At 42.8% G+C, this 222,045-nt stretch carries 192 protein-coding genes, 11 tRNA genes, 1 other RNA gene and 1 riboswitch; of the genes, 98 read left to right on the forward strand and 106 right to left on the reverse strand.

All coding sequences use genetic code 11. The annotated features are described in order from the left end of the window. Positions 1 to 149: 149 nt before the first annotated feature. On the reverse strand, positions 150 to 1,121 hold the full coding sequence (ispB, locus tag HC733_RS02075) for an octaprenyl diphosphate synthase (protein ID WP_190363408.1): 972 nt from the start codon (positions 1,119 to 1,121) through the stop codon (positions 150 to 152). Positions 1,122 to 1,491: 370 nt separating this feature from the next. Here ispB and rplU point away from each other — a divergent pair, with 370 nt between their 5' ends. From rplU to HC733_RS02100, 5 genes are all read left to right on the forward strand, one after another. Then, positions 1,492 to 1,803 carry a 50S ribosomal protein L21 gene (gene rplU, locus HC733_RS02080; protein ID WP_070985693.1) on the forward strand — a complete coding sequence of 104 codons (312 nt, stop codon included), beginning with the start codon at positions 1,492 to 1,494 and terminating at the stop codon, positions 1,801 to 1,803. Positions 1,804 to 1,820: 17 nt separating this feature from the next. Then, entirely contained in the window at positions 1,821 to 2,078 is a 258-nt protein-coding gene (rpmA, locus tag HC733_RS02085; RefSeq protein WP_105169123.1) for a 50S ribosomal protein L27, read from the forward strand. Positions 2,079 to 2,254: 176 nt separating this feature from the next. Then, a complete protein-coding gene (gene cgtA / locus HC733_RS02090; protein WP_190363409.1) occupies positions 2,255 to 3,412 on the forward strand; it encodes an Obg family GTPase CgtA in 1,158 nt (385 codons plus the stop codon). 70 nt (positions 3,413 to 3,482) lie between these two features. Then, positions 3,483 to 3,974 (forward strand): type 3 dihydrofolate reductase, encoded by a 492-nt coding sequence (gene folA, locus HC733_RS02095; protein ID WP_190363410.1) that lies wholly within the window; start codon positions 3,483 to 3,485, stop codon positions 3,972 to 3,974. 79 nt (positions 3,975 to 4,053) lie between these two features. Then, on the forward strand, positions 4,054 to 4,428 hold the full coding sequence (locus HC733_RS02100; RefSeq protein WP_190363411.1) for a DUF3718 domain-containing protein: 375 nt from the start codon (positions 4,054 to 4,056) through the stop codon (positions 4,426 to 4,428). A 118-nt stretch (positions 4,429 to 4,546) separates the two neighbouring features. On the opposite strand, the gene ssrS is transcribed toward HC733_RS02100, so the two are convergent. After that, positions 4,547 to 4,729: non-coding RNA, 6S RNA (ssrS, locus tag HC733_RS02105), on the reverse strand. Positions 4,730 to 4,923: 194 nt separating this feature from the next. Here ssrS and HC733_RS02110 point away from each other — a divergent pair. The 4 genes from HC733_RS02110 to HC733_RS02125 are packed head-to-tail and all read left to right on the forward strand — an operon-like array spanning position 4,924 to position 9,154. Continuing rightward, positions 4,924 to 5,481, forward strand: a complete 558-nt coding sequence (locus HC733_RS02110) for a UPF0149 family protein (protein WP_190363412.1) — start codon at positions 4,924 to 4,926, stop codon at positions 5,479 to 5,481. Further along, entirely contained in the window at positions 5,481 to 6,791 is a 1,311-nt protein-coding gene (pepP, locus tag HC733_RS02115) for a Xaa-Pro aminopeptidase (RefSeq protein WP_190363413.1), read from the forward strand. Before HC733_RS02110 ends, pepP begins: the two co-directional genes overlap by 1 nt. Before the next feature lie 9 nt (positions 6,792 to 6,800). After that, positions 6,801 to 7,985: a 2-octaprenyl-6-methoxyphenyl hydroxylase gene (gene ubiH / locus HC733_RS02120; protein WP_190363414.1), complete on the forward strand. Its 1,185-nt coding sequence runs from the start codon at positions 6,801 to 6,803 to the stop codon at positions 7,983 to 7,985. Further along, positions 7,985 to 9,154, forward strand: a complete 1,170-nt coding sequence (locus HC733_RS02125; RefSeq protein WP_190363415.1) for an FAD-dependent monooxygenase — start codon at positions 7,985 to 7,987, stop codon at positions 9,152 to 9,154. Before ubiH ends, HC733_RS02125 begins: the two co-directional genes overlap by 1 nt. Positions 9,155 to 9,219: 65 nt before the next feature. On the opposite strand, the gene HC733_RS02130 is transcribed toward HC733_RS02125, so the two are convergent. Beyond that, positions 9,220 to 10,065, reverse strand: a complete 846-nt coding sequence (locus HC733_RS02130; RefSeq protein ID WP_190363416.1) for a LysR family transcriptional regulator — start codon at positions 10,063 to 10,065, stop codon at positions 9,220 to 9,222. A 130-nt stretch (positions 10,066 to 10,195) separates the two neighbouring features. Here HC733_RS02130 and HC733_RS02135 point away from each other — a divergent pair, with 130 nt between their 5' ends. The 4 genes from HC733_RS02135 to gcvP all read left to right on the forward strand — a co-directional run bounded on the left by HC733_RS02135 (position 10,196) and on the right by gcvP (position 15,518). Then, complete coding sequence (locus HC733_RS02135; protein WP_190363417.1) at positions 10,196 to 10,768, forward strand: hypothetical protein; 573 nt, start codon at positions 10,196 to 10,198, stop codon at positions 10,766 to 10,768. Positions 10,769 to 10,888: 120 nt separating this feature from the next. Next, complete coding sequence (gene gcvT / locus HC733_RS02140) at positions 10,889 to 11,971, forward strand: glycine cleavage system aminomethyltransferase GcvT (RefSeq protein WP_190363418.1); 1,083 nt, start codon at positions 10,889 to 10,891, stop codon at positions 11,969 to 11,971. Between the two features lie 53 nt (positions 11,972 to 12,024). Beyond that, positions 12,025 to 12,414, forward strand: coding sequence for a glycine cleavage system protein GcvH (gene gcvH, locus HC733_RS02145; protein WP_190363419.1), 390 nt, complete (start codon positions 12,025 to 12,027; stop codon positions 12,412 to 12,414). A 212-nt stretch (positions 12,415 to 12,626) separates the two neighbouring features. Continuing rightward, complete coding sequence (gene gcvP / locus HC733_RS02150; protein ID WP_190363420.1) at positions 12,627 to 15,518, forward strand: aminomethyl-transferring glycine dehydrogenase; 2,892 nt, start codon at positions 12,627 to 12,629, stop codon at positions 15,516 to 15,518. A 277-nt stretch (positions 15,519 to 15,795) separates the two neighbouring features. Here gcvP and HC733_RS02155 read toward each other — a convergent pair whose 3' ends face one another. After that, positions 15,796 to 16,554 carry a hypothetical protein gene (locus tag HC733_RS02155; protein ID WP_190363421.1) on the reverse strand — a complete coding sequence of 253 codons (759 nt, stop codon included), beginning with the start codon at positions 16,552 to 16,554 and terminating at the stop codon, positions 15,796 to 15,798. Between the two features lie 209 nt (positions 16,555 to 16,763). Between HC733_RS02155 and HC733_RS02160 the strand changes: the two genes are divergently transcribed. Continuing rightward, positions 16,764 to 17,279 carry an REP-associated tyrosine transposase gene (locus HC733_RS02160; RefSeq protein ID WP_190363422.1) on the forward strand — a complete coding sequence of 172 codons (516 nt, stop codon included), beginning with the start codon at positions 16,764 to 16,766 and terminating at the stop codon, positions 17,277 to 17,279. Between the two features lie 141 nt (positions 17,280 to 17,420). Here the strand turns inward: HC733_RS02160 and HC733_RS02165 are convergent, their stop codons facing one another. The 3 genes from HC733_RS02165 to HC733_RS02175 form a co-directional block, all read right to left on the reverse strand. Then, entirely contained in the window at positions 17,421 to 17,729 is a 309-nt protein-coding gene (locus HC733_RS02165) for a hypothetical protein (RefSeq protein ID WP_190363423.1), read from the reverse strand. Between the two features lie 236 nt (positions 17,730 to 17,965). After that, positions 17,966 to 18,220 carry a hypothetical protein gene (locus tag HC733_RS02170; protein ID WP_190363424.1) on the reverse strand — a complete coding sequence of 85 codons (255 nt, stop codon included), beginning with the start codon at positions 18,218 to 18,220 and terminating at the stop codon, positions 17,966 to 17,968. 178 nt (positions 18,221 to 18,398) lie between these two features. Further along, positions 18,399 to 19,334 (reverse strand): alpha/beta fold hydrolase, encoded by a 936-nt coding sequence (locus HC733_RS02175; protein ID WP_238937408.1) that lies wholly within the window; start codon positions 19,332 to 19,334, stop codon positions 18,399 to 18,401. A gap of 136 nt (positions 19,335 to 19,470) precedes the next feature. Here HC733_RS02175 and HC733_RS02180 point away from each other — a divergent pair, with 136 nt between their 5' ends. After that, on the forward strand, positions 19,471 to 20,298 hold the full coding sequence (locus HC733_RS02180) for an AraC family transcriptional regulator (protein ID WP_190363426.1): 828 nt from the start codon (positions 19,471 to 19,473) through the stop codon (positions 20,296 to 20,298). Between the two features lie 201 nt (positions 20,299 to 20,499). Here HC733_RS02180 and HC733_RS02185 read toward each other — a convergent pair whose 3' ends face one another. The 7 genes from HC733_RS02185 to HC733_RS02215 form a co-directional block, all read right to left on the reverse strand. Further along, entirely contained in the window at positions 20,500 to 21,003 is a 504-nt protein-coding gene (locus tag HC733_RS02185) for a hypothetical protein (RefSeq protein ID WP_190363427.1), read from the reverse strand. Positions 21,004 to 21,222: 219 nt separating this feature from the next. Next, entirely contained in the window at positions 21,223 to 21,723 is a 501-nt protein-coding gene (locus HC733_RS02190; protein WP_190363428.1) for a hypothetical protein, read from the reverse strand. Between the two features lie 157 nt (positions 21,724 to 21,880). Continuing rightward, positions 21,881 to 22,741 (reverse strand): hypothetical protein, encoded by an 861-nt coding sequence (locus tag HC733_RS02195; protein WP_190363429.1) that lies wholly within the window; start codon positions 22,739 to 22,741, stop codon positions 21,881 to 21,883. Further along, entirely contained in the window at positions 22,738 to 25,101 is a 2,364-nt protein-coding gene (locus HC733_RS02200) for a fimbria/pilus outer membrane usher protein (RefSeq protein WP_190363430.1), read from the reverse strand. The genes HC733_RS02195 and HC733_RS02200 overlap by 4 nt, the downstream gene beginning before the upstream one ends. Before the next feature lie 112 nt (positions 25,102 to 25,213). After that, positions 25,214 to 25,906: a fimbrial biogenesis chaperone gene (locus tag HC733_RS02205; protein WP_190363431.1), complete on the reverse strand. Its 693-nt coding sequence runs from the start codon at positions 25,904 to 25,906 to the stop codon at positions 25,214 to 25,216. Positions 25,907 to 26,163: 257 nt separating this feature from the next. Next, positions 26,164 to 28,020 carry a TonB-dependent receptor plug domain-containing protein gene (locus tag HC733_RS02210; RefSeq protein WP_190363432.1) on the reverse strand — a complete coding sequence of 619 codons (1,857 nt, stop codon included), beginning with the start codon at positions 28,018 to 28,020 and terminating at the stop codon, positions 26,164 to 26,166. A gap of 299 nt (positions 28,021 to 28,319) precedes the next feature. Next, a complete protein-coding gene (locus HC733_RS02215) occupies positions 28,320 to 30,983 on the reverse strand; it encodes a TonB-dependent receptor (RefSeq protein WP_190363433.1) in 2,664 nt (887 codons plus the stop codon). A 99-nt stretch (positions 30,984 to 31,082) separates the two neighbouring features. Here HC733_RS02215 and HC733_RS02220 point away from each other — a divergent pair, with 99 nt between their 5' ends. After that, on the forward strand, positions 31,083 to 33,179 hold the full coding sequence (locus HC733_RS02220) for a winged helix-turn-helix domain-containing protein (protein WP_190363434.1): 2,097 nt from the start codon (positions 31,083 to 31,085) through the stop codon (positions 33,177 to 33,179). A 59-nt stretch (positions 33,180 to 33,238) separates the two neighbouring features. Then, entirely contained in the window at positions 33,239 to 33,706 is a 468-nt protein-coding gene (locus HC733_RS02225; RefSeq protein WP_194709945.1) for a GNAT family N-acetyltransferase, read from the forward strand. Between the two features lie 21 nt (positions 33,707 to 33,727). Here the strand turns inward: HC733_RS02225 and HC733_RS02230 are convergent, their stop codons facing one another. Both HC733_RS02230 and HC733_RS02235 read right to left on the reverse strand, forming a co-directional pair. Beyond that, complete coding sequence (locus HC733_RS02230; RefSeq protein ID WP_190363435.1) at positions 33,728 to 35,062, reverse strand: TonB family protein; 1,335 nt, start codon at positions 35,060 to 35,062, stop codon at positions 33,728 to 33,730. 267 nt (positions 35,063 to 35,329) lie between these two features. Further along, the gene (locus HC733_RS02235; protein WP_190363436.1) at positions 35,330 to 37,900 is read right to left on the reverse strand and encodes a TonB-dependent receptor; all 2,571 of its coding nucleotides are present in this window, start codon (positions 37,898 to 37,900) and stop codon (positions 35,330 to 35,332) included. 397 nt (positions 37,901 to 38,297) lie between these two features. Between HC733_RS02235 and HC733_RS02240 the strand changes: the two genes are divergently transcribed. After that, the gene (locus HC733_RS02240) at positions 38,298 to 38,546 is read left to right on the forward strand and encodes a hypothetical protein (protein WP_190363437.1); all 249 of its coding nucleotides are present in this window, start codon (positions 38,298 to 38,300) and stop codon (positions 38,544 to 38,546) included. Positions 38,547 to 38,824: 278 nt separating this feature from the next. Then, complete coding sequence (locus tag HC733_RS02245) at positions 38,825 to 39,073, forward strand: DUF3297 family protein (protein ID WP_190363438.1); 249 nt, start codon at positions 38,825 to 38,827, stop codon at positions 39,071 to 39,073. A gap of 68 nt (positions 39,074 to 39,141) precedes the next feature. On the opposite strand, the gene HC733_RS02250 is transcribed toward HC733_RS02245, so the two are convergent. Next, on the reverse strand, positions 39,142 to 40,023 hold the full coding sequence (locus HC733_RS02250; RefSeq protein WP_190363439.1) for a LysR family transcriptional regulator: 882 nt from the start codon (positions 40,021 to 40,023) through the stop codon (positions 39,142 to 39,144). 105 nt (positions 40,024 to 40,128) lie between these two features. Here HC733_RS02250 and HC733_RS02255 point away from each other — a divergent pair, with 105 nt between their 5' ends. Continuing rightward, the gene (locus HC733_RS02255; RefSeq protein WP_190363440.1) at positions 40,129 to 40,734 is read left to right on the forward strand and encodes a LysE family transporter; all 606 of its coding nucleotides are present in this window, start codon (positions 40,129 to 40,131) and stop codon (positions 40,732 to 40,734) included. 71 nt (positions 40,735 to 40,805) lie between these two features. Here HC733_RS02255 and HC733_RS02260 read toward each other — a convergent pair whose 3' ends face one another. Then, entirely contained in the window at positions 40,806 to 42,014 is a 1,209-nt protein-coding gene (locus tag HC733_RS02260) for a hypothetical protein (protein ID WP_190363441.1), read from the reverse strand. A gap of 21 nt (positions 42,015 to 42,035) precedes the next feature. Continuing rightward, positions 42,036 to 42,899, reverse strand: coding sequence for a zinc-dependent metalloprotease family protein (locus HC733_RS02265; protein WP_190363442.1), 864 nt, complete (start codon positions 42,897 to 42,899; stop codon positions 42,036 to 42,038). A gap of 71 nt (positions 42,900 to 42,970) precedes the next feature. Continuing rightward, positions 42,971 to 43,058, reverse strand: a riboswitch (cyclic di-GMP riboswitch). Positions 43,059 to 44,235: 1,177 nt separating this feature from the next. On the opposite strand from HC733_RS02265, the gene HC733_RS02270 reads away from it, so the two are divergent. Further along, entirely contained in the window at positions 44,236 to 45,084 is an 849-nt protein-coding gene (locus HC733_RS02270) for a carboxylate/amino acid/amine transporter (protein WP_190363443.1), read from the forward strand. 76 nt (positions 45,085 to 45,160) lie between these two features. On the opposite strand, the gene HC733_RS02275 is transcribed toward HC733_RS02270, so the two are convergent. The 4 genes from HC733_RS02275 to HC733_RS02290 form a co-directional block, all read right to left on the reverse strand. Beyond that, the gene (locus tag HC733_RS02275; RefSeq protein ID WP_190363444.1) at positions 45,161 to 46,660 is read right to left on the reverse strand and encodes a calcium-binding protein; all 1,500 of its coding nucleotides are present in this window, start codon (positions 46,658 to 46,660) and stop codon (positions 45,161 to 45,163) included. Positions 46,661 to 47,068: 408 nt separating this feature from the next. Continuing rightward, complete coding sequence (locus HC733_RS02280) at positions 47,069 to 48,448, reverse strand: S41 family peptidase (RefSeq protein WP_190363445.1); 1,380 nt, start codon at positions 48,446 to 48,448, stop codon at positions 47,069 to 47,071. 72 nt (positions 48,449 to 48,520) lie between these two features. Then, positions 48,521 to 50,131, reverse strand: a complete 1,611-nt coding sequence (locus HC733_RS02285) for a putative bifunctional diguanylate cyclase/phosphodiesterase (protein ID WP_190363446.1) — start codon at positions 50,129 to 50,131, stop codon at positions 48,521 to 48,523. After that, on the reverse strand, positions 50,094 to 51,587 hold the full coding sequence (locus tag HC733_RS02290; protein ID WP_203219200.1) for an ABC transporter substrate-binding protein: 1,494 nt from the start codon (positions 51,585 to 51,587) through the stop codon (positions 50,094 to 50,096). The genes HC733_RS02285 and HC733_RS02290 overlap by 38 nt, the downstream gene beginning before the upstream one ends. Here HC733_RS02290 and HC733_RS02295 point away from each other — a divergent pair. Beyond that, on the forward strand, positions 51,526 to 54,114 hold the full coding sequence (locus tag HC733_RS02295) for a Gldg family protein (RefSeq protein ID WP_194709946.1): 2,589 nt from the start codon (positions 51,526 to 51,528) through the stop codon (positions 54,112 to 54,114). The genes HC733_RS02290 and HC733_RS02295 overlap by 62 nt on opposite strands. 11 nt (positions 54,115 to 54,125) lie before the next feature. Beyond that, positions 54,126 to 55,052 carry a DUF4340 domain-containing protein gene (locus HC733_RS02300; protein ID WP_190363448.1) on the forward strand — a complete coding sequence of 309 codons (927 nt, stop codon included), beginning with the start codon at positions 54,126 to 54,128 and terminating at the stop codon, positions 55,050 to 55,052. 77 nt (positions 55,053 to 55,129) lie between these two features. Here the strand turns inward: HC733_RS02300 and HC733_RS02305 are convergent, their stop codons facing one another. Further along, positions 55,130 to 55,981 carry a GNAT family N-acetyltransferase gene (locus HC733_RS02305; protein WP_190363449.1) on the reverse strand — a complete coding sequence of 284 codons (852 nt, stop codon included), beginning with the start codon at positions 55,979 to 55,981 and terminating at the stop codon, positions 55,130 to 55,132. Between the two features lie 135 nt (positions 55,982 to 56,116). Here HC733_RS02305 and HC733_RS02310 point away from each other — a divergent pair, with 135 nt between their 5' ends. From HC733_RS02310 to HC733_RS02320, 3 genes are all read left to right on the forward strand, one after another. Then, positions 56,117 to 56,593: a hypothetical protein gene (locus HC733_RS02310; RefSeq protein WP_190363450.1), complete on the forward strand. Its 477-nt coding sequence runs from the start codon at positions 56,117 to 56,119 to the stop codon at positions 56,591 to 56,593. 193 nt (positions 56,594 to 56,786) lie between these two features. Continuing rightward, the gene (locus tag HC733_RS02315) at positions 56,787 to 57,083 is read left to right on the forward strand and encodes a hypothetical protein (RefSeq protein ID WP_190363451.1); all 297 of its coding nucleotides are present in this window, start codon (positions 56,787 to 56,789) and stop codon (positions 57,081 to 57,083) included. Between the two features lie 91 nt (positions 57,084 to 57,174). Then, entirely contained in the window at positions 57,175 to 57,849 is a 675-nt protein-coding gene (locus HC733_RS02320) for an alpha/beta hydrolase (RefSeq protein ID WP_190363452.1), read from the forward strand. A 166-nt stretch (positions 57,850 to 58,015) separates the two neighbouring features. Here HC733_RS02320 and HC733_RS02325 read toward each other — a convergent pair whose 3' ends face one another. After that, entirely contained in the window at positions 58,016 to 60,766 is a 2,751-nt protein-coding gene (locus HC733_RS02325; protein WP_190363453.1) for a TonB-dependent receptor, read from the reverse strand. Positions 60,767 to 61,108: 342 nt separating this feature from the next. Beyond that, positions 61,109 to 62,323: an acyltransferase family protein gene (locus tag HC733_RS02330; RefSeq protein ID WP_190363454.1), complete on the reverse strand. Its 1,215-nt coding sequence runs from the start codon at positions 62,321 to 62,323 to the stop codon at positions 61,109 to 61,111. 126 nt (positions 62,324 to 62,449) lie between these two features. Here HC733_RS02330 and HC733_RS02335 point away from each other — a divergent pair, with 126 nt between their 5' ends. Further along, positions 62,450 to 63,310, forward strand: a complete 861-nt coding sequence (locus HC733_RS02335; protein WP_194709947.1) for a LytR/AlgR family response regulator transcription factor — start codon at positions 62,450 to 62,452, stop codon at positions 63,308 to 63,310. A gap of 41 nt (positions 63,311 to 63,351) precedes the next feature. Here the strand turns inward: HC733_RS02335 and HC733_RS02340 are convergent, their stop codons facing one another. From HC733_RS02340 to HC733_RS02350, 3 genes are all read right to left on the reverse strand, one after another. Beyond that, on the reverse strand, positions 63,352 to 64,104 hold the full coding sequence (locus tag HC733_RS02340) for a DUF3307 domain-containing protein (RefSeq protein WP_190363455.1): 753 nt from the start codon (positions 64,102 to 64,104) through the stop codon (positions 63,352 to 63,354). Continuing rightward, positions 64,097 to 64,747: a hypothetical protein gene (locus HC733_RS02345; RefSeq protein WP_190363456.1), complete on the reverse strand. Its 651-nt coding sequence runs from the start codon at positions 64,745 to 64,747 to the stop codon at positions 64,097 to 64,099. Before HC733_RS02345 ends, HC733_RS02340 begins: the two co-directional genes overlap by 8 nt. Before the next feature lie 431 nt (positions 64,748 to 65,178). Continuing rightward, on the reverse strand, positions 65,179 to 65,466 hold the full coding sequence (locus tag HC733_RS02350; protein ID WP_190363457.1) for a YciI family protein: 288 nt from the start codon (positions 65,464 to 65,466) through the stop codon (positions 65,179 to 65,181). A gap of 86 nt (positions 65,467 to 65,552) precedes the next feature. On the opposite strand from HC733_RS02350, the gene HC733_RS02355 reads away from it, so the two are divergent. After that, positions 65,553 to 65,891: a winged helix-turn-helix transcriptional regulator gene (locus tag HC733_RS02355; protein WP_190363458.1), complete on the forward strand. Its 339-nt coding sequence runs from the start codon at positions 65,553 to 65,555 to the stop codon at positions 65,889 to 65,891. An 84-nt stretch (positions 65,892 to 65,975) separates the two neighbouring features. Here the strand turns inward: HC733_RS02355 and HC733_RS02360 are convergent, their stop codons facing one another. After that, positions 65,976 to 66,914 carry an alpha/beta fold hydrolase gene (locus tag HC733_RS02360; RefSeq protein WP_190363459.1) on the reverse strand — a complete coding sequence of 313 codons (939 nt, stop codon included), beginning with the start codon at positions 66,912 to 66,914 and terminating at the stop codon, positions 65,976 to 65,978. Positions 66,915 to 67,348: 434 nt separating this feature from the next. On the opposite strand from HC733_RS02360, the gene arfA reads away from it, so the two are divergent. After that, positions 67,349 to 67,528 carry a ribosome alternative rescue factor ArfA gene (gene arfA, locus HC733_RS02365; protein ID WP_190363460.1) on the forward strand — a complete coding sequence of 60 codons (180 nt, stop codon included), beginning with the start codon at positions 67,349 to 67,351 and terminating at the stop codon, positions 67,526 to 67,528. A 51-nt stretch (positions 67,529 to 67,579) separates the two neighbouring features. Here the strand turns inward: arfA and HC733_RS02370 are convergent, their stop codons facing one another. Next, on the reverse strand, positions 67,580 to 70,657 hold the full coding sequence (locus HC733_RS02370) for an efflux RND transporter permease subunit (protein ID WP_190363461.1): 3,078 nt from the start codon (positions 70,655 to 70,657) through the stop codon (positions 67,580 to 67,582). Next, positions 70,657 to 71,739 (reverse strand): efflux RND transporter periplasmic adaptor subunit, encoded by a 1,083-nt coding sequence (locus HC733_RS02375; RefSeq protein WP_190363462.1) that lies wholly within the window; start codon positions 71,737 to 71,739, stop codon positions 70,657 to 70,659. Before HC733_RS02375 ends, HC733_RS02370 begins: the two co-directional genes overlap by 1 nt. Positions 71,740 to 71,869: 130 nt before the next feature. Between HC733_RS02375 and HC733_RS02380 the strand changes: the two genes are divergently transcribed. The 5 genes from HC733_RS02380 (at position 71,870) to HC733_RS02400 (ending at position 76,374) form a co-directional block, all read left to right on the forward strand. After that, positions 71,870 to 73,984, forward strand: coding sequence for a winged helix-turn-helix domain-containing protein (locus HC733_RS02380; protein ID WP_190363463.1), 2,115 nt, complete (start codon positions 71,870 to 71,872; stop codon positions 73,982 to 73,984). Positions 73,985 to 74,289: 305 nt separating this feature from the next. Beyond that, entirely contained in the window at positions 74,290 to 74,964 is a 675-nt protein-coding gene (gene pnuC / locus HC733_RS02385) for a nicotinamide riboside transporter PnuC (protein WP_238937409.1), read from the forward strand. A gap of 35 nt (positions 74,965 to 74,999) precedes the next feature. Beyond that, positions 75,000 to 75,380 carry an MmcQ/YjbR family DNA-binding protein gene (locus HC733_RS02390; RefSeq protein WP_190363464.1) on the forward strand — a complete coding sequence of 127 codons (381 nt, stop codon included), beginning with the start codon at positions 75,000 to 75,002 and terminating at the stop codon, positions 75,378 to 75,380. A gap of 63 nt (positions 75,381 to 75,443) precedes the next feature. Further along, positions 75,444 to 75,722 (forward strand): S41 family peptidase, encoded by a 279-nt coding sequence (locus HC733_RS02395; RefSeq protein WP_190363465.1) that lies wholly within the window; start codon positions 75,444 to 75,446, stop codon positions 75,720 to 75,722. Positions 75,723 to 75,921: 199 nt separating this feature from the next. Then, entirely contained in the window at positions 75,922 to 76,374 is a 453-nt protein-coding gene (locus HC733_RS02400) for an Hsp20 family protein (RefSeq protein ID WP_190363466.1), read from the forward strand. A gap of 84 nt (positions 76,375 to 76,458) precedes the next feature. On the opposite strand, the gene HC733_RS02405 is transcribed toward HC733_RS02400, so the two are convergent. The 3 genes from HC733_RS02405 to HC733_RS02415 form a co-directional block, all read right to left on the reverse strand. Beyond that, on the reverse strand, positions 76,459 to 77,376 hold the full coding sequence (locus tag HC733_RS02405; protein ID WP_190363467.1) for a bile acid:sodium symporter family protein: 918 nt from the start codon (positions 77,374 to 77,376) through the stop codon (positions 76,459 to 76,461). 99 nt (positions 77,377 to 77,475) lie between these two features. After that, the gene (locus HC733_RS02410; protein WP_190363468.1) at positions 77,476 to 79,803 is read right to left on the reverse strand and encodes a TonB-dependent receptor; all 2,328 of its coding nucleotides are present in this window, start codon (positions 79,801 to 79,803) and stop codon (positions 77,476 to 77,478) included. A 65-nt stretch (positions 79,804 to 79,868) separates the two neighbouring features. Further along, positions 79,869 to 80,978: a helix-turn-helix domain-containing protein gene (locus tag HC733_RS02415; RefSeq protein ID WP_190363469.1), complete on the reverse strand. Its 1,110-nt coding sequence runs from the start codon at positions 80,976 to 80,978 to the stop codon at positions 79,869 to 79,871. 209 nt (positions 80,979 to 81,187) lie between these two features. Here HC733_RS02415 and HC733_RS02420 point away from each other — a divergent pair, with 209 nt between their 5' ends. After that, positions 81,188 to 81,874 (forward strand): hypothetical protein, encoded by a 687-nt coding sequence (locus HC733_RS02420; protein ID WP_190363470.1) that lies wholly within the window; start codon positions 81,188 to 81,190, stop codon positions 81,872 to 81,874. A 1-nt stretch (position 81,875) separates the two neighbouring features. Here HC733_RS02420 and HC733_RS02425 read toward each other — a convergent pair whose 3' ends face one another. After that, entirely contained in the window at positions 81,876 to 82,604 is a 729-nt protein-coding gene (locus HC733_RS02425; protein WP_190363471.1) for a substrate-binding periplasmic protein, read from the reverse strand. Positions 82,605 to 82,748: 144 nt separating this feature from the next. On the opposite strand from HC733_RS02425, the gene HC733_RS02430 reads away from it, so the two are divergent. Beyond that, on the forward strand, positions 82,749 to 83,270 hold the full coding sequence (locus HC733_RS02430; protein WP_190363472.1) for a hypothetical protein: 522 nt from the start codon (positions 82,749 to 82,751) through the stop codon (positions 83,268 to 83,270). A gap of 142 nt (positions 83,271 to 83,412) precedes the next feature. Here HC733_RS02430 and HC733_RS02435 read toward each other — a convergent pair whose 3' ends face one another. After that, entirely contained in the window at positions 83,413 to 85,590 is a 2,178-nt protein-coding gene (locus tag HC733_RS02435; RefSeq protein ID WP_190363473.1) for a winged helix-turn-helix domain-containing protein, read from the reverse strand. Positions 85,591 to 85,984: 394 nt separating this feature from the next. Here HC733_RS02435 and HC733_RS02440 point away from each other — a divergent pair, with 394 nt between their 5' ends. From HC733_RS02440 to HC733_RS02465, 6 genes are all read left to right on the forward strand, one after another. Beyond that, positions 85,985 to 87,355: a M43 family zinc metalloprotease gene (locus HC733_RS02440; protein WP_190363474.1), complete on the forward strand. Its 1,371-nt coding sequence runs from the start codon at positions 85,985 to 85,987 to the stop codon at positions 87,353 to 87,355. A 72-nt stretch (positions 87,356 to 87,427) separates the two neighbouring features. After that, entirely contained in the window at positions 87,428 to 87,592 is a 165-nt protein-coding gene (locus HC733_RS02445) for a hypothetical protein (protein ID WP_190363475.1), read from the forward strand. A gap of 714 nt (positions 87,593 to 88,306) precedes the next feature. Then, entirely contained in the window at positions 88,307 to 90,979 is a 2,673-nt protein-coding gene (locus HC733_RS02450; RefSeq protein WP_190363476.1) for a hypothetical protein, read from the forward strand. A 40-nt stretch (positions 90,980 to 91,019) separates the two neighbouring features. After that, entirely contained in the window at positions 91,020 to 91,862 is an 843-nt protein-coding gene (locus tag HC733_RS02455) for a YwqJ-related putative deaminase (protein WP_190363477.1), read from the forward strand. A 148-nt stretch (positions 91,863 to 92,010) separates the two neighbouring features. Beyond that, positions 92,011 to 92,316: a hypothetical protein gene (locus HC733_RS02460; protein WP_203219201.1), complete on the forward strand. Its 306-nt coding sequence runs from the start codon at positions 92,011 to 92,013 to the stop codon at positions 92,314 to 92,316. 233 nt (positions 92,317 to 92,549) lie between these two features. Beyond that, positions 92,550 to 93,431 (forward strand): restriction endonuclease, encoded by an 882-nt coding sequence (locus HC733_RS02465; protein ID WP_203219202.1) that lies wholly within the window; start codon positions 92,550 to 92,552, stop codon positions 93,429 to 93,431. A gap of 330 nt (positions 93,432 to 93,761) precedes the next feature. Here the strand turns inward: HC733_RS02465 and HC733_RS02470 are convergent, their stop codons facing one another. The 6 genes from HC733_RS02470 to HC733_RS02495 all read right to left on the reverse strand — a co-directional run bounded on the left by HC733_RS02470 (position 93,762) and on the right by HC733_RS02495 (position 101,111). Beyond that, the gene (locus HC733_RS02470) at positions 93,762 to 94,280 is read right to left on the reverse strand and encodes a GNAT family N-acetyltransferase (protein ID WP_190363479.1); all 519 of its coding nucleotides are present in this window, start codon (positions 94,278 to 94,280) and stop codon (positions 93,762 to 93,764) included. Between the two features lie 144 nt (positions 94,281 to 94,424). Beyond that, the gene (locus tag HC733_RS02475; RefSeq protein ID WP_190363480.1) at positions 94,425 to 94,781 is read right to left on the reverse strand and encodes a RidA family protein; all 357 of its coding nucleotides are present in this window, start codon (positions 94,779 to 94,781) and stop codon (positions 94,425 to 94,427) included. A gap of 146 nt (positions 94,782 to 94,927) precedes the next feature. After that, positions 94,928 to 97,180: a cytochrome-c peroxidase gene (locus HC733_RS02480; protein ID WP_190363481.1), complete on the reverse strand. Its 2,253-nt coding sequence runs from the start codon at positions 97,178 to 97,180 to the stop codon at positions 94,928 to 94,930. Positions 97,181 to 97,556: 376 nt separating this feature from the next. Next, positions 97,557 to 99,239 carry a hemolysin D gene (locus HC733_RS02485; RefSeq protein ID WP_190363482.1) on the reverse strand — a complete coding sequence of 561 codons (1,683 nt, stop codon included), beginning with the start codon at positions 99,237 to 99,239 and terminating at the stop codon, positions 97,557 to 97,559. A 191-nt stretch (positions 99,240 to 99,430) separates the two neighbouring features. Continuing rightward, positions 99,431 to 100,618 (reverse strand): DUF1624 domain-containing protein, encoded by a 1,188-nt coding sequence (locus HC733_RS02490; RefSeq protein WP_190363483.1) that lies wholly within the window; start codon positions 100,616 to 100,618, stop codon positions 99,431 to 99,433. Positions 100,619 to 100,721: 103 nt separating this feature from the next. Continuing rightward, complete coding sequence (locus HC733_RS02495; protein WP_190363484.1) at positions 100,722 to 101,111, reverse strand: hypothetical protein; 390 nt, start codon at positions 101,109 to 101,111, stop codon at positions 100,722 to 100,724. Between the two features lie 394 nt (positions 101,112 to 101,505). Between HC733_RS02495 and HC733_RS02500 the strand changes: the two genes are divergently transcribed. Beyond that, entirely contained in the window at positions 101,506 to 103,488 is a 1,983-nt protein-coding gene (locus HC733_RS02500; protein WP_190363485.1) for a S8 family serine peptidase, read from the forward strand. Between the two features lie 80 nt (positions 103,489 to 103,568). Here HC733_RS02500 and HC733_RS02505 read toward each other — a convergent pair whose 3' ends face one another. The 3 genes from HC733_RS02505 to HC733_RS02515 form a co-directional block, all read right to left on the reverse strand. Beyond that, positions 103,569 to 104,834, reverse strand: a complete 1,266-nt coding sequence (locus HC733_RS02505) for a Xaa-Pro dipeptidase (protein WP_190363486.1) — start codon at positions 104,832 to 104,834, stop codon at positions 103,569 to 103,571. Between the two features lie 97 nt (positions 104,835 to 104,931). After that, positions 104,932 to 105,519 (reverse strand): lysophospholipid acyltransferase family protein, encoded by a 588-nt coding sequence (locus tag HC733_RS02510; RefSeq protein WP_190363487.1) that lies wholly within the window; start codon positions 105,517 to 105,519, stop codon positions 104,932 to 104,934. A gap of 54 nt (positions 105,520 to 105,573) precedes the next feature. Further along, positions 105,574 to 105,828 carry a helix-turn-helix domain-containing protein gene (locus HC733_RS02515; protein ID WP_190363488.1) on the reverse strand — a complete coding sequence of 85 codons (255 nt, stop codon included), beginning with the start codon at positions 105,826 to 105,828 and terminating at the stop codon, positions 105,574 to 105,576. A gap of 262 nt (positions 105,829 to 106,090) precedes the next feature. On the opposite strand from HC733_RS02515, the gene HC733_RS02520 reads away from it, so the two are divergent. Next, complete coding sequence (locus tag HC733_RS02520; protein WP_190363489.1) at positions 106,091 to 106,816, forward strand: XRE family transcriptional regulator; 726 nt, start codon at positions 106,091 to 106,093, stop codon at positions 106,814 to 106,816. Between the two features lie 53 nt (positions 106,817 to 106,869). Here HC733_RS02520 and HC733_RS02525 read toward each other — a convergent pair whose 3' ends face one another. Then, the gene (locus tag HC733_RS02525; RefSeq protein ID WP_238937410.1) at positions 106,870 to 108,015 is read right to left on the reverse strand and encodes a S8 family serine peptidase; all 1,146 of its coding nucleotides are present in this window, start codon (positions 108,013 to 108,015) and stop codon (positions 106,870 to 106,872) included. Between the two features lie 447 nt (positions 108,016 to 108,462). Here HC733_RS02525 and HC733_RS02530 point away from each other — a divergent pair, with 447 nt between their 5' ends. Further along, a complete protein-coding gene (locus tag HC733_RS02530) occupies positions 108,463 to 109,776 on the forward strand; it encodes an amidohydrolase (RefSeq protein ID WP_190363490.1) in 1,314 nt (437 codons plus the stop codon). 84 nt (positions 109,777 to 109,860) lie between these two features. Here the strand turns inward: HC733_RS02530 and rluA are convergent, their stop codons facing one another. After that, positions 109,861 to 110,514 (reverse strand): bifunctional tRNA pseudouridine(32) synthase/23S rRNA pseudouridine(746) synthase RluA, encoded by a 654-nt coding sequence (gene rluA / locus HC733_RS02535; protein WP_190363491.1) that lies wholly within the window; start codon positions 110,512 to 110,514, stop codon positions 109,861 to 109,863. A gap of 115 nt (positions 110,515 to 110,629) precedes the next feature. After that, on the reverse strand, positions 110,630 to 113,527 hold the full coding sequence (gene rapA, locus HC733_RS02540) for an RNA polymerase-associated protein RapA (protein WP_190363492.1): 2,898 nt from the start codon (positions 113,525 to 113,527) through the stop codon (positions 110,630 to 110,632). Between the two features lie 274 nt (positions 113,528 to 113,801). Here rapA and HC733_RS02545 point away from each other — a divergent pair, with 274 nt between their 5' ends. The 3 genes from HC733_RS02545 to HC733_RS02555 all read left to right on the forward strand — a co-directional run bounded on the left by HC733_RS02545 (position 113,802) and on the right by HC733_RS02555 (position 119,943). After that, entirely contained in the window at positions 113,802 to 115,208 is a 1,407-nt protein-coding gene (locus tag HC733_RS02545) for a PhoH family protein (protein ID WP_190363493.1), read from the forward strand. A 115-nt stretch (positions 115,209 to 115,323) separates the two neighbouring features. Then, positions 115,324 to 119,040, forward strand: a complete 3,717-nt coding sequence (locus tag HC733_RS02550; RefSeq protein ID WP_190363494.1) for a hybrid sensor histidine kinase/response regulator — start codon at positions 115,324 to 115,326, stop codon at positions 119,038 to 119,040. Continuing rightward, positions 119,041 to 119,943, forward strand: coding sequence for a diguanylate cyclase domain-containing protein (locus HC733_RS02555; protein WP_190363495.1), 903 nt, complete (start codon positions 119,041 to 119,043; stop codon positions 119,941 to 119,943). Positions 119,944 to 119,980: 37 nt separating this feature from the next. Here the strand turns inward: HC733_RS02555 and HC733_RS02560 are convergent, their stop codons facing one another. Next, on the reverse strand, positions 119,981 to 120,355 hold the full coding sequence (locus HC733_RS02560; protein WP_190363496.1) for a DUF3192 domain-containing protein: 375 nt from the start codon (positions 120,353 to 120,355) through the stop codon (positions 119,981 to 119,983). 168 nt (positions 120,356 to 120,523) lie between these two features. Beyond that, positions 120,524 to 121,471, reverse strand: coding sequence for a D-2-hydroxyacid dehydrogenase (locus tag HC733_RS02565; protein WP_190363497.1), 948 nt, complete (start codon positions 121,469 to 121,471; stop codon positions 120,524 to 120,526). 77 nt (positions 121,472 to 121,548) lie between these two features. On the opposite strand from HC733_RS02565, the gene zntR reads away from it, so the two are divergent. The 7 genes from zntR to HC733_RS02600 all read left to right on the forward strand — a co-directional run bounded on the left by zntR (position 121,549) and on the right by HC733_RS02600 (position 130,033). Continuing rightward, positions 121,549 to 121,962, forward strand: a complete 414-nt coding sequence (gene zntR / locus HC733_RS02570) for a Zn(2+)-responsive transcriptional regulator (RefSeq protein ID WP_190363498.1) — start codon at positions 121,549 to 121,551, stop codon at positions 121,960 to 121,962. Beyond that, on the forward strand, positions 121,946 to 123,238 hold the full coding sequence (locus HC733_RS02575) for an SO_0444 family Cu/Zn efflux transporter (protein WP_190363499.1): 1,293 nt from the start codon (positions 121,946 to 121,948) through the stop codon (positions 123,236 to 123,238). Before zntR ends, HC733_RS02575 begins: the two co-directional genes overlap by 17 nt. 99 nt (positions 123,239 to 123,337) lie before the next feature. Further along, entirely contained in the window at positions 123,338 to 124,447 is a 1,110-nt protein-coding gene (locus HC733_RS02580; RefSeq protein ID WP_190363500.1) for a 1-acyl-sn-glycerol-3-phosphate acyltransferase, read from the forward strand. A 114-nt stretch (positions 124,448 to 124,561) separates the two neighbouring features. Then, positions 124,562 to 124,810: a DUF1289 domain-containing protein gene (locus HC733_RS02585; RefSeq protein ID WP_190363501.1), complete on the forward strand. Its 249-nt coding sequence runs from the start codon at positions 124,562 to 124,564 to the stop codon at positions 124,808 to 124,810. A gap of 87 nt (positions 124,811 to 124,897) precedes the next feature. Continuing rightward, positions 124,898 to 125,104: a DUF3283 family protein gene (locus tag HC733_RS02590; RefSeq protein ID WP_190363502.1), complete on the forward strand. Its 207-nt coding sequence runs from the start codon at positions 124,898 to 124,900 to the stop codon at positions 125,102 to 125,104. Beyond that, on the forward strand, positions 125,094 to 125,507 hold the full coding sequence (locus HC733_RS02595) for a GNAT family N-acetyltransferase (RefSeq protein ID WP_194709948.1): 414 nt from the start codon (positions 125,094 to 125,096) through the stop codon (positions 125,505 to 125,507). Before HC733_RS02590 ends, HC733_RS02595 begins: the two co-directional genes overlap by 11 nt. 17 nt (positions 125,508 to 125,524) lie before the next feature. Then, the gene (locus tag HC733_RS02600) at positions 125,525 to 130,033 is read left to right on the forward strand and encodes an EAL domain-containing protein (RefSeq protein WP_190363503.1); all 4,509 of its coding nucleotides are present in this window, start codon (positions 125,525 to 125,527) and stop codon (positions 130,031 to 130,033) included. Between the two features lie 23 nt (positions 130,034 to 130,056). Here the strand turns inward: HC733_RS02600 and HC733_RS02605 are convergent, their stop codons facing one another. Both HC733_RS02605 and HC733_RS02610 read right to left on the reverse strand, forming a co-directional pair. Then, positions 130,057 to 131,004 (reverse strand): ion transporter, encoded by a 948-nt coding sequence (locus HC733_RS02605; RefSeq protein ID WP_190363504.1) that lies wholly within the window; start codon positions 131,002 to 131,004, stop codon positions 130,057 to 130,059. Continuing rightward, on the reverse strand, positions 130,998 to 133,676 hold the full coding sequence (locus HC733_RS02610) for a bifunctional acetate--CoA ligase family protein/GNAT family N-acetyltransferase (protein ID WP_190363505.1): 2,679 nt from the start codon (positions 133,674 to 133,676) through the stop codon (positions 130,998 to 131,000). The genes HC733_RS02605 and HC733_RS02610 overlap by 7 nt, the downstream gene beginning before the upstream one ends. A gap of 248 nt (positions 133,677 to 133,924) precedes the next feature. Between HC733_RS02610 and HC733_RS02615 the strand changes: the two genes are divergently transcribed. Continuing rightward, on the forward strand, positions 133,925 to 134,599 hold the full coding sequence (locus HC733_RS02615) for an SIMPL domain-containing protein (RefSeq protein ID WP_446727612.1): 675 nt from the start codon (positions 133,925 to 133,927) through the stop codon (positions 134,597 to 134,599). On the opposite strand, the gene HC733_RS02620 is transcribed toward HC733_RS02615, so the two are convergent. From HC733_RS02620 to HC733_RS02630, 3 genes are all read right to left on the reverse strand, one after another. After that, positions 134,584 to 135,348 (reverse strand): substrate-binding periplasmic protein, encoded by a 765-nt coding sequence (locus tag HC733_RS02620; protein ID WP_190363506.1) that lies wholly within the window; start codon positions 135,346 to 135,348, stop codon positions 134,584 to 134,586. The two genes, HC733_RS02615 and HC733_RS02620, sit on opposite strands and share 16 nt — an antisense overlap. A gap of 127 nt (positions 135,349 to 135,475) precedes the next feature. Next, positions 135,476 to 135,985, reverse strand: coding sequence for an NUDIX hydrolase (locus tag HC733_RS02625; RefSeq protein ID WP_190363595.1), 510 nt, complete (start codon positions 135,983 to 135,985; stop codon positions 135,476 to 135,478). Positions 135,986 to 136,097: 112 nt separating this feature from the next. Further along, positions 136,098 to 137,150: an aldo/keto reductase gene (locus HC733_RS02630; RefSeq protein ID WP_190363507.1), complete on the reverse strand. Its 1,053-nt coding sequence runs from the start codon at positions 137,148 to 137,150 to the stop codon at positions 136,098 to 136,100. Positions 137,151 to 137,290: 140 nt separating this feature from the next. Here HC733_RS02630 and dinB point away from each other — a divergent pair, with 140 nt between their 5' ends. The 3 genes from dinB (at position 137,291) to HC733_RS02645 (ending at position 141,717) form a co-directional block, all read left to right on the forward strand. Continuing rightward, positions 137,291 to 138,352, forward strand: coding sequence for a DNA polymerase IV (dinB, locus tag HC733_RS02635; RefSeq protein ID WP_190363508.1), 1,062 nt, complete (start codon positions 137,291 to 137,293; stop codon positions 138,350 to 138,352). 76 nt (positions 138,353 to 138,428) lie between these two features. After that, positions 138,429 to 140,114 (forward strand): carbon starvation CstA family protein, encoded by a 1,686-nt coding sequence (locus HC733_RS02640; protein WP_190363509.1) that lies wholly within the window; start codon positions 138,429 to 138,431, stop codon positions 140,112 to 140,114. Between the two features lie 70 nt (positions 140,115 to 140,184). Further along, on the forward strand, positions 140,185 to 141,717 hold the full coding sequence (locus HC733_RS02645; protein WP_190363510.1) for a M17 family metallopeptidase: 1,533 nt from the start codon (positions 140,185 to 140,187) through the stop codon (positions 141,715 to 141,717). 117 nt (positions 141,718 to 141,834) lie between these two features. Here HC733_RS02645 and HC733_RS02650 read toward each other — a convergent pair whose 3' ends face one another. Beyond that, entirely contained in the window at positions 141,835 to 143,520 is a 1,686-nt protein-coding gene (locus HC733_RS02650) for a dipeptidyl-peptidase 3 family protein (protein WP_190363511.1), read from the reverse strand. A 225-nt stretch (positions 143,521 to 143,745) separates the two neighbouring features. Between HC733_RS02650 and HC733_RS02655 the strand changes: the two genes are divergently transcribed. Next, positions 143,746 to 144,585: an HDOD domain-containing protein gene (locus tag HC733_RS02655; protein ID WP_190363512.1), complete on the forward strand. Its 840-nt coding sequence runs from the start codon at positions 143,746 to 143,748 to the stop codon at positions 144,583 to 144,585. Positions 144,586 to 144,637: 52 nt separating this feature from the next. Here HC733_RS02655 and rdgC read toward each other — a convergent pair whose 3' ends face one another. Beyond that, complete coding sequence (gene rdgC / locus HC733_RS02660; RefSeq protein ID WP_190363513.1) at positions 144,638 to 145,546, reverse strand: recombination-associated protein RdgC; 909 nt, start codon at positions 145,544 to 145,546, stop codon at positions 144,638 to 144,640. Positions 145,547 to 145,645: 99 nt separating this feature from the next. Further along, positions 145,646 to 147,406: a sensor histidine kinase gene (locus tag HC733_RS02665; protein ID WP_190363514.1), complete on the reverse strand. Its 1,761-nt coding sequence runs from the start codon at positions 147,404 to 147,406 to the stop codon at positions 145,646 to 145,648. Between the two features lie 201 nt (positions 147,407 to 147,607). On the opposite strand from HC733_RS02665, the gene HC733_RS02670 reads away from it, so the two are divergent. The 14 genes from HC733_RS02670 to HC733_RS02735 all read left to right on the forward strand — a co-directional run bounded on the left by HC733_RS02670 (position 147,608) and on the right by HC733_RS02735 (position 163,573). Continuing rightward, complete coding sequence (locus HC733_RS02670) at positions 147,608 to 147,976, forward strand: response regulator (RefSeq protein WP_190363515.1); 369 nt, start codon at positions 147,608 to 147,610, stop codon at positions 147,974 to 147,976. A gap of 319 nt (positions 147,977 to 148,295) precedes the next feature. Then, complete coding sequence (gene thrA / locus HC733_RS02675; RefSeq protein ID WP_190363516.1) at positions 148,296 to 150,707, forward strand: bifunctional aspartate kinase/homoserine dehydrogenase I; 2,412 nt, start codon at positions 148,296 to 148,298, stop codon at positions 150,705 to 150,707. Between the two features lie 13 nt (positions 150,708 to 150,720). Next, positions 150,721 to 151,665: a homoserine kinase gene (thrB, locus tag HC733_RS02680; RefSeq protein ID WP_190363517.1), complete on the forward strand. Its 945-nt coding sequence runs from the start codon at positions 150,721 to 150,723 to the stop codon at positions 151,663 to 151,665. Next, positions 151,665 to 152,948 (forward strand): threonine synthase, encoded by a 1,284-nt coding sequence (thrC, locus tag HC733_RS02685; RefSeq protein ID WP_190363518.1) that lies wholly within the window; start codon positions 151,665 to 151,667, stop codon positions 152,946 to 152,948. Before thrB ends, thrC begins: the two co-directional genes overlap by 1 nt. 240 nt (positions 152,949 to 153,188) lie before the next feature. Then, on the forward strand, positions 153,189 to 154,445 hold the full coding sequence (gene glyA, locus HC733_RS02690; RefSeq protein ID WP_190363519.1) for a serine hydroxymethyltransferase: 1,257 nt from the start codon (positions 153,189 to 153,191) through the stop codon (positions 154,443 to 154,445). An 85-nt stretch (positions 154,446 to 154,530) separates the two neighbouring features. Beyond that, positions 154,531 to 154,980, forward strand: coding sequence for a transcriptional regulator NrdR (nrdR, locus tag HC733_RS02695; RefSeq protein WP_190363520.1), 450 nt, complete (start codon positions 154,531 to 154,533; stop codon positions 154,978 to 154,980). 2 nt (positions 154,981 to 154,982) lie between these two features. Then, complete coding sequence (ribD, locus tag HC733_RS02700) at positions 154,983 to 156,095, forward strand: bifunctional diaminohydroxyphosphoribosylaminopyrimidine deaminase/5-amino-6-(5-phosphoribosylamino)uracil reductase RibD (RefSeq protein WP_190363521.1); 1,113 nt, start codon at positions 154,983 to 154,985, stop codon at positions 156,093 to 156,095. A 20-nt stretch (positions 156,096 to 156,115) separates the two neighbouring features. After that, positions 156,116 to 156,760 carry a riboflavin synthase gene (locus HC733_RS02705; RefSeq protein ID WP_446727613.1) on the forward strand — a complete coding sequence of 215 codons (645 nt, stop codon included), beginning with the start codon at positions 156,116 to 156,118 and terminating at the stop codon, positions 156,758 to 156,760. Between the two features lie 31 nt (positions 156,761 to 156,791). Further along, on the forward strand, positions 156,792 to 157,904 hold the full coding sequence (gene ribBA, locus HC733_RS02710) for a bifunctional 3,4-dihydroxy-2-butanone-4-phosphate synthase/GTP cyclohydrolase II (RefSeq protein WP_190363523.1): 1,113 nt from the start codon (positions 156,792 to 156,794) through the stop codon (positions 157,902 to 157,904). A 159-nt stretch (positions 157,905 to 158,063) separates the two neighbouring features. After that, positions 158,064 to 158,528 carry a 6,7-dimethyl-8-ribityllumazine synthase gene (ribH, locus tag HC733_RS02715; RefSeq protein ID WP_190363524.1) on the forward strand — a complete coding sequence of 155 codons (465 nt, stop codon included), beginning with the start codon at positions 158,064 to 158,066 and terminating at the stop codon, positions 158,526 to 158,528. 11 nt (positions 158,529 to 158,539) lie between these two features. Next, on the forward strand, positions 158,540 to 158,950 hold the full coding sequence (gene nusB, locus HC733_RS02720) for a transcription antitermination factor NusB (protein ID WP_190363525.1): 411 nt from the start codon (positions 158,540 to 158,542) through the stop codon (positions 158,948 to 158,950). 42 nt (positions 158,951 to 158,992) lie between these two features. Continuing rightward, positions 158,993 to 159,955, forward strand: coding sequence for a thiamine-phosphate kinase (gene thiL, locus HC733_RS02725; protein WP_190363526.1), 963 nt, complete (start codon positions 158,993 to 158,995; stop codon positions 159,953 to 159,955). A gap of 8 nt (positions 159,956 to 159,963) precedes the next feature. Further along, entirely contained in the window at positions 159,964 to 160,449 is a 486-nt protein-coding gene (locus tag HC733_RS02730; protein WP_190363527.1) for a phosphatidylglycerophosphatase A family protein, read from the forward strand. Between the two features lie 34 nt (positions 160,450 to 160,483). After that, positions 160,484 to 163,573, forward strand: coding sequence for a ligand-binding sensor domain-containing diguanylate cyclase (locus HC733_RS02735; RefSeq protein WP_190363596.1), 3,090 nt, complete (start codon positions 160,484 to 160,486; stop codon positions 163,571 to 163,573). Here the strand turns inward: HC733_RS02735 and HC733_RS02740 are convergent. The 4 genes from HC733_RS02740 to HC733_RS02755 all read right to left on the reverse strand — a co-directional run bounded on the left by HC733_RS02740 (position 163,570) and on the right by HC733_RS02755 (position 167,022). Beyond that, positions 163,570 to 163,869, reverse strand: a complete 300-nt coding sequence (locus HC733_RS02740; RefSeq protein ID WP_190363528.1) for a DUF962 domain-containing protein — start codon at positions 163,867 to 163,869, stop codon at positions 163,570 to 163,572. The genes HC733_RS02735 and HC733_RS02740 overlap by 4 nt on opposite strands. 38 nt (positions 163,870 to 163,907) lie before the next feature. After that, the gene (gene dxs, locus HC733_RS02745) at positions 163,908 to 165,767 is read right to left on the reverse strand and encodes a 1-deoxy-D-xylulose-5-phosphate synthase (RefSeq protein WP_190363529.1); all 1,860 of its coding nucleotides are present in this window, start codon (positions 165,765 to 165,767) and stop codon (positions 163,908 to 163,910) included. A gap of 121 nt (positions 165,768 to 165,888) precedes the next feature. Continuing rightward, positions 165,889 to 166,776 (reverse strand): (2E,6E)-farnesyl diphosphate synthase, encoded by an 888-nt coding sequence (gene ispA, locus HC733_RS02750; RefSeq protein WP_190363530.1) that lies wholly within the window; start codon positions 166,774 to 166,776, stop codon positions 165,889 to 165,891. A gap of 3 nt (positions 166,777 to 166,779) precedes the next feature. Then, positions 166,780 to 167,022 carry an exodeoxyribonuclease VII small subunit gene (locus HC733_RS02755; RefSeq protein ID WP_190363531.1) on the reverse strand — a complete coding sequence of 81 codons (243 nt, stop codon included), beginning with the start codon at positions 167,020 to 167,022 and terminating at the stop codon, positions 166,780 to 166,782. A gap of 425 nt (positions 167,023 to 167,447) precedes the next feature. On the opposite strand from HC733_RS02755, the gene pomA reads away from it, so the two are divergent. After that, positions 167,448 to 168,215: a flagellar motor protein PomA gene (gene pomA / locus HC733_RS02760; protein WP_190363532.1), complete on the forward strand. Its 768-nt coding sequence runs from the start codon at positions 167,448 to 167,450 to the stop codon at positions 168,213 to 168,215. A 5-nt stretch (positions 168,216 to 168,220) separates the two neighbouring features. Continuing rightward, complete coding sequence (locus tag HC733_RS02765; RefSeq protein WP_190363533.1) at positions 168,221 to 169,156, forward strand: flagellar motor protein MotB; 936 nt, start codon at positions 168,221 to 168,223, stop codon at positions 169,154 to 169,156. Between the two features lie 52 nt (positions 169,157 to 169,208). Here the strand turns inward: HC733_RS02765 and HC733_RS02770 are convergent, their stop codons facing one another. The 14 genes from HC733_RS02770 to leuS all read right to left on the reverse strand — a co-directional run bounded on the left by HC733_RS02770 (position 169,209) and on the right by leuS (position 183,285). Next, the gene (locus tag HC733_RS02770; protein ID WP_190363534.1) at positions 169,209 to 170,414 is read right to left on the reverse strand and encodes an aromatic amino acid transport family protein; all 1,206 of its coding nucleotides are present in this window, start codon (positions 170,412 to 170,414) and stop codon (positions 169,209 to 169,211) included. Positions 170,415 to 170,657: 243 nt separating this feature from the next. Beyond that, complete coding sequence (gene lipA / locus HC733_RS02775; protein WP_190363535.1) at positions 170,658 to 171,623, reverse strand: lipoyl synthase; 966 nt, start codon at positions 171,621 to 171,623, stop codon at positions 170,658 to 170,660. Further along, on the reverse strand, positions 171,620 to 172,273 hold the full coding sequence (gene lipB / locus HC733_RS02780; protein ID WP_190363536.1) for a lipoyl(octanoyl) transferase LipB: 654 nt from the start codon (positions 172,271 to 172,273) through the stop codon (positions 171,620 to 171,622). Before lipB ends, lipA begins: the two co-directional genes overlap by 4 nt. Positions 172,274 to 172,290: 17 nt before the next feature. After that, a complete protein-coding gene (gene ybeD, locus HC733_RS02785; protein ID WP_190363537.1) occupies positions 172,291 to 172,569 on the reverse strand; it encodes a DUF493 family protein YbeD in 279 nt (92 codons plus the stop codon). A gap of 151 nt (positions 172,570 to 172,720) precedes the next feature. Then, complete coding sequence (locus tag HC733_RS02790) at positions 172,721 to 173,884, reverse strand: serine hydrolase (RefSeq protein WP_190363538.1); 1,164 nt, start codon at positions 173,882 to 173,884, stop codon at positions 172,721 to 172,723. 46 nt (positions 173,885 to 173,930) lie between these two features. Then, positions 173,931 to 174,695 (reverse strand): septal ring lytic transglycosylase RlpA family protein, encoded by a 765-nt coding sequence (locus tag HC733_RS02795; RefSeq protein WP_190363539.1) that lies wholly within the window; start codon positions 174,693 to 174,695, stop codon positions 173,931 to 173,933. Further along, positions 174,692 to 175,801, reverse strand: coding sequence for a rod shape-determining protein RodA (gene rodA / locus HC733_RS02800; RefSeq protein ID WP_190363540.1), 1,110 nt, complete (start codon positions 175,799 to 175,801; stop codon positions 174,692 to 174,694). Before rodA ends, HC733_RS02795 begins: the two co-directional genes overlap by 4 nt. Next, positions 175,798 to 177,666, reverse strand: coding sequence for a penicillin-binding protein 2 (gene mrdA / locus HC733_RS02805; RefSeq protein ID WP_190363541.1), 1,869 nt, complete (start codon positions 177,664 to 177,666; stop codon positions 175,798 to 175,800). Before mrdA ends, rodA begins: the two co-directional genes overlap by 4 nt. Positions 177,667 to 177,676: 10 nt before the next feature. Further along, positions 177,677 to 178,147: a 23S rRNA (pseudouridine(1915)-N(3))-methyltransferase RlmH gene (gene rlmH, locus HC733_RS02810; RefSeq protein ID WP_190363542.1), complete on the reverse strand. Its 471-nt coding sequence runs from the start codon at positions 178,145 to 178,147 to the stop codon at positions 177,677 to 177,679. 3 nt (positions 178,148 to 178,150) lie between these two features. Next, a complete protein-coding gene (gene rsfS / locus HC733_RS02815) occupies positions 178,151 to 178,468 on the reverse strand; it encodes a ribosome silencing factor (protein WP_190363543.1) in 318 nt (105 codons plus the stop codon). A 55-nt stretch (positions 178,469 to 178,523) separates the two neighbouring features. Next, on the reverse strand, positions 178,524 to 179,153 hold the full coding sequence (gene nadD / locus HC733_RS02820) for a nicotinate-nucleotide adenylyltransferase (protein WP_190363544.1): 630 nt from the start codon (positions 179,151 to 179,153) through the stop codon (positions 178,524 to 178,526). Positions 179,154 to 179,157: 4 nt separating this feature from the next. After that, positions 179,158 to 180,195: a DNA polymerase III subunit delta gene (gene holA / locus HC733_RS02825; protein WP_190363545.1), complete on the reverse strand. Its 1,038-nt coding sequence runs from the start codon at positions 180,193 to 180,195 to the stop codon at positions 179,158 to 179,160. Further along, on the reverse strand, positions 180,195 to 180,695 hold the full coding sequence (locus HC733_RS02830) for an LPS-assembly lipoprotein LptE (protein ID WP_190363546.1): 501 nt from the start codon (positions 180,693 to 180,695) through the stop codon (positions 180,195 to 180,197). Before HC733_RS02830 ends, holA begins: the two co-directional genes overlap by 1 nt. A gap of 1 nt (position 180,696) precedes the next feature. Further along, on the reverse strand, positions 180,697 to 183,285 hold the full coding sequence (leuS, locus tag HC733_RS02835; RefSeq protein WP_190363547.1) for a leucine--tRNA ligase: 2,589 nt from the start codon (positions 183,283 to 183,285) through the stop codon (positions 180,697 to 180,699). Between the two features lie 174 nt (positions 183,286 to 183,459). Between leuS and HC733_RS02840 the strand changes: the two genes are divergently transcribed. Genes HC733_RS02840 through HC733_RS02850 form a run of 3 tightly spaced genes read left to right on the forward strand, consistent with a single transcriptional unit; the run spans position 183,460 to position 186,857 of the window. Continuing rightward, complete coding sequence (locus tag HC733_RS02840; protein ID WP_190363548.1) at positions 183,460 to 183,918, forward strand: zinc ribbon-containing protein; 459 nt, start codon at positions 183,460 to 183,462, stop codon at positions 183,916 to 183,918. Between the two features lie 45 nt (positions 183,919 to 183,963). Further along, on the forward strand, positions 183,964 to 186,375 hold the full coding sequence (locus HC733_RS02845) for a Lon protease family protein (RefSeq protein WP_190363549.1): 2,412 nt from the start codon (positions 183,964 to 183,966) through the stop codon (positions 186,373 to 186,375). After that, positions 186,375 to 186,857, forward strand: a complete 483-nt coding sequence (locus HC733_RS02850; protein WP_190363550.1) for an FKBP-type peptidyl-prolyl cis-trans isomerase — start codon at positions 186,375 to 186,377, stop codon at positions 186,855 to 186,857. Before HC733_RS02845 ends, HC733_RS02850 begins: the two co-directional genes overlap by 1 nt. 72 nt (positions 186,858 to 186,929) lie before the next feature. On the opposite strand, the gene HC733_RS02855 is transcribed toward HC733_RS02850, so the two are convergent. From HC733_RS02855 to HC733_RS02865, 3 genes are all read right to left on the reverse strand, one after another. Then, positions 186,930 to 187,628: a hypothetical protein gene (locus HC733_RS02855; RefSeq protein WP_190363551.1), complete on the reverse strand. Its 699-nt coding sequence runs from the start codon at positions 187,626 to 187,628 to the stop codon at positions 186,930 to 186,932. 47 nt (positions 187,629 to 187,675) lie between these two features. Beyond that, positions 187,676 to 188,737, reverse strand: a complete 1,062-nt coding sequence (locus tag HC733_RS02860) for a hypothetical protein (protein WP_190363552.1) — start codon at positions 188,735 to 188,737, stop codon at positions 187,676 to 187,678. Positions 188,738 to 188,873: 136 nt separating this feature from the next. Then, a complete protein-coding gene (locus HC733_RS02865) occupies positions 188,874 to 190,064 on the reverse strand; it encodes a type III PLP-dependent enzyme (protein ID WP_190363553.1) in 1,191 nt (396 codons plus the stop codon). Between the two features lie 359 nt (positions 190,065 to 190,423). Between HC733_RS02865 and HC733_RS02870 the strand changes: the two genes are divergently transcribed. The 3 genes from HC733_RS02870 (at position 190,424) to HC733_RS02880 (ending at position 192,721) form a co-directional block, all read left to right on the forward strand. Next, positions 190,424 to 190,957, forward strand: coding sequence for a hypothetical protein (locus HC733_RS02870; RefSeq protein ID WP_190363554.1), 534 nt, complete (start codon positions 190,424 to 190,426; stop codon positions 190,955 to 190,957). 55 nt (positions 190,958 to 191,012) lie between these two features. Continuing rightward, a complete protein-coding gene (locus HC733_RS02875; RefSeq protein WP_190363555.1) occupies positions 191,013 to 191,759 on the forward strand; it encodes an SDR family oxidoreductase in 747 nt (248 codons plus the stop codon). A gap of 206 nt (positions 191,760 to 191,965) precedes the next feature. Next, entirely contained in the window at positions 191,966 to 192,721 is a 756-nt protein-coding gene (locus HC733_RS02880; RefSeq protein WP_190363556.1) for a hypothetical protein, read from the forward strand. A 202-nt stretch (positions 192,722 to 192,923) separates the two neighbouring features. Here HC733_RS02880 and HC733_RS02885 read toward each other — a convergent pair whose 3' ends face one another. Further along, complete coding sequence (locus tag HC733_RS02885; RefSeq protein ID WP_190363557.1) at positions 192,924 to 193,175, reverse strand: hypothetical protein; 252 nt, start codon at positions 193,173 to 193,175, stop codon at positions 192,924 to 192,926. 242 nt (positions 193,176 to 193,417) lie between these two features. Between HC733_RS02885 and HC733_RS02890 the strand changes: the two genes are divergently transcribed. Both HC733_RS02890 and HC733_RS02895 read left to right on the forward strand, forming a co-directional pair. Next, complete coding sequence (locus HC733_RS02890; RefSeq protein ID WP_238937411.1) at positions 193,418 to 193,717, forward strand: hypothetical protein; 300 nt, start codon at positions 193,418 to 193,420, stop codon at positions 193,715 to 193,717. A 13-nt stretch (positions 193,718 to 193,730) separates the two neighbouring features. Further along, the gene (locus tag HC733_RS02895) at positions 193,731 to 194,006 is read left to right on the forward strand and encodes a helix-turn-helix transcriptional regulator (RefSeq protein WP_190363559.1); all 276 of its coding nucleotides are present in this window, start codon (positions 193,731 to 193,733) and stop codon (positions 194,004 to 194,006) included. Between the two features lie 15 nt (positions 194,007 to 194,021). Here the strand turns inward: HC733_RS02895 and HC733_RS02900 are convergent, their stop codons facing one another. The 7 genes from HC733_RS02900 to miaB form a co-directional block, all read right to left on the reverse strand. Continuing rightward, complete coding sequence (locus HC733_RS02900) at positions 194,022 to 194,537, reverse strand: GNAT family N-acetyltransferase (protein WP_342365977.1); 516 nt, start codon at positions 194,535 to 194,537, stop codon at positions 194,022 to 194,024. Positions 194,538 to 194,545: 8 nt separating this feature from the next. Continuing rightward, positions 194,546 to 194,791, reverse strand: a complete 246-nt coding sequence (locus HC733_RS02905) for a helix-turn-helix domain-containing protein (RefSeq protein WP_190363561.1) — start codon at positions 194,789 to 194,791, stop codon at positions 194,546 to 194,548. A gap of 325 nt (positions 194,792 to 195,116) precedes the next feature. Further along, positions 195,117 to 196,694, reverse strand: a complete 1,578-nt coding sequence (gene lnt / locus HC733_RS02910) for an apolipoprotein N-acyltransferase (protein WP_190363562.1) — start codon at positions 196,692 to 196,694, stop codon at positions 195,117 to 195,119. Next, positions 196,672 to 197,550 carry a CNNM family magnesium/cobalt transport protein CorC gene (corC, locus tag HC733_RS02915; RefSeq protein WP_190363563.1) on the reverse strand — a complete coding sequence of 293 codons (879 nt, stop codon included), beginning with the start codon at positions 197,548 to 197,550 and terminating at the stop codon, positions 196,672 to 196,674. Before corC ends, lnt begins: the two co-directional genes overlap by 23 nt. A gap of 61 nt (positions 197,551 to 197,611) precedes the next feature. Further along, the gene (gene ybeY / locus HC733_RS02920; RefSeq protein ID WP_190363564.1) at positions 197,612 to 198,070 is read right to left on the reverse strand and encodes an rRNA maturation RNase YbeY; all 459 of its coding nucleotides are present in this window, start codon (positions 198,068 to 198,070) and stop codon (positions 197,612 to 197,614) included. Next, on the reverse strand, positions 198,067 to 199,107 hold the full coding sequence (locus HC733_RS02925) for a PhoH family protein (protein WP_190363565.1): 1,041 nt from the start codon (positions 199,105 to 199,107) through the stop codon (positions 198,067 to 198,069). The genes ybeY and HC733_RS02925 overlap by 4 nt, the downstream gene beginning before the upstream one ends. 52 nt (positions 199,108 to 199,159) lie before the next feature. Then, positions 199,160 to 200,593, reverse strand: a complete 1,434-nt coding sequence (gene miaB / locus HC733_RS02930; RefSeq protein ID WP_190363566.1) for a tRNA (N6-isopentenyl adenosine(37)-C2)-methylthiotransferase MiaB — start codon at positions 200,591 to 200,593, stop codon at positions 199,160 to 199,162. A gap of 240 nt (positions 200,594 to 200,833) precedes the next feature. Between miaB and HC733_RS02935 the strand changes: the two genes are divergently transcribed. After that, positions 200,834 to 201,991 carry an FAD-dependent monooxygenase gene (locus HC733_RS02935; protein WP_190363567.1) on the forward strand — a complete coding sequence of 386 codons (1,158 nt, stop codon included), beginning with the start codon at positions 200,834 to 200,836 and terminating at the stop codon, positions 201,989 to 201,991. 132 nt (positions 201,992 to 202,123) lie between these two features. Here HC733_RS02935 and HC733_RS02940 read toward each other — a convergent pair. From HC733_RS02940 to lolB, 17 genes are all read right to left on the reverse strand, one after another. Next, positions 202,124 to 202,208: transfer RNA gene (locus tag HC733_RS02940), tRNA-Leu, on the reverse strand. A 112-nt stretch (positions 202,209 to 202,320) separates the two neighbouring features. Beyond that, positions 202,321 to 202,395: transfer RNA gene (locus tag HC733_RS02945), tRNA-Gln, on the reverse strand. 136 nt (positions 202,396 to 202,531) lie between these two features. Further along, positions 202,532 to 202,616 (reverse strand) — tRNA-Leu (locus HC733_RS02950). A 1-nt stretch (position 202,617) separates the two neighbouring features. Continuing rightward, positions 202,618 to 202,692: transfer RNA gene (locus HC733_RS02955), tRNA-Gln, on the reverse strand. Between the two features lie 35 nt (positions 202,693 to 202,727). Then, positions 202,728 to 202,812, reverse strand: a tRNA-Leu gene (locus tag HC733_RS02960). A gap of 57 nt (positions 202,813 to 202,869) precedes the next feature. Next, positions 202,870 to 202,944, reverse strand: a tRNA-Gln gene (locus HC733_RS02965). Between the two features lie 145 nt (positions 202,945 to 203,089). Next, positions 203,090 to 203,174: transfer RNA gene (locus tag HC733_RS02970), tRNA-Leu, on the reverse strand. A 16-nt stretch (positions 203,175 to 203,190) separates the two neighbouring features. Then, positions 203,191 to 203,267: transfer RNA gene (locus tag HC733_RS02975), tRNA-Met, on the reverse strand. A 2-nt stretch (positions 203,268 to 203,269) separates the two neighbouring features. Next, positions 203,270 to 203,344 (reverse strand) — tRNA-Gln (locus HC733_RS02980). A 44-nt stretch (positions 203,345 to 203,388) separates the two neighbouring features. Further along, a tRNA-Leu gene (locus tag HC733_RS02985) sits at positions 203,389 to 203,473 on the reverse strand. 48 nt (positions 203,474 to 203,521) lie between these two features. Continuing rightward, positions 203,522 to 203,598: transfer RNA gene (locus HC733_RS02990), tRNA-Met, on the reverse strand. Positions 203,599 to 203,844: 246 nt separating this feature from the next. Continuing rightward, complete coding sequence (gene ychF / locus HC733_RS02995; RefSeq protein ID WP_190363568.1) at positions 203,845 to 204,936, reverse strand: redox-regulated ATPase YchF; 1,092 nt, start codon at positions 204,934 to 204,936, stop codon at positions 203,845 to 203,847. 47 nt (positions 204,937 to 204,983) lie between these two features. After that, a complete protein-coding gene (gene pth, locus HC733_RS03000) occupies positions 204,984 to 205,568 on the reverse strand; it encodes an aminoacyl-tRNA hydrolase (protein ID WP_190363569.1) in 585 nt (194 codons plus the stop codon). Between the two features lie 19 nt (positions 205,569 to 205,587). Beyond that, positions 205,588 to 206,202 (reverse strand): 50S ribosomal protein L25/general stress protein Ctc, encoded by a 615-nt coding sequence (locus tag HC733_RS03005; protein WP_190363570.1) that lies wholly within the window; start codon positions 206,200 to 206,202, stop codon positions 205,588 to 205,590. A gap of 169 nt (positions 206,203 to 206,371) precedes the next feature. Next, positions 206,372 to 207,319, reverse strand: coding sequence for a ribose-phosphate diphosphokinase (locus HC733_RS03010; protein WP_190363571.1), 948 nt, complete (start codon positions 207,317 to 207,319; stop codon positions 206,372 to 206,374). A 60-nt stretch (positions 207,320 to 207,379) separates the two neighbouring features. Beyond that, a complete protein-coding gene (ispE, locus tag HC733_RS03015) occupies positions 207,380 to 208,249 on the reverse strand; it encodes a 4-(cytidine 5'-diphospho)-2-C-methyl-D-erythritol kinase (RefSeq protein WP_190363572.1) in 870 nt (289 codons plus the stop codon). Position 208,250: 1 nt separating this feature from the next. Further along, on the reverse strand, positions 208,251 to 208,835 hold the full coding sequence (gene lolB, locus HC733_RS03020; RefSeq protein ID WP_238937412.1) for a lipoprotein insertase outer membrane protein LolB: 585 nt from the start codon (positions 208,833 to 208,835) through the stop codon (positions 208,251 to 208,253). Positions 208,836 to 208,918: 83 nt separating this feature from the next. On the opposite strand from lolB, the gene hemA reads away from it, so the two are divergent. The 13 genes from hemA to HC733_RS03085 all read left to right on the forward strand — a co-directional run bounded on the left by hemA (position 208,919) and on the right by HC733_RS03085 (position 220,675). Continuing rightward, complete coding sequence (gene hemA / locus HC733_RS03025) at positions 208,919 to 210,175, forward strand: glutamyl-tRNA reductase (RefSeq protein WP_190363574.1); 1,257 nt, start codon at positions 208,919 to 208,921, stop codon at positions 210,173 to 210,175. A gap of 7 nt (positions 210,176 to 210,182) precedes the next feature. Then, positions 210,183 to 211,268 (forward strand): peptide chain release factor 1, encoded by a 1,086-nt coding sequence (gene prfA, locus HC733_RS03030; RefSeq protein WP_190363575.1) that lies wholly within the window; start codon positions 210,183 to 210,185, stop codon positions 211,266 to 211,268. Between the two features lie 2 nt (positions 211,269 to 211,270). Continuing rightward, on the forward strand, positions 211,271 to 212,125 hold the full coding sequence (gene prmC, locus HC733_RS03035; RefSeq protein WP_190363576.1) for a peptide chain release factor N(5)-glutamine methyltransferase: 855 nt from the start codon (positions 211,271 to 211,273) through the stop codon (positions 212,123 to 212,125). Between the two features lie 34 nt (positions 212,126 to 212,159). Continuing rightward, entirely contained in the window at positions 212,160 to 213,710 is a 1,551-nt protein-coding gene (locus HC733_RS03040; RefSeq protein WP_190363577.1) for a response regulator, read from the forward strand. 10 nt (positions 213,711 to 213,720) lie between these two features. Then, the gene (locus tag HC733_RS03045) at positions 213,721 to 214,095 is read left to right on the forward strand and encodes a SirB2 family protein (protein ID WP_190363578.1); all 375 of its coding nucleotides are present in this window, start codon (positions 213,721 to 213,723) and stop codon (positions 214,093 to 214,095) included. A 186-nt stretch (positions 214,096 to 214,281) separates the two neighbouring features. Next, positions 214,282 to 215,085, forward strand: coding sequence for a tetratricopeptide repeat protein (locus HC733_RS03050; RefSeq protein ID WP_190363579.1), 804 nt, complete (start codon positions 214,282 to 214,284; stop codon positions 215,083 to 215,085). 23 nt (positions 215,086 to 215,108) lie between these two features. Then, positions 215,109 to 216,356 (forward strand): DUF819 family protein, encoded by a 1,248-nt coding sequence (locus HC733_RS03055; protein WP_190363580.1) that lies wholly within the window; start codon positions 215,109 to 215,111, stop codon positions 216,354 to 216,356. A 12-nt stretch (positions 216,357 to 216,368) separates the two neighbouring features. Beyond that, positions 216,369 to 217,223 carry a 3-deoxy-8-phosphooctulonate synthase gene (kdsA, locus tag HC733_RS03060; protein WP_190363581.1) on the forward strand — a complete coding sequence of 285 codons (855 nt, stop codon included), beginning with the start codon at positions 216,369 to 216,371 and terminating at the stop codon, positions 217,221 to 217,223. Between the two features lie 56 nt (positions 217,224 to 217,279). Then, positions 217,280 to 218,173 (forward strand): transcriptional regulator GcvA, encoded by an 894-nt coding sequence (locus tag HC733_RS03065; RefSeq protein WP_190363582.1) that lies wholly within the window; start codon positions 217,280 to 217,282, stop codon positions 218,171 to 218,173. Then, a complete protein-coding gene (locus HC733_RS03070; RefSeq protein WP_190363583.1) occupies positions 218,173 to 218,802 on the forward strand; it encodes an alpha/beta fold hydrolase in 630 nt (209 codons plus the stop codon). Before HC733_RS03065 ends, HC733_RS03070 begins: the two co-directional genes overlap by 1 nt. Beyond that, complete coding sequence (locus HC733_RS03075) at positions 218,795 to 219,163, forward strand: DUF423 domain-containing protein (protein ID WP_190363584.1); 369 nt, start codon at positions 218,795 to 218,797, stop codon at positions 219,161 to 219,163. The genes HC733_RS03070 and HC733_RS03075 overlap by 8 nt, the downstream gene beginning before the upstream one ends. A gap of 12 nt (positions 219,164 to 219,175) precedes the next feature. Beyond that, entirely contained in the window at positions 219,176 to 220,261 is a 1,086-nt protein-coding gene (gene rlmM / locus HC733_RS03080; protein WP_190363585.1) for a 23S rRNA (cytidine(2498)-2'-O)-methyltransferase RlmM, read from the forward strand. Positions 220,262 to 220,441: 180 nt separating this feature from the next. Next, positions 220,442 to 220,675, forward strand: a complete 234-nt coding sequence (locus HC733_RS03085) for a cupin domain-containing protein (protein ID WP_190363586.1) — start codon at positions 220,442 to 220,444, stop codon at positions 220,673 to 220,675. A gap of 37 nt (positions 220,676 to 220,712) precedes the next feature. Here the strand turns inward: HC733_RS03085 and tnpC are convergent. Then, positions 220,713 to 222,045: IS66 family transposase (gene tnpC, locus HC733_RS03090; RefSeq protein ID WP_203219203.1), on the reverse strand; the 1,333-nt coding region annotated here is incomplete at its 5' end.

Below are 222,045 nucleotides of genomic sequence, written 5' to 3' on the forward strand. Positions count from 1 at the left end.
GTAATTTTCCGAGTTAAGGCTGCGCTCCCAATTCTTTAGAGAAATTCACAGAATCCATCATCAACAACAGAAAAAATAAACCCCGCTGAAAAAAGTGGGGTTTATCATCAATCTGAAGCCGCTGAAGCGGCTTTTTTCTTAACTAAATCTTAGTGATCTCTTGCAACTGACAACTGTGCAAGTGCTACTAATGCTTGCTTATACGGCGAGTCTGTTAAAACATCCAAATACTCAATGGCCTTTTGTGCTTCATTTCTGGCTTTTTCCATTGCGAACTCTAAAGCATTGGTCTGCTCTAACGTAGTAAGAATATCATCGAGGTAAGTCATACCATTGCCGGTACTGATTGCCTCTCTGATCTGCTTTACCTGTTGCTCAGTACCATGTTGCATAGCATAAATAAGCGGTAACGTTGGCTTACCTTCGGCCAAATCATCACCCAAATTTTTACCCATTTGCTCAGCATTTGCACTGTAATCGAGTACATCATCTACTAATTGAAAAGCGGTGCCTAAATGCATTCCGTACAATTTAAGTGCTTCTTGAATTTCTTCTGATTTTTTTAGTACAACAGCGGGTAACATGGTAGCGGCTTCAAAAAGTTTGGCGGTTTTGCTGTAGATAACCTGCATATAACTTTTTTCTGTGGTGTCTGGGTCGTTGCAATTCATTAGTTGCAGCACCTCACCTTCGGCTATCACATTTGTGGCATCGGCGAGAATTTGCATCACTTGCATATTGTTCAAACCAACCATAAGTTGAAATGAACGAGTGTAAATAAAATCACCTACTAAAACACTGGCCGCGTTACCAAACTCAGCGTTAGCTGTAGGCTCACCTCGTCGCAGAGCCGACTCATCTACTACATCATCATGCAGTAAAGTGGCGGTATGAATAAATTCAATAATCGTTGCTAAAGTGATGTGTTGGTCGTCAGAGCACTCAAGCGCTTTGGCTGTGAGTAAAGTTAACATAGGTCGAATACGCTTGCCGCCGCTATTAACGATATAAAGGCCCAGCTGGTTAACCAAGGCGACATCGGACTGCATTTGCGCATGAATAAGTTGATTGACGTTAAGCATATCAGGTTCGATTAACGTCTGGATAGTTTTGATATCCATTGTGCTCCAAGCCAAAAATAAATTTATGAGATACAGCGCGAGTGTACTACAAAATTTTAACTAGCTCGATATTTTGTCCAGTTCAGGCTAAAAAAATAACTTAGTGGACATATATTGTTGATTATTTAGACTACTTTGTTGTTGTACTTATCTGTTTATATAAACGTCTTAAAAGTGTAAAAAAGCGCTTTGGTTTATTAGCTTTTTTGGATAGACTAGCAAAAAATAATGATTCGCCCTCATTGCAGTTATTTTTTATTCATTTTATACAAAAATAGGCTTGCTTGTAGCTTTGTATTAGCGTAAACTTCGCGCCCTATTGAAGAATATTAAGTTGCGTCGATTTGAGGGCGCACAGACGGAGTTAATTATGTACGCGGTTTTCCAAAGTGGTGGTAAACAGCACCGTGTGACTGAAGGTCAAACAATTCGTCTAGAGAAATTAGACGTTGAAACTGGTGCAGCAGTTGAATTCGATTCAGTACTTCTAGTTGCTGATGGTGAGAAAATCGAGATCGGTGCACCGTTCGTAAACGGTGGCAAGGTAACAGCTGAGGTTGTTTCACATGGTCGCGGTGAGAAGATTAAGATCGTTAAATTTAGACGTCGTAAGCATTCTCGTAAGCAGATGGGCCATCGTCAATGGTTCACTGAAGTTAAAATCACTGGCATTAGCGCTTAATTTAGAGGTACAGAAAGATGGCACATAAGAAGGCAGCTGGTAGTACTCGTAACGGTCGCGATTCAGAAAGTAAACGCTTAGGTGTTAAGCGTTTCGGTGGTGAATCAGTATTAGCGGGTAACATCATTGTTCGTCAACGTGGTACTAAGTTCCACGCTGGCACTAACGCAGGTATCGGTAAAGACCACACAATTTTTGCAAAAGCAGACGGTAAAGTTGTTTTTGAACAAAAAGGTCCTCTAAACCGTAAATACGTTAGCATCGTTGCTGAGTAATCGGTAAAAGATTAAAAAAACCCCGCTACGGCGGGGTTTTTTGTTTGTCCAAAGCAAAGCTTTATCAACTAAAGGCGGTTTTTGTTGCTCAAAGCAATAATGACTAAAGCTTTATTGGTAAAGGTATTATACTTCGGTATTAGAATCCCCCATTCAAAAGTCAAAAGAGAGTAACCATGAAGTTTGTCGATGAAGTTGAAATTCGCGCAGAAGCGGGCGATGGCGGTAGTGGCATTGTGTCATTTCGTCGTGAAAAATTTGTCCCCGATGGTGGCCCTGACGGCGGCGATGGCGGCGATGGCGGTAGTGTATACCTAATTGCAGACGAAAACTGGAACACCCTGATTGACTATCAGTTTGAACGTTTCCATCGTGCAGAGCGTGGCACAAACGGCCAGTCAAGAAATTGTACGGGTAAAAAAGGCGAAGACTTATTTTTGAAAGTGCCTGTTGGTACGCGTGTTACTGATGTAGATACCGAAGAGTCTTTGGGGGACTTAACGCAACATGGTCAAAAACTTTTAGTTGCTAAGGGTGGCTTCCATGGTCTTGGTAATGCTCGTTTTAAATCAAGTGTTAACCGTGCACCTCGTCAAAAAACATTGGGTACGCCTGGTGAAGTACGCAACCTGAAGTTAGAGCTATTACTACTGGCTGACGTTGGCTTGTTAGGGTTGCCAAATGCAGGTAAATCAACGTTTATCCGTAGTGTATCGGCTGCCAAACCAAAAGTGGCTGATTACCCATTTACTACGCTTATTCCTAACTTAGGTGTCGTGAGACCAGAAGCCAGTAAGTCTTTTGTTATCGCAGATATCCCGGGCTTGATTGAAGGGGCATCTGAAGGTGCCGGCTTAGGTATTCGCTTCTTAAAGCACTTAGAGCGTTGTCGAGTGCTATTGCACATTATTGATGTTATGCCTGTTGATGGCTCAGATCCGGTTGATAACGCATTTGCAATCATCAATGAGTTGCACCAGTACAGTCCAAAATTAGCAGAAAAGCCGCGTTGGCTAATCTTAAATAAAATTGACCTGCTTCCAGAAGATGAAGCGGATGAAATTTGTCAGCGTATCGAAACTGAGTTAGATGCGCAGCAGGTTTACCGTATTTCGGCAATCAATAAGCTTAATACACAAGCGCTGTGCTACGACATCATGGCATTACTTGATAGTATGCCAAAAGATAAGTTTGAAGCAGAAACACAGCAAGAAGAAGTTGAGTTTAAGTGGGATACTTATCACCGTAAAGCTACTAAAGAAGCCAGTGATGACGATTGGGACGATGATTGGGACGACGACGATTATGATGTTGAAGTCATCTATGAAAGATAAGTAAACTTACATAAATAATTAAGGGCTAGTTGGCCCTTTTTTTAACACTAAATTACTAGAGAGGTTCAATGTGATAATTTCTATGATTGCGGCGATGGCAAACAATAGAGTCATAGGTCAAGATAACCAAATGCCATGGCATTTACCAGCCGATCTACAGCATTTCAAACGAGTCACGATGCAAAAGCCTGTCGTTATGGGCAGGAAAACATTTGAATCTATAGGTCGCCCTTTACCCGGCCGACGCAATATTGTGATCACCCGCAATGATGCATATCAGGCACAGGGCATTGAAGTTGTAAACTCTCCGGAAGCTGCGTTGGCATTACTTTCAGAAGCTGAAGAGGTAATGATCATTGGAGGCGGACATGTTTATGAACAGTTCTTACCAACATGTGAAAAGCTATATTTAACATTTATCGACCTAGATGTTGAAGGTGATACATGTTTCCCTGACTATACTAAAGTTGCAAATTGGCAAGTAGTCGACGAGCAGAATTGTGAAGCGGACGAAAGCAATCCATATAATTATAAATTCGTAACGCTGAACAAAAAAGTATGAGTTTATTGCTAATTTTTGTGCAGCTTGATACAATTACACTCGATTTGGGGTACGAATAAAGTATTAGAGGGTGTTTTAGATGAAATTAACTACCGTGCTAGTGTCAGCTTCAATTGTTGTCGCGTCAATGTCATTTAGCAATCAAGCCAATGCAGATGAGCAATTAGCTGTGTCACTGTGTGAATATATTGCAGCGGATGATAAAGGCAGCTTGCGTAAAAAGCTTAAAAGCTCACGTGTAAAAATCCGCAATATTTTTGATTCAGTTCAATGTAATGGCAACAACATGCTTCGCCACGCAATCGCAAGCAATGCAGCAGATACTGGTGAGTTTATTGTAAAGAACCTACCAAAAAGCTCTTTAGAAGATGGTGCCGACATTGCTTGGGCCGAAGGTAATGGCCACGGTGGTTCTCCTCTTATTGCAATAATTAAAGAGCGCGCAGGTCTTTAATTAGCAGCTTACTAAGTTTGGTTAAGTGCAAATAATCAAACTGACTAAAAGCCTCACTCCGGTGGGGTTTTTTTGTGGCTATGTTTTAGGGAACAGAGTAAGAGAGGTATGTTGGATGGTGTTCCCCGGCATCGCGGATGCGGATGTCAGCCCTTGAACCCTAAGGTTCAAGGCGGAAAGCAACAGCTCGCCGTAGGCTTCTCGGTACATGCCGAGCCTGCTCAGTAGCAAGCAAACTACATTCCTTAATAAAGTTTATCGGCTCAGGGACTTAATCTACTGTCCTACGAGCTAGGGAACACCCTCAGTATATAAAACATAGTGACAAGTCGAAACCATAAAACGCAAATAGTTGTCTGTTTGCTGAGTTTTTATCCGCTGCTGCTAATAAACTAATCACAGTGCTGGAATTTTACTCCATAGGATACAATTGCTTGGAGTTGCTATACTTGCAGTGTTAGCATTGAGCAACTATATGCGAAGAAAGTTTATCTGATGAGCGAATTAAATGACTACACACAAGCACAGTTGCTGCTTGAAAAACACGATATTTTTGTTGCCCCAGCTGAAGTACATGGTGCCATCAGTGGGTTATTGGCATGTGGTTTAAATATTGAAGAAAAAGAATACTTAGGACTGCTTAGTGATGTGTTCAATGAAGGGCAAAACTTTAGTGAAGTACTAAAACAGTTTTTTGCCGGCATGTACAAGCATGTTGTTGAGCACTTTAATAACTCTGAGTTTCACTTCGAGCTGTTTTTGCCAAGTGAAGATGAATCGTTAAGCGACCAAGCCAATGCGCTAGTAAACTGGGTATCAGGTTTTTTGCTCGGGTTTGGTTTAAAGCAAAAAGATTATGGCAAGCTCTCTGGTGACGTTAAAGAGGTTATTGAAGATTTTACTGAAATAACTAAGTTAGATGCTCACTTTGATGATACTGAAGAAGATCAGCAAGCCTTACATGAGATCGTTGAATATATCCGCGTATCAGCCATGTTGTGCTTTGCTGAGATGGGTAAAGATCCTGCTACAACTTCCAAGACGATACACTAATGATTGAAATAACTGAATTTTTAGAACGCCGAATGCGTCTGCTGTCACAGCTGGATAAAAACTCGGTGGCAGTGATCCCCGCGGCTGTTGAACTCACTCGTAGCCGTGATACCGAATATCCTTTTCGCCAAGACAGTGACTTTTTTTATTTAACAAACTTTGTTGAACCTGATGCTGTACTTGTGCTTTGCAAAGACAGGGATGAGCAGGTTGCGAGCCATCTATTTTGTCGCAATAAAGATAAAATTGCAGAGATTTGGCATGGCCGTCGTGTCGGTTATGAGCAGGCTAAAGAGCGCTATTTATTCGATAATACTTACCCGCTTAGTGAACTTGATGAACAATTAAAAGAACTCGTAAATAACAAGCGTGTGTTGTACTACGGACAAGGCACTTACAGTGACTTTGACGACAAAATTTGGAGCTTACTAAACACGTTGCGCGGCGCACCGAAAAAAGGCTATAGAGCGCCAGAGATCATCAAAGATATTCGCCCGCTAGTGCATGAAATGCGTTTGTTTAAATCCGCAGCTGAAATAGCTGTGATGCGAAAGGCTGCACAAATTAGCTGTGAAGCACATAAAAGAGCCATGTGTTTTGCCAAAGCTGGTGCAACAGAATACCAGCTTGAGGCCGAAATTCATCACCACTATGCAATGAGCGGCGCACGTCACCCAGCGTACGGCACCATCGTTGGCTCTGGCAACAATGCCAACATTTTACATTACACAGAGAACAGCGATGAGCTTAAAGAAGGTGATTTGGTACTGATAGACTCAGGGTGTGAGTTAGAAGGTTATGCCGCAGATATCACGCGTACCTTTCCTGTTTCTGGTAAATTTAGCGAGCCACAAAAGCAACTATATGAGCTAGTGCTAAAAGCGCAGCAAGCGGCCTTTGTGTTGGTGAAACCAGGTAGTACCTTGGTACAGGCTAATCAGGCTGCGATGAAAGTAATGACAGAAGGATTGATCCAGCTCGGTATTTTGGCTGGAGATTTAGATACACTACTAGAAAATCAGGCTTGCAAAGCGTTTTACATGCATGGTTTAGGACATTGGTTAGGTTTAGATGTGCATGATGTTGGTGAGTATAAGCTCGATGAAGCCGACAGAGCATTTGAGCCGGGTATGGTGTTAACCATAGAGCCAGGTTTGTATTTTGATGAAGATGCACAAGTGCCAGAGCAATTTAAAGGCATTGGTATTCGCATTGAAGATGATTTACTCATAACAGAAGACGGCTTTGAAAACCTCACCGCGGGAGTCCCTAAAGCTGTTGCTGAAATAGAAGCGCTCATGCAACGTTAGGAGAGTAGGTTGCAACAATTCGATATCCTTATTGTGGGTGGTGGCATGGCAGGTGCCACCGCTGCATTGGCAATTAACAAACTTAAAGCAAATTATAAAATTGCCGTTGTTGAAGCATTCGCACCGAAAAGTAGTGTTCACCCAAGCTTTGATGATAGAAGTATTGCGCTTGCTCATCAGTCTGTTGAGTATCTGGAGCAGTTGGGTTTGTTCAAAACACAATGGCCTTTTGCACAGCCTATTAAGCAAGTGAATGTCTCTGATCGAGGGCATTTTGGTAAAACGCAAATAAACCATCAAGATCATCACTGTGACGCTTTAGGCTATGTTGTTGAAGTGAACCCATATGGTGCATTTTTGCATCAGCAGCTAAATGATGCGGGGGTAAGCTTGTTTTGTCCTGCCAATGTCGCTCAATTGACCTTATGCCAATCTCACGTTGAAGTAACTCTAAATGATGAACAGCAACTGCGTGCCAAACTATTGGTGGTGGCTGATGGTGCTCATTCTCCCACCCGAGACTTATTGAAATTAAACTTCAATAGTACTGCTTACGAGCAAGGTGCCTTGATAGCCAATATCGAAGTGCAAGGTGGTCACAGCGGGAAAGCATTCGAGCGTTTTACCGAGCATGGTCCCATGGCATTATTACCGATGAGCGAAAGCCGATACTCGCTAGTATGGTGTATGCCGCAAGCCCAGCTAGAGCAGTACCAGCACATGCCACCGGAGGAGTTTATTGCAAAGCTTCATGACGCATTTGGTTATCGGGCTGGTTTGTTTACCCAAGTGGGTATGCGTGCCAGTTATCCGCTGGCACTGGGGCGAGTCGATAAAGTGGTGGGTCATCGTAGCATCGTGATTGGTAACGCAGCGCATGCCATTCACCCGATTGCTGGGCAGGGCTTTAATCTTGGCGTGCGTGATATTCAATGTTTGGTTGAACTATTGGCAACTGCTGATAAAGAATCCCTCGGGGAATATGCTTTTACGCGTCAATATGAGCAATCTCGTCAACAGGATATCAATACGGTTATGACATTGACCGACTCACTGGTGCGGTTATTTTCTAATTCTTCACGCCTGATGGCACTGGGTCGCAGCTGCGGTTTGTTTGCCATGGCATTGTCTTCACGTTTAAAAGCGCCATTAGCAAAACAGTTAATGGGGCATGTGAGCAAAGGTAATATTTAATGAAGCAAGTGCAAGTATGTATTGTTGGTGGTGGGGCTGTGGGCTTAACGCTTGCGTTAGGCCTTGCTCAAGCCAATGTCAGTGTCCAAGTGATTGATAGCAAGCCTGCACCTAAACCACTCGGTGAGCAATATGGTAATCGTGTTAGCGCCATTAGCCTTGCCAGCCAAACCCTGTTTGAACGCTTAGGGGTATGGCAAGACTTACTCTCAGCCAGAGCGTCAGCTTACACCGATATGGATGTTCGCGATCAAGACAGCTTTGGAAAAATTGCATTTAACAGCAAAGATTTGGAGCTTAACGAGCTGGGTCATATTATTGAAAATGACGCGATACGTTATGCGCTCTACAGCAAGCTGTTGCAATGTAACAATGTTACCTTAGCTTTTGATACCAGCTATCAGAGCATTCACCAAACGGATACCGATGTACTTATAACTCTGGCTTCAGGTGAGCCTGTTATGGCCAAGTTATTGGTTGCTGCAGATGGTGCCAATTCAGCGATTCGTCAGCAGTTTAATATGCCATTGACGTTTTGGGACTATGATCACCACGCGATAGTGGCAACCGTCAAAACGGAGTCTCCCCACGACTCAACCGCGCGTCAGGTATTTTTACCGACTGGCCCGTTAGCGTTTTTACCTTTGTCTGATGAGCATCACCACTCTATTGTTTGGTCTACCTCGCCAGAGTATGCCGCGCATTTAATGTCTTTGTCCAATGACGCATTTAATAAGGCACTTAACGTTGCCATTGATGGGCAGTGTGGATTGTGTGAAGTGGCAGATGACAGAGCCGTATTTCCACTGAGAATGCGTTATGCAAAACAGTGGTTAAATAACAAAGTCGTGTTAATCGGTGATGCAGCTCATACCATTCACCCGCTGGCTGGACTTGGCATGAACTTAGGGCTCAAAGATGTAGCGCTATTAATTGAGCTATTATCAGCGCAACAAGGGCAGGAGTTTGCAAGCCATAGAGCACTTCGAGAATACGAACGCACCCGTAAACTCGATGCACAAAAACATATTGCCATGATGCAAGGTTTAAAAGCACTATTTGATGGAAATAATCCTGTTAAAAAGCTAATCAGAGGGATTGGTTTAAGTGCGGTTGATAACTTGGGGCCAATCAAACATCTGTTTGCTAAAGAAGCTGTCGGTAAGTAAGCGCCAACAAAAATTATCAAATATGGCAACGTTGACTATATACACGTTGCCAGATGTAGGTCTAGTTATCCCAACCTGAGCGCAATGAATTCGGCTAGTTTATCTACCGCATTAACTGACTCGGCCGAGTTTTTAACTAAACAAATGCCAATTTGTCCAAGCTCGGGTAAACGATTGGTGTGGCTTTGATAGTTCAATTCACTTGGCACGGTGCTTTTTGCCAGCACGGTGATCCCCAACCCTTCTTTGAGCGCAGCAATCAGACCCGTTAAATCGGCGTTGCTATAAATGATGCGATGCCTCAAACCAGCTTGTTGCAATGCCTCAATGGCTCGGCGGCGATAAATACACCCCTCAGGCGCGGTCACAAGCGTGACTATTTCATCATTTGCTTTGGATAAATCTCCTACCCAAACGAGTTGATCTTGCATAAAGATTGGATATTTTGCTGAGTCGAGTTGCTCGTTCAAGGCTAAAACTAAATCAAACTGGTCCTGTCGAGCATCTGAGAGCAAATGCTTACTAAGGCGAGATTTTACTTCCAAAGACACGTCTGGATATAAAGAAACAAAATCGCCGATGATGGAGGGCAATATACGCGCAGCAAATTCACTGGGAATACCCAAACGAACTTTACCGGTGACGCTCTCGGAGGTGAACTGCTGAATAATGGCGTCATTTTGCTGTAGCATCTGTTTAGCCAAGGGTAAAAGCAGCTCACCATATTGATTGAGCACTTGGCGCTGACCTTGCTTTTTAAATAGTTTGCAGTTAAGCATGTCTTCTAAGCGCTTGATTTGTAATGATACAGCAGGTTGTGAAAGGCCCAGCAGTTCGCCCGCCTTGGCAAAGCCGCCCACGTCAACCACCGTTACTAAGGTGCGTAAGCCATCAATTGATAAGTTCTTCATATTAATAAATACTATTTAACAAAGCTAATTACATTAATATTATTTATCAATGGATAAATAATTACAATTTGTTGTTGGCTTTTACCCAAAATATACTCTGTGCTTATCGAATTTTAATTAAGGTGTCATTATGACTTTTGCACCCACAATGTTTGCTAAGCACCGTCAAGGCACAGCCCCTGCGGTAAACACTATGGTGGCAACTCAAAACCTAACTGTATTAGATTTCAGCGGTTTTGAAGCTACACCTTTTTTAAATCAGCAAATGGGCCTAAATCTTAATAAATTGATGGCGCCGGGCCTTGGTATTCAAGGGCAGCTCGAGGGTGGACAGCTCTACAGCGTTTACTATTTCAGCGAAACGGCTTACCGCTTTGTGGTAGACACCAATGCGGTGGCCATTCTAGAGCAGTTTGTTGCTAAGCATGTTGAAGATTATGATATCGAGCTAGTGGTAAGAGACGACTTAGCCATCACCACCTTATCTGGCCAACAGGCATTTGATACGCTAATTTCTAGCTTTGAGCTTACACCGGGCTTGAGGTTATCAGATGAACTTGTTTGCTACGGCAGACAAAGCGGTGAAGTATTCGTAACCTCTTTATTAGAGGAAGGTGAGCAGCGCTATCAACTCATTGCACAATCGCCAATTCTTAATAAATGGCAAGCAACATTGCAAGCACAAGGCTTTAACCTAAACTAGAACAAAACAACAAGGGCACTCTGTATTAGAGCGCCCTTGTTGCTATTGAATTAACCCCACCTCAATTGAGGCTATGTTCAGTAAGACAACTTGCTGAGAATGACAAAGTGAAGGACAGATATGACTTCTAAAACAGTATTACATGCTAAGCACCTTGAAGCTGGCGCGAAAATGGTGGACTTCCACGGTTGGGAAATGCCAATCAACTATGGTTCACAAATTGAAGAGCACAATGCGGTGCGCAATGATGCTGGTATGTTTGACGTTTCTCACATGACGATTGTTGATGTTGTAGGCGATGATGCAAAAGCATTTTTGCGCAAGTTAGTTGCCAACGACGTAGCTAAGCTCACTAAGCCTGGTAAAGCGCTTTACACTGGCATGCTGAACGAGCAAGGTGGCGTGATTGATGACTTGATCATCTACTTCTTCACAGAAACAAATTATCGTTTAGTGGTTAACTCTGCTACGCGCGAAAAAGATTTAGCACACATTGCAAAAGTATCTGAAGGCTATGCGGTAGAAGTAACCGAGCGTCCTGAGTATGCGATGATTGCAGTGCAAGGTCCTAATGCTAAAGCAAAAACGGCTGCGGTATTAAGTGATGAGCAAAAAGCAGCGGTAGAAGGCATGAAGCCATTCTTTGGTGTACAAGCGGGCGACCTTTTCATTGCCACTACAGGCTACACAGGTGAAGACGGCTACGAAATCGTTGTGCATAACGATGGTGCTGCTGATCTTTGGCAAAAATTATTAGAAGCAGGCGTGGCTCCTGCTGGCTTAGGTGCGCGTGATACGCTACGTTTAGAAGCGGGCATGAATCTATATGGTTTAGATATGGATGAGTCGGTATCACCGTTGGCTGCAAACATGGCTTGGACCATTGCTTGGGAGCCTGAAGACCGTGATTTTATTGGTCGTTCAGCGCTTGAGCAACAACGTGCAGACAAGAGCACAGATAAATTAGTTGGCTTAGTTTTAGAAACTAAAGGTGTACTTCGAGGTGGTTCTAAAGTTATCGTAGAAGGTGGCGAAGGGGTTATCACTTCTGGTACATTCTCGCCAACTTTGGGCTATAGCGTTGCATTGGCACGCGTACCTCGCTCTACAGGTGATACAGCCCAAGTTGAAATGCGCAAAAAGCTTGTTGACGTTAAAGTAGTGAAGCCTTGCTTCGTACGTAACGGCAAAGCAGTTATTTAATATTAAAAAGGGCGGGTTAACCGTCCTAAACACCGGACCAAAGGAACAAAAAGATGAGCAACATTCCTAGCGAGTTAAAGTACGCGTCTTCACATGAGTGGGTTCGCGATGAAGGCGATGGCACTTACACTGTAGGCATCACTGAGCATGCTCAAGAACTTCTAGGCGACATGGTATTCGTAGAATTACCAGAAGTTGATGATGAAGTTGATGCAGGTGAAGACTGTGCAGTTGCTGAGTCTGTTAAAGCAGCTTCTGACATTTACGCACCAATCTCAGGCACTATCGTTGCTATCAACGAAGAGTTAGAAGATGCACCTGAAACGGTAAACAACGACGCTTACGGCGACGGTTGGTTATTCCGTATTAAAGCGTCTGATGAGTCAGAGCTTGATAATCTTCTAAGCGCTGAAGATTACGCAAATACTATCGACGAAGACTAATCGTTTTCTGTCTTTTTAAAGGCCCCATTTATTGGGGCTTTTATAATTAATCCCCGTTGAGAAATACATTCTCAAATTCGGGGGGTTAATAAAATGCACAAATTTTTTGGCTTCGGTGAGATGCCGTGGCCAATTTTGTTTTGTTACTCTGCTGTTACCAAGGCTGCTGTGACAAACACACTTTTTAATTTGGATCATAGGAATCTGGACTAATGTCAAACGCCAAATCTCTTGAACAATTAGAGCAAAAGCAAGATTTTATTCGTCGCCATATCGGCCCAAGCCCGGCGCAAGTAACTGACATGCTGAACGCTCTTGGGGTATCGAGTGTTGAAGAGCTGATCGGTCAAACTGTACCTGCGGCTATCCGTTTAGAGCAAGGGTTAAACATCGGTGAAAGTCGTACTGAAGTTGAAACGCTTAGCTACCTAAAATCAGTTGCAAGCAAAAACAAGATATTCAAGTCGTACATCGGTCAGGGTTACCACCCAACGCATGTACCAAACGTAATTTTACGTAACGTACTTGAAAATCCAGGTTGGTACACGGCTTATACTCCTTATCAGCCAGAGATCGCGCAAGGCCGTTTAGAATCATTATTAAACTTCCAGACACTGACTATTGACCTAACAGGTTTAGACCTAGCGTCTGCCTCGCTACTTGACGAAGCAACGGCAGCGGCTGAAGCAATGGCGCTTGCTAAGCGTGTTGCTAAAGCAAAAAAAGCAAACATTTTCTTTATTGCTGATGACGTACACACACAAACTATCGACGTAGTTGCAACACGCGCAGAGCAGTTTGGTTTTGAAGTAGTGGTAGGTCCTGCAAGTGACGCTGCAAACCACGAGATTTTTGGCGCCTTATTCCAATACCCAAGCACAACGGGTGAAGTGGTTGACGTACAAGACTTAATCGCACAAGTACAAAGCAAAAAGGCGATTGCCTGTGTTGCTGCCGACATCATGAGCTTATTGCTACTTAAAGCACCGGGCAAACTAGGTGCCGACGTAGTACTTGGCTCTGCACAGCGTTTTGGTGTGCCTATGGGCTACGGTGGTCCTCACGCAGCATTCTTTGCAACGCGTGATGAATATAAACGTTCACTGCCAGGTCGTATCATTGGTGTATCAAAAGACCGTTTAGGTAACGATGCACTTCGTATGGCGATGCAAACACGTGAGCAGCACATCCGCCGCGAAAAAGCTAACTCAAACATTTGTACAGCGCAAGTATTGCTCGCTAACATGGCGGCATTCTACGCGGTGTACCACGGTCCACAGGGCCTTAAAACAATTGCTCAGCGTATTAACCGTTTTGCAAGTATCCTAGCGACTGGTCTTAAATCTAAAGGCGTGGCGCTTAAGCACGACACTTGGTTTGATACATTAACGGTTGTTGCTGACAACAAAGACGACGTAGTTGCACGTGCATTGGCGGCAGAGGTTAACTTTGCAACAAACCACGCTGGCGAGTACTCAATCTCTGTAAACGAAACAACCACACGTGCTGATGTAGCACAGTTGTTCGACATTATCCTTGGCGAAGGCCACGGCTTAGATGTTGATGCGCTAGATGCTCAAGTAAGCAAAGACGACATCACAGGTATTCCTGCAAGCTTAGTACGCGATGATGAAATTTTAACGCACCCTAACTTCAACTCGTACCACAGCGAGACTGAAATGCTGCGTTACATCAAGCGTCTTGAAAATAAAGACTTAGCGCTTAACCACTCAATGATCTCGTTAGGTTCATGTACCATGAAGCTAAACGCGACGGCTGAGATGATCCCAGTAACTTGGCCAGAGTTTGCAGAGCTACACCCGTTCTGCCCACTTGATCAAGCGCAAGGCTACCAGATCATGATCAACGAGTTGCACGACTGGTTAGTAGACATCACAGGTTACGATGCAGTTTCACTACAGCCTAACTCAGGTGCACAAGGCGAATACGCAGGTCTTATCGCGATTCGTAAATACCACGAGTCACGTGGCGAAGGTCACCGTAACATCTGCTTGATCCCAAGCTCTGCACACGGTACTAACCCTGCATCTGCGCAAATGGCCAGCATGAAAGTTGTGGTGGTTGGCTGTGATAAGAACGGTAACATCGATATGGAAGACCTACGCGCCAAAGCCGCTGACGTAGCAGAAAACCTATCGTGTATCATGGTAACTTACCCATCTACACACGGTGTTTACGAGCAAACGATTAAAGAAGTATGCGACATCGTACACCAGTACGGTGGTCAGGTTTACATGGACGGCGCAAACATGAACGCGCAAGTGGGCGTAACCAGCCCAGGTTCAATCGGCTCTGACGTATCGCACCTTAACTTACACAAAACATTCTGTATTCCACACGGTGGCGGCGGCCCAGGTGTTGGTCCAATCGGTGTTAAATCGCACCTTGCACCATTTATGCCTAACCACAGCGTGATCAACGTTGCGGGCACGACTGAAGGTAACGGTGCGGTTTCTGCAGCACCTTACGGCTCAGCGGCAATCCTACCTATCTCTTGGGCATACATTGCCATGATGGGCAGCGAAGGCTTAAAGCAAGCAACAGAAATGGCGATTGTGAACGCTAACTACCTAACTGAGAAGTTAAGCGAACACTACCCAATCTTGTACCGTGGTCAAAACAACCGCGTTGCGCACGAGTGTATTGTTGACTTACGTCCAATCAAAGAAGCCTCTGGTATCACTGAAATGGATGTGGCGAAGCGTTTACAAGACTACGGCTTCCACTCACCAACTATGTCGTTCCCAGTAGCGGGCACCTTGATGATTGAGCCAACCGAATCTGAGTCTAAAGTTGAAATTGACCGCTTTATCGAAGCGATGGTGTCAATCAAGGGCGAAATCGACAAGATCATCTCAGGCGAGTGGTCAATCGAAAACAACCCACTGGTATTTGCACCACACACGCAAGCTGACGTACTTGGCAACGAGTGGAACCGTGCATACGACCGTTTCTACGCGGCATTCCCAGTACCAAGCGTAGCAAAAGACAAATTCTGGCCAACGGTAACCCGTATCGACGATGTATACGGCGACCGTAACCTAATTTGTTCATGCCCAGCGGTAGAAACTTACGCAGAGTAAGGGTTGGGTAAAAGCCAAGTTTAGATAGAGTTTGGCTTTGATTAGATTTAAAAACCGCCTTGTGAAAGCAAGGCGGTTTTTTTGTGGGTGGTGCAAAGGGTTAACGACAGCGAACGCAGTGAGTGCGTTTCCTTTGCGCAAGGTGAAATGAGATAGTTTAACCACTGTTACGGGAATCTTCGTCGTCGGATGGCGGCGCTGCGCGCCTTATGCCGACCTACGAGTTTGATGTGTAGGTTGGAAAAGCCGAAGGCGCCTTCCAACAATGGCTCTTAGTTCAAATATCCGAAAATTTATACTTTTGAATTAAGTCTGTTTTTGTTTGTGTGAATGCTCGTTCTGCAATATTGAGTTCTTCAATAGCGAAAATTACATCATCCGTGTTGCTGAATATATCCCTGTAGAGCTCAAGGTTTTGTTTTACAGTGTTTATTTGTCCCACTCCTTTAGCTATTAATAATACGACTAACTCAGCACTATCTTCATCGAGTTTATCTTTTAACTTATTAGTTGCCACAGCAGTAGACTTTACTTTCCAACGAAATGTATTGGAATATGGTCCAATAATTGGCTCTTGATCTATTTCTTTCGGGAAAAAGTCATTTAATGCCTCACATCCAGCTCTATCTAGCTCATTAAACATATCAACAAAAAATGCTAAAAGGTGTTGCTGTTTGTCATGTTGCATCTCCTGTTCTTGAAGCTTTCGTTGTTCTACTAGATTATTTGCATTATTTTCTGTTGATAATTCCATTGCTTCGGCAGCTTGCTTGTTTGCTTTTGCTTGTTCTGTATTGCTTTTGGATTGAAGATATATTGCGTAAAGAACGCCAATAAAAGAAAAAAATGAAAGTGTTGGGCTTGAGACTCCACCGAAAAAGCTACCGAAATGAGCCCAAGTTTCTGTCGTACCACCAAAACCAACTCCCAAGCCTATGTTCCACAAAATGTAGACACCTAAAACAGCTACAATAGCAAAAATCACAAGGATTATGAGTGGGTATTTTATTGAATCAGTTGCGTTCACATTTGACATATATATCCTAAAATAATTTGTATTAAGAACGTCTAGTGTAGGTTGGAAAAGCCAGAGGCGCCTTCCAACAAAGGTGTAAACGGTTCGCGACTAGGCTCTTTTACGCAAGGTGAAACAGCTCATTTAACCATTGCTAAGGAACTCTCAATCGTCGGATGGCGCTTCGCTTATCCGACCTACAAAAATAAATGAAATCACAAGGAGGTGGTATGCGGTATCGGCGCAATTATGTGGCGGGTGGCACGTATTTTTTCACGGTGAATTTGTTGAACCGCAACAGCGCATTGCTGGTGGAGCATATTGATGTTTTGCGGGAGTCTGTGCGTTGGGTGAAGCATCGGCAGCCGTTTGATATTAATGCTTGGGTGGTATTGCCTGATCATCTGCATGCGGTGTTGACCTTACCTGATGATGATCATGATTACTCTAACCGTTGGCGCGAGATCAAAAAGCGCTTTGTTAAATCATTACCAAAAACAGAGCCGTTAACGGGAGCGCATAAACGAAAAGGCGAGCGCGTTATTTGGCAGCGACGTTTTTGGGAGCACACCATTCGTGACGAGCGTGATTATTGGCATCATGTTAATTACGTTCATTTTAACCCCATGAAACATAGTTTGGTAAACCGTATTATTGATAGGCCGTATTCAAGTTTTCACAAAGCGGTGGAACGGGGGATTTATCAGCCAAGTTGGTGTGGTGAGGGATTGAATCTTAAACTGTAGGTTGGAAAAGCCGAAGGCGCCTTCCAACAAAGGTCTAAAGGCGCTCATTTTACGCAATGCGCCTGTTTAACCATTGCTAAGAGACTCACCATAGTCGGATGGCGGCGCTTCGCGCTAAAGAAAGTAGTGTTTTGGAACTGATTAATCCTCAGGCCCTTGCAACGTAAACGTTAAGTGCTTGCGCATATCTTTTAAAATCACGCCTTTTTTAAGCATGGCGGCGCTTAAGCGTTTTTGCCATTTGAGTAAGTCGGGTTTGGCGGTCTCTAATGCTTGCTCATCTTCAAATTGAAAACACAAAAGTAGTGAGCCGGGGAACAGGTGATATTCTACATCAAACCAACATTGCACCATGCCGGGGATCTCGCTGCGGGCTTGCTCTTCGAGCATCTCGGCGACGTTGAGCACCAAGGTTTGTTGTTTTTGTTGAACTTTCGAGAGCTTTTTCATGGGGCATTCCAAATTAACGGCTAAATAGAGCGACAAAGTGGGATTATAGCCGAGCGCTTAGAGGTGTGGAAAGTTGAAAAAAGCACAGGGAGTTAGGGCAAAAGAATCGTCCAAGGCTATATGATGTTAACAGTTGGCGGACAACTGCGTGGCTCGCAATCATCCGGCAATATTTTGTTCAATAACGAATTAAGCTCAGATAAAAGGTTACTGCTAGAGTCTTTGCATCGTTTGAATTATCTAACCCCTTTATCTACCTGTGTATGTAAGTCAGAGAAAGTATCAAAGTTCATATTAGCATCCATTACTACCTTATACACACCTGGTCTGACTTTGGTGAGTATTTGGCCTTTCCATTTTTTATTGAAATATGTGTTTATAGTACTTTTTTTCCAGCCTATCTTTTTCTCTAAAGTGTTGGCTTCAACCTCTTGACCTAAATTAGATGAAAATAAAGTGAATGCATTTTTTACTTTGACAGTTTCTGCCATAACTACCCCTAAGAATAAAGTTAAAAGGAATAGCCCTACCGCAAAATGAGCTGATTTTATAAATATGTTTGAATAAAAAAAATACAAGTAGTACGAGCGAAAAACCTGAAAATATTATCGATAGAAGTATCTTTGGGGAAAACCGGAGCAGGCTCCGGCTTTGATATTTTAAGAGGGTTTATTTCTCTTGCAAGAAGTTAAGTAGGTCTTGATTCAGTCTATCTTTATGCGTATCTGCAAGGCCGTGTGGGGCGTCTTTGTAGATGATAAACTTTGCGCCTTTAATTAGTTTTGCTGATACTTCACCCGATACTTCAATTGGCACCACTTGGTCATCATCACCGTGTATCACTAGAGCCGGTACATCAATTTTTGCTAAATCTGGGCGAAAATCGGTAGCCGAGAACGCTGCGATTGAATCATAGGTATTTTTCGCGCCGCCCATCATGCCTTGTCTCCAGAAGGATTGAATTAACCCCTGCGATACTTTTGCGCCCTCACGGTTAAAGCTATAAAACGGGCCAGATGCAATATCCAAGTATAACTGCGAGCGATTGTCGTTAGATGCTTTGCGTATGCCATCAAATAGCGCTTTTTCTATGCCATTTGGGTTGGTTTCGGTTTTTACCATCAAAGGTGTAACAGCGCTGACCAAGGCAACTTTATTTACGCGCTTTGTACCATGGCGGCCAATGTAGCGGGCTACTTCACCGCCGCCAGTTGAAAAGCCAACGAGGGTGACTTTGTCTAACTTCAATGCATCAAGCACGGCTGCTAAGTCGTCTGCGTAATGGTCCATGTCGTTGCCTTCCCAAGGTTGGCTTGAGCGACCGTGACCGCGGCGGTCGTGGGCAATGACGCGATAGCCTTTGTCAGCCAAAAATTGCATTTGCGACTCCCAACTGTCTGAGCTTAGCGGCCAGCCGTGGCTGAACGTGACCACTTCGCCATCTTTAGGGCCCCAATCTCTATAGTAAAGTTGCACGTTGTCGCTGGTGGTGATTGTACTGGCAGTGCGTTGGTAGTTTGTGTCAGCTTGCACTGCTGTTGCAGATAACGCTAAAACGCTTGTTAATACGGTTGCTTTAAATAAATTTGTTAAGTTTTTCATCATCAATCTCCAATGGTTTTAATTTGCTTTTAATAACTGAGCGGTTTGTTCCTTCGCTCTGTTGATGGGTGTCATTGTGCCCCGCATTGCGATATGATTTATCTCAGATAGTCTTCAAAACATTGCAGATCGTATTTTTATGGTGGATCGTCTCGCTTCTTTATTTGAGCACTTCTCGTTAAGTGCGCACACTTTTCAATCGGGCCCTCTATGTGGCACTAATCCTGTTGTAACAGATGTGTCTTATGGGCAATTGCATCTAATTCGAGAGGGCAGTGTGGAGGTATGGCATGGTCGCACCAAGGAATATTGCATTACTGAGCCGAGTTTGCTGTTTTATCCGCGCCCGCTTAAAAGGCATTTTGTGGTCGCGCAAGATACGCAAACACAGTTTTTATGTGCAAATGTGTCGTTCGAGGGCAATGATGCAAACCCCATCGCCAATGCGCTGCCTGATAGCTTGTGCTTGCCGCTGACCTCACTACCCAATTGCGAAAAGGTCTTGTCATTGTTATTTGAAGAGGCCGAGGCTTGTTACTGCGGCCGTCAGGTGTTGCTCGATAGGCTTCTGGAGGTGTTTTTAGTTCAACTACTAAGAGAGTTGATGGAAAACCAAGAAATTAAAATTGGTATGCTGGCGGGTCTGGCACATCAAAATCTACGTAGAGCCATTGTCGCTATGCATGAAAAGCCTGAAGTCGATTGGACGGTTGAAAGCCTAGCGTCAGAGGCGCATATGTCTCGCAGTGTGTTTTCCAATTTATTTCGTGAAACAATCGGCGAAACGCCTGCAAAGTACCTACAAAATTGGCGCATAGGTTTGGTACAAAAATGGCTAAAAAATGGTATGCCGCTTAAGTTGATAGCTGAAGAAGCGGGTTATAAAAGTGAGTCGGCTTTGTCGCGCGCCTTTAAAGCGCAAAGTGGCATGTCACCAAGGCAGTGGCTTATCAAAGAAAGTAAATAACTAAAGTTAAAACGTTTTGCGTATTTTAAAAAATGATTAACGAGCACGGCTCATGCTCACGAGTAGATACGAGCATTATGAGCAGGGTGTTAGATACTTTAATCGCTTATCTGGCTCGTAACGTATTGCTTGGCTGTTTTTATGCCCTGCTTAGCAATAAAAAACGTTAGATAGGACACTCAGAAGATGCTAATTAAGATCCTAGTTTGCTCTGACTGTAACAGTAATAGTGTCTGAGTAGGTGCCGGCTTCATTCAGTCCGTTAGTTAAAGGGGTGATTTTAAGTAATGTTGATTTGGTTTCACCAGCATCGCCCGTGCCTGCAGACGTGGCTTTTTCATGGGTATAGGTACCAGCTTGTAAATCAATACCTGTTTTATCACCAATGCTGAGTGTATAGGCCAACTTGCTGCCAAGGCTGTTGTCTGCAACTAAATAACCGCCATTTGCAGAGCTGTATTCAGTGGTTGCGTTATCATTGGTATTGCACCAAACATCTAACGTACCAATTTCTTGTGTTGTTTGTGAAGCGTCAAGCGTTAAGCCGGTTACACTATTTGCACCACTACTTGTTTTACATATAGGTTCTACCGTGCCTTCAAAAAAATACTTCGCTTCGCTACTGGTGGCATCAACAACCTCAGCTGTTGCCTGTAACGACAAAACCGTCGATGCGATAAGTAAAGATTTAAGTAAAGTGTGCATGGCATCTCCCCCTTAGATAAAGTACAGCAGTTGTGTTTCAATTTGCAACTTTTCTAACGTACTAAAGGAAAGTTTTTTATATGGATAGGAAGGGGAGTCAGGTTTTTTACAAATAGTAGATGTAGGCAAATGTCGGACTGCATATATGCTAATCCGACAGGTTTGCTTTACTTTAGGGCATGAGAGACGCTGAGGCCTCTCATTGTTACTATATTGTGATTAGTTAGGGCTTACTGTAACCGTGATAGTATCTGAGTAAGTGCCTGCATCGTTTAAGCCATTTGACTTAGGTGTGATTTTTAAAGTTGTTGCTTTTGTATCACCAGTCACACCGGTACCTGCCAGTGTTGAAGTATGCTTATAAGCACCAGTTTGCAAATCGATACCTGTTGTGTCACCGATGTCTAAGGTGTATGCAATTTTACTGCCTTGTGCATTACCCGCTTTTAAGAAACCACCGTTTGCTGACGTATACTCGGTTGTTGCATTTTCACCTGTGTTACACCAAACGTCTAAAGTACCGATAGTTTGCGTTTCTTGTGACGCGTCTAGCTTTAAGCCTGTTACGCTGTTTGAACCGCTGCTTGTTTTACAAAGTGGCGCAATGGTGCCCTCAAATGAGAAGCTTGCTTGGTTGCTACTTGACGTTGTAACCGCAGCCGCAGCTGATAATGATGTGATAGCAGACGCGACAAAAAGAGACTTAAGTAATGTGTTCATGGTGTTTCCCCTGAAAAAGTACAGCATTTGTATTTAAATAATTAGGTTCTTACCTATTTGCTATACTCAAGCACGGAGCGTGCCAGAATTTTTTATCATAAAGGTGTTTATAGTTGTTTTTTTGTTATTTTAAAAATAATTCTTTTTTATCAGGTGTTTACCTCGGGTATACGGTGAGTGATAAATGATCTCTGTAAACGCCAGCTGGCATCATTTCGGTATTCCCCAAGATAAACTCAAAGCCAAACCACTTATTTCTGACGCCTGGATAAAAGTTATAACTACGCATTAGGCGCTCGGAAGACGAAATTTTGACGTTATCAAAACCTAGGGTGTAGTCAATCAATGAGCTAGTGTCAGTTTCATGACGCAAGCCATTGTATTCAGAATCCAAAACAATATCGTAAGAACTATTACTCAGAATTTTTATACCCCAATAAAAGCGCATATTCGTTCTGAGTTCACCCAAATCAATTTGGTAGTTGCCACTGCTACCAGAGACTTTACCTTGGCTAGTGCTATCGAGCGTAATGGCAACTTGAGGTTGAGAATTATAAGTAATACTTAAATACTGTTCTTTGATCACACGATTACGGCGCACGATGGAGACTTTTACGCCGCCATAGTATGCGCCTGCAGGAAACAAGCTATAGTGTTTCAATCGTATCCACATTTGTGTGGTGTGATTATATAAAGGGGTGCGCCAGATCCCATTGCTTGCCCACATATTATTAAACTGGGCATCCAGCAAATTTGCATACTTGTATTCTGTTGGGCCGGAAAATACTAATGAGTAGTAATATATATCTTCTACCCAAATCTCATCGGCACAATCAAGCAAAGCATCAGACACTTGTATCTTTAAAGGGAGATATACCGACACCTGATTACCGTATTCTTCGATGACTTCAGTAGAGCTGGAGGTTGCGGTTAAGTTGCCAGTACAGCGTTTTGCAAGTGCTGTTGGGGTAATAATCCAATAGCTCAGAACAAGCAGTACAAAGATCTTTAATTTCATTCTTTTAAGTCTCCTTTTAACTGTGTTTGTTCAAGCTTAATGGTCCCAATTCGAATAAATCTGTTTTCAACATCTGTAATGCTAAAAGCGCCTTTTGCATCATCTAACTCAATTATGTAGTCACCAACACTTATTCCTTCCACGACAAAGCGGCCTGTACGGTTAGTGAAAAATGCTCGACGAAGTGTTTGTGTAGCACCATCGTCATTGTTTCGTCGTTTTATTACGTGACCACGTTGCATTGCAATAGCTGTGCCTTTGGCATCAACTAAAGTTCCTATCACGGTATAGGATAAGTCTGAGCCTACCTGAATATGATGGCCAGTGTTTGCTCCGCCAGTAATAAGATACATACCAGGGCCCCAGTCATAACCCAGTGGTGCTTCAGGTACATCAATATTGAATTGTGTATTAGTATAACCTGAGCCAAGGTTTATTAACGCACCAATCGCGTTATTGGGTTTAGTTTGTGCTCTGCCAAGTCGGTCAACGTTAACCAATACATCGGTATTTTTGAGTGTTTTATGCTTAGTTACTACTGCAAAAGGGGCTGTAGTGGTCGCGCCCATACCTAGGTGACCATCAGCTACGCCGAGACTGGTAGATAGGTTTATGCCAACGCTACTGTCGGCGCTGACGTTAGAACGTGTATAATTAGTGGCGTTCACATCAGCTCTGAAAAATGCACCTGTATAGCTGGCCCTAACTTGTTCCTGTCTATAATTACTGCCTTTTTCAGCGCGCAGTTCATAGCCATAGTCATTTAGGAAATTATTGTTGGTTTTAGCATAGCTGGCACTGGCCACTTTAGTTGAACTATTATACTGCGCTCTAGTACGGGTATGAGCGTCTCTATCATAGCCATTCCACGTGAAATTCAGTACAAATTGGTTTTCAGATATCACACGAGGGTCGTCGCTTGAGTTGTGATTAAAACCTACTTTTAAGCGCATGTCTTCATAGCGGAAATTAAAACTGGCCGAAGCATTTTCACTGGCCACATTGTTGTCATTGACAGTGCGTGTGGCATTGAGATTAAAGTCACTATAATCGTCGATAATATAGCTGTAATCAAAAAAAGCTCTGGAGTTATCGGCAATGGTATTAAAGGTTTGCCAAGGCGTGTTGGTAAAGTTGCGTTTTAATTCATAGCCTAAGCGCAAATTTGGTGAGCCATAATTGCCGTTACCAAAAATGCTGTGCTCTGTTTCTATTGAGAATGCTTCACCTGTTTGCTCGCTCATTTCACTTTGTGAATAACGTAGCGATATATTACCAAATGGACTGCCCAAAGTGACTATCGAGCCTAATACGTGCCCTTGAGGGTGAATTGCACCATTTAAACCTAAAGTAAGTTTATCATTGAAGCCATATTCATAATTACCAGAAACTAAAAGCTCGTCATCATATTCATAGTGGCCATTATCTAATGATGAGACATAGCCAACTTTCAACGAGTAGTCACTTAATCCTGGTGCCAATAGTCTCGCGTTGTAGTGCGTTGCAAAATGAAAGTCTTGCGTTTCGCCGTTTGCATATCGAGCCACAACGTGAATATTGTTCACCCCAGAGGTAAGTGGCAGATCGCTTAAATTGTAGCGACCAGCTCGCAATCTTAGCCTCGAAATTAAAAACTCGTTAATAAACACTTCCAAGGTTGCTGCACGAGGCAAGACAAACTGCTGACTATTACTCGGTGTGATCCTTCTCTGTGGTTGCAGTTTTGAATAGGCTTTTTCTATGCCTAGACCAGCTAGCTGCGTACCTGATAGGTGCCCGCTGTTAGTGACCTGCGTATCACCTAAGGTAAAGCGCATTGGTAAGTCAGGTCTATCATAAAATGCAAAAGTATCGCCGCGATAAAAGTGGCTGTCTTGGTTGTCACCGTTGTCACCGCTTTCCCAAAAGGCGGAGCTACGAACGTTTAGTCCATCAGCGCCACCTATGTTGGCATTCATCAGCCATTCGAACTGAGTGTGCTCGGTGCGGTTGTTGTCACTTCTCTCATGGTTTAGATTGAGGTTATTTAAAATCGCCCATTTGGCCTCGCCTTTGGGGAGTTCAAAATGCCTATCTTTACCATAAGTTAGGCTGTCGGTAGCCATTGCCGACTCTGCGAGAGACATTTCTATCGTTAAGTCTTGTGGTTGTAGGGTGAGTGATATGCCGTGAGCTTTGAACTGTTCGATGGTGATGTCTTCGTCGCCTTTACTTGCCAGCCATGTCAGCACCTTGTCACTTAAAACACTATGTAAATTCTCTTTCACTTCTAAAGCTGAAATGGATTTTAATTCAAAACCGTCGACAGCGGCAGAAACTAGCCCTATTTCGGCAACATTTAGCCGCACGGGAAAGTCCATGTGATAAACCGCGGAAAATGCAGATCGATGCCATGCAAAAAGAAGTGTAAAAAAGACACACTGCAATAATGCAGGCCTAGAGTTAAAGCCCAGTATTAACATCGTTTAGTGATTACTTTTTATCAAGAAGGTTAACTAAAGTTGCAGTTTTGGTTGGCTTGTCTGCTAATAATGTCTTTAAATCTACGCTCATTGAGTGACCTGGCATAATAAAACGGCCAGATGTAACTGACTGAAATTGAGCCCAGTTCACTACAGTGTTGCCTTGGTGAAAGTGGTATTCAAACTGTGACAAGTCTAATACGCGCTTACCTTGATTCGAAATAGTAAGTTTGCAGTCGTCTAACTTTTTACAGCTTAAGTCACTCTTTTGTGCTGCTTTAATCCCATCAGGGCTAACAAATACCAGTGTTGCAAAGTTAAATACCATTTTTACGCCAGATTTTTGCTCATCCTCAGGTAGTGGCAGCTGTTTAAAAACGATGCGGTATGAGTGCGTTTCTTCAAGCTCGGGGGCGCCTAAATATTTGGCACGAAAAACCTGATAGCCATTGGCTGGCACCTCGATTTGTGGTGGCAGTACAATAAAGTCTTCTTCAGCGCTTACTAATACTTCTTTTTGATTGTCGTCGAAGGTACGTTTAAATACTTCTATTTCAATGGGTAACGGGCTACTTCCTGGATTTTGCAAACGATAGGTAACTAACGAGTCTTTGCCATGCGACGCAAGGTCGACAATCATAGGTTGAACTTGATAGGCCATTGCAGGAAGCGACAAGCACAGTAGTAACAACAGTTTACGCATCTGAACTCCAACTAACAGGCGTGACTTACAATTTTGCTATACGATACCGTGACTATTTGTTAATACAAGCGTAATTTGTGTGGTTTATGAAATATTGTACTTATAACAGGGAGAAGTACGCGGTTTTGTAGCAAACACAATGAATATCAACAAAGATAGTTCAAGTTAATATCATATTGCTTCGTTTTTCAATGCATCTTTGTTGAGAAACGGTACTGCTACACCATGGAATGCTTGCATTATTTTTCATCTAGCCATTAGTACTGATAGTTAAGCGATAAATAGGCACTCACGCCTTCACGCGCTGGTAAAGTGTTAAGTGGGTAAAACACCGGTGTGTCATTAGGTTGATAGACTGATTCATCTAGTAAGTTTTTCAGTTCAAGAGATACCGTCAGCTTATCACGCGTACTAAGGGTAAATTTACGGCTTGCTTTAAGTGTTAGCCAGTCATAGCCATTGGCGGGGGGGTTAACCAACTCGCGTTTTGGGTCAAACAAAATATTGTCGTGATATGTCGAGTAACTTAATAAGTACATACCTATCTGCCACTGGCTGTCGTCATACCCTAATCCCAATTTAAAGTTATTGTTGGGCGATAAGTTGATATTTTTGGTATCTAAATTGTCTTTGTTACGTTGATGTGTGGCTGAAAGTTCAATGTACCAGCTCGGTGTAAATTGATGCTTATATTCTATCTCAACACCATAAGAAGAAATTGCACCACTGTTTTTATTTTCTAAGGCAAAATTAGGATCGCTTGAGGGCTTAAGTAATATCAAATCTTGCTCTTCACTGTTGTACACAGTTAAGGTAAACAGCTTTTCAGCGGTTTGGTAAAACAGCTGGGCTTCAGTGGTTGCGATAGTTTCCGAATTGAGATCGGGAGTGCCTTTTTGGATACCAGGTGTTTCTATGGTTCGCTCGCCAGAAGATGGGTGCCGATAAGCCTCTGCGTGGCGAAGCTTAAATGTCCAATGCTGATTTAAATGATAAGTCAGTCCAAATCTTGGAATAAAATCAGCCTGATTTTTGATGTTATTGACAAGCTCAACAGAGGTAATATATTGACCGCCAATCTCAATATTGAGATTGTCGGTGAGGGCGTGCCTGATTTGAGTATATACACTGGCATAACGCTCTTTTACATCAGGTATAGTAGATGCTTCAAAGACTCGCCTGTGTTCATGATTGGCACCAATGAGTAATTTGGTTCGCTCAGTCAAAGCGCCTGTAAGGTTAAACTCCAATAGCCTAATGTTTAAAGGTGATCTGATCCTAACTGCGTTGTCTGCAATGCCATTACTACTCCATTCCATTATTTTTTTGATATTGGTGTAGTGGCTAGCAAGCTGCCAGTTATCCGTAAAACTGTGTTTGTAACTTAAATTGCTAAAAGTTGACGGGTGGCGTTTTGACCAAGGAATATAGCGCGTTTGTGGGGCATCCCAAAAGTTCGCAAATTTATCTTGGACGCTACGAAAATGCGCAAAAGAAACGCCTTGGTAAGAGGCATTGAAATGGAGCGTTTTTTCCTTTTGAAAAGCTTTTTTACTAAATGCTTGTTGTGAGGTTGGGTCGATTGTGGTTGCATCCCAACCATCAATATCCGTGTAAAGTAAGTGCAGTGCACCTTCAAAATCATCTTGTTGAAATAAATAGCTACCATCAAGAATTTTTGAGTTAAAGCTACCAACCGTCACTCTTTGATTTGCACGCCAACCGTTTGTATTGGGGGTGGTGGTAATGATATTGAACACCCCTTGATAAGCATTAGTTCCATAAAGCACAGAACCTGGACCGCGAATGTATTCTATGCGCTCAATAGACGATAGTGGAATGGAAGTGTATAAGTTGTGCGCGCCAGATAGATTGCCAAAGGGCCGACCATTTAATAACCCCAAGTGCTGCAATATACCCGTCCAAGGTTTGCTCCCTCGGGTCGACAGCGCCGTTATTACCCCAAAATTACTATTTACAGACACAATACGCTCAAGCACTTCATATAAGCTATGGGCGCCAAATAACTCAATTTGCTGACGTGAGATAACAGATACACTTGCATTGGTATCTCGTAATGATTCTTCTTGTTTGGAGGCCGTGGTTACTTGCATGTTGAGTAGCTCTTCAAGCGAAACCTCAAAAAGCTCAGAATTACTATCATTTGCACATGCACTTTTGATGCAAAGTAGCATCGTGGGAAGCAGCAGGCACGGTAGATAATTTTTGTAATTAGGCATTTAAATATGGATTAAAATAAAGTGCTTAGAAAAAGATAGCAGAGATCGGGGGGGATTCAATAAATCTGCAGGCTCGCTCCAGCGAAGTACTTGATAACAAGCTACCCGACTATATCTGATAACGCACCAAACTATTTTCGTTTTTATATGGTCTAAGTAATTCTTAAATCCGTTCAAAATTGATAACGTAGGCCTGCGTAAAATCGTCTGCCGTTTGCATATATGCCAGTAGGTGCATATTCGTTACGATCAAAGGTATAAATTTGCTCGTCGGTTAAATTGATAAACTCAAATTGCAGATCAAGCTGATGGGTGAGTTTTATGCTCAGGTTGCCATCCAATTGACCGTAGTTGTCCATCATGGTCTCTCCTATGCCCGTGGCAAAACGGGTTCGATAGTTGTAACTGAGTCGAATGCTGATTTGATGGTCTTCATAGTAAGCTGTGATATTGGCACTATGCCTGGATGTGCCCGGGACGGAGGTGCCCGGGACGGAGGTGCCCGGGACGGAGGTGCCCGAGACGGAGGTGCCCGGGACGGAGGTGCCCGGGACGTTATTTGGTGCGTTATCGCGTTTACCATCGACAAATGTGTAATTTGCTATCACACCGAAGCCATAAGCAAGAGCTTGCTGGTAGCTCAACTCCATTCCTCTGATACTGCCGCCAGCACCATTATTGGGTCTGTCGATAGACATTAAAATACCTTCGTGATGCTCTAACTTCCGCTCAAACTCAATGAATGACTCAACATCTTTATTAAAAACAGCAATAGAGGCAAGGCCAGCGTCGGCAAAATACCACTCTAAGCTTGCATCGAACTGGGCTGCACGGTAGGGATCTAAATTGGCGTTCCCGCCTTGTCCTTGTGCTTGTGTGACGTTGTAGTTTGTTGAGGGCATAAGGTGATGAAACTGCGCACGCGACATTACTCTGGCCATGGCAAAACGCGCTACCACAGCGTCATTAATGTCTACTTTTAAATTAGCACTGGGTAAAATATCGGTGTAATGTCGGCTCTCTTGCTGCCAAAGGTAGCTATCTGGCGCTTCAATTGGTGAGGCCACACGTTTAAACGCTCCTGAGTCTTGAATAGTTTTTACCAATCGCATACCGATATTGGCAGAAAAGGATTCGGTGGATAATTGTAATTGCCCGTAACTTGCCAAGGTTTGTTCACTAATATTAAAGCGGCTGGCTTTTTCAACTTCTTGCTGAAAATTAAGCGTGTCAAAGTCTCTAGCCAACATGGATAAATTAGCATAGCTATAGTGTTTAAGAGTTTGCTCGTTACCTATGTCCTTTAGGTAGTTTTTGGGCAAGCTTGCGGAGTAATCAGCCAAGGTTGTTTTAAGTTGACCTGCAAGACCATTGAGCCCTCCATCTTGTGAGCGGTAACGTATAAAATCTCGCTGGTGGTCTTTGAGTTTAAAACCGAATTTAAATGCATCGACAACTTTACTGTTAAAGGCATAGGTAAAATCAGCTTGCGCAAAATAGGCATCGTCTTGAGCGTTTTGGCTATCTTTTCTTGCCTGTGTTAAAAACCAATTAGCACCATCACTTGGGGAGGTGGTGTAGTTAGTGAGGATATTTTTTCGACCAGACGTATTGACCCAAAAGCCTGTATTGGCAGCAAATTGCGAAGTAACATCTGCCGCAGTGCCGCCATCACCCAAACTAGCACCAAGTTGCCATTGTGTTGACCAATAGATGCCATCGTAATGCAAATCTAAATGTGCACTTTTGGTACTCAGTTGTGAATCTCTCCAAATCGCTTCCATACCGGTGTTAAATGGTCCATCCACAGGCAAATAATGTGCATTAACGAGCGTACCATCAATGACTTCAATATCCTTAACTGCTCCACCAAAGTCCAGCGACTGTGCACTTTGCCATAAAAAGTTTTGGTTGTTATTGTCGGCATTAAGGTGAGAGTAAAGTACATAGGTGTCGAGTCGCCAGCGTGGTGAAAACTGAATTGCAGCATCGATAGTGTAAGCATGTAACTCTCTTTGTTGTTGGAATAGTGCTGAGCCACCACCGCCAGGAAACCATAGCGTTTGTTGTTTTGCAGATGGTGATTGCGCTTTGCCGAACCAATTATTGTCGCTACCTTGAAACAGCGTTCGTTCATGCCAGCCCCATGACTCGAGTCCGTCACGTCGTAAGCTTCTGTCTCGCTTGGTTGCGGTAAATAACAGCGCATAGTTATGGTCTGGGCTGTGGTAGTTATACACGGCAGACAGCTGCGGATCGACTTCATCGCTTAAGTCATTGTATTGTAGTTGCGCAGTCACAACAGCGTATCCTGAGGGGGTCAGTAAAGGGTCTCGGGTTTTTATATTGATAGCACCGCCGAGCGAACCTTCATCTTGAGACGCTTGGGGAGTTTTATAGACTTCTAAACTAGAGACTATTTCGCTAGGTAGCAGCGTAAAGTTAAATCCTCTGCTAGGTTGGCTTGAAATCCACCAGTCGGCAGAAGCCAGATATTGGCCATTGAGGTAGGTTCTGTTTTGTTCGGGCGTTGTGCCACGAACACCAATACGTTCTCCTTCGCCTTGCGCTCTGGATAGAGAAATCCCCGTAATTCGTTGTAAAGCCTCTGCGACATTTTTATCGGGGAACTTGCCTATATCTTCGGCACTGATCGTATCTGAAACTTGTTGATTGTGTCGTTTATTACTGAGAGACTTGACAACGCTGTCATTAAAGGCGCGAATTTCAATGCGTTCAAGTGCATTTTCAGTTGTATGATCTTGCTCATTAGCATAACTTGAACTTGCAATAACTATGATACTGCAAGCTGTTGTACGGATTAGAAATTCAGACATAGTGATCAACTTAAAATACAAGCTAGTTACCTTTGATTGATACCCATAATACGCTTTTATTACAAGCCTAACCATAGTTAAAGAAAGTTTTAGTCGTGGATGGTAGATAACCTAAATAAACGTTTTTTAATCAATGAGATACTGATCGATTTTGACAATTTATCTGTGAAAGTCGACGGCTCTAAAAGAAGCATCGAAGCGAAGCATGCCGCATTGTTATATCTATTGATTAGCAATAAAGGGCAGGTTGTTACACGCGAAGAAATCCTTAACGCTGTATGGCCCGGTACCATTGTCAGTGATAACTCTGTCAGTCAATTAGTGGCTCAGCTCAGGCGATTGCTTGGTGACAACTCTTCTAATTCAAAAATTATTAAAACCGTGCCGCGCATCGGCTATCAATGTATTGCGCAAATCGAAAAGGCCCCCTCGTTACTTGAAAAAGTAGAAGTGCTCTCACGAGGTCGCGGCGCCCATTTTGGTGCAATGGGGTTTGTGGTTGGCGTGTTAATCACGGCACTTATCGCTGTAGGGCTCGAATATTGGTATCAACAAACTCAGCAAAGTGATTTGCAAGAAACGCGAATTACCTCATCACCGGGTGCAGAAGTATTTATTCGTTTTTCGCCTAACGGTAAATACCTTGCTTATAGTTATCTTGCGCAGGGCGCCGATCAGTTTGATTTAGCGGTTTACGACCTTGAGACAAAGATCACTCACACGATTAAAAATAGCGGCTACAGCGAAGAGTCGGCTAGTTGGTCAAATGACGGACAGTGGCTGATTTATTCTCGTTCAGATCCCGTTTCTTGCGAAGTGCGTGCGCTAAATACCAAAGGACCAATTGAAACCTGGCGGCTGGCAAGAGACATGGTTTTAGAGCGTTGTAATAGTGCTCAGGACTCTGCACCTTGGTTGGAGTATCAGCCGGGTTACTTTATCTCTAAGGCGTGGGACAAACATGGTGCATATTTGCAGCTGGTTGAAGTGGCCTTAGAAAGCGACTCTGTCCGTGTTATAGCCAAAAAGCCCCTACCGTTTAGGGACATTACCCACTACCAAGTTAAAGCTCAAAGCCTATTGTATCAGTCACAAGGTGAGGGGATTTATAGCGTTCATTTTCGCAACTTAGGGCAAGCTGACTTTGAATCAGCGCAACTATCGTCTCAAACTTACGCAACCGTTTCTCAAGGCCTTGATAAAGATACGCTGTTGGTTGCAAAGCAAGGAATTGAACTATGGGACAAGCATGAAAAGCGCACCGTGTATGCGGGGTTTGGAGGGATATCGGAGCTGGATGTTAATAGGCAATCTTCAATATCGGCTCACACTGAAGGAATAGCGGAAATTAACTTCTACGAACTTGAAATCACAGACACATTTATTACTACGCAAAAACAGCTCACTTCTTCATCAAGGATGGACCTAAATGCTACAGTTTCTAAAGATGGTGCAAATTTTGTTTATGCTTCGGTAAGTGCCAATAATCGAAATCAACAGCAGTTTGAGCTGTGGCATAAACATGTCTTTAGGCCAACATCGAGCTTATTAGGTATGCTGCCTGTAGGCGAAGTGCCGCATATGCTGTTGCTAGCGCCTGATGGTGATTATTTAGCGGTGCTTAGTAAAGCTAACCGCGTATTTTTGGTGAGCATGTTTACCAAAGAAGTTAAAAAAGTCATAGATGGATTTACGCAGATTGCTAATCTCTCCTGGGATGAAAAAGGTAAACGCTTATTTTATAAAGCTAAACTCGGTAATGAACAGCCATGGCAAGCGTGGTCATTTGATATATCGATAGGACAAAGTGAGCGCAAGCAATCAAGTATTTCTGACTCGTCACTACCGATAGAGCAAAAAAATATCAGCTTTATTAATTATCAAGACCAGTTGCGCCGTTTGTTGATAAATAAGTTAGATAGCCAATTTGATGTTGAGCAATTGCGGGTGTCGTTATCGTTATATCAACCAGCAGCCTATCAAGATGGAATTTACTTTGTATTAAAAAAAGGTCATCAATTGCTGTTATATCGTTACTTAAGCAAAGATGATACAGTCAAACTGATTCAACCCATTGGTTTACATCTTTATTCTGGTGTTTCTGAGTTACAAGTGGTGTCCAGTTTTGATGGCTCAAAAGTGATCTTTAACCGCATCAATAATTACGAAAGCGATATTGTACTATTACGCCATTAATAGTGTCCCCTCTGGGGGACGTTGTTTTAGTCGAAGATAATTGGAGGTAATAAAGGGAAATGACGATAGAGATTAGAAAGGCAACTTTGCACGATGCACAAGCAATTAGCCAGTTGATCACAACACTTACTGAAAAATATGTGTGTCCAACTTGTGAGGATTCGGCGCGTGATATCTTACGTAACTCAATGTCAGTGCAATGTATTGCATCCTATTTATCCGACAACTATCTATACATGGTTGCGATAAATGAAAGGGATGAAATAGTGGGCGTTGCAGGTATTAAAGATAGTAGTCATCTGTACCATCTTTTTGTTAGTGATGATTATCAAGGACTCGGCTTATCACGTAGGCTATGGGAATGTGTTAAAGCGCAGGCTCTAAATAATGGCAATACAGGGCGTTTTACCGTTAATTCAGCACTTAATGCGGAAAGTGTGTATCTTCGTTTTGGTTTTAAGCGTCTTGAAGGGGTTAGAAATCGACAAGGGGTGTTAGATATCCCTATGGCATTAGAAATCCAGTAACGTATATCTGCCTGTAAAAATTTAATTTAAAGTGGCTAAACTCGCTAAAAATTCAGTTATTTTTTGGCTACTCCAGTGGCGTTTATTCGCTGAGTTTAGTGCTTGCGTAGCAAGTTTTTTGGCATCCGATGGCGATGCGGCAAGCTTTGCACAAAGTAAGAGCAATTGCGGATGATGCGCATCAATTTTCAGCCCTTTATCCAGCCATAATTTTGTTTTATCTCGATATATATTTTGTGTGACGTATCTATCGGTCAATTTGATAATGGAGCGCAAGTGATCTTGTTCAGAGGCTTCTTCTAGGAGCTTGATAGCTTGTCCAGTATCCGCGTCATTTCCATTTTTAAGTAAGAGCGTGGCTAATCGGTATTTGGCGATGTCCATTGTTTTTGCTGCATGTGCTAACCAAAGCGCAGCTAGGGCGTGATTATTAGATGTCAGCAACTGTGTGGCGATACGATACTGGGCGATATTCAAGCCATTTTTGGCCGCCGCCAGCAGTAGCTCATCCGTTGGATTATCTGAGCGCCAGTGATAGCGCAATAGCTGATAGGCGTTGTAGTCTTTCATGCTTAGCCAGTTGGCGATTTTATATTGAACTTGCGCCATACCTTGCTCCGCGGCATTGATGCTTTGCCGTAACTCAGTTTCGTAGGCCTTTTTCTGAATTGGCAGTGTCTGTTTGTACTGCTCTCCTTTATACGTTGTAAAGTGATACACCAACGTATGATTTTGTTTAGCATCGCTATAACGCCACCTTTCGACGGCGTTGAGCAAGCTGGCGGTAAATATATGTTTAGGATAACTATCGACCACTTCAATGTTGATTGCTTTGCCACTGTCATCTATATCGAATTCTAACCATACCCATCCCTCAATGCCTTGGCGCACCGCTTCTTGTGGGTATTTTGGCAGTTCATCATGGACTTTGTATATGGTTGGCTCATTTGATAGTTGGGTTAGGTCGTTTAGCGTAGCATTTAAGCGATATGCAGACTGGAGCTGTGTTCTTTGTTGTTGCAAGGTTTTGCGTAGTTTTTCTGGCTCAGTAGATTGTTGCAATACCAAGTGGGCAGTTTGCGAGGCTTCTAAAATGCCAAAATCATTTGCTAACGAAAACCACACAAACGCTTTTTCAATACTTTTTTGTGTACCTTGTCCGTGCAGATACATCACCGCGAGGTTATACATCGCATCTGCATTGCCTATCTTGGCAAGGTGATTAAATTCTGTAAAAGCTAACGGATAGTCGGCTTCTTGGTAGGCTAGTGTGGCACTGTATAGATCTGCTTTGACCAGCCAGCTACAGCCAAGTAAGTAATAAATAGTAAGTCGAGTAATGAGATTATTGCGCATCTTATTGGGTGACTCATCCTTTGACTTATGTTTATTAAAAGATATTGATTTTGGACTGATTATCTAACCACACTATGGGGAAAATATAAATAATAAAAGCTGATAGCGTTGGCTATCAGCTTTTAAACCCCGGGCAGGGAGTTTATTAAGTCGACCCTGTGTTAGCAAAATACGACTTAATCCTTTTCGACATAGCTTGCGCCTGTCATGAAACTTATGCAGATCTTAAATATAGGTGCATAAGTTGTGTTTGTCGTTTGTTGGGCATTAGAAGTTAAATCTAATGCCTGCGCTATAACGCCTTCCGTCAGCATAAACACTGGTCAGTGCTTGCTTAACGCCCTCTTTTTGATAGCTAAATGTATGCTCGTCGGTGAGATTAATTGCTTCAATCACCAAAGCAATATTGTCACTGTAGTTATAAGTAACATTGGCATCTACCTGACCATAGTCATCAATATAACCCGGATAATCGCGGCCGCTATCATACCCTGTTCGATAGTTGTATGAGAGGCGGGCACTAATGAATTCGTTTTCATAGTAAGAACTCAAATTAACCGTATGCTCCGAGTTACCAGGGATGGTGATGTCGTTGCCATCGTTATCTTTAGCTTCACCATCAACATAGGTATAGTTTGCGCTAATACCTAACCCTTCATATAGCTCCTGTTGATAGCCAAACTCTAACCCTTGAATTCGTCCAGCCTTGCCATTGATGGGGCGACTGATAAGGACTTCTTTACCTTCATGAACTTCCAAAGCGGGTTTGCTTTCGATGAATGACTGTATGTCTTTGTAGAAAAAGACCGCAGAGAATAGACCCGCATCGTTGAAGTACCATTCAATACCTGCGTCGAATTGAGTGGCACGGTATGGGTCGATATTGGGGTTGCCACCTGTACCAGTTTGAGTTTCTAAGTTATATGACGTAGATGCCGTCATATCCGCATAGTCAGGGCGAGACATAACGCGTGCAGCAGAGAATCGCATCAATAAATCTTCATCTAAATCAACGGCTAGGTTAACGCTAGGTAAAATATCAAAGTAGTCTTTCTCTTGCGTTGTCCATACCTGTGCACCAGCTTGGCCCGCGTAAGCTGAAGATGTTTGTTTGGTATTCACAAGCCTCACCCCTAAGTTACCCCGTAAGCCATCGGCATCTAAGTTGGCTTTGATATAGGCGGCGGTGATTTTTTCATTAATATCAAAGGTACTGGCCTTCAGTACTCGATAATTCCAACCAAGAGCATCGCCGTGTTGGCGAATTTTATCTGAGTCTGTAATTGCGTAGCTGCGCGTCGTACCGTCTGATCCAAGTCCTGATAGATAATCAGATGGCATCGACTTTGAGTAATCTGCTAAGTTCCAGTTGAGGTCGGTGCGGTTATCAGTTGTATGCTTGGTGTTGAAGCGCGAATGATCTCTGTACTTTATACCGACTTTGAGTTGGTTAAAAATGGCAACATCGATAGGGCGCTTAAAGTCTGCTTGAAAATAAGTTTCATCGTCTTTGGCATCGTTGTTATCGTAGCGTAAAAACCCCAGATCCCATTTTTGCGCATCTTTTGGATCTGCCGCGTAGCTGGTACGTACATCTTCGATATGTGATGTATCAAAGCTATGCACGTAGTTCCCTTCCCAACCGACAGAGCGATCGGCTTGAGAGCCACCAGAACCTTTGGTATAACCGATGTGATATGACGACTGCCAAAGTTCTCCCAGATGGTCCACTTTCAAGTCATATGACTTGGTTTTAAGTTCTGAATCACGTACTTTGGTTTCATCTAGAATGTTGTTGCCATCAGGTGATAGGCCCAGTGTACCGCCAACAACCATTTTTCCTACTGTACTATGATCAATCACCGTAATATCGGTGTACTTAGAATTTCCATAGCCCGGCAACCATAAGAAATTTTGGTTAGTATTGTCCGCTTCTAAAGTTGAATCCAAGGCATTAAACGCAATATCCATACTGTCGTTTGGACGATATTGCAGTGCCAAGTTAATCCCAGTACGAATACGCTGTTGTGTAAACATGGCCGAACCACCACCGCCTGGGCTGTAGACGTTTTTAACTTCAGTGCCGTTTTCTAAGGTGATATCGCGGTAGGTCCAAGACCAAGCTTCTAAGCCATCTCGGCGCAGGTTACGCTCTTGTCTCACCACTGAAATAAGCGCACCAAAATCCTCTTCTTGTGTTTTAAAATTATACATAGCAGAGAGCTGCGGGTCGGTTTCACCCGATATTTGACTGTGCTGTGCAATGATGGAACCAGCTATTTTATTAGCTTCTAAATCAAGAGGTTTACGTGTTCTCACAATAACAGTACCGCCAATAGAGCCTTCATCAATGTCGGCTTCAGGTGACTTGTATACTTCTAGACCTGAAATGATTTCAGAGGGCAGCATAGTATAATTGAAACCTCGGTTAGCCGCAGAGTTGGTCCACCAATCGGCTGAGCCTACGGCCTGACCATTAAGTAATGTTCTGTTTTGGCTTTCACCTGTACCGCGAATACTCACTCGCTCACCTTCACCATATTGACGGGTAATTGAAACCCCAGTGATCCGTTGCAATGATTCAGCAACGTTTTGGTCCGGAAACTTACCGATATCTTCGGCGGTTACCGCATCAACAATGGCGTCGGAGTATCTTTTGGTATTGAGTGATTTAACAACGCTGCCACGAATACCGCGAACTTGAATGACTTCTACATCACTTTGTGTATTTGCTTGGTTATTGTCTTGAGCGAGCACTAACTCAGGTGCTAATAGCACTGACCCAAGTAACGATTGGCTAATAATAACTGCCAGTTTCTTCTTGTTATTTTTGAACATAACTTCCCCTTAAGAGCTTATAAGTGTTGATGAGTTTTTATTTTCAACAATTAAAACACTGGGGAAGTTGTTAAATCTTGAATTGAAATGAATCATTGTGATTTGTATAAATATAGCGCTAAATTATTTTTAACTAATTGAAATTTAAATTTATAAATTTAATCCGTAGATGGCGTGATAGGTAATGAGTAAAGTTTACTTATAGGTTGGAGAAGCATTTTTGGTTAACATTCACAACTTTAAATGTGGCTGGGCAGTCAAACTTGTTTATGGGTTGGTATTATTTAGTATTGATGATGGCGTAAAAGTTGTGCGTTTAAGTGCTTAACAAGGCTTTTAACCATAATACCAACACTGGTATCCTTAGGGTTTTAAGAATTGAAAGAGTGATGCAGCTATGATCAACGATAACGATGTAATCGATACGCTAGAGGGGCTTGAGTCTTTTTTACGTGCGGTTGAAAACGGCGGACTTGGATTGGAAAATGCGGCAGGTGTTGCACTGGCCACCAATAATAGTGATGGTCGTCCTTTTGTTGCCGTGCTTGATGATAAACATCAGCTGTTATTGGGGCGCTGGGTAACGCAAGAAGTGTTCGATAATGGTAAAGACATGGTGCAAAACGGCATTAAAAAAGCTCATTAATTAATTGCTAAAGTAAATTACATTGGTTAGGTAAAAAGATGTCAGCTGATATTTGAACGCAGTTTGACCATGCGTGCGGGCGATAACTTCGGTTACGCATACAATCTAGTGCTTTTAACAGAAGTTGTTGGGGAATGAAGTTCAAACTAGTCGTACTGTTTTCAAAGTGAAAAAAGAGACTTCTTATTGCACCTCTCGCCTTGAACACATTTTGTGTTGAGCGTGTTGCAAGTATTCCCTACAATAGCGCAAATTTATTTTTTTGAAGAACTAAGACAATGACAGATACAACCTCAAGACCAGATATTCCAGATCAGCTTTCTATTAATCCACGCAGTCGCTTTTACAATGAAGAAGTGTTACAGCACGAGATTGGCGTGCGTATTAATGGCAAAGAGCGCAACGATGTGGAAGAGTATTGCATTAGCGAAGGTTGGATCAAAGTAGCTTCACCAAAAGCATTAGACCGTCGCGGCCAACCATTATTATTGAAAACAAAGGGTACGGTAGAAGTATTCTATCGTTAATTTTGTATGGGGCAGCTTTTTAGACTGCCCCGCTTTAGAAGCACGTTTTTCTCTAAAAACTTTCCACATCAAAAAGCACTGCGCGCAATATAGTCTAGCAAACACTTAACTAATCCTTGCTGAGGCACATTATTTGGCCATACGGCATATAACGGGATATCTTCTACTTGCCACTTTGGGAACAGGTGCACCATTTTTTGCTGTTCAATATAGTCTTTCACTAGGTAATCCGGTGGTGTTGCCACACCAAGGCCTTGCAGACATAGCTCAGTCATGGCTTCGATACTATTGACGGTAACATTACTTTGGTACTTGATCTGGAAAGTTTCGCCTCGTTCGTTAAATACATTACGGTTATGAGGCAGCATGGCCAAGCTTATCCAATTCCAATCAGCGAGATCGCGAATATGTTTTGGAGCGGCTTTTGCCCCAAAGTACGAGCTTGAACATACCATAAGGCGTTTGATAACGCCCAAACGCCGAGACTTTAGGTTGCTACTAGGCAGGTAGCCCGCGCGCACGGCTAAGTCTATCCCTTCGTAAATAAGATCACTGCGTTCATCTTTGTACTGAACATTAAGCGTCACTTTGGGGAACTGCTTACTGAATTGCGCTAAATACTGTGTGATGGGTGCCTTTATTAACGCTGTTGGTAGGCTAATGGTCAATTTGCCTTTTAGCTGTTGGTGATTTTGGTTAATTTCGCTCAAACCAGTTTGTGCCGCTGTTAACATAGCTTGTGCATGCTGATAGAGCTTTTCGCCTTCATTTGTGAGAGATAATTTCCTTGTTGAGCGATATAAAAGCGCCACACCTAAGCGCTTTTCTAAGCCACTTACTTGATAGCTGACCACCGAAGGAGAAAGTTGTAGCGACAGCGCTGCGGATCGAAATGAACCTTGCTTGACGGTTTCGGCAAAAATAGCCAGTGCTCTCAATTCATCGATCATAGCTTAATAGTTAAGGGTTTTAGAATAGTAATTTCTAATTGTGCTATCTAGTTTAATTAAAGTCCAGCGGCATACTATCGCTAATGTTAATGATAGGAGTCTGCTGTGTCAGTTATATTTGCCATGGGCTTGTTTGCCCTTTCTATGTCTATTTCGCCTGGGCCTGTGAACTTAATCACGCTCTCAGTGGGAACCAATCACGGCACCAAAAAGGCAATGCCATTTGTGTCAGGGGCGACTATTGGGTTTACTTTGTTACTGTATTTGTTGGGCTTGAGCTACTTCCAGCTATTAGCGCAATACAGTACTTTGCTAAACATTTTAGGGGTATTTGGCAACGCGTTTATTTTTTATATGGGTTATCAATTAATGGTCAGTCGCTCTTTGTTAAAAATAGAGGATGGGTTGCAGCCTCGGTTTGCACAAGGATTTTTATTGCAATGGTTGAATCCTAAAGCTTGGGGGGCCTGTATTGCTGGGATCTCAGCATTTAATTTGTCGCACTCTCATCAGCAGCTGTTACTCTTTGTATCTATCTATTTTGTTGTGTGTTACCTATCTATCGCAGCTTGGGCGGTCTTTGGTGATAAGCTCAGCCGCTTTTTATATAACCCTCAACGGCTAAAGTTATTTAATGTATTGATGGGAGGCTGCTTGATTTTTATTGCCATATACCTAGTTGCGCAACAGCTTTTTAGCGCTGCCACTTGAAGGCGTTAGCGCTAAAAAAAGCAGCCAATAGCTGCTTTTTTTGTGGTTATATCTAAGGGAGATATGTCTGATCAATTGTTACATTTTCTGCCTTTACAAGGCTTATCGGGGCCGCCGCTATTGGTGTTAGTAACAGTCACTGTTACCCAACTCGTCCACGAAGAACTTGCCACATCATTGTTGGCACGTACTCTATAGCGGAAAGTTCCAGTGTCACTGACATCACTATAATCAGCGCTATCAGCACTTAATAGCGCAACAATTTGAGGTGCCTGCCAACGGCCGCTTTTGTGTTGGGACTCTCTTTGCACTTCAAAAGTTTGCTCATTAGTGCTGTTATCTTGCCAGCTTAACAAGGCTGTAGCATTTTGCCCGTCGACAGCGCTTAAGTTACTGGGTGCTGCGGGTGGCTCAGCTTTTGGCTGTGTAGCGAGGGTTGTTGCACAGACACTTTGTGAAGCGAGCGTGGTATTGCCACTGATATCTTTTGCTTGAACACTAAAGCAATATGGTGTCAGTGGTGTCAGGTTTGTCGCAATGTAATTAACATCATTTTGCCAACCGCTGCTTGTGCACTGAGCTGTGTTTTGAGTGCAGCTAAATAGATAACTAACCATGGTGCCACTGTCATCAGTTGCAACGGTGGCTTGCATTGCAATTTGCGTATCACTGATTGCATTAGGAGCTTGCGCAAAGCCCATCGGGTTTGGATCTGGTGGTGTTGTATCGGGCGTTGAGGGCACAATATTACCTTGCAAGTAAAAGTGTCCTTGGCTTGCATAGTCACTGGCGTAAGGTCCCGCGGCACCAAATATTTCAAGAGTGTGAATACCCTCTGCAAGGTCGATTTGAATGCTGGCGCTGGTTTCACTGTTGCTATTGCTGGTGGCAATAAGCGCACCAGTGCTGTCGTATAACCGCATGCCAATATCTAAATTAGCGCCTCGTCTGGTACTGCGTGTGAAAGCATCCCATGCGGGTGTGGCATACAACTCAGCGGGGCCAGCGCCTGCGCTAAATTGAAACCAGTCGCTGTCACCTACTTGAATGCTGTCTTTGTTTTCGGCAATGATGCTGTCAGGGTCAATTTCCCGATTGGTTGCCGAAAAATGCCCGCTGCTATCCACATATAACGATACAGGGCTTGCAGCTTGTCCATGTGTATCTGCTGAACCGCCAAGCTTATCGTTGATAATGGCAATATCATCTTGAGTCTGGCTCGCGTCTGGATACTCGCCTTTGCTCCACTGTGTGACGTTTTTGTAGTAACCGACGCCCATTATAGGTGCCCAGCTACTTGGTTAGCTATCACTGCCTAAACCTGTGTAATAACTTTGTGTTGAAGTGCCATCATGGCTTAAGCCAAGGTTGTGACCAAGTTCATGAGAGCCAGCCTCTGCCATATACGGTGCAAAACCGCTGCCCAGCCTGTTGTAATAAACAAATGCTGGTTGATAGTAAGCGTAGTTGCTGCGCCCCCAGACGTTTACATAGGCCACGCCTCCAGCCCCTTGATGTGGCATGGCCCCACCAGATGTATCTACATCTTTGGTAAATAACACCCAGCCAGTGTTGGCGTTAAATTCGCTAGGGGCTTCAGTGGTTACATCAATATCAAACGCTGCAAAGTCATCCGCCATACGATTCCAAATTTCATGGATGCGTGCTCGCTCGGTATCGTTAAAAGTAGTTGGGTCGCCATCTAAATCGTAAGGAGTTGCATTGTAGCTTGCGCCGCCACCCCATGCTTTACCACTAATTTGCCCGCCATCAAAATCTAAGAATACTTTGTTGGCAGAACTTGGATTACTGTGTAATTTGAATACATCAACCGTCGGTAAAGTGTATTGTTCGTCACTGATAACGGCTTGCTCTGTTAAACCTTCTTCGATGTAAAATAATTCACCACTGTTGTCTGCTTCCATCAGTAGCATATCAAGGGCTGGGATCCCTAATGCTTGAAGTTGCACGAGCACTTTTTGTTGTGCATGTGGTGGCAGGTTTTCAAGACTTTTTTTGAGTTTTCCCTCAGGTAAGTTTTCAATCGCTTGTGTTGGCAGTGCTGCTTTTGTTGCAACATTGGGGGCGGCATGGGCCGCAGAGCTGAAAGCAAAACTAATACAACCATATAATATGGCTAGTTTGCCTTTTGTTAATAACATCATGTACTTTGCTCCAAATATAAACAACTTGGTCATTTGGAACGGAAAGATAGGCAGCACAATAGCTTGGCTGCGCTAGCAATCCCGCTATCATAGGACATTATGTCCCTTAGACCGGTGACTTTGCGCCCCATCCTTTCGAATGGTTTGCCCATTGCGTCGAAATTAGCCGACAACAAAACACTAACAAATAATTGTGAAAAATAAAACAAATGATTGTCAGGTGTTTATTTAGGGTAATATTACTAATGAGAGGGGGTACAAAATTTAGGGGGATATAGTCTAATGGCGTATGTGTCGTTAGACGAAAACCTTGCACATGCAGTGGTTGATGAGCCTAAGATGCAAACTTGGTTGTTCGCTTATGACTAGCTGCTAGGGTAGGCTAAACAGCAAGTTATCGCATAACGACAATCAGCCAGTCCACATCGCTGGCAAGTAAGGAATGTGCAGCTATATTTTAATTTTACTCAGTCACAGCGTATTCAATCGCATAGATGCCGAGTTAACATTGAGCCTGAGTGTTTTTCAATTGGACAAAGTCGATTTGGTTTGAGTTTTGATATCAATCCTATCACTCAACAACTAGCGTTGGTTGAATCGCTCATTGCACAAAGTGACATAGTAAGGATAACTTTTTGAACATAAAAAATTAATGTAATTGCTCTAGAAGCTAAAATAGGAATGTGTATAATCGGCGTCCCTGTTATAGGGTGTTTCTTTTTAGCAAAGACATTGTTATAGGTTGAAGGATTGAAAATGAACACGGACGATATAGATAAGCATATTGCACTGATGCAAAGCAACAAAGTTCAACGCTTAGACATGAGTTTGAAAAGTTAAGGCCTAGCGGCACCGCGTTATTTTTTCGTGCGATTTTTGGCATATTTATACTGTTAGGGATCATTACACTGTTTCCACAGATCTTGGCTCAGCCGATTTCTTATTTATTATTGTTTTTAATATTTCTTGTGGCGTTTGGCACATACTACGAAAGTCATCGAGTAAATAAGCGTTTGGATACTTTATATCAGTTACTTAAAGATGAGTGAACAAAACCTCTGTTGTTAGACAGTTCGCTAGCACTTAAATCCTTGATTGTGTAGCATAACAACTTTATTAACCTGAACTCGGGATAATGGATATGACAAAGTTAGTTGTATCAATCCATTACCAGACCAAATCATACAGTGTTGCTATTTTTGTGCAGTTCAAGGCGAGTTCGCGTACGTAATAGCGAGCTATTGCTAGCGAATTAAACGCAGAAATACGCGAAAAGAGCAGTGCTGTAGCATGTTGCTTATCCCAAGTTCAGGTTTACAAGTTGATGAACTGTTGTATGTATTATCTTGGTGTTGTCACCCTTGTTTGGGCTTTTTCGTTTAGTTTAATTGGAGTTTACTTGGCGGGCCAAGTTGACCCATGGTTCAGCGTGCTCACACGTATCGCTTTAGCTGCGTGTGTGTTTTTACCGTTTCTTAAAATACCTCTTAACAACAAGATGTTAGTTGGCAAGCTTATGCTCATTGGTGCCATTCAATTGGGCGTAATGTATGGCTTTTATTATCACTCCTTTTTATATTTAAGCGTGCCAGAAGTATTACTGTTTACGGTAATGACGCCTTTGTATATCACCTTACTTAACGATTTACTTAATAAGCATGTTAACGGTAAATTTTTATTCGCTGCACTTGTGGCAGTAGCTGGGGCTGTTGCTATTCGTTATGAAGGTGTTGATGGTCAATTTATTGTTGGTATGTTGCTAGTGCAAGGCGCCAACCTGTGCTTTGCCGCAGGGCAGGTGGGTTATAAACGCTTGATGAAAAATCGTGAACTAAATCAGCATAATGTGTTTGGTTGGTTTTTTATTGGGGCTCTAATTGTTGCGCTAAGTTGTTTTGCGCTGTTTGGAAATGCACAGCGGTTGCCCACAACGTTTACTCAATGGGGTGTATTAGTCTACTTAGGCATTGTTGCATCTGGGTTGGGTTATTTTGCTTGGAATAAAGGAGCAACCCAAGTTGACGTGGGAACCTTAGCGGTGATGAATAATATGCTGATCCCAGCGGGTATCTTAGTTAATGTGGTGATTTGGAACCGAGATGCAGACATACCTCGCTTAATTATTGGTGGCACTATCATCATGGTCGCGCTGTGGCTAAATCAGAAACTGAGTGTTAATCGTTAGTTGTGCTAGATTATAGAGCAAGCCCAACAGTAAAAGTGTTGGGCTGTTTTTACATGAAGCTTAGCGGGTTGGTTATCTATTCACAGTCGATGATAACGCCAGTTGGGCTGTAGCAAGTTGCGATTTGTTGGATCAAATTTTTATAAGTATAAGCTATGTTATTTTCTAACTTATTGAAATAGGTGCCATATATCGCTGTGCCACTCATGTTATAGTCAACTCGCCATTCATAATATGAGTATGGCGCAGTGCTTTGGTCCTCTAACCAACGTTTAAACACCACACTTGAAACAATATCGTACAGTGTGGTTGGTCTTACAACAAAACTGCGCCAACCTTTATCAAAACCAGTATGTGTGCCTGGCATTTCTACCACGGTATTGGCCGCTTTGTAGTATGGGTTGGTGAAGTTACTTTTTTTATCCACTTTTGATAGCAGGCCTTGCCAATCGTCTACCCAAGTGATCCCTTCACAGCTGTCAAGGAAAAGTACCCCTTTATCATCACCTGAGCCACAACTACCTTGCGGAAACATATCTGCAGTCCATATGTAATCGGCATTTTTCCCGCCTTCAATTTTGGCTTCGTATTCAGTTGAAGACGTAATGATCACATCGTTGCCACTGCCACCATGTTGTTCAGAGTTTTCATGATAGGTAAACAGAATATCATCACCTCCATTGCCATAGGCTTTATGCCAGCGAACGCTGTTGATTTCGTCATCGCCACTTTCGAACAGGGCATCATTGCCGTTACCACCGTAGAGCCTATCTTCTCTCCCGCTGTTACCTGTTAGGTAATCGTCACCGTCGTCGCCATACAGCTTATCATTACCCGCATCACCACTGAGTACATCATCTCCAGGGCCACCAAATAAGGTATCGTCACCGTCATTGTTACTATTGCAGCCAGTTTGCTCAAAGATATAACCATTGCCAGCATTTGCTAGACGGCATCCACCACCAAGATAATCGTTATCGGCACCACCTATTAGGATATCTCTGCCTTGACCACCCATCAGCAAGTCGCCTCCCGCATCGCCCATCAGCATGTCTTCGTTATTATCGCCAAAAAGCTGGTCATGATGGTTGCCGCCCGATATATGGTCATTGCCTGCACCACCGTGGATTACGTCTTGTCCGTCTTCACCAAAAAGACGGTCGTTACCGCCATTACCCGATATGGTGTCATCTCCTGCACCACCATAGATGGTGTCAGCTTGGTTTCCTGACGTTAGCGTATCGTTGCCATCTTCGCCAAATAGCATTTGCTGTATGGCAATATTTTTGGCATCAAAGCTGTCATCACCTTTGCCGAGTCGAGCGTCAATCATTCTAATTTGGCTTAAGAAAAAAGACTCACAACTTGAACTATTGCCTACCTTTCTGGTAACGGTAAGCTCATCACCTGAAGAGCTTAATGAATAGCTTTCACTGTCATTTGAGCCGGTGATCTTTAGCAACATGCCATCTAGGTAAACCGATGCATCACCGGCAATACCACTGCACGATGCTACAGCATAATTAGATAAGCCCAGAGATAGGGCTAGGCACAGAGAGTTTAGTTTGAACGCCATTGTTTGTTCCTTAAATTTATAATGATTTCTGAGTGCGATAAATTCAGTGGCGCGAGGCTAAGTTGCAATAGTGCAAGAAATATGGAGTGTTAAAAGGTGCGGGTGAAATTACTTGTGTTGGCACTGAAATTGGTGTTTAAGCGGAAGATAAAAAACTTCTCAATTGCTATATGGGAACCGAGAAAAACAAAGGCACCCGATAGTGCCTTTTTGGTATTTGTTAATACGGCTTAGCTATCGAGATTCATCACTTTGGTCCATGCTTTTACGGGATCATCAATAAATTTTTGTTAGCAAATAAAAACGATTGCTTTCATCGAAAAACTTGATGTTAAGTCACGATTTCATATGGCAGGCAGTACACACAAAGCCTAGATGCTTTGTGTGTTATCTACATTTTAAAGGTCGCTATAGACTGCTTGTGAGTGCTTTTGGAAGATTCGCTTGTGATAAGGTTAATTCGCTTTGCACAGGCGTCATTTGTTTAATGCCACTTGGACGTGTGAGTAAAAAGCGAGGAGAGATCATTTGTAATTGGCTATGGTTTAATGACATAAACTGAATGCCGCCACTTTGCGTGCTGCGTCCACCTGTAGGTAAGCCAATAAGTTGTGCAAAATGGTAATCTTGAACTGTATTGGCAAAGACGATAGCTGATGAATAAGTGCCTGTGCCAATTAGTAATGACGTTTTGCCGTGATAAAAATTATCGAGTTCTGGCTCTGGCTGAATTAAACGAGTATTTTCACCTTGTTCTATATCACCAACTATCTGCCCAGGATCTCGGTATTTCAATAGTATTTTTGAACGATAAGTTGAAAAGTGTCTGTAAGGTTTATCGGCAATGTAGCGCAGAATACCAGCCATCCACATATCGTCATTACCACCACCGTTATTGCGAATGTCGATAACTAAATGGTCCACATTTCTTTCTTTGATTGCGCTAAAAGTATTGTCCATAAAATCAAGAAACTGTTTGAAATCATCCCAAGCGAACGTATTTACCGTCAGTAAAGCCGTTGTATTGCTGTAGGTAATGTTAAACGCTTGCGCAAATGATTGTTTAGCAAGGCTGCTCGGAATGGCCGCTTTTGCTTTAACGGTGATATTGTGAATATTATTATTGCGCTCCAGCGTGATAGAAAATGTATCCTGAGGACCAAAGGTCATATAAAACAGTCGATTAAACTGGCTTTGCAAAACATTTTCACGAAACGCCAAAGTATCGCCATGTGTGTTTGTGAGAAGTGTGTTTAAGATAGCTTCGCCACTTTTACCATTAACAGAAACTATTTTAGCCCCTTTATATTGACTATCTTGTTCAGCTAACTCGCTGTTTATAATAATTAAACCATCTGATATTTGCACTTCATATGGAAATAAAGCAACGCCTTCGCTTATCCACTGACGCCATTGAGCTGATGAACCGTGTCCCACTTTTAGGTGACCATCGGCGAGCAAAGAATTAAGTGGCGCCATTTTTTGCCATAATTGCATTGCGCTTAGTGGGGCATTTATTGATGCTTTGATTTGTGCAACAGTGTTATAAAACTCATCGACATTTTTAACACTATGAGACAAATCTGGGTGAGTTTGGTGTAACCAGTTAAACCATTGCTCAATGTCTTCCAAAGCTTGAGCGACGCTGAGGTGATGGGCAAATGGTTTTACAGAAGCCTCAGATGCTACTGCGTTGGTGGCAAAGATAAGCATGGCGATGCTTGCAAAAATTAAGCGTAATCCATTTTGTAGAGGGCGCATTAAGTTTTCCTTGTTTGTTTTCTTCATTAAGACGCGCCACGGTGGCAAAAGGTTTAAAACAATACAACTGCGATAATTTACAGGTGTCTAGATTATTGACTAAAAATCAATTTTTGTTGATTCGTTAGCCGCTAGAAGTTGCTCAAATTCTGAAAACGTCATTGGTTTGTAAAACAAGTATCCTTGGATCCGATAACAGCCTAAATAGTGTAAGGTTTTCAATTGCTCTTTGGTCTCGACGCCTTCTGTGATCACATCAAAGCCGAGAAAGTTAGCTAAGCTGCTAATGGTATGTATTAGCACCGGACTTTTTTCATCACTTTCGAGTTTATCAATAAATGTTTTATCTATTTTCAAACAGTCAATGGGCAGCTCTAGCAACTGATTGAAACAGGTGTAGCCTGTACCAAAATCATCAATGGCAATTTTAAAGCCAATTTCGGCAAGCTCTGCGAGCACATGTTTAACATGTGTTTCATTCTTCATTATGGATGTTTCTGTTATTTCTAATAAAATATGGCGGGCAGAGAGGTCATATTTAGCAAGCTCAGAGGTAATAAATTTCAGAAAATCCGGTTGGCACAACTGGTTATTTGAAATATTGATAGAGATGTATTTTAACAGCCCAGAGTCAATATGCTCGGACATCTTACTTAATTCTCCGAAGGCATGGATTATTACCCATTCACCAATTAGATTAATAAGACCAATAGATTCTGCGACGGGTATAAATACCGCAGGAGAAATTTCCCCTCTAGGAGTTGTGCAGCGCAGTAATACTTCTCCAGCAATTACTTTATTACTCGATAGGTCCACAATTGGCTGAATGACCAATGAAAAACTTTCATCGTTAATGGCTCGCCTTAAGTCATAGACAATATCGAATTTGTTTTTCATTTGCGAGTCAAGATGTGGGTCATATTCTAAAATTGCATCGCGGCCCTTATCTTTTGCTTCGTACATCGCTGTATCGGCTTTTCGTACAAGTGTATTGGCACTTTCATATGCACCATAACCCATCGAAAAGCCAATACTGCAGCTTAAATAAACAATTTGATCGAGCACATTGAAGGGCTCTTTTAGCCGTTGGTTTATTTTATGAGCGAGTGTTTTGACTTGAGCAACATCATCGACATTGTCACACAACACCACAAATTCATCGCCACCAAAACGAGAAAGCGTATCGCCTGGATTAATAGTTCCTAAAAGGCGGTTTGCAGCCGACACCAACAACATATCGCCAAAGTCGTGACCAAAAATATCGTTGATAGATTTAAAGTGATCTAAATCGATAAATAACAGCGCAACTTTAGTATTGGTATTATGAGAGCGGCGCAATGCGGTAGATAACCTACGGTGAAACAGAGAGCGATTAGGTAAATGGGTAAGTGTATCGTGGTTAGCTTGCCATTCGAGCTGCTCATGCTGTTCTTTTTGCTCAGAAATATCAACGATAGTGACGGTTAACACCTGCAAACCACTTGAGCTGGTTTTGGCAATTGAAGCATTGGCTGGAAATTCAGAGCCATCTTTTCTATAGCCATATATTTCTTGGCGACTGCCCATTTTGCGTTGCGTATCTTTAGCCTGTAAAAACTGCTTAAAGTGCAGGTCATGCTTATCTCTAAAGCGAGGGGGGATCAAATGGATAATATGTAGCCCAATTAACTCTTCAATTTGCATAACCAAATAAAATAGTTGCAGACTCATTTGCGACAATAATATGCCCTGTTTCATCCGTGGCTATCACAGCGACGTCAGCGTGCGCGAGGACTTGATCTGACAGTTGGGGGGTATAGTCGCCCTTAGACTCGTATATCGCTAAATTAGCGTCTTCACTGCCCACAAGCGGGATGATCTTCACTCTAAATTGGTATCCATCAGCAGAGTTACCCATCATAAACATGGGCTCTTTGCTGGCGAAATATTCTGTAAGGGCATGTTTTTCTGCCACTAAACCGGTGTGGATATAATCCGGAAGGTCATATATAGGTTTGTGATTTACTAGGCAGTCCATCACCTCGCGATATGAAAATATTTTAACAAGCTGCCAGCTTGCAATGTTTAACTTGGGCTCCTCATGTGGCGTAAAGTTGTCTAGCCCAGACTGTTCAAAGTGGTGCTTATATCGATGTGGGATCACAGGCTTGATTTGCCCAAATGATTCAATGATTTCGAACTCGCCCGATTGATTGCACCGACTCAAGTAGTTATTAACATAAGCATGATGCGTTATAGGGTCCATTTTGACATGGCCTTGAGGGCTATCTACTTCTATGGTCTCAAGTGCGCTGATGATTGCGTCGGTGTCTAAGGAGTTAGCTTGCTCAACAGCTTTCGCAAATGCTTTAACACACAAGTAGGTACCTTCGCCAAAATTAGTTAAGCCGCCGTTGCGATCTGGTAATAGCCCATCTATCGATTCTAAGCGTTGCAATCGCTCAAGGTAACGTTGGTTTTCTTCTGTGGGTACCGACATAAAGTAAGTATTGCTTGAATAAAAGCCACTTTTTACTTCCATCGGTAAGGTTGCGGCCATGACTTCGTCAAAATGGCCCATTACCACTGCCATACGACCTTTGAGTTTCATTTCAGAAAATTGTGTTAGCAAGTTTACTTGGTCGGCGCCAGCAAAGTAGGACACAAATACATCAGCGCCTGAGGTATAAAGCCGATAAAGCATACTGCGAAAATCAATCGAACCTTGCTGAAGGTACTCTTCGCCAACTACTTCTCCCCCTATCTGGGCTAGCGCATGCTTGGCCGCATCAATAGAGCCTCTGGGCCATTCGTAATTGGCGCCCGCGAAGAAAAACTTCATACCATAGCGAGCAGCTATATAGGGGATCATTTTGTCGATTTGCTGATTAGGTAAAGCCGCAAACGAGAAAAAATACCGCCCCTTAATTGACCCTTCATAAAATGAAAAACTCAGATAAGGAACCTTTTCTACCTCTGCAACATCAAGGTTAACAGCAATACGTGAACTCGACAGTAGGTTGCCAATGAGAACATCACAGTGGTATTCATGCACCAGTTTTTTAGCTGCAGGTACGGCTGTTTGTGGCACACTGCCATCGTCTAAAATAATCAATTGGAGTTTTTTGCCAAGTACACCACCAGCTTCGTTAATTTCATCACAGGCAATTTTGGTTGCCTTGCTCATCACCTTACCTTTACCTATTACGGTGAGCATTTTAGGAGAGCTAGATTGGGGGCCGGTACTGTCTGGCTACCTTGCAGTGCTTTTACTGGGCAGTGCTTATATGGCCATTGGTCTTGCGGTGTCTGCACGGTGTGATAATCAAATTGTAAGCTTGTTAGTTGCGAGTGCCGTGTGTGGTGGTTTCTATTTTGTTGGCACAGCGGCTATCACCGACTTTTTCACTCATAGTAATGCAGAGCTTTTTCGCCAACTTGGTACTGGTGCGCGTTTTGAAGATATCACCCGAGGCGTGATTGACTTAAGAGACTTGTATTATTATGTCTCACTGTGCGTGGTATTTTTAGTATTGAACACCTACTTTCTTGAGCAAGAGCGTTGGGTTTTACACAAGCGCACCACGCATCACAAGCGTTGGCAGGCAATGAGTGCTTTATTGGCAATCAATGTGCTGGCAGCCAACTTATGGTTAGGGCAGCTCCCCAAGTTACGACTAGACACGACACAAGGCCAACAGTACTCCATTTCTGACGCCACGCAAATGTACTTGGCGCAATTGCAAGAGCCTTTATTGATCCGTGGTTACTTCAGTGACAAAACTCACCCATTGCTCGCCCCATTGGTGCCGCAATTAACAGATTTATTGGAAGAGTATCAAGTGGTAGCTGATGGGCGCGTGCGAGTGGAAATTATCGACCCGCAACAGCATCCTGAGCTTGAAGCGCAGGCCAATCAGCAATTTGGTATTAAACCCGTGCCATTCCAAGTAGCAGACAGATACCAAGCATCGGTTGTCAGCTCTTACTTTAACGTGGTGGTGCAATATGGTGATGAACATCAAGTGTTAGGCTTTAGAGACTTGATTGAAGTGAATGCCCGAGCAGAGTCTGACGTTGAAGTGTTGCTGCGTAACCCTGAGCACGATATCACTCGCGCAATCAAATCGGTGCTGCAAGATTACCAAAGCGCGGGCAACCTATTTGATACTGTGCGCCAGCCGCTCACCTTTACTGGTTATATCTCAGCGGATGACAAATTGCCTGAACAGTTGGTTACTTTTAAACAAACACTTAACGAGCAACTTCAACAGGTTGAGTTAAAAGCACAAGGCAAATTTACAATTAACCTGATTGAGCCTGAAGCCAATGGTGGACTGGTAGCTCAACAAATCGGCCAGGATTATGGCTTTGAACCAATGAGCACAAGCTTATTTTCAAATGAGTCATTTTATTTTTATTTAACGCTGTCAGGTGGTGAGCAAGTTGTACAAATTCCTCTTGAAGATATGCAAGCCTCAAGCTTTGAGCGTAACCTAAATGCGGCTATTAAACGCTTTGCCAAAGGCTTTACCAAAAACGTGGCGTTTGTAGCAGCAACTAAGCCTGGTGGCTATGGTATGCCACAAGCCCAGTTTAGAAATCTTGAGCAGATGTTAGGCGCGCAGCTTAATGTACAAAAAGAGGATTTAACTGATGGACAAGTCTCAGGTGAGGCGGACATCTTGATGCTAATGGCACCTGATTCATTGGACGAAAAGCAGTTATTTGCCGTGGATCAGTTCTTGATGAAAGGCGGTACTGTGGTGGCAGCAACTTCGCCGTACAGTGTGGATTTAAGTCGCGGTACGCTGGCCATGCAACATCATCAAAGCGGCTTAAATGATTGGTTAGCGCATCATGGTTTAACAATCGAAGACAGCTTAGTTATGGACCCAAGCAATGCGGCATTCCCGATTCCGATAACGCGCAATGTAGGAGGATTCCAATTACAGGAAATGCGCATGCTAGATTACCCATACTTTGTAGATGTCAGAGATGGCCTCAACAAAGACAACTTAATTACTTCGCAGTTACCACAGTTGACCATGGCTTGGGCATCGCCTATTGCAGTTGATAAAGCGCGCAGTGACATTGCTTACACACCTTTGATTGAAAGCTCCGACAAAGCTTGGACTTCGTCATCTGTTGACATCATGCCAAAGCTCAATGAGCAAGGTGAAGCAAGCTATCTCTCTGAAAGTGAGACCAGCAAGCGCTTACTGGGTGTTATAGCGCAAGGCAAGTTCAATTCTTTCTTTGCCGATAAAGAAAACCCGTTGTTAACAAAACAGCAAACACAAGAAGATGCAGAGCAAGACACTGAGACAGCCCCAGAGCCTCAAACGCTAGAAGTCTCTAGTGTGATCAAACACGCCAGCGACAGCGCTCGGATTATCTTGTTTAGCTCTAATGATTTTGTACAAGATCAGGTGCTACAGCTGAGCGGGGGCGTATCGCAAAGTGATTATTTAAATGCCCTACAGCTGATGGTAAATGCAGTGGATTGGGCACTTGAAGATACAGCCTTAATGAGTATTCGCTCACGAGGCAGCTTTAATCGTACTTTGGCGCCATTGGAGCAAAGTGAGCAACAAGCGTGGGAATATGGCAACTATGCTTTTGCGCTACTGATGCTATTAGCAATGGCGTTTTGGGCACAAATGCAGCGCAAGCGCAAACAGCAGCAGTACCTTGCTTGGATAGCACAATAGGAGTGTAAGTTATGAGTAAATACTTAAATGGTTTATTTGCGTTACTGGCACTGCAACTGACGGTCGCTGGGTGGTTATATTTCAAAGATGCTCAGCAAGGTGAATTTGTGACTACGCCGATACTGTCGCTGGACGCGCAGAACATAACCCAAGTTGATATTCAACAAGGAGATAAGCAACTTTCACTGCATAAAAAAGACGCTGATTGGTATTTAGAAAGCTACCCTGAACTGGCTTTGAATAGCACTCATGTTAATACGGTTATCAATCAACTTAGTGCACTAAAAGCGGTGTGGCCCGTGGTTGACTCAAAAGCCAGTCATAGTCGGTTTACCGTGGCTGAAGATAACTTTGTCAAACAAGTAACCTACACCTTAAGTGATGGCACCAAGCAAACACTACTACTGGGTAAATCACCGAGTTTTAAAAAGCTATATGTACGTAATAGCGAGCAAGATGACGTGTACAGTGTTGAGTTTAGCGCTTATCAAGTGAGTGCTGATGCAGATGCTTGGCTGGATAAATCATCGCTTGCTGTAGGTGATATAACACGTATTGAACACAACTCTTTAGTGTTAGAAAAGCAAAATAAAAAATGGCAGTTGGCAACGTCAATAACACCGCAAGATAGTGAGCAGGAAATTGACTCCCAAAAAGTGCAAAGCGTTGCTGATACCTTCTCACAGCTTAGTTTTATTACTGTATCAGCACAGCAGTACGAACCAAGCGAGCAGTTGAGTGTGATAGGCAATAATGGCAAGCAATACACGTTTGCGTTTACAGAGCAAAATGATAGCCGCTTTGTAAAACGCACTGACTTGCCTTATTGGTTTGAAGTATCACAAGCAACCTATGATAGCTTGGCTGATCTCAAGCTAGAGCAGCTTATTAGCAAACCAAAACAAGATGAAACGCCAGCTGAGTCACTTTCTGAATAATCAAGCTTTGCTGTAAATCTGCCAAGGCCTTAAGCGCTGCTTAAGGCCTTTTTCGGTGCATTGAATCGTGAGTTTGGTCAGCCTATTTCAAATGACGTAACACCAAAAATGCGTGCCAGTGGTAAATCCGGACTATCCCCTGTGTACATTCGAGCGGTTTCAAATGAGGGTTGCATCTCATAGTGCTGCGCCAAAGCAAGCGCCTTCGCATTTACCTCTGGTACATCCAGAAAAATAGCCTCAGAAGCAGAGACTTTCGCACTTAAGGCTAAAAATAAAGAATCGGCCAATTCACTACTATCGGCAAATAAAGGTGCAATTTTAAAGCCTGTTTGGCATGGACGAATAACACCGTAACCTGCTAGTTGACCTTGCTCTAAGATGCCCAGCGCATAGCAACCCGGTTGTGTGATCCATTGTTGTAAAAAACGTGGGCGTTCGACTGGGAAAAAATCAGCCTCGTATTGACAGAGCTGCTCAAACGGTAATTCTGATAGCGGCACGATGTTTGGATTAGCGGGAGCGATTGCACCGCCTTTGCCTTCATAACGAATATTGCTATAAGCCAGTTTAAATCCTGACTTTTTATAATTGTCTTGCTGCGCAAGCACACCATCAAGGCCAATATTACAGCCCTTTAGATACTCAAGACCCGCTTGCCAGAGTTGCCAACCATAACCTTGGCCACGATATTCAGGCTTAACGATATAAAACCCCAAAAAACCAAACTCATTGTTGTATTTAACCACGGAAATAGAGGCGATAGGCTCACCCCCTAAGTAGCCCATTAAAAAGCCGTTCGAGTCTGCTGCGTAGTAACAGTCGGCGTCACTGAGCCCCGGATTCCATCCTTCTTGCGCGGCCCATTCAACAGCGAGTGCCAAATCGGTTTTGCTCATCGTTTTGATTGTAAATTGCGTGTTGTGCATGGTATATCCTTAACGCGCCAAAGTTGGCTTGGTGTTACCATACTAGCAAGCTTGTTTTTGCGCGCAAAGTTTTAAGAACAGCGAAAATTTGAGACTGAATAAATATCGTTAGTTTGGTATTTTGAGGTATAGCTGATGAATGGGGCTCAAATAAACATCATGATTGGTTATTTTGTAAAAGGCTTAACATTGGCGTGCTGTTGTTTTGCATTTATTGTATGTCTAACTGTTTATAGCGCAGCAAATCCTTCTTTGGCACGAACGTCTCTTGTCCAAGCCGAAGGTTCTCAAGAACAGCAGCGACATTACCAACTGTATATGACTTTAGATACTGATGAGTCGGCTGCCATTGAGGTTAAGCAAAAACTTGCTCAGCTTTTCACCGATAAAGCATTGGCGTATACGTCACATGTCGATATTTGTGTGTTAGTACTTAACAACCTCATCAGTAAGCAAGCGCAAAATGGGCAGAGATATTTTAACTTAGTTGTCGCATTGTCAAACCGCAAGCGGCATTTGGAGATGATTAAGCAGCGCTTAGAACAAGCAGGGTTTGTCGGTGGGCACTATTATATGCTGCAAGTAGAGGGGGGGAAAGCATGTCACGGTTGAGCACGCCAGTACAGATGTCTCAGTTATATAAAAACTATCATTTCATGTTTTTAGACAAAAGCAACCCATGCTTTTATACGACCAGTCAATATGCCGACAAAATTGATTATTCAAGCGTCGATACACTGATAAACCGAGGGTTGGTAGAGCTTTGCGAACAGGGCTTACTTTTTTACCAAATAACGCGATATGCATGATGTCCTCACAGCGATGTGCAAATAACTTAGTTGCAGCTCAAGGTGGGGTGTATGTGAGTGACCACCATGGTGCCTTTAACAATCTTCATTTGGTCGCTCGTTATCTTCATGTTGTACAAGTTGATGTTGCTAAACAGTGGCAAACAGTAAGCGTACAAACATCCTTACCATTTGAGAACCCAAAGCCAATATGGATAATGACATGGTTGGTGATGCAAAAGCTTTTTATGAGCTGCTGCAAGCTAAGAAAATTGACATCTGGAAGCGAAATTATTGGTGATCCCAGAGGCTAATCATGAAACAGCATTCCCAACCACCGCTGTACAGGGGTTGTATTGGATATACAAAAACAACAAAGAATAGACTATAAAATGAAGTAACTATATGAAAAACAGCTCTCTTATTCTTAGTTTATTTGGCGCGATTGTGTCATTTTACACTTCAGCTGCGACTATCCTCGACGCCATACCTGAGTCGGTAGCTGCAAACGATAAATTTGTTTTTTACTCGCATGGCTACATTGTAGAGGGGGATAACCCAAAGCCTGTGGAAACAAAAAATGGTTGGGGGGAGTACGACTTTCCCGCAGTTAAGCAAGCCTTAGCCGACGATAGCTACACGCTAATAGCGCATCACAGGGCAAAGAATACCGACCCATTTGATTATGCCTATGAGCTCAATAGGCAAGTTCGCACTTTGGTTGCAAAAGGCGTAAAGCCTGAGCATATCACTTTAGTTGGTTTTTCACGTGGTGCTTTTATTACCGGACTGGCATCGGATAAGTTGTCAGACTTGGCTGTCAATACGGTAATTTTGGCTGGTTGCGGGCGCTTGATTTGGAAAAAACACACCGACATTAAAGTGTATGGTCATGTGCTGTCGATATACGAAAAGTCTGATAAATCAGGAAGCTGTGCCGACCTCGATAAAAAAAGTACCCAAACGCGCTCTTTTGAAGAAATAGAGATCAATACAGGGCTGTCGCATGGCGCGTTTTATCGACCTGTTAAGGTGTGGGTGGAGCCTGTGAAAGCGTGGATCAAGGCACGAATGACGTAGTGAGCAGAATAAGCGATACGTTAACTCGTAACTTCACTATGATGCTAATTTAATGTCGGATGGCGTGACTTTGCCACTTATCCAACCTACAGGGATATGCATGTAGGTTGGATAAGCCTAAGGCGCCATCCAACAATTTGATAGTACAGCAGTGCTGTATTACAACCTAAAAATTAAAGCTGATACGACCGTAGAAGTAACGACCTCTAGCGCTGTATGTAGAAGGATCGTGTCCGCCATCTACAGTAGACGCTAAAATCGGTGGATCTTGGTCAAATACGTTATCAATACCAAAGGTGAGTTTGCTTTCCCAAAAATCTGGTAGTTGGTAGCTCAGCTGTAAATCATGCTTAAAGTAGTCATCCACCTTAGGGCGTTCAACCATATCGTTGTCATCATCCACTAGGCTGTCGATGTAGCTTACATTCCAACTTGCGCTCCAATTATCTAACGTCCAGTTTAGTGCACCACTGACTTTAAGTTCGGGGTATGAAGCGCCGTTTGTTACCAATCCAGTTGCATCATTGCGGTTTTCTTCACCGCTACGAATCTCAATATCAACCCACTCTTTGAGTTTAGAAACGCCCAGCTGCAAGCTGTAGTTGCCTGATTGGGTATCTTTGATATCGTAACGACCCTCAATTTCCCAGCCTGATAATTCGCGACGGTCAACGTTTTCATAGATATCTCTGACTTCAACAATGGCACCAGAGTTTGGATTTCGGATCACGGTGTTTGACCAAAGTGCTGGATTGGCAGCATTTTCAGACACTTTGCGGGTTGCGCCATAAGTGGCTACCACGTTGGTTTGTTCAATGCTCCAATAATCAAAGGTGATAGAGAGGCCATCAACCAGTGACTCAGGTGTCCATACAAAACCCGTAGTGAAAGACTCGGCTTCTTCCGCTTCTAGGTCTTGGTTACCGCCAGTTTTCGCTGTATATCCTAAATCTCCCGGTGCCCTTACACTACAACCAGGCAAATTTGACCAGTTATCTGTGGTACATGGGTCAGTATCGTTTACAAACCCTTTTTGGCTGGGTGTGTATAGTTCACCAAAAGTGGGTGCTCTAAAACCTTCGCTGTAGCTGTAACGAACTAATAAATCGGGATTTACTTGCCACTTTAGACCAACTTTGGGATTGGTGGTGTTACCAAAGTCGCTATAACGAGAATATCGCACGGCAAGCTCCAGTTCTAACGATTCAACCAGTGGCATATCGCTCAGTAGTGGCAGCACTGCCTCAAGGTAGGCTTCTTCTATTTTTCGAGTCGGAGCGGTGGTGTCAGATACTTGTTCAATAAAGGCTACATCGCCAGTGTTTAAACCCACATCATGGCTGACAGAGGCATCTTCCCAGCGCACTTCTGCACCCGTTGCGATATAAACAGGGCCAGCAGGTAACTCAAAGGGGGCGCCGGTGATATTAGCGTTCAAAAAGCGCAATGTATTGTCGTAGATGCTGGTGGGCTTGTGAGCGAAAATGTAGTTCATCATCTCTTGGTTAACCGAGCCATACGGACCAATTAAATCTAAAGGTACACAGCCGTCATCGCGATCAAGACAAGTTTGTGAATCACCCGCTGCTGCACGCAAGCGTGCCAATGACATTTGTTTACCGCGGGTTTCAACAACCTTGCTGCGCTGGTGGCTATATACAAAGTCATAATCCCAATCTTCAATGCTGCCTTTTAAGCCAAAGGTAAAGCGGTCAACATCTGAGTCTGCATCCCTTGGGCGTAAAATACCATTTTCAGTGATACGGCGCTGTACAATCACATCTTCATCAAATGGGTTGTATTGGTTGTTTTTAGACACAATGATGTTATCGCCAAACTCCAGTGCACCTGGGGCAAAATAGTTAATGCTATTAACATCTGCCGAGTTATATTCCATAAATAGCGATGCGTCTGGCGCTATTTCGTATTCACCAGATACCCACACTGTGGTGGATTGATATTCGTTAGAGCCTGTTTCATAGTCATGGTAGTTAAAGCTATCACACAGGGCACTGGCACCACAGTGTGCACCATCTGATGGCGTATCAGACCAATAACCATTAAACGGCCTAAAGTCGTTCACATCATAGCCGGTGGTTGGGCTCCATGTTGCACCATCTACAGCTGTCACGCCTAAGCGCTCATAATCGGTTGAAAAAATCCACGAGCGAGGGCTTTTACTTGAGCGTAAATTGGTACCTGCTTCACCAAAGCGGCGTAAATCGGCTTCACTACTGATGTCTCTGTCGCGGCGCATCCAGCCATCATCATTAAAGTGGCTGGCACTGACTAACCAGTTGGCTTTATCGGTATTGCCACCAAAGGTAAATGACACGCGCTTTTGCCCCGCATCACCATGGCGGCTTTCACCCGCTTCTAAATTGATTTTCAGGCCATCGTAGTCAGAGTGCATGATAAGGTTTACAACGCCAGCAATGGCGTCGGAGCCATATACAGCGGACGCACCATCTTTGAGCACTTCAACGCGTTCAACGGCATCAAAAGGAATGGTTTCTAAATCTACCGATGAGCTAACGCCACGGGTACTTACACGACGACCATTGATAAGTACTAGGGTGTTGTTTGAAGATAAACCTCTTAAGCGCACTGTCGCTGCACCGTTATTATTACCGCCAGAGCGCGGGCTTGCTGGGCTACCAACAACCGATGGCAAGCGCAGCAACAATTCACCAACGGTACTGACGCCCGAACGTTCTATTGCAACTTTATCTAATACCGTGACAGGTGAGCTGGTGGTGAGCTCTTGGCGTTTAATCCGAGAACCTGTGACAGTAATAACTTCAGCTTCTTCCGCTATTGAATCGGTTTGTGCCAAAGTCGGTGCACTTATCGCAAAGCCTGCGATAGCCCCCATGCAAAGAGTAAGGCGATTTAAGTTAAAGGTATTGTTAGACATGGTTAGATCTCCATTAGAGCTTGTAATTATTATGTTTGGCTTTAACCTTTCATCGCTAACAATATATTGTATACAATATATTCACAAGTAATGAAACGGTATAACGAAGTGTTATTTGCATATAAAGAGGAATAGTTGAGAAAAAAGTTTAAATAAGATCAAGGTAGTTAATTGATAAAGAGTAACTCTTGCAACAATTACTAAAAATTTAGTGAGGTGAGTTGCGCTTTTTGTACGGCGAATTCACTGTAATACCGTAAAAGCTGTTCCGTCATTAGGTGTTGATACAGCTTTGATACGGCCCTTATGGCGGTGAATTATTGGCAAGTGCATCGCAAGCCCCTAATTGGGGCTTGCTAAGTGAGGAGGTTGCTCAATAGCTGACTTCGGTACTTTTTTGGTTACACCAAATAGCATGCTTAACACCACACTTCGCTTTATCAGTTCGTAGCCTAAGTAGCATCCAGCAACAGTCAGTAATAACAAAATAAGTGATTCGATGGTGGGGTGTATTACTAATCCTTTTAACCACCAGGCAAATACAATAATCAGCGTTTGGTGGAGTATGTAATAGGGTAAAACGGCGCGATTAGCATAGTTGATAAGCGTGTTTTTTCGATTGAGGTAGTAACCTGCAAAACCAACCACAGTAAACATCCACAGCCAATGATTCGCCCCATGTATCATGGCATACAATAATTTAACCGACAGGTTAGTTTGATACAGGCTGGCAAGTGTTGCCCAAACGCCATGGCGGTCGGCAATGATAAATGCGTAACAACACAGCGCCATTGCCAGCATAATAACCCGATGTTTAATAACGCTTTGCCACCAATTGTGTTGTATGGCAAATACAAAGCCTGTCAAAAAGACGAAGAAGTATTTGCCATGGTTGTACCAGTCATTAATTAAGTCATGGGTTTTTGGATAACTGGCACTGAGCGCCCACCAAATTGCGATTAACGCGGCCACGCAAAATAACACCATAACGGCCAAAGGCACTTGTTTTAACCTGCGTGTATTGGCAAATAAAATGAGTGGCTGTTTAAACAAAAGCGCAATGATGCTATACACCCATAGATAGGGCAAAAACCATAGGTGATTCCATGTCAATAAACCTATGGCAGAGTGATGTTCTCTAAGTAAAGTTGTAGCGGGGTTGATATAGGCGAGCCAAAATTGCCAAAAGCCAGGTTCGATAAGGTTTTGACTCAATGCCTCAAAATAAACCTGAGGGCTGACAATCACAAACATGCCAAATAGTAAGGGTATAAATAATCGGCGACTTTTCAAAGCAATGAGTTTTACTACGCTATATTTATGACTGTTTAAAGCGTTCGCTAAAGCATTCGCTAAAGCAACACCCGAGATAAAAAATAGCAGCGACATGCGCCACGGGTTTGTGAGGATCATCACATCTTGCAGCCATTCATACGTGGTGGCACTTTTGATATGCCACCCCCAATTGGCTACATAGTACATACCGATGTGATATAAAATAAGCACTGCAAACGCAAGCACGCGCAGGGCATCAATATCATAACGTCGTTGGTTCATTGTTTTGCTCGTCTTTTGCTGTTATTGGTGCTCAAAGTTTGGCAAAGTAATATGCGCTAAAACACAGCTAACTGACTGACTGGTAAGCTTTTAGTGATAAACGGTGGAATACAGGGATAAATACAATTGAATTGGCAGCGAATAGACAACAATAGGGTACTGCTCGGTTATTTTGCCGCGGCGCTGTATCTTTTTATCAACAACACTATTAATGCATTGTCGGTTTGGACTGAGCATTCTCGCCAAGGTGAGCCCAGTATCGCGCTTTGGGAGCCATTTCTTTGGGAATACACGAGTGCCTTGAGTGTGTTGGTTATTTTGCCATTGTTATTTCATTTTTTTAGCCGTTTTCCTCTGCACTTTGCACAACCCAAAAAGCAACTGTTAGTACATCTGCTTGGTAGTGTGGTTTTTGCCAGCCTACATATATTGTTGATGGTGACATTACGCGAAATGGGTTATGCCATAAATGGTGGCGATTATGACTTTGGGCCTCTTGCGCGCGAGTTCTGGTATGAATACCGCAAAGATGCTTGGGGATATGTTATTTGGATGGTGGTGTATAACGTCACGCAAATTGTTTACGCTCGACTAAAAGGTGAGGCGAGTGTGATTGCAGGTAGTGAACAAGAGGCGCAAGCGCAAGACTCTCAACGCGCAGCGCCAGAGCACTTTTTGGTGAAAAAGCTCGATAAAGAATTTTTAGTTAAAGTCGCCGATATTGAATATTTAGAATCAGCTGGTAACTACGTGAACTTATACAGCCAAGGACGTATTTACCCACTGCGCTCAACGCTTGGCGAGCTATGTCAGCGCCTCAGCGCAAAAGGGTTTAGCCGCATCCATCGCAGTTACGGCGTTAACCACAACGCGGTTGATAGTATCAGCTACCAACCAAGTGGCGATGGTGAGATCACCCTTAAATCAGGGAAAAAACTCAACCTATCAAGGCGATATAAGGATGAGTTTAAGCAAAGCCTGAGCTGAAAAACCCAGTAATTAACCGTTGTAGCGTGATTGTATGTAAATTACTTTATTTTTATACCCAAAGCCAGCGATACTAAAGTGCCTAATAGCGTTGTAAATACCACAGAAACCAAAGAGCCTATTAGTACATACTCTGTCATGCTGCGACCTTCTTGCTTGTTTAACTCACCAAATCTAAAAATTGACTTTGCCGCTAATACAAAGCCCACCGCGGCGTAACTGCCAACCAGTGTAAAAGTGAGTATCAATACGCGCTCTAAATATCCAATCAGCTTACCGCCCGATACAATACCTTCAGCACAAGGATTATTTTCTGGTACTGGGTAGTTCTTTAATACTGCGCTTATCACGATAGACGTTGGTTTGAGTACAAGTAAATAAGCAAAACCGATTAAAACTATGTCTGAGAATTTTTTATTACCTAATACGCTGCTTATTGTTAGCCCCTCGGTCATGTGAAAGGCAATCATGGCGAGCACGCAAATGTGCAAAGCTTGGTCGATTACAAAATAACTTAAACTATCACCATTTACCTTTGTTACCTTCCACCAGTCGATAACAAAGTGGCTGATTGCGACAATCGTTACCAAGCACAAGGTTGAGCGCCAATCTAAACCTAAGATCAGTGCCGGGATAAGCAGCAAAATACCATGCAGAATTGAGTGGTAATATAACGCAGCACTTCGATAGGTATGCTGTTTTTTTTCTGTAATCCATTTGTTAGGTTGCAAATAGAAATCGGCCAGCATGTGTATAAACAAAAAAGGCATAAATACAGCTAAAAAATCATCCATGATAGAGCCTCGTAACCTGAGTGATAAAGCGTACATTAAGTTCATTGAGCAACGGCCAACCGGACGCTTTGAGCGATTTACTGGCGGTGGCAGTGGCGATATCGAGCTGTTGTGCTAAATCGCTAACAGATAGCGCCGCGTTGTTTTGTAACATGGGCAATAACACTTCGCACTGGCGAGCGGTAAGCTCTGTGAGTTGTTTATCAAGGTACTTAAAAAGTAAATCGAACTGAGCGGTGAGTTCGTCACAGTCAGAGCTAAACAATAAGCGGTCATGCTTTAAATGCTTGAGCCCTCGACCAGAGAGAGTAAAAGCGGCTCCCGTGGATTCAGACACCGAATCTCGCAAACAAGCATTTGCAGCAATGGCAAAACTAATGCGACAGTCAAAGGCTTTGCCAAGTGCCTTAATACCAACCCGATAAAGAATGGCGTACCTGAGCACATTTTGAATATCGAATATGAGACTTTGAAACTCATCACCGCGCTCAATGCTATGGCTATTGGCAGCGTGCTCTACACTTATCCATTTCTGGGTTTGCTTCACTCGTGAGAGTAGCCGTTCAAACTGCTCAGAAGTCAGTTTAGTAGAGTTAATAATATCACCGCTGATCACTGCGATAGTGGGGTTGGCAGCTGTCACTTTAAATCCTTATAACAGTCGATTTAGGTCATTTTGATAATCAATGAAATTAGCTAAAAATAGCTAATAAGTCAAATTTAGCTTTATTTGGCTAAATTTTTATTTTTAGCCTTTATTGGCTAATTTATCGCTGGCGAGCACCGTATCACTGCTTGCTGGTTTGCTCTATAAAAGCAAAAATTCATCTCGTGATACGCAGTAAAAAACGGCTCTTTATTATCGCAATAAAAACAGTCTAATAATTTTGAGTGCTAGGTGTTAAAGATGGGTGTAAAAACGCCGGAATTGGATTGGGGGTTGCGTTCGCAAGCCTTGGCTGTTTATTTAGTTTTTATTTTCAACGGCTGAACCTTGAGAATAATAAATGTCTAGCCAATCCCCCAAAGTTGCAGGTGTTGGCCATGAGGTTAGACAAGTGTAGCGGCTATCTATTAGCGCAATATATGGGCATAGTCAGCACTGGCCATTACTGGAAGAAACTCTGTGATTGAGTATGTTACATGGCCGCTTTGTACAAAAGGGTCTGCATTGAGTACGGCTCTAAGCGCTCTTTCGCTTTGATGTTTTGATAGCAAAATGCCCCCTGTTCTTGGTATTTTTCTGCCACCAAACATCAGATTATTAGACTTATATTCCTTTTCTAAATACGTTTTATGTTGCTCGGTTAGCTCTGGCGTAATTTGCTCTAAATCTACAAATGTCATATCAACTAGAAACATTGCTTTTCTCCTTGTTAGGGCGTTATAGTGGTGCTACTTATTTCGTAGCAAAACTATACCGCTACTTTTTTAGAAGCGCAATAATTATGAGTACACCTTTACCTAATCAAGCTGTTCGCGGATCAACTTCGGGCGTGCCTATCATGGCCGTTTTCGACTTACTTGGTCGAAAATGGAATATGCGAATATTATGGGAATTAAATAATAAACCAATGAGCTTTAGGGGACTGCAGGCTCGATGTGATGGTATGTCACCTTCAGTGTTAAACACGCGAATTAAGCAACTGAGCGAAGCCAAACTCATTGATAAAACAGAACAAGGTTATCAGTTAAGCGACATGGGCCAATCACTTATGCTGACCTTAAATCCACTGCGCGAATGGTCTCATAAATGGCATAAGGTGTTAGACAGTGACTACAAGTAGTTTGGATAAGTGAGGTGGCTTACGAGTATTTAGACAATCGAAGGGTAGGCACTTTTAAAAATAGCGTTTTGAGTGACTTAACAACTAAGCTCCAATCGGTTTATTGCGTAACTTTTTCTCAAGCAGTTTACGCTCTGCTTTGCTAACGTGCTTGCTCACCCATTTGGTCAGTTTTTTCATTAGCTCTGGTGGGAAGTTATGACCCATTCCGGGCACAACTTTTAATTTTGCTTTATGTATTTGTTGCGCGGTTTTTTGTCCTGCCGAGAGCGGAATAATGGGATCGGCTAAGCCGTGGATCACCAAAGTCGGCGCCTTTATTTTTTGCAGTAAATGATCTTTTGACTGACTATGAGTGAGCGCGACTAACTGGCGTTTAAAGCCATCGGGGGTGTGCGCGCGCGATACATTCAAACGTGCTTGTTGTTTAAGAAGTTGCTCATCTTGTGGGTAATCAGGGCTCCCAATGAGTTGATTGAGTTTTACGAGGTATTCAACGGCGCTCTCTTGATTTTGTGCCGTTGGCTTTAAGCGCACAAGCTTCAACAATAATCCTAAGTTTGAACGCGACAGTGCTGGCACAGAACTTGACGACATAATAGAGGTTAAACTGAGGACTTTCTTTTTATGCTTGGCGGCAAGCAATTGCGCTATCATGCCACCCATTGAAGCGCCTACAAAGTGAGCCTTTTTTATTTTTAGCGCTTTCATCAGTTCTAAAACGTCTTGGCACATGTCTTCAAGGGTATATGGGGCTTTGCTTGAGATTGGCAGTCGCCGACTGAGCCAAGCTTTTATTAAGCTGGGGCGACCACAATGCTCAAGTTGTGATGATAAGCCTGTATCTCTATTGTCAAAGCGGATAACACGGAAACCGTTTTCCACCAGCCCATAATAAAAAGAGTCAGGCCACACGGTCATTTGTGCGCCTAGTCCCATAATCAAAACAATTGCGGGAGCATCGAGCGCGCCTTCATCTTGATAGTTCAGCGTAATACCATGACAGGTTACAATGCTGGGCATAATCAGACTCTGTGGTGTCATCATTTTTCTTCGTAGAGGTTAGTATAGTCAGTCGGATGTGTAAGTTTTATAACATCATAAAAAGTTATGCTAAATAACCAGTGCACAGCCTGTTTAAGGTGATTCGGTTTTGAAACAAGTTCAGAATGACGAGATGGGTTCTGAAACAAGTTCACAATGACGAGACCAATTAGAAAGTGAGTTATGCTCAAACTTACAAGTGTGGTCTTGCTGACGAAGCTCAGTATCTCTAAGTGGATTGCATTTAGCTTAACAAACGTCGTTTTACTCCCTGAAGATAAAATTAAACTCCTTGTTTTTTAAAGAGAAAAAATATTTTTATCTTGCCATTAAAAACACTTGCATATTAACAGCGAACAGCCAATAATCGCAGCGCGCCACTGGCGTTAAATTAAACAATTTTGGAGTTTACCATGAGTAAAAAAACACATGCTCACGATCATCATCGTGGTGAAATAAAAGACAATGCATTAAAGGCGCTGGTAACCAGCACATTATTTAAAGCAAAAGTAGAAAAGGCGAAAAAGGGTAAAGGTAGTTTTAAACGCAATGCAAAACATAAAGGCCAAGAGCCTTACCTTAAGGCAGCATAAGCGCGCTTTAAGATAAGGCTTTTCGCTTTAGTAATCACCGTTATGGCAAGGTTATGCCGCAACCGCTAGTTTTACCGAGTCTGTTTTGGATTGAAATATGGGCAGCGACAACACCGCTGCCATAAAGCTCAAGCTAAACAGCGCACTAAATGTCATTCCACCAATAATAACAGCGGCTAAGCCACGATAAATTTCAGAGCCCTCACCGGGGTTGAGCATCAGCGGCAACATACCAAATATACTTGTACCGGTACTCATATAAATAGCGCGTTTACGCGCTTGAATAGCGCTAAAAATAGCCTCTTGTTGCTGCTGACCTTGGGCCAAACACTCTTGAAACTTGTTCGCAAGTAAAATGGCATTATTGATAACCAAGCCCATTAAAATAATAAAGCCAATTAAGGTGATCATATCGAGGTTTTGCGTACTAAATAGATTAAGTAGATTTAGGCACAACATACCCCCCGCCATAGCCAAAGGCATACTTGCGATGACCGCAAACGTTAATTTCCACGAGTTCAGTGCAAGCCACAATAAAAATAATAAGATCACCATAGACAAGCTAAACATATTTAAAAACTCTTTAATAAAGGTTGATAGTTTATCTGCGCTACCTCTTACCTTTATTGATAGCCCTTTGAATTCACTACTTTGTTGTAGTGTATGTACATACTCACTTACCTTTGCGTAAAAGGAACCAACGGTTTCGCCTTCGCTTGGAGATAGGTTAAGCGATACGCTGGTTTGTTGATTTACTCTCAGTAGACTCGATGGGGCTAGGGTAAAGGTTGCATCCACTAATTCTGATAAAGGCACCAAACCAAAGTTAGGGATCACAATTTGTGTGGCTAGCATCTGTTCTAAGTCTTCGTTTTGTAGCGACTTTAAATAAAAAGGTTGGTTTTCACCGTCACTTGCAAACTGTCCTAAATAAACGCCTTGGCTAAGTAATTGTAGGTGCTGAGTTAAAAAGCCATTGTCTATTCCATAGCGCACTAACTGCTCGTACTTAGGTGTAAAGGCAATGCGGGCACTTTGGTTATCCAGTTCACTTTGCGCCGCTATATTGGCGTCAGGAAACTGGGTTTGTAGCTTCTCAAGTAAAGACTTTCCCTGTATTTGCAATGTTTCTAGTGATGCTCCTTGCAAATCCAGCTGCGTTTGACGGCTGTTAGGTAGTGCAAAGCTGAGCAAATTACCTTGGTTTATGAACACTCGGGTACCTGCAATATCATGCGTCAGCGTCGTTGATATCCAATTTTTGAATACCTCGTATTGCCACTCTTCGGGTGGATAAAAATACAGCAAACATCCACCTTGGAAGCAAAACATGCCTGTTACTTCATAATCTGGTGCATCGGGGTTAGTTTTTTGAGCTTTGATCCTATCAAGCACTGGGATGGCAATATGTTGTTCAACGGCACTGGGAGATAGGGGATCTGAATAACTAATAAATGCCAGCGCGACTCGGCTTTTAGGCGCTGGTAATACATCTAATGGGGGGCTGGTAAAGTAAATACACAGCATCGCCAAGGGGATACCCAGTAACAAAGTTAATGCTTTTAACGGCGTGTTAGTGGCACTTAATGTGAGTAGTTTTGTACTGCGGACAGACTGCTTAACCAGCTTTTTTGCAGGTTTAATGACAAAGTAGCGAGCTAAAATAGGAATAAGTACTAAGGCGACTAACAAAGAGGCAAAAAGGGCGCTTGAAATCGTGAATGCCAAATCTTCAAACAATTGTGCCTCGGGGCCTGAAATCATCAAGATAGGGATAAAGATCACAATACTGGAAAAGGTAGAGGATAAAATCGCGCTTTTCACCTCATTAACCGCAGCGGCGATGTTAGTGAGATAGGGTGTATCTGGTGATTGTTCGATTTTATGTTCGATACTTTCTACCACCACGATTGCTGCGTCTAATAACAATCCAATCGACAGCGCCATACCAGCGAGTGAAATCACGTTGAGACTATAATTTAGCGCGAGCATGGCGAGCAATACGCAAGCTAAGCACACTGGAATGCTCACAAATACTAAGCTGACAGTTTTTATGTTGCATAAAAAGTAAAATAGCACTGCCGTTGATAACAAAACCCCAATTAATAGCGCAATGTAAACTTGTTTAATTGCGCTATGAATGCTTTTAGAGTCGTCTCGACTCAAAGCCAGCGTCATGCCTAGTGCTTTAAGTGGACCTTGGTTTAAATCGTTAATAATGTCTTTTACGGCCGACACGGTTGCGAGTGCGTTAACATCTTTACTTGGGTCTAAACGAAAATAAAAAGCTTTATTACCAAACATCGATGAAAACCCCCACTCTTGTTCCATACGTTTACGAACCGTTGCAATATCTTGTAAGCGAACGATGTGGGAGTCTGCGCTGTAGACCGCAAGGTTATTAAGTGCATCGGTGCTGAGCTGACCTGCAAAATGCAGTTCATATTCGCGTTCGCCAAGCTTGAGGGTGCTGCCAGAGCGATCAGCTAATAAACTCAGTGGTGCTCTAAGTGCTGACAAAGGTATTTGCAGCTGCGCAAGTTTATCCATATCAACTTCAATATCTATACGCTGACCTATTGGGTTACTGGCAGTTGCGATACCGGCAACACCTTCAACCTTGATGAGTGCGGGGTACACAATATGGCGAAATGCGTCGATATATGCTTGCTTAGAGGTAGGCTGCTCAGAGTAAAGCATCGCTGTGGCAAGAGTAGCCCCCGTACCATTGGCCTGATTTAACACATAAGGAGCAGCAACATTGGCTGGCCAATTGGGCACTTGGGAAATACTGCTCAAGGTTTGCATATAGGCTTCATTCATATCGGTATTAGTTTTAAACTCTAACCGCGTTGATGCGCCACCGTTGGCTATGTTGCTTTCGATTAAGGTGTTATTAGCAAGACCCGCAAGGGTGTTTTCAAGTGGCGCTATTAAAGTTTGCTCTATTTCTTGGGCACTTTTACCGGGCCAGTTTGTAAATACTAATATTTCAGGGCGGTCGATAGGCGGTAGCAAAGCATTAGGAAGCTTACTGCCTGCAAAGGTGCCCAAAATACAGATAAGCACAGCAATAGCAATCACCACGGACACATATTTGCTTTTGGTAATCATAAGCTGGTTTGGCATTAGTTCACCCCCGACGCTTGTGTACTTGCTTGGTCGTTAAGCACTTTTACCGTGCCTTGCTCCTTTAAACCATTTTGTCCAAGGCTCACGACGCGATTTGAGTTTGTCAGCGCAGCTTGAACAACAAATGCCTTTCCTAGGTTTTTGATAATTTTTACAGGGGTTTTGCTTGCCTTAAGTTGCTCATCAATTTGCCATACATAGTTTTGACCATGTGCGAGGATCACACTTTCGGCAGGTATAATACTCAGATCACTTGCAGCAGTGCGCATGGTTACTTGTAGTCTTTGTTCAAGCTTTAAATTGGCAAAAGATTGTTGCTGGCTGGAAAAATAAAGGTTTAACATTTGGCTCGTTTTATCAACATTGGCGGCACTGCGCGCTAATGTGAGCAGCTCTCCCGAATCTAGCACAAACTCATTCTGCGCAAGGCTCGCATTTTGCTCCATTAAGGTATGCGGTAACTCACAAGTCAGCTCTTTTGCTTGTTGTGTGGCAAATTCTACGATTGCTGCGCCATTGGTAATGAACTCGCCTGGTGATACTAATGTATGAAGTACATAACCATCGCTAGGCGCATAATGCGCAAGGCTGCCTAGTCGCTTGCTTAACTCTTTAATTTGCGAAGCGAGATTCTGATAATTGAGTTTGGCGGTATCCCTTTGCAAGGCAAGTTGGTTGAGATCTAAATCAGATACATGCTGTTTGCTGAGCTTAGATAAACGGGCAAACTCTTGTTCAGCATGCGCCATATTCAACTTTTCAATTTGCTGTTTTTGCTGTAACTGAGCTAGCTCAAAATCAAGATAGGTGCCATCTTGTGATGCAATTAGCTGCCCTTGCTTTGCAAAACTGCCAGACGGTAATACAAATGATATTTTGGCATCCACCTCACTGGAAATCTTGATTGGATAAGGTAATGAAACCAAGCAATTTAAGCGATGTTCCAAACCATTTGACCAAGTTTGAACAGGTTTTACCTTAACCAAAGGTGGCGAACTTGCGTGGCAAAAAGTAGGTATCAGAGTACAAAGTAATGACAGTAATAATGCGATAAGCATATGCAAAAAAGAATGAGTCATACAATTTTCCAAGGTGATTATTGTGTTTTACTCATCATCTACTTTTCTTTGTGATTAACCATGGACCGTTTATGAACTTAACGGTAGACTGGGTTAGTCACAAAAAGTCATATCGTTAACTGTTTGAATTATGGAAGAATTAAAATTAGGTTTCACAAATGCACCCAACTACCAGGTGGCCGATAAGCAGGTATGCTTTCAATCGGGAGACGTTTCATTTGGCGAACAATCCATCAAGTTGGAACCATTACCTTTGGCTTTTTTGTACTTCCTAATACAACACGCTGGGGAAGTCGTATCGCGACAGGCGCTACTAGAAAATGTATGGGGCAATAGGCAGGTGAGCGATGACGCGATTCGACGGGTGGTAAAAAAAATACGCGTTGCGTTGGGAGATGATGCGAAAGAGCCAAAATATATAAAGACCATACCTATGCAAGGTTATGTATTGATTGCACCCGTTCAAGCCGTTGGTGAGTACAATCATAAAGGCTCTTTAAGCTTGCTCAACTTGGTTGAGCACAAACTCAAATGGCAGCATTTTTTGTGGCTACAGTTTGGGCTTTTTTTACTGCTCTTTAGTGGTGCTTACCTGTATATCTTGAAAAGCCAACAATCGGATGTATTGGTAGTCAACGACGATAAACTACATATTGAGTTGCTAACGCAGATGTCGGGCTCTGAGATAAACGGGAGTTATCACCCCAAACACAACACTTTATTGTTTATTTATAGAGAAAATAATGACAGCCCATTTGCGCTCTATCGCAAGAACCTAACTACAGGGCTTGTACACCGCTTATCCTTTGATAATAATAGCTACTTTTCCGCATTTTTTTCTGATGATGGGCAATATGTTGCGTATAGCAAAGACACACCAACTGGGATGCAGAGCTTTATTGCCAAGTATGATGACAAAGGATTGCTAGACGCTAAATTATTGCACTTTAACTTTGCACATGTATACCTACTGTCGTTTGGAAAAGATAATGACACTTTATATGTAAGCGCCCCTTCATCCGGTCATAATAGTTTGAAACAAAACGCTATTTATAGTTATTCGGTCAGTCAAAAACAAATCCAGCAAGTGACTTTTCCGTTTGTTAAAGGCCGTGGTGATTATGCTGCCAAGTTATCCCCTGACGGACGCCATCTTGCGGTTCTTCGGAATATGTCTGAGCGCCGCTATCATTTGCTTATACATGATCTTGAGCAGCAAAATATTGTCTCTGAGGTAAACCTAAGCTTTTTTGCATCGAATCTGGTATGGCTACAAAACTCATCACAAGAGTTAGCTATTACGAGCTTTAAAGGAGATGTATTCTATTTCGATACTAGAACTGAACAGCTGACAGAGCAGCAACACAGTGCGCCAGGTTTAAATGATGCATTTTATTCGTGTGGTGAAAAGTGCTTGTTCATGCGCCAGCATCATATGAACTATAAAGATAGTCTAGAAGTAAAAAACCCTTACAGCACAGCGGATATCACCTCGTTGTCGCACTTTCCAAATCCTAATGCCGACTTCAATCCTATTTATGACCATACTGGGGATAGCATCTACTTCACGAGTAAAAATTCTCAACATGCCTATATCAAGTCTTTAGATAAAAATGGCCAAGAGCAGATATTACATACGTTTAATGCTCGCCATATTATAACTCGCTTGTCACTGAACTCTGAGGGCACCAAATTAACAGGCAAGATAGAAGAGCGTATTTTTGTGCTCGATATTGCATCTAAGCAATTTACTCGAGTAAGTCTGGTTGAAGAGCAAGTTGGGATACCCCATTGGAGCCAATCTGGACAAAGCATTTATTATTCAAGGCTTGAAGGGGTTGAGGATGTGTTATATCGCTATGACTTGTCTACTGGTAAAAAGGTTAAAGTTGAAAAAGGCCTGACTGAAAGAAAAGAGCTTGCCAATGGCATGAGTTTTGTTACTGACAGTGACTACCGACTCTGGTTAGAAGCAAACGATGGTACTAGAAAAGCGCTACTGCAATTTGAGCACGTTGATTTTTTAAACTGGCGTGTGCAAGGCAACTATGTGTATTGGACTGAGCCCGTGAAATTAAACGTCTACCTAAACAGATACAATATTGTCACGGGGGAGCGAGAGCAAAAGCTGTTATTTGAAAATAGTTGGGATGCTGAATTTAGCCTCCATCCAAGTGGAGATAAGATTTTGGTGTCTCACTCTTTGCTTGCCGACAGTAACCTTGTCAAAGTGATATGGCCATAGCTAATCAACACTTATTAGCTGTAACTTGCACAGGTGTTTGATGCAAATGGTATGATTTTGAAATTAGCTTTGAAAAAGACCAAAATCGTATTTTATAGGGTATGATCCCATTTGGAATTTAGTGAAATCGCTCATTTTGGGCGATTTTTTTATTTAAAGTTGTGATTAATCACCAAACAAGGAGTGGGTAAGCGATACCCACACTCACTAACACAAAGTGAAGCTTCAGGGATTGAACCTTTTGTCGAACGTGCTTTTTAGCGTTTGATTTAATTTGATTATTTGTTCAAATTGAGAAGTAAAAAATGAATGAGTTAGTAGCCCTACTGCAGCAAATTTTAGGTGGTTTTCAAGCTATGTCTGCTTGGGAATATTTGGCAGTATCATTATCGGTCGCCTATATGCTTCTAGCGATGCAGCAAAGTGCTTGGTGCTGGGTAGCAGGTGGCCTGAGTACCTTGATCTACACCATATTGTTTTTCAATGGTGCGTTGCTGATGGAATCATTATTGAACTTCTTTTATCTAGCTATGGCTGTTTATGGTTGGCTGCAATGGCGACGAGGTCAAGCACTCGGTGCACAAGCTAACGACTCACAAGAGTACTCATTACCCGTATCTTCATGGTCGCTGTCTAAAAATATCAAACTGATAGGTATCACTACGGCGGTCTCACTAGGTGTTGGATTTATCATGGATAATTATACCTATGCTGACTTTGCTTATCTTGATGCATTAACGACTTGTTTTGGTGTTGTAGCTACTTATTTATTAACACAAAAAATAGTGGAAAATTGGCTATATTGGGTTGTGATTGATGCTCTGTCTATTTATCTTTATGTGTGCAAAGGTTACTTCCCAACAGTGGTGCTGTTTTGTTTTTACACGGTGTTGGCTGCAGTTAACTATTATCAATGGCATAAATCAATGCGCGCCTGCAGTGGGGCAAGCAGCAGCGCTTGCAACGTGACAAACTCATAGCGACATGTTTATAACACAACACCAAAGGAGTGGTTATGGATCATCATCAAGTTCATCAATACTTTTTAAACAAACCAGAGGCAACCGTAAGCCAGCCATTTGGTGAAGGGGTGGATGTTTATAAAGTCAAAGACAAAATGTTTGCCACCTTGGCTAAAGACAAAGATATGGGCGGTGAGCGCAGCGATATTTGGCGAATAAATCTCAAGTGTGACCCCGACGAAGCGCAGGCGCTTAGGGATATATTTCCGTCAGTTTTACCCGGTTATCATATGAATAAACGCTTATGGAACACGGTGCTGCTTGATGGTTCTATTCCTCAAGGTGAAATCGAGCGAATGATTGATAACTCTTATTTGCTTGTTGTTAAGAAAATGCCAAAAAAAGCACAAACCTCTTTGTTACTACATCTTTAAATTCATTTTGTGATAGTGCTTATTCTTACTGAACACTTTGGTAAGTGTTGATCTAACTATCTGATGTATTTTAATAAATTACTAACTAACAATAGCGGGTTTTGGACCGTTCTCGTTACTGGCAAGCAGCGTCCTAACGTGCCCATCTACATATTGATTAGTAATAAAACATTTTCGGTAGCGGAAGAGTTTGCATATCACTTTAAGCACCTAGGGCAAGCGACTATCATAGGTGAGCCTACCAAGGGAGGGGCAAATCCTTGGCGTTTTATCAACTTATCGTCAGGCATTTGTGTAGCGATGCCAACATCTATGGCGCTTTTCACCACAAGTCTTAAATGAAAAAATTAAAGTTATTTAAAATCAATCTGTTGTAATTTTTTTAGAAAACTTGCTTGAAAATTTTTACCGCAGTCCATAGATAGGTTAGTGAGGACGCCGACAGGGTCCCGCACAATATAACATTTTGTTTTATATGCTGTTTATTGGTTTATTTTAAAGAGTAAACAGTGTTAGTTATTGCTTTATGAGGATACAAATTATGCAAACAGTCGATCTATCTCCACTTTACCGTTCATTCATCGGTTTTGACCACTTAGCATCGTTAATGGATGCTGCAGCAAGAAATGAAAAGCAGCCAAGCTTCCCTCCGTACAATATTGAGGCGCTGGGCAGCGATAAGTACCAAATTACCATGGCGGTTGCAGGTTTTACCGAACAAGAGTTATCGCTTGAGTCAGAAGGCAATGCGTTACTGGTTAAAGGTGAGAAGCAGGACAAAGAGCCAAGCCAAGACCGAAAATTTATTCACCAAGGTATTGCGCAGCGAAACTTTGAGCGCAAATTCCAACTGGGTGACCATGTTAAAGTATTGGGCGCAGAGCTTGAAAACGGCCTGTTAATTATTGACTTAGAGCGTGAAATCCCAGAAGCATTGAAGCCACGCAAAATTGAAATTGGCTCAAGCTCAAGTAAGTTACTTGAAAGCAAATAAGCTACGTTAGCTTCCTTTACATGTTGATGATCCGTTAAAGCCGCCAGCAAGGCGGCTTTTTTGTTTTACTTTTAAATCAAGTTGTTAATTTTCTTTTTCTGCCGTCTTTTTGCTAAAAACCCCAGCCAGTATTGAGCCGCTAACATTGTGCCAAATTGAAAACAATGTACCTGCAACCGCTGATGCGGGCGTAAAAAATTTCATTGCAAGCGCCACTGCTAAACCTGAGTTTTGCATACCCACTTCAAAGGCGATGGTTTTACATACTTGTTCACTTTGCCCAAACAGTTTTGGCAACCAATACCCCAGCAATAGCCCCGCACTGTTATGTAGCATCACGGCAATAAAGATAGCCAAGCCAATACTTTGTAATTTACCTTGGTTAAGCGCGACTATGATGGCAATGATGAAGATGATAGCGGCCATAGAAACCAGCGGTAAAAAGGGCGTTGCTTTTGACAGCGCTTTGCTACAAAACGTGTTAACCAGCACGCCAATAGTAACCGGTAGCAGCACAATTTTTAGCAGGCTTATCAGCATGGCTTGAACGGGAATATCGACAACTTGGCCAATTAAAGCACTTGTTATTAGCGGCGTTAAGATCACCCCAAGCAAGGTGCTGATAGCAGTCATAGAGATAGACAAAGCGACATTCCCTTTTGCTAAGTAGCACATCACGTTACTTGCCGTGCCACCAGCAACCGCACCCACCAATACCATACCTATGAGCAATTCGGTGTTAAAACTAAGCAAATGTGAAATAGCAAAAGCGAGCAAAGGCATCACCGTAAATTGCAACACAACCCCCAGCGATACCGCCAGTTTACTGTGCAGTACGTTGGCAAAGTCTTGGCTTGTTAAAGTAAGACCCATGGTGAGCATAATGACCATCAATAGGGGAACAATCGCCTCTTTAAAACCAACAAATAACTCGGGAAACATGTAGGCTATGGTACTGAGTAAAATGGCCCATAATGGAAATAGCTGGATCAGACGAGTCATATAAGTAGTTGCCGTAATTTAGGTTTTGATGGGTAAGATGATATAGCGAGGCGCAAGCAATTACTACGGTGCGAGTGTGAATGAGTGGCGCTTTGCTGTTTAAAACTGATAATTAAAAGACAGGCCTACTTGTCGTGGTGGCGCTAAATAATACTCAGAGACACCAAAGGCACTGGTAAAGTCGTTGGCGCCAATAACGTGATACTCATCCGTTAAGTTGGTTACAAAGGCTCTGGCGCTAAGTTGCTCGCTGATAGGGTATTGCACATATAAATTGACTAACGAGAGCGATTTTTGCTTGGCGTGTTCGTTGTTAAACACATCGTTATACACTTCGCTGCGATACGCCCAACTGAGGCGAGTGGTCAGCATTTTGCCATCGCCAATCTGCCAGTCTTTTTTGATGCTTAATGCGCCTGTCCAACGCGGCGTTTTGATAAGCTCGCTGTTAGTGGTTACCTCAGTAGCAGTGCCAACATCGGTAAATTCGGCATCTGTGTAGGATAAACTTGCACTTACGTTGAGCGTGCGAGTGACTAAGGCTTCAACTTCTAACTCAATGCCCTTGGTCTGAGTATTACCTACATTATCGATAAAGATCTCAACCCCTGAGTCTTCATTAGATTCACCACCGCGCAATTGCATATCTTTGTGTTTAAGTAAAAATGCCGTGCTGTTAACGCGCAACTTATTATTAAGCCACTGTGAGCGCATACCAAGTTCGTACGAGGTTAAATATTCAGGTTCGAACGGGCGTGCCGACACCGGCGTATTGGCAACACCATTAAAGCCACCCGATTTAAACCCTCTTGTCGCATTAAAAAATACCATCGCATCGGCTGAGTGATTGTATTGCACCCCCACTAACGGAGAAAATACCCGCCAGCTTTTTTCAATGGCGCCTTCAGGGCTTTGATCGGTGCGGTTGATGGCAATAACATCTGCGATATTTAAGCGGGTCACCACTTGTTGTTTTTTATCTTCCCATGTTAAACGCCCGCCGGTGGTTAAGGTCCATTTGGGCGCAAACTGATAGCTGCTGTGGGCAAATAACGCCATGCTTTGGTTATCAATTTCGTTGTTAAAGGTATTATCTAAATCAAGCCCAATATTCAAAGGGTTACCTGCTCCTCCTATGCTGGTTGGGTTTGACAAAGGAGAGCCATCAAGCGGGCTTGGTAGTGCTTCAAGGCCAGCATACAGCCCCTCTAAAAATACAAAACGAAAGTCGTAATCAATGTGCTCGTCGATGGCGTAAAGCCCAAGTAACCACTTGAAGTGTTCGCTTTGTCTACTCGATAAATTAAATTCGATTGAGCGTTGGCGCTGCGTTTGCTCGTCATGGGTAAAGCCAATATTGACTGGGTTATTATCAAAGTCTCGACCATAAAGTGCATCTAAAGCGCGGTAGCTGACAATGGTCTTAAGGTGGGTGTTATCGCTTATGCCCCACTCGATGGTGCTGCGATAGCCAATTTGGTCCAATCTATTTTCGTTTTCGGCGGTAGCAGCACTTAAAAATGGGTCGCTAAATGTTTGTAAAATAGGTATTTCATCGATGGCAGGCGACTGTTGCGCAACTGAGTTAAACAAGCTGATCAAACTGGCTTGGTCGTCTTTTTTAGCCAACACCGAGGGCGCGGTGCCGTTATTTTGTAATTGTCTGTCTAAGCTGAATTCAACACGCAGGGTATTTGAATGTTTATACCTTAATTTGGCTAACAGACTGAACTCATCTTGACCGCCTTCAAGTTGCCCATTTAAGCGCTTTACAAAGCCATCTTCACTAAATTTGGCAACAGCGATGCGCGTTGCCCATTGCTCATTGAGTGGCAGATTGGCCAGCAACGTGGTGTCGCGCCGATGGTAATCACCTGCGGTGATAGCGCCGCTAACATGATCTTTATCGCTGACTTTATTGGTTAATACATTGATGGCACCACCAATGGAGTTTTTGCCATATAACGTGCCTTGTGGCCCTCGCAACACTTCAACTCGGTCGATATCTAAAAAGTTGATAATGGCACCTGCGGCGCGAGCGTGGTACACGCCATCAATGTACAAGCCAACACTGGGATCTGTGGTAGGGATAGGGTCCACTTGACCAACCCCGCGAATGGTAATACCCCCGCAGTGTGTACAGCCTGAGTTTTCACCTACCGTCGTGATATCAATGTTCGGGATAAAATAAGCGGCATCGACTAAGTTATCTAGTGCGCGTTGCTGTAAAAATTCGCCCGACATCACAGACACCGAAATGGGGGTATTTTGTAGGTTTTCTTCAACCTTTCTTGCTTCAACGGTCACATTAAGTAACTCACTCAAATCAAGAGAGAATAAGTCAACGTTATTACTTGCGTGTAACAAAGGGGCGTGTGCGAGTATTGCAACGCCTAGCACTTGTCTTACAGCAGAGTTTAACCGCATGACTTCACCCCTATTTTTATCGTCTCACTTGGTAAGTATAGCGCTAATATAAAGTACGTGATGAACTACGAGTTATGGGCTTTTTGAAACTGGCTCGGTGTTTGTCCTGTGGCGCTTTTAAACGCTTTATAAAAAGAAGACCGAGTGTTAAAACCCACCGACATGGCAATCTCTAACACGTTACCCTGGCCTGCGAGTAGTTTTGTTTTTGCCTCTTCAACTCGGGCATTATTTATACATTCAAAAAATGACGTTTGCATTACTTGGCTGAGCGTTTGCGACACATATTGGCTGGGCTCATTTAAGTGCTTTGCTAATTTAAACAGATTGAGGTTAGCGTCGAGGTAAATGCGTTGCTGCACGAGCGCATGCTGAATTTTATCTGCAATTTTGCTGGCGTGTTCTTGCGAAAGGGCAGAGCGTTTATAAGATGCAGCGTCTTCAGCTCTAGTGGTATCAGTATCCGTAATAGGCTTTTGGGTTTGCGCATAGGTGTTGGCAAATCCTGGTTGTTGCTTTAAACCATAATACGCAAAGCCCCAGATAGTAATTAGGCACAGCGCTTGCCCGCACTGAGGAGCGAACAATGCGATACTTTGGTTATCTAGTGCAATCGATAAAACGCCCCAGATCCAATTTAAAAGCATCGCCATCGTGATATAAATCAGCCACTGATATTTTTTATTGCTCAGGTCGCAAAATACGTCTTTGAGCTGTTGGTGATAGCGCTTAGTTAAGTTGATAAGTTTGTACAGATAGTAGGCGGTTTGCATAAACCAAACGGCAAGCACAAGCATAATGGCCACACTGATAAATACGGTAAGCGCCGTATTTGCCACAACTTCATCCGTAAAAAACATCTTTTGTAGCAAAGCGTTTGGCGCAAGCAATAGCGCCATGGTCAAACTAAGGCTAAGCAACGAGGGCAAGTAATGTTTGATATAGGCATGTTTAAACCGCCAAGGTTCAACCGCGACTAACCCATTTGTGTACAACCAAAGGCTTGGAGCCAGCAGTAAAAAGCAAGGTGCTAACAGGGCAATATAGGTAATTACACCCTGTTCAAAAGCAAAAAAAACAAACCCAGAAGCACTGATAATGGTGAGCCCCAACATGAGCAATAACAGCGGTAAGTAAAATGGTTGATGTTTAACTTTGTCTAAAATTACGTGCATAGCAAAGCTGCCTACCCCAAGTGATAGACTAGAAAAAAGTATCTCTAAGATATGTGGTTCTTTGAATGTCATTTTTAACTTTTTGTAATTATTGCTTTTATTTATTTTTGTCTATGATTTTTTGTCCTCGCTATGTGGCTAGGACGAATATAACTCACTGCCAGCCTAGTATGGTTCTAAATTGAACTTTTAGCTATTTAGGAGCAGTCATGGTGCAGTCGGCCGTTTTATATTCTCATATCTTTTTTGGCGCTATTGCAGTTATTGCAGGATATATTGCGTTATTTACATCCAAAGGGAAAGCACGCCATATCCAATCAGGAAACTGGTTTGTGATCACCATGGTGTTGATGGCGATACCGGGTATTGTTATTGCTTACATGATGCCCATGATAATCACGGCGATTGCTGGATTTTTTACCATCTATTTAGTGCTCTCTGGTGTGGGGGTATTTAAATTTGCCCATGCAAGGCGCGGTTGCTTAAATCTTGCCTTGTGTATCGGTGCTTTTGTGATAGGGCTTTATAGTTTGCTGTGTGGCTATTGGGCAACTCAATCACAAAGCGGTTTTTACCAAGGCGTTACGCTAGAGCCTTATATTATGTTTGGGGTACTGCCTATCATCAGCGCGCTGTTAGATATTCGTTATATGCTTGTTCAAACGTTAACTTCTACAGTGCGCTTAACACGCCATGTTTGGCGTATGTGTTTTGCACTGTTTATTGCTGTGGGGTCGTTTGTTGGGCAAGGTTTAAAAAGTGCGCCCGATGCCATTGGAAGCTTTGTGCTGGTTGAGTATGCTGATGTCATTATTTTATTGACCATGCTGTATTGGCTGGTACGCGTGAACGGCATTGTTAGTAAAGTTAAAAATCGCGTGGTAAGCAATACCTAATTCAATCGATTTGACTTAATTGCTCAAAGCGGCCGTCTTGTTTCATTTTAAACAGCAAATGCGATAGCCGCTTGGCAAGGTGAGGATGGAGCTGTTTGTTGATATAAGTGTGTAGTTTGATTTCAACCAGCGGTGGCGTGTGTATTTTTACATCGGCAAACATAATCGGTGAGACACTGAGTAATCGTGCTGCGGTAGCACGGCTGGTAATTGTTATATCGGCACGCCCCATACTGATAAGTTCAATAGCTTGATGAAAATCATTGACCAAAATAACGCCTTTAAATCGTGCCTGATTTTTGTCTAAAAATGCAGTACCACGTTCATAAGCAATGGTATAGTCTTTCATGCTAGGCCAGCCATCCACCACAATATGGTCTTTTCCTACTACGGATTGGTCAACCACAGCAATTGCCTGTTCAACTTGCTCTAAGTTTGGTAGAGACACTAAATCAAGATCGCTCACACGAAATAACTCGCCGTCTACTTTGCCGAGATTTGCCCAACTTAAACTGCGCTTATTGGGGAGCGTTACCACAGTAAGCTCATAGCCCAGTTCAGCTAAAGCAACATTCAATACTTGCGTTGCTTGTTGATACAAGGGGGTTCTTGGGTCGTTCGTCGTTGATAACGTAATGGGCCTAAGCGGTACATTTTGACTGTATGCTTGCGGAATATTTATAAACAGCAACGATAACCAAGCTAATACCAAGTAATACAATCGTTTCAATATGCTCAATTCAGTGATAACAAAGATAACTTTGAGTATAGGCGGTTTGTGCGCAGAGCGATTAATTTACGGCGCAATATTATTAAAGTTAGCGTTCATTTGGCCGTTAATTATTCAGTAAACATAGACTTCTAAGGATAGAAAATGAAGATAGTCGCACATTCTGCGGTGGTTGCTACCCCAGCCAATACACCTACGCAAAATAGCCCCGCAAATCTTAACAGCAATAACGATGTGAGCGAGCCAGAGCAAAAAAAAGATGTGATGCTGAGTGAACACTTTGATGGTATTGCACAGGGCTATAAAGCGGGTAATCCACAGTTTAAAGAGCAATATGAAAACTTTGAAGAAGCACTGGCATTGCTTAAAGAGCGAATTGAGCAACTCAGGGCGCAAATCAATAAGCTAAAAAGTTCTCCTTTGCAGCGGGTGTTACGGATTGATGCTCAAAGCCCAGCCGCCACAAACGATACAATCGATGCAAGCGCCCAGACAAATCAGCATATCGGGGCGCGTGAATATCAAAGTAATAGCGAGCAAGAGCAAATAGATGCACTAGAAAAACAGCTGGGAGAACTCAAAGGGCAAGAAGCCTATATAAAAGCGCAAATGTTTAAAATGATAGAAGAAGAAACCGAGCGCCTAGAGCGCGAAGCAAGAAGGTAGTTTTTTTGAACTGTAAGCGCGTGTTTTTTAAATGAACGAGTTTTAATTGAGGATTTGTGGTTACTCTAAATCCTCAAACTAACCCCTTAGAGATTTAGGTGCTCAAATACCAATAAAAAATATTTAACAACACACTATGTACTTAGTCTTTCTCACATACACCGCGTAACTGTTTATTAAGTAAGTTAATACGAGGTTGTAACTCAACCATTCTAGCCTTTGCTTGAGATTTAGCTTGTGCGACATTCTGGGTGCTCGCTACTTGAGATAGTAGCGGGAATGCCCCCCAGCTTTGACACACAGCCGGACTTTTATTACACCCTTGGATCAACGCTTGCTCCGCTCTGATCATATCACCATAGAGCACAAAAAAGCGCGCTAGTACGAGATCGGTGAGCGCAATTTCATCCATTGGCATAGCTAGTGCAGTATTTTCAAGCTGCGACAACAGTCGTACTCGTTCATCTACTGTAAGTGACTCTACTTGAACTCGTGTGACAACATTGGCCACATCCAATAGCGCTTGTTGGCTGAACCTAGAAAGCGATTTCCCCATTTGTGAATAAAACGGCATCGCTTGTTGCTTTTCACCGAGCGCTAGATAAGCGGTGGCGTTTAAGAAAAGCGCTTCAAACAAACTGTCGCCACCCAGTATATCTGGCGCATAGGATTGATACCACCGAGGGTACTCCTTTAGTTTTTTCTCATAGGCATATTTAGAGAAAGCTAACCATGGCAGCCGCCAATCTCTGGAAGGTAATTGGTTAGCCCAATATTCACTTTCTTCAAAATTACCCAGAACTACATTAAGTTGCGCCATAGTGCCATTAAAATCATCATTGCAAATCATTTGCGCGTGTCGGTCACTCAGGAGCGTAAAGACATGTTCAAAGTCACCTTGCATCATGAACCAATTCGCAAAAACAAAATCTATACTGGTAGAAATATATGGATGGCTTTGAATAGTAGTTTGATACTGACGTAATTCTTCATTACGAGGACTATAAAGCAGCTCTAGAAAATAAAAATAGGCATTGTCTTCAAATTCAGGTTCGTGTTCGTACACTTTTTCGAAGTGCTTTAATGCACGATTTTCTTCATCTAATTCAATATGAAGTAGCCCCTGAATGTAAGTTAGAAAATGGTCCTGTTCTAACTTTTCTAGCAATTGAAATGCAATGTGCCCATTATCTACATTTGCTAGGTATAATGCCGCTGAAATTAATGCGTAATTACTTTGGTGATAGCGCGCCAGCAAAAAGTTCACACCTGCCTGTAGCTTACTGTCTTCAACAAACTCTATCCGGTAAAATGCCAGTAAGGTATTAACAAATGCATGTTTGGCTCGTTTTTGCTGCTCGTTTAAACTACTGCCGTCAATTTCAAGTCGAAGCGTTACAATCGCACGTTGGATATTATCGCTTTCAGATAGTGCAGCTAAAGCCTTTAGCTCTTTACTCCCTCGCACTAATTCTGCTATCCCAGAGTTGCCTTGACGAAGCATTGGCGTGGTAAATTGGCTTACTAGCTTTGAGCGCACCTCATGGGTATCAAACTTATTGAGGGGCTGATATTCGATATGAATCAGCCGAGCAGGTAGTCCCATCATCACGAGCGCGAGGACAGTTTCTTTTTCTGGTAGGTATTTGATCACCAGTTTTGGCTGGCTACCTAAACTATTCACTTTTTCTAAAAACGCGTTGTTCTGTGCCACAACCACATTTGAAATGTTGAGCGCATTAACCAACTTCTTTTGAAGCGCCGCCAATTTTTTTTCTTTTTCATCGGTACCTGTGTTGATCACGACTAGATAAGGTGCATCTATCAGTTCTTCTGAATGTAATGTTTCTGGGTGTGTTTGGTTGAAATGGATCCACACATAGGCGCATAGCGCCACAAAACTGCTCATTATAAGCATAAGCATCCGTTTCGACACTGACACATTGTTATGTGGTGGTTTCCTACTGTTCTTCACCATAGTGTCCGAAGTGTCTACGGTTGTTACTTCATCAGCTAAATGACTTACTTGTGCAATGAGCTGATAACCACACCGAGGCACTGTTTTTATGTACGCCTGTTCGTCGCCGCTTTCAAGTGCAAGACGTAAATTACGCACCGTTTGATAAACGAGGTTATCCGTTGTGTGTTCCGTGTTCCAAACTTGCTTCTTTATTTCAGCAATGGAAACTACGTTATCTGATTTTAATACCAACAGGTGAAGCAGTTTAAATGCCGTGGGACTTAGTTCTAGCTCATTTTGACCATCGAGAATACTAAATCGCTTTTCATTTAAAACCCACTTTCCAACTTTTAATTGCACAACAAGTACCTTTTGTTAAAACTTATACTCGCGCCTTACATGTAACGCGTCGCATACTTATGCAGGTCCCTCTATCCTTACCAAAAATCCAGTCAAACTTTATATCACAACTTTTTATAGCCTAACACCATCCGTCGACAAACGAGTGAGAACTCAGACCAGCCCATGGTAATTCTACAATGGTTGTGTTGTGTTTAGGCCCCATCAGACTTCAACTCGTCACAGTTCTCACAAACACACTAAACTAAGCTAACATCGCCAAAGAATGAAAATAAGTTTAAAAATCAATCTAATAACCATCTTATTAAGAAAAACTCAGATCTATTTAGTTTGAAAATATAGGCAAAGTTGGTAGCTTTAGCGCCAATGTTACTCACCTTAGGGAATATAAATCATGAATATCACACGCCTTGTTCCAGTTGCTGCAATCAGCTTAATGACTTTAGGGTGCTCGGGCGGCTCATCTAACAATGAAAGCGCCACACAGCAGTCTCAACCCATTAATAGTGCGGCGCCTTCTGTAACATCAATTTCAATAGTGATAGACGAACAGGCGATGTCTGTTACGCCTAATGCGCTTAACCTAAAAGCGGGCAAAAGTGGAGAGTTTAGCCTAACACTCACTCAAGGGTATAAAATCGAGTCCATCTACGGATGTGGTGCGACATACAATGAAGACACTAGCAAAATCAAGGTCACAGCCACTGAAAAGTCCTGCGCAATCAAAGTGACGGCACAAGAAAAGCAGACAATAGTTCCGGTTACCAGCTCGGTATTAGGTTTTGGCTCGCTCTCCTCGTTACCCCAAAATGTAGAACAAGGCAGCAGCTTTGATATTAATGCTACGCCCCAAACTGATTATATACTCGACAAAATTGTCGGCTGCGGTGCAGCACAGGACAGCAGGGGGCGCTGGCATGTTCTGTCGGCCCAATCGCCTTGCCATATTGAAGCAACATTTACATCAAATTTTGAGGCATCGGTCGACTTTGCTGAATCTATTCGATTACCGATTGTTATACACGTAATTGAAAATGGAAATATATCTATCAGTGATGAACTAGCTCATAGTCATGTTGAGTTACTAAACATGCACTTTCGGCGTTCAAAATTGCTCGCAGACTTTGACTTTCTGATAGACAGCAGTGCGCCAGAGCACACACCTATACCTGACAAAGATAGACAATATATTGCCGATACTGGGATCACATTTTATCTCGCGACCAACACGATTGATGGTGCGCCAAGTACGGGGATCAATCGTATTTTGACAGATCAAACACTGACGGAACAAGCAATGAAATCATCAATGTGGGATGCAAATAAAGTGATTAATGTGTGGGTTGGCGAAAAACCAACATCAGCCATAGATCAAGAAACTATCTATCATCTCACAGCCAATAGCGAGTCAAATTCACTTGCTGGGATAGCCATTGACCATCGCAAGTTTTCAGATTTTTCTAATCGCAGTTTTGATGCAAAACTTGGTAAAACGTTGACGCATAGCATGGGGCACTATCTGGGCTTAATCGGTCATATAACACAAGGGCCAGAAAACGGTCATCGCAACTTACCTTGTGACGGCGTGATCCAACCAAGCCCTCTGTGTACTAACAAAGACCTATTATTCAATTACATGCGCGATAGCCAAGTCGCTGACGATAACAAGCGTATGTTTTCTATCAGTCAAGCAAACCTGATGAGACTGTACATTCAAAACGGTCCTCTTGAGGCGCTTTATAATCATGTGCGCGATAAACAGTAATGTGATTTTAACACCCGAGCCTTGGAAAGGGGGCCATTCAAGGCTCACCCTTCATTTAGATCACAATGAAACATGAAGACATATGTACCACATTACACAGCACGTATTCTCCAGAATAATGTGCTTATTTTCCCGTTTAGTTTTAGCGATAGTGCGTTACCTGAGTCAAACGCACAAATTGAAGCCAATATGCAGGCCGTTAAAAACTACTACAGACGCAGAGCTGGCTATTGGTAAAAGCTTCACTGATCCGTGGAATGGTTTTAGGATCGCGCCAGTGGCTAAAGGCGGCACGGAAGACACAGCCAATGCATGGATTGAGGCTAGAGTCGACAAGTTCTAACTAACCAAAAATCGATATGTTTGATATGTTAAAGTGTTTTAAATCAAAGGCTTAACTTGGCTTGTTTTCGGTGCTACTATTTTTTATCCTTTTGAAGGGCTGCTCAGGTAGCTTGCCTTTCTATCCTCTCACTTAATAGAGGAATATGAATATAATTCCTTAAAAAAAGCGCCCAGATTTAGTTGTGTAGAACAATCTCAGGAGCAATAACAAAAATAGACACGAGTTTATGTTTCTTCTGTCGCTTTTGCTTTGATGATGAAGTCAGATCAGAGCCTGTTTTTGGTCAATGGATGTTAACAAATTATACTCTCACCTGCATCCTAGCTAAGTAATAATCAACTTCAAGTTATTGAAACATAATATTATTCAATTAAAAAGATAAATTAAGACTAATTCAGGATTATTCACATACGTTACCCAAATTAGCCTGTTAGCCTGTATCGGCTTTCCTGCAAAGCAAGCGGCTTGTTTGTCGCACGCAAATGGTAAAGCAACAATTAAATCAACCATAGATTTACCAAGTAAGCGACTAGCATGCAAAACATCACACGCTTACTTGCCGCAAAGTCAAAACCAAGGCGGCAAACAAGAAGGACAAAATTATAATGATTGAAAAAATGTTCAATAAACGATGCGTAGGCTTAGTGCTTGCCTCCATTTTTTCTGGTGGAGCGTATTGTGCAAGTATCACTATAGATAACGATGTAATCGCGCACTTTAAGATCACCCAACAAGATCTAGAAGCTAGCAACGGTGAATGGCAAGACGGTTACTACTTACCATACACCGAGAATGGTCGAGATTACTCTATCGCTATTAAAGGCCTGCACTCTAAGGTGTTTGAAAACCCAAATACCAACTGTAATTACAGGATAAAACTGCAGCATCTGGACAGATTGCCATTTGCAGTTCTTGCCTCTGATAATGAACAGTGTCCAGCGGACGGAACCATTGTTTATAGCGATGCTGCAAAGAATGTTGCTAACCTTCCTCATATTCGTGTTGGCGGGTTTGCGTATGTCGACAAAGACACCATAACGATTGAAGTGCTAGACGTATGGCGTGGTGTATCAACTTCATTGGCTGTGCAAGATCATGTGGCGGTAACGACAGGTCTAGCTGGGAGCGATAGTCTGTCTCGATTTGAGATTGATGTAGTCAACTCAGAATTAAACCAAATTCGTTTGAAGATGCGCCATGACTCGGGTAATAAGGCGGGTCGCTATATAGAACGCGCTTATAACGATTTTTTGAATAAGCCTTACCTTGGTTTAACGGCTAACACCGAACCCACCGATAAATCCATTTTTACTGTAGATTGGATAAGTGATGAGCTGGCGGCTGAGCGCGAAAATTTGTATACCTCAGGGATTGTTCTCACTGCTGACAATGACTTTACCCTAGATGTTGATTTTATTGGCGACGATGATTCTCCATTGGTCACCCTCAACGAAAATTATCACAAAGTTATTCGCTTTTGGGATGTGAATAGTTTGGGGGGAGTTGCCAATGTACCTGAAGCAAATAATAAGGATAAAGATCCTGCCAGCTTGCAACTTGCACAAAAAGCTGAAGTGGCTGATTTTGAGTCATTTCACGCGCCATTAAAGGAAAAGGATTACCCGGAAAACCTGACTTTTCGGATCAACGAAGTACCCGATATGAGTCAAACAAGTGACTATTTTAATGGTGCCAGCGGCGTATTTTTGGAAGCAAGTTATGACGACGTGTTTGACATTTTAGCCAGCGTGAAACGTCAAAGTAAGGTGATTGGTGCGGACTACGTTTACCCGATGAAAGCGGTGATCACGGTACAAGACCTCGAGCGTAACCAATATCAAATCTTTGACCGATTCCACATGAACCAAGCAGATTGGGTGAATTTAAAATCTAAGGCAAACGCGTCGACCGCCAATAGTAATGCGGGGACTTTTACCGACTTGGGCAAAATAACGTTACCGACTTATGTTGAAAAAAACCAGTTAGCATATATTGCGGATACAAAATGCAACAGCCGCAACAATGTCGCATACAGCCAAAGTGCTGATGTATGTACAACTTACACCGCAGGCTTTGGTGATCTTGCTTCTAATGACGCGACACCTCGATTTTTGGCAGTAAAACTCACAACGCCTGAATTGGTAAGTAAAGTGGATAAATTTAGCCACAAAAAGATGGTGTCGGCAGCGTCGGCGGTTTACAAAGAAGCGCAAAACTATCTATTTTCAGAGCAATTCTTACAACGTAAAACCAACCTAGATGCGGTCGGTTACTTGGGTTATTTGGCAACCGTTGGAATACCCACAGAAGACAAAGTAAAACTGCGAAATTATTTCAAAAATACTATTGGGGTAAATCAGTTAAGTATGATGCGCCCTGCGGCGAAGTTTACAGATGTACACAGCACCTACTTAAATGATTACGCCAAAGGTACTGACTGGTTTAAAGAGCTTGAATCTCGCCATCACTTTTTACCTATGGGGATCTATACACCTTATTTAAGTACTTTTGCGTTTGAGAAATTTGCAAATATGCCTGCGCATGCCGACTATACGGCATCGCCCTACTCACTATTACCTGCGTACGACACGCCATTGGTTATTTTTGGTACTGCGATTGCGGCCCTACAAACAATCGAAAAGCAGCAAGGCACAGATGCTGCGAACGACTTTTATGCGCGTAATGGGCAAAACTATCACAAGCTGTATAAAGCGTCTGTTTTGATGATGAATCAATACGGTAAAAAGTGGATCCCCGCAAGTGACCGAGCGCTTAGACGAGAGTCGATTATCTATCACGCTGCTTATGAATATGCGCAACGTGCGTACAACTCACCCAATGAAGTACTGCAATCATTTTGTAGTTTGAATGATGCAAGCAAAAAAGCCCAACTCAGTGAAGACACACTATCTGACTGTGGTTTAGTGCAGCTTCACAAAGAAGAGCAGGACATTGCTGTACTAAAACGACAGGAAATTGCCCGCTTTATGCGTGTAGAAAAAACGCAGATTTCTGGGGGCTGGGATGAAATTTTACTGCCTTTGATCAGCGGACCATTGCTTGACTACTTGTTTACTGGGTCGCTATTTGGTGAAGAATTTAACCCGTTACTCGAAGAGCTTGCCACCTCAGATGCCAGTGAAATTGAGCTTGAAACATATAGCTCAGGCGAGGCAGCTGAAGGAGAAGCCAGTGAAATAGCTGAGGGAGAAGCTGCGACTACTGAGTTTGGTGAAGAGCTATCAAGCACGCGCTTTGGTCAATTGTGCTCAATTTAACAGCCAGATAATAATTAACAGATACAAATAAGGTTTCGTGATGAAAAAAACACTCTTACTAACTTATTTATTGACCGCTTTACCATGGTCAGTAATGGCTGCGGGAGAAGGTGCCTGTGCGCTACCGGATGCAGGGGAAGAAATCGCAGAGCAAGATTTCAGGGCAAGTTCGCAGCTTAGTGATAACGAACGGTTATTGGACGAGACGGAGGTCGAGGCGAAATACGCAACAATGGACCGTGAATGGGCGGGCTCTCAACTCAATTTGACTGATTACCGAGGACGAGCAACTCCCTTGAGTAATAAATTGTTAAGAAGCGGCGCAGCCTACGCCAAAGCGCAATTAAAAGTAGAAGGCGAGATAATCAAAACGGAAGGACATATAAACATACCGACAACTTTTAGTGACGTTAAGAATGAGCCATATATTACTATTGTTGATCAAACCGAAGAGATTGCAGGCGATCAGGAAGTAACATATTTTCGTATAAACGACCCCGAGCGTTACATTGATAGAGTAAGCACAGCGTATGAAAGCCGAGGCCAGACTCTAAATGAACTGACCAAAAGTTTTATTAGGGACTATATCCGTTTTGGACCTGAAGGGAATGTGGAGCTTGAAGGGGGTGGTATTCTATTAAATGATTTTAAAGGGTTACCTGGTATGCATGCAGAAGTGCAGGCGTTTAATCGTATCGCGAACATGGCAGATACGTTAGGAGTGAAATTGACCAGTGAAAAGCTTGAAGAAATTGCAATTGCCACGGTTCGATTCACACTGAAAGATGAAAATGCACTCTTAGGTGTTGATTTTGGTGCGTGCCCAAATTGTTATGGGATCTTAAATCGAGCTGGGGTGAATGTTTTAACGGATGACTTCTAGCACGCGTTGCATGCTAATCGACAATTAAAGACACAGTAACACGCACCGTGTGGTGTTACTTTTTAATAAATTAAGTCGCCCAGTCGTTAGTGCGTTCTGGGCGATATCGTAACCATTAAATTTAATTCAAATAGTGACGGTAAAAACGATGGAAAATGAACATGACCTGATTCCCATTGGGGCACGGGCCTGCGACATGGGATCACCAAGAGAATATACCGAGCATATGTATGAAGTGTATTTTGAAGTGGGTGAGCATGAAAATATGGCCCGACGCACTTTTGAAGAATACCTAGGTCCTGAACGGTTAGGGTTTATCACGCCGGTCGAGCATGGTTATTTACTCAAAGTGCCATTGCAAGCCGTGCCTGACTTAGTTAGAGCATTGAATGAGAAGAACATTGCCGTGTATCAAGTGGTGCGTTTTGCACGGTCGAAAGAGGTTTGGCAGTAAACCGTAGGTGGTGCCTTCGGTTACATTAATAACTGAGTAGGTTGGATAAGTGGCGAAGCCAAGCCATCCAACGTTGACTAGCACCTTAGCTGAAGTGCAGTTCATGGCTGTGAACAGGAGTTCGTTCCTATCGTCGCTTTAGTGCCAAAAGCGGACCTTTAAGCGTAACTCGTTTCTGCCCCAGTCGAGTAACAGTCGCGTTTCGAAACAGCGGCTAAATTACAAGTATGAATATGACTGTACAGAAAAAGCTAAAATCACTTGATATAAAATTACTTGATGAAATATTCGAAATGGGTGGGGGCTATGTCCTAGATTTCTCTAATAGAACATTCTCAGAGTTCTTTAATGAAGAGCTCGGTATTAATATTGATGATCCAGCCTATGATGCCAATGGCACGAGCAAAGCCAAAAGACTACGCTTCTACTTGCGACAGGCAAGCACAGAAGATGTAATCAAAGTTATATTGGCTTTGTGGGAATATAGAGAAGCTATACGCCGCCGATCAGGCCAAGAGGAGACTATGGCCAATGCTAAAGCTGAACTTTTCCTCTTAATAAAAAACCTTGGTGGTAAACTACCTGAAGAAGTTAATCCTTATTCTGCACGGCGTGGTTTCTCAAACTTGAGTTCAGAGGCTGCGGACGTTCTACTCAAAAAATTGATGGATGTTAGTGCGTTGGAGCCTCAGTCAAGAGGGTTTGCATTTGAGAAGTTTCTAAAAGAGCTGTTTGATGCAAATGGAATGGATGGACGAGCTTCTTTTCGAATAGTTGGCGAGCAAATTGACGGCAGTTTTGAGATGTATGGTGAAACATATCTCTTGGAAGCTAAGTGGACGAGCAAGCCTGTAGATGCAGCGGATCTACGTTCGTTCAATGCAAAAGTAGAAGACAAGGCATCTTGGTCTCGTGGTTTATTCGTTAGCGATAGTGGCGTTACCGAAGATGGACTTTTAGCATTCGGTAAAGGTAAAAGCCTAGTGTGCATGGATGGCTTAGATATATGTGAAATGTTGCAACGAAAGTTGTCATTACAAGAGGTGTTGTCTAAGAAGGTTAGACGTGCTGCAGAAACAGGAAAACCTTTCGTACGGTTAAGGGAGTTAATGTAGTGAATAATTACCAAAAGCCTAACAATTTTGTCGGATGGCGGCGCTGCGCGCCTTATGCCGACCTACGTCAAAAGGCTGGTTAAGCCGAAGGCGCTACCCAACAGAGTGGCAGATTCACACCTTGAATTTACGCCTCTGGCACTGAGCCGTACTTTCGGATCTAACTCACTTCTGTCCAAAAATGAGTTAGATCGACTGTCTTTTATCGCTCTAAGCAGCCTGCCAGATGACAAATAATCCTTGTTGCCACAAATATAAGCTACTTCATTTCAAGCCACTTCATTTCAAACATACCACTCGGTAGTCAAACTGCCGACAACACCTCATTAATTACGAGATGATGCTCTTTGCAGGCCAGCTATACACATACTCTTTTACTTGGTTACCACAAGGGGTATGCCAATAGCCTGAGGCAATATTTTGACCGCCTTTGAACTGATAAAACGCAATTGCTTTTGGATTACAGGCTAGCACTTCTAAGTAAATCTTGTGTTGTGGGTAGTGTTGGAGCGCCCAATTAAATGCCGCGGCTAATAGTTTGGAACCAATGCCTTGTCCTTTTGCCGCCGATTTTACGTGTAAGTTATCGATAAGGGTGCCGTAGTTGTCATGGTGCGCCCCAAATACGCAAATAAAACCACAAAACGTCCCTTCTATTTCAGCCACTAACACCAGTTGATTGGCTAAAGGCGAATTAAGCCGACCTTGCCAAAGAGCGGCTCTTTCAACAAACACTTGGTTGGCTAAATACTCGCTTGATAGGGCATCTTGGTAATTTTCTTGCCAACTCTCTGCATGCAATTGCGATATATTTGGCAGGTCTTCTAAAGAAGCGGCTCTGATGATCATGTGATAGGTACGCTGAGCTGGTTAATCTGCTTATTACATTTAACCAATCAAAAGGGGATTGGCCAATATTTGCGATAAGTGTGATTTGTGCAAAGAGGAAATAGGGGGCCACCTAGAAAGGTGACCGTTTTCAGCACTTGTATATTAGCAGCTCTTTACTGCTGCAATCACTGACACTTCAACGAGTAACTCTGGGCGTGCCATAGCTGCTTGTACGCAAGCGCGGGCAGGGGCGTGACCTTCTGGCACCCATGCGTCCCACACTTCGTTCATTTGCGCAAAGTATTGCATGTCGCTGATATACACGGTGGCGCTAAGTAAATGGTATTTATCGCTATTTGCCTGAGCGAGTAAATCGTCTACTTTGGCAAGCATCGTTTGTGTTTGTTCGGTGATCCCTAGGGTGGCATCGTCACAAACCTGCCCACACAGATATACCGTATTATTGTGGGTCACAATTCGGCTCATCCGTTGATTGGTGTGTTGGCGTGTAATAGTCATAAAATTATCCTCAAAAAGCGTGTTGCAGCGCTAGGTTATAAAGTGGATTGCTATAAAAATATGCTCTGCATGATAGCTTAGGCTGGTCATGCAGAGAATGGATCGCCTAGTTTTTAAGGTGCTAAGTTATAACTACTTGGTTGCGGCTATTTAATATCTACTTCTATGGTTGCGCCTTGATTGCTGCCATCACCTAGTACACTGATAAAGTACCAACCCGGCGCTAGGCCATCTAAACGAAGATATTCGTTGTTGCCATTTTGTTGTGAAGCAAACTCATGAAAGTGTCGCGTAGGCCAAAATTGACCGGTGAATACATCACTATTACCAATCCCGTGCTGGGTACGTATCTCAATTTGGCTGTTGGGCTCAGTGACTTTGATATAAAAGTTAGCCTCGCCTGAGCCAACACACACGGGTTGTTCATCAAATAGCTGGCCGTACTGTACGCTTGGGGCGTGCAAACACTGGTTAGCAATAGGCTTAGGTTGCTCTGTGCCTTCACGCTGCGCACTGTCAAAACTCGCTGCAACCATCACTCCCTGATAGGGTTTAGCGTCAATTACACTTACATAGTGGGTGCCTTTGTTAACCGTAACACTCAGTACTTGTTCATTTTTTACAGTTTTTGAGCGTACTTTGGCATTGATTGGGTCGGCCCAATGATCTCTGTTGTAAAGTAATCGGGTAGTGGCTTGTGCATCACGCGTGCTGAAATACAAAATGCTATTGTCGTGTTCAACTTGCACTTTAAAGCGCTGCATTCTGCCACTGATACAAGTGCCTTGATCAAGTTTGAGTGTATCGCCCGAGCTTGCGGTATCGCCATCTTTACAATTAGCGGGTAAGTACAGTGGTACACCCAGATCATTGATTGCTCTTAATTGCAGGCCATCAGGGTCGCCTTCTTCAGGTTGTGGTAACCATGCTTGCAAACAAGCTGCGTCTTTTACGCAAGGGTCGGTCAGTGCCTTCATAAAATTAACTATATCTGTAAGCTCTTGTTCATCAAGCCCTAAAGGAACCAGTACGGGGGCACCATCGGCAATTTCATCATCCACTATTTTAGCCGACTTTTCGGTGTTAATTTCCGCGTCGCTAAATAAGGCTTGGCAATCTGCTCTTTCTTTAAATTGCGCCTGTTCGCACCAGCGTTTGTTATCAAAGTAATCACGCAAGGTTGCACGATAATCGTTGTAGTGATCCATCACTTGCTCAAGGGTGTCGTAATTACCTGCATGTCCATAAGGGGCGGTTACTTCAATGTTGAGTAAAGTCCCCGAACGGAAGCTATAAATATCATCTACACTGCCATTGCGGTGCATGCGACCAAGGTCATTGGTTTGGGTGTCGCCAGCCCCAGTACCTGGACCAATTTGTGGAAATGCCAATCGATGATAGTTTGATACCTTGGTTTGCGTAAAGCTATCTGTGTTATGACAACCTATACATTGCGTGGGGATAAAGTCAGGCGGCGTGCCACCATCTGAAGGCGGAGGGGGTAAAAATAAATATAAGTATGCGCCGCGTTTTTGCGACGCTGTGATCGCAGATTTATCGCCTCTAACATATCTAAACCATGGGTTATTGGTAAAATTCATCGACTTTTGGTAGGCGGCAATGGCTTTCATGATATTGCTGTAGGTAACCACTTCTTCAGCGTCATTGTTGCCATATACTTTTTCAAACAGTGCGCGCCAGTTATTTTTAAATAACTCACCTTGTGCGCTGCCATAATCTCCAATGCGCGCAGCAAGGTGTGCTCGAACGGCCTCATTTGATTGCTCTGGCATAAAGTCAAAACCACGCATTTCGCCTTTGGTGATCACCGGAAAGCGAGACTGAGCGGCTAATAAACTGCTGCCTGCATTTGGGTCGGCCTCACCATAGGGCACATCAGGGGTGCTGATCCCTTTTTCTGGCGCGAGCCAGTCTAAAAACTCCACTCTGGCATCTCTAAACAAGCTACGCTTTTCGGTCCATACGTTAAAAAGAGTGGGGGAGTTGCGGGGTACATAAAACTGCCCTGTGATGGTTTCTCTACCTGGGCCGATAACATTGGCATCTTTTGCAAGCGTACCAACAGGCAAAGCCAGCGCATCACCCCCGCCTAAATACGGGTGATGGCAGCTGGCACATGCCACATCTTTGTTACCACTGAGTGCTTTAGAAAAAAACAGTAATTTGCCAAGCTTTACTTCGGGGTCATCCACAGCAGGAATATTCGCGCCTGTAGTGAGATCGCCGGTAAGTTCATGTTGTGCTATGAGTTGGGCGAGTTTCTCGTCCAGGTTTTCATTGTTGTTTGTTGTTTTGGCAGAAGCCTCAATAGCAAGCGCATGGTGTGTAAACACACATAGGCTTACAAGCAAAGCAATCCGTCTAGTTATTTTGATCATATTAGTTTCCTTTGAAAGAGATGACGCTCTGTAAATAAGTTACATTATTAACTTTTTGTTTGCAAAATATGAAATTAAGAATGTAATGAAAACAATATAGCGTGTTGTTTTTTATGTGGTTTTTGGTTTGATTGATTCAGGTTAACGCAATGGTTATCTGTAAGGTTAATTTTTGGTTAAATTCAGCCATGGTGGGGGCTACGAGGGACTAAGAGAGTAACTATGGTTATTCACCAGCTGAAAACTAGGCATGCAGATTTGCTAAGGTGTTTGGCTTTTAAGTTGCTTGTTAGTTGTGAAGGTTGCAGGCAAGCGAGTGAAAGACAATCTAAATATAAAGAGCCAGAGGCATCTCCTCTGACCCTTAGGTTTAAGGTTACTCAACAATCCATTTGGCGGATGTGTTTTGTGGGTCGCCATGACGATTTAAATAGATGTTGCCTTGTTCTTGCCAAAAGTATTGTTGCCAATGGGTGTTTTTAATATTCCACACTCCACCTTGATAAATCAGCTGATAAGCTGCTTGGCGTGGAGAGTTGACTAATTTGGCGTAGCCAGAAGAGCTGGCGCTGTAGCTAAAAAATAACTCGGGCTTGTGCTTACTTCTTAGGTAAAACGCACCGTCTTGGGTTGGCACCTTGATAAACTCAAGGGCCTCCCCCTGTGCGGTAATTAACTTTGCGCCATCTTGCAAAGCACCATCAGACTTGACTGATTGGGCATTTAAAGCCGATTTAAACGTGACCGTTTGGCCTTTATCCGCTGGTTGCTTTGACGGTTGCCAGTCGCTAGGCGGTGTCTGCCAAGTTAGAGATTTCCAGCGCCAGTTATAGGGCATGCTCATGTGCGGATCGTATAAGTCTTCGTAGCCAGGTTCAGCTTCAATATTGTACAAGCACTGCCTGCGTTGCGCTTCAAGTTCTGCGACGCGTTGGGCTTGGTTAGTGGTGCCAACATTAAGCTCTAACATACATTCGGTGAGTGTTTTGCCCACACCGCTTTCATTTGGCGCCAGCACATAGGTGTGATCACGATGTTGTTGATTATCATACCAGCTCAACATGGTTTGTTCGTCAAACGATAGCCAGTTATCGACTAAGCGCTGTGCTTCGGCACGAGCAACAGCCGCGCGTTCTTCTGGATGAGTCGCCATGGTGCGAATAAAGCCTGCCCATAAGTCTTTACTTGCTTCTAAGGCAACTAACGCAACGGGCTTCATGCTACTGACTTTATAGCTATCCCACCCCGACTCTAGACGCGTATTTGTTTTCCAGATCACATCACCGCTTGAGAAGTTAAGGATGTCTTTGGTGTCATGGCTATGTTGCTCTGCGCCTTCTGAGCACAAATAAGCTTTTACCTGCCAGACCTTTTCATAGTTGTCGGCGGGTAATCTCACAGTATGTTCAGGGCTGAACGAGTCTTGGAACAAGTGTACCGCGCGGCCAAATAAAAAGTAGTTGTGATCTACCTCAGCCAGCGCTGAATAGCCGCCGCCGTCCCATACTTTGATACGCTTATTTTCAGCCATGGCAGCATCAACAAAATGCTGAATAAACCTTTGCTGGGCACGACGTGCAGCTTCAACACCGCCTTGGCCGCCAACGTCGTCGAAGCGTCGCATAAAGTGGTCTTGTTGCAAATCTGCGGGCTCTTGCGACACTGCACTAAAGCAATTTGGACCCGTTGGGTCGGTACTGGCATTGGTTACGTTAAATCCTGCAATATCAACCCAACGCTCACCAACAATCGCCGCATATACATTATCAAAACGGGGCTGATAACTTTTGTTGTTATTTAAATTGGCGGTAAATCTTGAGATTTCATTATATGCCGCATTGAGGTTGGTGTTTTTTGCCAGACCTTGTTGCCAAGTTGGTCGAGGGTCGTTTGAGTCTGGGGGGATAATATGCTCAGCATCGAGTAGTTCGAGCGCCGCAGTTCTGGTTAGCCACTCATGGCCCATGGGCATAATGCCGCTGCCACCAAGCTGGGTGAATGCGAGGCTACTTGTTGATGTAGTAATAGCCATTGCAAGGCAAAGAGATAGTTTTTTCATGTGTACTCCCGTGTTAGTTATTTCTTTTATTGCAAATACAATCCGAGTATTTGCTCGAGAGGGACACTAATATAAATTAATTTTTATTACAAATTTTTTACTAAATCATGTTTTGTTTTACTTTTGTCACCATAATAAATCAATTGTACCCATAAAAACCTGCCGACAAGGGCCGTTACTGCCACCGCGGGCTATAGATAACTGAGTATCATATTGTTTGATTGACGCTTGAGTGCGGCGTATTGCTTACATGGCAAATACAAAGCAGCGAGTAACAGTATCCATACAGTAAATGTTAAAACAAGGCTTGGTTCGTAGCTCGATGGTAGCTTAAACGATTCAAAAAACATGTTAATGGGTTGACCGTATTTAGCCCACGTATAAATAAGCGCCAGCCCATTGATGATAGGCACATGGATCACATAAAAAAATAACGGCACAGCGCCAAAGGTTTTAAGCCATGCAATACGCAAGTACAAAGGGTGTGTAACTGTGAGCTTTTCAAGTTGCGCTAACAGGATAAGGCCTGGGCCTAACGTCATCAGCAAATATTGTAATGATGGTGGGTATTTATGCGTATTTAAAAACGACATTAACGCGTTTATTCCTTGGTATTGCCCATCAAACTCACTGGGATCACCATAACTCCCAGTTGCTCGCAGTAATACAAACATCACCACAAAGCCAAGGCCTAAATTAGTAAGATACGTGATGCGTTTTTGTGGCGACCAGAGGTAGGTTTGTCCAATAACATAACCCAGCGCCATGAAACTAAACCACGGTATTAAAGGATATGCCACATAGATGCTGTAGTTCGAATTATTAAACTCTATAGCGCCTTGGGTGTGTAGCACATGCCACAGCCAGTCAAATTGTGACAATTGCATCAAAATGTCGGCATCATTTAAGGCGTTATGTAAAAGTAAAACAGGTACGCAAAGAGCTAGTATCCATTTAGGTTTAAGATAAATGAGCACAGACAGTATGATCATGGACCAGCCAATAACCCAAATCACTTGCCATACAACGGTATTATAGCTGCCTTGCCAGCTTGGGGTTATCACCAATATTTCTAGCAATACAAGCCACAGTCCGCGGGTAAAAAGAAAGTTTCTTAGCTGCGTTTTATCTTGCACTTTTTGCCCATATAAAAAAGCGCTAACACCGGTTAAAAAAACAAAAAGTGGCGCGCAAAAATGGGTTATCCAACGGGTGAAAAACCATGTCCAGTGGCTAAGCTCAATATCTGTGGGCGAAAATGGTGTGACTCCCCAATAAGCTCGGGTATGGTCAAGCGCCATTAAAATAATAATAAGACCTCTTAAAATATCGATAGAAGATACCCTTGAAAGCGGTGCAGAGTGTGTTGAACTGGTCATCGTATTTATCTCGCTAGAATTCCTTTAGGCCACATAAGTGGCATCCATTGCTACTAGCTTAGATTTGAAATCTTGCTTTGTAAAATAAATGTTAACTCAAGGGCTAGTTCTGTACAATAAGCCAGTCGTATGCCTCATCTTCGCTAAAAAAACTTTTTATATTTAATGCATGTTTTTGCGCGAACACTTCAATCAAGTCACTTTTAAAATCGGCGGGGTTGACAATGCGAGCAATATAAAAATGATTGAAAAGTTCAGTTATGAGTTTAAGCACTTTTACCACGTCGCTGCCGCTATAGTCTAAAGTCAGCTCGGTCACATTGAGCATGAGCTTGTTAATTTTTGCAGTTTTTGAGGTTTTTTCAATGGTTTGATACATATTTGTGATGTCGTTTTTGGAGCCTCGCCCTTGTGCAATAACCATCATATAACCAAGGTGATGAAATATATCGAGAGAATATGAAAATGGTTCGCTAGCTGATGTGTTGGTCATCATTGCTCAAAGGTGAATCGCTGTTCTTAAGGTTTAGTCGATAGCAAAACAGCAAGCAAGTTTGGGTAATTCAAGAGGGCTTGATAATGAGTTGTTTTGTCAATTTTGGCAGGGGATTAGCTCATTGATTCTGCAATTTAGCGTTTTGCTGCTAGCTACATTAAATTACTTTTTATGTGAATTAGGTTAATTTTATATTGCAATTTGGTTTTTGTTTGTTTAGTTTGTACCTTCATTGGGGATTGAATTGTGTAAACCTCGGTGTAAACCTCGGTGTAAACCTCGGTGTAAACCTCGGTATAAACCCCGTGTATGCAAAAATTCGCAAAGTCGCGTTTTTGCCTATCGCAAAGCGATAAATATCAACAGTAAAGGTCAACGTAGGATAATAATAATGAACCACAAATTTGCCTTAAGTGCGTTAGCAATCTCATTACTTGCAACCAGCAGCATGTCTGCAACAGCCAGTGATTCAAAAACATACATTGTAAAGCGCAATAACCTCAAAGCCGTTGCACAGTCTACTATGGCAGGCTCAGATAACTTACAAAGGGTATTACAGGATAATAAGTTAGAAACGTTATCGAAAACATCTTCGGCTGAGGTGTCAACAATGACCCTTACCCAGCAGCAAGTTGACATGCTTAAGCGCTCAGGGCAGTTTGAGTATATCGAAGAAGACTTCGAATATGAGATGTTTGCCAGCACTCAGGTCAGCCCTTATGGTATTGCTCAGGTTCAGGCAAATTTGCTCGCTGATGCGAACGCCGATCTGTTGAAAGTTTGTATTATTGACTCAGGCTACGACCTTGGTCATCCAGATTTACCACAAAACGCAACTGGTTTTGCCGATGCAGAAGTGGGTGTATGGTATCGCGATGGCTCAGGCCACGGTACGCACGTAGCGGGTACCATCGCCGCGGTTAATAATAGTGAAGGCGTGGTTGGGGTGTTACCCAGCGATAAAATTGCCATCCATGCGGTGCGCGTATTCGATGATAATGGTAAAAAAGGCTACAACTCTCGCATTGGCCGTGCCGTTGATAACTGCGTTGAAAATGGCGCGGACGTGATCAATATGAGCCTTGGTGGCGCGGGCAAAAGCCAGTATTTAGAGGAGCGTTTAAACGCGGCATACGACAAAGGCGTGCTGTTGATAGCGGCAGCGGGTAATGGTGGTGATAGTTCACTGAGCTATCCGGCAAGCTATGACAGCGTGATGTCGGTTGCAAATATCGACGAGCAACGCCAGAAAAACGAGTCATCTCAATATAACGCGCAAGTTGAAATTTCGGCTCCAGGGACTGAAATTTTGTCTACGGTGCCAAGAGGCACGGGTATTGTTGCCAGCATCAGTGGATTAGGTCAGGCTTTTGAGGCCTCAGGTATGAGCCACTCAGTTGAAGGTAACGTAACTGCATCGCTGGTGGATTGCGAGCAAGGATTAGCGCAATGCACTGCACCTGCAAGCATTTGTTTAATTGAACGTGGCGGTGCGTCATTTGCTGACAAAGCAAAAAATTGTCAAGCGGGCGGTGGGGTTGCAGCGGTCATTTATAATAACGTTGCAACAAGCTTTTCAGGTACTTTAGGTGATGCAAATCATGGTGTGACTATTCCAGTATTAGGTATGTCTGGGGAAGCAGGCGCAACATTAAAAGGCTTGTTAGGACAACAAGTTAATGTGCAGCTTGAGGCCATTTCAGATTATGACAAAAAGTCGGGCACATCAATGGCAAGCCCTCATGTTGCTGGTGTTGCTGCATTGGTGTGGAGTCACCATACACAGTGTAGTAACGTTGAGATCCGCCAAGCACTTACTGCAACTGCAATCGATTTAGGTGATGCGGGACGCGACCACAAGTTTGGCTATGGCTTAGTGCAAGCGAAAGCGGCATCTGATTATTTAACCGCTAATGGTTGTGGCGGCAGCAAAAATCAGCTTCCACAAGCGGCGTTCTCGGTTTCGTGTGAGGCATTGAGTTGTCAATTCGACGCAGGTACGAGCGTTGACCCTGATGGCCAAATTACCGCTTATGAGTGGCGAGTAAATGGTCAAGCTTACTCAGGCGCCGTTGCTACGCATGTATTCTCACAAGCGGGCAGCTATCAAGTCTCTTTAACTGTGACTGATAATCTGTCGGCAACCGCTAGCACGGCGAAAACTATCACTGTTTCGGATGATAGTACAGGTGGTGATTGCCAAGGCATTGCCCCTTGGTCAGCAACAAAAGTGTACTCATCACGCGGCACGTTAGTATCGTATCAAGGTAAAAAGTACAGTAGCAACTGGTGGAATCTCAACAGAAACCCAGCGCAAAATTCTAATGTAGGCAACCGCTGGGCAGTATGGACTGATTTAGGTGCTTGTAACTAATTAAAACATATAGAAAAGCCCGATTAAATCGGGCTTTTTTGTGAGTGTAAAAGCACAGTTTATCACCTGCGGTTTTATTGTTATTTGTAAACCTTACCGTCTTTCATAACAAACGTGACGTTTTCTAGCGTTGCAATTTTGCTCAGAGGGTCATCATCTACTGCGATGATATCTGCTAGGTAACCTTCAGCAATTTTGCCAATCTCTTGGTTTTTAAGTAGTGCGGCACTGTTGATAGTTGCGGCTTGTATTGCCTGCAAAGGCGTCATACCAAATTGCACCATACGCGAAAATTGTTTGCCGTTGTCACCGTGCGGATAAATTGCCGCATCAGAGCCAAATACCATGTTTAAGCCTGCTTTTACTGCGCGTCTGAAGCTTTCTCTTTGCGCTTTTGAAACTTGTTTTTCCTTATTTATATTTTCTTCTGGTACACCGTTGGCTTCACCAAATGCTAAGGTATATTCGGTGTTATAAATATCACAAGATAAATAAGTACCATGCTTTTTGGCCAGTTCGATTGCTTCGTCATCCATAAAGCTACAATGTTCAATACTATCAATGCCAGCTCGGATGGCGGCTTTTATACCATTTGTACCATGCGCATGGGCGGCGATAATTAAGCCTCTTAAATGTGCCTCTTCAGCCGCCGCTTGTAACTCCTGCTCGCTAAACTGTTGGACACCCACCTTAGTCCCTTTAGAGAACACCCCGCCTGTTGCACAAATTTTTATGGTGTTAGCGCCATATTTAATGTTTTCACGCACTTTTGCACGCACCGCCCAAGGGCCATCAGCAACACCACCTGATACTGATTTTCTCTCTGGCGCGCTGAAGTTATCATCGCAGTGACCACCAGTAATCGAAATGGAATAGCCAGCGCTATAAATTCTTGGGCCGATGATTTCACCTGCGTTGATAGCATCGCGAGTGGCAATTACACTGTAGCCCGGAGCGCCCAAATTACGTACTGTGGTAAAGCCTGCCATTAAGGTTGTATGGGCATTTTTTACCGCTTTAACGGTTTTTCTAGGTATAGAGAAGTTTTGAGCTGCTAAAAAGTTGTCCGCAGGGTCGCTGGTCAAATGCACGTGCATATCCATTAATCCCGGTAGTAAGGTTTTATCATTGAGATCAATAACAGTGGCGCCTTTAGGTACTTTTAGCTCTCCTTGTTTGGCTATTTTAACAATGCGGTTGTCTTGGATTAAAAGACTTGGCTTAGCCACTCTTTGGCCTGACTCTACATCAATGTAAGCTTGTGCGTTGAGTACGGTTGTTTGTCCGTAAGCAACGCTTGAAGTAAGTAACAGTGCGCTTAGTGATTTAAATAAATGTTTTGTCATTGGTTTAATCATTTTTATTATTGGTTAGGTGAGTATTAGTCATTCTATTTGATGCTGCGAGTTGCTTGCGACCAAAACAACGTTTATTCGGTTAAGGCTAACTGCCAGATACTTGGTTTGGATACTTCGCCATATTTTTATCAAATAATGCGATTATTTTTTGTAGCTCTTGGGGAATATCGTCACTGATATAATACGGGCTCATAATCACAAATGTTTTTGTTCGGTAGTCCAATGCCATTGGCACAATGGGTACATTGGCTGATTTTGCGATATGTAAAAAGCCGCATTTCCATTGTGGTGTTTTTTTACGCGTGCCCTCAGGGGCTATGCCTAAAATTAAAGCATCGGATTGCTTGAATATGTCACTGACCTGTTTGACCATGCCGTGAGCGTGGCTGCGCTCAACCGGGATCCCGCCAAGCTTTTTTAATAACCAACCAAATGGGCCTATAAAAATACTGTGTTTGCCGAGAAACTTTATTTCTATGCCTAAACTCAGTTTGACTGAAATGGCGATAAAAAAGTCCCAGTTGGACGTGTGCGGTGCGACCGCAGCAACAAACTTATTGTGATTAGGAAAGGCGCCAACGATGCGCCATCCCAGCAGTTTTAATACTAGAGCGCCCAACAAGCGCGATAATCTCCCTGAGGTCCTAGGGATCTGTTTTGGAATATCTGTCATAGTGTTTAATTTCGTTTGCATATGATTAGATGAACGAGTTGTTTCGTAAATGAGTCACGACTCTTGAGTGTCTGTCATTCCTAGGATCACCTTCGCCACATCCATTAAGTATACATCTTCGAGTAATCCTATCACGTCATTCCAGCGAGGGTTATATTCATTGTTCTCCCAACGTCTTAACGTTCGTTCTTCAATACCATAACTTGCAGCTGATTCTGCTTGGGTAAATCCTCGGCATTTTCGAGCAAATTTCAAAATATCTGCTCCTTTGGGCGTTCTGGTCGTATGAGTACTAATCTGTGAGAGCATAATCTATATTTTCCTTCATTTATTACGCAATAATGCTATTTCTCAGTGAAAAGCGTTATAACTTGATATATAATCCAACGCTAAATACGCATCAATCGGAACAAAAAGGGAATGTTCGATGTTGGTGTTGCGTATTTTTTTGAATTTTAGATCTAAAAATTACGCATTTCAAATGTTATTTTAGTTTTTTACATCACTTTTTATTTGAACAGTGTCACGAAACGCGAAATTTTTTACTCTTAAAAATAAGGGAAACTTTGATATGTCTGAAAACTATAGCGGTAATAATGTAAGAAATGATGCAGGCTGTGCGTCATTCTCTACGCGTGTTGAGCAAGCCATTAAACCAGACAGTATTCGCACTTTTGCGTCAAAAATTGGTGTTTCAGAAGGTACACTGCGTAGAATATTAAAAGGTGAAGACCCGAAGCTCAGTGTAATAGAGCGCATTGCTGAACAAGCGGGCGTTGACTTTATGTGGCTGGTAAAAGGCGTGGGGGATGCGTCAGGAGCCAACCATGACTCACCATTATTGAGTCAACGGGTGGTCAGTGTTGATGAGTTTGAAGAAGAGTTTATTCTCGTGCCAGGCTACCATATCTCGGTAAGTACAGGGCATGGCGCATTTAATGGTGCTGCGCGTATTGAGCGGCATTTAGCATTTAGAAAAAAGTGGGTCGATTATAAAGGCTTAGATAAAAGCCAGTTGGCTGTGGTGTTTGCCAAAGGCGATTCAATGGAGCCCACGATTCATAACAATAACACCATCTTGGTTGATTTATCCGATAAAAAACTCAGTGAAGGGCTTATTTATGTTGTGCGTCTTGGTGAAGAATTGTATGCCAAACGTTTGCAACAATACTTAGATGGTTCAGTGCGTTTAATTAGTGATAATAAAGAATATGTAGATCAACATGTCCAGCCGCATGAGCTTGAGCAGTTAGAGATCATTGGCAAGGTTGTGTGGATAGGTAAAGATCTTGCATAAAAAATGGTGTGCTGTAAAAGCACACCATAACTGGGGATCAAAACGCCGTAAATTTACAGATGAACAATGCTGTCAGCATTGCCATCAGGATCGCCAATCGCTTTACCATCTGTACTTGGGTTACCGTTACTTAGCATAATAACCGCACAAGCTGCAGGAGAAGCCATTGAAGTACCTGACATGGTTGTTGTGCCGCCGCCTTTTTTAGTTGAAAGAATGCTAACACCTGGTGCTGCGTAATCTACAGGTGGGTTACCATAGTTTGAGAAGCTAGCGAATCTGTCGTTAGAATCTGTTGCTGAAATAGTATAAACACGGTTGTGTGACGCACTTGCTGGTGACACATTGCCAGCGTGTTGGCTTTCGTTACCAGCTGCAACCACAAAGAACGCACCTGATTGCTGCGCGGCATTTTCAACGGCATCGTTTAACTCTTGGTTAAAGCCACCACCTAAGCTCATGTTTGCACAATCGCCAGCACTTGCATTTGCTGCAACGTGGTCGATACCCGCCAACACGCCTGACCAGCTACCTGAACCACGAGAATCTAGCACTTTTACTGGTACTACAGTTGCACCAGCCGCTACACCAACAACATCAATACCGTTGTCTATTGCAGCGATTGTACCCGCAACGTGAGTACCATGACCGTTACCGTCATCTACGCCTGCATTTCTACCTTTAGTAAATGCTGAGAAGCCTTTGCTTTGATCAACATTTAAATCAGCGTGGTCAACATCAATCCCTGTGTCGATAACCCAAGCAGTGTACTGGCTACCATCAACTGGGCCACCAACACGTGTCACGCTCCAAGGTGTTTGTTGCGCTGCAGTTGTACCAACTTCAGGTTTGCCTTGAATGCTTGCAGGGCTTGCGTGTACCACACCATCTGGCGTAAAACGCATGATGTCAGCATTACCTGTAAATGCAGATTTTGCTTTATCACAGCTCATATTTACCGCCATTCCTTTGATACTGTTTTTGTAAATATGCTTTGCTTGAGCATTGGCTTTTGCAACCATGCCGCGCGCCTTTCCTTCAACATCAAACTTTGAAACACCGTCATTGAATCGCACGATACAGGTATTAGCAATTTCCATATCGGCTGCAGCGCCTTGAAAGCTTGGCTCTTGAGCAAGTGTTGCAGTGCTGCTGATTGCAAAGGCGATAGACAAAGTAAGAAGAGATTTTTTCATCATGTTGTTCCTATTTATAATTATTAGATTATTAACCTTTGTTTAAAGGTTGTTACAAAGTTAGCTTTAAATTAACAATTGTCAAAGTTGAAATGGTAAAAAAGTTTATACTTCCCCTTATGGGTGCATAAATGATTTTTCTTATTATTTATGTTGAGTATATATTTCTTTTTGGTGATAAATGCGGTCTTTTCTATGCTTATTTATAATATTTGTCCATCTAGAAGTTCATGAGGTTAGATTGAAATAATTCATAAAATTGGTACAAATGGTTGGGTTAGCTGGCTACATTTAGTTGCTTTTATATTGGTTTATTTGCAACAGCACTTGTTGTGGTTGGGATGAGTAGGTGCGCTTTGAAAATGTGTGTTAAGCAAAGTGTAGGATGTTGTGTGACTGCTTAGAAGTTGATAGTTTGTCAGTTTACTTATCGAAGTCAGAAGAAGAACAATGAAAAAACTGTTATTAAGCCTTCCTGTGCTATTTGCAAGCTGTGCAAATGCGACCCCTTTGTCTAGCAGTGTAAACGCCGATATGGCACAGCTTGAGTCGCTATACTTACATTTACATCAAAATCCCGAGTTGTCATACCATGAAAAGCATACCGCAGCACGTTTAGCAAAAGAGCTAAAGCAACTGGGGTTTGATGTCACCGAGCATGTAGGTGGGCACGGTGTGGTGGGCTTGCTTAAAAATGGTGATGGCCCCACGGTGATGATCCGCGCCGACACTGATGGTTTGCCTATTGTGGAGCAGACTGGAAAACCTTATGCATCTAAAGTGAAAACGCTCGATAAAAATAACAATGAAGTGGGTGTGATGCACGGCTGTGGTCATGATATTCACATGACCAGTTTTATTGGTGCTGCCAAGCAACTTGTCGCACTAAAGTCGCAATGGCGTGGCACGCTAATGATGGTAGCGCAACCTGCAGAAGAAGTTGGGGCTGGGGCAAAGGCCATGCTCAAAGAAGGGCTCTTTAGTAAATTTGCTAAACCGGATCACGTGTTAGGACTCCACGTCAGCGCGTCAGTACCCGCTGGAAAGGTGGCAATTGCGCCAGGCTACGCTTTGGCAAATGTTGACTCTGTAGATATCACCGTTAAAGGCAAAGGTGGCCATGGAGCATATCCGCATACCACGGTAGACCCTGTAGTTTTAGCATCTCGTATAGTTCTTGCTTTGCAGACCATAACGAGTCGTGAAATCTCTCCTTTGCAGCCTTCGGTTATTACTGTCGGCTCAATTCATGGAGGCTCGAAACACAACATTATTTCCAATGAAGTAAAGCTGCAGCTAACGCTACGCTCATACGATCCACAAGTACGTGAGCAGCAAATTGCCACGCTTAAGCGATTAACTAAGGGCATTGCACTTAGTGCTGGTTTGTCAGAGGACATGGCACCTGTGGTTTATGTGCATGACGAAGAAACCATTCCATCTACCTTCAATGATCCTGTGCTTGCAGAGCGTGTAACGCAAGCTATTACAAAAGAGTTGGGGGAAGGTAATGTATTAAAATCAGAACCTGTGATGGCAGGGGAAGACTTCGGGCTATATGGTTTAACGGATGAAGATGTGCCGATCACGATTTTTTGGCTAGGGGGTGTTGAACCTGCGTTGTTTAAAAAAGCGCTAAGTAGCGGTGAAAGCTTGCCATCTTTGCATTCAAGTCAATTTGCGCCCGATTACCCAAAAACCATTCATACCGGGGTCAGGGCTATGACCGCCAGCGCGTTAGATTTATTTAACCAAGATAAGTAATAGCTAAGCGCTTTAAGGCGTTAACTGGCTGCTAAGGTGATTCTTTGCAGCCAATTTAGATAGCAAAGCAAAACGCTCATTGTTTTAAAAAGGCAGCGGTGCTGTAAACGTCATTAACTGGTTTGTTTGCGGGTGGCATATTTGCAGCATCTCTGCATGAAGCTGTAATCGTGGTGCTGCGGCTAATGCCTCGTCTTTTGCATACAGACGATCGCCCAATATCACATGACCCAGCGACAACATATGCACACGAAGTTGATGCGAGCGACCTGTGATTGGTGTGAGCTTGACTCGGGTTGCACACGGCTCATAACTCAATACTTCAAAATGTGTTAAAGAGGGTTTACCTGTGTCATGGCAAACCATCTGTTTGGGCCTGTTTGGCCAGTCACAAATCAATGGCAAATCTACCGAGCCGCTTTGCTGTTCAAGTTTGCCGTACACACGAGCAATGTAGTGCTTGTTGGTTAGCCTATCTTGAAATTGAATGCTCAAAAATCGGTGCGCGTCTTTGCTCATAGCAAGACACAGCACCCCTGACGTTGCCATATCTAAACGATGTACAATACGAGCGGTTGGAAATACGGTGTTTACTCTGCTGATTGCGCTGTCGGCATGTTTTGGATCTTTACCCGGTACGGTCAACAGGCCACTGGGTTTGTTGATGATGAGCATATAGTCATCTTGATACAATATGTCGAGGTAGGGGTCGCGCGGAGGCGCATAATTTAACAGCACAATGAAGCCCTTTGAGTCTTTCAGCGCGCCATTTTAACGGGGTTTTATTTATTAGCAAAGTAGTGATAAATAAATGGCTGTAAATGAAGCGTCATTTACAGCCACCTTAGCGGGTTTATTCGTGTGTCACGACGATTAAACGAATAGCATCAAGCTTAAGTTGTGCTTTAGCGATATGGTTGGTTAATTCAGTGCGTTGCTTATCAAATACTTTGATCTCTTCGTCACGAATATTCGGGTTGATGGCTTTGAGTGCCTTCAAACGGCTTTGTTCATCATCCATCACTGCTAACATCTTTTGCTGTGCTTGTGTTTGAATATTATCAAGTTCACTGGATGCTAATTCATTGGCTTTGGTTATCAACGGATGGATAGCGCTTTGTAGTGCGTTGGCCAATTTGCTGGCCGTTTGGCGTCCAACTGCAGACAACTGGTTGTTAAATGCATCGAACGCAACGTTTGCCGCTAAGTTGTTTCCTGCCTTATCCAACAAAATACGGATCGGCGTTGGCGGCAAAAAGCGACCGAGTTGTAGGGCTTTTGGTGCTGACGCTTCGGCAATAAAAATGAGCTCGACGAAGAATGTCCCAGCAGGAAGTTTTTTGTTCTTCAAAAGGGCTACCGATGCACTACCAAAATCATCATCACAGATCATATCCATGGTTCCTTGCACCATTGGGTGATCCCAGCTGATAAAGTGGGCGTCTTCTTGTGATAAAGCCGTTGCACGGTCAAATGTTACGGTAATGCCATCATCTTTTAAACACGGGAATGAGGGGTTAAGCATATGCTCTGTTGGCTTTAATATGATGGTGTTTTCACCTTTGTCTTCTTGTGAAACACCAAAAATATCAAATGCATTGATCATGTATGCGGGTAACACCACATCATCATCAAGTTGCTCTATCTGTGCAACCAACTGTTCTGCTTTACCTTGACCACTAGAGTGAAGCTCTAGTAAGCGGTCACGGCCTTGCTCCATTTGGCTGCGCAATACGCGGTTTTGCTTGGCGACTTGCTCAAGTAATGGATCTAAACTCTCTTCATCACAGTTGTGCTCACCAATTAGCTCTAACAATTCTTCTGAGAACTCTTTATAAAGTAACTGACCTGTGGTGCTGGTTGTTTCAAAGGCATCTAACCCGTCTTGATACCAACGAAGTAACACTTCTTGTGCAGTGTTTGCAAAATACGGCACATGAATGTTCACATCAAACTTTTGCCCAATACGGTCAAGACGGCCGATACGTTGCTCAAGTAAGTCTGGATTTAGTGGTAAATCAAATAGCACTAAGTGATGCGAAAACTGGAAGTTACGACCTTCAGAGCCAATTTCAGAGCAAAGTAGCACTTGTGCGCTGTCATATTCGTCAGCAAAAAATGCGGCTGCTCGGTCACGTTCAACAATCGACATACCTTCGTGGAACACCGCGGCTTTAATGGCTTCGCGCTCACGCAGCGTTTGCTCTAAGCTAATTGCTGTTTGTGCTTCGGCGCAAATCAATAAGACTTTTTCGTGCTTGAGCTGTTTAAGTGTTTCGATTAACCAATCAACACGTGGGTCAAAAGCTGCCCAACCACTGCCTGCGCCTTCAAATTCTTGGAAAATCTTTTCTGGGAAAAGGGCTCTTAACGCTAACTTTTCAGGGCTTTGAATGCCCCCTATGTTACCTAAAACTGACATGGCAGTTTTGTATTGTTTGGGTAGCTCAACAGGGTAGCTATGTAATTTACGACTTGGGTAGCCTTCGATGCCACTGCGGCTATTTCTGAACAAAATACGACCTGTACCATGGCGGTCGAGCAACATAGATAGAATTTCTTGTTTTGCAGACTCATCCCCTTTTTGCGCATCAGCCAGCAAGCTTGAAATATCAGTCTCTTTTAACAGCTCAACGATGGTTGCTTGGCCTTTGTCATCAAGCTGTCCATCTTGTAGCAGTTGATTGGCTGCATCAGCGACTTCTTTGTAGTTGCTTTCTTCTTCTACAAACTTGTCGTAATCGTAAAATCTATCAGGGTCAAGTAGTTGCAAGCGTGCGAAATGGCTGTAGTGACCAAGCTGATCAGGCGTTGCTGTTAGCAAAATAAGCCCCGGAATATCTTGGCTAAGCTCAGCGATACGCTGGTATTCTGTGCTTGGTTTGTCTTTTGTTACTGTTAGGTGGTGCGCTTCATCAATCACCAATAGATCCCAGTCTGCCAACGTTGCTTGCTCAAACCAGCGACGCTTTTTGGTGATAAATTCAAGGCTAACGAGCACCAGTTGTTCGGTATCAAACACGTTTGGTGAGTCGGCAAAAGCTTCATCACAACGCTCTTCATCAAAAATAGAAAAACGTAAGTTAAAGCGACGCAGCATCTCAACAAGCCACTGATGCTGTAAGTTTTCTGGCACCACGATCAATACGCGGTTAGCACGGCCCGTTAATATTTGCTGATGCAAAATCATACCGGCTTCAATGGTTTTACCTAAGCCCACTTCGTCTGACAGCAGTACGCGTGGTGCAAAGCGTTTACCCACTTCATCAGCTATGTAAAGTTGGTGCGGGATCAGACTTGCTCGTTGCCCAACCACACCTTTTAAATGTGATTGCTGGCGATTGAATTGGTGCAGCCAAGTTTGGTAGCGCAGAGTGTAGCGGTCAAAACGGTCAACTTGTCCCGCAAACAATCTGTCTTGTGGCTTATTGAATTTTATAAAGTGATCAAGAAAGATTTCTTTTAAAGTGGTTTTTTCTTGCGTATCGAGACGAGTACCGTGATAGCAAAGTAGATCACCTTGTTGCTCAAGTTTTTCAACTTGTAATTCCCACTCTTCCACATGGCGAATTATGTCGCCAGGATTAAAAACAACTCGCGTAACGGGCGCTTCTTGCATTGAATATACGCGGCTTTCTCCACTGGCGGGGAACAATATGGTTACTTGGCGGCCCTCTAAAGCCACTATGGTACCTAATCCTAAATCTGATTCAGTGTCACTGATCCAGCGCTGACCTAAGGAAAAATTCATGTTTGTCTCGTCTTAGCAGAAAAAAGGCGGCTATGTTAACCGTTCGCATGACGTTGTTCAATCTTGTTTATTTGTAACGAATGTGCCTACTAAAAACTATTAATTAGAAAAGCAAAATGCTCAACTTGTTGTCTAATTAATAAGCAAACGGTTGTCATGAAACGGACTTTTATGACAAATAGACTAAACTTGGTTTATAGCCATGCAAATTGTTGGTTCTACCTACAAATGTATTGGGTATAGCATATATCATTGCAAACGACAGGAATGCGCTATGGGAAAAGATCAAGACCTAGACAGAAAAGTGTACGTGCTTGACACCAACGTACTACTCCACGAACCCCTCGCCTATCTTTCCTTTCAAGAACACGACGTGGTGATCCCCATGACCGTACTTGAAGAGCTAGATCACATTAAAGACCGAAAGCGCGATGTAAGTCGTGACGCCAGAGTTGCTATTCGTAGCCTTGACGATGTACTTAAAGATGCTTCCCCTGAACAAATGTTAGAAGGAGTGAGATTACCAAGTATTCAATCAGATAAAGAACATGGCCCGCTTGCCCGTGGCAAGTTGGTTATTGTGAACGATCATTTATTCCCTGATAGCATTTCAGGGTTACCAGGTAACGAGAACGACCATCGCATTATCAACTGTGCGGTGCGTTTACAAAAACAATACAGTGAGAAGAAGGTTGTTCTGGTTACTAAAGATATTAATATGCGACTCAAAGCCAAAGGAGCTGGGCTTAAGTTTGTTGAAGATTATCGCACCGATCAGTTAATAGATGATATCAAGCTACTCAGTACTGGCTTTTTAAAGATAAGTGGTGACTTTTGGCAAAATGTGGGCGAATGCACTTCAGAGCAGCAAGGTAGGTATACATTGCATCACGTACCTAAAGCACTGCTTCCGGATGTATTTTGCAATGAATATCTCATTGATGATAGCGAGCACTTTGCGGCTCGTGTGGATAGCTATGATGATGAACACATTACCTTAAAAGACCTCAGTCGAGAACGACTGATGCATCAAATGGCTTGGGGTGTAAAGCCCAAAAATATCTATCAAGGTATGGCCCTAGATGCATTGTTAGACCCAGACATTGAGTTGGTTATTTTAACTGGCCCAGCGGGTTGTGGTAAAACATTACTGGCATTGGCAAGCGCGCTTGAGATGATCATTGAGAAGGGTATTTACGATAAAGTAATCGTGACCCGTAATACACCTGAAATTGCTGAAAGCATAGGGTTTTTACCGGGTACCGAAGAAGAAAAAATGGCACCATGGCTTGCTGCTATTACTGATACTTTAGAGGTGCTACACAAGAACGATGAAAGTCCGATATCTAGTCGTAACTACATTATGGAAAAAGCCAACATTCAGTTTAAATCGGTAAACTTTATGCGCGGTCGTAGTATTCAAAATGCCGTTGTTATTCTAGATGAAAGTCAAAACCTAACAGCCTCGCAACTGAAAACTATCATTACACGCTGCGGTGAAGGTACTAAGCTTATCTGTACTGGTAACTTGGCACAGATTGACAGTAACTATTTAACGCCTGTGACATCAGGCCTAACTTATCTTGTTGAACGTTTTAAACATTTTGAGGGGAGTGCGACGATTAATTTAAACGGAGTTGTACGAAGTCGTTTAGCCTCTTTTGCAGAAGAAAACCTATAGTAAACCAACGACAGCGGGTCACGATATTGTGGCCTGCTGTAGATCACTTTTAATAGACAAACCTAGCATTACTGGTAATGTTCTTGCTTAATAATAAATTAAAAATATGGCTGTAATGGACAAGAACCAAGATTTTATTCCACTGAAAAAATATCGAACTGCTGCGCTGACAGGATTAGTTATGTCGATATTTGTGGCTGGTTTTTTATGTCTTCACTTGTATCACATCAAGCTTAATCGCGCATTTGCTGAACATCTGGCCTACTATGAGGCTATCGACACGCAAATCATACAAAAGGTGGCTGAGGCCAGTAATGTGATTGACAATATCTTCACTAGTATTGAGCTTCCTCTTAGTTATCAATTTGATGAGTCAATTCTTCAAACCCTTGAGAAAACGAACAACTATTATCACAAACTTGATGCTAATGGTGGCGAGATAGTCGTTCGCAAGGCTGTGAAAAACGATTTTACTGTGCCTGATAATTGGCAACAAATACTGGCTTTAGGGCCTGCATTTAATACCGCTTTGGCATTGATCCCAGCATTGGATGCCATTGCCTATGTCCAAGATGGGCAGTTTGCGTTTGTTCGTCGCAGAAATACCAACACCAGTCACCTGCTCAGTGCAATGCTTGATGGCAAGTTATCACCAGACTTTTCTAAATATAATTACAGCAGCAGTGCGCGAGTAAAAGTTGAAGATAAGCATTACTTTAGTATTGCTAAACAAAGCGGCAATGCCAAAGGCGAATATGTCATGCTGGTGTATGACAGTAACGATGTTGCCAATTGGCTCAATGATGTCACAGCAGCACATGGCAAAGTTTCTTTGCTTAATAAAGATAAACGTAATTTGCTTAGTGAAGAAGAGGTCATTCTTAGACCCAAAAACGCTGAGAATAGCGCTATACCATGGCAAGGCGGGGTGCAATTGTATACGTTTAGAGTTCATGAACCTTTAGATGTTGTTTATGAACAAGACGAGATGCAATTTATCAAGCCGATATTATTTGAGGTGTTGTTAGAGTTTTGCTTTTTATTAACCTTTATGGTTGCGGTATACCTGCTGTTAAGTTGGTTAGGTAATCGTATCTTTATCCGTCCTGTTAGCTATTTCTTAAACTATTTGACGCATCAGGAAAAAACTCCTAAAAGTACCTTTGATTATGTGATCCCCGTAGATTGGCAGCCTTGGTTTAGCGCCGTTAAGCAAGTGATCACGCAAAAACAGAGTTTGCTTGAGCAGCTACAGCGCAATAACGAAGTGTTGGATGAACAAGTCCAATCGCAAAAAAGGGCGTTGTCACGCTCACTCGAAGCAAAAGAACGTCAAGCTGCACTACTTAATACGGTACTAGATAGTGTGCCAGACTTAATCTATTTCAAAAATATCGACGGCTCATTTATTGGTTGTAACCGTGCTTTTGAACTGTTTTTGGGCATTGAAAAGTCGCAGTTAGTGGGTCGTGAACAAGGTGAAATCACCAGTTTATATCCGGAATTATTGGCGCTTGAGCAGCAGATGCGAGTTGAGAAACAGGCAATTACGCAAACGGTTATGCTAGATGATAAAAGTTACATGCTAACCTTGAGTCCGTTTTTAGATGCGCAACGAGGTTTATTAGGTAGTTTGGGCGTAGCGCGTGATATTACCTCTCAGCAGCAAGCAATCAAGGCACTACAAACCTCCGAAGAAAACTTCAAAGCCGCGATGGAATATGCGCCAAACGGGGTTATTTTAGTTTCCCTCGATAAAGATGTGCTTGCGATGAATAAAGCGGCGAGAAGATATTTAGACTGTACTGAATTTGTGCCTAATATTCATTTATCTTCGTTATTTTCGTCCGATAGTTATTTGGCTATTTCTCACATATTAAGCATGTTACTGAAGAACACAAAAAATGTGCTGGAGCTGAGTATATCGCAACATGAGCCTTACAACTGGTTGCAATTGAGTGCATCGTTAGTATGGGACAAAAGCAAAGCTGCTAAATATTATGTGCTGCACTTACAAGATGTTACTAGCTTGACTCAGGCTAGAATAGATGCCGAAAGAGCGACTTTGGCAAAAAGTCGTTTTATTGCCAATATCAGTCATGAAATTCGCACGCCTTTAAATGTTATTCAAGGCTTAGTGGGAATAATGAAAAAACAACAGCTGACTGAGCAGCATTTAGCTATGTTAGCTAAAGTGGAGCATGCATCAGAGCAACTACTGAGTATGCTTGATAGTATTTTAACGTTTGCCAAGGTTGAGCGACAAAAGCAGGCTGTTTGTATAGAACCATTTTGTATTGCAACCTTAGTGCAAGATTGCCAAGAGTTGATAGCACCTTTAAGCGAACAAAAGAAATTAACCCTTAGTATCAAAGTAGATGAGCGTATTTGGCCTGTTTTACAAAGTGACGTAAACAAAATCAAGCAGGTGTTACTGAACTTGCTCAACAATGCGGTTAAGTACACCAAAACCGGTGGCATTGCCTTGAGTATGTCTGTGATAGCAAATAGCAAAGAGCAACAGAGTATTCGCTTTTGTGTTGCAGATACTGGCATTGGTATTAAACAAGAAGATCAACAACGACTATTTGATGCGTTTACGCAAGGTGATGAGTCATTTTCACGCCAGCATGAAGGAATTGGCTTAGGTTTGGCCATTGTGAAACATGAAGTGTCGCTACTTGGTGGCAATATTTCTTTAAGTAGTGAACCTAGCAAAGGCAGTGAGTTTTATTTTACTTTAAAAATAGATAAAGCTGAGAGTGTTATACCCGATAAGAGTGCGCCGGTACTGTGGTTATGCGCAAAAGATAGAATTACGGAGCTGCTTAGACAGAGCAATATCTGTATCGTACACAGTGCCAACGAAGCACTAACTGAGTTGGTGCATGGTGACTACAAAAGCTTGGTTGTTTGTGACCAAAACGAAGCAAGTGCACTTGCGCAGCATATTCCCAAGCACATAGAAAAACTCAAGTATGTGATAAGTACGCAACCTGTTTATGCCTTACCAGCATCTAGCTCAACAATTGTGAAAATAATGCCAGAGGCTATGTTTTTACAAAGTGCGTTTTGCTTTTTGTTACACGAGCATGCTATGCCAAAGCTGTCTAATGCCCGACAAGAAGTGTCAGGTTGTTTGTGTCTTGTAGTTGATGACAACGAACTAAATCTAGATATTACGGCGAATATGTTACGAACAATGATGGTCAATGTAGTCGTACAGCGTTCAGCGGTTAACTTAGTTGACGTTGTTGCTGTTTTACAGCCAGATATTATATTGATGGATATTCATATGCCTGGTACGGATGGGTTTCAAGCCACTCAGGCAATTAGGCAGTCGCTCCCTGAATTTACCAGCCCAATAGTTGCGTTGACGGCCAATGCCCAAGTAACGGAGCGAAAGCGCGCAAAATCCGTTGGCATGAACGGCTATCTAACTAAGCCGGTGTCACAAACTCAGTTACATCAAACACTACAACAGCATATAGCAAGTGAAGCGGCTTTTTTTGATGGTCAATTGGCTTTGCAACAAATGATGGGGAATGCTGAATTATTAAACAAAATGCTTGATAAATTTGCCAAAATGTGTACAGAATATTTGCAAAAGGTTAGTGTGCAAACTGATACAGCCAAGCTACAAATGATGGCGCACAATATTAAAGGTGCGGCTGGTGGAATTGGCTTTATCGCGCTCTCAGAAGCTGCCATGCAACTAGAGCAACATCTAAAAGAGACTAATCAGCTGCAAGAAAGTCATTTAGTTGCACACTTAATTATGCGTTTAACTCAAGTTCGTGAGTATATATCGATGCAGTACAAAGGGGAGTAGATGATAAGCAGTGCGCATGTTCTTGTAGTTGATAGTGATCCCCTAAACCGTGTGGTACTTGAAAATACGCTGAGTGAAGATTGCCAAGTTACCTTGTGTGAGAATTCAGACACCGCATTGCAAGTGATTGCGACAAACAACATCGACTTAATCATCACCGACATCACGTTACTTGAGCGCAGTGGTGCTTTGTTTTTACAAAAGTTAAAAGAGTCTCCCACAACCTACATGATCCCAGTCATCATAATTTCTTCGAGTAACAGTTACAGCGATGAAGCAAAAGGATTGCAGATGGGAGCGGTCGATTACATAACCAAGCCATTTAGCCCCTTAATTGTAAAAGCACGCGTTAAAATTCATTTAGCATTAAAGCAAAAAAGTGATTTATTGGAAAAGTTGGCTTGTATTGATGGGCTTACCGAGTTGCCAAATCGCCGCCTGCTAGACAAGCATTTGGCGCAGCAATGGCAGTTATGTCAAAGTACTCAGCAAAGCTTAGTTTTGATGCTAGTCGATATAGACTACTTTAAAGCTTATAACGATGTACATGGGTTTGCTGGAGGGGATGAATGCTTAGTAAAAGTGGCACATGCACTTGAATTGGTAATTCATCAACAGCAAGGTTTTGTTGCACGATATGATGGGGTGAGGTTTTGTGTTGTTGTCAAAGGCCTTAATTCACAACAAGTTGAGTTGCTTTGTGACAGCATGCATGATGCGGTAGAACAATTATTACTTCCCCATAAAGCGTCTCCGATATGTGCACATGTGAGTATTAGTATTGGCACCGCCATCGTGTCAAAAGATTACTCTTTGGGTATAGAAAATTGTTTTAAAGATGCTGATTGCGCTTTGTCTTTTGCTCACGCTAATCAAGAGCGTATGGTTATGGTAAATAGGTGAGAAGAAGAACTTCTCACCGAATAGGTTAACCTTGTTGTTATAAAATCTCAGTCATGGCGCTTTCACCAAAGCCGATTAATTTTGAGTCTTTAAAAACCAATGGAGTACACTCGTCTTTGGTAATTTTTCCATCAGAGTGTTTGCTGTTCGTTGCAAAGTATAAAACTTGGTAAACGTTATCGCCTTTTTTTACTAACTCAGTAAACTCTGGGGTATCGAATGAGTCTAAGACGCTTTGATAATCGGCACCTAAGCTAAGTTGAGCTATTTTCTTACGGTTATCTTGAAACGTTCTTTCCCAATTACCGCTGTTTTTCACCCAGCCATGTTCCACCTCACCGTCTGACACAGCAACAATACAGCCTGAAAGTAATGGAGTAGCAAGCGCAGCAACTAAAAGTAGTTTTTTCATCTTAATATGATCCTTAACAGTATTTGATCATATTAAAGCAAAATCATTGCCAAAAAAGAAAAAGTATTTTGTATCATAACGTTACACTGTGTTGCTAATTATTTCATTGGTAACAAAACTAACACAGTTAGCTAATATAACTACTTTTTGGTCATAAAAACCACCTTATCAAACGACGATGTTATTGGCGCGGCCCTGATAAAAGTGCTCGATATTTTGTGCAATATGCGCCACTAATCTTGCTATGGACTCTTTACTTGCCCAGGCGATATGTGGCGTCAGTAATAGGTTATCCCCTTCGTAAGCTAGTAAAGGGTTATTATTTTGTGCGGGCTCAGATGATAAAACATCAACGGCAGCACCGGCTATTTGAGCATTTTCTAATGCGTTAACCAGTGCTTGCTCATTCACTATGCCGCCACGTGCAGTATTTATGAGCACTGCTGTTGACTTTAGTAGCGACAACGCTGCTTGATCAAAGAGATCGGCCGTGTTTTCATTTAAAGGGCAGTGGATTGATACTATATCAGCGATTTTAAGTGCTTCTTCAAATGATGTACGTCCTTGTCGTATTGTGTTGCTGTGTTTATGTTCAGCAATAATTACGTTAGCACCAAAGGCACGAGCAACATTTGCAACAGCTTGCCCCAGTGTGCCATAGCCCACGATAACAAACTGTTTGCCAGCTATTTCGGTTATGCCGTGGTCTAATCGACAGAACATATCGCTTTGTTGCCATAGGCCCTGCGCACAATCGTTGATATAGCGATGCACATTTCCTAATAAGTTTCCTAGTAGCGTAAAAGTATGTTGCACCACTGATGGAGTTGAATATCCTGCAACGTTAGTCACTGTGATACCTTTGCGCTTCGCTTCATTGAGATCAATATTATTAGTTCCCGTTGCGGCTACGCAGATTAACTTTAAATTGGGTAGTTGGCTGAGCACATTGGCATCTAAAACAACTTTATTGGTAATAACAACCTCAGCATGTTGGCAACGCTCTACAACTTGTGAAGAAAGCGTGTTGCCATACACGGTGAGTTGGCCAAGGTTATAAAGTGCAGAAAGTGAAGTGTTCGCAAGGGTGTGTGCATCAAGTAGTACGATGTTCATAGTTTTCCAAAAAAAAATTCTTGACCTTGGTGTTAACTCTAAGGTTTATACTTTGTCATAGAATAAAGGAGACAAAGATGAAAATCGGCGAGTTGGCTAAGTCATTAGGTGTATCCACAGACACGCTACGATACTATGAACAGCATAAACTGTTAACCCCTAGTGCCAGAAGTGAATCGGGTTACCGCGTTTACACGCAACAACAGCTGCGGCAAATGCAGTTTATTTTGCGTGCGAAAGAGGTGGGGTTTAGTCTCAAAGAAGTTCAGGAGCTGTTGCAGATCCAAATTGAAAAACATCAGCACAGTTGTGAGGAAGTCAAAGAGATCACTATACAAAAGCTTCATTTAGTTAGAACTCGTATTGAGGAGTTGCAACGATTTGAACAATCTTTATCTAAATTAGCGCAGCGTTGCTGTGGTGGACCAGAAAGTGCTGATTTTTGCTCAATTTTAACCGCTTTGGAGGACGTTGATGGAACTTGTAACTAATTTTTGGCAGCTGTTTTTGCTATCAGCGCCTTGGCTTATGCTTGGCTTACTGCTTGCGGGTTTACTCAATGTATTTATCGCAAAAGACTTTTTACAGAGGCATTTAGGTCAAGAAGGGTTGTGGACAACAATTAAAGCTGCGCTGATAGGCGCTCCTATGCCCCTGTGCTCATGCGGTGTTATCCCTGCTGCGATTGGCTTAAGAAGAGCTGGGGGGTCAAAAAGTGCCACCACCGCATTTTTAGTTTCTACACCAGAAACAGGGGTTGACTCTATTTCTGTTTCATATGTATTGCTAGGTCCCTTTATGGCGGTGATAAGGCCAATAGCGGCAGTGAGCAGCGCTATTGTTGCGGGTGTGCTTGTTGGCAGAGATAACCACCATGAACAAGACAAAGATCAGCACAGTGCTGCCAACGAGAAAACGTGTGCGAGTAAACCGTCACAGGCCAATATGGTGAAGCAAAGTTGTTGTAGCTCGGACGTTGCGCCAGCAGCATTGAAGGCTAGCTGTTGTGACGATAAAGCAGTGAATAATGAAGTCAGTTCTAGTTGTTGTAGCTCGGACGTTACGCCAGCAGCATCGAACACCAGCTGTTGTGACGACAAACCAGTCGATAATAAGGCCAGTTCTAGTTGTTGCAGTGCAGAGCAAGTGCTACATCAAGATATCGGTGATAGCTGTTGTGCTACTGAGTCTAAGCATGCAACACCAACGATGAGTAATAAGATTGTTCAAGCAATTAAGTTCAGCAGCAATAAGTTGCTTTCAGATACCATGGTTTGGTTAATGATTGGATTATTCTTTGCAGCACTTGTACAAACCTATGTACCTACATCATTTTTGAGCGAATGGGGCAGTGGAGTGTTAGCCATGCTGGTTGTCATTTTGATTAGTATTCCTATGTATATTTGCGCAACGGCATCAACGCCTATAGCTGCGGGGCTGTTAATGGCTGGCGTGTCACCAGGAGCTGTGTTGGTGTTTATGCTGGCAGGACCTGCAACTAACATAGCGACACTTGGTGTGGTGGGTAAAGAGTTGGGTAGACGAGCTGTTGCTGCTTATTTGGGAGCAGTCATTGGTGTGGCGATTTTGTTCGGCTTTTTGACCGATTTTTTGGTGGCTGAATTTGGCTTTTCGGTAGAGCCAATGCATCAAATGCAACATGAAGTATTACCGCAATGGTTTACATTGCTGTGTGCTTGGGTGTTATTGGCATTGATGGCTCGCTTAGTTTTCTTAGCCGCTTGGCAGAAAGTGGCGAATAAATAACAAAGTGGGTACTTGCAAAGGTGGTCAGACTTGATAATCTTGGCTTCCCAATGATAAGCGCGATAAAATACCGCGCTTTGATGTTTAATCCTAAGATAAATGAGTAGTTTAGTGGATAAGTACGCACAAATAAGACCATACAACGATGATGAAGTACCCGCAGCTCTTCGGCGTTTACTTGCCGACAATGACTTTATAGATGTTATTGCAAAGTACAATTTGCCTGCTTGGTTGAGTCGCTGGTCAGTGCTTGCCAGACCTTTAGTCCGTGCGAGATTGCGCGTTAAGTGGGGAAGCTTTACTACAGTAGAGCAGGTTCAACACGAAGTCGCTCATTATCTTCAAATACTTATTAACAATACGACCTCTAAGGTAACTTACTCAGGTTTAGATAAACTTGATAAAGAGGGTGCTTACTTATTTATCTCTAACCATAGAGATATCGTATTAGATCCCGCTTTGATGAACTGGGGTTTACATCAACATAAGATGAACACTGTACGTATTGCAATTGGCGATAACTTATTACAGGTTCCATACATAACTGAATTGATGCGTTTGAATAAGAGCTTTATTGTAAAACGCTCTGCCAAAGCACCTAAAGAAATGCTAAAGGCGTTAACTGAGCTTTCTAGCTATATCTACGACTCGTTGCAATCGGGTCATTCAATTTGGATTGCGCAAAAAGAAGGCCGAGCAAAAGATGGGATTGATCAAACCGATCCAGCCTTACTGAAAATGCTGCAGTTGCAAGGCCGTAAGTTAAAAATGCCATTAGATGAGTATGTTCGTACCTTAAAAATCGTGCCGGTTTCCATTTCTTATCAATACGAACCTTGTGCTGTCGCTAAAGCTAAAGAGCTTGTTCATAAGCGAGAATTCGGTGCTTACGTAAAAGCACAAGGTGAAGACATTGAAAGCATTGTTGAGGGGATCCGCTCAGATAAAGGGCATGTGCACATTGCGTTTGGTCAGCCAATTACAGACAATTGTGAGACGCCTGAGCAGCTAGCACAAAGCATAGATCAGCAAATATTGGGTCAATACTACTTACACCCCAGTAACTATATCGCTGCAGGCGAGTGCAGCAAAGCAAGCACTCAAGAGCAGCAAGATTTTTTACAGTGGCTAGAAAGTGTGCCACAAGAGCTTAAGTCTCAGGTGCTTGCCATTTATGCAGAGCCGCTGAAAAGAAAATTAGTCCCTTAAGCGAGCGCTAAATTATTTGATGATTGAAAACCACTCAACTTTTGAGTGGTTTTTTGTTTGCTATTTGTCCATTAAAGCAAGTTATACTGGCATTAGTTGAGTGAAGTGGGCACTATGGAACAGATAGAGATTTTTGAGATCCCCAGTCCATGTAAGGGGATCTGCCAAGTAAATAATCGAGGTTATTGTAAAGGATGCTATCGCAGCCGTGAGGAGCGCTTTGCTTGGAATAACCTAAGCAATGCGCAAAAGCGCAAAGTCATCGCTCTATGTCAGCAGCGTTATAAGCGCTATATAGCTAATAAGAACAAACAAGATGAGCAAAAGAGTCAACAAGACGACCAGCAGTCTTTGGATTTTTAAACTCACTGAGCGCAAAGCTTAATGGCAATAATTAAAGGTGTGATACACTTAAAAACCTTTAATTTGAAGCAATGATGTGAATAAGCTATGAGTTTTAACTTGTGTAAATTACCAAGACAAGAAAAGTATCAAATTCAATTAGATTATGAAGCTTCGTTTTGGGCCTATCAAATTAAGCGCTCTAAAAATACCCGCGAAGCTGTTTATGAAGCGATAAATAATCGTCCCCAATCAGAACAAGATACTTTGAAACAGCGTTTTGAATATTACCTAAGCATTATGCTTGCCGGTTAAAGTGCAAATTGTTCAGCTTAATGCTATCTCAACGCCACTCATTAATAAGTTTTATAAACAACATCGAGGGCGTGGACGAGCAAACAAGCAAGACCAAAATTGGGTTGTGAAGGACCCTGAAATCATCGCTGCGTGTCGCATACAAGATGTTGAAGGGGAGTTATTTTTGTCATCAGTGTTAGTTGCCCCCGAGTATCGAGGCAAAGGCATCGCGCGTGCTTTATTAGCCCATGTGTTTGTTCAGCAAAACAGTGTGATATACACCTTTGCTTATCGACACTTAAGTCAATTTTATCGGCAGATGGGGTTTTGTGAGTCCACGTTACCGTTGCAGTTACAGCCATATTTCAACAGTTATGTTGCGCAAAAGCGCGATATTGTGGCAATGTGTTTACCTAAGTAATGTAAGTTATAAGACGTATGCAAAATATTTTCTCAAAGCTCATAGTACTGCTTTTTTCATTTATCGTCTGCTCTAGCGCCAACATATCGCATGCGTCGCAAATCATCCGTTTATCTCCTGCAGAAGGTTTATCTCAAAGCTACGTAAACACCTTGATGTTTGATAAAAAAGGCTTTTTATGGCTTGCAACTGAAGGGGGATTAAACCGTTACGACGGTTACCAAGTGCTGACGGTAAAGGGGCCACAAGGCGTGCTTGATGAGGAGATGATAGATGCAATGTATCAAGACCCTCAGGGCCGCATCTGGATAACATCGCGTTCATTTGGTTTATATAGTTACGACCCACAAAGAGATACTTTTAGAAAATACATGAGTTTACCTCGCAGTGAAGAAGAGTCTTTACAGTTTGGTGTCAATTCAATGCTCTCGAAAAATGCTGATCAATTATGGTTGGCCCGTGGTGATAATGTATCGTTACTTGATATCAAGACAGGGCAGATAAATATAGAAATCCCGCTACCAATTGATAAGGAAATGGGTTTTGTACGCGCCTTGATGGCAGTGGGAGACTACTTATTTATTGCCAGTTCACAGGGCACATTCATCTATCATGAGAAGCTAAAAAAACTAATATTAATCAATCATATTGATAATGAAAATCATGAGTTTCAATTGCACACTAAATCATTGGCTTTACTGGACCCAGAAACGTTATTGATAGGGGCGGTAAAAGGCTTGTATCAAGTTGATATTAGCCAGCTAGAAAAAAAGTTTGAATATGAGGATAACCGTTGGGAATACGAAACTTTAATCAGTGATCTGAATATTTGGAAAATAGTTCCAAAATCTGACAAGGTCGTGCTAGGCACTGATAAAGGGTTAATGTACTTAGACCCTGATTCTAAGCAGATTGTACGAGACCAACGTATTGCACAAAGCCAATACAGCTTGGCAGATACAACGATAGTTGACTTTATCGAAGATGCACAGGGAGCGCTGTGGGTTGCAACTAAAATGGATGGCGCTTTTTATCTGCCTAAAAGGCAATCTAGCTTTATAAATGTTAATTCTCTAACAGTAAAAGGCGAAGGGTTTTCACATAGCAACGTGTGGGACTTACAAGCGTATGATGGCAAAATTTGGGCAGCTACCCATGATGGCCTCACTTGTTATAACCCAGCTACTGGAAAAACAGCTAACTACCTAAAAGGCTACCTTGGTGAAGCTATCCAGCCTGAGTTTTCTGTCTATCGAATGTATTTATATCGCGATGAGTTTTGGTTGCTTACCAATAGAGGGTTGTTTGCATTTAACCCTAATACCCATGGCATTAGGCGTCCCGTGGTTAACGGTTCGCAATACCAAGAGGTAATGCAAGGCCCTGTATTTGGCACCACATTGATACAAACTGGCGAGTTGTATTTTGTAAATAGCGATGCTGGTTTTTTCCATTACGATATACAAAGCGAAACATTGTCTAAGCTCGCGGGGGATTTGCAAACATTGGATCCCTTCTTATCAATGGGATTTACTCAACCTCTGTCCGACAAACCAGATCAGCCTATGTTCTTTTCAGGTGGGGTGTTGTATCGCTTTAATCTGAAAAATCAGACTCTAGAGAAAATTTACGCGATTCCCAACGCTAATGAGCACTCGCCAGATAACATACTTACCTACACGATTGATAAGAACAATATTCTTTGGCTGGCAATGTCTAATATGGGGTTGATAGGGTTGACCCTTGAAGGGTACGAGGTTGCGCACACAATTGACTTGCGACAGTTAAAACTCGAAACGCCCATGTACGAAATGCGCCAAGATAAAGCGGGCATGATCTGGATGTCATCGCATAAAGGCATATGGCGATTGGACCCAGATAATTTACACATGCAGCAATTTACAACTAAAGATGGCTTGTATTCAAATGAGTTTAACTGGGGAGCGTCTGATCTTCTTGAAGATGGCAGTATTGTCTATGGTTCTCTTAAAGGCTTCACTTGGTTTGACCCTGCCGTTAACCGACCTAAAAAACCGCTGCTGTCTCGGGTCAATATAACCTCAGTGGAACTTATGTCTCGCAAGCTAGATATCAATGGTTTGAAAGAAATAGAGCACTTGGAGCTCAATCATGATGATATAGGCTTGGAGGTCGCTTTCTCTGCGATGATCTTTGATTTCAAAGACCGAGTAGTTTATGAATATCAGATCTCCGGTGGTCAAAAGACGCTGACACGAAGTAATAATCGCGTGGTATTTCCAAAACTCAACCCGGGTAATTATCAGTTGAAGGTATGGGCAAAGGACCCATTTACAGGAGACTACACCGAGCCTGCTAAATTAACTATCAATGTTAAATATCCTTTTTGGCGCTCTCCTATGGCGCTGGGCGTCTACATTTTATTTGCACTCCTTACATTTAGCCTGTGGATGTATAGGAAGAATAAAGTTGAGCAGATGATCATTGCGGCTCATAAAGAAACCCAAAATAGTGAAGCTCGATTGAAGTTAGCACTTGAAAGTAGTGGCTCTGGGGTATGGGATTGGCACTTAGACAACCATTTAATTTATCAGCCTCGTTTAACCACTGAGCTTGATTATCCGCATGATAATGTCACATTAGATGAATACCTAAAAATTATTCACCCCAATGATCGCGCACTATTTAGAATCGAGTGGCTAGAGTTTGTTTCGACCAATAAAGGGACCTTTAATTGCACCTATAGATTGCAACACAAACAAGGTTATTGGCGTTGGTATAAAGATTACGGCAAAGTTATCGCTTGGAGAGACACAATCCCTGAGCGAGTAACAGGCACGTATACCAACTTGACTCGCGAACGCATTTTTGAAGAGCGGGCACGATTATTCGGCGCGGCCTTTGAGCAAACCCGTGATTGGGTGTTCATTCTTGATAAAAATATGCGCATTCAAGCTTGTAATACTGCGTTGCAGCAGGCTTTTCAAATTGAAGCTAAGCCACAGTCAAGCACCAAACTGCATTTGGGTTTGAGTCGGCAAGCAAGAATGAGCTATTTACGTGCTATGACGCTACTTAAACCTGGTGAGCATTACAGTGCGGAAGAGCGTTTAACCCAGCCAAGTGGTGAAGTGTGCTTCGTCTTAATTAAAGTCAGTGCGGTTGCAGGCTCAAGTGGTGAACTTGAAAACTATGTGGTGGTGATGACCGATATAAGTTCGCAAAAACGCACTGAGCAAGAGCTATATCAGCTTGCCAATTATGATGTGGTAACACAGCTTCCGAACAAGGTGTTATTTATAGATAGAGTGCAGCATGCGTTATCACAAGGGCAAAATCAGGTGCCTGTGATGGTTGTTGCGCTGCGCTTTAAGCGTCTGAAAAGATATCAAGAGGCATTATCTGCCGAGCAATATACCGCGACGGTTCGCCACCTAGTCAGCATCATGCGGCAATGCTTCAGAGAGCAAGACAGCATTGGTGTTGAAGGTGCTCAGGAGTTCTATATTTTAATGGAACACGCAAAAGACGTGTCGGAAGTGACCCGTTGTATCAGTGAACTGATGCAGCATTTTGAAAAACCGATCACAGTTAATGGTCACGACCTGTCTTTAGATGTTTGTTTTGGGGTTGCCTATTCACCAGAAGACGGCGTAGAGGCGTTCTCGCTTTGTCAAAATGCTAAGTTGGCACTGAGCCATGCCATGCATCAGCCGCACACCGGTGTGCACTTTTTCAAACAAGAAATGAACAAACAGGTTCAACGCTCGTTCTTGCTTGAAAAAGACTTACGACGTGCTATTGAAAATGGCGATTTTTCAAATAGCTATCAACCAATTATCAGTGGTACGAGCAAAACCATAGACGGCTTTGAAGTATCGGTTAACTGGCCCAATTATTTACAATGTGATGTCAAAGATATCGAACAGAGCGTCGCGCAAACTGGGTTATGTTCGTCCATAATGTTGCAAACACTAGAGCGCGCTTTAATCGAGTTAAAGCAGTGGCATGGTCACAACAGTGAATTGTACGTTGCGTTAAATTTATCTGCCCTAGACTTTCAGAATTCAGATTTGATCAATCAAATTCAAACAGTGTTAACTCGCACAGGTGTTGCTGGCAGACATGTGGCATTTGAAATAACAGAATCAATTATGATGAGTGATATTCCCTGTGTGATAGAAACCATGTATCAATTAAAGGTGCTTGGTTGTCGTTTATTTATGGATGACTTTGGTACAGGTTATGCCTCGCTGACTTATTTAAAACAATTCCCTATCGACGTATTAAAGATCGACCGCAGTTTTGTAGCGGATATTGGCATCGATAACGAGCACGAAGTGATAGTGCACGCCAGTTTGTCGTTAGCACATAGTTTGGGTATGCAATGTATTGCTGAAGGCATTACAACACCAGAGCAGCTAAGGTTTTTACGCATGCTTGGTTGTGATTACTTTCAGGGGCCACTATTTTGTGAGCCGCAACTAGGCGAGCATATCAACGAGCTGTGCGAGAAGAATTGGCAGCCTGTGTTTGCTAATATGTGACTTCAGGTTATTGAGTGTAGTAACTAAAGTTTGTTGCCACAGTGTTTGCAATAAAGCGCATGTGCGCGCTGGCTACTCATGATTTTAATCGCTTGATTCGCTTCAGCGTGACTTAACCCCAGCTCAATGCGAAGCATCTCTAAGTGCTCTTTTTCTTCAGGGTCAATTATGCCGTCATGGAGGCTGTGTAGTACAGCTTCATTAAAGGCATCGCGGCGTTTACGTAGCTGATCGGCAAAGCTTGACGCAAGCAAGCCTGTGGGAATGGCCACCATACCCATACTGAGTAGGGTGATCACACCACCAAAAAATCGACCCGCTGCGGTGATGGGGACTACATCACCATATCCTACCGTGGTGAGTGTTGCCATAGCCCACCACATAGCTTGAGGAATAGAGCCAAATTTATCAGGTTGAACATCATGTTCGAGCAGGTATATACCGCAAGATGCCATAATTAAAACAACAGACATAATAAAAAATGCTGCCACTAAACTACTGCCTTCTTCTTTAAATGCGGCTAACAGCAATTGCATAGCTCTGGAATATCGAGTGAGCTTAAAGATACGCAGTAATCTGATCACCCTTAAAAAGCGCAGATCAAAGGTGATAAATACCATCAATAAGGTGGGTAAAATAGCCAGTAGATCAATGATAGCTAACGCAGAGAAAAAGTATTTAATGCGCTTTTTTATATTGCTGCAAGATAGGTGCTTGTACTCTAATTTGTCTACGCAGCTCCAAAGCCTTAATAAATACTCAACTGTAAAAATGGCAACAGAAACCAACTCTAGTTGTAAAAACTGCTGGTGGTATTGCTGTGCGAGGCTTGGCACCGACTCTAAAACGATAGCGACCACGTTGGTCATGATTAAAGCAATTAAAAATAGGTCTAAATAGCGTCCTGCCTTATAGAAGCGACCACTCCCTTCAAGCACAGCTGCAACTTTTCCCCGATAAGTTTTTAGCATAGTGAGTTCAACTGTAATTGCATGTTAACAGTGCCTTCTTCAAAATCTCTTGTGATAGTAAAGCCTAGCTTTTTGGATAGCTCAATCATTCCCGTGTTTTCAGGTAAGGTGATACCACTGAGCACCTTAATTCTTTGTTTTTTGGCATAATCAATGATTGCACTCATCAGTAGCCGACCCAGACCTAGTCCGTGACTGCCTGAGCGAACTACTACCGCAAACTCGGCGCTATCATGGTCAGGCTCAATTAACAGCCTAGAAACGCCAAGCGTTCGATAGGTATTTTTATACGGCTCGCTGACAATAAATGCCATTTCTCGGTCGTAATCAATTTGCGTCATTTTTGCCAGTTGCTCATGATTAAATTGCGGTAACTCTCCAAAAAAGCGACGGTATCTATCTTCTTTCGATAAAGATTGATCAAACTCTTGATGAGCGCGTTCATCTTCGGGTTTTATGGGTCTCAAAATGGCTTGCTGACCATTTTTTAGCGTTACATTTTGCACCAGATCTTTTGGATATGGCCTTATCACCAAACGTTTTTTACCAGGCGTTGGCTGATAGGGCATCAGCGTGATATTAGCATCAAGCACCAAAAATTGCCCGTTACTCGCTAAGATTGGATTGAGTTCAATACTCCAGATATCGGGCTGATCGATGATCAGCTGAGAAACTCGGGTTAGTAAATCACACAGTCGGTATTTATCCACTTTATCAGGTAGCGCCCGCTCTTTTAACACGCCTTTATCATGTGCCGCAGCAATCAGGTATTTGGCTAGGTTCATATTCAAAGGTGGTAGTGCTACAGCGGCTTGTGAAAACTCAAGACCAGTGCCGGCTTCACCTAATAAAATGACTGGACCAAAATTATCTTCTGTTTTGACCGCGATACGTAATTCTTGCGCGCCCGCTCTGGGTGCCATTTTTTGCAGTGAAAAGCCTTCGATAATTGCATCTGGATAGGATTTTTTGATGCGTAATAGCATTGAAAATGCAGTCTGTTCAACTTCATTGCTATCGTTTAAGTTGAGCACAACACCACCCACCTCTGACTTAGAAGCGATAGATGGACTAATTAATTTAAGCGCAACAGGAAAACCTAGCTCAGAAGACACTTCTTTAGCTTCGCTTGGCGTCAGTGCAACCCGAGTTTCAATGCAATCAATATCATAATGGCATAGTAATTGGCGTGCTAAATGGGTAGTTAGTTGTGTATGACCCTGTTTTAGCAAGGATTGAATAGTGGAGTTTGCCGCGCGTGCATCAATATGGGTATTATCACTTTTTGATTCAGGCGTTTGGGTTAAATGTTTTTGGTTTCTGCGATAGCTGATCAGATGCATAAAGGCACCTACAGCCCCTTCTGGGGTTCGATAGGTGGGAATATCATGATCGGCACAAATATCACGAGCAGCAAACGCTGCGCGTTCTCCCATAAAGTTAGTCATGACAAAAGGTCGAGCCATCTTCGGAATAGTTTGCAAGGTTGAGGCGATAATTTTTGCGTATTCCTCACTGGGAGCCAGCGCAGATGGCGTGTGGATGATCAGTAAGTTTTTAACTTCAGGGGCTTTGAGCAAGATCTCAAGGGCCTTTTTATACCGCTCTGGTGATGAGTCTCCAAATAAATCAACGGGATTAGAGGTTTTGTTAGATTGTGGGATCACTGCATTTAAAGCTGCGCGTGTATGTTCTTCTAGTTGGGCTAGTTTGCCAGAGCGTTGCAGTAAAGTGTCTACCGCCATTACACCCGGACCACCACCATTGGTGAGAATGGTCAGGTGTTCCACCTGCAATAATTTAGGGTGCAAGGCGAGTGTTTGAGTCGCGGCAAATAACTCTCGTAAATCATTTACTCGCAGCATACCGGCTCGTTGAAACATGGCGTCGTAGACAGTGTCATCAGACGTTTTACCGCCTGTGTGTATGTATGCTGCTTCAGCGCCAGCTTGGGTTCTACCGGTTTTTATCACTATTACCGGTTTACTGAATGCCGCTGCTCTTGCGGCTGAAATAAATCGTCTCACATCATCAATATTGTCAATATACAACAAGATGGCTTTGGTTTTTGCGTCTCGGCCTAAAAAATCTAGTAGCTCATCAAAGTCAATGCCTAAACAGTCGCCCACTGAAACAAAATATGAAAAGCCAATTCGTTTACTCTGTGCCCAATCCAAAATGGTGGAACAAACCGCAGCTGATTGTGAGATAAATGCTAACTTGCCCGGTGCTGCAACGGTGTGCGAAAAACTGGCGTTAAGTCCTATGTGCGGCACAAGTAATCCTAAACAGTTAGGACCAAGTAGTTGAATATTATGTAATCTAGTGGCATTTTTTAATGCAATTTTTTGTGCGTTATTTAAGCCAGCAGCAATAATCACCACATTTTTACAGCCGATTTCACCGAGTTGTTGGAGCAATGTTTCAAGGGTATTTTTGTTGGTGCAAATCACAGCTAATTCTGGTGTTTGCGGGAGCGCATTAATATTAGGGTAGGCTAACACGCCATGGACTGCTTTATGCTTTGGGCTCACAGGCATAATAGGGCCCTTAAAGCCACCTTGTAGCAGGTTGCGCATGACTACATATCCCGCGCGTCCAGGAGAGTTAGATGCACCGATGACGGCAACCGATTGAGGGTTAAAAAATTGCCCTATTTGTTTTACGCTCATTGACTATCCTGTTTAAATCCTTATTACCGAGTAATAAATTGGGCTCAAATACCCCATTTATACATAGAACGTTAAGGCTTGACTGGCTATGTTTGTATGTCCAAAGTGAACCATTTTGGTGTGCTATCACTTTAATCAGTTTTTAACTATTGATCGAGCCTTAACCGATGAGACTTTGATCTGATAACTTATTTTTTGGAGTAATCAATGTGAAAGAAGCATTTAGCAAACATATTGGCGCGGCAAGTATCATTTCTGCTGGTCTAGTGTTAAGTACGTGGCTAATGTCACATGCTTTTCAAGATATAAAGGAAATGGAAAGGACCGTTGAGGTTAAAGGCCTTGCTGAACAAGAAGTGATGGCTGATACCGTTATTTGGCCTGTTTTTTACAAAGATGCTGACAATGATTTAGAAACGTTAGTTGCTAGAATAGAAAAAAAGAATTCAGCCATTCGTGCTTTTTTGACTCTACATGGCTTTGATGAGGGGGAGATCACCCAAGCAACGCCTTCGATTGTAGATAAATATGCTCAGGAATATAGCCAGAATGAAGGTGGATTTCGTTATATCGCTAAATCTGGCATGACGGTATTCAGTCATCAACCCGTTAAGGTAAAGCAGGCATTGAATGAGTTAAACTCGCTTGCTAAACAAGGGATAGCAATAACCCAAGACGATTACCAAAACCGGATTGAATACATGTTTACTGGCCTTAATGACATTAAACCTCAGATGGTACAAGAAGCAACGCAAAAGGCCCGTGAAGTGGCGCTTAAATTTGCAAAAGATTCTGATTCGCAGTTAGGTAAAATAAAATCAGCGCGTCAAGGCCAGTTCAGTATTAGTGATAGAGATAGCAACACACCACAGATAAAGACGGTAAGAGTGGTGACCAGTGTTGAATATTATTTGTCAGATTGAGGCAATGGCAGCTGCCAGCGTGTGAGTATTTGTTCGTAGACACCACTGGCTTTGATATATGCCATCGCGGCGCTTAATTTTTCTGCGATTTCTGGCTTAAGTTGCTTGCTGGCACAAAGCCACAGCTGCGAGGGGAAATCAGTTAAATGCAGCTTTTTTTCTATTAGAGCAGGGTCTAGGCCACTTCTGATTATTTCATTTTGCAGTGTTAGCGTATTGGTAAGCACCAGATCAATACGCTGCTTGTAAAGTAGTTGCCACAGCTGTTTGTAGTGCCCAACCAAGACTAGATTGTCATCTTCACTAAATCCGGCCTGTTGTAAAAATCGTGCGCTTGAATAGCCTCTAATGGTACTGACGCGAAAACTTTGTGCCGCACTCAGAGTCTCAGGGTTGACGGGGTTACTGGCCAAACTAACAAGGTAGGCATCGGCAAAGTAGCTTTGTGATATCCAAGTAAAATGGGCTTCTCGCTCAGCTGTTCTAAGCAATGAGAGCATCAACGCATCTGGCTTTTCTTGCAGCTCTTTGTACGCTCTGGCCATGGGTAAAATCGAAAACTCCCCCTTAAGATCTGCATGTTTCAGTGCGGCTTTGGTAATTTCGACAAGGGCACCAGAGGCATTACCTTGGGCATTTTTAAAGTGATATGGGGGTAAATCTTCGGCATAAAATGTCAGAGCTTGGGCATAAAGCAGGGGGCTTAGAAACAGCGCGATAAAGCTAAAACAACGTAACACTTTGCTCATACTACCTCCAACATTCGAAAATCCATTGTAGATAAATTATGTGCTCACGTATATGGAAGGGTTGCTGTTAGGGTAAAGTTTTCTAAAAAGCGCATAAGAACATACGCTCTTTGGGGGAAGTCTGTGCTTACACCATTAACTCAGCTTTTATTTTTTCCAGTAAGTACAGTTCTCTTATGAGTGATTGCCCCTGTTTATCACTTTTTGCTAAGGTGTTTTTATTGTGCGCAATCGCCTTATCAATGTTGACCCAAACCGGTTTCATGCCATTGGCATGCTCGTAGTCTTCCATTTGAGGTTGACTAAATTCACCGCATATTTCACATAGGTAGCAATCTGAAACAATGTGGATATTGTCATAGTCCGGTTTGTACCAAGGGCGGTATTCTTCATATCGTCCAAAGGGCGTTATGTTGGTTAAACTTTTTGCACCTGTCTCTTCTTGTAGCTCTCGCAGTAGCGCCTGTTCAATTGTTTCGTGTTCATCCACGCCACCACCTGGCAGTGAGTAATCATCATATCTTGCGGTATATAACAATAAAATATCCTTACCTTTGAGCACAATTGCTCGTGCTGTATGGCGAGTAAAGCAGCTGCCAAGAGGGGCATTATCCGCGGTTGAGTTGAGGTTTCGCATCATGCTTCATATCTTAAGTGACGTAACTTGGCGGCGCATTATACGCTAATTAACGCCACCTTTGGACAAAGGTTTTGAAATGGGGCCTGCAAAGCAGGCCCAAAAGTGGTGATTAATAAGGGGATGGAAAGCGTTGTAATACGGCGCCAATGTCGCTTAACTGTGTCTCACTTAAGTGCAAATCAAAGGCATGAATGTCTTCTTTTAATTGGCACATGGAAGTTGCACCAATAATTGTTGATGTAACGCCATCAATTTGATTAACCCATGCGAGCGCCAATTGTGCCGGGGTTACACCATATTGCTGAGCTAACGAAATATATTCTTTAACCGCTTGATTTGCTTGTGGTGTATCTCTAAATAAGCCATTGCGTTGCATATAAGTCCAGCGTGAGCCTTCAGGTCGGGCGCCATCTATGTATTTACCAGTTAATGATCCTGCCGCCAGTGGTGACCATGGTAAATAGGCGATGTCTTCATGAACACAGTTTTCAATTAAATATGGCCAATCTTTGGTATGTAACAGGTTAAATTCATTTTGAATTGCGACGGGTCTGGCGAGGTTATGCTCCAAACTTAAACGCAAATAAGTGTTTATGCCCCACGTGGTATCGTCTGATAACCCCCAGTGGCGGATTTTTCCTTGAGTAATGCAGGTTTGCAGTGCCTGTAAAATATCAAGCATTGACTCGACTTCTGCATCCCGGTCTGTCTCTGAAAACGTCACCATACCAGGCCAGTGCTTGGCAAAGTGAGGAGACGTTCGATTTGGCCAATGAAGCTGATAAAGGTCGATATAATCAGTGTTTAAACGGGATAGAGAGTCATCAACGGCTTGGATAATAGAGCGTCCGCAGATAGGCGCACCTTCACGTATCCAGCTTACACCGCCGCCTGATATTTTTGTTGCCAGCACTAGTTGCTCGCGCTTTTCGCGATGTCGAGCTAGCCAATTGCCAATGATGGCTTCAGTTTGACCATAGGTTTGTGCTGATGGTGGCACGGCGTACAGCTCAGCCGTATCAATAAAGTTTATACCTTGGCTTAGTGCATAGTTAATTTGTTCATCGGCATCATGTTGATTGTTCTGCAAACCCCAGGTCATGCTCCCCAAACAGACTCTAGAAACCTCGAGTTCGCTACTGCCTAGTCGACTAAATTGCATGCTAAATCCTTGTTATAAGTTAGGTTCGACGATTAACGTCAAGACTAAACCAGTTTAGAGCATTCAAAGCGCGAGTAAAAGTTGCAAGATACCGAAAGTTATGAACATAATAGCCTGTATATAAATACAGTATTTTGAACATGCGAAAATTCATACATATTGATATGGATTGTTTTTATGCCGCCGTTGAGATGCGCGACAATCCAGAACTTGCAAAAGTCCCCATGGCGATTGGTGGAAATAGCCATCGTGGCGTTTTGTCTACTTCTAACTATTTGGCGCGTGAATACGGTGTCCGCTCAGCTATGTCCAACTATCAAGCTAAGAAATTATGCCCTCATTTAGTGATAGTGCCCGGCAGAATGTCTGTTTATAAGGAAGTGTCTGCACAAATAAGAGGGATTTTTGCTCGCTATACCAATCTAATCGAACCGCTGTCTTTAGATGAAGCTTACTTGGATGTAACAGACTGTGCGCAGTTGGGAGGCAGTGCCACCTTGATAGCACAGCAAATTCGCGCTGATATCGAAAGGGAAACAGGCTTAACCGCCTCAGCGGGTATCGCCCCCATCAAGTTTTTAGCCAAAATCGCCAGCGATGAAAACAAACCCAACGGTCAGTTTGTTATAACCCCCAACGATGTTAATGACTTTATTGACACCTTGCCTTTAAAAAAAATCCCAGGAGTTGGCAAGGTTACACAGCAAAAGCTATTGGCGCTTGGCTTTCAATATGGCTGTGACATTAAAGCAAGTAGTGAAGACTTTTTATATCAACGCTTTGGTAAATTTGGCTTACAGCTTTGGCGGCGTTGCCATGGTATTGACGAGCGACAGGTTGAAACCCACAGAGTAAGAAAGTCTGTGGGAGTTGAGACAACATTTAGTGAAGACACCAACGATGAAATTGAGTTAACTCGACGTTTGGCTGAGTCATTGTTTCCTGAGCTAACTCGTCGAGCTCAGCCTTATATTGAAAATAGAGGAATGAATAAGCTGGGCGTAAAAGTGAAGTTTTTTGATTTTCAAGTTGTAAGCAAAGAGTGCCAATACGATAGTTTAAACCTTGACGTTTTATCATCATTGCTAAAAGAGTTACTCGCTCGTTATCCGAGTAAGCCAGTGCGTTTGATAGGGATTAATATTGGTCTTCTCGAGAGCAAAAACGACCAAGCTCAGCTGGGTCTATTTGACTGCGACTAAAAGGTAAGTGCTTTTTTTGTTAACTATGTTAATTTCACACGCTAAGCTAATACAAAAATAAGAGCAGGAGCCTAGAATGCAGTCAATCATGATAGTGCTATTTGGCATCATTGGTATGCTATTTGGCTGGTTTTTTTATTCAAAATTTATTGCCGAAAAAATCTTCAAAATGGACGACAATTTTGTCACTCCAGCACATGAACTAAATGATGGCGTTGACTTTGTACCAACCAATAAGGTGGTATTGTGGGGGCACCATTTTACCTCTGTTGCAGGCGCAGCACCAATTGTAGGACCGGCGATTGCTGTTTATTGGGGCTGGGTGCCAGCGGTATTGTGGGTGGTGATAGGAACCATCTTTTTTGCCGGTGTGCATGATATGGGAGCCCTTTGGGCAAGTGCCCGCCACAAAGGCAAGTCGATGGGGGCGCTGTCAGAAACGGTTATCGGTAAACGTACTCGCGCACTGTTTATGATAGTTGTATTTCTTGTTTTACTGATGGTGAATGCAGTATTTGGAGTGGTGATTGCCAACTCATTTGTTGCCAACCCAAGTGCAGTGTTCCCTGCATGGGCTGCAATCGCGGTTGCCTTAGTCATTGGCCAGTTACTTAAAAAGCAGGTGCCGTTAGTACCACTTTGTGTGATAGGGGTGGCGATTTTATATGCCTCGGTTTATATGGGCTCTAGCATGCCCTTGGCATTGCCTTCTGAGCTATTTGGCTTATCGGATAAGGCTAGTTGGATTGTGATCCTCTTTATCTATGCGGCGGTGGCTTCTCTATTACCTGTGTGGATGTTGTTGCAGCCTCGAGATTTTATTAACGGCATGCAATTATTGGTTGGCTTGGTATTGCTCTATGGCGCGGTATTTGTGGTTATGCCAGATATCACTGCACCGGCATTCAATACCCAAATGGCTAGCGAAACGCCAAGCATCATACCGCTTCTATTCGTTACCATCGCCTGTGGCGCGGTATCTGGTTTTCATGGCATAGTGTCATCGGGCACCAGCTCTAAGCAATTAAATAAAGAAACGGATGGTCGATTTGTTGGTTATTTGGGGGCTGTTGGTGAAGGCTCATTGGCGCTGATCACGCTAGTGGCTGTCAGTGGTGTGATGCTGGCTGTATCACCACAGCAATGGCACGAAATTTACAGTCATTTAGGTGCAGGCAGTGTCGGGGCATTTATCACTGGTGGCTCTAATTTGATCAACAGTGGTTGGGGGATTCCTGCAGAAATCGCTGCGACGCTATTAGCTGTTATGGTGGTGTTATTTGCTGGTACAACGATGGACTCTGGCGTGCGATTACAACGCTATATCATTCAAGAATGGGGTGAGATATATCAGCTCAAAGCATTGCAAAATGGCATAGTGGCAACATTAATTGCGGTGGGTTGTTGTTTGCTTCTGGCTTTTGGTGCTGGTGGCTCGTCAGGCAGTGGCGGCATGATCATTTGGCCGTTGTTTGGCTCAACCAATCAAATACTCGCAAGCCTTACCTTGTTAGTTATTTCGGTCTATTTAATCAAGCTTGGGCGCCCTGCAAAGTATACCTTGATACCCATGAGCTTTGTTTTACTGATGGCCTTCTTCGCGGGAATAATCAAACTACAAGAATATTACCAGCAAGGTAACTGGTTATTGGTGGGGTTAGATATTATCGTGCTGGTGGTGAGTGTATTAGTGATGCTTGAGGCTTGGTCAGTTATTAGTAAACATAACCGTACCGCGGCGCAAAGTGCCAGCCAGCAATAACGACTTTACTGGTAAAGCATTTTCAAATATCTCATAATCGGGCCCTTAATTGTAACTGAGGGCCTTTTTTATGTCTTTTCCTCTCGCATTACCGTGTAATGATTTACTGAATAATAACTCAGATGCCGTGATTGTCATTGCTGCAGATGTGCATGATTTACAACACGAGTGTCTTAATCAAGCCGTAGCGCCATATCTTGCAATAGATGCAAGAATAGCGAGTAAAGCGACTCTGGTGCTTGCTGATGAGTTACCTGGTAAACGTTTAATTATTTCTCCAACTGGCCCACTTAATCGTGATTATGATGACGTGCGTCGTGTCTTTGATGCCGCAAAATCAGCTATCAATGAAGCAAAGGCTGCTGGAAGTAAAGCGCCAACTCTTCTGGTTGTGGGTGTGCCTCAAGACGAACGCTACCAAAATGCTCTACAAGTGGCTTATTTAGGTGCATGTCAGGCACTTTGGCAACCGCTAGAGGCTCGTGAATACAGAGGTGAAAGCATAGAGCCAGTCACACAAATTAGCTTATTTGGTGCTGACGATACGGTATGCAAACAATTAAACGCGTTGGCTGCGGGCCAATATGCGGCACGTGATTTATGTGGTACCGAGCCTGAGCGTATGGCGCCACCGAAATTTGCAGATTACTGTGTTGAGTTATTTAACAACACTTGCGTGTCTGTAGAGGTTATAAGCGATATCAATACCATAGAAAAGCAATATCCAATGTTGGGGACTGTCGCTCGTGCTTCATATGCGGTTGAGCGTCATCACCCTCGCGTGATAAAGCTAGAGTACACGCCAAGCGGTGAAGTAAATCGTACCTTAATGTTCGTAGGTAAAGGGCTTGTTTACGATACTGGTGGTGCAGATCTTAAAGTGGGCGGCTTTATGGCGGGGATGAGTCGCGATAAAGGCGGTGCTGCATCTGTTGCTGGTTTTATGAAAGCGGTTGCAGATTACCAACCAAAAGGTGTAAAAGTAATTGCCTACCTTGCTGTGGTGCGCAACTCAATCGGTTCAGACTGTTTTGTACCAGATGAAATCATCACATGCCGTGAAGGGTTAAAAGTACGTATCGGTAATACCGATGCCGAAGGGCGTTTGGCAATGGGTGATTTACTAAGCGAAATGAAAGATCTCGCTAAGTCAGAAGTAAACCCCGAGTTATTTACCGTAGCAACACTGACGGGTCATGCTGCCCGTGCGGTAGGTCCGTATAGCGCATACGTTGAAAATGGCCCAGCTCGTGCGGCTCGTGTATCACGCCAATTGGCTGATATGGGCGATTTGTGGGCCGATGGCGCTGAGTTATCACGTAGCCGTCGAGAAGATTATGATTTTGTTAAACCACGTACTTTTGCGGATGATGTACTTTCAAGTAATAATGCGCCTTCTGCGGTTACTGCACGTGGTCACCAATTCCCTATGGCGTTTTTAGCGATTGTAGGTGGGCTAGATAAGCATGGTTGTGATTCAGAGCTGCCATTGCCTTATGTGCATATGGATATAGCTGGCAGCGGTGTTGAGGGCGGTGATTGGCAACATGGTAAGCCAACCGCAGCAACAGTGAGTAGCTTGTTCGCTCGTTATTGTATTTAATCCCTCAAAACGATTAAGTGTTATTGCTAATTGGCGTAACTGCGAGTTACGCGTTAACGATATAAAAAAGGGCACTCACTGTGCCCTTTTTTAACTAGGTTGACTGCTTAAGTCTAATTATTTAAGACCTAACACGTCTTTACCTTGCTTGAATGTCACATCAACAGGGATATTTGCTTTAGACAGCTTTTCTAAGTCCGCCTTCAGCTCAGCTTTGATATCACCGTGAGTGGCAATTAGCTGGTCTACTTTTTGATAATCACCGTCACCTTGTAAAGTCAGGATCAAGTTTGAAAGCTTCTCCATGGCCACTGCCATTTTATCCATGTTCACTTTGTAAAGGCCTTGCTCGTTTTTAGAAAACGCGCCTTGCTCTTTGAAGAAGTTGAAGCGGATCATGTTTGCTTTACCATGCGCACTTGATGCACCAAAGCGCACAGAGCGGAAGATCCCAGCCATAAAGGTGATGTAGTAATCTTCAATAGTTCCTTCTGTGATTTCGCCTTTATTTAAAAGCTGCTCAACCATGTAAAGGCCAAGGATATCAGCTTTGCCTTCTTCAATCGCACTGGCGTGCTCTTGTAGAGATTGACGTACCGTGCCTTTACCCGTAATGGTGTTTTTAATCCCTAAACCGTGTGCCACTTCATGGAACATGGTGTTAGCAAAGAACGCATCAAAGGTAATGTGTTTACGTTGCTCTGGCACAATAAGTTGGTCGGCGATTGGCAGCATTATTTTGTCAAACTTAGCGCGCATCGCATTTTTAAGTTGCAAGCGGCGAGTGCCTTTTTCTAGCTGAACCTGTTCGTCATTTGGCAGGTTAATAGCAATAGTCTTGCTGCCCGCATTTGAGTGACCAGCATAAAAAATCACATCGTACGCATTAAGATCGGCATCTGATCCCGGTACTTCTTGTTTGTATTTTTCATCAACTGGTAAGCCTGTTTGTAGCTCTGGCAAAAATGCAGCAAATTTAGCTAGACGTTCGCTCCATGCTAAATCTTTAACGAGTACATAGGATTCAAAACCGGCTCTGTAGCCAAATAATTGATCTTCGTACGTTTCAATTGGACCAATAACCACATCAATGGGGTTGTTCTTCATATCCATCCAAGCGAAATCAGAAGTTTGGTAACTATTGTTCATCAGTGCATCAGCACGAAGCGTTAGGTAGTTAGCAAATTCTTTATCTTCTGCAAGTTTGCTAGCTTCACGCAGCAGCTGAGCGGCTTGAGTGAGTTCTTTTTCGTAAATTTTTGAATAAGGCAGGCTGTAGAGTTTACCTTGTTCGTCACGCTTAATGATTGAATATAAGCCTGTTTTGTCTTTTAAATCAGAATTATTTAATTCTTCTTTGCTCATATCATGAGGATAAAACTCCGCGCCTGGTGCTTTATCTTCAAAACCACTTAGAAATACTTTGTCACCATCGAGTCTGTCCCATGGACCGTAGTTAATATCGGCAAATTTGCGAACTTTGTCATCAGCAACACGACTCAAGAAAGTTGCTTTGTCCATTGCAAAACTTTGCTTCCAAAATAGGTCGTCCATGATTTTAGACGCATCAATTAACTTACCGATCATTTGCTTTTGATTATCGCTTAAATGCGACAAATCAGTTTCTAAAGTCACTTCGGTGTAAATGTCTAAGCGTGATTGTGGTGTATTAACTAGCGTATAGCTTGGTTGTTCTTGTTGTGCACCTTGCGCTTTAGGTGAGTTGCTAGCAGGGTCTGAACAGGCGCTCAAGGCTAACGTGCTAGCAATGATTAATGCTTGGCTTATTTTAGAAAGTCTCATATTGCTCTCTTTATTTGTTATTGGAAGTGAAAATTACGCAGCTACTTTACCTTATTCGTAAAAAATATTCTGCATCGACACGATGTAATCATCAGAAAAATAGCTGCAATCGTCCAAAAGGAATATTTTTGTATCTGCGTCTTAACTTTATGGCGATGTTAGACAATACTAAAACCATATAACAACAGTATGTTAATGCCACTGAGTAGTTTTAGGATTGGACCTATGTCGACAGAGAATGCTTTACTTACCATCCTTATTGATAGAATAAATAACGACACACTTGTGTTGCCAACATTACCTGATGTAGCTGTTAAAGTTCGTCAAGCAGCCGATGACCCTGAAGTAAATTTGATGCAAATGACCGACGTAATCTCACACGACCCGGCTCTATCGGCGCGAATGATAAAAGTAGCTAATAGTGCCTTTTTAGGGCGCACAGTGAAGGTAAATACACTAAACCAAGCTGTTACTCGGATAGGGCTTAGGCAAATCAAAAACATTGCAACGGCCATGGCTATGGAGCAGCTGTTTGTTTCAAACAATAAGTTGATAAAAACCTACATGGATAAGGCATGGCAGAAGACGTTAAAAGTTGCTTGCCAAGCCATCACTACAATGGAATTTTATCTTCGAGACCATAAACATACCTCACTGAATAGAGATACCATAACGCTCGCTTCTTTGGTGTTTAATATTGGTGTACTACCTATTTTAACAGAGGCTGAGCGCCACCCCGAAGTGTTCGCTAACCCTAGCTTCTTAGCACATGCTATTCAAAAGCTCGCGGGAAAGATTGGTGGTGCAATTATGCGTGAATGGGGATTTACTGAAAACTTTATTGAAGTAGCTGAGAATTGGGCTAACCCTAATTATCGACCAGAGCAAGACAGCTACGTTGATTTCATCCGCGTTGGGGCAATTTTAGAAGGAATTTTGCAAGTGTCAGATAAAACAGCATCTTTAGAAGTTTATGAGCAAAAGGGGATTGTTCGTTCAGTTGATATATTCACCAGCGATGAGTATCAAGACATACTTGAAGATGTCAAAACCATGTTTGCATAGTCTGAGAGTAGAGAGTTTGGTAAGCCGACAGGTCGACTTACCAAGCAGTCGTTTACATGTCTGAGCTATCACCCAAGCTCTGGGTAAGTTCTTCTAAAAGCTCTTTGATTTCTTCACTGACTAAAATAAAGTCCGCATCCAGTTTAACGGCCATATCTTCTTTTGGAATATCAGCGTTTTGTTCTTTAAGCGCATCGGCGTAGCTTAAGCGTTTAATCGACCCATCATTTTGTAGAATAAACTTCACTCGCTCGCGCCAGTCAAAAGCAAGTTTGGTGACGCGTTTGCCATTTTCTAGGTGGCTCTTGATTTCATCTGAAGACAAATCATGCTGTTTAAGTTTTACCTGAGCACCATTGTCATCAGGCTCTTGAAGCTCAGCATCGGTGCCAATTGCAAAACCCTCAGGGGCTTCGAATTTGGTCAGCCAATCGGTAAGAAAAACGTCTAAATCATAGTTAGCAAATGCAGGCACAACAGGTAAAGTGCCAAGAGATTTCCTCAATAACGCCAGTAACTCTTCCGCTTTGTTAAAGCTTGCGCTGTTAACGATTACCCAGCCGTTGGCTTGGTCGATAAATGCAAACTGCAAACTCGACTTTTTGAACGCTTGAGGCAACAAAGTGCTAAGAATGTTTTCTTTTAATTCGTCTTTTTCTTTTTTCTTTACTGGACGGTTTTCTTCACGCTCAATCAGCTCTACTTTTTCGGCGACCATATCATTGATAACAGCAGCGGGAAGTACTTTTTCTTCACGTTTTGCGCATAGCAGAATACTGTTTTGTGAAAAATGCGATAAGCTGTTGCCGTGTTTGCCTAGTGCTTTGGTCCAACCAAAAGTACTCATGTCTTGGCTGCCACAAGGTCTAAACACATCTAGCTCTAGTGCTTTTTCAAATTCATCTTGGTTGTATGAAACGTCTTGCTTGAATCGATAACAGATCAGGTTACTAAACCACATATTATGAGTATCCGTGCTTTAAAATAGACGGGCATAATAACAATAATTTGTAGCTAAAGGGGAGGGCCATATACAAAACTTTGCATATGGCGTAAAAATTTAACTAAACATACTCATTGGCGCTTGCATGTGTTTAGGAAACTTAATGTAGTAAGTTAAACCTTTGCCCTCTTCACTACTTACTTCAATATCGCCATTCAAGGTCTGTTTTACCAAGTTTAAGGTAATGTGAGTCCCTAAACCACTGCCGCCTTGATCTCGCTTAGTAGTAAAAAATGGGTCAAAGAGCTTTTCAAGCTGCTCTTTGGTTACACCACGACCGTTATCTTTGTATACAATTTTCACATCATCATGGTCATCGGTGATAGTGATATCAATAATACCTTTATCAATACCATCAAAACCATGAATGAGAGAGTTCATAATCAAGTTGGTAAAGATTTGACTGATTGCCCCAGCTGGTAAATGGAGTATTAGGTCGTCCGGGCAGTCGATATCAATGATATGTTTGGTTTTTTTGATTTTTGGATGCAACGAGCGGACAACCTCAGAAAGATATTCTTTGAAATTGATTTTTCTCACCGCTTCACTGGCTTGGTCAACCGCAATTTGTTTAAAGCTGGCAACCAGCTCGGATGCTCTGTCTAAATTGGTGGTCAATAGGCTTGTACTTTGTTTCGCTTCGTTAATAAACTCTTCAAGTGCTTTAGGTGATAGCGTTTTATCTTTGTAGGCCGCTTCAAGTTTATTTAATCGCTCTTGTAAAAATGAGGTGGCGGTAACGCCTATGCCAACAGGCGTGTTAATGTCATGAGTAATACCAGCAACAAGCCCGCCTAGTGCCGCCATTTTCTCAGAGCCAACCAGACGCTCTTGTGCCATGTTAAGTTCATCAACATATCTTTCTAGTTCTTTTTGCTTGGTCAGTAGTTCTTGTTCTGTTTGGCTACGAAGGTCAACTTCCTCTGTTAAAGTTAATTTCTGTTTTTCAAGCTCGTACTTTTGCTGCTGAAGGTCCATCATTGCTTGACTCAAATTAGACGTTTTACGCGCGACTTCTTGTTCTAACTGTAGATTATGTTGGTCGAGTTTTTCGTTGCTAATGATGAGCTCTTTTTGTGTTTGATCTAACTGCTTTCGATACTCTGATACTTTGTCGATAAGCTTGTTGAACGCCTCTTCCATTACTTTTAATTCGTTACGTTCTGTTGTACCTATGTCTATCTTTCTGCCATCAATATCATCCAGTTCTATTTCTTCAATTTGGTCAGTGAGGTCAGTCAAAGGTTCAGTTAACAAGCGGCGAAATGCAATCAAGAATAAAATGATCAAAAAGGTTGTCTTAATCATGGCATTACCGATTAAGAAGTAAATTGAGATCATGATGCGGCTAAATACAACATCACGGGATGAGAACAAAGTCACATCACCCACTTGAGTGGCTCGGCCTGAAAACTCGAATATAAGCGGAAAAGTATAACCAAAAAGGCCAGAAGGGGTATCTTCAATGATTGCCTCTTCTTGTACTAATTGTTGGCTATATAACTCGTGGATATCTAAAGAGCGGCCTAATTGAGAGATGATTTCACCGCTATCGTCACGCACGATAATGCCTTCGATCATGGGAATTGCCAGCAATCCTTCAGCAGTGGTGACCGTCTGCTTGGTGTTTAATTCCCAAATTGCACGTGTGAGGCTGCGGCTGAATGTTTTTTGCAGCATAGTCAATTCGTTGCGGATGTAATCTTTAGTATTCACATACTCCGCGACAACTTGACCGCAAGTCACAACGAACGTTAGTAAGAAGTAAACCGACAGCACATTCGTGAGTAGCTTTTTTGATAGGCTTTTTTGCAGCATGAATGAACTTTGGCTCCCAAAATAATAATTTTTTTACTACGGCTATTGCTAAAGTTAGCCAATAAAGGCTTAAAAATAAATAAATATCTTGCTTTTTTAATTCAGGAAAAGCGCTCCATTATCATTGTGTCTAGTATCACTTACTGAAGAAACAATATTGTGTTATAAGATCGATGGATACAAAGTAATAGATTGATTGTAATGAATTACTCAATATTAGTGTGTGATGACTCAGTGGTAGCAAGAAAACAAGTTGTGCGCTGTTTGAGCAATTTGTCGAATGCAGACATACAGCAAGCCAAAGATGGCATAGATGCATTAGAGCAACTTAAAAATCAAAATATAGATTTGTTATGTTTAGACTTAACCATGCCGAGGCTTGATGGTATTGGTGTGCTTGAACAAATAAAAAAAGACCCAAGTATAGAGACGTTCATTGTTGTGATATCAGCTGATATTCAGCCTGAAATGAAACAGCGTGTGACCCAGCTTGGCGCCATAGCATTTATTGAAAAACCCGTTAATGGTGAGTATCTGCTAAAGCTACTAAGTAGTTATGGTATTCGCTAAAAAACAGGTTACATTTTATTAAATTACCAAGCCTTTCTTTGATTGAAAAGTCGTCACGCGAAATTAAATAGCATACCTTTTGCTTTCTTTAGAATAAAACATGATTATTTTGCATATTATTTGTCAATTTTACCAGTTGACAAAGTGCCCATATTTCGGGCAAGCTAAAAACATGAAAATAAAAATTAACACTACGACCATCATTATTACAACCACCATCCAATCTGGATAGTGGCATAGGTCGGTGCGTATTTAAAAAAGGCCTGTGTTCACTACGAACACAGGCCTTTTTTCGTTTTTGGAATGAGGAAATATAACAATGCGTGTTTTAAAATTTGGTGGCTCTTCGCTGGCTAACTTTGAATGTCTTAAACAAGTACAAAATTTAATCTTAAATCAAGCAGGGGAAGAAGCACTTGTGGTGCTCTCAGCTCCTGGTGGAATGACAGATCAACTTGTTGAGCTAGTTGACTTAGCACAATTAGGGCAAGACTATTCATCGCAGTGGCAGGCACTATATGAGCGTGCGGCGGCTTTGCATGCGCAAGTGGAAAATCTTTATGGAACGGTTGCACATTGGCCGAACTTTGAAGACTTACAGAACAAGCTAGCGGGTGTGAAACTTTTAAATAACTGCCCAGATCCAGTTAGAGCTTTCGTGATTAGCTTTGGTGAGCGCGTTAGTGTTGCTTTAATGCAAGCAATGCTTGGTAGTTCGCAAGCTGTTTATCTAGAAGCCACTGAGTGTATTGTCAGCCATGGCGGCTATTTAGACGCAGAAGTTGACTTACAATTGAGTCAGCCAAAGTTTGCAGCAGCAATGAACGCTAACCCCAGTAAATACTATATCATGCCAGGGTTCACCGCGAGTAATTCACGTGGCGAATTGACTACTTTGGGCCGTAATGGTTCGGACTATTCAGCCGCGGTAGCTGCCGCGTGTTTACGTGCGCAAGTATGCCAAATTTGGACGGATGTTGATGGTGTTTATAACGCCGATCCTCGCTTCATTAAAAAGGCGACTAAAGTAGATTGGTTGTCATATAAAGAGGCCATGGAGCTGTCATATTTTGGTGCTAAAGTTTTGCACCCTAAAACAATTTTACCTTGTGCCAAATTCTCCGTGCCGTGCGAAATAAAAAATACTCATAATCCAGATGTCGCAGGCTCTGTAATTAGTAACGAACGTCGTGGCGATGAGGCTGTTAAAGCACTTTCAAGTCTAGAAAACTTAGCCATGCTTACAGTGTCTGGCCCTGGGATGAAAGGCAAAGTGGGAATGGCATCGCGAGTATTCAGCGCGCTGGCCAATGATAACGTATCTATTGTGTTGATCACGCAAAGTTCGTGTGAATTTAGCATCAGTTTCTGTGTTCATGAAAGTGATTTGGACTTAGCTCTTTGCGCGCTTGAACAGGCTTTTGAGCTTGAAGCACAAGCAGGTTTAATTGAACCTGTACAAGTACAGCGTGACTTAGCAATTGTGACTTTAGTTGGCGACAATATGAAAGCCCATAAAGGCTTAGCGGCTAAGTTTTTTGCATCACTTGCACAAGCACAGTTAAATATTGTTGCGATAGCTCAGGACTCAACTGAAAGTGCAATCTCCGCTGTCATAGATGGTACAAGATGCAACGACGCGGTGAAGGTTTGCCACGAAAACTTCTTCACACATATTCCATCAATAGACGTATTTTTATTGGGCTGTGGCCTAGTTGGACAGGAGCTTATTAAGCAGCTCGAAAAGCAACAGGCTTGGTTAGAAAAGCGTAATATAAAGCTGAACTTATATGGTGTTGCGAATTCAAAACAGCTTTATCTCAACGCCGATGGTGTGCCGTTTGACACATGGCAATCTGAGCTTGCAAGTCAAGAGCAGAGTTTTTCTTTAGAGCGTGTAGAAGCGTTTGTTAAAGCCAATCATTTAATAAACCCAGTATTGGTTGATTGCACGTCTTCGCAACACCTTGCTGATCAATATGTTGATTTCCTAAATGCAGGTTTTCATGTTGTGGCTGCGAACAAGAAAGCGAACACGGGAAGTTATGAGTATTATCAGGCCTTAACAAAGGCGGCGCAAAGCAAGCAAAGAAAATTCTTATACGAGACTAATGTTGGTGCAGGTCTGCCCGTTCTAGATAACTTGCAATTGCTATTTGGTGCAGGCGATGAGTTATTGTCGTTCAATGGTATTTTATCCGGCTCTTTATCTTATATGTTTGGTGCATTGCAAGATGGTTTGAGCTTATCTCAAGCCACTGAAAAAGCGAAAAGCAATGGCTTTACAGAGCCTGATCCAAGAGATGATTTATCTGGAACAGATGTGGCAAGAAAGCTGCTCATCATTGCTCGTGAGTCTGGGCTAATACTAGAACTGAGTGATATAGAAGTAGAGCTTGTTGTGCCTGCTGAATTTGCACAAGGCACCTCAGTAGAAGAATTTATGGCTCGTTTACCTGAACTTGATGCCAGTTTTGCAGACAAAATTCAAAGTGCGGCAAACGAAGGTAAAGTGCTGCGCTATGTTGGCAGTATCGAAAATGGTCATTGTCGCGTCGGTATTGAAGCCGTTGACAAAGCACATGCGCTTTACGATATCCGCGACGGAGAAAATGCGCTGGCAATTTTGAGTCAATATTATCAACCTCGTCCGTTTGTTATTCGCGGTTATGGTGCTGGTGCAGAAGTGACTTCTGCTGGTGTATTTGCTGATATTTTGAAAACACTTTAGGGTAGGGCTTTTAATGATTTCAATTTATGCACCCGCATCTATTGGTAACTTTTGCGTTGGTTTTGACTCATTGGGTGCTGCGCTTGCGCCAATTGACGGCACATTACTGGGTGATGTCGTTCATATTGAGCACGCTGAGCAAGATACATTTAAATGTGTGGGTCCTTATGCGACTAAATTGCCAAGCGACGCGCAAGAGAATTTATCCTTCCAATGTTTGTTACATTTCAGGGAGCATGTAGCGCCAAGCATGCCTGCAGCACTACTGACTTTGGAAAAGCGCCTGCCAATTGGTTCAGGGCTTGGTTCGAGTGCTTGCTCTGTTGTAGCCACATTTGTCGCGTTGGACAAATATGCCGATACTAAGCTGTCTCAGTCACAGATGATTGAATTGATGGCTGACTTTGAAGGCAAAGTCAGTGGCGCTCGCCATTATGACAATATTACGCCGTGCTACTTGGGGGGCTTGCAGTTAACTGCAGATCTAGTACCTAACAAAGCACTTGCTTTGCCTGTTGACGAACAATGGTACTACGTTGCTGCTTACCCTGGTTTTGCTCTTAATACCGCAAAGGCCAGGGGCGTCTTACCACAGAACATGCCTACACATGATGCGGTAGAATTTGCACAGCGTTTATCGAGCTACTGCGTTTTGCTACAAAGCGGCCGTTTTGATGACGCACTTGCCTTGATGAAGGATGAATTGGCCGAACCTTACCGCCAATCTTTGATTGCAGGCTTTAGCGACGCGAAGGCGGCTCTACCTGAGTATGGTGCGCAATTAGTGAGTATTTCAGGTGCAGGGCCAACACTGTTTGCCATTTGTAAAACACTTGATGATGCACAGCAATGTCAGCAATGGCTTGAAAAAAATTATATCAATGAACATGGCTTTAGCCATATCTGTAAACTCGATAACTTAGGCACTCGTGCTATTTCTCAAGGAGTAAATTTGTAATGCAATTGGTTAACTTAAAAGATGAACATCAAAAAGTATCGTTTACAGAAGCGGTTAAAACCGGTCTAGGGCGTAATCAAGGGGTATTTTTTCCAACTGATCTAACGCGTTTGGATGATGTACATGCGTTATTAGATTTACCGTTTGTTGAGCGCAGTGCAAAAATATTAGCTCACTTAATTGGCGATGAGTTGCCTAAAGATACACTCGCGGAAATGGTTCAGCGTGCCTTTAACTTTCCGGTTAAGTTAATAAAAGTAGATGAGAAAAATTACTGTTTAGAGCTATTTCACGGGCCAACATTAGCGTTTAAAGATTTTGGCGGTCGTTTTATGGCCGAATGTATTGGCCTGTTCAATCAAAGTGAGCGTGTAACCATTTTAACGGCAACCAGTGGCGATACCGGTGCCGCAGTTGCACACGCGTTTTATAATAAACCGAATGTTGACGTGGTTATCTTATACCCAGAAGGCAAAATCTCACTAGCGCAGCAAAAGCTCTTTACAACACTTGGTGGCAACATTCATTGCTATGCCGTGGAAGGCAGCTTCGACGATTGTCAAAGCTTAGTTAAACAAGCGTTTTTAGATGATGAAGTAAAACAAAAGCTGGGCTTAAACTCAGCCAATTCAATTAATATCAGCAGATTGCTCGCTCAGGTTTGCTATTACTTTGAGGCACTAGCTCAACTGCCAAAAGAACAGCGTAGTGACGTACATATTTCGGTTCCGAGTGGCAATTTCGGTAATGTGTGTGCAGCAATGATTGCGTCAGTGATTGGTTTACCAGTCAGTAAGCTCTCTGCAACGACAAACCAAAATGATACCGTTCCGCGCTACGTAGAATCGGGTGAGTGGTCTCCAAACGAGACCTTAGAGTCGTTATCTAATGCGATGGATGTGAGTAAACCTAATAATTGGCCTCGTGTTCAAAGTATGTTGGATAACGGTCAGTTTAACAAACATGAATTTTATTCACGTAGCGTTGGCGAGCAAAGAACGCAGGAAGTGATGCGCGAAGTGGCTGCAAGTGGATATATAGCCGAGCCGCATACCGCTATCGCTTATGAAGGACTGACTTTGGATAAAGCACCAAACAACATAGGGATATTTTTGGCAACAGCTCATCCAGCAAAATTTAAAGAGTCGGTAGAACAAGTGCTCGGGCAGCAAATTGAGATGCCAGACGTGCTGCAAAAAGCGTTAGATAAAGTTTGTTTAGCGCAGCCGATGTCTGCTGATTACGACAAATTGAAAGCCGCAATTTTTAGTAAATTGCTGTGATAAACACTTTGCTTAGACCGCTCTTTCTTTAGAGTGGTCTACTTTAAACATTAAAATACTTAATTCTATCCATCAAAAACATTTATTAATTTAATGTTTAAATAAAAAAATATCATTCTTTTAATACTGTGAAATAAATTCAATCCCTGTTTAAATATGCTCATGCCAAGATCATAGGCATAAAACGCGTTTGAGCGTACAATACGGCTTTTATTACCATACGTGCACCTAGGAGACCCCATGTTAGAACGTAACATGAACATTGCAGATTTTGACCCTGAATTAGCGAAAGCGATTGCGCAAGAAACAACGCGCCAAGAAGAGCATATCGAGCTTATCGCGTCTGAAAACTATTGTAGTCCACGTGTTTTAGAAGCACAGGGGTCTCAGTTAACAAATAAATACGCTGAAGGTTATCCTGGTAAGCGTTACTACGGTGGTTGTGAATACGTAGATGTTGTTGAACAACTTGCTATCGACCGTGCTAATGAGCTATTCGGTTCAAACTACGCAAACGTTCAACCGCATGCTGGTTCACAAGCAAACGCTGCTGTTTTTCAAGCGCTACTTCAGCCACATGACACTGTATTAGGTATGAGCCTAGCGCACGGTGGCCACCTTACTCACGGTTCACACGTAAACTTCTCTGGTAAAACGTACAATGCGATTCAGTACGGCTTAAATGAACAAACGGGTGAAATTGATTACGCTCAAGTAGAAGCTTTGGCGTTAGAGCATAAGCCTAAAATGATCATCGGTGGTTTCTCAGCTTATTCTGGTATTGTTGACTGGGCTAAGTTCCGTGAAATCGCAGACAAAGTAGGTGCATATTTGCTAGTTGATATGGCGCACGTTGCAGGTCTTGTTGCTGCTGGTATCTATCCAAGCCCAGTTCCTCATGCACATGTTGTGACTACAACGACTCACAAAACCTTAGCTGGTCCTCGTGGCGGTCTAATTATATCGGCGTGTAACGATGAAGACATCTACAAAAAGCTAAACAGTGCGGTATTCCCAGGTGGTCAAGGTGGCCCTCTGTGTCACGTGATCGCTGCAAAAGCGGTGGCATTCAAAGAAGCATTACAACCAGAGTTCAAAGAATATCAAAAGCAAGTGGTTAAGAATGCACAAGCAATGGTTTCAGTGCTGCAAGAGCGCGGTTACAAAGTTGTTTCTGGTAAAACAGACAACCACCTATTCTTACTTGATTTAATTGATAAAGATATTACAGGTAAAGATGCAGATGCTGCTCTTGGCCGCGCAAATATTACGGTAAACAAAAACTCAGTACCAAATGACCCTCGTTCACCATTTGTGACTTCTGGTCTGCGTATTGGTTCTCCAGCTATCACTCGTCGTGGTTTTAAAGAAGCAGAATCGAAAGAGCTAGCGGGTTGGATCTGTGATGTATTAGACAACATCAACGATGAGTCTGTACAAGCTCAAGTTAAAGAAAAAGTGAAAGCAATCTGCGCTAAATTACCAGTTTACGCATAATTGTACGCACAAAATAACATTTTTTGTTATGATAAGGGTCGCTGTTTAGCGGCCCTTTTTCGTAAGATTTCTAAAGTGAAACTATATGCACTGTCCTTTTTGTACTGCTAAAGATACCAAAGTAATAGACTCTCGTTTGGTGAGCTCTGGCCACCAAGTGCGAAGACGCCGAGAGTGTATTGAATGCCACGAGCGCTTTACAACTTTTGAAGGTGCTGAATTGGTAATGCCACGGGTGATCAAACAAGATGGCTCTCGTGAACCTTTCAATGAAGATAAGCTTATCAATGGCTTAGCTCGAGCTTTAGAAAAGCGCCCGGTGAGTACAGAGCAAATCGATGAAGTTATCCATGAAATAAAATCTAAAATTCGTGCCACAGGTGAACGAGAAGTACCGAGTCATTTAATCGGCGAGTGCATCATGGAAGCGTTGAAAAGGCTCGATAAAGTAGCCTACGTACGGTTTGCTTCGGTCTATCGCTCGTTTGAAGATATTCGTGAGTTCGGCGAAGAAATAGCAAGACTGGGTGACTAAGCATGTTTACAACCGATGATAATCGTTATATGGCGCTGGCAATTGAACTTGCTGCAAAAGGTCGCTTTACAACCACGCCAAATCCGAATGTTGGCTGCGTGATTGTTAAAAATGGCCAGATCATAGGGCAAGGTTATCATCAACGTGCAGGCGAAGGGCATGCTGAAGTCAATGCCTTAAAACAAGCAGGCTCGAACGCACAAGGCGCAACTGCTTATGTGACTTTAGAGCCGTGCAGTCACTATGGACGAACACCTCCTTGCGCCGAAGGCTTGATTAAGGCCGAGATCTCGCGAGTAGTTGCCGCGATGGTTGACCCAAACCCCCAAGTGGCAGGCAGGGGCTTAGCAATGTTAGAAGATGCGGGTATTGAAACCGTATCTGGTTTGTTGCAAGAGCAAGCAAGGGCCTTGAATAAAGGCTTTCTAAAAAGAATGGAACAAGGTTTGCCGTATGTAACGTGCAAGCTAGCGGCCAGCCTAGACGGTAAAACAGCGCTGAAAAATGGTCAAAGTAAATGGATCACAGGCGCTGACGCACGCAAAGATGTGCAGCTGTTTAGAGCGCAAAGCTGCGCAATATTAAGTGGTGCCGACACGGTTATTGTAGACAATGCCAAGCTTAATGTACGACTAGAAGAATCTGATATTGAATTGCCACAAGGGCAGAGCTTAAGGCAGCCTCTGAGGGTGATCATTGACTCACAAAATAGGCTAACGCCAGATTTAGCGCTATTTCAAATCGCCGCCCCCATTTTAATTTTACGTACACATCTTGATAATCATCAGCAGTGGCCACATTTCGTAGAGCAAATTGAATTACCAGCACAGCAGCAAAAAATTTCGTGTCGCGCCGCTTTAGAACACTTAGCGCAGCGAGGTATCAACCATGTTTGGCTTGAATCTGGGGCGACCTTAGCGGGTGTGTTTGCACAGCAGCAGTTAATTGATGAATATGTGGTATATTTAGCGCCGAAGTTGATAGGGTGCCACGGCAAAAGTTTAGTCAATTTGCCAGAAGTCACAGTGATGGATGAGATCACACAATTAGAGTTTCTCGATGTGCGTCGAATAGGCGAAGATCTTCGTATTACGGCCAGAACCCCGCTAATTTAAGAGGCAATATGTTTACAGGTATTATTGAAGCGACAGGAACACTCAGCGAGCTAACCCCATCACAAGGGGATTTAATCATACGTGTCAGTAGCAACAACTTAGATATGAGTGATGTCAATCTCGGTGATAGCATAGCGACAAATGGGGTCTGTTTAACGGTAGTAGAGAAGTTTAAAGATGGTTTCAGAGCTGATTTATCAAATGAGACCATAAAATTAACCCAGTTCTCTCATTACAAACAAGGACAAAAAGTTAACTTAGAGAAAGCACTGCAGCCAATTTCTCGCTTAGGTGGCCACCTTGTCTCGGGTCACGTTGATGGTATAGCGACTGTGGTTGCCATCGAAGCAAATGCACGCGCTACCGAATACTGGTTGGAAGCACCAGCACAGCTGATGAAATATATTCCCCATAAGGGATCGGTTGCTGTTGATGGTATTAGTTTGACGGTGAATGAAGTCAAGCAACAGCAATTTAAATTAACGATTGTGCCCCATACCGCACAAGAGACCACCATTGCCGATTTTAAAGTTGGCAGCAAGGTGAATTTAGAAGTCGATCAAATTGCCCGTTATTTAGAGCGCTTAGTGCTAGGAGCGCAGCCTCAGGCTAGCGAGTCAACTCTCACAGCCAGTTTGTTAGCCAAAGCGGGCTTTATAAAATAACCCCAATAAACCTTAATTAGATAGGTAGATTATGAATTTGAACAGCGCACAAGAAATCATTGATGACATAAAAGCCGGTAAAATGGTCATCTTGATGGATGATGAAGACCGTGAAAATGAAGGTGATTTAATCATCGCCGCCGAACACATTTCGGCTGAAGCGATTAACTTTATGGCCACCTATGGTCGAGGCTTAATTTGTTTAACGATGACTCAAGAGCGCTGCCAACAATTAGACTTACCTCTGATGGTTCGTAACAATGGAGCTCAGTTCTCTACTAATTTCACGCTATCAATTGAAGCAGCTAAAGGGGTTACCACAGGTATTTCTGCGGCAGATAGAGCACGCACAGTGCAGGCGGCCGTAGCAAAAGGTGCCGTTCCGAGTGATATCGTTCAACCTGGGCATATTTTTCCAATCATGGCACAACCGGGTGGCGTATTGACTCGCGCGGGCCATACTGAGGCTGGGTGCGATCTTGCACGCTTAGCTGGGCTTGAACCTTCGTCAGTGATTGTGGAAATTTTGAATCCTGATGGCACCATGGCGCGTCGTCCTGAACTAGAAGTGTTTGCAAAAGAACATGGTATTAAAATCGGCACTATCGCCGATTTAATCGAATATCGTAATCTAAACGAAACCACCATTGAAAAAGTAGCGCAGTGTAAACTGCCAACTGAATACGGCGAGTTTGATTTAGTAACTTATAAAGACACCATTGATAATCAGCTTCATTACGCATTACTCAAAGGCGAAGTAAAGCCTGATGAAACTACTTTGGTACGTGTACACCTGCAAAGTACCTTCAACGATATCTTGTTATCTGACCGCGGCGCAGACAGAAGTTGGAGTTTGCACAGTGCGATGCAATATATCAGTGAAAACAATGGTGTGTTAGTTGTGTTGGGTAAACAAGAGCAAAGCCAAGAAATTGAAGCAATGGTCAAAGCGTTTGCTGCTCAAGACCAAGGTGAGCAAGTGAATGTGCGCAAGTTTCAAGGTACTTCACGAACGGTAGGTGTTGGTTCACAAATTTTAGCTGATTTAGGTATCCAAAAAATGCGCCTGATGAGTATGCCGAAAAAGTACCACGCGCTATCTGGATTCCATCTGGAAGTGGTTGATTACGTTGAGCCAAGATAGTAATCAATAACCATGAAAACACGGGCCTAATAGAGGCCCGTTTTAAGTTGTTTGGGGATAGGTAAAATTGTGCTATTATGCGCCCCAATTTGGCAATTGCTTGACCGAATAATTCGGTACATGCTTCAGCATTGGTATTTATAAGATTAGGATCATCTAATGAACATTATTGAAGGTAACAAATATGCACCGGGCAAAAAATTTGCCATTGTTATTTCTCGTTTTAACGACTTTATTGGTAAGAGTTTACTAGAAGGAGCTGTTGATGAGTTAAAACGTACTGGTGGCGTAAGCGATGAAGACATCACTGTGGTATATGTACCAGGTGCCGTTGAGTTACCTTTAGCAGCAAAGCGTATTGCAATGAAAAAGCAGTTTGATGCCATCATTGCATTAGGTGTGATCATTCGAGGTGGTACACCACATTTTGATTTAGTTGCTAATGAATCAAACAAAGGGTTGGCGAGTGTGTCTTTGGAGTATGATATTCCTGTTGCATTTGGCGTACTTACCACTGAAAGCATTGAGCAAGCCATAGAACGCGCGGGTACCAAAATGGGTAATAAGGGTGGCGAAGCTGCACTTGGCGCCTTGGAAATGGTAAACGTGCTAGAGAAAATTTAAGAGGATCCTCTGTGAAACCAGCAGCTAGACGTAAAGCACGTATATTGGCCTTGCAAGCCGTTTACTCATGGCAATTAAGTGGTAACCCAATCGCCGACATCGAACAACAAATGTTGATCGAAAATGATGTGTCTAAAGTAGACGTTGAGTATTTTAAAGATTTGGCACGTGGTGTCGCGGTTAATCAAAAACAACTTGATGAGATTGTTAAGCCACATCTATCAAGACCGTTCGATGATTTAGACGAAGTTGAACGTGCGGTATTAAGATTAAGCGCATACGAGCTTAAGTTCAGAGAAGATGTACCTTACAAAGTAGCAATTAACGAAGGTATTGAGCTTGCCAAAATCTTTGGAGCCGAAGATAGCCATAAGTTTGTTAATGGTGTCTTAGATAAGGCTGTAAAAGAGTTGCGAAAATAAGGCAAATATAAGGAGAGCCGGCGTTGGCCGGCTTTTTTGTGTATGAAGGAATTTGAACTTATAAATCGTTACTTTACTGGTCGTGGTATTTCGCGCCGAGATGTCGCGTTAGGGATAGGCGATGATTGTGCGCTTGTGAATGTGCCTGAAAACTGTCAGTTAGCTATTACGACAGATACGTTAGTTGAAGGTGTTCATTTTTTTGCTGACATACCACCACGTGCTCTCGGGCATCGAGTTATCGCAGTTAATTTGAGCGATTTAGCTGCGATGGGAGCGGAACCTGCTTGGTTATCGATTGGATTAACTTTGCCAAGTATTAACGAGAAGTGGCTTGAAGAGTTTACCGATGGGATGCACGAAATAGCAGAATACTATAATGTGCAAATTATCGGCGGCGACACCACGCAAGGTCCGTTAACTATAACTGTGTGCGCTAAAGGCATTGTACCCAATGGCAAGGCGTTAACTCGCTCTGGTGCTAACAATGGCGACTGGATTTATGTTACAGGCCCGCTGGGCGACTCAGGCTTAGCCATTGAAGCGCGTAAACAAGGCTGGCCTATCGCCGCAGAGCATCTTAAAAATGCCAATGAGCGCTTTCTTTACCCATCTCCAAGAGTAGCTGCAGGTCAAGTATTAAGAGGTGTTGCAACTTCTGCCATAGATATCTCAGACGGCTTACTCGCCGATTTATCTCATATTCTAAGGCAATCAGGTGTTGGGGCTGTTATTCACGCCGATAAAGTGCCAACTTCTGCCGCACTTAATAGCTTAGAGAACGACGATATGCGTTTGCAGTTAGCATTGGCTTACGGCGATGATTACGAGCTGTTATTTACAGTCAGCGATGACAATAAATGCATGCTTGAAACAAAGCTTAATCAGTATGGGGTAGAGCCTGTGTGTGTTGGGCAAATTGTTAATAATGATGGCAGATTAGAGCTGCTAAATAACAATCAGCCATGGCCACTTCCTGAAGTGGGTTTTGAACATTTTAGCTAGGAGTTGGTTTGGCTAAGCAGTATAAATTTGATCTTAAACGCCCTCATCAGTTTTTTGGTTTAGGGTTTGGGCTTGGCTTATCGCCAGTTGCGCCGGGGACCATGGGGACTTTTGCCGCATTACCATTTATTTTTATCACCGCCACCTACCCACTTTGGTTGCAAATCGTGTTTGCGATAGTAATTAGCGTGTTTGGTTTGTGGGTCTGTGGACAAACCGCAAGAGACGTACAAGTACATGATCATCCGTCAATTGTTTGGGATGAGGTGGCTGGTTTCTATATCACCATGATAGGGGCAGCGTTGAGTTGGCAGTCACTCATTGTGGGTTTTTTATTGTTTCGCTTTTTTGATATCGTAAAGCCAGGACCCATTAAAATGCTCGATAAACGCTTACATGGCGGATTTGGCATAATGGCGGATGATATCCTTGCTGGTATTTTTTCATTAATTTGCTTGCAGGCTTTGTTTAAAACTGGTGTATTAACGTTCTGATATTAGGCTGAAAATCGTGTCAACTATGGATAGATTGTTTAGGTTTATAGTTTTTGTTGTAATTAGTTTTATGGCGCACGCAACGCACGCGTCTATCAACGATTACGTTGTAAAACAGTGGAACTTACAAAATGGTTTGCCTTCTCAGTCTATCAAGAGCATTACCCAAGATAAGCAAGGCTATATTTGGCTTGCGACTCAATTTGGTTTGAGTCGTTTTGATGGACAAAAGTTTACCAATTTAACGACCCAAAATACTGACTTTTTGCGCTCTAATGCCATTCATAAGTTGCTTGTTGGCACTGACGGCATGCTTTGGGTTGGGACTCGTCGCGGAGTTCATCGCTTAAACCCACAAACTTTTGAAGTTGAATCACTCAATATTTCAGGGCCTGTACGAGATATTATTGAAGATAGTCAAGGTAGTATATGGATTGCTGCGAATGGTCTTCATTATATCTCTCACCAAAGTTTGGCACTTGCTAACGGCTCTGTAACATCTCGCCGATTATCGGCGGTTAAAATCAACCAAATAGTGGGCGCTGTGTCTAAAATGGCATTAGCTAGCGATGGGATTTGGTTGGTGAATGAGCGACATTTACTAAAAATAAAACAAGCCAGTGCTTCAACTGAGAGTGCATTTAGATTGGAGCTATCCAGCCGTTTATCACTCCCGCAGCAACTTGCACAAACCATTTTGCATGATCTTGCCTGGATAGATGGTCGATTGTTTTTGGCCACTGAGCTGGGCGCTTATTTTTTAGATATAGATGAAGTGCTTCGTCGCTATGATGCGATAGGTAATACCGCTGTGTATAAATTTATGAGCGATGGCGAGGGTGGAATATGGGTGTCCACTTCAAATAGCCTAATGTTCAAAGAAGGCCGAGGAGCATGGCAATCTGTCAGACCTGTACAATCTGAGCAAAGCGTTTGGTTTTCGGATATTTTCAAAGATAATGAAAATAATATCTGGTTAGCGAGCCTCAATGAAGGCCTGTGGTTCGCACATGCGGGCAAAGTTGAAAGATTTTCGCTCGGCAGCGATACCAATCAAGGTATAACCGCTATTACGCGCTCTCCAACGGGGCAAATTTGGGTTGCAAACCGTTATGGTATTGGTACTTTGGATGCCAGCGGACAATATCAACAAGTAATTGATATCAATAGTTTAGAGAGATTGACGGTTAACGATCTTGAGTTTCAGGGTGAGACTTTATTGATGGGAACTGACCGTGGTGTGTTGGTCTACGAGCAAGGAGAATTACGCAGCCTTCCGTACAGAGAATTACGTCAAAATCCGGTGTTTTCTATTAGTCCTTCAAATGAAGGCGGCGTGTGGTTTGGCACCGGTCGGGGTCTATATCGATTAGAGTATTCGGAGTTAACTCCGTTTAATTACAATACCTTTCTGGGTAGTCAATTTGTTACCTTTGTTGTTGATCTTCCTAACTTTGGTTTTATCGGTACTAACAAAGGTGCTTATCGCTATAACGAGCGAGGTATCGAAAAACTCGGTGGGCAGACATCACTAGAAAGTGCTTACATTACCAGCATATTTCACATCCAAGATGTTGCGACTTTGATTGGTTCTTGGAGTGACGGTCTTTTTTATCTGACTGCACAAGGGCAGTGGCACCAGTTAGACGCATCGAACGGGTTGCCGTATGGTTCCATCACATCCCTACATTACGATAAGCAGCTACAACAAGTATGGGTGGGTACAAAAAAGGGTGTGTACCGAATGCCTGTCGAACAATTTAAAGGGCCAATAACCAATCTAAAAGTGGATCAAGTCATTAGCCAATTTGATAGACAACTTGACGGTAAAGCGAGTCGTTGTTGTTCTGGCTTTGGACATGATGCAGTGATGGAAACCATGGACGCAATTTGGTATCCCAGTTCCCAAGGCGTTGTAAAAATACCCAAAAATATGCAGTTGTTTGGCTCTGACGAACTGACTTTGAAGCTTGAAGCCCTATTTACGCCCGAACGTAGGCTATCGGGCAACGAATTGGAAAGTAAAATATTTCTAAATACTGCTGAGCGAGACTTAACGGTACAGTACACTGCGATTGATTTTTATGCGCCGCAAAGTGTTGAATTTAGATATAGATTGTTAAGCAATGGCATAACTAGCGCAGATTGGCGCGAAACACAACGGCGTCAAGATGCTATCTATACCAATTTATCGCCAGGTGAATATACCTTTGAGCTACAAGCCAAAAGACGTGGTCAAGACTGGCAAGCTGCTACCAAGAAGCAAATTAACATTTTTATACCCAGAAGATTTGATGAGACCATGTACTTTAGGTTACTTATCACCTGTGGGTTTGCATTCTTATTTTATCTCATATTTTGGGTATTTAGAGCCCAAGAACGCAGAAAGCATCAAGCCTTAGAAGATTTGGTTGCAGAGCGCACGACTGAGCTTCGCAAAGCCAATGAAAAACTGAATCAGGTTAATACCCAACTTAAACTTGTGAGCCATACCGATGAGTTGACAGGGCTACGTAGCCGTCGGTTTTTGTTCGACCAACTACCGAAAGATGTTGAGCATTTCCAGCGTAATGCTCAGTCATTGCAGCAGCAGAATAAGAGCTTGGTGTTGATGATCTTAAACATTGATAAATTCAGCAAAGTAAATGACGCATATGGACCGCTTGGTGGTGATAGCTGCTTACAGCAAATGGCTGCGTTATTGAACTCTCGCACTCAAGGTTCAGACTATGTTGCTCGATGGAGTGGTGATGAGTTTTTACTGTTACTAAGAGATTTCAAACGCGATGATGTAGAAAGTTATGCAAGAGAGTTATGTAAGGCTGTTGCTGATTTTGACTTTAAGTTGCCCAATGGTAAGTCTTTGGCATTAAGTGTGTCGATGGGCTGGTCGCTATATCCGTTGCCTTTGCTTGGCGGTCAAGTTATAGGTTGGGAAGCATCTGTTAATCTAGCTGATATTGCTTTGCACCAAGTTAAGCAACGTGGCGGCGATGGTGCTGCAACAATTACCTTTGATGATCAGCTCGATGCCTTTGAGTTTGAACAAAGCAGTAATATCGAGTCCCAACTTGAAGTACTGCAAAGTAATGGTTTAGCTGATGTGAAAGTTTGGATGCGCTAAGCGCGTCTGAACAGCCATCGAAAATACATCACCCAATCGGCCGCTAATGAATAAAATGGATGACTAAAGGTAGCGGGGCGATTACGCTCAAACGCAAAGTGACCGAGCCAAGCAAAGCCATAACCACAGAGTGGCATTAAAATAACAAACAATAAGCTTTGCCAATAAAGCGCCGCAAGTAGGTTAGCTAATACCAATGTACTACCTAGATAATGACAAGCTCGACACCATGGGTGTTGGTGTTGTTCTAAATAGTATGGGTAAAACGCTCGGAATGTGGCAAATTGACGTGGCATAGGAAACCTTAAAAGAAAAAAGGAGCATATGCTCCTTTTTATAGAATCTCTTGAAGCTTTTTCAAGATATTTTGTTCATCCAGTCCCATTTCGGCGTGCATTTGCTCTTGCGTGCCATGTTTTATGAACTCATCGGGTAGGCCAAGATGGGTCATCTTCACTGATACACCAATGCTTGCGTAAAACTCGCTAACAGCGCTACCAGCACCGCCAGCAATTGCATTGTCTTCTAGCGTTACTACGTGCTCATGTGTTGCGAGTAGCTCTTGTAGTAGCGTGGTATCAAGTGGTTTTACAAAGCGCATATCAACTAACGTTGCGTTGCATTGCTCGGCGGCAAGTTTGGCATTATGCAATAGCGTACCAAAGCTGAGAATAGCTAGTTTTTCACCGGCTCTGATAACTCTTCCTTTACCAATAGCCAGCGGCTGCATTGTTAATTCAATACTTGCATCTCCAGCACTGCCACGCGGGTAGCGGACCGCAGCGGGACCGTTGTGTAGGTAGCCTGTATGGAGCATTTGACGGCATTCATTAGTATCACTTGGCGCCATAATAACCATATTTGGAATGCATCGCATAAAGCTTAAATCATAGGCACCTTGGTGAGTTTCACCATCAGCACCAACTACACCAGCACGATCTACAGCGAATAGTACTGGCAGGTTTTGCAGTGCAACATCATGGATCAATTGGTCATAGGCACGTTGCAAGAAGCTTGAGTATATTGCAACCACTGGTTTCAACCCTTCACAGGCAAAGCCCGCTGCAAGTGTCACGGCATGTTGCTCTGCAATCGCCACATCAAAATACTGATCTGGGTATTCTTTAGAGAAACGCACCATACCAGAACCTTCACGCATGGCAGGCGTAATCGCCATTAAGTTTTTATCATCTTGGGCTTGATCACATAACCAATCCCCAAAAACTTTAGAAAAACTTGGCGCGCTAGGTGCTGATTTAGGCAAACTATGGATGCTTGGATCAAACTTAGGCACCGCATGATACCCAATTGGATCTGCTTCGGCTGGTTTGTAGCCTTTACCCTTTTGCGTTTTGATGTGCAGTAGCTGAGGGCCTTTTAGGTTGCGCATATTGCGCAGCGTATCGACGAGCATATTTACATCATGGCCATCAATTGGGCCGATATAATTAAGGCCTAGCTCTTCAAAAAATGTCCCTGGGATCACCATGCCTTTGAGGTGCTCTTCCATTCGACTGGCTAGTTCTTTGACTGGTGGTACACCTGATAGTAAACGCTTACTTCCTTCACGGATGTTTGTATAAAAGCTACCCGATAAAATACGTGCAAAGTGGTTGGTTAGTGCACCGACATTTTCAGAAATAGACATTTCATTATCGTTAAGCACAATCAGCATATCTGATTTTACATCACCTGCGTGGTTCATGGCTTCGAAGGCCATGCCCGCGGTAATGGCTCCGTCACCTATCACAGCAACTGTTTTTCTGCCTTTACCTTCTTTTTGTGCGGCAATAGACATTCCCAGCGCTGCAGAAATAGAGGTACTAGAGTGGCCAACACTGAAAGTGTCGTATTCACTTTCTTCACGGTATGGAAATGGATGCAATCCGTCTTTTTGACGTATGGTATGAATTTGATCTCGTCTACCAGTAAGAATCTTATGTGGATAAGCTTGATGGCCTACATCCCAAATAAGTCTATCTTCCGGTGTGTTATAAACATAATGAAGAGCAACAGTAAGTTCAACTGTGCCAAGACCTGAGGCGAAGTGGCCACTACTTTGTGACACTGAGTTGAGTAAATACTCTCTAAGCTCATTACTAAGTGTGATAAGTTTGTGCTGCGGTATCTTTCGCAGTTGCTTTGGGTTGTCAGCCAAAGCCAATAAGGGGTACTTGCTACTATCCAATTTCATGGTATCAATTATGTGTCCTACGCAAACTTCGCACAATTATATACAAAGGCTGCCGTTAGTTTTATTTATTTATACAAATTAGCCATTAATTTGTCATGAACAGCGATTTTTTTAGCGCTATTTAATATTTTCTTTCAATAATATAATGCGCTAAGTCGGCTAAAATGGTGGTGTCTTGCCCTATTTCATCTAGTGCTGCAATCGCGTCATTGATCAATGCTTGCGCTTTGTTTTTAGCGCCGTCTAAACCAAGTAATGCAGGGTAAGTAGATTTATTGTTTTCAATATCAGAGCCCTGTGGTTTACCAAGTGATAGGGTATCCCCTTCGATGTCTAAAATATCGTCTTGGACTTGAAAAGCGAGGCCAATATTTTCAGCATAACGGCGCAAAGCTTGAAGGGTTGATTGTTTAACATCGGAGGCACACAGCGCGCCTAACTCTATCGATGCTCCTAACAAAGCCCCTGTTTTTAGTTTATGAATTCGCTCAAGTTCTTCTAGTGTAACGACTTTATTTGTGGCTGCAAGGTCAAGTGCTTGGCCGCCAATCATGCCTTCAATTCCCGAAGCTTTAGCTAATGTGTTTAACATTTTCACTTGCTGTGTGATAGGCACCTTGAAGGTATGTTCACTGAGTAATTCAAAGGCAATTGTTTGCAGGGCATCACCTGCCAAAATTGCTTGTGCCTCATTAAAGGCTATATGACAAGTAGGCTTACCTCTACGTAGCTCATCATCATCCATTGCAGGTAAATCATCGTGTACTAAGGAGTAGCTATGGATACACTCAATCGCAGCTGCTGCAATATCAAGGTCAGCTAAATGGGCCCCGAGCATTTGCCCTGTTGCATATACTAAAAATGGTCGTAAACGCTTTCCGCCATTATTGATACTATAAAACGTGGCTGCTTTGATGGTTTCATCGGTATCTAATGCGCGAGCAAAATAGTTCGCAATGGTATCTGTAATACGAGTTTGCGTGTGATTTAGTTGTTCTTTTAATTCCACTGTTTATTCCACATCACCTTGAAATGGGACCGCAGAACTTTGGCTATCATTAGCCATTAGGATAGAGACTTTTTGTTCAGCTTGTTGCAGTTTATTACTGGATGAATTTGCTAAAGCAATCCCTCTTTCAAACTGTTTTAAAGATTGCTCTAGAGTCAATGTACCTTGCTCCATTGACTGAACGATTCCTTCTAGTTCTGCCATTGCTTCTTCAAAACTCAGATTGTCTGGTTTTTTTGTTGCCATGATATTGTCTCGTTTGTGATTACTGCCAACATTTGAGCATGCTGAGCTTTTGTGTATTTATTCGCGCATTTTAGCAGGGCTGAAGCTGCGTAGCATAGCTAATCTGCAATAACCTTTCTACCCAGAAAGCCATCAAGTTCTAGCTAAGCGCCCAATTTTAGGGGCAATATGGGGTAAGGTCAAAGTTTGCAGCTCGCTTTTACTATACTATCCCAAAACGTCGATAAACCTAAGTGCGGGTGTCGCTCGCAATTTTAGTGCTTTTTCATATAATTGATTTAAGATATTCAGTAGCTTGCCGATAGTTAATAGTGGTTCATAAGCATTGCTTTATGTTCAATAATTTATGGCACACCTTTTGTATGCCTTATCAGCATGAGTCGCTTGGGCAAGAATTAGAATAGATAAAACTCTCTGGAGGGTATGTGGATTTAGCAACCGTTATTGGGATCCTAGGCGCAATAGGCCTGATTGTGATGTCCATGTTCATGAGTAGCGACGGTGAAATAATCATGTTTGCCGATGCTGCTTCTGCTGTTATTGTTTTCGGTGGTTCACTCTTTATCGTTTTGGCTAATTTTAGCACGCCAAAGTTCTTCGTCATTGGTAAAGTTGTGGGCAAGGCTTTTATGTTTAAAATTGAGACACCTGAGGAGCTAATTGAAAAAGCGGTTGAACTGGCAGACTCAGCGCGTAAGGGCGGATTCTTAGCGTTAGAAGAAGCGGATATCCCAAATTCATTTATGCGCAAAGGCGTTGATATGTTAGTCGACGGTCATGATGCAGACGTTGTACGAGCTACTTTGCAAAAAGATATCTCGTTAACAACAAACCGTCACGATGAAGGGGCGTCTTTATTCAAAAAGCTCGGTGATATAGCTCCTGCAATGGGGATGATAGGTACTCTAATTGGTTTGGTTGCTATGCTTTCGAATATGGATGACCCAAAAGCGATAGGTCCAGCGATGGCAGTTGCCTTGTTAACTACCTTATATGGCGCATTTCTTGCGAACGTTGTCGCCATCCCTATCCAGTCTAAATTAGAGCTTAGAAGAGATGAAGAAGAGCTAAATCAAAGGCTCATTCTTGATGCCATTCTCGGAATTCAAGACGGTCAAAACCCTAAAGTCATTGAAGGCATTCTGAAAAACTATCTGCCAGCATCTAAACGCTTGCATGAGAAAGAGGAATAGCGCTGATGTCTGAAGAAAAAGAATGTAAATGTCCACCCCCTGGGCTGCCAGCTTGGATGGGGACATTTGCAGATCTGATGTCTTTGCTGATGTGCTTTTTCGTACTTCTTTTGGCGTTTTCGGAAATGGACGTTCTGAAGTTCAAACAAATCGCGGGCTCGATGAAGTTCGCTTTTGGTGTACAAAACAAAATTGAAGTAAAAGACATTCCAAAAGGAACCAGTGTAATAGCGATGGAATTCACACCAGGTAAGCCTGAACCTACACCTATAGAAACTATCCAGCAGCAAACCGTGGAAATGACACAACAAATGCTAGAGTTTCAGGCTGGTGAAGAAAGCTCAGCAGGGGGCAGACAAGAGCAACGTGGTAACAAGCGTGGTGGTGAATCTCAAAGCACTTCTCAAGAACAAGCAATGACGCAATCTATTTCAGCGGCAGAGCAAGAGCAAGTGAATGAGCTGGTGAAGAAAATAGCCCAGCAGCTAGAAAAGCAAATTATGGATGGCGCGATAGAGCTTGAATCTTTAGGTCAGCAAATCATTATACGTATTCAAGAGAATGGAGCGTTTCCTTCGGGTAGTGCTTTTTTACAACCGAAATTTACGCCGACAATTTTAGAAATTGCAAACTTATTGAAGGATGTACCAGGTGAGATCACGGTATCAGGGCATACTGATGACTATCAAGTCAGTAACGAGCTATATAGTAATAATTGGGATTTATCGGCAACAAGAGCGGTTGCAGTAGCGAGTGAGATGGTTAAAGCCCCAGGCTTTGATAAAAACCGTTTAGTGGTTGTAGGGCACGCTGATACGCGGCCACTCGTACCTAATGAAACCAATGCGGACAGAAGACGAAATCGTCGTGTAGAAATATCAATTTTACAAGGTAAACCGCAAGAGTCTGACCCAATTGAGGTTTCAGGACAAAACAAATAAAGCAGCCAGTGGCTGCTTTATTTTTATTACCTAACTTAGGTTTGCAAACTAACTAACCCAATGACGGAATAACCCCGCTCATCTGTAGCATCTGCGCAATAATGATTAGCAGGCCGCACAATGCGGCAACAGCCAGACCAAGAGAGCCCCCTCTAACTTGATAACCTTGAGTTTGTAAACCATGTCTACGTTGTGACCAAACCATGGCTACAGGCAGAAAAACCGCCAGTATTACCAGTGCAATTGCCGCATAACCCAACGCCATGATAAATCCTTTTGGATAGAATAAGGCAAAGCCAAGTGGTGGTAAAAACGTAATTAATGCTGTTTTGCTGCGATCCAGTCTGCCATTGCCTTTTTTGAATGCATCAGCAAAGAAGTCAAATAAGCCTAAGCTTACGCCTAAAAATGAGGTAGCGAGGGCTAAGTCTGCAAATACAGTAACAAATGTGCTGATATGAGGGTTGTGTGCAATACTCGATATGTTATTTACAAAGCCAGATAAACCATTACTTTGCATTAAATTTTGCTGGCTCATTACACCTTGGCTTAGCAGCTGCCAGAATACATAAATCACCAGCGGCAGTGCGGCACCAAACATCATAACACGACGCAGAGACTTAATATCTAAACCAACGTACTTCACAATTGAAGGAATTGAACCGTGAAAGCCAAACGAAGTGAAGATAACAGGAATAGCGGATAGCACCAGTCCTTGTTGAATAGGCATATCGAGCAGGTGCTGGCCGTGTACATAGGGGCTTAAAACAAAAAACAAACTGGCAAGTACAGTAATTTTGACTGCAAAAAGCACTTTATTAAGTTTATCTACCGTGCTTGTACCTGCAGTAACAACACTTGCAACCAAGATAGCTAATAAAATAGACCCAGCTTGAGGCGCAACTTCTATACCAAGCACATTACTCATTTTTTCTTGTAGTTGTGCGCCACCGCCAGCAATATAGGCTGCACATAACGCATAAAACAAAAATACCATCGCAAAGTTTGCAATATATTGTCCGCGTTTTCCCAATATTGATTTAGCAAGGGTATTAAGTGTTGCGTCAGCACTGGCATATTGGTGAAGCTCCAGCATCAGAAGAGCAGTGTAAGTCATCAGCATCCAAGACAGCAAAATCAGTATTAACGCTGTTGTAAAGCCAAGCCCTGCAGATGCAATAGGTAGCGCTAACATTCCTGCACCTATGGTTGTACCTGCAACGATCAGCATACTCCCCAGTGTTTTATTTTTAAGCACAAATTGCCCCTTTGTATGTGAGAGAGTCCAGCAAGATATACTGGCGTGTAAAAAAATGAAATAGTTTTGCTACAAATCAATGTTAACGATTGTAATCTATGTTTTACGGGTTTTTAATTTAGGGACGAAATGTAACAAATTCTTTGCCACATAATGGTCTTACCTGATAAAACAAAGGAATGAAATTGTAGATATGTAAGCATAAAAAAAGCGCCTTGAAGGCGCTTCTTAAAATACAGTGTTTTACTTCACTTCTTTACCAGCGGCTTGCTGATCTGCGTGATAACTAGAGCGCACAAAAGGACCACATGCCGCATGAACGAAACCAATTTCATCAGCATACTCTTTTAATGCATCAAATTCTGCAGGCGGTACATAGCGTTTAACTGGCAAGTGATGTTTTGAAGGCTGTAAATATTGACCGACAGTCAACATATCTACGTTGTGCTCACGTAAATCTCTGAGTACTTCTTCGATTTCCGACATTTCTTCGCCCAAGCCAACCATCAAACCAGACTTGGTTTTTACATTTGGGTGCGCTTCTTTAAAACGACGCAGTAGTTCCAACGACCACTTATAATCTGCACCTGGTCGCGCTAACTTGTATAAGCGCGGCGCAGTTTCTAAGTTATGATTAAACACATCCGGTGGAGTTTGGGTTAAGATTTCTAGTGCGCGCTCCATACGACCACGAAAATCAGGTACTAAAATCTCTATCGTGATATGTGGGTTGTGCTTACGAATAGCAGTGATGCAATCAGCAAAGTGCTGTGCGCCACCATCGCGCAAATCATCTCTGTCTACTGACGTGATCACCACATAGCTTAGTTTCATATCTTTAATTGTCAGTGCTAACTTCTCAGGTTCTTCAGCATCAGGCTTAAGAGGACGGCCGTGCGCAACATCACAAAATGGACAACGACGTGTACAAATCGCACCTAAGATCATGAATGTAGCGGTACCATGGTTAAAGCATTCAGATAGGTTTGGACAAGACGCTTCTTCGCATACTGAATGTAAGCCGTGCTTACGCATTGCTTGTTTAATGCCATCAATGCGCTCGCTCGATTTTGGCAAGCGGATCTTCAACCAATCAGGTTTGCGTAGCATCTCTTGTCTTTCAGTGGGAAGCACTTTAACGGGGATCAATGCCATTTTCTCGGCATCTCTAAGTTTTACCCCTGGCTCCATTTTTACTGGTTTACTCATTCGTTTTCAAACCCTTGTGTTTGCTCTACAACTTCAGCATTAAGTCGCTTTAGCATGTGTTTGACTAGCCCGTTACCCACTTCTTCCATCGAGGAAGGGCCGTTTAATTCGCTTGTTTGCACCATATTCATACCAGCATAACCACATGGGTTTATACGTAAAAATGGCGACATATCCATGTTTACATTCAGTGCTAAGCCATGAAAAGAACAGCCTCGTCTGACTCTCAGTCCTAAGGAGGCAATTTTGCTATTATCTACGTATACGCCTGGAGCATCGGCTTTCGCGTACGCGGTAATATTGTGCTCAGCTAGAAAGTCTATGATGCATTGCTCTAACCAAGTGACCAGTTCACGCACGCCTATCTTTAGACGGCGTAAATTGAACAGCACATACATCATTTGTTGTCCTGGACCATGGTAGGTCACTTGCCCTCCGCGATCGACTTTAATCACCTGAATGTCACCGGGGGCAAGTAAGTGTTCGTCTTTACCTGCTTGTCCTTGTGTGAATACGCTTTCATGTTCAACAAGCCAAATTTCATCAGCGCTGTTGTCGTCGCGCTGATCTGTATATGCTTGCATGCGTTGCCAAATAGGCTCATAGCTACGTAGGCCAAGCTGGCGTACGATCACTTTATGTTGGCTCATCGTCGTCGTTATGCTCATTAAAGTACGTGACGGACGTCTTCTAACGAGCCAATTTCAGTGTAAATTTGTTCAATGTGTTCTTTTGACGTCACTGTGACTACGACAGTAATTGACTCATAATTGCCTTTACTACTTGGTTTCACTCTTGGCGCGTAATCACCAGGTGCCATCACTTGAAGTTTGCTTAACACTTGGTCCGTAAGGCTCACGTTTGCAACACCCATAATTTTGAAGGTGAATGGGCATGGGAATTCTAAGTACTCATCAAACTTAGTATTTTTTACTGGCTTTACCACTTAGGTGTCCTCACTACTGGAACTATCTTGCTTATTTGCAAGTTTAACAAATCGGCTTATGGTTACTAACCGAGAATAATGGCGGCATTCTAACATTTTTGTGGCAAAAAAAAACGCCTCACAAGGGAGGCGTTCATTTATGATTTTTAAATTATTGTGCGATCTGTAAACGTAAATAGTCGTAGATCTTAGAGAAGAAACTGCCTTCGCCAACTTCTTCAAGTGTTACAAGTGGATATTGAGCAATTTCTTCGCCTTCAAGTTGTAAGAACAAAGTACCTACTTTGCTGCCTTTCGCTAGAGGTGCTTGAAGTGTTTTATCTAACTCAAAGTTTGCTTTTAGGTTTTTACGTTGTCCACGAGGTATCGTGATTGGCGTGTCTTGTAAAATACCCAGCGAAACAGTTTCTTTGTTACCCATCCAAATGCGCTGCTCGGCAAAGCTATCACCGGCTTTATAAGGGGTGATGGTTTCAAAAAATCTAAAGCCGTAGTTCAGTAGCTTTTTGCTTTCAACCTTACGAGCTCGCTCACTCGCTGTGCCCATAACCACTGCAATTAGACGCATATCATCTTTTGTTGCGGATGTGACTAGGCTGTAGCCTGCATCCGACGTATGACCTGTTTTAATACCATCCACATCAAGGCTGGCGTCCCACAGTAGGGTGTTTCGGTTATATTGTTTTATACCATTGAAGGTAAAAGACTTTTCTTTATAAAGCGCATACTCATCAGGCACATCACGGATAAGGGCTGCACCAAGCGTCGCCATATCACGTGGGGTGGTGTAGTGCTCATCGGTATCTAGACCATGGCTGTTAATAAAATGGGTATTGGTCATGCCAAGCTTTTCTGCATGGGCATTCATCAGATCTGCAAACGCGCTCTCACTGCCAGCAATGTGCTCCGCCATTGCAACACAGGCATCATTGCCTGACTGAATGATAATGCCGCGATTTAAGTCATCCACGCTTACTTGTTTTCCTACTTCGATAAACATTTTTGATGACTCTGGGAAATTTTTCGCCCATGCCTTTTCACTGATAGTGACCATGTCACTTGGTGATATATTTCCTGCATTTATTTCAGTACCAATGACGTAGCTTGTCATCATCTTAGTAAGACTAGCAGGTGCAAGTCTAGTATCCGCTTCACCTTCAGCAATGACTTTGCCAGTCGTAAAATCAACTAAAAAATAACCTTTGGCGTTAACTTGGGGAGGCGATGGCAAAATTTGTGCGTTGGCTGCAAAAATAGAAGTAGAACACACAAGGGCGCAAATCTGAGTAATAAATTTTGATTTTAATAAAGTCATTATGCTCGCAATTTTAAGTTTGGTTAGTCAGCGTCACCGCAATATTCTAAAGTTGTTGTTCACTATAAAGCAAGAAGGCTTGGGTAAATTCACCTTTTCGCAAGTTATTTAACACAGTCTGTGCGTGTTCATCACCTTGCATTGGCCCCAAGCGTAATTTGTATAGTCCATTTTCTAATGTGATCACGTTATCAAGGTCCATCTTTTGTTTTAAAGAGTTCGCCATCTCTTGAATTTTGTCTAATTGGCTACCCGCAGCTACTTGAATATAAGTTAGGCGTGGCGCTTGGCGCTCAAGGGTAATGGCTTCAACCTTAACATTGGCTGTACCATTTAAGTGATAACCTAACTTGTATGCCGCTGCATAAGATAGGTCAATGAGCCTGTCATCATGAAAAGGACCACGGTCATTAACCCGCACAATAGCGCTCTTGCCGTTATCTAGGTTAGTTACTTTAACAAAACTGGGTAGTGGTAACGTTTTATGTGCAGCGGTCATATCAAACATATTGAATATTTCGCCATTTGAGGTGTGATAGCCATGGAACTTTCGGCCATACCAAGATGCAACGCCTTGCTCAACATACCCTTTTTCGTCCGACATAGGCGTATATTGCTTGCCAAGTACTACGTATGGCCGTCCTGCAGCGACGCTTTTGGCTTCGTTAGTTACCACCGCGTCTTGCATTTCCAGTACGGTGGGTACTCGCAGAGGGGCTTTATCATGTTTTATATGGTAACGGTTGCTACAGGCACTTAGCATGGGCATCAAAAATAAACACCAAGCAATTTTTAGCCGTATTTTGTTCATGACTTCAGTAACATCCTCTTATCTGTTGCGATAGCCATAATAATGCCAAAACCTGCCATCAACGTCACCATAGAAGTGCCTCCATAGCTGATAAGTGGCAGCGGCACACCGACTACGGGGAGTAGTCCCGATACCATGCCGATATTTACAAAGACATAAACAAAAAATGTGAGTGTTAGTGCACCAGCTAGTAGCTTACTAAAAGCATCCTGTGCATTCACTGCAATAAACAAACCGCGGCCTATAATAAATAAGTAAACACTCAGCAGCATCACAACACCAAATAAACCGAACTCTTCGCTTAAAACCGAGAAAATAAAATCTGTGTGGCGCTCAGGGAGAAACTCCAGCTGAGACTGGGTGCCTTGCAGCCAACCTTTACCCTCGACACCGCCTGAACCAATAGCGATTTTTGATTGAATAATATGATATCCAGAACCAAGAGGATCGCTCTCAGGGTTCAAAAAGGTCAGTACGCGTTGTTTTTGATAGGCATGCATGCCGTAATGCCAAAATGCAAAGCCAGCAGGCCCCGCCAGTAGTGCAAACATACCAATGAGTTTCCAACTTAATCCACAGAGAAACAGCACAAAAATGCCTGAACTGGCAATGAGAATAGAGGTGCCTAAATCGGGCTGTTCTTTAATTAATATCGTCGGTACCAAAACAATCGTAAAACCAACAATCAAATTCCAAATTGAAGGTGGAAGGCGATGTTGCCCTATGTACCACGCAACCATCATAGGTACCGCAATTTTCATGATTTCTGAGGGCTGAAAACGGGTAATGCCTAAATCAAGCCAGCGCTGAGCACCTTTACTACTTACGCCAACAAATAACACCGCGATTAACATACCTAAACCAAGCAGGTATAAAGGAATAACAATGCGCTTTAATGTATTGGGAGAGATCTGGGCCATAAATAGCATTGCGATGATAGCACCAGCCATACGGGTGCTGTGTCGAAGCATCATGCTCGTATCTTGGCCGCTAGCACTATAAACAACCGTTAAACTACCTAACATCATTAGTGTCAATGCTAAAAGCAATGGCCAATCTAAGTGGACCCTTTGCCAAATAGTACGTTTATTGTGAAGGGAGGTCATGGCATCTCCGTTTCTAGCGGGTAGGCAGAGAAGTAGTAATCCATTAGTTGTCTTGCAATGGGAGCTGCGATGGCACTGCCGCCTGCTTTTTGGTTTTCCACTACAATAGCAACCACGATTTTCGGATCGTTAAATGGCGCGAAGCCTGTGTAGACAGCGTTATCTCGGTGACGCTCTTTCATATTCTTGGCATCATATTCTTCACCTTGAGCAATGCTTACGACTTGTGCAGTACCTGTTTTACCGGCTGGGTCATAGTTTGCTCCTTTGAATGCTTTTCGTGCAGTTCCTCGCAGTACAGTATTGTGCATTGCGTCTAAAGCAATTTGCCAGTGATGTGGGTTATTGAGTGTCACTGGGGGCTTTTCTTCGGTAAATAGCTGAGTGACCGTTTCTTCCTGTTTTGCTACCTGCACTAAATGGGGCTGGCGATGTACACCTTTGTTTACCAAGATACTTACCGAGTTTGCAATTTGAATTGGCGTGGCTGTCCAGTACCCTTGTCCGATGCCTACAGAGATGGTATCACCCGGCCACCAATTCTCTTTAAAGCGAGCACGCTTCCATTCGACAGTTGGCATTATGGCAGTTGTTTCTTCATGAATATCAACACCAGATAAGTCACCAAAACCAAATTGGTTCATAAAATTGGCAATCTTGCTGATCCCTAGTTTGTATGCGATTCGGTAAAAGTATGTGTCACAAGACATCTCAATTGCGGTATAAACATCGACATGTCCATGTCCCCAGCTGAGGTGATCACGCCATTTATGATCAACGTTGGGGATCTGAAAAAAGCCCGGATCCCATATTTTGGTTTCTTCTGTTATCAAGCCCTCTTCTAATCCTAGAATAGCGAGATGGGGCTTAATCGTTGATGCTGGCGGGTAGCGGCCTTGGGTAACACGATTGATCAGCGGTCTGTCTTCGTTTAGCAGCTTTTTGTAATCTTCACTGCTGATACCATGGACAAACAAATTGGGGTCGTAGCTCGGATTAGAATATAAGGCGAGTATGCCGCCATCTTTTGGGTCTATGGCAATCACTGCGCCTCGCGTATCTTTCAAGGTGTGTTGTGCAATTTGTTGTAAACCTATATCTATTGTTAGTACTAAATCTTGCCCAGGCACTGGGGATTCAACACTGAGTGTGCGCAATACCCGACCACGGTTGTTAACTTCTACACGTTGTGAACCAACAATGCCATGTAGCTGTTTTTCATAAAATTTTTCAATGCCGCGTTTACCAATATCATGGGTTGCACGATAGTTGGTGGCGCGGTCTTCTAACTCTAAATCTGCCAACTCTTTTTTGTTTAGTTTTGCTACATAGCCTAGGGCATGAGTCAGTGTATCGCCATATGGGTAATATCGGGATAAGCGCGCTTCGATACTAAAGCCCGGGAATTTATGCTGGTTAACTGAAAATACCGCGACTTCTTTTTCATCAAGGCGGGCCTTTAAAACTTGGCTTTTAAAACGTCGATTGTTTCTTATATCTTCTTTAAATTCTTTAATTTGCTGTTCTGATATGGCAAGTAGCTTGCTCACTTCTAGCAGGCTTTTATCAAGATTTTCTACTTCTTCCGGCACCACTTCTAAGTTGTAAACCGGTCGATTTTCTGCCAGTAGCACACCATTTCGATCGTAGATTAAGCCCCGATTGGGTGCAACAGGAATAACCTTGATGCGATTGTCATTGGAACGAGTTTTATAGGTATCAAAATCAACAACTTGTAAGTTGTAGATGTTCATTAACAGTATACCTATCAATGAGACAACAAAAGTAAAGCCAATGAAAGCGCGACGGGCAAATAAATTTGCCTCGGCTGAGTGGTCACGGATCGTTGGCCTTGTTTTTATCATTGTTAGCTAACTATTCTCTATGATATGGATGATTGTTGTTTAAGCTCCATCCACGATAGAGGCTCTCTGCAACAATAATACGTACTAAAGGGTGTGGTAGTGTCAAATTAGACAAAGACCACTTTTGCTCTGAAGCAGCAATACACTCTGGTGCTAAACCTTCAGGCCCACCAATTAATAAGCTGATGTCCCGACCATCCAACTGCCATTTTTGCATATTACTGGCAAGTTGATGCGTATCCCAAGGCTTTCCCGTTACTTCTAATGTAACGATGCGATTACCTTTGGGGATAGCAGCGAGGGTTTTCTCACCTTCAACTTGCAAAATCCTTTTTATGTCGGCGTTTTTACCTCGTTTACCCGCTGGTATTTCAATGAGTTCCAGCGCCATGTCTTTAGGAAAGCGGCGCTGGTACTCTTTGAAACCTGTTTCAACCCAAGCTGGCATTTTGGTTCCAACGGCAACTAGTTGAATCTTCAAACCTTAGCCCCAAAGCTTTTCAAGGTCATACAATGCACGTGTTTGATCTTGCATAACATGAACGACGACATCGCCCAAATCAACCAATACCCACTCACCAACATCTTGACCTTCTTGACCTAAAGGCTCTTCACCAGCATGACGAGCTTCTTTTGCAACATGCTCTGCAATTGATTGGACATGACGCTTAGAGTTACCTGAGCAGATCACTAAGTAATCGGTGACAGAAGATACACCACGCACGTCAAGTTTTACTACATCACGGGCCTTCATATCGTCCACTTTGTCCAAAGCAAAGTCTAAAAGTTGTTCAGAATTCAAGTTTGTTTCTCTTTACTAAATAAAATAATCGGCGATTCTAACACAGCACGAAGCCTTATTCAGCATACAGGTGATGTTCTTCAATGTATTGTCTGACTTGTTCGTTAAGCAAATGTTCAGTGTTTTCTCTATTTTTTATACGGTTACGAATATTACTAGAGGCTGCATCAAAGGTATCACCCGCTAAAAAGTAACATAATCCACCAGGTTGTTGAGCGAGTAATTCACGCTCAGAGGTGTTTGCCTGTGCTAAGTATTGTGTCAATTGCTCACAATTTGCCAGTTTTTCAGCGGGACGTTGATAAACAACGATGTGACAAAGCTCAGTGATCTCTTGCCATTTATGCCAGGTTGGTAAACTGTTAAATGAGTCCATACCCATAAGAAACAGCAGCGGTGTATTGGGTGACGCTGTTCGACACTCTTGTAAACTCAGCAGTGAATAAGAGGGCCCTTGTCTAATGAGTTCTCTGTGGTCAATGGTAAATTGAGGATTGTGTTTTGTCGCGAGCGACAGCATTGCCAAGCGATGCGCATCTGTTATTCCTGGTTGGGCTTTGTGAACTGGCATGGCACAAGGTAAGAAATACAGCTTGTCTAATTTCAGTTCATTGACACATTGCTCAGCCATGTTTATGTGGCCAAGGTGAATAGGGTCAAATGTTCCGCCAAATAAAGCAATCATAATTCTAGTTAGTGTGTTGGTAGGGAAGGTCAAACGGCACAGGTTGGCAAAAAGACAATGCAATATGTGCTAAAGCCTGATAGGGAGCCACAATATTCGCCCGTTTATAGGCTGTATCGAACTGCGCCAGCAAGTCAATTATCTGCTCGAGGCGAACTTGGGTTAATCGGTCAATTGCCTGTGATGTGGCAGCTTGCTGGTTTTTCCAAACACTATGCTGTTTAAACAGTTGGCTGATGTTTTGACCTTGTTGTAAGCCCTGTTTTATGCTCAAAAGGGTCTGTGCTTCTTTATTGATTGTCCAAACAATACTGGCAGGTTCAACATTGTCCTGTGCAAGTTTGAGCATAACCTTAACAAGCTGCTTTGTGTTACCTTGCAACAGTGCATTATTCAAATCAAAGATATCGAACTTTGCTTGATTAAGGAGCCCAGATAACACCTGTTTTTGGTCAATAGGCTCTGATTTATAAAGTAATGATAGCTTCTCAAGTTCTTGATAAGTGGCTAGTAAATTACCTTCAGTGGCGCTGAGTAAGCTGCGTTTGGCATCATTGGCCAAATTTAACTTTAGTAATTTACATTGATCATCTAACCAACGAGCCAAATGGGCACCTGTCAAAGGGTAGCAAGGGATAAACACGCCAGACTTATCAAGTGCTTTAAACCATGCGCTACGTTGGATATCTTGTCCGGCTTTTGCGCCTTTTAAAATTAATACCACATCAGGGTTAGGGTGGGCCGCGAGTTCTTTAAATACTTGGCTGCCTTGTGTGCCTGGCTTTTGCTGGTTTAAATCAAACTCTATCAATGTGCGAGCACTGAACAACGACATGCTGTTATATTGAGCTATCAGTTCTTGCCAATCAAAGCCCGGCAACAAGGAGAATTTAATGACTTCATCAAACCCTTGCTTTTTAGCGGCTTGTTTTATTTCAAGTACGCAATTTGCTTCTTGGAAAGGCTCTTCGCCAAACACCAGATAAAATGGTGCTAGAGATTGGCGTAATTGGTTGGTTAGTTGATTAGCGTAATAGCGCATTACAGTTGCGATAACTCTCGAACAATACGCTCACTGGCCAACTGACGAAGCTCATTGAGAAGCAACTCAAGTTCTTTGGCCTTGGCAATGGCATTATCAGGGTCGTCTTGGTAATTACGATATAGCTCAAAGCGTTGTTCTACAGGCTCTTGATTGGGGCGCGTTAAACGGTATGAAACACCATACGCAAGTTGATATTGCGCCACCTGTCCATTTTTAAACAAGCTTAATGTTTGTCGCTCTAAGGTGTCTCGATACAGGTGCAATTTTGTAATTGCTGTATCATCTTTCGCTTTGCTAACCAAAGTCACTTTTGCTTGCTGTAAATCGCTGCTAAGTAGTTCAAATAACTGAGCACGGGTGTCGTCACCGGTTAATTGCAAGGTGCGCATTTCGATTGGTAAATATGAGGCTTTCTTGAGGTGAAAGCCACAGCTAGATAACAAAACACAGACTAGCAAAAGCGCTAGTCCATGTTTGAAAAACGCAGTGACGCGCATCTTAGTTTGCTACCACGTTAAGTAGTTTGCCAGGTACATAAATCACCTTGCGGATGGTTTTATCATCGGTGAACTTTGTGACGTTTTCATCGGCAAAGGCCAGTGCTTCTACTTGCTCTTGGTTAGCATCTGCGGCCACTGTTAATTTAGCGCGCAGTTTACCGTTAACTTGTACGATAATGAGCTTTTCATCTTCTACTAAAGCGGCTTCATCTACTGTTGGCCATGCTTCGTCAAGAATATCGTTTTGGTTACCTAATTGTAGCCAAAGCTCGTGACACATGTGTGGCGTAATAGGTGCAAGCATAATGATCATTGCATTAAGCGCTTCATTGGCAAGTGCAATATCTTGTTCATCATTAAGCGGTGCTTTTGCCAGCTTGTTTGATAATTCCATGATAGCTGCAATTGCGGTATTGAACGTTTGGCGACGTGATAAATCGTCCGTTACTTTCGCAATGGTTTTGTGAATTTCACGGCGCAGTGCTTTTTGGTTGCTGTTAAGGGCTGCAACATTTAACTGAGCTTTACCCGCAGCGTTAACATCAACGGCATATTTCCAAACACGCTTTAAGAATCGGTGTGCGCCTTCTACGCCAGAATCTGACCATTCAAGCGTTTGCTCTGGTGGTGCTGTAAACATCATAAATAAACGGACCGTATCAGCACCATACTGTTTGATAACTGTTTGTGGGTCGATACCGTTATTTTTTGACTTAGACATCTTACTCATACCAGCAGAGAACACAGGCTGACCGTCTTCTTTATGCCATGCCTTAGTGACTCGGCCTTTTTCGTCAGTTTCTGTCTGTACGTCAGTGGGTGAGATCCAAATATCACCGCCTTTTTCATCTTTACGATAGAAGGTCTCAGCTAATACCATGCCTTGGCATAATAAGCGCTCAAACGGCTCATCTGAGTTTACTAAACCAAAGTCACGTAATAATTTGTGGAAGAAACGTGAGTACAACAAGTGCAAGATTGCATGCTCAATACCACCAATGTACTGGTTTACTGGTAGCCAGTAGTTTGCAGCACCAGGTTCTAACATGCCTTCGTCGTAGCGTGGGCTACAGTAGCGCGCATAATACCAAGATGATTCCATAAACGTGTCAAAGGTATCTGTTTCGTGGAATACAGGCTGACCGTTCATTGTGGTTTTTGCCCACTCAGGATCTGCTTTAATTGGAGACGTTACACCATTCATCACCACATCTTCAGGAAGACGTACAGGTAGCATGTCTGCCGTTGCAGCAAGTTCTTGACCGTTTTCGTCACTTAGCATTGGAATTGGTGAACCCCAATAGCGCTGACGGCTTACACCCCAGTCACGTAAACGGTAGTTTACCTTACGCTTACCAGCATTTTGCGCTTCTAGTTTGTCAGCGATGGCGTTGAACGCACCTTCGAAATCTAGGCCATCAAACTCACCTGAGTTAATTAACACGCCTTTTTCGGTAAACGCTTCTTTGCTTAAATCAGCAACCAGCTCTGAGCCGGCTTCCGGTGCGATCACTTGTTTGATTTCAAGGCCGTAAGCGGTGGCAAATTCAAAGTCACGTTGGTCGTGCCCCGGTACTGCCATCACTGCGCCTGAGCCGTAGTCCATCAATACAAAGTTAGCTATCCAGATTGGAACTTCTTGACCTGTTAACGGGTGAACCGCTTTAAAGCCAGTATCAATGCCTTTTTTCTCCATGGTTGCCATGTCTGCTTCTGCAACCTTGGTGTTCTTACATTCTTCTACAAAGGTTGCAATCGCAGCGTTGTTTTTAGCGGCTTCTTGCGCAATTGGATGAGCTGCAGCGATACCTACGTAAGTTACACCCATGAAAGTATCTGGGCGCGTAGTGTAGACCGTAAATGTTTCACTGTTGTCGGCACGTTTGAAATCAATTTCTAAACCTTCAGAGCGACCAATCCAGTTACGCTGCATGGTTTTAACTTGCTCTGGCCAGTTATCTAACTTATCTAAATCATCAAGCAATTCTTGCGCATAGTCAGTGATTTTAATAAACCATTGTGGAATTTCTTTTTGCTCTACTATCGCACCTGAGCGCCAACCACGGCCGTCGATTACCTGTTCGTTAGCCAATACAGTTTGGTCAACAGGGTCCCAATTTACGGTAGACATTTTTTTGTACACTAAGCCTTTTTCGTAAAGCTTAGTGAAGAACCACTGTTCCCACTTGTAGTAATCAGGATGACAGGTAGCAATTTCGCGATCCCAATCGTAACCAAAGCCAAGCTGCTTAAGTTGGTTACGCATGTAATCAATGTTTTCGTAGGTCCATTTTGCTGGCGCTGTGTTGTTTTTAATTGCAGCATTTTCCGCGGGCAGACCAAACGCGTCCCAACCCATAGGTTGCATCACGTTTTTACCTTGTAAACGTTGGAAACGTGATACTACATCACCAATAGTGTAGTTACGAACGTGACCCATATGCAGTCGACCACTTGGATATGGGAACATCGAGAGACAGTAATACTTCTCTTTGCTCTCGTCTTCGACGACTTTAAATGTCTTGTTTTGTTCCCAGTATTGTTGGACTTTTGACTCAATGTCTTGCGGGTTATATTGCTCTTGCATCTACGTTTCCAGACTTCTTGCAAATTGATAGAAAATTGCCCGATAGCATACCCCAAAAAAGCACCAATTCACAGTAGCCGCAGCGCATTTTTAAGTATTTGCGCTGAGTATAAAAACCACACCGCGTATCCCATAAGCTATAGTTAAGATGATACGGCAAAAATGGAGTATGACATGTCAAGTTACAAAGCGTGGCTAAGCCAATTTATTGATTGGGTTAAAGATGTGAAAGAGCATGAAGTCGATGACTTGGTGGAAAAGTTTATTGAGCATCAACAGGCATTGAAAGACTTTTCTCAAGAGAAGTTACAGACATACAAACATTACTTGAGCCGTGATTTAGCACACCTCAAGAAGCATAAAAACGATTACGATGATTTGGCGTGGGAGGAGCTTAAAGCATCTATTTGGTATGAATTGGCGCAATTAGAAGATAGGACGCAATTAGAATGGCAAGCCTTAGTGCAAGATTTTAATCACAAAGGCACCTACAAGAGCGGAGAATGGATAGCCATGGGGCAATTAGTATGTAAGAATTGTGGCAATAAATCGGATGTATTTTACGCCAGTGAGATTATGCCTTGTTCAGAGTGCGGGCATAATGAGTTTTTACGTAAAGCATTATCCCCATAAAACCTAGCTTGATTGTAGTTAGCGTTTAGAAATAAGAAGTTAGGAATGACCAAAAAAATATCACCATTATCGACTGACGCCTTAGCACCGTCAGTCTCTATCACCCATGTGCAATCTTGTATGCACAATCCTTACCCAGAAGCTCTTCCCTTTATTGGTCAACAACGCGCTCAAAGCGCATTAGATTTTGCTCTGGGTATAGAGCTGCCAGGTTATAACGTATTTGTGATGGGAGAGGCGGCTCTTGGCCGTTTTACCATGGTAAAAGACAAACTCGAAGTGCATAGTAAAACACGCCAGACCCCTAAAGAGTGGTTATACGTAAACAACTACGATGATCACCGTGAGCCCATTGCTATGTTTATGCAAGCTGGGCAGAGTAAAGAGTTGGCAGATGACATCGACGAGTTTTTAGACGAAGTTGCTGATACCTTTCCAGCAGCTTTTGATAACCCAGGTTATCAGCGCAAGAAAAAATCTATAGACCGAGATTTTGATAATAAATATAACGCGGCATTGACGGCTGTGGAGCAATTGGCTGCAGAGAAAAGCGTGGCCTTGCTAGAAGAAAGCAACCTGGTGGGCTTTGCGCCAGTCGTTGATGGAAAACAGCTAGACGATAATGAATTTTCTGCGCTTGATGAGCATCTGCAGGCGCATTTTATAAATGCCATTGAGCAATTAGAAGATGCCTTGATAGAAGCGTTATTAGAGTTGCCGCGTTGGAAGCGAGAATCATCAGAAAAGCTGCGTAACCTAAAAAAATCAACCGTTGAAATGGCAACTAAACCTTTGCTAAGGACTTTAGAGCACAAGTATGCAAGCCACATTGGGGTGGTGCGGTACTTAAAAGATTTGCGCACGGAAATTGTTGATGCTGTGCTTGAGTGGCTAGACGACGATGCCAACAGTGACGAAAACAAAGATGATTTTGATGCCAAAGGGATGCTCAGTGACTTTTTTGCGCCCAATATTTTAGTTGAGTATAAAGATGGCGATCCTGCTCCTGTGGTGTATGAGCCAAACCCAACTTTTGGCAATATTTTTGGCAAAGTAGAATACGCTACATCACAAGGTACGTTGATCACCAGTTACCGCTCTATTCAAGCTGGCGCTCTGCATCGAGCGAATGGTGGCTACTTAATCATGGATGCAGAGAAAGTATTGGCCAATCCCCAAGTGTGGGATGGGTTAAAGTTGTCATTAAAAACCCATCAAATCAAGAATGATTTGCCCTATCAAGATAACTCTGTGGGCAGCAGCTTTACATTGAAACCGCAGCTTATTCCATTGGATGTAAAAATAATTTTATTGGGCTCACGTGAGCTGTATTACACCATTGGTGAATACGATGAAGAGTTTGCGGAGCTATTTAGAGTATTGGCCGATTTCGATTATTACCTGCCAAGTTCAGATAAAATGCAGTACCAGTTTATTACCAAAGTACAAGACTATGCTAGCAGCACACTGAACTGTACTTTAAGTGCGCAAGCATTTGTGCGGTTGCTCAAATTTAGTTATCGCCAAGCCGAACACCATACTAAGTTATCGGCACGCTTTGCTGATGTGCTTGAGTTAGTTGCTGAGGCCAGCTTTTATGCCAAACAAGATGATGTGACGCAAATAGATGCAGAACATATTGATGAGGCCGTTGCTGGCAAACAATATCGCACTGGGCAGCTTAGCGAGAATATGCTCAGTGATATCCAAGAAGGGCACACACTGATAGCAACCCAAAGTAAAGCTGTGGGCAAAGTAAATGGCCTAACGGTCTTACACATTGGTGATACTGCATTTGGAACACCTGCGCGCATAACGGCAACTGTGTATGCTGGAGCGGATGGCGTAATTGACGTTGAGCGTGAAGCTGAGTTAGGTAAATCAATTCACTCAAAAGGAGTAATGCTACTGACCGGCTATTTAGGTAATAAGTATGCACAAAACTTTGCTTTAACACTGAGCGCTAATATTGCAATTGAACAAAGCTACGGTTATATCGATGGCGATAGCGCGTCTTTGGCGGAACTATGTGGTCTTATCTCTGCCATTACTCAACTGCCAATCAACCAGTCTTTAGCGTTAACGGGTTCTATTAACCAGCATGGTGAAGTGCAAGCCATCGGTGGGGTAAATGAGAAAATTGAAGGCTTCTTCAAGCTTTGTAAAATGCGTGGTTTAACAGGTGAGCAAGGGGTGATCATCCCTCATTCTAACCGTGTAAATCTTGTTTTAGATGATGAGATCATTGCAGCAGTGACAGCGGGTAAATTTAATATCTATGCCGTAGAAAGTGTTGATGAAGCGCTGACACTATTGATGGATAAACCTGCGGGTAAGTTAACCGATGGCGAGTACCCAGAGGGGAGTATTAACGCTTTGGCGCTAGCGCGTTTGGCGCATATCGCCAATGTGGTCAATGGTGAAGATAAAGAAGACGACAAAGAAAAGGGTGAATAATGTCGACTACAAATATCATTTTATTGGTTGTAATTTTAGTGTTAGCAGGACTTGTCTATAAGCAGTCTAAAACGCAAAAACAGACAGCACAATTTAATCGCAAAGCTGCACAGGAATTTTTAGCGCAAAATGCTTTTAAAGAGGGAATTCAGAGCACTGAGTCAGGTTTGCAATATGAAGTGTTAAAAAGTGGCACTGGTGAAGTACACCCTACGGCAACTAGTAAAGTGAAAGTACACTATCATGGTACCTTGCTTGATGGCGCAGTATTTGACAGCTCAGTGTTACGCGATAGCCCAATCAGTTTTGGTTTAAATCAGGTTATCCCAGGTTGGACCGAAGGTGTGCAATTGATGAAAGAAGGCGACAAGTTCCGTTTTTTCATTGGCCCAGATTTAGGTTATGGTGACCGAGCTGCAGGTAAAATAGAACCAGGCTCGTTGCTTATTTTTGAAGTAGAGTTAATAGCGATTGAATCCTAACTCTGACTATTTAAAAATGAAAAAGCCTACCTAACAGTGGGCTTTTTTATTTCTGAAGACAAACTCCGTTTATCATATGCTACTGCTCTTTGGTGGACTGCTTGTATAGATGAATTGCTCTTTTGCAATTTGCCAATCAGGTAAAGTATGTCCTTTGTGCAAACATGGTCGCTTAGCGAGGTGTTCACTGTGAACTTGGTTATCTAATGTGAAAAGAATAACATTTACATTCGCAAGACCATAAAGGTGCTCACAGCTAAGCACTAAATGCGCTGTTTTTGACTCCGCAGGGTGGGATCTCGTTGCCATATCACAGGCATTGTTTGCGAATTCTGTAGTGAGTGCTTTGGCAAATGGTAAGCTGTGCTTGCTAAAGTCCATGCTAAAGAGTGTAGAGAAGAGCCCACAATGATCATCTTCACAAAATACGTCATTGGGTATCATCAAGATTTCCTCTGAAAGCTTAGCAAATCGCCCAGAACCTGTCAGAACTCGTGTTAAAGCAAAATGATTGAAAATAGAGTAGGGTTGACCTGTGTGTGGATTGGTAGTCGTTGAAATAGCCCTCATAGCCGTTGCTAAAAAAGCAGCGCTTTGGTTGAATATTCTCTGTGTTTCTGCTGGTAAGGACTGTGTTGGCGGGCATATCGAGGTCACTAACATAGTGCCTGTGGTATTGAAATAACTGTATCTTTCTGAATCATTTTTCTTTGGAGCCGGCGATGGCCCGTTATTGTCCAATGCTCGGTGTAACCAATTAAACCAGCTCACAATTGCACTCCAAAAAGTAGGTGTGCGTCAAAGCACACCTATGATGTTTAACTTGCGATGGTGAATGTTTGGGCTGTTTGAGTAATAACATTACCATTTTTATCTAAGACTTGAATTGACGCTGCTTCATTTTGTGTACCTGAGACAGTGAATTCAATCTCATCGGCTGTCCAATCACTGGTTGCAGTAATCTTAGCTTTACTACTTGCGTCAGCGAATTGCAAACGACCATCTGATGTTTGTAAGAATTGTCCTTGCAGTTTATAGGTTACACTTTTATCCAGTGCGCTCCCTGAATCAACAACACTGTTATTCGTTGTATCAATAACATCAATGATAATTGGCGTTTGTGTTAGCAAACCGCTTAGCCAATTTACTAGTTCGAGGTAATCAGGATCGGAGTTAATCGAAGTTAAATCGCCAGCATAATTTTTAATAAATGTTGGTGTAACAAACATGTAGGTGTCTTTGTGCAGTTTCCATTTGGTACTAATCGAAGACTCACTAAAACAAGGACCAAGCTTTAGCTGCTGCTTATGTTGATCGCAGTCTGCGTAGACTACGATAGCGCTGATGCTTGGCATACCAAAGAGGTATTCACAAACGAATACGATATTACCGACTTTGCTTTGTGAGGTACTTGATGAGCCAGACAAGTTTAATCCTTCTTTACCTATTGAAGAGACCATTGCCGAAGCAAAGCTCATTTCACCGGTGCCTGTTGCTAAACCAAGTAGAGACTCAATAAGCTCTTTGCTGAAGTCGGCACCAAAACTTGATGTTTCATAGCTAACATCTTCTTCAGTAACATGTACAAATAAGCCTGAACCACTGATCACATTTTGTAATGCTTCGTAGTTATACAGTGAATAAGGTTTTTTAGTAGCAGGGTTGATTGTTGTTGTGATTGCTCGTGACATACCGGCAAAGAAAACTGACACTTCTGAAAATACTTTTTGTACTGACTCCGACAGCTCATTGTTAGCATCAATAGTACTTGCCATCATGATATTGCCTGTTTCATTGAAAACGTAGTATTTTTTGGCTTCAATATTATTTGGGTTTTTAACTGCTGGATTTAATGGTGTTGTTTGATCTTGGACTGACATCAGCTTTCCTTACAAAATACGTAATTAGTGAGAGTAAGAAAAGCATATAGGTGAGACTTTGGTATGTAAATTACAGACACTTACACAAAATTAACAATAGTTATAGAGCATGCAGTTGCATGCTCTGTTGCTGTGATTATCCTAGTTTACGATCGGCTAAGCTTGGTTCATTTAAAACGACTGTCTGCGCGCGCTTAAAGAAGTTAAAGTCGGTTGCCGTTGCACTGGTATAAGCACCCATCATGCGAGCAACAATCAAATCGCCATTATTTAGCTTCGGTAGCATGATGCTTTCCGCTACTACGTCAATGCTGTCGCATGTGGGACCTGCAAGAACGCTTGGGTAACACTCATTGCTATTGCTGATAGCAACAATCGGATAGCTAGCCTCATCAAATATCTGGCCACTGAAAGAGCCATAAATACCATCATCTAAATAGTACCAAGTTTTGCCTTCACGCATTGCTTGTCCCATTACAGACGATACACTCATCATCGCTGGCGCGACAATAAAGCGTCCAGGTTCTGCGAGAATTTGCACTGTTTCAGGCAGCTGCGCCAAAGCAGCATTAATAGGTACGCAAAACTCATCAATAGGCATTACCTGTTTCGTGTAGCTTACTGGAAAGCCGCCACCAATATCTAATGTGCTAAGTGCAGGTAATCCGAGATCAACCACCTCTTCCATTACTTGCTTGCAAGCAATAATAGCATCCACATATTTTTGGGGACTGCTTGTTTGCGAGCCAACATGAAACGATAAACCTTTAATGTGAATACCTAACTGTTGCGCTTTGGAGATGATTTCAATCGCCATATCACGGTTGCAACCAAATTTTTTAGAGAGATCTGCAATTGCATCTGCATTGCGAAAGCTCAATCTTACCAATAACTCAACTTGCTCTTTATAAGCGGTAAACTTATCCAGCTCATTGAGATTATCAACAACGAATACGCTACAACCATACTCAAGCGCGTCACGGATATCTTTATCACGCTTAATTGGGTGTGTGTGAATGGTTTTCTCGCTAGGCACGCCTTGGCTTGCAACTAACTCGACTTCACCGCTGGTAGCTAAGTCAAAACTTGCGGCTTCAGCTAATAATGTGCGAACAATAGCTTCGTGAGGAAGTGGTTTAAGTGCAAAGTGTAACGTTACATTGGGCAATGCGTTTGCAAGTGTACGGTATTGCTCACGAACAATGTCACAGTCAAGCAAAAGTAACGGGGCGCCAAATTGAGCCACAGTAGTGTCAATTAGGTGAAGTTGTTCAGCACTAAGAGCTGAAGGTGAAAAAGCAGAAAAATCCAACGCCGAGTTAGCCATAAGAGCCTCCAAAAATAGAAACAAACTTTCCAAATCATTTTTCAAATCAAGTTGAAAAGTTGAGCGTCAATAAGCGCGTAAATACGCATTCAAAGTCACTCTTGGATAGTTGCTCTATCGCCTTGCCACACATGCCGTGTGATGTACTCGGATTGGCTATCATCAAGAAGCAATTGGATATTAGATGCTGTTTTTTTATGATGCAATAAAAATTTTATAAAAAGAGAAATAAGATTTTCCAATCTATCATTGGTAACAATTGTTACATTTATTTCGTTGCTTGATGCAGCATACGCGATTATATTTTTGTAAGGCATCCCTTTAATGGGAACTTTTTTTGACCATCGCTAGGAAATGAAATGAACAAATTAGCTTTAACACTTGCTCTTATCGCAGGTACCTATACCTCAATTGCAAGTGCCAACTCACAGGAAAGCAAAATAGGCTATTCATTAGGAACTGGTTTTCCTTACGTCTTAAATGCTGAAATTGGCAGTTATTCTGAAGATGGTGGAATGTACTTTCAAGTGGGTCAAAGCTTAGATGTAGGTTTCACTTTTGGTTGGGAAAGAGTCATCAGTGATAATGATAAACATGCATTAGGTCTTGTTGTGGGCGCAATTGGCGTTAAGGCTAGCGATCGAGAGAGTGAATGCGAAAAAGACAAAGAACCATCAGTTGGAGGGGTTATTGGTTGCGCTATTGGTTCTGCATTTTTGCAAACTTTTGATAGAAAAAGCATCTATGGACTTGGTGTTAGTTATAGCTACTCATTTTCTAGAGCCTATCACGACAAAGGGTGGAAAATGCGTGTGATCGCGGGATACGGTGAGCAAAGAGCTAGTAAGGAAAATGAAGCTTCGGCCTCTATTGCTTTTAGATATCAATTTTAATCACAATTGTTATTGTGTACAGTGACCTCAGTTTGGTTGATTTTGGATAGTACCTTTGGGAAAAGTTGTTTTAATAACCGGTGCGAGTCGTGGTATTGGCGCTGCGACCGCAATAAAGTTGGCATCGTGTGGTTATAAAGTTGCTATAAACTTTAAAAATAATACTGAGGCGGCTTCCTCGGTACTGGAAAAAATACGTAGAAACGGTGGCAACGGTGCGCTTTTTCAAGCTGATATTAGCGATGAAAAAGCGGTGGTCGAGTTGTTTTCAATGGTTGAAGAAAAGTTGGGAGCAGTTAGTCACCTGGTTAACAATGTTGGGGTTTTACAAACACAAATGCGCGTAGAGCAAATGAGTGCTGAGCGTATAAATGCCATTTTGATGCAAAACGTTACCCCATATTTTATTTGTGCCCGAGAAGCCATTAAGCACTTTAGAACTCACCATGATACTACCCGATGCGCTATTGTTAATGTGTCTTCAGCCGCATCGCGCTTAGGTGGTGCCAACGAATATGTCGACTATGCCGCATCCAAAGGTGCCATTGATAGTTTTACGACTGGTTTATCATTGGAATTAGCAGGCAGTGGTATTCGAGTTAACTGTGTTAGACCTGGTTGTATCTATACTGATATCCATGCCGATGGCGGTGAGCCGCAGCGTGTTGAGCGCTTAGCTTCGTTATTACCTATGAAGCGCGGCGGCACTTGCGAAGAGGTTGCTAATGCCATTGCATGGTTGCTTAGCAATGAAGCCAGTTATGTGACCGGGAGTTTTATTGACTTGGCTGGGGGAAAGTAGCCGAAAGGGGCTTTTGAGTAAGCACTTTATTGGACGCTATGATTAAACCCCTAAAGTTGTTTTAGCTGTTAAGGCAAACAGTGGAAACCAATTACAGGTTTAGGACAATATTTCTAACCTAATATAGTATTGTTGTTACTTTAGTTTTTAATTTTAGGGCCGATGAATAACATACAAATCTACTATCGTGGAATAAGGATAATGACATGAAAATTAGTAGTAACCAAGGTGCGATGCAATACGCCAGCAATCAAGCTCCTTCAGAGCACGTAAATAATGCATCGTCAAATAAAACACCTAAGACTAGCCAAGACAGTAGTACGCTTAATACCGTACTTGCCGATGACATATTTACACCCTCAAACACTGACTTTTCTGAATATGAAAAAGCAAACTATACATCGGATGGTCGTTTAAATCTTCCTCCTGCTTTTGAGTCGCATCGAGGTGCAATCGAGGCGATTTTTACATCTATGGATAAACTTTACAGTGATACACCCAAAGCGGCTCAACGCATGTTTCACGCATATTCTGGTATGGAAGAGCAGATACTTCGCGAGTCATCAGAGCTGAGTCATAAAGACTGGGGTTTTTCGGTTAATGAGCAAGGAGTATTGGTCGCTACAGGTCGGCTATCGGACGCGCAGCGTGATGTAATAGAAACAAAGCTTAACAGTAACGATAGTTTGGTGAAAGCTGCGCAAGATTTTAAAGCGCATTTTATCGAAGGGCTTGAAATACAACGAGGGGACTTGGGTAAGAGCCAGTATTGGGGCAAGTATGATGTAAATAATGAAAACTTTGCTGATATTATTGATTTTAAATCTATGATGAGTCTAATCGCAAACTCCAACGAAAGTAAGACAGGTGGGTTTGAGTGGAGGGCAAAAAGCCAGTATGCATGGGAACAAGGCATGGTTGCACAATTAAAAGCCAAAGCTGAGCCTAAATTTTCAACTTAACTGAAACAAGCAGGCAAAGCCTGCTTGCCATAGGAGTGTAATTAGCCTTTTGTACTTGAAAGTAGACGTTGCTTACAGATGTGGCCTAAAGAAACAATCTCGACATTAGGGCCACCAATACCAGTAGCTTGACCGAGTGATGTCGGTACGACCAATTGCCAAGCACCTATATTAAAGTTGGACTTCCAGCGGTTTACATAACCTAGGCTACGCTCAGCTCAGTGTGTTCAACTTCATAGTCGCCGTATGAGCATCGACCTATATCAAGCTGTTTCTTAACTTTACCTTCTGAGTTTGAAGTTAAAAAGGTACGCTCATCATTTTCAGAAGTTCTATTGTAGTAGTCTCGCCAGAGTCTAAATATTGCATTCGCGCCGAATACAGGGTGGCCCGTTGAGTCATTGAGGCTAAATGAGATATTCAGCTCCTGATATGCTTGAGTGGTCATGTTCATCAAATCAAATTGTGCCTATAAAGTTAACTTGTGAAATAAAGACACTCGAGTAAGTACTAAATAGCTCATGCTTTGGGTATTAAAAGTTTTGTTGTCATTTTTAATATTGGAGAGATTTTCCACACAGCCCTTTGCATAATGTTAACTCAAGGTAACAAAGTAAAGGTAAAGACTATGGATGGAATAATATCTTAAATGGAGTTAAGGCCACGGTTCATAATGTAAGCGGCTTTAACGATATTTTGCTATACAGAAAAGGAGATCAAAGCGTTTACATTAAGCATGTTTTTGCGACTAAAGTGTCTCATTGCTTAAAGCCGACAATAACGGCGCGAGATATTGATTTGATACGCCACCTTAACGGACTTAAGTTGCGTTATTATGTGCTAGTACATATAAAAAGTACGAATAGCAACCAATTTGACTTAGCGTTATTTTTAGATGACTTTGAAGCTATTCAGGGGATCCCTAAAGCGCTTGTACAGCAAAGAGCGATGCCGTTATCTATGGCTGTTCATATGATCAATTCGATTTTGTTGTAGGAGCTAGCTGGTTATGAAAAATAATACGCAGCGCAGGAAGGCCCTTGTCGATAAGTTTAAGGTTGAGTTACAAACCGGTATACGCGCTTTGAGAAAAGAAAGAGGGTTAACACAAAAGCAGTTGGGCTCATTGCTGGGCGTCGATCAGGCTACAATCAGTAATTTTGAAAGTGGTAAAACCGTGATGAGTATGACTCAAGCCTACGAAGTCTATCTAGTGTTTGGTAAAGAGCTGGCATGTCTTACCCATGAAAACAATGATAAGCTTGAGTATCGCGGTAGTGCTTAAAACGGCGCGAAAGTCTCATGAAGTCAGTTGCTTGTAGTAATAGCTGGTGCTACTAAAAACGCCTTCACTGTTAGTGACAAAGTGTGGAATTTGGCCCGACTTTTGGTAGCCTAGCGCTTGATAAAAAAGCTCAGATTTATCACCTGTTTGTGTATCAAGAAATAATAACTTTATCCCTTGCTGTAAAGCGTCAGCTTCTAATGCAGCCATCAATTTTCGAGCTAACCCTTGTCGTTGAGCATGTGGATGAACAATGAGCTTTTCAACTTCAGCGCGATGTCGACCATTTTGCTTTTGGCAGGGAACAAGTTGTACAGAGGCTATCGGCGTATCACCATGAAAAATTGCATAAAGGCTGCGTTTGTTTTGCGCTACTGACGCTTCGATATCTTGCCAGTATGAGGTTAGCTGCTTTACATCTGCTGGCGCATAAAAGCCTAACGATGCGCCTTCATTTATACATGCCCCCAGCAGCTCTATGAGCTGTAATTGAAGTGGCCTGATCTGTTCAGACTGAATTATTTTTGTCACGTTTATATTCATGAATGTTGCAATCCACGTAGTGTTTGTTCGACTTCTTTGAGGTGTTGCTCCAATAGCTGTTTAGTCGCATTTAACTTATTACTTTGTTGCTTTGGTTTAGCCTGAGCAAGACGCACAGCATCATATAAGGTACGCTTAGGTAGCGCATATTGTTCTGCGGCCTCTGAAATTGAAAACTGCTCGCTGAGTACTTTGTGGACGGCCTCTAACACTAAAGGGTGATTGCGAGATATTGAGCGCATTACTGGCTCCTTGCGCGTCTAACTGGATGTTGAGTGTCATGGATTTGCCAAATACTGATATCCAAGTGCCATAGTAAGTAAAGAGTTTGATATAAGTCGTACATGATAACCACCTTGTTATATTGTGATTGATGATTATCTATAGGAAGAACTATACCAACTTTTTATTTTATTTAAATTCAGTATGTTATGTTTTTATCTGATTTTTTGATATGCCATTTTGCACCAAAATAGATTGATTGTGACTCATACTGCACTAGCGCGATGCATGAACTTAAGTGGCTGTTAAGCTGACAGCAAAAAACGAAATTGTTGAGATAAAAAATCAAAGGAAGCCTCTTTCTATGTGGCGCATGAGTCTTGGAGCAATTCGACAAGCTATCACGATGAGCCCCGAAAGCAAGATAACAATCCATACAGGGGTATGACCATAACGGCTAAAAAAACTGCTGCCCGAAATTAATTGAACATCAGCTTCGAGTACGCCTGCTTCAAATTGAGGGATAGATTGTTGCTTATGAGTAATGGGGTCGTAGACACCTGTGATGCCATTATTGGTGGCACGTAGTAGTGGGCGCTGTAGTTCTAGCGCGCGCATACGAGCAATTTGCATATGCTGATGTGGACCATGAGAGTCACCAAACCAGGCATCATTGCTAACTGTAAAGAGAATATCTGAGTGTTCAGTAAAGTTATCTAACACCAGCTCGCTAAATGCGATTTCATAACAAATAGCCGGCAAAATATGCAGTCCATTGGCAACCAAGTTACCTTGTATCCTTTCACCTCGGGTAAACGAAGACATGGCTAAATCAAATAGAGGCGCTAAAGGTCTTAAGATATCTTCAAATGGTACAAACTCGCCAATAGGTAGAAGTTGGTGTTTTTGATAGCGGTTGGCATGTAAGTACTGATAATGGCCTTGGGTATCTTCAGCTTGTTTTTTACCCAGTACTATCAGGGTATTAAATACGGTTTTGCTATTAAGTTGGTAATCAGGAATACCAGTAATGAGCGCTGTACCGTTAAACGCCGCGGCTTTATCAAGCTCTTTCAAAAATGGAGATGCGAAGTCCTCAATTTCCGGAATTGCGGCTTCAGGCCAAAGCACTAAGTCGACTTCATGCCAGTGGGGTCGAGTCATATCTCTATATTTAGACATAGTTGGCCAAAAATGCTCTGGCTCCCAACGTAAACTCTGTTGAATGTTACCTTGTACAAGTAAGGTTTTTATCGATTTTTCTTTATGTTGAGTTTGATTGCTCAAGGTTGATGCGCCAATAAGCAGTACCACAGTGATCATTGCGAGCGACAATGGCACAACGCTGCGAGCACGCCAACTGTAATAGATGCAACAACCTACGAGCACACACAGCAGCGATAGGCCAAATTCACCGATCAGAGGCGCTAATGAGTTTACGGGACTATCTGTTAACGCATAGCCAAAGCTTAACCAAGGAAACCCAGTTAGTAATTTACCTCGCAACCACTCGAATATCGCAAACCCAACCACAAGCATCATGGTGCGCTGCCAAGGTTTGTTATTAAAGTAGCTTGCCAGTATAAAAGCACACATTGGGTATAGGGCGAGGTAAGCGCACAACAGCGCCATCAAAAGCAAAGAAACGGGTAGGGGCAAGCCGCCATATTGAGCTATGGAAACATGTACCCAGCTAATACCCAGAGCAAACCAACCAAAGGCAAATATAAAGCAATATTTAGCGACTTGTTTTGGGGTTTTGTTGTCGGTTACAAAGCATGCAATGGCAATGGCAAGGATAACAAGTGGCCAAACGTTAAAAGGAGCATAACTAAAAGTAAGCGAAAAGCCGGCAAATAATGCCAGCCACGCTTGCTTATCACTTACAACGGATAGTACTTTATTCAGCTTCGTCGTCGCCATTTTCTGGTTTAGGAACGGTTACTTGAAGTTGAATGATCCGACGATTATCAGAGTTAGTCACTTTAAATTGAAGTGGCTCGATATCAATGGTTTCACCACGACTTGGCATGTGACCAAAGGCGTGTAAGATGATGCCACCAATGGTATCTGCCTCTTGCTTATCGAAGCCAGTTTTAAAGAACTCGTTGAATTCGTCCAGTGGCGTTAGAGCCTGTACCATATAGGTATGTCTTGATAATTGACGAATATCTTGTTGATCTTCATCATCATCATGCTCATCTTCGATTTCACCCACAATGATTTCTAGGATATCTTCAATGGTAACAAGACCCGATACACCACCATATTCGTCCACTACAATGGCCATATGGTAGCGCTTTTGGCGAAACTCATTGAGTAATGCATCAACGCGCTTACTTTCAGGTACCACGATTGCAGGGCGCAAATACTCACGGATAGCAGGTAGACTTTCGTCTTTGTTTAAAATTAATGGCAGCAGATCTTTTGCCAATAAAATACCTTCAACATGGTCTTTGTCTTCACAAATAACGGGAAAGCGTGAGTGCGAAGACTCTACCATGGTAGGTAGTTGCTGCTCTAACGACTCATCTACATCAAGTGTTATCATTTGCGAGCGTGGGATCATGATATCGCGCACTTTAAGCTCAGAAACACCTAATACACCTTCCATCATATCCTTTGTCTCAGGGTCGATCAGATCGCGTTCCTGAGCATCGGCAATGACTTCTACCAACTCTTCTTTGTTTTGGGGTTCCCCTTGCAGCATCTGTGTGATGCGTCCCAACCAGGTTTTGCCAGAAGAACCCTGGCTACTCTGCGAGTTATCGTCGCTCATTGTCGTTTTTTACTCCGTAAAATATCAAATTAGATGTTGATGCTATTTGACCATAAAATAGTTACAAATCGTCGCGATAAGGGTCACTAATGCCCAATTTCGCGAGAAATTCTTTTTCAAGACTTTCCATCTCGATAGCATCTTGTTCATTTATATGGTCAAAGCCAAGTAAATGCAAGCAACCGTGGATCACCATATGTGCAAAATGCTCATGAAAAGGCTTTTCTTGTTCTATTGCTTCTTGTTTTACAACCTGTGGACAAATGATTAAATCCCCGACTAATGGCAGTTCAATACCCGGTGGCGCTTCAAAGGGAAATGACAGTACGTTGGTTGGCTTATTCTTGCCTCGGTACTGATGATTTAGCTCTTGGCTTTCGTGCTCATCCGCAATTCGGATAGTCAGTTCGCTATGCTCTAAGTAGGGTTGTAATGCTTGGCTTGCCCACAGTTCAAACTGTGTTTGAGATGGCAAATCGTCAAACTCACAAGCAATCTGTAAATCTAAGTCTACGCTCATTTATCTTGCTCTTTTGTTTGTCTGTAGGCCTGTTCTTTAAGTGCCTTTTCTTTACGTTCGGCTTCTTCTTTTTTCTCGTATGCTTCAACAATTCTCGCTACAACAGGGTGGCGAACAACATCATGAGATTTAAAGAAGTTAAACGAAATTTCTTCTACGTCGCTGAGCACTTCAATTGCGTGACGAAGCCCTGAGCGCGCACCACGAGGTAGGTCTACTTGGGTGATGTCACCGGTGATCACGGCTTTTGAGTTAAAACCAATGCGGGTTAAGAACATCTTCATTTGCTCAGTGGTGGTATTTTGGCTTTCGTCCAAAATAATAAATGCATCATTCAGCGTTCGGCCACGCATGTAGGCAAGAGGTGCCACTTCAATGACCTTTTTTTCAATGAGGCGCTCGACCTTTTCAAAGCCAAGCATTTCAAATAGTGCATCGTAAAGAGGGCGTAAATAGGGGTCGATTTTTTGTGTCAAATCACCAGGTAAGAAACCCAGTTTCTCACCCGCTTCAACCGCTGGGCGAGTCAGTAAAATGCGGCGAATTTCTTGTCGCTCTAGCGCATCAACCGCGGCTGCAACGGCAAGGTACGTTTTGCCCGTACCTGCAGGTCCTATACCAAAACAAATGTCATGAGTAAGAATATTAGCCACATACTGGCTTTGATTTGGGTTGCGGGGTTTAACCACACCACGACGTGTTTTTATATAGACTTCTTGCTCCCAAACTGTAGGCGCATCTTGTTCTAATACATTCGCTTCAGTAATGGCTAGGTGCACGTGATCGGGCTCAATTTCATTGATTTGACCGCGCAGAGGCTGAGTGTCAACGTACAATGATTTCAAAATATCCATAGCGGCTTTGGCTTGTACAGGCTGGCCTGTCACTTTAAACCAATTATCGCGATGGGCGATTTCTACCCCTAATCTGCGCTCTATTTGTTTGATGTTTTCATCAAAGGGACCACACAGTGATGAAAGACGATTGTTATCGGCGGGCTCTAGGTAAAACTCTATATTTTTTATCTGACTACTCAAAATAGCTTCCTGTAACAAATACGCCAGCAAAGGCTGGCGCAATCAATCTGATTTATGGGGTAAACGTAGTTACACCTAGTTCATCAGCTTCTGGTTCTGTTGGTGCGCGCTTTAAAATATCTGCCGGCGCAACATCCTTACGCAAGTTCATTTCTGATTCTGTACGAATAAGTTCGCCACGTAAAGAGTTTGGTAACGCCTCTGTTATACGTACGTCAACAAACTGACCGATCACTGAGTGTGGGCCTTCAAAATTCACCACTCGGTTATTTTCAGTGCGACCGCGCAGCTCCATTGGGTTTTTCTTCGAAGGACCTTCAACTAGGATACGTTGCTCGGTATCAAACATCTTACGGCTGATATCTTGTGCCATTTGGTTGATACGATTTTGTAAAATATACAAACGCTCTTTTTTCTCTTGCTCAGAGACATCATCTGGCAAGTCAGCAGCTGGTGTACCTGGGCGCGCTGAGTAGATGAAGCTAAAGCTCATATCAAAACCAATATCATTGATTAGGTTCATCGTTGCTTCGAAGTCTGCATTTGTTTCACCAGGGAAACCGATGATGAAATCTGACGACATGCTCAGGTTCGGGCGAATTTTACGTAATTTACGGATAGTCGATTTGTACTCAAGCGCTGTGTGGCCACGCTTCATTAAGTTCAAAATTCGGTCTGAGCCGCTTTGTACTGGTAAATGTAGGTGATCAACCAACTCAGGAACATCTGCATAGGCTTCAATAATATCAGGTGTAAACTCAACAGGGTGAGAGGTGGTGTAGCGAATACGGTCAATACCATCAATCGCAGCTACATAACGTAGTAGATCTGAGAAGTAACAGGTTTCACCATCGTGTGTTTCACCACGGTACGCATTGACGTTTTGACCAAGAAGGTTTACTTCTCGTACACCTTGCTCAGCTAGTTGAGCAACTTCTAGTAGTACATCATCAAGTGGACGGCTTACTTCTTCACCACGAGTGTATGGAACCACGCAGAAAGTACAGTATTTTGAGCAACCTTCCATAATCGACACAAACGCGGTTGGGCCATCAGCTTTTGGCTCTGGTAGGCGGTCAAACTTTTCAATCTCTGGGAATGAAATATCAACCACCGCACCTTGCTTACTTTGCACTTGCTTAATCATTTCTGGTAGACGGTGCAGTGTTTGCGGGCCAAACACAATGTCTACAAATGGTGCGCGCTGGCGAATAGTTTCACCTTCTTGCGATGCAACACACCCACCCACACCAATTACCAAGTCAGGGTTATCGTCTTTTAATAGTTTCCAACGACCTAATTGGTGGAATACTTTCTCTTGTGCCTTTTCACGAATTGAACAGGTATTGAGTAAGATAACATCAGCTTGCTCGGCTTCTTCTGTTAGTTGATAGCCATTTGTGGCATCTAGTAGATCGGCCATTTTCTGAGAGTCGTACTCGTTCATCTGACAACCCCAGGTTTTAATATGCAACTTTTTACTCATTGAAATATTGCCTCGTTTTCAATTCGGTTTTAACGCACAACGTCGCGCAATTGTAAGTTCGCGATGCAATTGCAAAGCTTAAAGGACGCGTATTTTATATGACCTAAGGTCACTAGCCAAGTATAGATTTTAACTTTAAAAAGATGGATCAAGGTCTAGCGTATTGTGGTGATTACAAACGGACAAATGCTATGGAGTTAAGATACAATAAAGAGGTTTCAAATTGATAAGGCAAACAATATGAAAAACAAGGTAGTGGTTGTTGGTGGCGGTATGGTTGGTGCTGCAGCAGCAATTAAGCTTGCTAAGCTAGGTGCACAAGTTCGTGTGCTAGAGAATCATCTAATTGATGCCAATGAGGTGTTATCAAGCGAGCAAGTTGATATTCGAGTTTCGGCTATTAATCGCTTCTCAGAAAGCTTGTTAGATGAACTTGGTGCAATGCCATTGCTTCTAGATAGTCGAGTTGCCCCTTATCATCAATTAGAAGCCTACGAGCAAGCTAATAATGCTTTATTGTTCGATAGAGAAGAGGTCTCGCAAACACATTTGGGACATTTGATTGAGAATAAACTTATTCAAGCCAGCTTGTGGGCACAGTTTGCACACTACAATATTGACGTAGAGCAAGTCACATCTGCACCAATTGCACTTGAGCAAAACATAGACTCTATAACTTTGCGTTTTACTGATAAATCTTATCAGGCTGATTTACTGATTGCTGCCGATGGTGGTCGCTCTCAAGTTCGGCAGCTGGCAAATATTGGGGTAACAGGTTGGCAATATCAACAGGCGTGCCTTGGTATTTTAATTAAGCTTGATGCACCACAACAATATAAAACTTGGCAGCAATTTAAACCCTCAGGGCCAATTGCCTTTTTACCGATGCAGGCGCCTTATGCTAACTTGATTTGGTATCAAGATGCAGCAAAATTGGCGAGTTTACAGAGTTTATCAAATGAGCAATTGAAAGATCAGATACTAGAGCACTTTTTTGAGCTGCCGGGTGATTTTACGGTTGAGCAAAAGGCGCTGTTTCCGTTGGCTCGCCAGCATGCTAATCAATATAGCCAAGGGCGACTTGTACTTGTTGGGGATGCTGCTCACACCATTAACCCATTAGCGGGGCAGGGCGTAAATTTAGGTTTAAAAGATGTAGCGGCTCTTGCAGAGTGTTTAGAAGGCCTAGATGACTTGGGCAACAGCAAAGCACTAAAAGCGTACGAGCGTAAACGTCGAGGAGATAACTTAGCTATGATGAGTATGATGGATGCCTGCTACTTTGGCTTTTCTAACGAAGTGCCACCATTGAAGTTTGTTCGAAACAGTATTCTAAAAATTGCCAACAATGCAGGGCCGATTAAACGCAAAGTCTTGGAACATGCTTTAGGTTGGTAAAGTAAAGATAATTTTATAAAACAACGGGCTAAGGTCCGTTTTTTATTTTAAAACATAACCGAAACTAAAAGTGCATCTGTTAGAGAATAATAATGAAGAATAGGAATGTAAAATAAGGAGTTACTTAAGTGATGGTGCGGAGGGAGAGACTTGAACTCTCACACCCGAAGATACTGGAACCTAAATCCAGCGCGTCTACCAATTCCGCCACCCCCGCATCACAGGATATGCTCTAGAGCATAAATTTAGTAGTTAAGCTGATTGCTTGCCTACAAATTGCCAAAGTTTTAGCTAAGGCTTCGACTTTCCACTTCAATTGGTAGGTGAAGTGGCTGGAGTACCAGGATTTGAACCTGGGAATGGCGGGATCAAAACCCGCTGCCTTACCGCTTGGCGATACTCCAACAGTCGATTATTCAAATCTTTAGCAAGAAATAAAAATCGAGGGTAAGAACTTCGTTCTTATTACCGCTTCTGTTTCACAGCGAAGCAATACCCAACAGTCGATTATTCAAATCTTTAATTTTCATCTTTAAAAGATGGTGCGGAGGGAGAGACTTGAACTCTCACACCCGAAGATACTGGAACCTAAATCCAGCGCGTCTACCAATTCCGCCACCCCCGCATGGCTGGAGTACCAGGATTTGAACCTGGGAATGGCGGGATCAAAACCCGCTGCCTTACCGCTTGGCGATACTCCAACTAAAGATTCTTAATTTTTTACATCTTTAAGAGATGGTGCGGAGGGAGAGACTTGAACTCTCACACCCGAAGATACTGGAACCTAAATCCAGCGCGTCTACCAATTCCGCCACCCCCGCACTGAGGGATTTAAAAAATCCTAAATTTTAATCTTCCACTCTTATTGGTAGAAAGAGTGGCTGGAGTACCAGGATTTGAACCTGGGAATGGCGGGATCAAAACCCGCTGCCTTACCGCTTGGCGATACTCCAACGATTAACTCAAATCATTGTTAGGTCAGAGACTTGAATCTGGGAATAAACAAATTTATTCCTTATCGCTTCTACTTCGTAGCAAACGCTTCGCATCGAAACAATACCCAACGATTAATTCTTAATTTTTTACATCTTTAAGAGATGGTGCGGAGGGAGAGACTTGAACTCTCACACCCGAAGATACTGGAACCTAAATCCAGCGCGTCTACCAATTCCGCCACCCCCGCACAGGAGGTAAGTAAATGGTGGCTATGCCCTGATTTGAACAGGGGACCCCATCATTATGAGTGATGTGCTCTAACCAGCTGAGCTACATAGCCAATGGCTGGAGTACCAGGATTTGAACCTGGGAATGGCGGGATCAAAACCCGCTGCCTTACCGCTTGGCGATACTCCAACAACGTTTACTTAACATGATTATTTTACTTCTTATCGAGAAGTTGGTGCGGAGGGAGAGACTTGAACTCTCACACCCGAAGATACTGGAACCTAAATCCAGCGCGTCTACCAATTCCGCCACCCCCGCAAATTTGACCAGCTAAATCGATGAGTTTGGTAGTAATAAAAAAAAGCGTGGTGGCTATGCCCTGATTTGAACAGGGGACCCCATCATTATGAGTGATGTGCTCTAACCAGCTGAGCTACATAGCCATCTTTTTTTATTTCTCATCATCGCTGATGCGGGGCGTATTATGCTGATATGCCCCAAAGTCGTCAACACCTTTTTTGCAAAAAACTGCCAATGTACGTCTGTTTGCAGATTAAATAGCCGAATTGGTCATGTTACTGTCATTGCTCGCTGTTATTTTAATCGATTGTGCAAGCTGAGGTCATTTTCGCGTTATTTATAAAAACAAAAAAGGACCAACAAGTGGTCCCTTTGAAGTTTAATGTTGGTTAAACATTAAATAAGAAGTTCATTACATCGCCATCTTTGACGATATAATCTTTACCTTCTTGGCGGAATTTACCCGCATCTTTTGCACCACTTTCACCACGATATTGAATGTAATCGTCAAAAGCGATAGTTTGTGCGCGGATAAAGCCACGTTCAAAGTCAGTGTGGATCTTACCTGCAGCTTGCGGTGCAGTTGCACCAATTGGAATTGTCCAAGCGCGTACTTCTTTTACACCTGCAGTGAAGTAAGTTTGCAGCTTAAGTAGCTCATAACCACCACGGATCACAAGGTTTAAACCTGGCTCTTCAAGACCAAGATCTTCCATAAACTCTAGTTTATCTTCTTCATCAAGCTCAGATAATTCAGCTTCGATAGCAGCACATACAGGAATTACAACCGCATCTTCAGCCGCAGCAATTTCACGTACTTTGTCTAGGTGAGGGTTATTTTCAAAGCCATCTTCATTTACGTTAGCAATGTACATAGTTGGCTTGATAGTTAAGAAATTAAGCGGCTTTATCGCTTCTTTTTCTTCTTTATCTAACTGCAATGAACGCAATGTTAGGCCTTCATCTAAATGAGCCTTAACTTTTTCAAGCACGATATTTTGGAATTTTGCGTCTTTATCGCCACCTTTTGCTTTTTTAGCATTACGTTGGATTGCACGATCTGCTGCATCCATATCCGCTAAAACAAGCTCGGTGTTAATCACGTCAATGTCATCTGCTGGGTCAATAGTACCCGCAACGTGAACGATATTTTCGTTTTCAAAACAACGAACTACGTGACCAATAGCGTCAGTTTCACGGATGTTAGCTAGAAACTGGTTACCAAGGCCTTCACCTTTTGATGCGCCTTTTACTAAACCTGCAATGTCAACGAACTCCATAGTCGTTGGCAAAATACGTTGTGGATTCACGATTTCAGCTAATTGATTTAGGCGATTATCAGGAACCGGTACTACACCCGTATTTGGTTCGATAGTACAAAATGGAAAGTTTGCGGCTTCGATACCCGCTTTAGTTAACGCATTGAAAAGGGTAGATTTACCAACGTTAGGTAAACCAACAATGCCACATTTAAAACCCATAGTTTTGAAACCCTAATTTGACTCAGATAAACGCAATATACTTTAAATTACGGCTTAAATGAATGTAGTCTATTTTGTGCTTTTAACACACCGTCTTTAGCTAAAATTTCCATGCAACGCACAGCCTCATCAACCGCAGCGTCAATTTTCTCTTGATCTTCTTTTGGGGCTTTACCAAGCACCCAGCCCGTCACTTTATCTTTGTGTCCAGGATGACCAATACCAATTCGCAACCGCATGAATTCTTTACTGTTAGCCATTTTGGCAATAATGTCTTTTAAGCCATTATGTCCACCGTGACCACCACCTTTTTTGAGTTTGGCAGTGCCAGGTTCTAAATCCATTTCGTCATGAGCAACGAGGATATCTTCCACGGGAATTTTATAAAAATTTGCTAGGCTACTTACCGCTTTACCACTTAAATTCATGTAGGTGGTTGGGATCAAAAGTTTAAACTCTTGATTGTTGATAAGTATTTTACCCGTAAGACCGTGGTGTTTTGCGTCTGGTTTTAATTGGCAGTTGTAGCGTTTGGCGAGTTCGAGGATGAACCATTCACCAGCATTGTGACGTGTGTTTTGATATTCGGGGCCTGGATTCGCCAGGCCCACAAGCATTTGAATATTATTCAAGGTGCTGACACCTTAATAATTATTCTGCAGCTTCTTCAGTTGCTTCTTCAGATGCAGCGCCTTTAGGTGCATTTAGAGTAACAACCGCTTGGTCGTGACCTTCACCTTTAGCAAGTTCAACTGAAGCAACACCAGCTGGAAGCTTGATGTCAGATAGGTGTAAAGTAGCACCAACTTCAAGAGCTGCTACGTCTACTTCGATGAACTCAGGAAGTGACGCTGGTAAACAAGTTACGTCGATTTCTGTTACGTGGTGCGCAACAGTGTTACCGCCTTTAGTTGCTTTTGCTTCGTTTAGGAAGTGTACAGGCACTTTAGTGTGGATCTTGTGGTTAGCATCTACACGTTGGAAGTCTAAGTGAGTGATCTTAGGCTTGTATGGGTGACGTTGAATGTCTTTAAGGATAGCTTCAACAGACTCACCAGCAATGTTTAGCGTAAGGATGTGGCTGTAGAAACCTTCATCTTCTTGTGCTTTGATTACTTTGTTGTGCTCTAGAGTTAAAGCTAGCGCTTCTTTGTCTGCACCGTAAAGGATTGCAGGAACCTTGTCTGCACGGCGTAGGCGGCGGCTCGCACCAGTACCTAACTCAGCGCGTACTTCGGCATTCAATGTATATAATTCGTTAGACATAATGTCTCCAAAAAGTTTTTAAATAAAAGTTTAAGGTGCTCGCGACCAAACACCCTACCTAAAAAGGCGCGCTACTATACCATTGCTGGGTGATAAATAAAACATAGAAGCACAAAAAAAGCACCTTGAGGTGCTTTTTAGATATTTACAGAAATGCTTTTACACGAAATTAGTGTTGGAACATCGCTGAGATTGACTCTTCATTACTAATGCGACGAATTGTCTCAGCAAGCATATCTGCAAGTGTCAACACCTTGATATTATCAAGCGAGCGTAACTCTTCAGTTAATGGAATAGAGTCGGTTACGATAACTTCGTCGATGACAGAGTTACGTAAGTTATCTGCAGCTGCACCAGAAAGTACAGGGTGAGTCGCATAGGCAAATACGCGCTTAGCACCATGCTCTTTTAATGCTTCAGCGGCTTTACATAGTGTACCGCCAGTATCAATCATATCATCAACGATAATACAGTCACGACCAGCAACGTCACCGATGATGTGCATAACTTGTGATACGTTTGCTTGTGGACGACGCTTATCAATGATGGCTAGGTCAGTATCATTGAGTAGCTTTGCAATTGCACGTGCACGTACAACACCACCGATGTCTGGTGATACAACAACGACATCTTCAAATTCACGTTCTTTCATGTCATCTAACAGTACTGGGCTACCAAATACGTTATCAACAGGAACGTCAAAAAATCCTTGGATTTGTTCAGCGTGAAGATCAACCGTTAATACACGGTCAACACCAACGCTAGATAGGAAGTCAGCAACAACCTTAGCAGTAATAGGCACACGCGCAGAACGTACACGACGGTCTTGACGAGCGTAACCAAAGTAAGGGATTACAGCAGTAATACGACCCGCAGAGGCACGACGTAATGCGTCGACCATAACGATAAGTTCCATCAGGTTATCGTTTGTAGGGGCACAAGTTGACTGGATAATGAAAACATCCGATCCGCGTACGTTCTCATTGATTTGAACGCTGATTTCGCCGTCACTAAAACGACCAACAACAGCATCACCTAATTCAATGAATAAACGTTTTGCAACTTTTTGAGCTAACTCAGGTGTTGCGTTACCAGCGAAGAGCTTCATGTCAGGCACGGTAGGGTTCCTCAGGCACTGAATTTTTGGACTAACATGCAATGACAGAGTCAAAACAGGCTAACTTAAACTATTTACTTCTACATTTTTGAGCCAATTACCAAGCTGCACATGGGCCGTTGATAAATTGGTGCTCGGGGCTATAAAGCCTTGCCAGTATGACGGTAATGAACTGAGCACACGCTGTGCTGCATCCATTGAATCGAGTTCAACAAAACAACACGCTCCGGTTCCGGTCATACGAGACGGCCCATATTTTAGCAACCACACTAGGGTCTTTTCAACCTCGGGGTAGAGCTTTTTAACCAAAGCCTCGCAATCATTACGGGTATTTGACAGTTCCCAATGCTGTGAAAGCTTGCTGGTGTCTCTGGGTAAATCAGGGTGAGTAAACACCTTAGCGGTACTTACATGGACATTAGGAAATACCACGCAATACCAGCGCTGGGGCAGGGTTACAGGGGTTAGCTGTTCGCCTACACCTTGTGCGAGCGCTGTTTTTCCATTAACAAAAACGGGCACATCAGCACCTAAATTGAGACCTAATTGTGCCAACTTTTCGTTACTTAAATGGCATTTCCATAATTGATTAATTGCTAATAATGTTGTTGCGGCATCAGATGAGCCGCCTCCAACGCCGCCACCCATTGGCAACTTCTTCCTTAATTGTACACAAATACCGTGCTCAACTTGTTTGTAAGGGTGAAGCGCCATGGCCGCTTTATAAATTAAATTATCTTCTAACGGAATGTCAGCCGTATCTCCCGTAATGTGAATTTTATCATCACGAGAGAGTGTAAAGGTCAGTTCATCGCCGAAATCCAAAAAAGTAAATAAGGTCTCTAATTCGTGATAGCCATCTTCGCGCTGTGCATTGATATGTAAAAATAAATTAAGTTTGGCTGGCGCCATAAGTGTTAACGAGGTCATACTAAAACTGCCATGAGTTGAGCTGAATTTTAATGCGTACTTTGTCATGAGCAAGGTTCATGCGAGTAGGAAGCCACATGCCTTCAACCAATGAAAATTGTTGATATTGTGCTTGCCAAAGTTGGCCGTTTTCATCCGTCCAAGCGCTTGACGTTAGCCGACCTTGGTCATCATACTGATTAGTTGGATTATCAACGGTTCCTGTAAGCCAAGCGGGCGCTTGTGCCACTGGTAAATCTAAGCCACTGAGGCGTTTGACTAATTGCTGAGAGTTAGTGTCAACATAGGTATTGCCGTCGTATTGCAATTCACTGTGTTGTGCGAACTCTTTGAGTGACAAAATACGTGTGCCAATAAAGCTGGTTAAAATGAGCTGTTGTTTGCTATCGTCATAATGCCAATTAAAATTAGCAGATTGGCGATCGGTATCACTGATAAAAGCTAACTTTCCACTCGCTTGCCAAGCGGATTGTGACTGCAATTGCACTTTCCAATCACTGATTTGTTGTTTGGAGGGGGATATTTTTTGCGCACATCCACTGATAAATAAAAAAAACATGAGCAAAATCAAATGAAGTCGTGTCAAATGATGTTCCTTACTTTCCATATTCGATTGATTTTTGGTAAAATTGCCAGCTTTAAAACAGGGCTCGGGCAATTCAGGCATCTATGACCATCATAGCACTTGGTATAAATCATAAAACTGCATCGGTAGAACTACGCGAAAAAGTCGCCTTTTCCCCTGAGCAATTATCTCAGGCTCTTACTGAGCTGGCACAACATGGCCAATTTAAAGAGTCAGTTATTGTCTCGACCTGTAACCGTACCGAAATCTATTGTAGCCTTGAGAGCGAGAATTCCCAAGTGCTACTTCAGTGGCTTGCATGCTTTCATAATATTGATGAATCACAGCTTAGCGATAATGTGTATGTGCATCATAACCAAGATGCAATTAACCATCTGATGCGGGTAGCTTGCGGACTGGATTCTCTAGTTCTTGGCGAGCCACAAATCTTAGGGCAAATTAAGCAAGCCTATAATAGTGCTAAGCAGCATAACGTTATTAAGCCAACCTTTGAGCGTTTGTTTCAAAAAACGTTCTCTGTAGCTAAACAAGTGCGTACCGAGACAGATATCGGTGCCAGTGCAGTCTCCGTTGCATACGCTGCAGTAAATTTAGCCAAGCATATTTACGGTCAACTTGATAAAACCAAAGTATTACTGATTGGTGCAGGCGAAACCATAGAATTGGTTGCTAAACACTTATATCAGCATCACCCTAAGTCTATCACTGTAGCCAACAGAACAATTGAGCGCGCGCAAGGGCTTGCCAATGAAGTACAAGGGCAGGTGATATCTTTGGCTCAGTTACCACAAGAGTTGCACAATGCTGATATTGTTATCTCATCAACGGCTAGTACCTTGCCTATTATTGGTAAAGGTGTGGTTGAGCAAGCACTTAAACAGCGCCGCAATAAACCTATGTTGTTTGTTGATATCGCCGTACCTAGGGATATTGAAAGCCAAGTAGGGGACTTAGATGCAGCCTATTTGTATTCAGTTGATGACTTGCAAGCCATTGTCAGCGAAAATATGGCAAGCCGAGAGCAAGCAGCCCGCCAAGCGCAAGCTATCATCGAAGGAAAAACGCGAGAATTTGCCCTGTGGCAACGCTCGCTAAAATCTGTGGACGTCATTGTTCAATACAGAGACAGCGCCCAGAAAATTAAAGCAGAGTTGGTTGAAAAAGCACTCAACCAACTAGAATCAGGCAAACCTTCAGAAAAGGTATTGCTAGAGTTGGCCAACAAGCTAACGAACAGATTGACTCATGCTCCAACAAAAGCGATTCAAAGCGCGGCAAAAATGGGAGACTTTGAGCAGTTGGCACAACTTAAACAAACATTAGGTATTGATCAGGAATAATAGGTTAATGAAAGAGTCTGTATATCGTAAGTTAGAGACCTTAGCTGAGCGCCATGAAGAAGTGCAAGCGATGCTGAGCGATCCAGGAGTCATTGGGGATCAAAATCGTTTTCGTGCACTGTCAAAAGAGTATTCGGAACTAGAAGATGTGGTAAAGGCATTCGCAGCTTATCAGCAAGCTCAGGAAGATGTTGCTACGGCAGAAGAGATGCTAAAGGACTCAGATCCTGATATGCGCGAAATGGCTCAAGAAGAGTATAAAGAAGCCAAGGCCGCAATTGCGCAATTAGAAGATGATTTACAAGTACTGATGTTGCCTAAGGATCCAAAGGACAACAACAACGTATTTTTGGAAGTGCGTGCGGGCACAGGTGGTGATGAAGCCGCAATTTTTGCGGGTGATTTATTCCGCATGTATAGCCGTTATGCTGAAACACAAAAATGGAAAGTTGAAGTGATCAGTGCCAACGAAGGCGAGCACGGTGGTTATAAAGAGATCATTGCAAATATTAGTGGTGACGGCGTTTACGGGAAATTGAAGTTTGAGTCGGGTGCTCATCGTGTGCAACGTGTTCCAGAAACCGAATCACAAGGTCGTGTGCACACATCAGCATGTACCGTTGCGGTGATGGCTGAAGTGCCAGAAGCCGAAGCCATTCAGCTCAATCCCGCTGATTTAAAAATAGATACTTTCCGTGCATCTGGTGCCGGTGGTCAGCACGTAAACAAAACTGACTCAGCGATACGTATTACCCACTTACCGACGGGCGTTGTGGTTGAATGTCAGGATGAGCGTTCGCAGCATAAAAACCGTGCAAAAGCGTTGTCTGTACTAGGAGCACGTTTACAACAAGCAGAAGATGAAAAGCGTCAAGCTGCAGAGGCATCAGAGCGTCGTAATCTAGTTGGTAGTGGTGATCGTTCTGAGCGTATTCGTACCTACAACTATCCACAAGGCCGTATTACCGACCACCGTATCAATCTGACTTTATATCGCCTAAATGAAATTGTTGCCGGTGATTTAGGGGCGATAATTAACCCACTTTTACTTGAGCACCAAGCAGACTTACTTGCTGCAATGGGCGACGAATAATCGTGACCTTACGAACAGTTGCCCAAGCAATCGCTTGGGCTACCCAGCTTTTAAGCGACACCTCAGATAGTGCGAAACTCGACAGTGAAGTGTTGCTCCTTCATGTGATAGATAAGCCGAAAAGTTATTTGTTTGCTTGGCCTGATGGCGAACTTACCGAAGCACAATACGCGAAATTTAGTGAGCTAGTTGCAAGGCGACAAATGGGTGAGCCTGTGGCACACATTATTGGTGAGCGAGAGTTTTGGAGTTTACCGTTAGAAGTTAATCCAAGCACACTTATCCCCCGCCCTGACACAGAGACATTGGTTGAATATGCACTCGATTTGGCCTTGCCAGAAGAAGCAAAGGTTCTTGACCTTGGCACTGGCACTGGCGCTATCGCCTTAGCTTTGGCATCAGAAAAGCCTCATTGGCAGATAACTGCGCTGGACTTTTCAGCAGATGCAGTTGCACTAGCTAAGCGGAATCAGCAAAAGCTCGGTTTTAACAATATTTATATTGAGCAAAGCAATTGGTATGAAGCAATTAGTGAGTGTAAGTTTGATCTGATAGTTAGCAATCCACCGTATATAGAACACGACGATCACCATCTGTCGCAAGGGGATGTGAGGTTTGAGCCACTTAGTGCGCTAGTGGCTGATGATGAAGGCATGGCTGATATCAAAGTAATTATTGCACAAGGCAAAAGGCATCTTAACCAAGGCGGCTATTTGCTTATCGAGCACGGGTTTAGACAAGCTACTAAATTGCAGCAGTATTTTGCACAAATGTCGTATAGCAATATACTTACAATTAAAGATATGGCAGGCTGTGATCGCGTAACTCTAGCTCAATGGCTAGGGGAGTCCCCATAATAATGACGTAGATGTGCACTTGAAGGATCCCTATATGGATGATTTTTTGTTTTCTGATGAACCAAACGAAATAATTGAGCCGGAAAACAGCGGTAAATGGAAGGTCATCATTGTAGACGATGAACCTGAAGTTCATGCTGTGACAAAGTTAGCGCTCAGTGATTTTGAATTTCAAAAAAAGCGATTAGAATTTTTAAGTGCATATTCTGGCGAAGAAGCTCGTAAGGTTATATCTGACCATCCTGACGCTGCCATTGTGTTACTTGATGTGGTCATGGAAACCGATGATGCAGGCCTACAAGTTGCCAAGTTTATTCGTGAAGAAGCAAAAAACGGCCATATCCGAATTATCTTAAGAACAGGGCAACCAGGCCAAGCGCCTGAACGTCAAGTTATTGTTAACTATGATATAAATGATTACAAATCAAAAACCGAGCTGACCGCACAAAAGTTATTTACTGTGGTCATGTCTAGCCTGCGGTCTTATCGTGACATTTTGGCGATTGAACAATCTCGTCAGGGACTCGAAAAAATCATCTGCGCTTCTCGGGATATATTTGCAACCCATTCTATCGAACACTTCATACAAGGTGTGATGCAACAGTTAACCTCTTTACTTGGCACGGTAGACGAGGCGATGTATGCGACCTCATTGGTTGCAAGCAATCAAAGTAGTAAATCTAGTGGGCAACTCATTGTATTTACAGGTAGGGGCGAGTTTGAACGTTGTGAAGGTAAGCCGATCACCGAGGTGCTGACACCGGAGCAGCTAGAGGCGTGTAATCAGGCACTTAATAACAAAGGCATAGTATATAAAAATAACTACCTATTTGCTTATTGCTCTAGTGAGTATAATCATAGCTCGATGTTATTTGTGTCAGGTATTCCGGAGTTTTTAACGGATACTCAAAAACACCTAATAAAAATATTTTCGCAAAATGTGCAGCTGGCATACGAAAATGTGCAGTTGCAAGCTGAAATAGAAAGCACTCAGCAAGAATTAGTATATCGTTTGAGTGAAGCACTTGAACAACGCTCAACTGAAACAGGTAATCACGTTAAACGCGTTGCCTACATGTGTGAACTTTTTGGTACACATATAGGCTTAAAACATCACGAAGTTGAGTTACTAAGAATGGCGTCTCCGCTTCATGATGTTGGTAAAGTCGGTATTCCAGACGCTATTTTGAATAAGCCGGGGAAATTGGATGACAAAGAGTGGGATGTGATGAAATCTCACACTTTAAAAGGCTATAAAATATTACAAAATTCAAGACGTGAAATTGTCAATGCAGGCGCCATTATAGCTAAAGAACATCATGAAAAGTGGGATGGGACAGGGTATCCTGAAGGCAAAAAAGGTGAAGATATTCATATTTTTGGCCGTATTGTCGCGCTTGCGGATGTATATGATGCTCTTCGGCACAAGCGCTGTTACAAGGCTCCTTGGACTAAAGAGCAAGCGTTAGCAGAAATCAATAAACAAAAGGGCAAACACTTTGACCCCAAACTGGTTGATATACTGAATGCACATATTGATGATGTTGAAGGTATTTTGACGCGCTATCCTGATCAACAACAATAATAGAGACCTTATGGATTATTTAGCACTAAAACACACCCACCTGTTATTTGCAGCTTTGAGTATTGTATTGTTTTATACGCGAGCAGTGTCTCGCTTGGCTTCTGGGAAAATAGCCGCACATAAAGGTGTATTTATAGCCAGTCACAGCGTTGACACATTATTGCTTGTTTCTGCCATATCATTGCTGATTATGGGAAGTATCAACCCGTTGAGCCAACCTTGGCTTTTAGAAAAAATAATTTTAGTTATGGTGTATATTGCTCTTGGTGTTGTTAGTGCCAAAGCCAAGACCCGTTCACTACAATTATCAGGCCTTGCGTTAGCAACGGTGTCATTGCTTGGTATAGGTTATTTAGCAGGGTCTAAAGCAGCATTTATTTTGTAATCGAATTGCGCTGCATTTGTGTCAAAAAGCGTATGCTTCGCCATACGCTTTTTTTGTTTTTATCAAAACAGGCGCTATGAGCAGAAATAATTCACACAAGCTTCAGAGCTTCGCTATTTGGGTCTTTATCAAAAAGTGATAGACTATTCGTTCGTTTGTTAAATTATGTGAGTTAACGCGGTATATATGACTGATATCTGGTTCGAAGAACAAGACGGTAGTGCAGATTACATACCTCAAGATCCTTTGCTTCGATGTATCAAGGCAGAGTTGCACTGGGACGCCCAAGCTAAACTAGAGGACAACTTTTGTCAGTTGGCTGAATTGGAGCTCCAAGTTGATCAACTTTGCAACCAATCCTCACAAATACATCAACGGCTAGATAATTTGCTAGATGCGTTCTATACCCTGTGGTTATTCAGTGGTAGTGATCAAGATGTCCCTGAGTATTTACTAAATAGTGTATGTTACACGTTGAAAATGCGCTCTGGCTCGCCTACAGCTTTAGCTTTGGTGTTAAGCCATTTACTACAGCGAGCAGACTTTGACGCTCATATGGCGCTTAGCCAAGGTGAGGTTATGGTACATGTGGCCATTAGTAACGACGAAGGGTATTTAATCGATCCAAATAGCGGCCAACAAACATGGTACATCACCCCTGAGAATGAAACAGAAAAGCAAGAAGAGCCGTTAGAATTGGTGATGGGAGATGAAGCCGTAAAGCTATACCTAGCACAGCAAAAATGGGCTTTTATAGCTGTAGACAAATTTAGCCATGCTTTGAGTTGTGTTGAGCTTTTGATGGATCTCATTGGTGACGATCCGTACGAGCGCCGCGATAGAGGTTACTTGCTCAACCAACTGAATTGTCCCAAAATGGCCAAAGCAGATTTACAGTTTTTTGTTGATGAGTGTCCGGATGACCCTACGATTGAGATCATCGAACATCAAATAGCGGAACTTGCCGATCACAACAATATACTCCACTAATAATAAAAATAATGGGGATGGCCATGCCACAAGAGTCAGCTTTAATTACCAATAATGCTGTAATACTGGGCCTACTAGCGCTCATATTAGGTTTCGTATTTTATACATCAAACTTAAAACAAGGCTTTTGGGCTAAGTTTTATAAGTATGTTCCAGCACTATTGATGTGCTATTTCTTACCTTCTTTGCTTAATACCTTTGGTATTGTAGATGGCAATAATAACGCCGTTTATACCGTTGCAAAGTATTTCTTGCTACCTGCTTGTCTGGTTTTACTGACCTTGAGTATTGATCTCAAAGCGATCATGGGCTTAGGCAAAAAGGCTATCATTATGTTCTTAACGGGTACCGTTGGGGTTGTCATTGGTGGCCCGATAGCTTTGTTAATCGTGGCTACCATCATGCCTGATTTACTCGGTGCAGGTCCTGAAGCGCTGTGGCGTGGTATGGCTGCATTGGCGGGGAGCTGGATTGGCGGTGGCGCAAATATGCTTGCCATGAAAGAAATATACGGTGCGGGTGGTGAGATTTTCACTGTGATGGTCACCGTTGATATTGTGGTTGCTAACTTATGGATGGCTGGCTTGTTACTAATTGCCGCAAGGCATAAAGAAATCGATGCTAAAACGGGTGCCGATACCAGTTCAATTGATCGACTAATTGATAAAGTGCAGCAGTTTGAAGCGCAACATGCTCGTAAGCCTGAGTTACGTGATTTTATGATTATGCTGGCTTTGGCTTTTGGGGCGACCGGACTTGCGCATTTTTCAGCTGATCTACTGGTACCATTTTTTGTAGAAAATTACCCAGAGTTGAAAAAGTTTTCACTGCACAGCAAGCTGTTTTGGATTATTGTTTTAGTAACCACGATTGGCTTAGGTTTATCCTTTACTAAAGCAAGGCAGCTTGAGGCTGTGGGAGCATCTAAAGTAGGTGCAAGCTTTTTATATATCCTTATCGCAACGATTGGTTTGCATATGGATATCGCAAAAATTATTGAGGCGCCAAAGTACATGATCATTGGTGCCATTTGGATGCTAATCCATATTGGTTTACTGTTTTTAGTCGCGAAATTAATCAAAGCACCGGTGTTTTATGTTGCTGTGGGCAGTAAAGCAAATATTGGTGGGGCGGCATCAGCCCCAGTTGTAGCGTCAGCATTTCACCCCGCGCTCGCACCGGTTGGTGTGTTGTTAGCGGTGCTAGGTTACGCGTTGGGTACGTATATGGCGTGGCTCTGTGGACAGTTGCTACGCATTATTGGCAGTTAAGTTGGAAAAAATATGAATACACAAACGATCAGTCTAGCTAATATAGAGATCGCAAATGATAAGCCGTTTGTACTATTTGGTGGTATGAACGTGCTTGAGTCACGTGACTTGGCAATGCGCATTGCTGAGCATTATGTTGAAGTGACGAATAAGCTTAATATTCCCTATGTGTTTAAGGCGTCTTTTGATAAGGCTAATCGCTCTTCAATAAACTCATACCGTGGCCCTGGTATGGACGAAGGCCTTAAAATTTTTGAAGAAATCAAAAACACCTTTAATGTGCCATTGATCACCGACGTACACGAACCTTATCAAGCTCAGCCAGTATCTGAAGTGGTTGATATTATTCAGCTACCAGCGTTTTTAGCGCGTCAAACTGACCTAGTGGTAGCAATGGCTAAAACAGGTGCCGTGATCAACGTAAAAAAACCACAGTTCCTTGCACCGCATGAAATGCGCCATATCATCAAAAAGCTCAATGAAGCGGGTAATGACCAAGTGATCTTATGTGAGCGTGGTAGCAGCTTTGGTTATAACAACTTGGTGGTTGATATGTTGGGTATGGATGACATGAAACACATGGCACCGGTTATTTTTGATGCTACTCATGCATTGCAGCGCCCAGGTGGTCGCAGCGATTCTGCTGATGGTCGTCGCGCACAAGCTGCTGAACTAGCGCGCAGCGGAATGGCGTTAGGATTAGCTGGCTTGTTCATTGAAGCACACCCAAATCCAAATGAAGCGAAATGTGATGGCCCTTGTGCTTTGCCGTTGGCAAAGTTAGAAGGGTATTTACAGCAAATGAAGGCGGTTGATGAACTGGTTAAGAGCTTTCCAGCACTTGATACCAGCGCGGCTGATCTGTAAGCAAAACATCAGGCCCAATATAAGTTGGGCTTGAATAATTTGTAAGGCCCTTACCCATGTCCAGACGACTTCCCCCCTTGAACGCGCTCAAAGCGTTTGAAGCTGCAGCTAGGCATTTGAGTTTTACCAAGGCTGCTGAAGAGCTTTACGTAACGCAAGCTGCTGTGAGCCACCAAATCAAGATCCTAGAAGAGCATTTGGGCTTAAAACTATTTTTACGTAAAAACCGTTCACTTTTATTAACCGAAGAAGGGCAAGGATATTTTCTAGATATTAAAGAGATATTCTCCCAGCTCGTTGATGCCACGGAAAAACTACTAGCACGAGGTGCAAAAGGCTCTCTCACTGTAAGTCTTACGCCCAGTTTTGCGATTCAATGGTTAGTGCCACGGCTAAGCTTATTTCATGAGTTACATCCCGAGATAGATGTACGAATTAAAGCGCAAGATCATGACGAAAACTCACTGACTGATGATGTTGATGTGGCTATTTACTACGGTCGAGGACATTGGAGTGGCGTACAAACGCACAAATTGCACACCGAATACTTAGTGCCGTTATGTAGTCCCCTGTTACTTAATGGACCGAAGCCCCTTGATCAGCCAAGTGATTTGGCCTTGCACACGTTGCTTCATGATACCTCTCGTCGAGCATGGAAAGCATGGATGAAAACGGCGGGCGTACGCAATGTACAGGTGAATGCGGGACCGATATTTAGCCACTCCTCCATGGTGCTTCAGGCGGCTGTGCATGGTCAAGGTGTTGCGCTTGGCAACAGTGTGTTGGCAAAACCTGACTTAGACTCTGGACGTTTAATTATTCCTTTTAATCATGTGCTTGAAAGTAAAAATGCTTACTACTTGGTGCTCAGAGAGTCGCAAGCCGAACTAGGAAAAATCGTATCATTTAGAGATTGGATGCTCAGTCTCGTAGAACAAGAGCAATTGTAATGACAATACAATGGTTTAAGGGCGAAAAACCCGTCGCTCAATTTATTTTTGCCCATGGAGCTGGGGCGGGTAGTGATTCAGACTTTATGCAAACCATGGCACAGCACCTATGCGAGCAAGGTATTCAGGTAGCGTTGTTTGATTTTGATTATATGCAGCAAGCCAAAGCGCTAAACAAGCGACGCCCACCAGATAGAGCCCCTAAGTTATTAGATTGCTTTGCTAATATTCTTGAGCAAAGCGATGACAAGCTTCCCTTATTTATTGGTGGCAAGTCGATGGGCGGGAGAATGGCTTCGATGTTGGCGACACAAAGTGCAGCACCTATCAAAGGGGTGATTGCCATGGGCTATCCATTTCATCCACCAGGTAAGCCTGATAAGCTCAGAACAGATCATTTTAGCGAGATCCCTTGTCCATTTTTAATTTTACAGGGGGAACGTGATACCTTTGGTAATCAAGCTGAGATTACGCCAATGCAGTTTGACAAGGCGCCTTCTATCATTTGGTTTGCTGATGGTGACCATTCACTTAAACCTCGTAAAAAAAGTGGCTTTAGCGAACAGCAGCATTTGTTAGATGCAGCAAAGTGCGCCGCACAATTTATGCAGGAGCACTGTCATGATTAAACTGTTTTTACTGGCAGGTAGTGTTTTTTGCATGTTGTCGGTAGCTTTAGGCGCGTTTGCGGCTCATGGTCTGAAAAAGTATTTAGATGACTATGCTTTAGCTATTTTTAAAACCGCCAGTGAATATCAAATGAGCCATGGTTTGGCGTTAATTGCGGTGGCGTTATTACTAAAGTGGGGTGTTAAGGTCGGGCTTGCAGGCTGGTTATTTATTGTGGGCATTATGCTGTTTAGTGGCAGTTTATACTTGCTTGCGGTAACAGGCATTAAATGGCTTGGCGCAATTACGCCCATTGGTGGCGTCTGCTTTATTACTGCTTGGGCAGTGTTAATCGTTAAAATTAGTAAGCATTCCTTTTAAAAGAGAGCACAGATGTCGAGTGTTGTAATTTATTGCCGCAGTGGGTTTGAAAATGACGCCGCTGCAGAAATTAACCATCATGCTGCCTTACAAGGGGTTGCAGGTTATGTAAAAGCAAAACCAAACACCGGTTTTGTAACGTTTGAGTGCTTTTCAGCAGATGATTCACAATTGCTCATTAAGCAGGTTGACTTTAAAAGTCTCGTATTTGCCAGACAATGGTTTGCGGGTAAATTGCTTAGCAATATGCCCATAGAAGACAGAGTAAGCGAGGTTAAAGCAGCAGCTGCCGATTTTCCGCTGTGTGGTGATCTACGTGTTGAAACGCCCGATACTAACGAGGGTAAAGAGCTTTCTAAATTCTGCAAAAAGTTCTCGACGCCACTGGCAAAGAGTTTGGAAAAGCAAAATAAGCTAACCCGCGATCACAAGCCTTCCAAGCCGGTGCTACACGTCTTATTTTTGGCCAATGATATGGCTTATGTTGGGTATTCGTTTAGTCACAATAATTCTCCATTTTTTATGGGGATCCCGCGTTTAAAAATGCCATCAGATGCACCGAGCCGATCGACCTTGAAACTGGACGAAGCATTTAATGTATTTGTGCCAAAAGATGAAGTTGAAAAGCGCGTGCAATCGGGTATGCGGGCGGTTGACCTTGGCGCGTGCCCAGGTGGATGGACCTATCAGTTGGTGCGTCGAGGCATGTTTGTTGCTGCAATCGATAATGGCCCGATGAATGATGCGTTGATGGAATCAGGGCAAGTTAAACACTTCCGTGAAGATGGTTTTAAATACTTACCAGAAAAGCGCAATATCAACTGGCTTGTGTGTGATATGGTCGAAAAGCCGTTAAAGGTCACTAACTTGATGTTAGATTGGATAGTTAATGCCTTTGCTAAAGAATTGATATTTAACCTTAAATTACCAATGAAAAAGCGTTTTGATAGCGTGTATGAGTGCTTAACGCTGATTCATGAAGAACTCGCTAAATATGAAGTGGATTACACATTGCAAGCAAAGCATTTATATCACGACCGAGAAGAAGTAACGGTTCATATTCAAGTGAACAAAGTGCCCGAGAAACTCTATAGTTAACGAGTACTCACAGTAGCTCCTAAGCAACGCGCTAGGAGCGACTTCCCCCCTTAAATTCTCATCTATGTTTGACTATATTGTCGTATTTTAGAAAATATAAAATTTCTTTTAAATCATTTACTTCACAATCCATCAGTGTAAATATGTGAATAAATGATCGTCATAAGAAAGGAATTAGGTATGCCTAAAATCAACTTAGAGGAAAAGTTTTCCAAGTTTACCGAACATTGGACGCCAAAAATAATTGCTGAGTCGAATTCGCAACTGGTGAAAATAGCCAAGGGTGATGGTGAACTGGTCTGGCATAAACATGATAACGAAGATGAGCTATTTATGGTTTTTAAAGGTCAACTCACTTTGCAGTTGCCAGATGGAGATATCGTTTTAAATCCTGGTGAGCTTACGGCAAGTTAGCGTAACTCACCATCAAAAATATGCTTGAGTCCAGAATTTAGTCTATGCGTTGTGATTTATAGTTCCAAGGCAAGTAAAGTTCTGGGTTTAATCGCAATTTGTCACTGTGCCGCTGTAGTTCTGTTAAATACTCTAGCGCATTGACGCCCGCATCTGCACAGGTGGCAATGAGTGAAGTCAGTACATCACCGATGTCCGCGCCCGCTTGTGTTTTTTTAAACATCGCGTTTTTTCTATCGCGTATGATGAGCTTTAATTGGTTTTCCATTGTGTTGTTGTCTAATTGGGCGCCTTCTATACAACAGAATGCACTGAGTCCACCAAAGTGTTTTAGGTAATAGTTGATTGCTTTGCCCAAGCCACTATTGGCTTCAACTGTGCCTTTGTCTAAATGGGCTTGCCCCCAATTGGCAATACGGTACATCACCGGCAACGAATGTTGCTGGTGATAGGCTAACCGTTTATCTGCTGGCAAGCTCTGCGCTTGTACTGTGTTTTCGTGATGCCAAATTTTGCCATATTCTTCTATCACCCATGCGACTTCCTCTGGGAAGTGACTGTGTACATCATAAAATTGCCGTCGTGCATGGCTATTACACAAACTCGTTTTTACCATGACTTTGCTGGGTTTATTGGCTGAGAGTGCATCACTCATTAGTATCGGCTCGGCTAAATCGGCGGGTCTTTTTTGCAATATTTCATCTATAAACTCGCCCGCATGGCCTATGTTGGTTTGAAATAAAATGATGTTGTGCTGTGCGACTGTGGCAATTAATCCTGAGGTATAAACCCCTGTGCGCTCTCGCGTTTTGCCATCGCGCGATTTTTTCATCACTGCGGTTTGGTTTAAGATGCGGTTTTTGGTGTCATCTAAGTAGTAGTGCTCTGCTGTTGCAGCAAGCTCGGTTAAATATCTTTGCACTGGATAAACGGCGTTCGCTGCTTGCTCTATTTGGTCAAAAATGCTCGATGCACTGATAGAGACACCTAATAAACCCTGCATACTGCCTTGGCGATAAAACGGCGAGCCTGCGTAGTATTTACTGATGCTCATTAAGGCACGGGCACTGTAACCATACTTTTGATGTAGTGCACCATCGGCAATCACCTCATCACTGACTGGCGCGGTAAAGTAGGCACCACAGGCATTACAGCGCAGTCGCTCCATCACGTGCTGTTCTGGTTTAAACGGGCTGTGTCCGGTAATTCTTAAAAAAGTCGCTGGCTCAAATTTGTATAACTTACCTGTTGGGCATTCTGGGCAGTTATCACCTTTTTGTAAGTCTGCGTGTTTGTGGTGAATTACTTCTGGGTTTATTTGCGCTGCCTGAGCTTTGTTTTTTCGTCTATGCGGTTTGCTTTTTTTGCTC

It is taken from the genome of Pseudoalteromonas sp. S16_S37 (assembly GCF_014694405.1).
GTDB lineage: Bacteria > Pseudomonadota > Gammaproteobacteria > Enterobacterales > Alteromonadaceae > Pseudoalteromonas.

What these genes read in the sequence shown, in the direction of transcription:
- ispB (WP_190363408.1), bottom strand. Translation starts at nt 1,121, where the DNA reads ATGGATATCAAAACTATCCAGACGTTAATCGAACCTGATATGCTTAAC.
- rplU (WP_070985693.1), top strand. Translation starts at nt 1,492, where the DNA reads ATGTACGCGGTTTTCCAAAGTGGTGGTAAACAGCACCGTGTGACTGAA.
- rpmA (WP_105169123.1), top strand. Translation starts at nt 1,821, where the DNA reads ATGGCACATAAGAAGGCAGCTGGTAGTACTCGTAACGGTCGCGATTCA.
- cgtA (WP_190363409.1), top strand. Translation starts at nt 2,255, where the DNA reads ATGAAGTTTGTCGATGAAGTTGAAATTCGCGCAGAAGCGGGCGATGGC.
- HC733_RS02100 (WP_190363411.1), top strand. Translation starts at nt 4,054, where the DNA reads ATGAAATTAACTACCGTGCTAGTGTCAGCTTCAATTGTTGTCGCGTCA.
- HC733_RS02110 (WP_190363412.1), top strand. Translation starts at nt 4,924, where the DNA reads ATGAGCGAATTAAATGACTACACACAAGCACAGTTGCTGCTTGAAAAA.
- pepP (WP_190363413.1), top strand. Translation starts at nt 5,481, where the DNA reads ATGATTGAAATAACTGAATTTTTAGAACGCCGAATGCGTCTGCTGTCA.
- HC733_RS02125 (WP_190363415.1), top strand. Translation starts at nt 7,985, where the DNA reads ATGAAGCAAGTGCAAGTATGTATTGTTGGTGGTGGGGCTGTGGGCTTA.
- HC733_RS02130 (WP_190363416.1), bottom strand. Translation starts at nt 10,065, where the DNA reads ATGAAGAACTTATCAATTGATGGCTTACGCACCTTAGTAACGGTGGTT.
- HC733_RS02135 (WP_190363417.1), top strand. Translation starts at nt 10,196, where the DNA reads ATGACTTTTGCACCCACAATGTTTGCTAAGCACCGTCAAGGCACAGCC.
- gcvT (WP_190363418.1), top strand. Translation starts at nt 10,889, where the DNA reads ATGACTTCTAAAACAGTATTACATGCTAAGCACCTTGAAGCTGGCGCG.
- gcvH (WP_190363419.1), top strand. Translation starts at nt 12,025, where the DNA reads ATGAGCAACATTCCTAGCGAGTTAAAGTACGCGTCTTCACATGAGTGG.
- gcvP (WP_190363420.1), top strand. Translation starts at nt 12,627, where the DNA reads ATGTCAAACGCCAAATCTCTTGAACAATTAGAGCAAAAGCAAGATTTT.
- HC733_RS02155 (WP_190363421.1), bottom strand. Translation starts at nt 16,554, where the DNA reads ATGTCAAATGTGAACGCAACTGATTCAATAAAATACCCACTCATAATC.
- HC733_RS02160 (WP_190363422.1), top strand. Translation starts at nt 16,764, where the DNA reads ATGCGGTATCGGCGCAATTATGTGGCGGGTGGCACGTATTTTTTCACG.
- HC733_RS02165 (WP_190363423.1), bottom strand. Translation starts at nt 17,729, where the DNA reads ATGAAAAAGCTCTCGAAAGTTCAACAAAAACAACAAACCTTGGTGCTC.
- HC733_RS02170 (WP_190363424.1), bottom strand. Translation starts at nt 18,220, where the DNA reads ATGGCAGAAACTGTCAAAGTAAAAAATGCATTCACTTTATTTTCATCT.
- HC733_RS02175 (WP_238937408.1), bottom strand. Translation starts at nt 19,334, where the DNA reads ATGATGAAAAACTTAACAAATTTATTTAAAGCAACCGTATTAACAAGC.
- HC733_RS02180 (WP_190363426.1), top strand. Translation starts at nt 19,471, where the DNA reads ATGGTGGATCGTCTCGCTTCTTTATTTGAGCACTTCTCGTTAAGTGCG.
- HC733_RS02185 (WP_190363427.1), bottom strand. Translation starts at nt 21,003, where the DNA reads ATGCACACTTTACTTAAATCTTTACTTATCGCATCGACGGTTTTGTCG.
- HC733_RS02190 (WP_190363428.1), bottom strand. Translation starts at nt 21,723, where the DNA reads ATGAACACATTACTTAAGTCTCTTTTTGTCGCGTCTGCTATCACATCA.
- HC733_RS02195 (WP_190363429.1), bottom strand. Translation starts at nt 22,741, where the DNA reads ATGAAATTAAAGATCTTTGTACTGCTTGTTCTGAGCTATTGGATTATT.
- HC733_RS02200 (WP_190363430.1), bottom strand. Translation starts at nt 25,101, where the DNA reads ATGGACTTTCCCGTGCGGCTAAATGTTGCCGAAATAGGGCTAGTTTCT.
- HC733_RS02205 (WP_190363431.1), bottom strand. Translation starts at nt 25,906, where the DNA reads ATGCGTAAACTGTTGTTACTACTGTGCTTGTCGCTTCCTGCAATGGCC.
- HC733_RS02210 (WP_190363432.1), bottom strand. Translation starts at nt 28,020, where the DNA reads ATGCAAGTAACCACGGCCTCCAAACAAGAAGAATCATTACGAGATACC.
- HC733_RS02215 (WP_190363433.1), bottom strand. Translation starts at nt 30,983, where the DNA reads ATGTCTGAATTTCTAATCCGTACAACAGCTTGCAGTATCATAGTTATT.
- HC733_RS02220 (WP_190363434.1), top strand. Translation starts at nt 31,083, where the DNA reads ATGGTAGATAACCTAAATAAACGTTTTTTAATCAATGAGATACTGATC.
- HC733_RS02225 (WP_194709945.1), top strand. Translation starts at nt 33,239, where the DNA reads ATGACGATAGAGATTAGAAAGGCAACTTTGCACGATGCACAAGCAATT.
- HC733_RS02230 (WP_190363435.1), bottom strand. Translation starts at nt 35,062, where the DNA reads ATGCGCAATAATCTCATTACTCGACTTACTATTTATTACTTACTTGGC.
- HC733_RS02235 (WP_190363436.1), bottom strand. Translation starts at nt 37,900, where the DNA reads ATGTTCAAAAATAACAAGAAGAAACTGGCAGTTATTATTAGCCAATCG.
- HC733_RS02240 (WP_190363437.1), top strand. Translation starts at nt 38,298, where the DNA reads ATGATCAACGATAACGATGTAATCGATACGCTAGAGGGGCTTGAGTCT.
- HC733_RS02245 (WP_190363438.1), top strand. Translation starts at nt 38,825, where the DNA reads ATGACAGATACAACCTCAAGACCAGATATTCCAGATCAGCTTTCTATT.
- HC733_RS02250 (WP_190363439.1), bottom strand. Translation starts at nt 40,023, where the DNA reads ATGATCGATGAATTGAGAGCACTGGCTATTTTTGCCGAAACCGTCAAG.
- HC733_RS02260 (WP_190363441.1), bottom strand. Translation starts at nt 42,014, where the DNA reads ATGGGCGTCGGTTACTACAAAAACGTCACACAGTGGAGCAAAGGCGAG.
- HC733_RS02265 (WP_190363442.1), bottom strand. Translation starts at nt 42,899, where the DNA reads ATGATGTTATTAACAAAAGGCAAACTAGCCATATTATATGGTTGTATT.
- HC733_RS02270 (WP_190363443.1), top strand. Translation starts at nt 44,236, where the DNA reads ATGTATTATCTTGGTGTTGTCACCCTTGTTTGGGCTTTTTCGTTTAGT.
- HC733_RS02275 (WP_190363444.1), bottom strand. Translation starts at nt 46,660, where the DNA reads ATGGCGTTCAAACTAAACTCTCTGTGCCTAGCCCTATCTCTGGGCTTA.
- HC733_RS02280 (WP_190363445.1), bottom strand. Translation starts at nt 48,448, where the DNA reads ATGAAGAAAACAAACAAGGAAAACTTAATGCGCCCTCTACAAAATGGA.
- HC733_RS02285 (WP_190363446.1), bottom strand. Translation starts at nt 50,131, where the DNA reads ATGAGTCTGCAACTATTTTATTTGGTTATGCAAATTGAAGAGTTAATT.
- HC733_RS02290 (WP_203219200.1), bottom strand. Translation starts at nt 51,587, where the DNA reads ATGAGCAAGGCAACCAAAATTGCCTGTGATGAAATTAACGAAGCTGGT.
- HC733_RS02300 (WP_190363448.1), top strand. Translation starts at nt 54,126, where the DNA reads ATGAGTAAATACTTAAATGGTTTATTTGCGTTACTGGCACTGCAACTG.
- HC733_RS02305 (WP_190363449.1), bottom strand. Translation starts at nt 55,981, where the DNA reads ATGCACAACACGCAATTTACAATCAAAACGATGAGCAAAACCGATTTG.
- HC733_RS02310 (WP_190363450.1), top strand. Translation starts at nt 56,117, where the DNA reads ATGAATGGGGCTCAAATAAACATCATGATTGGTTATTTTGTAAAAGGC.
- HC733_RS02315 (WP_190363451.1), top strand. Translation starts at nt 56,787, where the DNA reads ATGATGTCCTCACAGCGATGTGCAAATAACTTAGTTGCAGCTCAAGGT.
- HC733_RS02320 (WP_190363452.1), top strand. Translation starts at nt 57,175, where the DNA reads ATGAAAAACAGCTCTCTTATTCTTAGTTTATTTGGCGCGATTGTGTCA.
- HC733_RS02325 (WP_190363453.1), bottom strand. Translation starts at nt 60,766, where the DNA reads ATGTCTAACAATACCTTTAACTTAAATCGCCTTACTCTTTGCATGGGG.
- HC733_RS02330 (WP_190363454.1), bottom strand. Translation starts at nt 62,323, where the DNA reads ATGAACCAACGACGTTATGATATTGATGCCCTGCGCGTGCTTGCGTTT.
- HC733_RS02340 (WP_190363455.1), bottom strand. Translation starts at nt 64,104, where the DNA reads ATGGATGATTTTTTAGCTGTATTTATGCCTTTTTTGTTTATACACATG.
- HC733_RS02350 (WP_190363457.1), bottom strand. Translation starts at nt 65,466, where the DNA reads ATGTTTCTAGTTGATATGACATTTGTAGATTTAGAGCAAATTACGCCA.
- HC733_RS02355 (WP_190363458.1), top strand. Translation starts at nt 65,553, where the DNA reads ATGAGTACACCTTTACCTAATCAAGCTGTTCGCGGATCAACTTCGGGC.
- HC733_RS02360 (WP_190363459.1), bottom strand. Translation starts at nt 66,914, where the DNA reads ATGCCCAGCATTGTAACCTGTCATGGTATTACGCTGAACTATCAAGAT.
- arfA (WP_190363460.1), top strand. Translation starts at nt 67,349, where the DNA reads ATGAGTAAAAAAACACATGCTCACGATCATCATCGTGGTGAAATAAAA.
- HC733_RS02370 (WP_190363461.1), bottom strand. Translation starts at nt 70,657, where the DNA reads ATGCCAAACCAGCTTATGATTACCAAAAGCAAATATGTGTCCGTGGTG.
- HC733_RS02375 (WP_190363462.1), bottom strand. Translation starts at nt 71,739, where the DNA reads ATGACTCATTCTTTTTTGCATATGCTTATCGCATTATTACTGTCATTA.
- HC733_RS02380 (WP_190363463.1), top strand. Translation starts at nt 71,870, where the DNA reads ATGGAAGAATTAAAATTAGGTTTCACAAATGCACCCAACTACCAGGTG.
- pnuC (WP_238937409.1), top strand. Translation starts at nt 74,290, where the DNA reads ATGAATGAGTTAGTAGCCCTACTGCAGCAAATTTTAGGTGGTTTTCAA.
- HC733_RS02390 (WP_190363464.1), top strand. Translation starts at nt 75,000, where the DNA reads ATGGATCATCATCAAGTTCATCAATACTTTTTAAACAAACCAGAGGCA.
- HC733_RS02395 (WP_190363465.1), top strand. Translation starts at nt 75,444, where the DNA reads ATGTATTTTAATAAATTACTAACTAACAATAGCGGGTTTTGGACCGTT.
- HC733_RS02400 (WP_190363466.1), top strand. Translation starts at nt 75,922, where the DNA reads ATGCAAACAGTCGATCTATCTCCACTTTACCGTTCATTCATCGGTTTT.
- HC733_RS02405 (WP_190363467.1), bottom strand. Translation starts at nt 77,376, where the DNA reads ATGACTCGTCTGATCCAGCTATTTCCATTATGGGCCATTTTACTCAGT.
- HC733_RS02410 (WP_190363468.1), bottom strand. Translation starts at nt 79,803, where the DNA reads ATGCGGTTAAACTCTGCTGTAAGACAAGTGCTAGGCGTTGCAATACTC.
- HC733_RS02415 (WP_190363469.1), bottom strand. Translation starts at nt 80,978, where the DNA reads ATGCACGTAATTTTAGACAAAGTTAAACATCAACCATTTTACTTACCG.
- HC733_RS02420 (WP_190363470.1), top strand. Translation starts at nt 81,188, where the DNA reads ATGGTGCAGTCGGCCGTTTTATATTCTCATATCTTTTTTGGCGCTATT.
- HC733_RS02430 (WP_190363472.1), top strand. Translation starts at nt 82,749, where the DNA reads ATGAAGATAGTCGCACATTCTGCGGTGGTTGCTACCCCAGCCAATACA.
- HC733_RS02440 (WP_190363474.1), top strand. Translation starts at nt 85,985, where the DNA reads ATGAATATCACACGCCTTGTTCCAGTTGCTGCAATCAGCTTAATGACT.
- HC733_RS02445 (WP_190363475.1), top strand. Translation starts at nt 87,428, where the DNA reads ATGAAGACATATGTACCACATTACACAGCACGTATTCTCCAGAATAAT.
- HC733_RS02450 (WP_190363476.1), top strand. Translation starts at nt 88,307, where the DNA reads ATGATTGAAAAAATGTTCAATAAACGATGCGTAGGCTTAGTGCTTGCC.
- HC733_RS02455 (WP_190363477.1), top strand. Translation starts at nt 91,020, where the DNA reads ATGAAAAAAACACTCTTACTAACTTATTTATTGACCGCTTTACCATGG.
- HC733_RS02460 (WP_203219201.1), top strand. Translation starts at nt 92,011, where the DNA reads ATGGAAAATGAACATGACCTGATTCCCATTGGGGCACGGGCCTGCGAC.
- HC733_RS02465 (WP_203219202.1), top strand. Translation starts at nt 92,550, where the DNA reads ATGACTGTACAGAAAAAGCTAAAATCACTTGATATAAAATTACTTGAT.
- HC733_RS02470 (WP_190363479.1), bottom strand. Translation starts at nt 94,280, where the DNA reads ATGATCATCAGAGCCGCTTCTTTAGAAGACCTGCCAAATATATCGCAA.
- HC733_RS02475 (WP_190363480.1), bottom strand. Translation starts at nt 94,781, where the DNA reads ATGACTATTACACGCCAACACACCAATCAACGGATGAGCCGAATTGTG.
- HC733_RS02480 (WP_190363481.1), bottom strand. Translation starts at nt 97,180, where the DNA reads ATGATCAAAATAACTAGACGGATTGCTTTGCTTGTAAGCCTATGTGTG.
- HC733_RS02485 (WP_190363482.1), bottom strand. Translation starts at nt 99,239, where the DNA reads ATGAAAAAACTATCTCTTTGCCTTGCAATGGCTATTACTACATCAACA.
- HC733_RS02490 (WP_190363483.1), bottom strand. Translation starts at nt 100,618, where the DNA reads ATGACCAGTTCAACACACTCTGCACCGCTTTCAAGGGTATCTTCTATC.
- HC733_RS02495 (WP_190363484.1), bottom strand. Translation starts at nt 101,111, where the DNA reads ATGACCAACACATCAGCTAGCGAACCATTTTCATATTCTCTCGATATA.
- HC733_RS02500 (WP_190363485.1), top strand. Translation starts at nt 101,506, where the DNA reads ATGAACCACAAATTTGCCTTAAGTGCGTTAGCAATCTCATTACTTGCA.
- HC733_RS02505 (WP_190363486.1), bottom strand. Translation starts at nt 104,834, where the DNA reads ATGACAAAACATTTATTTAAATCACTAAGCGCACTGTTACTTACTTCA.
- HC733_RS02510 (WP_190363487.1), bottom strand. Translation starts at nt 105,519, where the DNA reads ATGACAGATATTCCAAAACAGATCCCTAGGACCTCAGGGAGATTATCG.
- HC733_RS02515 (WP_190363488.1), bottom strand. Translation starts at nt 105,828, where the DNA reads ATGCTCTCACAGATTAGTACTCATACGACCAGAACGCCCAAAGGAGCA.
- HC733_RS02520 (WP_190363489.1), top strand. Translation starts at nt 106,091, where the DNA reads ATGTCTGAAAACTATAGCGGTAATAATGTAAGAAATGATGCAGGCTGT.
- HC733_RS02525 (WP_238937410.1), bottom strand. Translation starts at nt 108,015, where the DNA reads ATGATGAAAAAATCTCTTCTTACTTTGTCTATCGCCTTTGCAATCAGC.
- HC733_RS02530 (WP_190363490.1), top strand. Translation starts at nt 108,463, where the DNA reads ATGAAAAAACTGTTATTAAGCCTTCCTGTGCTATTTGCAAGCTGTGCA.
- rapA (WP_190363492.1), bottom strand. Translation starts at nt 113,527, where the DNA reads ATGAATTTTTCCTTAGGTCAGCGCTGGATCAGTGACACTGAATCAGAT.
- HC733_RS02545 (WP_190363493.1), top strand. Translation starts at nt 113,802, where the DNA reads ATGGGAAAAGATCAAGACCTAGACAGAAAAGTGTACGTGCTTGACACC.
- HC733_RS02550 (WP_190363494.1), top strand. Translation starts at nt 115,324, where the DNA reads ATGGACAAGAACCAAGATTTTATTCCACTGAAAAAATATCGAACTGCT.
- HC733_RS02555 (WP_190363495.1), top strand. Translation starts at nt 119,041, where the DNA reads ATGATAAGCAGTGCGCATGTTCTTGTAGTTGATAGTGATCCCCTAAAC.
- HC733_RS02560 (WP_190363496.1), bottom strand. Translation starts at nt 120,355, where the DNA reads ATGAAAAAACTACTTTTAGTTGCTGCGCTTGCTACTCCATTACTTTCA.
- HC733_RS02565 (WP_190363497.1), bottom strand. Translation starts at nt 121,471, where the DNA reads ATGAACATCGTACTACTTGATGCACACACCCTTGCGAACACTTCACTT.
- zntR (WP_190363498.1), top strand. Translation starts at nt 121,549, where the DNA reads ATGAAAATCGGCGAGTTGGCTAAGTCATTAGGTGTATCCACAGACACG.
- HC733_RS02575 (WP_190363499.1), top strand. Translation starts at nt 121,946, where the DNA reads ATGGAACTTGTAACTAATTTTTGGCAGCTGTTTTTGCTATCAGCGCCT.
- HC733_RS02580 (WP_190363500.1), top strand. Translation starts at nt 123,338, where the DNA reads ATGAGTAGTTTAGTGGATAAGTACGCACAAATAAGACCATACAACGAT.
- HC733_RS02585 (WP_190363501.1), top strand. Translation starts at nt 124,562, where the DNA reads ATGGAACAGATAGAGATTTTTGAGATCCCCAGTCCATGTAAGGGGATC.
- HC733_RS02590 (WP_190363502.1), top strand. Translation starts at nt 124,898, where the DNA reads ATGAGTTTTAACTTGTGTAAATTACCAAGACAAGAAAAGTATCAAATT.
- HC733_RS02600 (WP_190363503.1), top strand. Translation starts at nt 125,525, where the DNA reads ATGCAAAATATTTTCTCAAAGCTCATAGTACTGCTTTTTTCATTTATC.
- HC733_RS02605 (WP_190363504.1), bottom strand. Translation starts at nt 131,004, where the DNA reads ATGCTAAAAACTTATCGGGGAAAAGTTGCAGCTGTGCTTGAAGGGAGT.
- HC733_RS02610 (WP_190363505.1), bottom strand. Translation starts at nt 133,676, where the DNA reads ATGAGCGTAAAACAAATAGGGCAATTTTTTAACCCTCAATCGGTTGCC.
- HC733_RS02620 (WP_190363506.1), bottom strand. Translation starts at nt 135,348, where the DNA reads ATGAGCAAAGTGTTACGTTGTTTTAGCTTTATCGCGCTGTTTCTAAGC.
- HC733_RS02625 (WP_190363595.1), bottom strand. Translation starts at nt 135,985, where the DNA reads ATGCGAAACCTCAACTCAACCGCGGATAATGCCCCTCTTGGCAGCTGC.
- HC733_RS02630 (WP_190363507.1), bottom strand. Translation starts at nt 137,150, where the DNA reads ATGCAATTTAGTCGACTAGGCAGTAGCGAACTCGAGGTTTCTAGAGTC.
- dinB (WP_190363508.1), top strand. Translation starts at nt 137,291, where the DNA reads ATGCGAAAATTCATACATATTGATATGGATTGTTTTTATGCCGCCGTT.
- HC733_RS02640 (WP_190363509.1), top strand. Translation starts at nt 138,429, where the DNA reads ATGCAGTCAATCATGATAGTGCTATTTGGCATCATTGGTATGCTATTT.
- HC733_RS02645 (WP_190363510.1), top strand. Translation starts at nt 140,185, where the DNA reads ATGTCTTTTCCTCTCGCATTACCGTGTAATGATTTACTGAATAATAAC.
- HC733_RS02650 (WP_190363511.1), bottom strand. Translation starts at nt 143,520, where the DNA reads ATGAGACTTTCTAAAATAAGCCAAGCATTAATCATTGCTAGCACGTTA.
- HC733_RS02655 (WP_190363512.1), top strand. Translation starts at nt 143,746, where the DNA reads ATGTCGACAGAGAATGCTTTACTTACCATCCTTATTGATAGAATAAAT.
- rdgC (WP_190363513.1), bottom strand. Translation starts at nt 145,546, where the DNA reads ATGTGGTTTAGTAACCTGATCTGTTATCGATTCAAGCAAGACGTTTCA.
- HC733_RS02665 (WP_190363514.1), bottom strand. Translation starts at nt 147,406, where the DNA reads ATGCTGCAAAAAAGCCTATCAAAAAAGCTACTCACGAATGTGCTGTCG.
- HC733_RS02670 (WP_190363515.1), top strand. Translation starts at nt 147,608, where the DNA reads ATGAATTACTCAATATTAGTGTGTGATGACTCAGTGGTAGCAAGAAAA.
- thrA (WP_190363516.1), top strand. Translation starts at nt 148,296, where the DNA reads ATGCGTGTTTTAAAATTTGGTGGCTCTTCGCTGGCTAACTTTGAATGT.
- thrB (WP_190363517.1), top strand. Translation starts at nt 150,721, where the DNA reads ATGATTTCAATTTATGCACCCGCATCTATTGGTAACTTTTGCGTTGGT.
- thrC (WP_190363518.1), top strand. Translation starts at nt 151,665, where the DNA reads ATGCAATTGGTTAACTTAAAAGATGAACATCAAAAAGTATCGTTTACA.
- glyA (WP_190363519.1), top strand. Translation starts at nt 153,189, where the DNA reads ATGTTAGAACGTAACATGAACATTGCAGATTTTGACCCTGAATTAGCG.
- nrdR (WP_190363520.1), top strand. Translation starts at nt 154,531, where the DNA reads ATGCACTGTCCTTTTTGTACTGCTAAAGATACCAAAGTAATAGACTCT.
- ribD (WP_190363521.1), top strand. Translation starts at nt 154,983, where the DNA reads ATGTTTACAACCGATGATAATCGTTATATGGCGCTGGCAATTGAACTT.
- ribBA (WP_190363523.1), top strand. Translation starts at nt 156,792, where the DNA reads ATGAATTTGAACAGCGCACAAGAAATCATTGATGACATAAAAGCCGGT.
- ribH (WP_190363524.1), top strand. Translation starts at nt 158,064, where the DNA reads ATGAACATTATTGAAGGTAACAAATATGCACCGGGCAAAAAATTTGCC.
- thiL (WP_190363526.1), top strand. Translation starts at nt 158,993, where the DNA reads ATGAAGGAATTTGAACTTATAAATCGTTACTTTACTGGTCGTGGTATT.
- HC733_RS02740 (WP_190363528.1), bottom strand. Translation starts at nt 163,869, where the DNA reads ATGCCACGTCAATTTGCCACATTCCGAGCGTTTTACCCATACTATTTA.
- dxs (WP_190363529.1), bottom strand. Translation starts at nt 165,767, where the DNA reads ATGAAATTGGATAGTAGCAAGTACCCCTTATTGGCTTTGGCTGACAAC.
- HC733_RS02755 (WP_190363531.1), bottom strand. Translation starts at nt 167,022, where the DNA reads ATGGCAACAAAAAAACCAGACAATCTGAGTTTTGAAGAAGCAATGGCA.
- HC733_RS02765 (WP_190363533.1), top strand. Translation starts at nt 168,221, where the DNA reads ATGTCTGAAGAAAAAGAATGTAAATGTCCACCCCCTGGGCTGCCAGCT.
- lipA (WP_190363535.1), bottom strand. Translation starts at nt 171,623, where the DNA reads ATGAGTAAACCAGTAAAAATGGAGCCAGGGGTAAAACTTAGAGATGCC.
- lipB (WP_190363536.1), bottom strand. Translation starts at nt 172,273, where the DNA reads ATGAGCCAACATAAAGTGATCGTACGCCAGCTTGGCCTACGTAGCTAT.
- HC733_RS02790 (WP_190363538.1), bottom strand. Translation starts at nt 173,884, where the DNA reads ATGACTTTATTAAAATCAAAATTTATTACTCAGATTTGCGCCCTTGTG.
- HC733_RS02795 (WP_190363539.1), bottom strand. Translation starts at nt 174,695, where the DNA reads ATGAACAAAATACGGCTAAAAATTGCTTGGTGTTTATTTTTGATGCCC.
- rodA (WP_190363540.1), bottom strand. Translation starts at nt 175,801, where the DNA reads ATGACCTCCCTTCACAATAAACGTACTATTTGGCAAAGGGTCCACTTA.
- mrdA (WP_190363541.1), bottom strand. Translation starts at nt 177,666, where the DNA reads ATGATAAAAACAAGGCCAACGATCCGTGACCACTCAGCCGAGGCAAAT.
- nadD (WP_190363544.1), bottom strand. Translation starts at nt 179,153, where the DNA reads ATGATTGCTTTATTTGGCGGAACATTTGACCCTATTCACCTTGGCCAC.
- holA (WP_190363545.1), bottom strand. Translation starts at nt 180,195, where the DNA reads ATGCGCTATTACGCTAATCAACTAACCAACCAATTACGCCAATCTCTA.
- HC733_RS02830 (WP_190363546.1), bottom strand. Translation starts at nt 180,695, where the DNA reads ATGCGCGTCACTGCGTTTTTCAAACATGGACTAGCGCTTTTGCTAGTC.
- leuS (WP_190363547.1), bottom strand. Translation starts at nt 183,285, where the DNA reads ATGCAAGAGCAATATAACCCGCAAGACATTGAGTCAAAAGTCCAACAA.
- HC733_RS02840 (WP_190363548.1), top strand. Translation starts at nt 183,460, where the DNA reads ATGTCAAGTTACAAAGCGTGGCTAAGCCAATTTATTGATTGGGTTAAA.
- HC733_RS02845 (WP_190363549.1), top strand. Translation starts at nt 183,964, where the DNA reads ATGACCAAAAAAATATCACCATTATCGACTGACGCCTTAGCACCGTCA.
- HC733_RS02850 (WP_190363550.1), top strand. Translation starts at nt 186,375, where the DNA reads ATGTCGACTACAAATATCATTTTATTGGTTGTAATTTTAGTGTTAGCA.
- HC733_RS02860 (WP_190363552.1), bottom strand. Translation starts at nt 188,737, where the DNA reads ATGTCAGTCCAAGATCAAACAACACCATTAAATCCAGCAGTTAAAAAC.
- HC733_RS02865 (WP_190363553.1), bottom strand. Translation starts at nt 190,064, where the DNA reads ATGGCTAACTCGGCGTTGGATTTTTCTGCTTTTTCACCTTCAGCTCTT.
- HC733_RS02870 (WP_190363554.1), top strand. Translation starts at nt 190,424, where the DNA reads ATGAACAAATTAGCTTTAACACTTGCTCTTATCGCAGGTACCTATACC.
- HC733_RS02880 (WP_190363556.1), top strand. Translation starts at nt 191,966, where the DNA reads ATGAAAATTAGTAGTAACCAAGGTGCGATGCAATACGCCAGCAATCAA.
- HC733_RS02885 (WP_190363557.1), bottom strand. Translation starts at nt 193,175, where the DNA reads ATGAACATGACCACTCAAGCATATCAGGAGCTGAATATCTCATTTAGC.
- HC733_RS02895 (WP_190363559.1), top strand. Translation starts at nt 193,731, where the DNA reads ATGAAAAATAATACGCAGCGCAGGAAGGCCCTTGTCGATAAGTTTAAG.
- HC733_RS02905 (WP_190363561.1), bottom strand. Translation starts at nt 194,791, where the DNA reads ATGCGCTCAATATCTCGCAATCACCCTTTAGTGTTAGAGGCCGTCCAC.
- lnt (WP_190363562.1), bottom strand. Translation starts at nt 196,694, where the DNA reads ATGGCGACGACGAAGCTGAATAAAGTACTATCCGTTGTAAGTGATAAG.
- corC (WP_190363563.1), bottom strand. Translation starts at nt 197,550, where the DNA reads ATGAGCGACGATAACTCGCAGAGTAGCCAGGGTTCTTCTGGCAAAACC.
- ybeY (WP_190363564.1), bottom strand. Translation starts at nt 198,070, where the DNA reads ATGAGCGTAGACTTAGATTTACAGATTGCTTGTGAGTTTGACGATTTG.
- miaB (WP_190363566.1), bottom strand. Translation starts at nt 200,593, where the DNA reads ATGAGTAAAAAGTTGCATATTAAAACCTGGGGTTGTCAGATGAACGAG.
- HC733_RS02935 (WP_190363567.1), top strand. Translation starts at nt 200,834, where the DNA reads ATGAAAAACAAGGTAGTGGTTGTTGGTGGCGGTATGGTTGGTGCTGCA.
- ychF (WP_190363568.1), bottom strand. Translation starts at nt 204,936, where the DNA reads ATGGGTTTTAAATGTGGCATTGTTGGTTTACCTAACGTTGGTAAATCT.
- HC733_RS03005 (WP_190363570.1), bottom strand. Translation starts at nt 206,202, where the DNA reads ATGTCTAACGAATTATATACATTGAATGCCGAAGTACGCGCTGAGTTA.
- ispE (WP_190363572.1), bottom strand. Translation starts at nt 208,249, where the DNA reads ATGACCTCGTTAACACTTATGGCGCCAGCCAAACTTAATTTATTTTTA.
- hemA (WP_190363574.1), top strand. Translation starts at nt 208,919, where the DNA reads ATGACCATCATAGCACTTGGTATAAATCATAAAACTGCATCGGTAGAA.
- prfA (WP_190363575.1), top strand. Translation starts at nt 210,183, where the DNA reads ATGAAAGAGTCTGTATATCGTAAGTTAGAGACCTTAGCTGAGCGCCAT.
- HC733_RS03040 (WP_190363577.1), top strand. Translation starts at nt 212,160, where the DNA reads ATGGATGATTTTTTGTTTTCTGATGAACCAAACGAAATAATTGAGCCG.
- HC733_RS03045 (WP_190363578.1), top strand. Translation starts at nt 213,721, where the DNA reads ATGGATTATTTAGCACTAAAACACACCCACCTGTTATTTGCAGCTTTG.
- HC733_RS03050 (WP_190363579.1), top strand. Translation starts at nt 214,282, where the DNA reads ATGACTGATATCTGGTTCGAAGAACAAGACGGTAGTGCAGATTACATA.
- HC733_RS03055 (WP_190363580.1), top strand. Translation starts at nt 215,109, where the DNA reads ATGCCACAAGAGTCAGCTTTAATTACCAATAATGCTGTAATACTGGGC.
- kdsA (WP_190363581.1), top strand. Translation starts at nt 216,369, where the DNA reads ATGAATACACAAACGATCAGTCTAGCTAATATAGAGATCGCAAATGAT.
- HC733_RS03065 (WP_190363582.1), top strand. Translation starts at nt 217,280, where the DNA reads ATGTCCAGACGACTTCCCCCCTTGAACGCGCTCAAAGCGTTTGAAGCT.
- HC733_RS03070 (WP_190363583.1), top strand. Translation starts at nt 218,173, where the DNA reads ATGACAATACAATGGTTTAAGGGCGAAAAACCCGTCGCTCAATTTATT.
- HC733_RS03075 (WP_190363584.1), top strand. Translation starts at nt 218,795, where the DNA reads ATGATTAAACTGTTTTTACTGGCAGGTAGTGTTTTTTGCATGTTGTCG.
- rlmM (WP_190363585.1), top strand. Translation starts at nt 219,176, where the DNA reads ATGTCGAGTGTTGTAATTTATTGCCGCAGTGGGTTTGAAAATGACGCC.
- HC733_RS03085 (WP_190363586.1), top strand. Translation starts at nt 220,442, where the DNA reads ATGCCTAAAATCAACTTAGAGGAAAAGTTTTCCAAGTTTACCGAACAT.